This is a genomic window from Rhizobium cerradonense (assembly GCF_030182455.1).
Taxonomy (GTDB): domain Bacteria; phylum Pseudomonadota; class Alphaproteobacteria; order Rhizobiales; family Rhizobiaceae; genus Rhizobium.
Window position 1 is genome coordinate 1 of the sequence record NZ_JAQJCK010000011.1, and the last position, 190578, is coordinate 190578.

Below are 190578 nucleotides of genomic sequence, written 5' to 3' on the forward strand. Positions count from 1 at the left end.
GGACCCGCACCGCCCGCGAAACAGGCGCCGAATACCTCTCGCTCAAGCTCGACGATCCGTCCTTCACGGCCCCGGTCTACGCCTCCCTGGTCCAGGGCGACAAGGGCGAGCACAAGCTCATCTGGTCGCGCTGACCAGCACATCGGCGCTCCGCTTCACGGCGGGGCGCCTCTTCCACACCAGTGGAATTATGCGGAGCAGAAGCCGCCGCTATCGTCGAGAAATCCAGCCTTCAGCGATCAGCACTCCGCATAATCACACTCTCAGCATAATCGACATTGCCTGCGTAGATGCGGAAGTGCGGGCCCTTGTCGGAGGGGTTTTCGATGCGGGCGATGCGGGCCTTGACGTTGAGGGCGAGTGTGCGGATCGAGCCGTTGAAGCCGGTTTCGGAGGTGGTGAAGGTGCCGATGGTTGCCATTGTCGTATTCCTTTGCTGTTTCGGGCCGCGCCCATCGCGGCCTCGATGGCTGTCGCAACGATCGGGGACGATCGGTCCGCACCCGGAGGGCCGAAATGAAATGGAGGGCGGCCTGGAGAAGCTTTGTTGCTTCGCGAGGAATGAGCGCATCGCGCTCAGGGGAAGAAAGCTTCGCAAGGCCGTTGCGGGAAGACGATCGAGGCGAAGCCGGTCTTCGATCAGACATGCCTCATCGAGCCCGCGAAGGTCGTGGCCTGGTGCAGTGGTCGAAGGGATATGGCAATGGCAGCCGATCCACAACTGCCCGTCCGACCGCTACAACGATCGCTCCGCTTTTCCTGTCCACTTGCCAGACCCAAACCTCGCTCAACCACCAAGCGTAGGGCGTTGCATTGCCCATCCTCCGCGCTATCGTCGCGCCTTGCGATTCGTCGCCTGGAGGATTTATGCGTCAGCAGACAAAGCCGTTTATCGTCGAAATCAAGCCGTCCCGGAAGCTCAAGCCGACCGACCGGAAATCCTCGATCTGGGGCAAACTGGACCTCACAGCTGATCCCGACACGCTCCCCGCGACGAAGTCGGAAGATCTGTCGGCCATTGGCGAGGCCAACGACCGACCCTGAGAGCCTCACGCAGCGAGCGGCTCGTCGGCACGTTCGGCCTGCAGGCCATGCAGGAAACTCACGGCCCGCTGCGCATGTGCCGCCGCCTGAAAGATTGCCCGTCTGTCGTCGCGCAGGACGTTGAGCCAGGAGCCAAGGTAGGAGGCGTGATCTGGACGTGGTTCGAGCTCGGGAGCAATACCGAGATCGGCGCACAGGAAGCAGCTGCCGAGTTCCGCGATCAGTTCCTCACGCGCCCGCTCGGTCTTGTCCTTGGCATAGCGGCTGAGGTCGCGACCGAGGCGATGCGCCGGCGCCGTCCAATGCGTGACTTCATGGCTCAAGGTCGCATAGTAGCTTGCCGCGTCCTTGAAGCTCTCAAACGGCGGCATCTGGATGAGATCGGCGGCCGGCGCGAAGAAGGCCTGGTTGCCACCATGGCGGATCACGGCACCGGTGTTGCGAAAGAACCGGTCGGCATGCTCGATGCGCTCGACCGGATCGAGAACCGGAGCCGGCTTGTGACGATATTGGTCGGGAAGCCCGTCGATCTGCTCGACGTTGAAGACACTGTACGCCTTCAGGAAAGGGATTTCCCGCTCGACCTCGCCGCCATTTCCGTCGGTCTCCGACTTAGTGAAACGGCTGGCGAAAACGACCGTGGCACCCGTCTCGCCCTTGCGGACGGCGGCACCCAGTTCGAGGGCCTGCTTGAACGTCATCCACGTGGATGACGCATACCCCCGTGCGTTGCCCTCCGACCAGAGAAGCACCACGTTGACGCCCGAATAGGGCTGCCCGTTATGACGCAGCGGCCGAGTAATACGGCCAGTCGTATTCTCGCAGTTCCATGGCTTCATCCACGGCCGCACGCCCTTCGCCAGATCCTCTACGATTTTGTCCGTGATACGGGTATAAAGATCGACCCGCTGTTTCTCCCTATTGCTCATCTTCAGCCTCCGTTTTGAGGCCGCGCCCGTCGCGGCCCGTTGCGGAGGGCAGAATGCAGGAGCAGATCAGCCGGCCGATGCACCGGAACGGCCGGAACTTCAGTGGAGGACGGCGGAGCCGTTGCATCTGCCGGCGGCTCCTGCAGACCCGACAAGCTGAACGGGCCGCGACGGGCGTGCCACCTGCCTGATTTCCGTTCCCGATTGGCCCCGTCGGCGACACGAAAACAGCCGGCTCCGCCAGGGAACCGGCCGTTCTCGCGTTTATCGAAGGCGGTGCCGGAGCCCCGCCGGCATAGCCTAGTCGAAGGCCGAGATCTGCGCTTCGGCGGCCTTGCGGCCCAGCGAATGACCCGGCTGCTCGACCGGCCGGTCGAACGGCTTCCAGGTCTCGCCGATCACCTGGGCATAGGCCGCGACGGCGCCTTCGGCTGCCATTCTCAGCGAATGGGCCTGGATGCCCATGTCGGCGGCGAACTCGCGCTTGCGCTGGGCGGCGCTGTCATAGCCGACCGGACCGTCGAGGTCCTCGTCGCGGGCATCGTTGGCGGCCTTTGCCGTGGCATCGCGCGCCTCGGTGACAGCGCGGCTATAGAACTGCCCGGCGCCATGGGCCGAGCCGACGAAGGCGCCGACGATCCGCTGCAGATGAATCTGCATGGCCTTGTCGCCCAGGCCGTCTCCGAGCGCATCGGCGGTCTCGATGACGAGGCGTTCATGCAGGTCGCGGATGCCGTCGCTGTCGATGACCGCGGTGCCGAAACTCTCGGCGATCTTTAGGGCCTGGCTGGCGTCGGGGCATGTCAGCCGGACCATTTCGATGGTGGCGCCCTTGCGCAGTTGCACAACGCGGGCGGATTGGCGAGAGGAGGGTGCGGGCTTGGCCATGATCGTTCCTTTCGAGGTCGTCCGAACGGGCTCCGGCCCATGCCGGCTTGCCCTTCGGTGCGGTCATCCCGAACCGGCGGAAGGCGGGCGTTTCAGGGTCCGGTCCTGCGTGGACGAGCGGAGCCGGTTTGCGGGCGAAGAGGGCAAACTGCCCTCGATAGAGCACGCGAAGCCTGCTCCGTGAAGGACGGCGGGGTCCGGCCGCCCCGCGGCGCGACAGCGGCCTTGAAGCGCACGGCCGCCGGTTCAGACCGCAGCAAAACCGAAGGGCGATCCGGCAGTGGAGGGGCCATGACGTCCTCGAACGAAACGACAGGCGCTGCCGCTTCTCCGGCCCTTCCGGCTCGCTGACGTCGAACGCTGGGCCTATCGCTTGGCCGGCTTAGGCAACCGGTAGGATTGCAGCCAGGTCGGGCCGTGCGAGTTGCGAGGTCCGCGCAGCAGACCGCCGTCATCATGCGGCGGCCCGCCCATCCAGGCGTTGTTGAGGATCGATTTCCAGCGCCGTCCATGCTTGGCGGCATAGGCCTGAAGTGCTGCTTCCTGTTCCAGAGTCAAAGGCGGCAGGGTTTCGCGCGAGAGACGAACGGCGCGCACTTTCGGTCTGGGATCCGGCCTTGCTTCCCTCTGAGCGATCAGCCGCCTGAGTTCGGCGACACCGGCATTGAGGCAGGCTTCGCCTTCGAGGTGATGGAACTGCAGCCAGAAAGCGGTGCGCTCCGCCGGTGATGCGCCGATGCCTGCTCTTCGCTCCAGGTCTCCGATCGTGCTCATGGCGTCCTGCCTCCCGGACCGGTAGCGGCCACGACTGTGCCGTCGGACCCGGCTCTCGCCCGCAGCGCCGCGATTGCCGCATCCTGTCGGGCGAGTTTTCTCGAAAGCGCATCGATTTCCGGCTGACGCTCGGCGGTGATCGCTGCAAGATTGGACCGGTAGCGTTCGAGGAAGGCGCCTGGCTCCGGCGCCTTGCCGCGACGATATCCGCACTGACGGCGACCAAGCTGGGGAATGATTGTGGTCATGCGTCGCATGATCTGCCGGTCGATCAAATCGAGCTGGTGCTGGGTCTGCCGTCGCGCTGATTCCATTCTGGTAAACTGCGCGGCGCGTTGCTCGGGATTGGACATTACGACGCCCTCCCACGCCAAGCGACAAAGCTGGAGGGACCCTCATAGGCGGCATGCCGTGCCTCATCGATGACGAAGCCGAAACGGCCGGCCGCATACTCGTCGCTTGGCATCAGAAAGCGGCGCTCTTCCACTCGCTCGCCGCGCATGCCGCCGATGGTGGCGATCACCTCGGTCATACCAGTGTGATGGTCCGAACGAAGTGCCGCGGTGACGATCCAGTCACCGGCATGCTCCCGTGCGAATGCCTGGGCATCCCTCTCGTACGATTCACCCGGTGCGAGCGACCGATCGAAGATCGCTTCCCAGGCATCTGGCCAGCTGTCGCGGATCGTCTTGTCGGCGCAGTTGCGCTCATAGGTCGTGAACAGGTCCGGAAAGGTCAGCGCAACGATTGCCCAGGCGGCGTCCTCTTCATACCAGCCGCCATCTGTCCTGAGCATCGGGTGGACCTTGGCATTGCGGGCGTCGGAGAGCCTGAAGCCACCATGCCCTGCCGTCGTATGGCACACGATTCCGTCGGCGTAGACGGTGGCGCCCTGCGACGGCCCCCATGGGGTGCTGCAGGTCACCCGGACGGTCTGGCGGGATAGTAGCCGCAGTTCGCGGCTGTGCCCGGCCTGTTCTATCATGCGGTTACGGAACGCGGCTTCGCCCTCGACAGAGCCGTGGTGCGAATAGAAATCATCGCGCTTCAGTTCGGCAAGCGGCCGTGACGCGCGCCAAGCACTGGCAAGTAAATACTGGCCATCCCGGGCGGGAACCATGGCGAAGACGAGATCGCCGACACGCGCGACGGCCATGCCGTCGGCGCTTCTGCCGAACTCCGCCCCTGACGCGTCAGGGGCGGAGACTTCGAAGGATTGCGAAGGGAGCATAGTCATGCTGCGGTTCTCCCTTCGATGTGATCGGCAGCGACCTCGTCGGCCGTCACCTCCTCGAGAATCGCATGCGGATATCCATGCCGGCTGAGCCATTCCGCGGCCGCTTGCCGATTGTTCCCCAGGTGGACGAGTTCGGCATTGGCGCCGGGGCGATCGAAGATGCGAACAGATCCAAGGGCGGGACGCTCGACAACTTTGAATGTCAGGCCGCTATCGAGCGAGAAGGTCCGGTGGATACGGATGGTGATGATGCCATTTGCGCCGAGATCGCCTTCATGCAGCGTGAAACACGGTGTCAGACTGGTATTGCCGACGCCGCGCTTGCCTTCCTTGCGGATCAGCCGACCCTGGCTATTGCGCGTTCGCCAAGCCGACAGTTTCTTCTTGTGGCGCTCAGGCGGTCGTGGGCTACCATCGGACCAGCCGACGACGGAGCCGATCGGGGCGAGATCATAAATCAGAGACGCGGACACCGCATCCTCCTTCATGTTTTTTGCGGGTGATGGAAACGAAACCGCCGCCGGGACGACCGGCGGCGGAAGATCAATCGGCGAAGGATGGGGCGGCGGCTATTCCGCCGCGATCCCGTAGGCGGTTTCCTCCTCGTCGGAGGCGGCATCACCCACCGGGTCGGTGACGAGATCGTCATGTCCCGTCGCCGTTGGATCGAACCCGTCGGCGCCGATGCTCTCGCCCTGCGCACCGTCGCCGTCGTCGCCGACGAGATCATCGGCGTGCTTCATGAGATCTGCGATGTCCTTCGGGTCAGGCGCAAACAGCGCCGCCGGAAGGACGAAGGCAGCATCGGCCGCGAAGTGATCGACGAGTGCCGCGCGGGTTTCGCGGACCCGCGACCGCGGGACGAGATCGACCGACTTGGCAGCGGCTTCCAGCGCCTGACGCGACAGGCAAAGCAGGAAATCCTCGGTCCCCATGTTCGGAAGGAAACCGTCAGCGCCGATCGCGTCACCGGCAATGCGCGAGACGACACCACTGTTCGACATGCCGCGCCGGCATGAGAGTACGTCGATGAGAACGGAGCGGGCGGCGACACGCACGCTGTCCATATCGAACGACAAGCGTCCATCCGCGGAATAGAGGCGCGCGACATGACGCTGGAAACGCTTCGGCCCGAAGACGGTGTCGTTGGCGCCGGAATCGACCCGAACATTGGTGCCGGCGAAGGCCATGACCAGGAGCGCCATCAGCATGTCATCTTCTATCGGCGTCCGGGCGAGCGCCTCATGCAGCGCATCGGTACGGAAATCACCGATCATGTCCTGGCCCTTCTGCGTGACCTCGGGCCTGGTCTTCCCGACGACATCGGTGTCGTCGTCGGCCTCCGTCGAAGCGCCACCGGCTGGACCGGGTCGCCCATCGGTTTTCCTTGGCTCCGGCATCCGGTAGTGGACGCTCTGCACCTTGCCGTCGCGATCGAGATACATCGCGGTGCAATCGCCCTTGGCCGGCTTGCCGTAGACGCGTTCGGCCTTCTTGGGCAGTTCCGGCTGGCCCCAATTGTTGACCTCGACGATTGCGCCCTTCTTCGGAAGGTTGCTCGCCATCCACTCCTGCTGGGCGCCGAGAAAGGCTTCGACATTGGTGGTGTAGCGATTGTCCTGATCGGCCGGGCCGAACAGGTCCTCGGCCCACTCGATACCGTACGCGAGGCGAAGATCGTCGCCAAAACTTGCGTCGCGGGCATGCATGCGGGTTTTCGAGAGGCCGTTGGCGATCTGCCACCAGGCCGCCGTGTCGCCCTTTTTGGGCTTATGGGCTTTCCAGACCTCTTTCTGCTCTTCGGACGATGCGGCCGCGATCGTCCTTAGCTGCTGCTCGTTGGGCATGTCCCCCTTCGCCATCTGGTCGAGCATGGAAGGCAGCACGTTGGCGAGCAGACGAAGCTTGCGGATCTGGCGGACGGGAAGCGCGAGCGCCACCGCGATCGCCTCCTCGGTCCAGCCGAGCGCGACCAGCCGCTCGATGCCCCGCCATTGGTCGACCGGATTGAGCGGCTCGCGCGCAATGTTCTCGACCATCGAGCGCATGGCGCCGTTGTCATTGGCCGCCTCGACGACGATAACGTCGATTTCCTCGAGACCGGCGGCGATCGCCATGCGGGTGCGCCGGTGACCGGCTTCGATGACGTAACCGTTGCCGCCGCCTTCCGGGAAAATGACTGGCGGCTGGATCACGCCGACGGCCTTGATCGTCGCCAATAGCAGAGCGTCGGCCTGCGGCGTCGACTTCGACTGGCGCGTGTTGTCAGGGTTGTCCTTCAGCGCACGCGGATCGACCTTCATCAGTTGCATGGGATACTCCTTCTCGGGGATTGGACACGGCCCTTTGCCTGCCCTTCTCGCGTCTTCATTCTTTTCGAAGACACTTCCCGGACCGCGGAGCAGGCGGCCGGGTGCAACTGCGGCCGAGCATTGCTGCCGCGAAGGACGAGCGGGGCTGACAGCCCTGCGAAGGGCGAGTGGCCGGGATGCGGAGGCGGCGGTTGAGCGGAAGCGGCGACCAGCCGACTGCTCTGCGACCGGTTCATCTCCCTCTTCCTCCTTTTCTCCCTTGCCTGCTTCTCATTTCGGCGGCTGACGCCGCCGGCCTGCAAAAACGCATCGGCTTGCAAGCGACTGGATGTCGATCGGGATAGATGGGAGATAAAAAATGGGCCAGCGGAAACCGCGGCCCATGAAGTGTGAAGGTCAATAAACCTCCAGAGGGGAACAGCTGCTGCGGCGGAACTGGGAGGAAAGCCGCCATGTGCATCAGCTGTGTGCACTATGCTCGAATTTTGACCACTTGGAAAACACTTTTTGTGCACTGCAGCTATGTGAATGCTGCAGCGCTTCCAAAATCCGCGGATGGAGGTCAGGCAAATGGCGTCAGACCTCAGGCCGCTTCCGAGTGGGCCAAACCCTCCTCGCGTGCCACGGCTGCCAATGCCTGATCGACGTCTCGTAGTTGCCGGCGCTGCTCGGCGAGTTCTTCGGAAAATGCAAACAGGCCGCCCTCGCGCGAGCGGTAGGAGGCGAGACGCCGCTGGGCGTCATGAAGGCGATGGCGATAGCGTTCCTGCTCCTCGTCAAAACCGTCGAGCGCGTGCTCGAGGCGGGAGGTAGCGCCAAGCGGCGTCACGGTCACCGGCAGATCGATTTCGTAATCGGCTCCAGTGCGTTGGAGAAGGGTCGTGTAGCGATACCCATCGTCCCTGCCGAACCGCTCGCCGGAATAGACGAGGTCAAAGCCCCCGACCGAGGCGATGACGCTGTCGTCTTCCTGCTGGCGCTGAACGAGAGTGAGAATTTCCCTCATCAAGGCGCGACCGGCGGCTTTCCGTTCGTTGAAAGCCTCGCCGACGACAGTCATGGCAAAGGCTTCGGCCGCGGTCGGAATGAGGCGCCCGATGTCCTTGCCGATTTCCGCAATCCGCCGCTTCGAGATCTCGATATCGCGTTCGGCGTCACGAATCTGCCGGCGCACGGCATATTGGTCGTCGTCATGGGCGGCGCGCAGCCGTTCGAGGCGAGCGATATCGGCTTCCAGCCCTGCCTTCTGCATCAGGCGTTCGTCGCCACTCGCAATCGCCTTGGCCATGCCGAACTGATTGGCCGCCCCTTCACCGAGATCCTCCAGCCGGCGGATCGAGGTGTCGCCGGACAAAGCGGCCGCGATAAAGCGAGCCTTGCGTTCGTTGTTTTGCCACATCGAGGCATCTAGCGAACCTTGGGTGGCATAGGCGAAGATATCGACCTCGTCATGCTGATTGCCCTGACGCACGATCCGGCCCTCGCGCTGCTCGATCTGCGAAGGCAGCCAGGGGACGTCGAGATGATGCAGCGCCTTGAGACGGAGCTGCGCATTGACGCCGGTACCCATTGTGTCCGACGAGCCGATCAGGAAGCGGATCTTGCCGGCACGGACGTCGGCGAACAGGCGCTGCTTCGCCTCCGACTTCTTGTAGTCCTGCATGAAAGCGATCTCGGATGCCGGAACGCCCATGCGGACGAGCTCGTCCCTGATCCAGCGGTAGGCGGAAAAGCCCCTGCTTTTCTCGACATTGATGGTGCCGAGATCCGAAAAGATCATCTGCGCCGCACCCGGCAGATCGAAAGGCTTGCCGTCGGGGCGGAGATACGTGCTTTGCGCGGTCTCCTGCCAGATGCGGAAAGCGTTCTGGACCAGCATGTTGAGCTTGTTGTCCGGTTCGTTGTCATTGTCCGCGTCGACCAGGCGGAGATCTATGGCGGCATGGCGACCGTCGGTGATGACGGAGAGCAGGATGTCGTCGCCGGGCTGCGCCGGTCCCTCGCGCATCTCGATCGCCTTGATACGGGCATCGAGGATCGTCTGGTAATTCTTGAAGGCCTGTGTCGGCTTGGCCGTCAGGATCTGCCGGCGGCCGGTCGAGATATCAGGCACCTTGACGTAGTCGCGGAGATCCTCAGGCATCACCACGTCGGCGAAGCTGCGGAACATGGCGATCAGTTCCGGGACGTTGACGAAGGAAGCAAAACGGCTGACGGGCTTGTATTTGCCTGATGGCTGGATCTCCAGTTCCGCCGTCGTATCACCGAAGGTCGAGGCCCAGGCGTCGAATTCATGCAGCCCGCGTTCGGCGAGGGCCGCATGCCCGAGCAGGCGTTGGAGCGAGAACATCTCGCCAAGCGTATTGGTGATCGGCGTGCCGGACGCCAGAACCAAAGCCCGGCCAGGGTTCTTCGTCTCGATGAAGCGAGACTTGACGTAGAGGTCCCAGGCACGCTGCGATCCGTTCGGATCGATGCCTTTCAAGGTCGACATGTTGGTGGCGAAGGAAAGTTTTCTGAATTCCTGCGCCTCATCGACGATGATCTGGTCGACGCCGATCTCCGAGATGGTCAGCAGGTCGTCCTTGCGGGTGGACAACGCCTCCAGTCGTTCCTTCAAGCCTTCCTTGAGCCGCTCGAGCCTCTTGCGCGACACGCGATCCTCACTGTCGACCTTGGTCAGCAGATCCTCGTAGAGCTCGAGCTCATCCTGGATCATCTGTTGCTCGAAACTCGACGGCACGGCTATGAACCGGAATGCCGAATGCGTGATGATAATCGCGTCCCACGTGGCGGTCGCCGCGCGTGACAGGAACCGAGCGCGTTTGTCCTTCGAAAAATTCGTCTCGTCGGCAACGAGAATGCGGGCGTTTGGATAAAGCGCCAGGAACTCCCGCCCCGCCTGCGCCAGGCAATGGCCGGGTACGACCAGCATCGCCTTGGCAATAAGACCGAGCCGGCGCTGTTCCATGATGGCGGCTGCCATGGTCATCGTCTTGCCGGCGCCGACGGCGTGGGCGAGATATGTCGATCCCGACGAGATGATGCGCCAGATGCCGCGCTTCTGGTGCCCATAAAGAACAAGGGCGCCAGAGGCGCCGGGAAGTTTCAGGTGCGAGCCGTCGAATTTTCGTGGGGCGATGTTGTTGAAGCGATCGTTATAGACCCGCGCCAGCCGGTCGGTGCGATCGGGATCGGTCCAGACCCAGTTCTGGAACGCTTGCTTGATCTTCTGGAGCTTGTCGCGGGCGGCCTCGGTGTCGATGACGTTCAGAACGCGCCGCTCACCGTCGGCGTCCTTGAACACGTCGAAAATCTGCGGCACGCGGCTGTTTAGTGCATCGGCGAGTAACTCACCGGCATGCCGGCGGTCAGTGCCCCATTCGGATGTACCGGCTGCCGTCCAACCAAGTTGCCGCCCCTCGACTGTCCAAGAGCCGAGTTCCGGCATGTGATGGATCCTGATCTCGGCGCCCATCGTCTCGTGCACGAAGTCGACGATATCAGCGGCCGGAATCCAGGGTGCGCCCAGCCGGGCGGTGATATCAGACGGGCGGAGATCAGCCGGCTGCACCGCCTGAAGCGCACGGACATTGCGCTCATAAGCGGGATCGAGCTCGGCCGCAGCTGCCGCGGCAGCAAGTTTGGTGCGCACGGCCCCGGAGAGATAAGCATCGGAGGTTTGCCAGGAGCCGTCGGCGCGATCGCGGAAAATAGTATCGCCAAGCGCATTGAGAGCCGCATCCGTGTCGCAATGAAGAAGTTCGGCAATATGATCGAGGTCGATGCGTCCGCGGTCGTTGAGGACGACGGCCAAGGCATCGGCGGCGGAGGTGATGACGGGCGGGGAAGGGGGCGCGATGACGCGTTCTGAGAAAATCGGCCCGGGCCTGGCCGTGTCGGTTTCGAGGTCATAGTCCTCGATGGAGGCGACCAGCCAGCAGTCCGGATCGTCGCGAAATGGCAGAAGGTTCGGCTGGCGATGGTTCTCACGAACCTCGCCCGTCGTCTCATCCTCGATGATCGAGACAGTGGTGTGGTTGATCGGGCCGAAATCGCGCACGAAGTTCGACCAGGCGATGCGCAGCCGTACCTGCAGCTCGCGCCACGGCCGGTCCAGTTCCTGGGCTTTCAGGACGTCGCGCACGGCATCACGGATCGGGATCAGTTTGCGAATGATCCGGACATGCTTTTCCGAAATTCCCTCGCCGCTGCGGGCCTTGCGCACGTGAACCGGAACAGGCTCGCCGTCGACAACCTGCATGAGACCATGTCTGACGTCGACAAAATAGCTGCCTTCGCGCACCTTGGCATTGTCGGGACTGAGATCGACGATCTCGGCAAGCTCATCCTCCAGATCAATGTCAATGGCGGTCGGCTCGCCGTCATAAAGGCCTTCCGGAAGAAGCGCGATGGCTGCTGTCAGCGCCGCGTCGAGCCCCTCGCCAGCACGTGACCGGCACGTATAGGTCTCCCCGAAGGGGCCGGAGGTCAGGGCATGATCGCCGAGCACGAACTCCGGATGCTGCGCGAACCACCTGTTCACGCGGATCGCCCCCTCGTCCTCGGCAGCCGGCCGGACCCCTTCCAGGTCGAGCCACGAAAGGTCGCCTTCCGGTTCACCTGCGTTGCGCTTGCGGAAGAAGAGGATATCGACCACGACGTCGGTCCCTGCGTCACGCCGAAAACTGCCTTCGGGCAGTCGGATCGCGGCGATCAGGTCTGCGGACTTGGCAATGTGTTCGCGTGCGGTGCCCTCTGCCTTGTCCATTGTGCCGGCGCTGGTGACGAAGGCGGCCAGGGCACCGGGTTTCAGGAGATCGATCGATCGGGCGATGAAGTAATCGTGCAGCCGAAGACCGAGCGAACGATATTGCCGGTCGGAGCGAACCGTCCGATCGGAGAAGGGCGGGTTGCCGATGGCAAGATCGTAGATCGCATTGAGGTCGGTACGCGCGAAATCGCCGTTGATGATGCGCGCCTTCGGCTGCAGCAGGCGCGCGATGCGGGCCGTGACGGGATCGAGCTCGATACCGGTGACGTAGCTCAGTTCGCGATACTGTTTCGGCATCAGCGCCGGAAACAGGCCTGTTCCGATCCCCGGCTCCAGCACGCGACCGCCGCGCCAGCCAAGGCGCTGCAAGCCATTCCAGATTGCCCGGATAATGAATTCGGGGGTGAAGTGGGCATATTGGGTGCAACGGGCAAGGGACGCATATTCGCCCTCGCTGATCGCTGTTTCCAGTGAGCTACCGAGATCGTCCCAACCCGTTCGGAAATCGGTTTCCCCCGGCCGCCGGAACATGCCATTCGCAAGCTCGCCGGCGCCGAAACCAGTGAAGCGGATCAGCCTCGCCTGCGCGGCCGGGGTCGCCGGCAGGTTCATCTTCTCGATTTCGTTGGCGGTGAGGATGGCCGCGACATTGATGCGTGCCCGCTCCTTCCAGGTCGCGGCGAGATCGCGGTCGCCGTCGTCGAGATAGAAGTTGGCGCGCTGCCCCTGCTTTCGGGGGACCGGCCGGTTGGTCACCGGCAGAGCCCGCGCCGGCGCAGGAGACGGCGGGGTCGGGTCGGGCTCGTCGTCGTTGGCGGCAAAACCGCCGAACGCCGTGACGCCAAGACCAAGTCCTGATGACAAAGCGCTGCTGCCAAACATATTAAGGGAGAAGGGATCGGTGCTCATCGAAAGCTCCTTGTGAGCGAGCGTCATCGATCTGCCGCAAGCGACAGTCGAGGAACGCGAAGGGGTGGAGGGGCCGCCTACCTGGGCTGCGCGGCTATCGTGGGCCGAGCGCGATTGCTTCGCGCACGGATGCAATCGGAAACTCTCAAGCCGCGATCGGCGAGGGGAGGTGGCGCAGTTGTACTGGCAGCTTGGCGGCGATCTCGTCGTCGCTGAGGTCTTCCAGCAGCTTCAGAACAGTGCCGCCTTTACCGCCGTAGAGCATCACCGTGCGCTTGCCGCGTGAGGCCTCTGGCCAGCGCTCGCCCGCATAGCCGCGATAGTCGTCCGCCGTGCTGCTCCAGATATGCTCGAGGCGTTCCTCGTGCGTCATGGCCCGGACCGGGCGGCTCTCGTGCTCGATGATCGCACGGCGCATGGTCTCGACGGACGCTTTATCGGAAAGGTCGCAATAGCCGTGAAAATAGCGGATCGCCTCGTCGATCCGTAGTGCGAAGAACACTGACGTCACCGAGCCGGTCAGGAACTCGCGCATCGCAAACATCGAACCGCGGATCCAGAGCGGCGGCAGGATTTCGAACATATAGTCGTGCTCGGCCTCGTCGATCTCGAACCATTCGCCGGCATAGAGCGGCATTGCGTCGTCTTCCCAGCGGTTGGGCCCCTGGAGATGACGGTCGAACATGCGGAACATCTGCGGTCGGCTTGCGATACCCTGGAAGACTTTTCGGATTGCGGGAGAGGAATTCATCTGCGGCTCCTTCGGAGGTTTCGGGCCGAAGCGCGGCACTGTCCTCTCGACCTTGCCTTCCTCTTCAGTCCTTCATGACCCCCTGGCTGCCGCCGGCATCGTGACCGTCTGGGTCAAGGGCCGGCTCCGCCGGGCGAAGCCTCCCTTGACGCGGGCGGCGCGCATGCGGCACGCCTCCTCCTTCCATCCTTTCCGTCTTTTCCTTTTCCCTGATCTTCAGGGTTTCGTTCCAGTCCTCCACGGGCGGCCGAAGTCGCGTCCAGTCGCAGTCTGCATCGTCGGCAAGCGTCCGCAGCCGTTCGGCAAACATGTCGCCCTGCAGATTGGCGTCCGTGGCCGCAACCATCTGGACGCCAGGTTTCGCGGCCAACTCCCGCAACGCTGCCTCCGTGGTCGGCGACCATCCGCCGCCAGTGCTGAGATAAAGCGTGCCCTCCCGCAAACCCTCCATCGCCGCGAGGCTCATGGCATCGATCGCGGCTTCCGTGACAGCCAGACGCAGCGCGCTATCCGAACCGAAGCGGAAAAGAACCTTGGTTCCTCCGGACGCAAAACCCCGGTATTGCGGACCCCGCGCTTCCCAGCCGGTCAAGAGCTCGGCCTTGTCTCGGTGTGCCGCCCACATGCTGCCTTGCGGACCTTCGCGCAGAAGGTCGCCTTTGATCGCCGCTCGCAGCACGGTCGCTGGCAGGCGGCGCTCGCCATTAAGGTATCGCCACGACGCGGAACCGGGCCAGGGTCGCCTGCGGGACTGCCAACGATCGGCAAGAGAGAGGTCGCATCTCTCGCCATCTTTCGCCGACTGCCATTCCGGCTCCGTGATCTGAAAACCGACCAGAGCCGCGACCCGCTCGGCACCTTCGAGAAAGCCGACCCGATCGAGATGCTCGACAAGCCGGAACACATCGCCTTTCGCGTCGGACAAAGGATCGAACCATCCGCGCCCTTCATAGGTGACGATGATGATCTCGCCGCCGCGGCGGAATTTGACCGCCCGCCGTGTGCTTTCCTTCGCGTCTATTGCAAACCCCGCATACTCAAGCACCGCCGCACAACTGACCTGATCGCGCAGCGCTTCAATCTCTCTTCTCTTCATTTTTCATTCCGATCGCCCAGCGATCGGCCTCCATAATCCTTCCTTGCCCGTCGGTTCACCGACGCCTTTCGGCAGGCCCCGAAGAGCAAAGACCGCAAGGGCGCGGCTGGCAATTGTCGGATCATGCAAGCTGACGTCGGACACGGCGAGGCCCCCCTTGCGGCCTGCCGCTCGCAAGGGGCACCCACGCGGCGCCGGCTCAATGAGCCGGCCATGGCGTATACTCGTGCACGATCGCCAGATCGTCGTCGGCGTCGATCTCGTCAGAAGGAAGGACGCCGTATTCTCCGTCGACCTCGAAGAGGGTGACCGGGACCATCAGGTCACGGGAAAGCTGGAGGGCGTGGGACTGTGCGAGAGAGAGATCGTGCGACATTTGAGAGGCTCCTACGGGAGCGGGCCAATTCCCGCTCGATGGCTCCTCAAAAGGCACGGGGTCCGGGCGCGATCACCGCGAGGCGAAGCCGACGCGGCCGCAGCTTGCTAGCGGACCCTTTATGGGTTGATCGTGGAAGATCCGGAACCGGGCCAGGACGCCATCACAGACAAGCGGGATTGGCTTGCTTCCGTTTGGGCCACCGTTCGACGCACGATTTTCGAGCTTCGTGCCAGGTCGTCGCTGCCCGCAGGCCGATTACTCGTGTCTTCGATTTAGCGGGTCAGGTGTTGGCTGAGCGAAGGACTCTGCGTCGCCGCGTGACCGAATGTCGCGTCAGCTTCAGTCGTGGCACCGCCTAAGTTGCGATGAGTCGTGCCTTTCGCGGTTTGCGGAACCCGACCCTGCAAGCGAGAGCGATGGTGCCCGGAGACCTAATGCATAGTTCGCCGCCGACCCAATCTGTCCGCTAAATTTGATTCCCGGATGGCCGCGAAAACGGGTGTCCACCCTCGGGCGGTACACGGAGGACTGTTGCCGGATTTTTATCGCGGCGCGTTTCACATCAATAACCGAGCGGCACTCTGGATTGGCTTCCCCTTAAGCTCGGCATCACTTCGGTTCTCACTATGATCACGCTCAAGAAGCGATGACACTATTGAAGCCTATTACGGGTTCCCTCAGACAACACCTTGAGGATCAGCGCGCAAGACGTCGCACCAGCATCCAGCACGCCGAGCGATCGTTCGCCCAGCCTGCTGGCTCGGCCGATCCGCGCGATCAAGTTCACCGTCGAATCGCGGCCACTTTCGGCTGCCGCAACGAGGAGTTCCAATGCCTCGTCGAAGGATTTCCCTTCTGATGTCGCATTGTCAAAAGCTTCAACAGCAGGCACCAACGTGTCAAGCAATGTCTTGTCGCCGACTTTGGCCGAACCAATTTGTTGAATACCCGTCAAGCCAGCATGCAGCATTCGGCTGAACGTCTTGTTGTCGATCTGGTCGACCTGATCGATCTGCTGGGCAAACTCGGTGAACATCACACCGTAAAGCGGACCCATAGATCCGCCGATCTCGGTCATCAGGACTGTTCCGAGGGTCTCAAGCGCTTTTGCGAGCGATAGCTCCTTGCCGCGTATCCGGTCGGCCACTAAACCGAAACCTTTCGCCATATTTATTCCGTGATCGCCGTCGCCAATCTTGCCGTCGATCTCGCTGAGGTAGGCGCGGTTATCGATGATCGCTCTTGCCATGGAGACTACGATTTCTCCGGCTGCCGCGTTATTCATTTTTTGCATTGTTCCCTCCTTAAAGCGTCGCCGCGCAGCGAACCTCGACCTCCAGTAGCGACTTTAGCTCTTCATCGAGCGCCATGACCGTCAAAGTCGCTCCAACCATCTCAAGAGACGTGAAGTAGTTACCAACATACGCTTTGTGGATCCTGAGGCCGCGGCCGGAGATTTCCTCCTCGACTGTGTCGAAGAGAATGTAAAGTTCGTTCAGCGGTGTCGCGCCAAGGCCAGATACCAGTACGGCCACTTCTGTCCCCGAGCCGAGATCATGATCATCCAGCACGATCTGGCACATATCCTTGGCGACCTCTGATGCGCTCTTGAGCGCTTCTACTCGCACGCCCGGCTCGCCGTGATGGCCGATACCGACTTCAATGGTGCCAGGCTCGATCTGGAAGTTCGGATGTCCGACCGCTGGAAGAGTGCACGGCCCCAATCCGACACCGACCGAGCGGCAATTGTCGATGGCCTTCTGCGCTGCGTCACGAACCTCGGATAGGCTGGCGCCCATCGACGCTTTCGCTCCGCCGACCTTCCACATGAAGATCTCTCCGGCAACGCCTCGGCGCTTCTCCCGCTCCTCGGCGGAGGCGGAGCACACGTCATCGTTCGCAACCACCGTGGCAACCTCGATGCCGTCCTTCGCGGCGAGTTTCATCGCCATTTTCACGTTCATGTTGTCTCCGGCATAATTTCCGTAGAGGACAACGACGCCGTTTCCACCATTCGCTTCGCGTATGGCATCATGAAAGCTCTTTGCCGTTGGCGACGAAAACAGCTCGCCGACCGCGACCGCGTCGAGCATGTTGCGGCCTATATAGCCAATGAAGGCAGGCTCGTGTCCGGAGCCACCTCCAGTTACGACACCCACTTTTCCTTGCGCGGGCCGGTCAATCGCCGTCACCACGCGTTGGTTTTCGGCGAGGCGCACGATGTCTCGGTGTGCCTTCACAAAGCCCCTGATGGTATCTTCCACGACCTCATCGCGGTTGTTTACAAAACGTTGCACTGCGTCCTCCTCCAGACACGGTCATTGATTGTGGTTGAGCGCTCGCCGGACGACCTTGAGCGACCGACCCAGCGAGTCCTCGATCGTTGACAGCGGCACGGGATCTTGGCGGCGAACGGGCTGCGCCTGCCGATTGCGATGCAGTCTCAAGGGAAGTTCAATACTGACCGGGAGGCTGTCGAGCTTTGCGATTGCAGCCAGGAGGCGCTCGCACCCGACCTTGCCGTCGCCGATATCGCAGAAAAACCAACCTTCGTCGGTTTCACGGACATCCTTGATATGGGCGTGCGCCGATTCCGGCAGCGCCAGGATTCCATCACCTGCGAGATCGTCCATGTCCGGTCGATGTGACGCCGTGTTTGCAGCGTCGTAATTTAGCTTTAGAAAGGGCGATCCGAATTCCTCAACAAGAGAAATACCGTCCCGCGCGGTGTTGATCAGGCTATCGCTGCCGTCTCCTGGGTTTTCCAGGCCAACGATGATATCAAAGGCTTCCGCTCTTCTCAGTATGGTTTCGACGTTGCGACGGAATGTTGCCTCTCTTTGTCGGGCGGCCGCGTTGGTCGCAATAACTTTGGCTCCAATCGCCGCGGCGAATGCCATGCGGCCCGTGAACACTTCGACCGAATCTTCGAAACCGAGGTCGATGTGCGACGACATTGCATGACACAAGAGCCCCGAAGACCTAAGCGCGCTGCGCCAACTGTTCATCTCGGAAGGTGTGAAGGCGGTCTCATCGAAGGGTTCTGTATATCCAACGATAAAGGCCGGCTCGAAATGGGTGAACCCGAGGGTTGCCGCGCTCTCCAGTGCGGCCTCTCTGCTATGCCCGTCGTACGGCGCGCCGGACACGGAGATCACCCGTTCAGCCATGCATTCCTCCCTTAGCAAAGAACGGCGCAAAGGCCGTTCCGAAGGGCAAAGTGTTAAAAACGCTTCATCCGGACAAGCGAATTCCATCGGTCAATGCATGAATGCATCTCAACAAATGCATCATTTGCGTTAAATTTCCTCATGGAATATAGAGGAAGGGCGTCCTCCAGCGTACTGAATGTCTCAAGTAAGAAAGGTGGCGAGGCACGCATAAACGGGGAGGAGGGGTGATGAGCGCGTTGGAGTTTCCTTCGCTGCGATCGCTACAGGTGTTGGAAGCTGTCGCACGTCTTGGATCTTTTGGAAAAGCCGCCGAGGAACTGAGCATCAGCCCCTCGGCCGTGAGCCATCAAATGGCCGCGCTGGATTCGGAGCTCGGAATTGCTTTATTTCATCGCTCCGGGCGTTCAATCATGCTGACTGACGCGGGAAGGGCTTACGCTGAAGAGATCAGCGCCTCCTTTCGAAGGATCGAGAGCGCCACGCGCAATTTCACGAAGAAGGGCAAAAGTGACATTCTGAATATCCATTCGGTTGTCAGTCTCGCTTCGCAGTGGCTCATGCCTCGCCTCGCCCGGTTTAGCGCCCGCTATCCGGAGATCGATCTTCGACTGCACGCTTCTGGTGACCCGGCCGAGCTCAGGACCGGCAACGTCGATATAGACATCCGCTACGGAACGCAGCCCGTGGAGGTTGGCATCGCCGTCGAGCCCTTCCCGCCCGAGCCAATAGTGGTCCTGTGCGCCCCATCGTTGGTCGAGGGCGCAAACGGAATACGCTCACCGCAGGATCTCGCCAGATTTCCGCTCATCCACTCCGAAGTGAACCTCTATCGCTGGCAGGATTGGGCCGACGACCACGGTGTGAGGCTCAACATGGATCGGGGGCTGCGTTTCGATAGATCTTTCATGTCCATCAATGCGGCCGCGGATGGACTTGGCGTTTGCCTGGAAAGCCTCATACTCGTCCGGCAAGATCTGAAAAGCGGGAGGCTCGTTGCGCCGTTTGGCCTGGAAGGCCCCAGCATCAATTGCCATAGTCTCGTGTACTTACGGTCCAGGGCAAGAACGCCAAAGATCGCTCTGTTCAAACGTTGGATCGAAGAGACCCTGGCTGGCGACGCGGTTTCTGCGAGTGAGATCGACGTCGGCGGGAGGTGAGTTATGCGCAATCAGGGTCGGTGATGCGCGACTGGTGGATCAGACGCGCATCCCCGACGTCAGGCAGTGGTTTAGCCGAAGAATTTCCCGAGTTCGTTCGCTATGAATTCGGGAGCTTCTTCCGCAACCCAGTGACCCGAGCCCGGGATCAATCCGCCTCGAACGTCACTTGCCACCCGCTGCAGTGATTCCATCGTCTCCATGCCGCGGCCAAAACCACTGTCTCCGCCCAGGGCGAGGACCGGCATTTCGAGCTTGCCATCCCTCTCGAGGAATAACTCGTTGTCTTTGACGTCGGTTGGAAAGCCCCGATAATAGGCGAGAAGTGTGCGCAGGCCACCCGGTTTCAGGTAGGTACGGAAATACTCATTCTTGTCTTCCTGAGATAGCACGTTTGCCCGGCTGCCGTAATTGTCAAACAACCATTCCAGATAGATATGCTCGCGACCGCCGAACATCGCTTCCGGCAAATCCGGCGTCCTGAAGAAAGGGTGGTGCCAACGGCGGCCGCCTTGCGACATGTCCGCTCCATCGCCAGGAATGGTAACGTCCAGGATCGCGAGCTTGCTAACAGCCCCCCGGTGCTGCGCGGCCAGGGCAAACGCCACCGGGCCGCCCCAGTCGTGTCCCACAAGATTGAAGCGATCGATCTTCAGATGTTCAGAAAGAAGCTCCCACACGTCCTCGGCAATCGTTTTCTTGTCGTACCCATCGGCGGGCCGGGAAGTGTCGCCGAGGCCCCGCAGGTCCGGCGCGATGATCGCGTACTTGTCCGCGAGGAAGGGGATCACGTGCCGCCATTCGTGCGAACTCTGCGGCACCCCGTGAAGGAGAACCAGCGGCTCACCGGATCCTGCGGTCAGGTAGTGCATGGTGATACCGGACAGTCGCGCGTAATTGCTTTTGATCTCGGCACTCACTTTTTTGCCTCCTTCTGGCCCGCGGTCATTCCCCGATACGCACGAATGACCTGACTGTCATCTGCCGAGCCTGACCCCTGCCCAGACGCGGCAAGGAAGAACTGATGCGCAACGGAGGCGAGCGGCAGGGCGGCCCTGGCAGAGGAGCCGGCGGCAAGCACGATACCGAGATCTTTCACAAAAATGTCTACCGCGCTCGTTACCTCAGGGTCTTCCAGAAGCATCCGCTGGCCACGATCGTTGAGCATCCAGCTGGCGGCCGCCGAGCCGGACACGATCTCGAGTACCGTTGAGGTGTCGAGGCCAGCCCTTTCGGCGAGCGACAGCGCCTCAGCCGCTGCCGCCAAGTGTACGCCGCACAGCAACTGGTTGACTGCTTTGGCAACCGATGCCTGGCCAGGCCGCTCTCCGAGATAATAGATCTTGGAGCCGAGCACGTCGAAAAGATTGCGGCTCATCTCATAGGTTTGCCTGTCACCAGCCACCATGATGGAGAGCGACGCGTCGCGCGCTCCGGCGACGCCGCCGGAAACAGGCGCATCCAGAAACCGGTGACCGCGAGCAATAACGGCCTCGGCGAGCTGTTCAACCTCGCCGGGAGGGCATGTTGACATCAGGACGACGACGCTGGCCCTGGTTGAATTTGCCAGGGCGCCCCGTTCGAAGAGGGCTTGGTGCGCCTGGTCGATGTTGACTACCATCAACATCAAGACGTCGGTCTCGCTGGCCGCTTCTGTAGCGTCTGGATAGGCAGTCCCGCCACTGTCAGCGAAGCTTCTTAGAGCATTCTCCGAGATGTCAAACCCCTTGACCCTGAAGCCGCTTTTTAGGAGATGCGACGCCATCGGCAATCCCATCGAGCCGAGACCGATAAAACCGATTGTCGGTTTTCCCGGTCCTCGTGCCGGGCTCGGCTTTGTTTCTAAAGCTTGGTGCAATTCCGGTCTCCTCCGCGATACTGGCACGTCATAGGCCGGCACATCCCACCGGAGTGCCATGCTCGCATGCAAAGCGGTTAGCATGGCGGCTTCCTCCACATCAAAAGAGTTTGCGCAAAAAACATGTGACCTGGATTCATGTTGCCTGGCGCGTTCTCCCAGAAAAACTTTGCCTCCATCGCGGGTCACGCCGAACTCGCCTGAGTTCAACTCACCATTGGCCGGAGGCAATTCATTTGCGGACGTTTGGCGCAAGCGCCTAATTTACGTCCAGCCGCACAGTGGGAGGCTTCCGGCTTCAGCGACATCAGTCCAAGGTCTAAGCAACCTGCACGAAACTGAGGACGCTTACGAGGAGAGCGCCTGCGCTGGAGGCTCCTAAAAACATCGACATAGATCAACACGGTTAGAGGAGGAACCAATGATCAGAATGAATCGCCGTACCCTTATTATGAGTTCCGTGGCGATGACCGCCGCGCTTGCGGCACCGCGCATCATGCGTGCGAGTTCGCCTGAATTCTCGTTTAAATTCGCCAACATCATGCCGGTTGATCATCCGCTCAACACGCGGATGACCGAGGCTTCCGACAAGATCAGCCAGCAGACAGACGGCCGCGTGAGCATTCAAGTGTTCCCCGCGAGCCAGCTCGGCACCGATGCTGATATGCTCAGCCAGCTTCGATCAGGTGGCCTGGACCTTCTTGCGCAGACAGGCCTCATCGCAGCGACACTCGTCCCGCCGGCGGCCATCACCGGTGTAGGATTTGCCTACCCCGACTACGCGCAGGTGTGGAAGTCGGTGGATGGTGAGCTCGGCCGGAGCATCCGGACGGCTTTTGAGAAGGTCAACCTGATCGCCTTCGAGAAGATGTGGGACAACGGCTTTCGGCAGACGACCTCGATCGGGAAACCGATCAAGTCGCCCGAGGACCTCAAGGGCTTCAAGATCCGCGTCCCTCCTGCGCCGCTCTGGACATCGCTTTTCAAGTCTCTCGGCGCCGCGCCGACGTCGATTCCATGGGGCGAAACTTATTCCGCACTCCAGACCCACGTCGCCGACGGTCTCGAAAACCCGCTCGCTGGCATTTACTTTGCCAAGATGTACGAGGTTCAAAAGTATCTCTCCCGGACCAACCATATGTGGGACGGCTTCTGGATTCTCGCCAATCGGGACAACTTCGAGATGCTGCCTGAGGACTTGCGTGACATTGTCGTCACCGAGATCAATCGGTCGGCTATCGTGCAACGCGCTGATGTCGAAAAGCTGAATTCCGAACTCCAGGCAGAGCTGACGAGCAAGGGTCTTGAATTTATCGACGTCGATGTTTCCAAGTTCCGCGCGACGCTGCAAGCTTCGTCGTTCTATTCCGATTGGAAGGGGCGTTTTGGCGAGGAAGCATGGGCGTTGCTGGAGTCTACCTCGGGCAAATTGATCTGAGGCGTTGACATGGCTACTTCTGAAAATGTCAGCCCCCCGGTGATCGGCGCGTGGCCAGTCCTGGCCAAAGCTGAAGCGGGCGTGGTGCGCCTGATTGAATTGATCGCCGCAGCACTTGTTGTCGTCGAGGTACTCGTGCTGTCGGCGGGCGTCTTCGCCCGCTATGCATGGGGCGAGCCGCTCATCTGGTCGGACGAGCTCGCCTCCATGTTGTTCCTCTGGCTTTCGATCGTGGGCGCGGTCCTCGCTTTTCACCGCGGACAGCACATGAGGATGGGCGTTATCGCGGACGCGATGCCGCCCGTCGTAAGGGCAAGACTGGAGGTGGCTGCACTTGTCTTTTGCCTTTCGGTCTGCGTGCTTCTTCTGCCCAAGGCCACGGTCTACGCTCTTCATGAAGTTCCGGTCGTCACTCCCGCGATGGAAGTTTCGGTCGCATGGCGTTCGTTTGGTCTTCCGATCGGACTTGGCCTGATGCTTATCCTTGGCGTGACCAATGCCCTTCAGCGCATCAGGCTGAGCGATTTCCTGATCGGAGTCCTTGTAGCCGCATGCTTGATAGGGTTGGCGATTGCGGCGAAACCGTTGATCATGGCGATGGGCAACTGGAACCTCGTGCTTTTCTTCGTAGTCTTCATCGCACTAGGTGTGCTGAGCGGCGTACCAATCGCGTTCGTGTTCGCTCTCGCTGCCATCAGTTATGTGGCTCTGGGTACGAGCCGTCCGATAAGCGTGATCGCGGGTCGGCTTGATGAGGGAATGTCGCATCTTCTCCTCCTAGCGGTCCCGCTGTTCGTGCTGCTGGGTATGCTGATGGAGGTTACGGGCATGGCAAAAGCGATGCTGAACTTCCTGGCGTCCTTGCTCGGACATGTCAGAGGCGGCCTGTGTTACGTCCTCGTCGCGGCAATGTATCTGGTGTCTGGGATATCGGGTTCGAAGACCGCCGACATGGCTGCTGTCGCCCCGGCACTGTTCCCGGAGATGAAAGCGAGAGGATCAAAGCCCGGCGATCTCGTGGCCCTGCTTGCGGCTACGGGTGCGCAGACGGAGACGATCCCGCCGAGCCTCGTATTGATCACCATCGGATCGGTTACGAGCGTATCGATTTCGGCCCTGTTCATAGGCGGTCTTTTGCCGGCGTTCGTCTGCGGATTGATGCTTTGCGTTGTCGTCTGGTGGCGCTATCGCAACGAGGACATGTCGGGTTTTCGCAAGCCGCCAGCCAGGGAGATCTTTCGCACATTCCTGATTGCGCTTCCGGCTTTGGCCCTACCTTTTATCATCCGTACAGCGGTTGTCGAAGGCGTTGCTACCGCCACGGAAGTCTCGACAATCGGCATTGCCTACTCGCTGCTGGCAGGCCTCCTCATTTACCGCCGGTTCGACTGGAAGCGGGTGGGTCCGATGCTGGTGGAAACGGCGGTCTTGTCCGGAGCCATCCTTTTCATCATCGCGGCGGCAACGGCTGTGGCCTGGTGCCTGACTCAATCGGGTTTTTCGCGTGGGCTGGTTCAGACGATGGCGGGTCTACCCGGAGGAGCGCCGATCTTTATGATCGTGTCGATCGTCGCGTTCATTGTGCTCGGTAGCGTGCTGGAAGGCATTCCCGCGGTGGTTCTGTTCGCACCCCTGGTATTTCCGATCGCCAAGGGATTAGGGATCCACGACGTGCACTATTCGATCGTGGTCATTCTCGCCATGGGAGTGGGCTTGTTCCTCCCGCCGTTCGGCGTCGGTTATTATGCCGCCTGTGCAATCGGCCGTGTGAACCCGGTGGAAGGCATAAAGCCGCTGTGGGGGTACATGATCGCCCTGCTTCTCGGGCTTGCGATCGTCGCAGCGGTGCCCTGGATCTCGATCGGCTTCCTATGACGTGCGACCGTAGGCGGCCGGTAGAGAAGTCGGCCATTCTACGGTCGTAACCATGTCGGATAAGGCGGAATGCCGGGCTGGCAACGCGCTTCAGAAGCATGCTGCTGGCTCCGCAATATGCCCGGGAAGAAATGTAGCGCCCACCCGAAGATCGTTACGTCCTCGCGGTTTTCCGTGGCTTCTTCCTCAGGAGCGGTGCGCTCTTCGAGGGAAGAGGTAACATCTATCCTCCGAGCGCTTAATGAACACCGTTGGCGACCTGACGCAGAGCCACTCACATAACAATGAGGCAGCCAAGGCGATCCACGATAATCTTGCCGATATTCGGATGCGAGCCGCGTCCCGCAGTCAGGGAGCCAAGAGTTCTTTCGAACTCACCGAAAGCCAACGAGATCTGATGGCCGGACCAACGCGGTACCCCGAAACCGGTTGTTTCGATTGATGAATCGCAGGTCGGAGCGAGATCATTTGTTGAGCGATGCTCATTGAAATGGACTCGCAATTCAATTGTCCTAGACCTGCCACTTGATACCTTTCCGATGCAGACAAAGCCGAAATCCGTCGCAAGACAAGCGCGGTCTGCAGACGCATTTTTACAAATGGGGAGGAGTGAAATGGGAAATGAACGTTTCGAGATCGACCGCCGCAACTTACTATTGGCAGGGGGAGCTGCTTTGAGTGGAGCCGTTTTGGGTGCGAACAGTGTAGCGGCTCACGCTGGGGCGAGCCCCGTTTCCGGGGCACAAGCTCCGGACTTTTATCGATTTGCCATTGGGGACGCCCAGGTAACCATCGTATCAGACGGCCCACTTCCGCTCGGCGACCCGACACAAAGTTTTCTCGGCGTCCCGGCCGACGAGATAAGATCCATGCTAAACCACAGCTTCCTGCCCACGGATGAGGTCGTTCTCGCTCAGAACGCACCTGTCGTAAACATCGGTGGCAAGCTGATTTTGTTCGACACGGGGATGGGATCGCTTAAGCAATTTGGCCCGACGACTGGCCGTCTCAAGTCTTGCTTGGCCGCCGCGAATATTGCGCTGGAAGATATTGACGCTGTCGTCTGTTCGCATGCTCATTGGGACCACGTCGGCGGAATCTGGGGCGACGACGGGAAACCAACGTTTCCAAATGCCCAGGTGTACATCAGCCAAACCGACTACGATTTCTGGACCGACGAGAAAAAACTTGGAGGCGATCTCAACGGTCTAGTTAAAGCCGCGATCCACAACCTCAAACCCGTGCGGGACCGCATGGTTTTTTTCCAGGACGAACAAGAGTTTCTTCCTGGTATTCATGCCATTAGCGCTCCTGGACACACACTCGGCCATAGCTGCTTTATGATTGAGTCAGCAGGAAAGACAATGTGCTATGGCGGCGACCTCACTCATCATCCTGTGCTTCTGTTCGAAAAGCCTTTGATGGAATTTGCGTTCGATACCGATCCCAAACTGTCAGCTCAATCGCGTGTGCGCATTCTGAAAATGCTGGCCTCCAATAGAATACCCTTCATGTCCTACCACTTCCCATGGCCGGGCTACGGGCACGTTGGCATAGCGGGAGAGGGCTTCGCGTATTTTCCTGAGCCACTACATCTTAGCCTGTTGGACTGAGTGGTAGAGAAGGGCGCGAGGGCAATGCCTTCGCGTCAATCCTATCCGGAGGGCAGTCGAACGAAATCATCACATGGCGGAAGTTACGCAACAAGCAATGTGCGCCTTCATCGCGTTGCTAGACATCAAGTCACGCGGGAACGCCAACTGAAATCAAGAGCGATCGGCGGACCGCACCTAAAGGCAATTCCTGATCGGAAACATATCCTCGCCGTAGTGGTGAAGCCTTGTGTGATGCCGTCGGCATAACCAGCGCACCTTTAAAGGGTCGTCGTATTGATCATGATGGGCGTCGACCGTTTCAATCCCGCAGACCTCACATGTTTGCTTTTCCAGGTCGCCTGCCTTTACGGCTCGCTGTACAGCAAGATGAGCATCATATTTCGCTGGATTAGCACGGCGCCAATTTGCTTGGCGGGTGTCGGTTTTCAGCATCGCCGCATCCTGTGCCTGTAATTTTGCGCTCTCGACCGATAGATACCTGGAGAGGGCTGCAGGCTCAAGTTTCCGCACAGAGCGACGGCGTCTGTCCGTGGCTCCGCGTCCGAAAACAAGATTTCGCATTGCCAGGAATGATCAGGGTTGGGCCATCGAGATCCAAGTTTGCTGCCCGCAATCTTCGCACGGTGGATACGATATCGCTCGTGTCGATCGGTGCTCCCGATCGTAGCGCGCTGGATGACTAAGCTTGAAATTTCTGCTCGATACATATGTCCTGAAGGAGATCGGTCGAGCCGAATTGCACGAGAATGTGGCAGCCCTCGATACGATTGACGATTCCGATCTCGCGACAAGCGTGAGCTCAGTTCGAGAGACTGCGAAAGGCATCAAAAAAATTGTAGGACCGACGCTGTCGCGAACGTGTCCGCCAACGCTTCCGACGCCATCTTCGCCGCCTATGAAGGTCGGTATCCTTCCTGTCGATGACAATATCGCCCGTCTTGAGCCATTCTTTCACTCATTCACCGAGCTTCACCGCACTGCGCTCATTTTAGGACTCAACCACCACCAAACGTAGTCTTTGATTCTCTGCACGATTAGAGCGCTAAGACAGCGCCCTTTTGCGTGACAGTTCCACTCAAACGGATGTCGGTGGCCGAGAACCCAGCCATAACTGCAAATCCCCCCGTCTCTATCCGCCAGCACCGCTCGGTCGTGTCGAAGAAGGCAAATGTTCGGGCGTCAAGAATGAAACTGAGCCTTCGTTTCTCACCGGGTTCCAGGGCGATTTTCGAGAAGGCTTTCAGTTCTTTGACCGGTCTGGGTACAGATGCTTCAACATCGCCGACATAGATTTGCACCACTGCCGAACCTGGCCGCTCGCTGACGTTGGTCAATCCCAGTGTCACTGTCACCGCGCCGGCAGCATCCGGCAGCCCTACCGTCAGGTCTGACATCGCAAAGCTTGAATAACCAAGACCATGACCGAAGGGGAACAGTGGCTTAATGTCCTGGCGATCGTAGTGCCGATATCCAACGAACACACCTTCGTCATATCGCACATGGCCATTCTTGCCTGGATAGACCGCGTCATCCTCGGTATGTGTGGGATTGTCAGCCCAGCGCACCGGGAAGGTCTGTGCCAGTCGGCCCGAGGGCTCGGCCTTGCCGAGGAGGACATCGGCGATCGCGTTGCCAGCTTCCTGGCCGGGATACCAGCATTGCAGTACTGCACGAGCACTGGAAAGCCAGGGCATTTCCACCGGTCCACCAGTTTGCAGGACGACAATCGTGTTCGGATTGGCCGCAATTACCGCCTCAACAAGCTGGTCCTGCAGACCAGGAAGCGCAATGCCGCGGAGATCGGAGCCCTCGGTATCCCAGTCGCCCGTTCTGCCCACGAAGACTACCGCATGATCAGCCTTCGCGGCGACGGCTGCTGCCTCGGCAATCTCCGCTTCGGCCGAAAACCTGCCTATTCCTACCCGAATTGCGGCGATATAGAGGTTGACGTGATCGTGCCGGGCGTACTCGGCGACGACCTCGTATTTACGGCCGGCTTCGAGCGTGATTTCACCCACGACCTCCTCGCAGCCTTCTTCAAAGAATGTGGTACCACGTGTCCAGGAAGCCCAGGCGTCCACCACAAGCCTGCCGTCCACATAGACACGGCCAAGCCCCGCCGAGGTCAGGCCGACGCGATAGCCGCCGGCTTCTGAGGCTGTGAAGACGGTGCGCATTCGGGCGGAAAAGCGATGCGGATCGACGGTGCCCCCGGCCACGGGGGGCAACCATACACCGAGGCTCGACGGTTCCTCGATAACCTTCACGGGCTCGCCAGCAAGCTCCCTCCCTTGGAAAAATTCGAAGGTTGTCGGGTTTTCGATCAGCGGCTGAAACCGATAGTTGCTGCAACCTTGAGCGTAGAACACGTTCTCCTCACCCAGGGCGTCCGCCAGCCCCTGCCACGGACTGACGACATAGTGGGGGTTCAACTGCGCCGAGCCGCCTCCCATAATCTGCGCGATCTTGGCATTGGGTCCAATGATGGCGACCGTACCTTGCTGAGCCAATGGCAGGATGCCGTCATTCTGTAGCAGAACTGCGCTTTCCGCTCCCGCGCGCCTGATGAGTGCCCTATGTTCCGGCCGATTAATGGCGTACTCCTTAAACTCGCGATGATCGTTGATTGCGCCGGTGCGTTCCATCAGGGTCAGGATATTGTGCACACAGGCGCGGACGGTCTCGACACTTACCTCGCCCGCGTCGATCGCCGCCAGAAGCTTGGAGCCGCGGTCGCGGGTCGGGCCCGGCATCTCCAAATCCAGCCCAGCATTCACGGTGGGTGCGGTCGAACGCGAGCCGAACCAGTCCGACATCACCACGCCGTTAAAACCCCAGCCACCGCGCAGTACCTCGTTCAACAGCCAATGGCTTTCCGCCGTGTAAGTACCGTTTAGTTTGTTATATGAAGACATCACGGCCCAGACCTTTGCCCGCTTCACCGCCGCCTCAAAGGGTATTAGGTAGACTTCGCGCAGAGTGCGTTCATCGATATCTGAAGAGATGGTTGTACGTTCGATCTCGGACTCGTTGCCAGCGAAATGTTTTATCGTGGCACCCACTTTCTTGGACTGCAGACCTTCGATATAGCCGACGGCAAGTTCCGCCGTCAGTATCGGATCCTCAGAGAAACACTCAAAGTTTCGGCCGTTTGTGACGCTGCGCTGGATGTTAACGGTCGGCGCCAGCGAGACATGGGCCCCTTTGGAAAGAACCTCGTCACCTAGCGCACTGCCGATTTCCCTGGCTAGGTCCGGGTTCCAACTCGCTCCGATGGCAATGCCTACCGGGAAAGCCGCTGCAGTCACACCCCCGACAAAAGACCCCGCCCCGCGGGCGCCGTTGGGGCCGTCCGTCAAGCGCAATCTCCCTATCCCTAGGCGGTCGATGGGCGGTAAAGACCAGAACGTATCGCCGGAAAGTAGCGAGACCTGCTCGGCCAAGGTCATATTATCGAGCAATGCTCTCGTATCAGTCATCTTCTCTGCTTCCTCAATCTCAACACTTACCGTTCCCCAGATCGGGCATCTCGATATGCATATTGGGAAAGCTGGTGAGGTCGGCGTCATCCAAGGAGCCGTCCATCCATGAGAAGGACCCGTTTGTTCCCCAAGGCGCCGTCACCACGACGACGACATGTTCGCAGTCTTCACATGGCCGAGATGCCGTCACCGCTTTCCACTGAAAACAAGGACATCGCGGTTTGATCGATGTAAGCGGTGAAAGTTGTGCCGGCTGCGGCAGCGCCGGTTCTGGAGTTATTCCTGCGCAAGTTCGCGAGACAATTTGATAAACCTGAACATGCTTTATCAGACAATCTGTTGACAGACAATCCTCAGTCGCGCAGCCTCGTGTCGTCATTGATGATTCGATGCTTCCATCGGAGGCGGATCCCGATTGATGAAGCTTCTTCACCGCCTATGGACAAGGATGGACCACAATGGACAGGCTGTTGTCCCGTTTCCGGCTACAGACAAAAGTAATCATTTTCGTACTGCCTTTCATAATCAGTATTTGCGCGGTGGGGTTTTTGGGGCACTACGCCGCGGGTCTCCTACAAAGCCGCCTGGAAACCTCAAGCCAGGTGATGCAGGTGCTCTCGGGTTTCCGTGACGTCTCCGCCTCGATGAGAGAGTTTCTCGACGAGGCGTCGGAAGAAAGGCGCGATCGCGTGAAGGCTGACCTGCTCGCGCAGCAATCGCATCTGCAGGCTTTGGTGACGAATGCCGGAGCTACGGCGGAAAGCGAAGGCCTCCAGTCGGCAAACGCGATTATGCTGGACGTGGTGAACAATTTTGGTTCTCTCTGGAGCATCCATGAAAGCGAAGAGAAACTGATAAGCTCGATCGCCAATCATTCTGAATCGCTGGTTTGGTCGCAGAATGAAATGCTCAGGCTAGCAGACGAGTTAAGGAAGTCCGGCGAGCAGTCCGAGGGCGCCGCCAAATCGATGTTGCGCGATGCCGACAGGGTGACAGGCTATGCAACCTTCTTCCTTGATCTTGCCGCGGGCTACCAATTCGCCGGAACGACCGAGTTGAAACTCAAATATTTGGGCGGCAAAGTGGGCGAGTTGCGTCGGAGCGCCCGAAATCTGCGGGCTTCCTTGCCATCGGACGCCACAAAACTGTCGAGCTCGGTCGATGGCGCGGTGAAAAGCGTAACACAACTTCTGTCGCAGGGCGCTTCATCGGACAACACCGTAGGCCTCGACACCGCAATGTCCGCGTTCAAGGAAATCTCCGTCGCGATTAACGCGGTAGCGAACCAGCAAACAAAGAAAGCAATCGTCGAGTTCGCAGGTCTCGACCAACATTTGGCGAAGATCAGCAGCGCCTTGGACGGCAGCCGAAGACTTTCAGACTCCAGCTATCTCATCAGGATAAACCTTGCGCGCTTCATAGCCGACCCTACCGAACAAAACCGTGCGCAGCTCGTCCAGAACTTTGACAGAACGAAGAAGGAGATATTGGACATCTGGAGTGCCGCTTCCGACCTCGACCTTTTCAAGGCAGTCCAGAATACGGTGCCGCCGGCGGTAGAGGGTATGACGCAGGACAGTGCGAAGCTCGTCGAGATCTCGGAAGTGAGGCGTGCGCAATATAGGCAAACGACAGACCAGTTGAACACCATATGGGGCCACCTCACGACGTTTGCCGACGCCCAGCGCGCAAGAGCCATTGAAGAGACGGCTTACGCGAATGGCATTGGCCTCATCACGACATTTGCCGGCGTCCTCGTCGCACTTCTCGCTGGCTTCGGGATGATTGCGACTTTCAAAAAACCTGTTGTCCAGTTGACCGACGACATGCGGCGTTTGGCGGAAGGGGACCTTGACATTGAGATCGGCGGTTCTGAGCGCGCTGATGAGCTCGGAGAAATGGCCCGGGCGCTCTGTGTCTTCAGGGAGAATGCCGCGAGGAAGATCGAGATCGAGAACGACGCGGATCGTCAACGATCGGCTTCCGAAGCTGAACGTCGGCACAACGAGGCGGAGAAAGCCGAGATCGACAAACAGATCGGCGACGCCGTCGACAGTCTTGCCGCTGGGCTGGAGAGGTTATCCAACGGTGATGTTTCGAGCACGATCGATCAACCGTTCTCCGGGCGGCTGGAACAATTGCGACGGGACTTCAACAATTCGTTGCTGCGTTTGCAGGCGACGATGTCGGAACTTCGCGGCAACATCGTGCTCATTCGGCAAAATGCAGACAACCTCAGCAGTGGCGCCGATGATCTCTCCCGCCGCAGCGAGCGTCAAGCCGCGTCGTTGGAGGAGACCGCGGCCGCTGTTCATCAACTCACCGCGACGGTGCGTTCCTCGACAGAGCAGGCACAAGCCGCAGCCCAGCTGGTAAAAGAAACCAAGCAGGCCGCGGATGCGTCTGCTTCAGTGGTCACGAACGCGGTTGACGCTATGGGACGAATAGAAGCGGCTTCCGGGCGCATTTCGCAAATCATCGGCGTCATCGACGAGATTGCCTTCCAGACCAATCTCCTGGCACTCAATGCCGGTGTCGAGGCCGCGAGAGCTGGAGAAGCGGGGCAGGGCTTCGCTGTCGTGGCCCAGGAAGTCAGGGAACTTGCCCAGCGGTCGGCTCTAGCCGCCCAGGAAATCAAGGAACTCATAGCAAGATCAAGCGAGGAAGTCGCCTCGGGATCGCGATTGGTGAACGAGGCGGGCAAGGTGCTGATTGCGATATCGTCGAATGTTGCCGGAATTTCCGAAAGGGTTGAGCTTATCGCTGCGGCGAGCAGGGACCAGGCGGCTTCGCTTATCGAAGTGAACCAGGCCGTTGGCGAGATCGATGACAGCACCCAGCGAAACGCTGCCATCGCCGAGCAAGCCCACGCCGCCACCCAGGAACTCACAAAAGAGACCCAGCGGCTGATGCAGCAGATCGAACAGTTCAACATCGGCAGGCCAAGGGGTCACGTGCTTTCGATCGTTTCCTGACTTCGTAGACAATCACCACTATTGTGTTGACAGATTTTCATACAATCTGTCAAATGGTGCAGCCAATCTGGGAGGATAAGCGGCGTGCTCAATGACCAAGCGCATCAGACTAAGTTGCCCTATTTCTATCCGTTCAAGTTCGGAAGCGGCGAAATAACGGTACTTTCGGACGGACCGTTGGAATTGGGCGACCCACGGGAGAATTTCCTCGGGGTCGACGCAGCCACGGTGACGGAAATGCTCGACAGGAACTTCCTGTCCAGTTCGTCGGTGACCCTCGAGCAGAACATCCCGCTGGTCAAAATCAACGGAAAGACCATCCTGTTCGACACCGGGATGGGGACGTCGAAGATTTTCGGGCCGACGACCGGTCGCCTGCTGAAGAGCATGCAGGAGGCAGGGATCGACACTTTGGAAGTCGATGCCGTGGTGTTGTCCCACGCACACATCGACCACACCGGCGGACTTTGCGATCAGGACGGCAAGCTTAATTTTCCCAACGCGGAGATCTTCATAAGCGAAAGCGACTTCGATGACTGGACCGACGGAGGCAAGCTTGATGACGGTTTCAAGGCCCAGGTGGAAAATGCCCGGAGGAACCTTCTTCCACACCGTGATCGGATAACGCATTTCGTGGACGGTCAGGAGTTTCTGCCGGGCGTGCAGGCAGTGCACGCTCCAGGCCACACCTTGGGCCACTTCTGCTTCCTCATGCAGTCGGGCAACGATCGGCTCTGCTTCCTCGGCGATCTGACCCATCATCATATCCTGCTGATGGAACGCCCGTGGATGGAGTTCAAGTACGACACCGATCCCAAGCTCTCGGCGCGGTCGCGCACACGGGTGCTGGATATGCTCGCGACAGACCGCATACCAGTGATGTCCTATCACTTTGCGTGGCCCGGGCTCGGCAATGTCGCCCGGGAGGGGGAAGGCTTCCGCTACGTACCCGCCGCCATGCAGATGCTCTCGAGATAGGAATACGCGACAATGCAGATGAAATCAGTCATTCTCCGAGAGTCAGGGCTTCCCAAGCCGTATGCAAGTTCGCGGCCTCTCAGTGTCGAGACCGTCGACCTGGCGCCTCCGGGCAATCTTGAGGTCCTGGTCAAAATCAAGGCCGCTGGTGTGTGCCACTCCGACCTGTCGGCGATAAATGGCGACCGCCCCCGTCCATTGCCTGTCGCGTTGGGGCATGAAGCGTCCGGCATTGTCGAAGAAATCGGACCCGGTGTGGATACAGTGAAGGTTGGCGATCACGTCGTGATGTCGTTCCTGCCCATCTGCGGACACTGCGATTACTGCGCGGGAGGACGCGCAAGCCTCTGTGAGCCGGGCTATCGCGCAAACGCCGCCGGGACATTGTTGAACGGTAGCAAGCATATCCGTCTTCGGGGCTACGATATCAACCATCACAGCGGCGTATCGGCGTTTTCGGAATACGCGGTCGTGTCGGCGCACTCGGTCGTCAAGATCACCAAAGACGTGGACGTCACCATGGCGGCCTTGTTCGGATGCGCCGTGATGACAGGCGTCGGTGCCGTCGTAAATACATGTGGCGTGAAGCCGGGGCAGTCGGTCGCCGTCATCGGCCTGGGAGGCGTGGGGTTGTCGGCCGTCCTCGGAGCGGTGGCCAGCGGGGCAAGCGAGATCGTCGCCATCGATTTGATGCCGGAGAAGCTTGAGTTGGCTAAGGCGCTGGGCGCGACGCGTACCTTCCTGGCAACCACGCCGGATGTCATCGGCGAGGTCAAGGAAGCGACCCGCGGGGGAGTGGACTACGCCATCGAGATGGCAGGGTCGAGCAAAGCGTTCGAAACCGCGTATGGCATTACGCGGCGCGGCGGCACGACGGCCACAGCGGGTCTGGCGAACGTGAACACCAAATTCGAGATCTCGCCGCTTCCTCTTGTCGGGGAAGAACGCGTCATCAAAGGCAGCTACATGGGGTCCTGCGTACCTTCGCGCGATGTTCCCCGCTATATCGACCTGTTCCTCAAGGGTAGGTTGCCCGTGGAGAGACTGTTGTCCAGCACTGGCCCGCTTGAGGAAATCAACGAGGCCTTCGACCGGTTAGACCGTGGCGAGGTGATCCGGCATCTGCTGGTTCCTTGAGCCTGCGGAAGGAGCGAGAATTTGACCGACTGGAAAGTCCTGGCGATACATTACGGCACTGCGGTTCGGCCCGTTGGCGAACTCGGCCTGGAAGCAGGAGATCCCCACGACGCCCCGGGCAGGATCGAGTATTTCGTTTGGTTGATCCGCCATGGTGAACGTCTGATCCTGGTTGACACCGGGTTTAGCCCGCAGGAGGCTGAAAGGCGCGGGAGGACCATGTTGATCCATCCGGTCGAGGCGCTTCGCCAGCTCGGGATTTCCGCATCGTCCATTACCGACGTCGTCATCACGCATCTTCACTATGATCACGCAGGAAACCTTGCGGACTTCCCCGAAGCCCTGTTCCACTTGCAGGATCGGGAGATGGCCTACGGTACAGGACGATGCATGTGCCATGATCGTCTTCGGCGTCCCTTTGCGGTGGACGCCGTAGTCGATGCGGTCCGCCTGACGTTTTCCGGCAGGGTGTGCTTCCACGACGGGAACGGCGAGATTATGGAGGGGCTCACTATCCATCTCGTCGGCGGTCATTCTAGGGGCCTTCAGGTCGTGAGGCTGGACGATGGCAATGACGTCGTCGTTATCGCATCGGACGCACTCCATTTTCAACGCTTTCTAGAGCATGACGACGTCTTTCCGCTTTTCGCCGATTACGCCGACGTATTGGAGGGATACCGAACTCTCCGTGAGCTTTCAGGACCGTCCGGAGTACTCGTTCCAGGCCACGATCCCGCAGTCCTGACGAGTTTCCCATCGCTGTCACCGGATCTCGCATTTGCAAAGGTTCTACGGTAATGGGGACGCATGGAATGTCCGGTAAGAGGCCAGGCTTGGGTGTTCTTCGTTTTCGTCAGACAATCGGGTTGTCTCATCGGGATAACCCACCATATAGTACCATGACTTGCGCGGCCGGTTCCGGCCTTGGTAAAACGGACTTTTGGATCCTATGGGTGATATGGATTTACAGATTGCACGGCAGAGTGCCACTTTGCGCACTCAGGTAGAGGATAAACTGCGGCAGGCGATATCCAGCGGCCGTTTCAAGCCGGGTCAGCGCCTCGTTGAGCGAGAACTCTGCGAGTCGATCGGTGTCGGACGAACATCAATCCGCGAGGCGCTTCGACAACTCGAGGCCGAGGGCCTCATTACCAGCTATCCGCACCGCGGCCCCGTCGTCAGCACTATCACTTACGAAGAAGCCGCTCAGCTTTACAGCGTCAGGGCTTTGCTCGAGAGCTATGCTGGAAAGGAATTCGCTGAAAACGGAACCGCCCAGGATATTCACACACTCAATGAGGCGGTTGCTGAGTTTGCGGAAGCCGCGGCAAACGGCGCCGGTAGCAGGCTCATCAAGGCGAAAACCGCGTTTTACGACTGCCTGATGCAAGGGAGCGGAAACGTCTTCGTCAAGCAAATGCTGACATCGCTCCACAATCGGGTGACGCTCCTGCGCATGACGTCGATGACGCAGCCGGGGCGCTTGAACCACAGTGTGGAAGAGATAAAGGAGATCGCTGCGGCCATTACCGACCGAAACGGACCGAAAGCCGCCGCAGCCTGCAAGTACCACATCGATATGGCGGCTAAGGTCGCGTTGGACTACCTGCGTAAAACCTCTGAAAACCACGGCGATTGAAGAAGCGGCATTAGCCGGTATTGACAGATTGTCTGATAATCTGCTTATTCGAAGTCATGGCGCTGCCGACGCGTGCGGCCTGGCGCTCGCTCGAACAGGGAGGTTGCTTTGGCCATTTTTAATGAATTGCGGTCCCGCATGTCGGAGGCCCTTGGGGATCAGGAATTGCCCCGGCTCACTCCGGACCTGACGATAAAGATCGCCTTCTACGTCGGCGATCAGGTGATCGCCCTCGATTTCGCTGAAGGCGGCGCGGAGATCTCGGGGGAAAGCAGTGACCCCCAGGTGACAGTGAGGGCCACCACGGACGCCTGGGATCAGGTTCTGATGACGCCGCCGCCGGCGACCTTTCACTCCTTCACGGCGTTGCAGCTTGCAAACCCTCTCTTCGAGATCGCGGGCTCACCGCTCGACCTCGCGAAAGCACGCCCGGCTCTCGAACGGGTGTTCGAGCTCGTCGTCACGTCCCCCGAGATGACAGCGGAGCGTGCGCAACGCGACCTGCGTCAAATTCGGGGGCGGTATGCCGTCGTCAATATCGATGACGTCCCCCATGAAATATATTACGAAGAAGCAGGTGAGGGGGTGCCGGTCCTGTTTCTTCACACCGCCGGAGCAGATAGCCGCCAATTCATGCCTCAGCTCGCGGACACCGAGCTTGCGAAAAGCTACAGGCTGATCGCGGTTGACCTACCATTCCACGGTCGGTCCATGCCGCCGCTGACGTGGGACGGAGCACCCTACAAGCTCACGGCATCGATCTACCTGAAATGGTGCACGGCCATTCTCGAACAGGTGGTTCGCGAAAAGGCGATTGTCGCGGGTGGGTCCATGGGCGCGGCAATGTCGCTGGTTCTCGCGGCGGAACGGCCGGAGCATATCCTCGGGATCGTGGCGATCGAGCCACCTTTCCGCTCCAAGGGAAGGAGGAACCCATACCAGCACAACGTAAACGTACACGGCTCACTTCATAACTCGGCATATGTCAGAGGGATCATGAGCCCACTGAGCCCCGCAGGGGAGCGCAGGAGGTCAAGCTGGATCTATTCGCAGGGAGCGCCCGGAGTTTACCCAGGCGATCTTTCCTTCTACAGCGACGAGTTCGACGGAGCAGTGACAGCTCCCCGTATTGACCCATCACGCACCCCGGTGGCGCTGCTCTCGGGCGACTATGACTACTCAGCCACGCCGGCCGACGGTGCCAAGCTCGCCGAACTTATTCCGGGATGCCTCCACCTCGTTATGGGCGGACTAGGTCACTTTCCAATGTGCGAACACCCGAACTTCTTCCGGAGCTATCTTGTCAAAGGGCTCGATTTCGTACGGCACGCCGCTCGCTGAGCGGTTGGATTGACTCTCGTCGCCCGGTGCAGCCGCCGGGCGATCGCATGCGAAAGCGGGCGGGCGCATACCGAGGCTTTGCAATTGGCGTCCCGGCGATGACACGGCCGGCATCGCAGGCGGCATCCCTCACGCGCTCCCGAGAAGTTCCGGTGTGGATTGAGAAAATTCCCGCGATATCTGGGGGAAGGATCAGGCGCGGCGATGCGCCTATAAAGCGCCGTAGCGACGTCTCATCGCAGGGTCTTGATCACGCAGCTTTGCGCGTGATCTCTATCTTTTCCCACTGCGGGTCTCTGTGTTTCCGACACGTAGTACCACAGCAAAAATGCCTCCCGTGGTCAAGAAGGAGGCACCCGCCAGCACCTATGTGCTTCAGCGCACCAAGTGGTTACCGATCGACGATCCTCCGTCGACTGTGAGAATGCTTCCGGTCGCAAACCGCGAGCGGTCCGAAGCGAGAAAGAGCATCGCCTCGGCGATCTCTTCCGGGTTGCCCATCCGGTGCAAGGCTGCACGGGCGTTGAAGTCTTCCCGCAAGGCTTGTGGGTCCGCCGCTTCCGCAAAAATCTTGGTGAAATAGGGCGAGTCGATCGTCCCGGGGGCGACAGCGTTGACGCGGATCCCGTCTTTTGCGTGGTCCAGTGCCATGGCTCTCGTGAGTGCCGAGATCGCGCCTTTCGACGCCACGTAGGCCGTGCGGTTGGCGATGGCTGACACGGCGGTGTATGAGGTCGTGTTAATAATCGATCCGTTGCCCTGTTCCGCCATAATCGGAACCACGTATTTCGAGCAGAGGAAGATCCCCTTCACGTTCACCGCCATGATCCGGTCCCAGTCGGATTCGGCGATGGTGGTGACGTTTCCCGTCATTCCGAACCCCGCGTTGTTGACGAGAACGTCAATACGCCCCCATTTTTCCTTAACTGACCTGACCAACGCCTCGACTTCGGCGGAGGAAGACACATCGGCTTTTAATGCGATCGCATCCGTCCCAATTTCTCGGGCGACGTCTCGTGCTGCATCGATGTTGACGTCGACGACGCCAACCTTAGCGCCCTGGCGCGCAAACAGTTCAGCTGTTGCGCGCCCGATCCCGCTGCCAGCCCCGGTCACCACACAGACTTTCGATTCTAGATCCATAATCGTCTCCTCTTTCATTGCCCAAGAAAACATTTTCGCAGACAATCTGTCAATGACCAACAAAACGTGTTGACAGATTGTCTGCCAATCTGCTTATCTTAGGTCACGAATGACTTGGGGGAGGTAACGATGGCTGGTGCTGAAATAGCAGCGCAAGCGGCGTTCAAGACTGCTTTACGCCGGTTCACATCAACAATTTGCCTGATCACGACGGAATGGGAAGGTGCCCGTTACGGCATGGCTGCAACCGCCGTCCAGTCAGTGACGGCTGACCCTCCGACCCTCCTGGTTTGCATCAACCAATCGGCTTCGATCAGCGGCCCGCTCAAGCTGGCGGGGAAATTCGCAGTGAACATGCTGCATCTTAGTCATGCGCCTTTGGTTCCGCTGTTCAGTGGAAAACTGAAGGGAGAGGAGAGGTTCGCTCACGGTGAGTGGATCGGGGCTGGCGGAGTTCCCGTCCTCGGCGACGCCCAGGCCGCATTCGTTTGCAGCCTCAACTCCGCAGTCTCCGTTGGCACCCATGACGTCGTTCTCGGGGAAGTCATCGAGGCCCGGTTTATCGAGAGTATTGCCCCGCTCCTCTACGAGGACGGGAAATTGGTTAGATCGGCAGCGCTGATCGATGCTGCCGCCTGAAACGTTTGGCCGAGCATTCGGCCTATGACATCCACCAAATGCCTTTCGGCCGATAATGAGGAGTTTGATCCGTGACTATTGCCACCGATATGAAATCGCAAGTGAATGGGCGTCCCGTCAGTGAACGGTTCGAAAAGGGTCTGCAGACCCGTCGGGAGGTTCTCGGCGGTGCATATGTGGACGCTTCGGTAAACAAGGCGACCGAGTTCAACTGGCCGATGCAGGAGCTTGTCACCGAGTATTGCTGGAACGAGATCTGGAACAGGCCCGGCCTGGACCGCCGTTCGCGCAGCCTTCTCAATCTTGGCATGATTTCCGCCCTTAACCGCCCCCACGAGTTGAAGCTGCACGTTCGCGGCGCGATCAATAACGGCCTCAGCAAGGACGAGCTTCGCGAAGTTTTCCTTCAGGTCGCGATCTATTGCGGCGTGCCCGCGGCGATCGACAGCTTCCGCGTCGCGCAGGAAGTCTTCGAGGACATGGGTATCTAATCGGTGCCCGGCTTTCGGGCCGGGAACAGACTAACTCTGTGGAGGAGACTTCAATATGACGACCAGCGATGATTTCCGCGCCGCCGGAAACCCGATGTTTAACGGCAACAAGCTGAAGCTTGGCGTATTCGGAACGAATTGTTCCAGCGCTTGCGCCATCACCACCGCGGAATCAACGTTCGAACCGACCTTCGAACACAATGTCGAAATTGCCAAAAAGCTTGAAGCGGCCGGCTGGGAATGCATGGTGCCGATCGCCCGATGGCGCGGTTTCGGCGGGCCGACGAACTTCAACGGCGTGAACATGGACACGTTCACGTGGGCCGCGGCCCTGGCTGCCGTGACCACGAAGCTGCAGTTTTTTTCGACGACGCATATCCCCACCCTGAACCCGATCGTCGCGACGAAGATGGCGACGACGATCGACAATATTTCGAAGGGCCGATACGGCCTGAACCTGGTGACGGGTTGGTTTACCCCGGAAATGGAGATGTTCGGCGTTCCGATGATGGAACACGACACCCGCTACGAATATGCCACGGAATGGATGGAAATCGTCGAATCTCTGTGGACGAAGAACGGCGTCACCTTTGACGGCCAGTTCCTCAAGGTGAAAGACGCGTTCAGCGAGCCGAAGCCCTATAACAAAGAGACGGGTCGCCCGGTCCTCATCTGCGCCGGTTCGTCGGGCAAGGGCCTGCACTTCACAGCCAAGTTCTGCGACTTCAACTTCGGCTTCATGCAGGACATGGAATCGGGCGCAGCGTGGGTGAAGAAGGTGAAGGAGCTGGCTCGCGAGGAATACAAGCGCGAACTCGGAACCTTCACCGCGTGCCCGGTCGTCGTTCGCGAGACCGAAAAGGAAGCCCGGGATTACTACGACTACTACGTGAACCAGAAGGGCGATTGGGAAGCCTGCGAAAACATCTGCGAGGTTCTTCAGGTTCAGTCGCAGAACCACTCGGCAGAGATGTACCAGAAGTTCAAGGAGCGCTTTATCGCTGGCTGGGGCGGCTACCCGATCGTCGGAACGCCGGAACAGGTCGCCGACAAGCTCGTCGGATTGAGCAACACGGGCGTCGACGGCGCGCTTCTCACAATGGTCGACTACAACGAAGAGCTGCCGTTCTTCAACGACCGCGTCATGCCTCTGTTGAAACAGGCTGGCCTCAGGAACTGACCGTTCCGCGGGCGGCGCAAGCCGCCCGCCACCAATCCGAAATCGAAACACTTTTCACCAATTCCGTGGCTCGACGCCAACGGCGTCAACTGCTGTAGCGGATGCACAGAGGGGAGGAGACCCTACACATGCTAAAGAAGGTTTACACCGCATTGAGCGTGATCACCGGGCTAGGCCTGATGACCACCGCCGCATTCGCGGACGGCTTAGACTCGCTACCACCGGACCAGAAAAAGCTTTACGAGCTCGTGGACCCGGCAATTCCCCTCGGTGGTACGCCGCTCAAGGATTTTGTGGCGAAGCGGCCGCCGCCATGGAAAATCGGCTACGCATCCACTTATGCAGGCAACACGTGGCGTGCCCAGATCCTCACTGAATTGAACGAGGTTCTGCTTCCGAAATACAAGGAGGCTGGACTGGTATCTGAGCTTGTCGTCACGCAGTCCGACCTGAAGGACGCGACGCAAATCCAGCAGATGCGCCAGATGGTCGACGACGGCGTCGATGCTATCATCATCTGCTGCTCGAACGTAACGGCCATCAACCAGACCATCGAATACGCGCACTCCAAGGGCGTTCCGGTGTTCTCGTTCTCGGGTTACGTGACATCGCCCTACGCGATCAATGCGACCGAAAACAACACCCAGGGCGGTTATACGGCCGCAAAATGGCTGGCGGAGGAAATCGGCGGCAAGGGCAACGTGCTGACGGTTTCGGGCATCCCGGGCTTCGCATCATCCGACAGCTTCAATGTCGGTGCCAAGAAGGCGTTCGACGAGTACAAGGACATCACCGTCGTGGGCGATGTCGCCGGCAAGTGGACCGATCAGGTCGCCCAGGTCGAAGTCCAGAAATTCCTCGCGACCAACCCTACCGAAATCGCTGGTATCCTCGTCCAGTCGGCCTCGGAAAACGGTGTCGTCAACGCGGTCCAGCAGTCCGGGCGCGACATGATGCCAATCGTCCTCGGCGGCGAGGCGTCGGCGGCGTGCTACTGGCGCAACAATCCCGACTTCATCAGCCAGAGCTTCCATTTCTGGCCGCCGCGGGCTGACGCCCGCCTGGTGTGGGACGTGATGATGAGGACGCTCCAAGGCCAGGGGCCGAAGATCCAGTCGATCCTGCGACCGGCTCTTCCCTACACGATCGACGATGTGAAGGAAGCAATTCCGGAAGATTGCGATCCGAACTCCACGGCGTGGATCGAGCCCAAGGGCGATGCATGGTGGCCCGCGGACGTAGCAGCACAGTACTTCGAGCGCCCGGAAGATCCGCTGGCCTGGCGGCCGAAGAAGTAATCGACGACCTCCCAAGTTGTCCCGCGACCTCCGCGCCGGCTTCATCCGTCGGCGCGGAGGACCCACGATAAGGAACCAGAAGTTGGAATTCCACAAGATACAGCGTTTGCCCCCTTACGTCTTCGACCAGGTGAACCGTCTCAAGTCCAGCGCGCGCGCGGCCGGAGTCGACATCATCGATCTTGGAATGGGCAATCCCGATCTTCCCACGCCAAGCTGGGTTGTGGACAAGCTATGCGAAGCGGTGCAGCATCCGCGCACGCACCGCTATTCGGCTTCCAAGGGCATTATCGGGCTTCGCCGCGCCAAGGCTGCGTATTACGCCCGCCGGTTTAATGTGAAGCTTGATCCGGATACCCAGGTTGTTGCGACGCTCGGGTCCAAGGAGGGGTTTGCGAACATGGCACAGGCCATAACCGCCCCCGGGGATGTCATTCTCTGTCCGAACCCTTCCTATCCGATTCATACGTTCGGATTTCTCATGGCAGGGGGCGTGATAAGGTCGGTACCGGTCGAGCCGGATGAGACCTTCTTCCAAGCTCTCGAAATGGCGGTGCGGCATTCGGTACCGAAGCCTCTGGCGCTCATCATAAGCTACCCGTCAAACCCCACCGCTCGCGTCGCGACGCTCGATTTCTATAAGGACGTCATCGCCTTCGCGAAGAAGCACGATCTCATCGTTCTGTCGGATATCGCCTACGCTGAAATCTACTTCGACGGTCCCCCGCCGCCGTCTGTTCTCGAAGTCCCCGGCGCGATCGACGTGGCCGTCGAATTCTCCTCGATGTCGAAGACATTCTCGATGCCCGGTTGGCGCGTTGGGTTTGCGGTGGGTAACGAACGGCTCATCCGAGCGTTGACGCGCGTGAAATCGTACCTGGACTACGGAGCATTCACGCCGATACAGGTCGCCGCCGCTCATGCCCTAAACTCGGACGGGGAGGACGCCGCGCGGGCAAGAGACATCTACAGGACGCGCAGAGATACACTGGTGAAGACCTTTGCCGATGCCGGCTTCGACGTTCCAGTTCCTGCGGCCACGATGTTCGCATGGGCGAAGATACCCCCGCATTTCCGACACCTTGGCTCGCTGGAGTTTTCGAAACTCGTGCTCGAGAAGGCACAGGTCGCGATTTCGCCGGGTATCGGTTTCGGTGAGATGGGTGACGAATACGTACGGCTGGCTTTCGTGGAGAATGAAGACAGGATCCGGCAGGCCGCACGGAACTTGAAGCGGTGGCTTTCTGCAAGCGCGCGACAGCCACAACTGGATAAAGCGATGAAAGGATTTTGAAGATGCCGATCCTCGGATCTTGCCAATGTAAAGCGGTACAGTATGAAGTGTCGGAACTGGACGGCCCGATGTGGAACTGCTTCTGCCAGACGTGCAGAAAGTCCCATGCGGCCGATCATAACACTGCAGCCAAGGTGAAGAGTGATAACTTCAAGCTGATTTCCGGCGAGGACGTCCTTCACAGCTTTGAGTCGACCCCTGGAAAACTGAGGTGGTTCTGCTCACGGTGTGGTTCGCACGTTTATGCCGAACGGCCTGCCAACCCGGAGATGAAGGTGCTGCGGGCAGGCACTTTTGACACCGATCCTGGTTCGGTTCCTATGTCCAACGTCTGGCTGTCCCACGCCAGGCCGTGGCTTGCTCACGACCCCGCGAAGGAAAACTTCGAAGAGTTCCCGTGATCTCCACGGTTGCCCGCGCCAAGGGCCGATCGACCATGAGTTCGATCTGCCCGCTTCCCCAGCGGGGAAGGCTGGATGATCGAATGGCACTTGCCGCGTTCGACGCGCGGAGGTTGGGATGTTCCGTATGCCCCCAATCGAAACGGTTGCCTTCTTCGGATTACCGGACACCCTCAATAGTGCTTTGGTCCTGTCCTGATCGCGATGGCTGCCAGATCGCTTCAGATCGGGCGGAACTCCGCTTGAGAACCTCCGACCGACGTCAGGTGCGTGACAACATGCTTTTGGAACTTTGAGGGCGTCGAGCGACCAACCGGTTTCATCGAAGTCAACCCGACATCCCGATATGGGCATGGCGGCACTATTGACAGATTAGCAGACAATCTGTCATTCTATAGTTCACCGAGCGAGTTCTCGGAGCGTTCAAAGACGGCAGTCACAATTCGGCAAGAGGCCCGGGCATCGGATGTCCTGGCGCGATCTGCTGCTGCCTAAAGGGGAGGATGGGCATGACGAAAGACGTCGCCGTAAGCATGACGGCCGTTGCCAAATCGTTTGGCGAAACGAAGGCATTGAAGAAATGCGATTTTGCCGCCAAGGCAGGGGAGGTGCACGCGATCGTTGGCGAGAATGGCAGCGGCAAGAGCACCATGGCGAAGATCATGTCCGGCGTTATCGCTGCCGATGCAGGATCTGTCCTGATCCTTGGCAAGTCCATCACCTCGCCAGTCGATGCCAAAGGGGTTGGTCTCGCTACGATCTTCCAGGAAGTCCTTGTCGCCGATGAAGCGAGTGTCCTCGACAACCTTTTCGTAGGAAGCGAGGACCTGTTCTCGCTTCGGAAAGCCTCCAGGGAACGTGAAAGCGCTGCGCAAAGCCTCCTCGACCGCCTGGTGGGAAAGCCTGTCGATCTCCGGCAGAACGTCGGTGATCTTCCGCTCAGCATCAAGCAATGGATCGTTATCGCCCGGGCCGTTCTGAGGAAACCCAAGGTCTTGATCCTGGACGAGTCCTCGGCGGCACTCGATCTCGACGCGACCGTCCGCCTCCACGAAGAGATCGATCGACTCCGGTCCGAGGGGTGCGCGGTAATCATCGTTACGCACCGCATCGCCGAGCTCGTCCGGATCGCCGATCGGGCGACAATACTGAGAGACGGTTTCACTGTCGGTGTCCTTGAGAAATCCGAGATCACCGAGGCCAATCTCCTGCGCATGATGACCCCTCAAGACCGCCAGATTTCCGCCGCTGCTTCAACGTCTGCACCGGGCCTGCCGGGTGATCGCAAGGAAGCTCTTTCCGTCCATGGCGCGCGCCCCCAGGAGGCATCGCAACCGTTCGACTTCGTCCTTCCGCAGGGTTCTATCGTCGGCGTCGCGGGACTGGACGGCCAGGGCCAGGACGCCTTCGTGCGACTGGTCGCAAGGATCATCTCGCCCTTCGGAGGGGAGGTCCGGATCCTGAACAGGGAAAGCACCGGTCTCGTCAAAGTCAGCACGCTCGACGACGCCGCGAACAAGGGCATTGTGTACGTATCCGGAGACCGGAAGCGGGAAGGAATTTTCCCGCAGCAGAGCATTTTCGAGAACCTCGCCATCGGTATCTATCAGAAGAACCTGGGGCCGTTCGGTGTCATCAGGCGGAAAAAGCTGAAGCAGACGTTTGCCCGGGAGGTCGAGCGGCTCCGCGTCAAGATCGGCCACCCGGACAACCGGATTACGTCCCTTTCCGGTGGTAACCAGCAGAAGGTCCTGATCGGTCGCGCCTTCGCCAATGATCCCAGAGTGATCGTTCTTAACGACCCTGCTCGGGGCGTGGACCTCAACACCAAACGCGACCTGTATCGCGAGCTTCGGCTGTTTGCCGAAGGTGGCGGCTCGGTAATCTACCTTTCGAGCGAGATCGAGGAGTTTCTTGGTTTCGCCGATCGCGTCGATGTCTTTCACAAAGGGAGCATCCATCGCTCCCTCGACGGCCCCGACATCAACGAAGAAACCATTCTCGCTGCAATGTTCGGCCGCTCGGTTGCCGACACCATGGAATTCTCCAAAGAGAGAAAGGCACACTGATGTCGCAACGTTTTGGATTTCCTGCGCTCGACAGGTCGCTGACCGTACCGCTCGTTCTTTTCGGAGTGTTGCTCGTCGCTGCAGCCTTGCTGTCGCCGCGGCTGTTCACCGCAACCGGAATGGGCGGAGCAATCATCGTCGCAGCGCCTTTGATCCTCACAACGCTCGCCCTGACACCGATCGTGATGGCAGGACGCGGTTCGGTTGATCTTTCCGTTGGCCCATTGATGGGTTTCGTGAACGTCACCCTGATCGGCTGGCTCTCGGCAAGTGGTTACACGTCGCCACTCGCGGTGGTTTGCTGGGTGGTGGCAGTCGGCGCACTGTACCAGTTGCTGCAGGCGCTCATCATCATCTACGTCCGGGTCGCCCCCATCATCGTCACGCTTTCCAGCTTCCTCGTCCTTTCAGGCGTGAACCTCATGGTCATGTCAAGGCCCGGCGGCGTCGCGCCGGACTGGATGATGACGTGGGGAGCAGGAACCACGATCTTATCTCCGGTGCTGATTATCGTCCTGGCGGCGTTCGCTCTTTGGGCCGCTATGCGCCGGACCACCTTTTACTCCCACCTCCGCATGACAGGCGCCGACGAACGGATGGCCTACACGAGCGGAATGAAAGTCGACACCGTACGCATCTGCGCCCATCTCCTCGGCGGCGTCTTCGTTGGCCTTGCCGCGCTCAGCTATACGGCATTGATCTCTTCGGGCGATCCTACCCAGGGAAGCAGCTACACGCTCCAGGCAGTTACCGCCCTGGTGCTCGGTGGCGCAAACCTGGCTGGCGGGAGAGGGGGGGCTTTGGGGTCGACGCTTGGTGCGCTGAACATGTTCCTCATCTCGTACCTGCTTTCCGCCTTCAGCTTCGGAAGCGTGACAGGGTTCGTGACGCAAATGGCTTTCGGCCTGATCCTCGTGGCATCGCTCCTCGTCAACGTATTCATGACGGCCCGGCGCCCGGCTTTCTAGGGAGGACTTGTAATGACTTTACTCGCAACGGAACAGACGATGAGCCAAACAGGACGATCGGTAAAACTGCAGCGCAGCATCGTGATTGGCTTTGGTCTGCTTGCCGCACTTCTCGTGCTGGGTACGATCCTTGTTCCGGGGTTCATCTCGCCCCGTAACGCCCGTTCGATATTGCTGCTTGCCGCTTTCCTGGGGCTTGCATCGTTGGGACAGACGCTATGTGCCATGGTCGGCGCGCTTGATCTCTCCATTCCCTATGTCATCGGGGGAGCGAACATTCTCTTCCCAAGCCTGTTGGTCACCGGTATGCCTGCCTGGCTGGCCGTAATAGTGGTCGTTATCCTGGGAGCAGCAATCGGGGTCGCGAACGGCTTTTTGAGCTTCAGGCTGCAGGGCCAGGCTCTCATCATGTCCCTGGGGGTCGGCTTCGCATTTGTCGGTGCGGTACAGCTGTACACCTCCATCGGTTCCGACTACGGCGGCACGGTTTTCGCCCCCGTACCGAACTGGCTCCGGAATTTCGCCGCGTTCAACGGGAAGACCTTCGGGCTTTCCCTGCCGCCGGTGGTGCTGGTTTGGCTGCTCATAACGCTTGCGACCATCTGGGCTCTGTACAACACCTGGTTTGGCCGCTCCATCTACGCGGTGGGGGGCAGCAGGACTGCAGCGGCACGGCTTGGCATTTCCGAAACCAAGGTCTGGACCAGCATTCACGGTATCAGTGGAGCGATGTCGGCACTGACGGGCGTATTGCTGCTCGGGTTTTCCGGCGGCGGATTCGTTGGCGTCGGAGATCCATATCTCTTCACCACCGTTGCGGCCGTTGTGATCGGCGGCACCTCGTTGCTTGGAGGCGCAGGCGGATACGGGGCAACCGTTCTCGGCGTACTCGTATTGACGGTAATGACGTCCCTGCTGGTCGGGCTGGGCCTGAGTTTTGCCGCGCAACAGGCGATCGTGGGTCTGCTGATCGTGCCGATGGTGGCCGTCTACGCTCGTACCCCGCATATCCGCAACCAGATCTGATCGAAAGGCCGGCAAATTGAAGATTGTCGCGATAACTGGCAATGTCTCGCGCCCCTCGAAGACGCGGGCGCTCGGGGAATACGCACTCTCGAGCGTCTCGCCCGGTCACACACGGTATCTGTTTGACCTGGTCGATGTTCTCCCGGTGTTGGGAACCACCCTGTGGCGTTCGGAGGCTCCTGTTGGACTCGCGAACGTTCTTGACGCAATCCAGTCTTCAGATGTCCTCATCGTGGGCACGCCGGTCTTCAAGTCCTCGATGACCGGCCTTCTCAAGCATCTTTTCGACCTCTTCGAAATGACAGCCCTGCAGGGGAAACCCGTATTGATATTCGCAACGGGTAAAGCCGAAGCCCATGGTCAGCACGTCGAGGCTCACCTGCGCTCATTGATGGGCTTCTTCAAAGCCGAGGTTCGCGGTGACTTCATCTATGCGATGGACGGCGACTTTCCAGATTCGGCACCGACTGCGGAACTCCGGGAGCGGGTCGACCGCCAACTCGCTCGCACTCTGGGCCATGTCTAGTTCAAGGAGAAGACCATGAAATTTGCTCCCATCGAGAGCGCAGTTAAAGCAATCGCCGCCGGAGAGATGATCATCGTCGTGGACGACGAAGACCGGGAAAACGAAGGCGACATCCTGGTTGCCGCGGACAAGGTGACGAACGATCATGTTGCCTTCATGATGCGTTATGCGCGCGGCCTGATCTGCGTTCCGATGACCGGGGACCGGCTGGACGAACTGGATATCCCGCTCATGGTGGAGCGTAACTCGGATTCCATGCATACAGCGTTCACTGTCTCAGTGGACCTGATACAAGGCGTATCGACCGGCATTTCCGCAGAAGACCGCGCCAAGACCATCAGGGCGCTCGCTGACGCATCAACCGTGCCGGAGGACCTGTCCCGGCCGGGCCACATATTCCCCCTGCGGGCAAACCCGTCCGGTGTCCTCGGCCGCCCCGGCCATACGGAAGCCGCGGTGGATTTCGCGCGGCTGGCCGGGCTCGAGCCAGCGGGTGTCATCTGCGAAATCGCCAACGACGACGGCACTATGGCGCGTCTTCCCGAGCTCAGCGAATTCGCTGAGCGGCATGGCCTCCTCATGGTGACCATCGAAGCCCTGATCGAATATTGCCGCGAGATCGATAAAAGCGGCCTTTGTGCAGATCACGCAGCCAGGGAGGCGGCGATGGCCAATGTTTCGTATCTGACAAGCAGACTTTCCCCGTGCCCTCAGACGGAGAGCGAACTCCTGCGTTGGTGGCCTCCGATACACGCGAAGGAAAGCGCGTTTGAAGGTGCCCACGGGGAGCCTCGTGACGCTAACTGACCATGGTTAGCTGCGCGATGATCGGGCATAACAAACCGTGAGCCACTTTATCGTCGCCACTGCTTTCCTGCTGAATTATCGGCCCACGCGATGTCGCTTTAGTTCCGTTTCCCTTTTCAGTCTCCGGATGGTCGAGGATATGCTGGCCGCTCTTGGGATCATTGTCTCGCACCCTACGATCCGCCGGGCAGAGAAATTTGGTCGTTCGCCAACGACAAGCTTCAATCCTACAACACCGAACGAGACATCACGCCGGCTGTCGCGCATCGGCATCACAAGGGCTTGAACAATCGAGCGGAGAATTCGCACCAGCCAATCCGACGGCGACAGCGGATCAAGAAGCCTTGCAGGTCACAAGGACTCTTGCGGCGCTTCGTCTCCATCCATGACCCGATTGCTAGCATGTTCCACATCGCCCCAGCACCTCACCGCGAGCCATGTCGCGAACTGGGGGCAGCAGCGATGAACCTGTGGGCGCAAATCGCTTGCGCATGACTGACAAAATAGCCCCGCGTCATGGGCTCGACCCTTTGCCGTTGAGTTCACGATGCCCCGTCGAAACCACGGCGAGGGCTGGCCTCGCCAGTCAATTGCCCTGTCCATGCGTCACGGAATATGATGTTCCACCGAGAGGGACTCGCCAGGACGTTCAGTTCTCTATCAGGATTTATTCTTTTAAATCAATCTATTAACAAAAATCAGATAAGTTCTATTATGGAACAATCGCCCTCGGGCAATTCCAAATACCGTCAATGCGCTAAAATCGCTTTAAGTTCGGTCACAGCGAGCTATTTCGATCTTTCGAAAAGCGTCGTCAAGGGTCTCCACTCCGAGCAGCAACAAGGCATCGTTCAAGCAGCGCTCGATATCGTCTACTCTCCTGCCCTCTATTTGGGCAATCACAGCAATCGTCTTCCCTCGTGCCAGCCATCGCAAGGATGCCATCTGGAGAGGACAAAGGTTCCATGTTGTCATTGTCGAACTACCATCTCGTACTCGATCGAGGCGTTAGGAATTTAGTTGATACTCATAGACGGGAAGGCCAAAATTCGTTGCTTGAACTCAACTGACCACCGGCCAATCGGCTCTGGGTTGCGCTTCAGAGCGGTCATGATCGGCAGACGGGGCATTGACTTTGACCGCCGGCTGTACAAGCTGGGTTCTAAGCTGAAGAATATCGTTTGCAGCCCCTGCGGCTAGACCTCGTCCTTAAGCGTCTCCTTCTGGGTAATGAGGCGAGCAGAGTGGTGGCCGGAGGTAAATGCCCAAAGCCAGCTTAGCGCGACCGCCATACGGCTCCTTGTTCCGATCAAAAAGTAGATGTGGGCAAGGCCCCAGATCCACCAGGCGATGGTGCCCTTGAGCCTCAGCCTGCCGAAATCGATCACCGCGGAGCTTGGTCCTATGGTCGCAAGATTGCCAAGATGCCTGTACTTGAAGGCAGGCGGCGCTGAGCGCTGTTTGAGGCGGGCCTTGATCACTTGGGCGACGTATTTTCCCTGCTGCTTTGCGGCGGGCGCGATACCAGGAACCAGCATTCCCTCGCCGGTCTTAACGCTAGCGGTATCGCCGACAACGAAGATGTCCGGGTGTTCGAAGACCGTGAGGTCGGGCTGCACGATAGCACGCCCCGCTCGATCCGTCTCCGCCCCCACCCACACGGCGGCCTTGGATGCCTGCACGCCCGCCGCCCATATGACCGTGCGGCTCGGGACAAACTCGTCCCCAATCGATATGCCTTCCTCGGTGCAGTCGGTCACGGGCCTTCCCGTGCGAACCTCGACGCCCATCGACGCAAGGGATCGCTCGGCGTATTGCGATAACGCCAAATGAAAAACAGGCAGAATACGCGGCCCTGCCTCTACAAGAAGAATGCGCGCCGAAGTCGTATCGATGTTTCTGAATTCCTCGACAAGCGTCCTTCGAGCCAGTTCGGCGATGATCCCGGCCATTTCGACGCCTGTCGGCCCGGCGCCGATTATCGAGAAGGTCAGCAGCCCCGCCCGCGCTTGGGGATCGGTTTCCAGCTCCGCTTTTTCGAACGCCAGGAGAAGGCGACGGCGGATCGTGGTGGCGTCTTCCAACGCCTTCAGTCCGGGCGCGAAGGGCTCCCATTCATCCCGGCCGAAATACGCGTGACGGGCCCCCGTTGCGAGAACAAGGGTATCGTAGGGAATGGCATGGCCGCCCTTGAGCGAGACGAGCCGCTTCTCGACATCGACGCCCACGACCTCGCCAAGAAGCGTCGTGACATCTTTCCTTCCACGAAATACTGCGCGAATGGGCCAGGCAATCTCGGAGGTCGCCAGGACGGTCGTGGCGACCTGATAGAGCAGCGGCTGGAACAGGTGATGATTGCGTCTGTCGATGATCGTGATCGAGAGGTTTGGACATTTGAGATCCTTGGCCAATTGGAGGCCGGCGAAACCGCCTCCCACGATGACAACTCGATGCTCCATTTCGTCCTCCCGCGAGCCTTTGGAAAAAACCCGCCTCGGATCAAGCGCGTCTTTCGGTGTTGCACAATCGCAAGCTCAGTCGCTGATGCGACTGCTCACAATGATGGAAGGGGGGCTTTCCAGCAACGGAAGCAACGGTTCGAGAACACGCTTGACGTTCGGAGATTCTCCGTGACGCGCGGCTGCCTCCTCGTTTGCCCAACCATCGAGAATGAAGAACGTATTCGGCTCGTCGGAGCGCTGGTAGAGATTGTAGTAGAGGCAGCCCTCTTCCTCGCGGGCAGGGCCGACAAACTCCTGGAGCAGTGTGTTGACACGGTCCCGGTTACGCGTCGATGTTTTAAACTCAACAATGAGATGCTGTTCGTCGGACTTGCTCGATGGCATGTGGGAAGCTCCTAATTGAAGACGATGACGGGCTTGATCACGCGGCCAGCTTCGGCATCGGCGACGGCCTCGTTGATTTTCTCGAACGGATACTTTGTGATCAGCTTCTGGAACGGGAATAGGCCGGCCTGGTTCAGCTCGACCAGTTGGGGAATGAAGAGCTGGGGGATCTGGTCTCCGAGGATGGCACCCTGAATTTTCCGGTTGAAGACCATGAGGTCCAGCGGGATTGGAATATCCTTGCCGAGCGCGTCGAGCCCGAGGAGGACGACATGGCCCCCTGCCCGCGTGCATTTGATCGTATTCAGGATGACGGGAATGATACCCACGGCATCGATCGCAAAATCGGCACCGCCGCCCGTCAAGGCGTGGATCTGCTCCACGACGTCTGGGTCCCTGCCGTTGATAGCATGGGTCGCGCCCAACGTCTTGGCCATCGCCAAACGCTGCTCGTTCAGGTCGATGATGATGATCTTGCTGCACCGCCGGACCTTGGCGGCCATCACCGCAGCCATGCCCACTGCTCCGGCGCCGAACACGGCAATGGTTTGTCCGATCTCCGGCTTCATGGCGTTGATGACGGTACCTGCCCCCGTTGCCATGCCGCAACCGAGCGGGGCCGCATTCGTCAGGTCGAAATCCTTGGGAAGCTGCGCGGCGTTGTTCTCAGTCGCCAGGATGTGGGTCGCGAAGGATGACTGGCCGACAAAGTTGCTGCCGATGCCGACTTCATCACAAAGCAAGGCCTTTTTGCCGTTCGGACGAAGCCCCGTCAGATTGTACTGGGTGTAGTTCTGGCAGTTCATCGGGTGAGAGCGCCGGCAATCGCCGCAGAAGCCACATGAACTCTGGCTGAGCGCAACGTGGTCGCCCACTCTTAAACCCTGGACGTCCGCCCCGATGGCTTCGACGATGCCAACACCTTCATGTCCCGGTATGACCGGGGCGGGAGGCCCAAAAATCCCATCACGGAGCAACAGGTCCGTATGGCAGATGCCCGTCGCGACCGTTCGCACAAGAATTTCATTGCCTTCGGGATCCGCCAGCTCAAGTTCACGAAACTCCAGCGGAGCTTTCGGTTTTACGGCCACAGCCGCCGTTATCTTCACCATGCTTTTCTCCTGCATTCTCCCGCGTTGACACCGGGAATGACCTGTCTGGCATCCTGTGCGGGCTAGACGCGACCGACACGTGCGCCGTAAATGATCGCCGCAAGAGCGATGATCCCGCCCTGGACGATAAGCTTGCCGGGCTCCTGGATGCCGAACACGGTCAACATCGCAAATAGGAAACTGAAGGCGACGACCGCCACGAAAGGCCCCGCGACGCCGCCGCGGTCGACGCCGAACGTCACCCCACCGAGAATCGTCGCGGCGAGAGCGTTCATGAAGGTGTCGAAGCCGGGCTTGATCGTTCCAACGGCCAGCGCAGACACCTGAACCAGGGCGGCGATGCCCGTCAGCGTGCCCGCCAGCGTATGCGAGACAAAAATCGTTCGAGCCAGAGGTATGCCTGTTATCTCCGCCGCCCTCGGATTGTCGCCGACAGCGCGGAAGTAGCGCCCGAGGATCAGGAAGCGGAACGCTAGTGCGACGACCACGGAAATCCCGATCCAGACGATAACGGAGTAAGACAGGCCGTAGATGTTCCCGCTCGTCAGGACGCGAAGCCAGCTTGGTGTCGAACCCGGTGCACGGCCGGAACTCATGAACTGGACGATCCCGATGAGGATCGCCGATACGCTCAGCGTCGCGATGACCGCGGAGGCGCGGACATAGGCCACGAGGGCGCCGTTGATCAGACCGACGGCAAGGCCGATGACGATCGTCATCAGGACCGTGACGAAGGGCGGGTAACTGTTGAGGAGCCCGGAGCTGGCGAGATAGATCGAAAAAGCAAACACGCCACTGACCGAGAGATCAATAGAACGCACCCGCATGACAAGAGATTGCGCCAGCACCGCGATCCCGAGCGGCGCTGACTGTTTCAGGATCACGAACCAATAGTTCGGATTGATCAGCGTCGCACTTACCGCGGGGGCCAAAGCGATCAGGATTGCGAGCACGTAATATGCCGGGGGCAAGCCGAGCACCCAGGAAAGTGTGCGCTTGGCGGTGAGAGTGCGGGATGGCGTCTCAATTTTCGCATCTGCTGTGGTCATCGAGAGGTCCATCTCTTTCAAAGTCCGATCGTTTTGCGACGCTGCGAAACGACGAGTGCCAGCAGCAGAAGGCCCTTCACGACCGACTGGAGGAATGCCGAGACGTTGGCGAGGTTCATCACGTTGTTGACGATGCCGAGGATAGCCGCGCCGGCGACAGTGCCGAGGATGCTACCGATACCGCCAGCTAGGTGAACACCCCCGAGCGCTGCTGCGGTAACGGATTCAATTCCGAAGGTAGCACCCCCCTTGGGATCGCCCGAGGCAAGGCGGCCCGCGAGGAACATCCCGGCAGCACAAGCAAATAGCGCCGACAGGATGTAGGCTTTAATGACTGTGCGCTCGACCGGGACGCCATTCATGCGGGCATTGAAATCGTTACCCCCCGAAGCGAACAGGTAAAGGCCAAACGGCCTGCGATAAAGCATCCAGGCAGCAACGACGGTGGCGGCGATCAGCCAGAGCAGCGAGTTTGGCACGGGCCCGACCGAACCCGCGACTGACGCCGACAGCCAATCAGGCACCTTCCCGCCGGGGATCGGGAGAATGATAAGCGCCAGTCCCTGGCCGATCCCCATGGTTGCCAGGGTCATGATGATCGGGTGGACGTTAAGCCTGGCTACGCCGTATCCGTTGGCCAGTCCGAATGCGATCGCAACCGCAATGCAAAGCACGACACGGACAACCTCTGGCATGTCGAGTGTCATGATCGTGGTCGTCACGCTGATGATCGAACCAACGGAAACGTCCAGGCCGCCCGTCAGGATCACAAAGGTCTGGCCGAGCGCAGAAATGACAAGAACAGTAGATTGGGCCAGCAGGTTCGACAGATTCTCCGGCGCCAGAAATTCTGGAAGCAGGATGACCGAGGCGACCACCAGCACGAATAGCGTCCCGATCGACAGCCGGATCGCACCCGCCCGGTAAGGAGTCTTCAGGAAGTTTGCGATGGTATTCATGTATCCTCCTCAATGAACAGCGGCGCGCGGATCGTGCGCGAAGTTCGAACCTAGTGCGGTTCCCAGGATGGTTTCCTCTGTGGCATCGAGCGCGGGCATCTGCCCGACGATCTTTTTGTCGTGAACGACCAGGATGTTGTCACACAGCCCGATCAGTTCGGCGTGCTCGCGCGACGAGACGATCACTGCACCGCCACGATCGGCAAAATCGCGAAGCAGCTTGTAGATTTCCGCTTTCGCGCCGACATCGACGCCCCGTGTCGGCTCCTCGATGACAAGGATATCGACCCCCGAAAGCAGCCAGCGGCACAGAAGCACCTTTTGCTGGTTTCCACCCGAAAGTTTGCCGACGGGCGAGGCGGGGTCGGCAGCCGCAACACGGAGCGACTTTATGACATCGTGAACCCTGGAGATGGAACGCCATGCAACGCTCGCCATGTTCCGGTTCAACTGCTTGCCAAGTGCGATGTTGTCGTAGATCGGAAGCCGAAGAAACAGGCCTTCCTGCTTGCGGTCTTCAGGAATGAAACCAATGCCCGCTGAGATGGCACTCGAAAAGCCTGAGGATACGTTCACATCGATCATGCTGTCGTCGCGGCGACGCTGGACGCTCGCAGCTGCGGCGGGTTCGACCCCGACGACCGCACGCATGATTTCACGCTGCCCCTGGCCCTCCAGCCCGGCGAGCCCGATGATCTCGCCCGTGCGTACGGAAAAACCGACTGGCGGGCCATGGTCATTGAGACGAAGCCCTGCCACGACGAGCATCGGCGATCCAATGGCCTGTGCCCTCGGCGGAAAGAAACTCTGAAGTTCGCGTCCAACCATGGTTGCCACGAGCGTTTGGAGATTAAAGTCTTCTGCCCTGGCTGTCTTTACCCAAGCCCCGTCCTTCATGACGGTGATGGTGTCGCACAGTTCGAACACCTCGTTCATCCGATGCGAGATGTAGACGACAGCCTTGTTTTGCGCCTTCAGATCGCGGATGACCTTGAAGAGATGAGCGACGTCCGTTGAGTTTAGTGCCGCGGTCGGTTCATCGAAAATGAAGACATCGGCATTGGATGTCAGGCCTTTGGCGATTTCCACTGCCTGCTGCTGGGCAACCGTCAGCGTTTCCACAATCGCCGTCGCGTCCAGTTGAGGGAAAACGTCGGCAAGCAGCTTGCGGGATCGCTCGACGACCTCGGCGGTGTCTATCGACCCATCGGCACGCCGCGGTTCGTGTCCAAGAAACATGTTTTCGGCGACCGTGAGATTGGGGATCAGGGTGAACTCCTGAAACACTGTCGACACCCCGGCGAGACGCGCTTCCTTGGGGGACCGGAAGGTCACCTCTTCTCCTCGCAGACGGATGCGTCCAGCGGTCTGTTGATAGACGCCGGCCAGAATTCGCATCAGCGTGGATTTTCCCGCCCCGTTCTCGCCCATCAACGCGTGGACGGAGCCGCGTTCAAGCGAAAATTGAACATTCGACAGGACTTTGGTCGCACCAAAGGACTTGTTGATGCTGACCATCTCGACAAGCATACTCATGAACACTTCCATCTGCGAGGGTGAAGACGGCGCGCTTTGTCCGCGCCCTCCATGCGTCAGGCCTTGAAGTACTCGAGGAGCTTCTCATTCGGCATTTCTGTCGGGGCCCAGTAAGCGTCCGTGAGATCGGAGCGGTAAAACTGTGCAAGATTTTCGTCGACGATCGGCTTGGGCCGGTTGGTCCAGTTGCGCTGGATCGGCTTGCCTTCGAGAAGCGCGAAGGACGCCCGCAGGGCTGCCGTCGAAAGAGCCGGAGGGCAAATGGGCCCAATCGAAGAGAGCTTTTCATCATTCCAACGACGCATCCATCCGTTCAGGGCTTCTCCCGTGATCGGTGGAATGGTGGAAGCCCCGGCTTCCTGCAGCGCGTCCAGGACCCCGAGCGACATATTTGCGCCGTCAGTCCAGACCCCGGCGACATCGGGATCAGAGAGATAGAGGCTTTCGGCGATCTTCTTTGAGTCCTCGTAGGACCAGCTGCCGTGCTGGGTTGAGGTGATTTGGAGACCGGACTTGCTGAAGACTTCCATCGCCCCGGCGTAACGATCAGCATCGATCGGATGCCCGGCGACGCCGCGCAGCACCCACACTTTTCCCTTGTTGCCTAGTTTGTCGACCAGGAACTGAGCCATCACCCGACCGAAATAGAAGTCGTCGCCCTGGACCTGCACCGTGAAATCCTCGGTGTCGACGCGACCGAGATAGACGACCGTCGGAATGCCGGCGGCCTTTGCCTTCCTGATGCCTTCCACGGCCGAGCCTGTTGTAAGCGGCGCAATGATGATTGCATCGACTTTTTGTGCGATCAGATCTTCGATGTCGGCGACCTGTTTTGAGGCGTTGAGGTCGGCGCTTCGGAATTGATAGTCGGCGACACGGGCCTTGTTCCTGCTAATCTCGTATTCGGCTTCGAACGCGGTCTGATAGGTGTGCGTTGAACCGGCCAGGCCATAGTGGCTGTGACCGATCTTCCAGGGACCTGCCTTGGCGAACTTACCAGCTTCGACGACGGGGTTTTCCCCTTCGGACGGCCAAGTGTCGGGCAGCAGGGCGATCGTATCGTCTGCCCGCAGGATGCCCGGTATTCCGAACGCGCCCGCTGCAATCAAGGCACTGCCCGTCTGCAGGAATGTACGTCTTTTCATCAGAAGTCTCCTCCTCTTGCCACCCAACGCGGCCATTTTGTCTGCGACCTGGAGCGCCGTTATCTTCCAGCCATCGCCGAATTCTCCCCAAACGGCAGATCGCATCATTATGAATAAGCAGACAATCTGTCAATAAACTATCTTGAATTTCGGCTTTTCGACGTGTCGTCTGTGTTATCACGCTGATTTAGTTATTCTTTTATTGCGGCTCGGTTCGATATAGCAATAAGACAAAGCAACCGTCCGTCACCTCACCCCAAGAGCGCGCAAGAGGAAACAGAGGAGACCGCGCCTCGCCAGCGAGGTTCATGAAAAGGAAGTTTGGCGCCATGATCGCTACCATTGCCCGGAAAACGAGGCTGCGAGGCAGGAAATATGGGCACCACCGTCAGCCGGAGCGTTCGATGAACGTCACGTCAGACTCAGTCAATCTGTCAGGTGAATTCCAGTTTTCAGACAGCCCCCAATTCGGACCAAGATCTAGTCGGCCGCATTGCCCTGAGGAAGCAATTGATATTACATTGCTTTGTTTCTTTATGTGTCGTGTAGCGCGCTGGCATGGCCCCAGCGAGCATTTCGTTCACTAAAGATAATTGACTGATTGTCTGCTAACTCCTACAAGTGTCACCCACCGGCCGAGCGCGCACTGAAGGAGTCATTTTATGAAAGAAGCATACGCTGCAATTTCGCGCGAAAAGGCAAAGCCTCTTGTTCTGGAGTGCATCGGGATCGATCAACCTCGCCCCGACGAAATCCTCGTCCGGATCGTGGCGAGCGGTGTCTGCCACACCGACATGGTTGTTCGCGACCAAGGATATGACGTACCGCAGCCCGTGGTTCTCGGCCATGAAGGCTCCGGCGTCGTGGAAGTGGTCGGGGCCGATGTAAAAGGGCTTTCGCCCGGTGACCACGTGGCTCTAAGCTACGCATATTGCGGGAAATGCGAGAAGTGCCGGGGAGGCACGCCTTATTATTGTGAAGACTTTTTCGGCAGAAATTTCCGTGGCACCCGGCCGGATGGCAGTTGCCCGCTACATGATTCACACGGTACCCAGATCAGCGGGTGCTTCTTCGAGCAGTCTTCTTTCGCCACCTACGCCATCGCCAGCGAGCGCAATGCGGTCAAGGTTTCCAAAGATGTTCCGCTCGAACTCATGGGACCGCTGGGCTGCGGGCTGCAAACGGGCGCCGGAGCGGTTCTCAACTGCCTCAAGCCCCAACCGGGATCTTCCATTGCAGTGTTCGGCGCGGGTGCGGTCGGCATGGCAGCCGTAATGGCGGCGAAGATCGCCGGATGCTCGACCATCATCGTGATCGACCTTAACGATGAACGTCTCGAACTGGCGATTGAACTGGGTGCAACCCACATCATAAACGCCCGAAATGGGGATAGCGTCAAGGCAATCAGGGAAATCATTCCCGAAGGCGCAGACTTCAGTCTCGAATGCACGAGCTCGCCGAAGGTGTTTCGCCAAGCGGTCGATTGCCTCGGCACCCCAGGAACCTGTGGACTGGTCGGATCGTCCGCACTCGGAACGGAAGGGATCGTCGATATCGGCAACTTTCTGTTCGGCCGTACGCTCGTCGGTGTGGTCGAAGGCCAGAGCATTCCCTCCAAATTCATACCCGAGCTCATCGAATACTGGCAGCAGGGACGGTTCCCGTTCGACAAGCTCGTCCAGTTCTACGATCTCAACCAGATCAACGAGGCAATGGCCGATTCCGAGAGCGGCAAGGTCATCAAGCCGATCCTGCGCATGAAGCACTAAGCTCTCGTCACGAACATTGTCCAGAAGTCAGCCTCCCAAGGCAACGTCCGGCGGGGCCGTGGTCGTCACGGTCTCGCCCGGACACTCTGGAACGCAGGTGTGAGGCGCAACACCGTTTCATCATTGCAACGCGACCAAGTCGCGGTAACGAGAGTGAGCTCTTCCAGGTCAAAATATTAGTCTGCGACGGCGCAGTTTCTCGGCGATCTGTGACCGCCGCATCAGGGCCTTGCGGCAGTTGACGGCCGCAAGCCATTGCAGAATCTGCAAATGTGAAGTGAGGTTCAACTGATGCTGCCCTTTAGTCATAAGAGCACTGGGGCGGGCAGGCACGAGCGTCCCGACACGTGCGCCTTGCGTCAACGTGCCACCAGGAAAATGCCAGACAACCGGTGATGATCTTGCCAGCGAGCGGCCGGTGGCGCGCTGTCCTCGTCCCGTCGAAAAATACCTACGAAACTATCGAGATGGGTCATCAGACGTTGCGTCAACGCGAGCCTTAAGCAGACAGACCCAGCACAAAGGTGAGTCTAGCGCCTGCCTCTCTCCGCACGTTCCGACGTTCCATTGCCGTTCTGCCCTCGACGTTCGCCTGGGCAGCGTGATCGGCCGGGTCCTGCTCGCGGTCGACCGCCTCTTTTTGAAGGCTGTCGGCGCGGTCTTGACCAAGAGTTTCCCCGCCTACTGCAGAATGTGTCATCGGGCCTCCGTGACCAGCTAAAACATTGCGGGTGGCGAGCCTTAAGACGCGCCACCAACCGTTGGACTACGACTGTATGCCGCCCATGCAGACGTATTTCATCGAAAGGAAGTCATCCATGCCGTATTTTGAGCCCTCGCGGCCGAACCCCGACTGCTTGACGCCGCCGAACGGTGCCACCTCCGTCGAGATCAGGCCGGTGTTGACGCCGACCATCCCGTACTCCAGGGCCTCCGTAACCTTCCAGACATTTCGAAGGTCGTTGGCGTAGAAGTAGGCAGCGAGACCGAACTCGGTGTCGTTGGCCAGTTCAATGACCTCGTCTGTCGTTTCGAACCTGAAGACCGGGGCGAGCGGCGCAAAGGTCTCCTCTCGTGCGACCTTCATTTCCTTTGTGGCTTCCGAGAGAAGCGTCGGCTGGACGAAGGTGCCACCACGCTCGTCCCTTGCACCGCCGACAACGACCTTCGCACCCTTACCGACAGCGTCATCGATGTGGCTGTAGAGCTTCGCTACTGCATCCTCGTTGATCAGCGGACCGATGGTGGCTCCATCCTCGAACCCGTCAAGGACCTTGAGCGCAGAAACCCGCGCCGCCAGTTTTTCTATGAAGCGGTCGTAAACCCCGCTCTGGACGTAGAGACGGTTGGCGCAAACGCAGGTCTGGCCGGCATTGCGGAACTTGGACAGCATCGCTCCTTCCACGGCCTCGTCGAGGTCGGCATCGTCGAAGACGATGAAGGGAGCGTTGCCGCCGAGTTCGAGGCTGAGCTTCATGATCTTTTGTGCGCCCTGCGCCATCAGGATGCGCCCGACCTCGGTAGACCCTGTGAAGGTCAGCTTCTTGACGACGGGGTTCGAGCAGACTTCTTCACCGAACATCCGGGCGTTGTCTGTCGGCAGGACGCTGAACAGGCCGCCGGGTATTCCCGCACGCTCAGCGAGGATGGCAAGAGCAAGGGCCGACAATGGGGTTTCGGCGGCCGGCTTGAAGATGATGGCGCAGCCGGATGCCAGCGCCGGGGCGATCTTGCGGCAGACCATGGCGGAAGGAAAGTTCCAGGGCGCGATGGCCGCCACCACGCCGACGGGCTGTTTGATGACTACTAGGCGCTTGTCGGCCTGATGCCCCGGAATGGTGTCCCCGTAAACACGCTTGGCTTCTTCCCCGAACCATTCAATGTAGGAAGCGCCGTAGGCGATCTCGCCGCGTGCCTCGGCCAGAGGCTTGCCCATCTCGGACGTCAGGATGATCGCGAGGTCCTCGGTGTTGGCCGTGACGAGGTCGAAGAACTTCCGCATGACGCCGGCACGTTCCTTGCCCGATCGTGCGGCCCACTTTTTCTGGGCGAGTTTGGCGACGTCGATGGCTTCGCGGACGTCCTGGAGTCCTGCGCTCGGGAGGCTCGCAATCACGTCCCCAGTCGAGGGATTGTGGACCTGGATCGTCTTGCCGCTCGCGCCCTCTTTTCGCCAGTCGCCTCCTACCAGCATTTCCTCGCGTACCAGGGAGGGGTCTTTCAGGCGATCCAGTAGAGCGGTGGAGATAGCCATTGATATTCCTTTCGATGCAACGTTCAAATCTGATTACGGATGTGTGGTGAGCGGGCGTAGATCGCGACCATGGGGACGATCAGCAGCCCTACGACGGCCTGTTGTGCCGGGAAACTGAGCCCCAGGCCGACGAGAAGCGAGGTCAGGACAGTAAGCACGAGGACGCCGAGGACCGTCGCTCCATACCCGCCGGCACCACCTAGAAGAGATGTTCCGCCGATAACGACCGCCGCCACGGTGGTGAACAGATAGGGATCACCGACCCCGACGAAACCGCCGCCGGAGAAACCGAGGAGCAGCATTCCGGTGAGTGCCGACATCGCCCCGCTGACGCTGTGGATCACTGTCCAGATCTTGAATTCCGAGATTCCGAGGCGGGCGGCGGCCGTGCGGCTCCCGCCAACAGCATAGAGGCTCCGGCCAAACCAGGTGTTGTGCATTATCCAGCCCAGGGCGACGGCGATGAAAGCCCATATGACGATAACCGGTGGAAACGGCAGACCGAAGAACTTGCCGTTGAACGCCGAAAGGTTGCGAAGCCATCCGGGGACGGGCGCAAAGACGGTACCGCCGAACTGCGATCCGAGCGAGGTGTAGATCTGGACCGCCCCGACGGCCGCGAAACCCAGGCCGAGCGACATGATCAGCGCCTGACCCTGCAGCCGGAAGCTGAGGGCGCCGTTGCAAGCCCCGACCAAAGTGCCAAGGACGAGCACGACGATCATGGCGACGGGCGCCGGAAGACCCGCCACCATGAGGCTTGGAAGCAGGATATTGGCGCCACCGATGATGTATGGGATGGAAAGATCCAGCGCTCCAACGAGCGCGCAGAGCGTCTGCCCGACAGACGCCAGCCCCAGGAAGGCGGCGAGCAGGAGGATCGATCGCGCGTTCTGCGGCGACACGAAGCCCGGCACGAGCAGCGCTCCAAGAATGAGCAGACATGCAAGGAGACAAAAGCCGATCGAAATACTCTTGTGCTTGCGCAAAGGGCTGGCGCCACGGGCCGCGCCGATTTCTGTGTTCAAGACAGTGGAGATCATTTCCTTACTCCCTCACGCGACAGTGCGGCGGCTGATGACGAAGACGTTCACGAGAAGTGATCCAACGAGGATCAGGCCAAAGGCCATTTGCGTAACGAAGCCCGAAACCGTACCGAAGTTGAAAGTGGACAGAAGATACGAGATGAGGAACATGTTGATCGCGCCGAGCGTCGAGCCGAGCGCACCGCCGCGCCCCCCGGAGAGACTGGCGCCACCAAGGACCAGCGCCGTGACTGCTTGCAGCGTGTAGGTGCTGCCCTGGGTCGGGTCGCCGGATGAGATCAGCGCGGTGTAGCTCAATGCGGCGAGCCCGGCAAAAACGCCGCCGACCATATGGGCGATGATGCGCACGACGTCGACCTGCACACCGCTGGTATAGGCCATCCGCTCGTCAGCGCCTGTCATCCGCAGGTTGCGGTAAAACATCGTGCCCCTCAGGACGCCCCAGATTGCGAAAGCGCCGAGCAGAAGCAACAGGACAGGCGAAAATACGCTCGTTCCCGCGCCCCAGCTTAGCATCCAGTCTGGAGCGACACCGCCGGGACGCGACATGACCATCAGGTTGACGCCCGACAGAACGAGGAAACCGGAGAGCGTGACGATGATGGGCGCGACGCGCACGTAGATGATCACGAGCGCTTGCACCAACTGGAACGCCGCTCCCAATCCCACCGCCCAGGCAATGATGGCGACAGGGTGCGTGATGCCGTTGCCGACCAGCCACGTAATGAGCGTGACGTTGATGAAGCCCATCAGCGGTCCGACGGAAAGGTCCACGGCTCCGCGGCCCGCCATGACGATCGGTGTTATCGCGAGCGCGGTGAGGATCAGCGGCGTTGCAACCAGAATGGCTCCGGCCAGACCATTGTTCGTGAACAGACCTTGGCCACGGAAGGCGACGGCGCAAAGGAGGACAAGGAAAAGCCCGGCCGGAACGTACAGCGAGCGGTCCTGCGTGACTTGACGGAAAGCGGTTGCAGACATCATGCGGTCCTTTCCAGATCGAAATCAACGGAAGCGTCCCGGGCTTTCCCGAACATAGCGGCGAGGATTGGTGCCTCGGCGATTTCCTCGCCGGTCAGGGATCGAAACAACGTTCCCCCAAAGAACACGTCGACGCGATCGGCAAACCCGATGAACTCCTCGATCTCAGTCGACAGGTAGATGACACTGCCGCCTTTTTCAGCAAACAGGCGGAGTTCGCGGTAGAGGTCGCGCTTGGTGCCGAGATCGACGCCGCGGGCGGGGTCATTCAGGAGGATGACTTGGGGATCGTTTGCGAAGGCGCGCCCGATGAGCACCTTCTGTTGGTTGCCACCCGACAGTGAGGTGATCCTGTTCGACGGGCTGCCGATCTTGATGCGCAGACGATCCACCTCGCGCTTGAACATCGGTTTCAGCGTGGGCTTGCGGATTACACCCAGGGGGCCGAGCTTCTTCCTGTAGACACCGATGGCGAGGTTTTCGAAGATGCTTTGTTGCGGGAAAATACCCTCGCGCTTGCGGTCCCCGGAGACGTAGGAAACACCGAGGTTTGCAGCATCGTCGAGCGATCGCAGCGGGACCATCTTGTCCGTATCCACCGAGCGGACCTTCACCTCGCCACCGAACGGCTGGATGATGCCGGCCAAGGCGCGGATAAAAGCGTCCTGCCCCTGCCCATCAAGCCCGGCTACGCCGACGATGCTCCCCTTGGGAAGGTCGAAATCGAACAGGCGCGCCGACCGGTGCGCGGCGAGACCTGTCGCAGTTAGTATTAGAGGGGCCGAGAGCGCCTTCATTCGGGAGGCGTATTCTGTCGCATCGCTGGCGCGCCGATCTGCCGGCGTCATCATGGACAGCAGGTTTTCCTCGGTAATCTCGTCCTTTCCGAGCGTACCGACAGTTATCCCATCACGCAGGATCGTCGCACGGTCGGCGATACGCACGAGTTCGGCGATCCGGTGGGTGACGATGAGGATCGTCGCGCCCTCGGCACGAAGGCGGTCGATTTCCGCATGGAGCCGGAGGGTCGAGTCGAGGTCGAGCGCGGCCGAAGATTCGTCGAGAATCAGCACCTGCGGCTTGCGAAGGATAGCCCGGGCGATGACGATCCACTGTTTGATGCTGAGTGGGAGGCTGCCTGCCAGCTGATCGAGGTCTACGGGTTTTCCGACGAGCCGCGCCACGATTTCAGCCGCTTCTGTCCGCCGATCGCCGGTCGACTGCGAACGAAAGACACCGTCACGACCGACATAGAGGTTCTCGAACACGCTGGCCTCGTCGGCAACCAGGACTTCCTGGAAGATGGTGGTCAGGCCGACCCGCTTGGCGTCGACGGGCGAGGCAACCTTTTCACCCAGGATCGTGACTTTGCCTGCGTCCGGATGCAAAACGCCCGACATGATCTTGGTCATCGTGCTCTTGCCGCTGCCGTTCTCGCCGACGATGGCGTGCACCTCTCCGGCGCGGGCCTCGAAGTCGCACTTCTTGAGTGCCCTCGTCTCCCCGAACGCCTTGGCGACATCTATCATTCTGACTGTTATCTCGCTGCCCATCGCAGACCTCCCACCCGCAACGTCCGCCAAGGCGGCTTTTACGATCATCCAAGGTCCCGCCCGGCGGTTAAGCCACCGGGCGGATCCGGCTTACTGGGCTACCGGCTTCCAGGGATCGGCAGGACGCTCGAAGTACTGGTCGGCAATCGCACTTGGGAACCATCCGTCCGCCTTCGGTTCGACGAAATCAGTCGAGTTCAAATCGCAATCCTCGGGGATCGCAGCGCGAACGTCATCGATTGTGAACGGCAGGACTGGGCGCAGGAAGGACTGCACCTTTGGCCCCTGCCCTTCGAGCGTGCGGAGCATGATCTCCCACATCTGCTGCATCTCGCGGCGCGGCGGCCAGATATGGAAGCCGGCATCAATCCATTCCGGATTCTTGCGCCAGTAACATGCCGCCGAAGCCTCGCCGCCCAGCGTAATCGGCACCATGTCGCGGCCCGACTGGAGCATGGCGTTCAACACGCCGTTCTCCTGCGCGCCCTGTGTCAGAATACCGTCAATCTGGATGGGGTTCGTCGCCAGAAATTTCTGCACCTCGACCTGTGCTACCTGGTCGGTCCACTTGCCAGCCACTTCGCCGACAATCTTGATGTCGGGATACTTTGCCAGCGCGTCTTTGGCGGCCTTGTCGAAGCTGTCGGATGAGGCGAAGCCAGGGATGCCCGACACGAGAAGCACGTTGCCTTTCTTGCCGATCTTGTCTGCGAGCCAGGTGGCCATCTGGCCCCCGCCCTGCGCGTGATTGGCAGCGCCGTTGATCGCGTAAGGCGACGTCACGTATCCTGAAAACGAGAAGACAGGAACGCCTGCCTTATAGGCGTACTCAATCGTCTGGTTGAGAGCGGTGACGTTCGAGCAGCAGATGATGATGGCATCAACACCATCATCAACCATCTGGCGCATCTGCTGGATCTGGACGGCGTCCTTGAGGTCGGACTGGGTGACCACGACTTCAGATACGAGCCCCGCTTTTTTGGAGCGCGGCAAGAGGTCATTCATGACGGCATCGAGGGCCGCTGCGCGCCACGTATTGCCGGCATAGCTACTGGCGTAGCCGATCTTCCAGGGCGGTCCCTTCTTCGGTTTGAAGTCCTTGTAGGCACTCGCTCCGAGCGGAACCTGCGGGTCGACGACCTCGTAGATTTTCTTCTCGTTGGCGGGGAGCTGGTCGACGCCGTCAGCCCAGGCCGTGGTCGTCAGGGCGCTGACCGCGATCAGCGCCCCCATGGTTCCGGTTAAACTCCGTCTCATTGGATGCTCCTCCCAAGAGATTGTTTCAGGCGACTTTCGCCCTGGTTGCGGATGCCTGCCGGATTTCCTCGAGGATCGGCAGCAGGTATTTTCTGAACTCGGTGTAGTCTTCGGTGACCGGGAAATGACCGAGCTTCTCCATCGTCCAGAACTTGCTGCCCTTGACGAGATCGGCGGCGATCTTGGTGTCGGCCGGGGAGGTATTCGGATCGTATTCGCCCGTCAGGAAGTACAGCATGCACTTCGACGTATCGATCTTGCTCGCCTCTTCGGGTGAGACATTGTGGTCGTAGTAGTAGTAATAGAGGTCACCTGCGAAGACGCCCGGACCGCCGCAGCTATATTCCCACTGGATTTCGCGGACATTGGCTTCTGGTGAGTAGGGCGAGATATTGAGCATCATGGCCGCGCCGATGGAGGTGCGGTTCACGTTTGGGTTGTCGAATTCTTTCCGAATGCCTGCCATGCCGACATCGACATATTCGGCAGCCGAGCGCAGTGCCCCTTCGACGGAGATGGTAGCGCGGAAGTTGTCGGGGTAATTCGACGCCAGATCGATAGCAAGATGTCCGCCCATCGAGCTACCCATATAAACGGGGCGGTCCAGACCAAGGGCTTTAGAGAGTTCCAGTTGGAAATCCATCATGAACTTCTTGGTCATGTTGTACTCTTTCTCCCACCAGCGAACGCCGTGTGGAGGAAGAGACTTCCCGTGATAGGGCAAGTCGAACGCGATGACGCGGAAGTTCTTGGTCACGTCTTCGTCGCAGAGCGTGTGGCGGTACTGGCGGCCGTCGGAGCCCGCCGTATGACCGACAAGCAAGGGAATGCCCTCTCCGGCTTCCTCGTAATAGACGCGATATTCGATGCCTTCGATCGTCAGGTAGACGTAACGGCCCGTGATTGGATCATGCCTGGTCATGCTGCTACTCCTTCCGGGCGGGCTTCGCGCATCAGGTTCGTCATGCGATTGAGCGCAGGGAGATACGCGAAGGTTTCGTTATTGTTGCTAAGGAACAGACCGTGTTTGATGTTTGACGACTGCAGGCACTGATAAAACGGCCGCGGCTTCTTCTGGAGAAGCGCGTCCCACTGTTCACCCGTGCCCCGGATGACGATCTTGCACTTCTCGTCGTCGTAGGCGGCTTCTTCGACCTTCACCATCTTGCCGTCTTCGAAGTGGAGTGCGACGCTGCGGCTAGGAAAATCGCATTTGATAATGCCGTTGAGATAACGGGTTTCGCGCTTGAACTCGAAGTCCTCCAGCGCCAGTTTTTTGAACTTCTCGAGATCGATGGCCAAGTTCGGCTCCTCCCTGGTTAAAACGGCGCGGCCGATCCACGCCTTTCAAAATTTTCCGCCACGCCCAGCGGCGGCGGCTTCAGATGCCCATTTCGTTGAAGACCTCCTGGGCGTTTCGGAAGCTGTCGATGCCCGCCGGTACGCCGGCGTAGATCGCGACCTGCAGGAAAATCTCCTGGATTTCCTCCTTGGTGAGGCCGTTGTTGATCGCGCCGCGCACGTGCCCCTTGAGCTCATGCGGACGATTGAGAACGGAGATCATGCCAAGGTTCAGAATGGACCGCGCGCGCCTGTCGAGGCCTGGTCGATTCCAGATCTCGTTCCAGCAATACTCAGTGACGAGCTGCTGCATAGGCCAGGTGAAGTCGGTCGCCTTACCGAGTGCTGCGTCGACATAGGCATCGCCCATGACTTCACGACGCGTCGCCAGCCCTTGAGCGAACTGTTTCGAAGGGACAGGCCGCTCCTTGCCGTGTGTTTTCACTTTCGTTTCTTTCGTGGCGGTCATTCGACAACGCTCCTAGCTTTACTGTCTATGACAAGATCAACTGATTGTCCGACAATCTGTCTGTTTCGCCCGAATTCGCGAGTTTCCGGGGCTAATTGTGATCTTCGACGTATCGGATGATGCGGGTGTGGTCCTCGGATGGGCCTAGCGCCTTCTGTGCAGCATCCCAGGCGTCTGCCGTGCTGGCGAGAGCATCGAGGCGAAGACCAAGCGTCTTGGCGAGATCGGCGGCGATGCGGATATCCTTGGCCATCAGGCCAATGGCAAATCCCGACCCGAACGTCTCAGAGAGGATGAACTGCTTCATCTTCACTTCGGTGGCGTTGTTCTTTCCAGACGACGAGTTGAGAATATCGACGATCGTCGCCGGCTCCAGGCCGAAGGCACGTCCAAGAAGGACACCCTCGATCGCCGCCAGCACACCTGCACCGGATACGAAGTTGTTAATCGCTTTCATCGCGTGACCCGAGCCAACTGGCCCCGTCCGGAACACCTGTTGTCCCACTGCCTTCAGCAGCGGCTCGGCCTCCTCGATATCAGCATCCTCCCCACCGGCCATGATTGTCAAGGTGCCGGAAACGGCGCGCTTGACGCCTCCGGAGACCGGGGCGTCAACCAGCCGAAGGCCACGAGAAGCAAGTTCGAGACCGAGTTCCCTTGTGTCGTTTGGAGCAGACGAACTCATGTCTATGACGACGGCATTCTGCTTCAGGCCGCCACAGGCGTTTTCGGCCAGCAGCGCCTCGCGCACGATCTTGCCGTTCGGAAGCATGGTGATCACGAAACTGGCCCCGACCATGGCGTCAGAAATCGTTTCGGCGGCTCGCCCGCCCGCATCAGCGAGCTTTATCTTGGCGTCTTCCGAGAGGTCGAAACCGACGACATCGAAGCCCGCCGAAATGAGATGTTGAGCCATAGGTTGGCCCATCGCGCCCAGCCCTATAAAGGCCACGCGCGTTGCGTTGAGTGTCGATGGCATTTTTTCCTCCGGACGCGTGCGAGCAATGAAACCCGCCTTCCTTCAGAGAGGATTAAAAAGATTATCAGACAATCTGTCAATCGAAATTTTAAGTTTCTGGCGCTGCGTTCTTCCGGAGGTATTCAAGTGCGACCTTGGCAGCCTGGTCGATATGGAATTTGCAGGCCGCCGCCGCCAACGGCCCGTTGCGATTCTGGATTGCGTTCGCAATATCCCTAATTTCGGCAATGCTATGCGCAAGCCGTCCCGGTTGCGTCATGGTTGTCATTCGAAGGAGATTTATCCGATTATGCAGAGCTGTCAGCATTTGCCTTACGAACACGTTTTTGCTGCCGTCCATCAAACAGTTGTAAAACGCGTTTTTCGCATCTATGAGGCGCGCACCGACGCCACTTTCGGCAGCGGCTTCGAATTCGACCACTGCGGCTTGAAGTTTCGCTATGTCCGCGGCAGTGCCATGCTCAGCGAACTGCTGACCCGCGAATCCTTCAAGAAGAGCCCGAACAGTATAGAGTTGCTGCGCTTCCTCGTAAGTGATCGTACTGACGACCGGCCCCTTATGGGGATAGCTTGTGATGATGCCTTCAGCTTCGAGCTGTCGCATTGCCTCGCGAACCGAGGTCCTGCCGACGCCCAGCATTTCGCAAAGTTCTCGCTCTACCAGTCGCTGGCCGGGCTTAAATCGCCCACTGGCTATCGCCTGACGCAGAGTCTCCTCAACTTTTACGCGCAAAGTCGCACTTTGTCTGGATATCTGTAGGTCCGTCTGCATCGCCCGCCAACACCTGTAATCGGCTCACGCCGCGCTAAATCATTCTCTACATATGGAGGCATTCGCTCTTAATATCAATCCAGATTGTCTGAGAGCTGCCAGTCTCAGTTGATCTCTTCGCGACAGCTTTGCCTGCTCGTCGTGTCTGACAGCCATAGACTTGCGGGCTCTTAACTCGCGGATAGCGCCGCCGGGAGCGCGATCTGACACGGTCCTACAGCTATGGCCTTGAAGTCGTCAGCGCAGAGACTGGTGAGAAGGACAGTAGACGGCGCATATCGTGCTCGGTGGCCGCTCGCCTCGCAATCGCAAAAACTTCAAAAAATCTCGAGGCATGGCTAAGAGAAGGTTGGGCATCACGCATATTGCTGTCTCGGCGTTTCAAAGAACGCCGGACGATCTTGCTGCCCGTCAGAGGTTCGATCAGCCTCGCGCCCGCATTTCAGCCGAGGCAGTGTCTTCAAGCCATACGTTTTCGAGCCATTGCTTGAACGCGTTGACCTTTTCTGATCTGAGCCGCGAGCGGACATATGTGAGCGTGTGGCAACGAAGGTTGGGGCCTGTCATCCCGAACGGAAGGACGAGGTTACCTCTTTCCACATCCCGTTCAAGAAGCCGGTAGCTCTCCAGGCACACGCCGCGTCCTTCGACAGCGGTCGCAATCGCCATAAACGCATCGCGAAATCGAGCGCCGCGATTGACGTCAATCGCCAAGCCGTGGTCCTTCGCCCATTGTTGCCAGCTGTAAAGCGTCTGCTCCGACTTGATTAAGGTGTGGCCCACCAGATCCGATGGCTTGCGTATGGGCCGCTCGCCATTCGCCACCTCGGGAGAGCAGGCTACGACGATTGTCTCAAGGGGGAACTCCTCCGCCGCGATAGAGCCCAGTCGAGGAGCGCTGCCGTAGCAGATATCGACATCGACCGAGCCATCGGACAATTTTGCAGGATCCGATGTAGACAGAAGCCTGATTTCGATCGAGGGATACAATTCTTCGAACCGAGGCAATCTTGGCATAAGCCATAGCGAAGCCAGACTTGAAGCACAGCCGACGCTCAGGACGTCGACGCTGTTGCGCCGGCACACCTCATCGGTCGCCTGCTCAATCATCGAAAGCGCTTCTGAAAGATCACGGTGGTATCGCTCGCCAATCTCGGTGAGCGACACGTTCCTTCCAATGCGGTGAAAGAGTTTTTCCCCAAGGTCGTCTTCCATCAGCCTGATTTGGTGGCTGATCGCCGACGGAGTAAGCTGCAGCTGAGCAGCAGCCTCGAGAAATGAACCCTTTCTGCCGGCTGCGACGAACGACTGTATTGCACGAATGGATGGAAGTGACGTCATCACGTTCTCGATCCATAGACATCTGATCTAAGAGCACAGCGGGTCATAGCAATGCTACCTTGCGCGCGGCACGGTGGCCAAACTCGGACCGAATACTCTCACCTGCAGCAATCCGCTTGATGTCTCCGAGAACTTGCGAGAAGTTTGCGAGGCTCGAGGTGCCAAAGCCCATATAGACCTGCTTGAACAGCTGATAGAGGGTCTCATAACGTCCGCGCGTGCTCGGATCAGGCTCAAACTTTCTGTAGCCCACGCACATGGCTGCCTGAGCGCTCTCGATTGATCCATGATCTTTGGATGCAAGAGCGGCGAATATTCCCGAACCGAGACCGGTCGGAATACCGTCGGGGACCAATATGGGCTTGCCTATAACATTGGCGTAGATCTGGTTGAGGATGTCGTTCCTTTGCGGGATACCTCCCCCATTAATGACGCGGTTGACTGGAACGCCGTGCTGCTCCATCCGCTCCAGGACAACCCGTGTGTGGAAAGCCGTACCTTCAATCGCGGCATACAGTTCGTCCTGCGCTGTATGGCCGAGATGCCAGCCAAGCGTCATTCCACCAAGGTCGGAGCGGACGAGAACCGTCCGGTCCCCGTTGTCCCAGGGGAGACGCATCAGACCGGTCTTTCCGCCTTCGATGCTTTCCAGGCCTTCAGCGAGCCTGGACACCGTCGTGCCGGCACGTCGTGCTATTGCATCGAACAGGTCGCCTGTCGCAGACAGGCCTGCCTCAACTCCGACAAGGTCTGGATGTGCACTCCCTGGGACGACGCCGCAAACACCGGGGATTAGCTTCACACGTTCACTAACGGCAATGATACAGGTCGACGTACCGATCACATTGACGACGTCCCCCAGACGGCAGCCAGCGCCAATTGCATCCCAATGGGCATCAAACGCACCCGTGGGAACTGGTATCCCGGGGGTCAGGCCGAGTCGTTCGCCCCAGTATGTGCTGAGCCCACCTGCGATCGAAGCAGAGGTCTGATATGTTCCGCCAATCTTCTCGCGCACGCCGTCGAAAAGCGGATCGACGCGGGACAAGAAAGCCTGCGAGGGCAAGCCACCCCATTTCGGGTTCCACATCCACTTGTGTCCCATGGCGCAGACGCTGCGCACCATGCGAGCCGTGTCGGTCACTCCGGTGAGGACCGCGGCCGCCATGTCGCAATGTTCCACGGCGGTCCCAAAGCGCTCGCGCTGGTCGGGATTGTGGCGCATCCAGTGGAGAAGCTTGGCAAAGCCCCACTCGTGGGAATAGGTTCCGCCGCACCATTCAATTGCTTCAATGTGCATGTCGTGCGCCATCGCCGTTATCTCTTCGGCTTCCGCTTTGGCGCGGTGATCACACCAGAGGTAGTAGTCCCCCAAAGGCTGCATATTTTTGTCGACAGGCAACACCGAGGACCCCGTCGTGTCGACCGCAATCGCACGGATCTCCTTGGAATCTACGCCGCATTCGTCGATCACTCGATGCATCGCCAGCACAAGCGCTTCCATATGATCTACGTGGGACTGCGTTGCCAGGTCGGGATCGGAACGACGCCGCTCGAGAGGATATTCCGCGACGCAGGTTCCAAGGGAACCCTTCTCGGAATCAGCCAGCGTTACCCGCACGCTCAAAGTTCCGAAATCAACTCCTGCTACAATCGACATGATAATCCTACTTGGAACTGTCTGGCTGGCCGTAGGTCGCCGACTGGCCGTGCTTGCGTTGATAGTGGAGGTCCAGCAAAGCGTCGGAAATTTCTGGATCGTCCTGGTTCAGTTGCCGGGCGTGGAAGGCAATCTTGGCGACAGCCTCGAGCATCTCCGCGTTATGAACGGCGTCGGCTGCGTCCTTGCCCCAGCAGAAGGGACCGTGATCGTTAACCAGGGCTGCGGGGACGGAGAGCGGCGCATTGTTTCCGAGTGCCTCGACGATGACCTTGCCGGTGTTGCGGACGTAACCGTCTATGATTTCGTCGTCGCGCAGCTTGCGAGTAACGGGGATCGTTCCGTTGAAATAGTCGGCATGGGTCGTTCCCATGGCAGGGATACCCCGGCCGGATTGGGCCCACACCGTCGCGAAGAACGAGTGCGTGTGGACCACGGCACCGATAGACTTGAAGCTTTTGTAGAGTTCCAGGTGCGTATCGAGATCAGACGATGGTCGCAGCGTGCCCTCTAGGATATTGCCATCGAGGTCGGTTACAACGATATCTGCGACCTGCATTGCCGTATAGGAAACGCCACTCGGTTTGATGGCGACAACACGCTTCTCGCGGTCGATAGCGCTGACGTTACCGAACGTCGAGATGACAAGGCCGCTATCGTAGAGCGCGGCATTTGCATCAAGAACGGACTTGCGGAGCTCGGAATATTTCATCATCGTCTCCTCAGACCTTTTGGCGGCGACTGAAACGATCGGCTGCCACGGCGATCAGGATGATCGTGCCGATGACGACCTGGTGCCAGAAGGTGTTCACGTTGAGCAGGTTGAGCGCGTTGCGGACGACCGCCATCAAAACGGCACCTACGGCGGTTCCAAAAAGAGTGGCGCGCCCGCCGGACAAACCCGTTCCGCCGATAACCACGGCAGCTATGACATCCAGCTCGTACCCCTGGCCGGCTTCAGGCATGGCGGCTTCAAGGCGCGAGGTGAGCAGAACGCCCGCGAAGGCCGAGAGGACCCCGACCAGCACGTAAACGGCGATCTTGACCTTGTCCGTGGGGATGCCGACCAGCCGGGCAGCGTCCGGATTGCTGCCGATCGAGAGAACGAAACGGCCGAAACGCGTGTAATAGAGAAGGTAGAAGGCGATCGCGAAGACGATGGCGGTCAGAATGACCGGAACAGGAACACCGCCGGCATAGCTCTGGCCGATCATTCGGAAGGCGGGGTCGGAGGCTCCGACGATCGGAATACCCTGAGTGTAGACCATCACGATACCGCGGCTGATGACCATGATGGCCATTGTGGCGATAAAGTCCGTGATCCCGACCTTGGTGATCAGGATGCCGTTCACCAGTCCGATCACCGCACCGACCGCAATCCCGCCTGCGCATGCCAGAGGAACGGGATAGCCAAGCACAATCAGGTTTGCGGTCACAAGACCGCTCAGCGCGAGTGTCGAACCGACGGAGAGGTCGATGCCCCGCATCCCGATCACAAAGGTCGTTCCAAACGCGATTACGGCAATAGGGACCGCCTGACGAAGAACGTCAGTCAAGTTGCCGAAGGTGAAAAACCGCGGAGCGGCAAAGCCGAGCGCCACCAGAAGAACGACGAAGGCCAGATAAACGCCGGCATTGCCGCCGCTGCGTGCGAGCGTAAGGGGCGAGCGCGGGCGTGTAGCTGCAATATCAGCCATGGATACCTCCCTGAAGATGATGGCCTTGCGGCGGCCTCACCGAATGAAGAGCGAGTGTTTCTTCCTTGGAGGTCGCCGCATCGACGACCGCCGAGATCCGTCCTTCGAACATGACCGCGACCCGGTGACACAGTCCAAGAAGTTCCGCGTTGTCGGCGGACACCACGATGACAGCACAGCCGTCTTTCGCAGCAGCCTGGATGAGGGTGTAGACCTCGGCCTTGGCACGCACGTCGACGCCACGCGTTGGCTCCTCAAGCATGAGCACCTTTGGCCGGGTGAGCAGCCAGCGAGCAAGCATGACTTTTTGCTGGTTACCGCCGCTCAGCGATGTGATGTCGGCACCGGGGCCGTCGCATTTCACGCCGAGCTTGGCGATGTAGCCGGAGGCAATCTCGCGCTCCTTTTTCGGCATCAACGTGATTTTGCCGAGCGTTCGAAGGTTGGCGATAGAGAGGTTCCAGCCGACATTGTGTTGTGGAAAAATCCCCTCGGTTTTACGTTCGGCGGGCAAGAAGGCGACGTGTTGACGAATAGCGTCCGTCGGGTCCGAAATCGCCGCTTGCTTTCCGTCGATCAGAATCGAGCCGGTCTCATGCGGGATCTGCCCGAAGATCGCCCGCAGGAGCGCGCTCTTGCCTGATCCTTCGAGACCCGTGACGCCGAGGATTTCACCCTGGGCTACCGAGAAGGTGATGTCTTCGAAGACACCACTTTTCGTCAAACCGCGAACGTCCAACGAGGGTTCGGACCTTGCCGGGACGCGGGGAGGAAACTGTTTTGCGAGAGAGCCGCCGATCATCGCACTGACGACCTTGTCTACGTCGAGCTCCGATACGGGCAGGTCTGCGACCGCGCTGCCATCGCGCAAGACCATCACGCGGCTGACGATGCCGAGGAGTTCCTGGATCCGGTGAGACACATATATGAGAGCTTTACCGGCCTGCTGAAGCTTCTTAATGATGGCGAACAGCTGTTTGCGTTCGACCTCCTCGAGCGCTTCGGTCGGCTCGTCCATGATGATGATGTCGGCGTTGCTGCTAATGGCTTTGGCGATCTCGATCATCTGCCGATGCGAGAGGCTAAGCTCTCGAACTGGCCTGTCGAGAGGTACGTCGACGCCTAACTCGCCCTTCAGGATACGCGAGGCGGCTGCCCGCATGGCCGGATGGTCAAGCGGTGATGCACTTGCACGCCCGTGGCGCAGCTCCCTGCCCGCGAATATATTTTCGGCGGCGTCAAAGTCCGGAAACAGGCTCAGCTCCTGGTAGATGATCGCGATGCCGGCCCTGGACCCGTCTTTGGGATTGTTCAGATCGACCACCTTACCTCTGACAGCAATGGTGCCTTCGTCGCGTGCATATGCACCAGAGAGGATTTTCATGAGCGTCGACTTGCCTGCGCCGTTCTCACCGACCAGGCCGAGAACCTCGCCGGGATTGAGTACGAGCTCGATGCCATCAAGCGCCTTCGTGTTGCCGAAGCGTTTGGCAATGCCTTTCATCTCGAGCAGCGGAGCGTTTGTCATTCAGGTCGCCCTTTTTGAGTGGGCGGCCCCGCGCGAGGCGGGGCCGCGTACTGTCACATCTACTTCTGCTGGACGTAGACGTAGTCGTTCTGATCGAAGGTCTTGATGTTCTTCGCATCGTAGGTTTTGGGCGCCACGAAGATCTTCTTCGGCAGGGCGGTGCCCTTCATCACGAACTCATCCACCGCTCGAATGATGTTGCGACCTTCTTCCTTGGCCCCGGTGTCGACCGTTGCTGCAAAGTCGCCGGTGAGGATCGCGTCGTTGGCTTCCTTCATATTTTCGTAGCCGACGATTGCCACCTTGCCGTTCAGCCCCTTAGCCTTGAGAGCCTGCAGACCGCCAAGGGCCATCTCGTCGTAGAGCGCGACGAGGACTTCGATATCGGGGTTGGCGGTGAACATGTTTTCAGTCACCGACAGGCCTTGGGCACGCACCCAGCCAGCCGGCTGCTGAGCGACGATTTTGAAGTTGGGGTGCTTCGAGATGACCTCGTTGAAACCCTTCATGCGCTGGCTCGTATGCGGACCGGGCAGGCCCTCCAGGATCCCGAGCTTGACTTCCTTGTCGCCATAGGTGTCAACCAGCCATTGCGCCTGCGCACGACCACCGTCACTCTGGTCGTAGCCGATATCGCTGACATAATATGGGTTGTCGGCGACGGGTGAATTGAAGAGGAAGATCGGAATGCCCGCCTCGGTGGCGCGCCGGATGGAGGGCAGCAACGCGCCTTCGTTGTATAAGGCAACCGCGATCGCATCCACACCGTCGTTGATCCAGGCTTCCATGGTCCTGATCTGGTCGTCCGTGGCAGACTGGCTGCTCGGAGCTTGCACGAGAAGCTGGATAGTGCCGTCGCCACCGCGCTTATCGATTTCTTCTTTCACGCCAGCCAGAACACGCTGATAGTAGGTGTCCATCGCCGTCGGCAGGAAGCCGACCTTGAGCGGGCGGTTATCCTTCTTAGCGGGTTTGACTTCCTGGCCTGTGGGCTTGATGTCCTTGTCCATCAAGATGCCAGGAAACACCTTCGAATAATCCAACTGCTGTGCAAGCGCTGGGCTGAAGGAAAGCGAAGCGGTGAGCCCGAGAGCAGCACCGAAGATTAACGTCCGTCTGAAAATTGTCACATGATCCTCCCTGGTGGTGACAAGACAAAGTTTTCCCAACCGCGGAACGGGTCCGCGGCGAAGCTTGGCAATCTGAGATTCAAATCTTCGGCTTACAGTCCCGGTGCGATCGTGAAGACCATCCGGATCGGGTTGGAGCCGTAGTTTAGGCACTGGTAGCTGATGCCGCCGGGCAGGAAGAAAGACTCGCCGTCACGGATGTGAAAGGTTTCGTCGGTATCCGCCAAATAGAAGGTTGCGGGGCCTTGCAGAACGTAGAAGACTGCGTCCCCTCCATGGCTGTCGGGTTCGCTCGCGCGCGGTCCAACGCCACCCACAGGGATAGTCAGCTCTCCGACGTGCATGTAATCGTTGCTGACGCAGAACTGGATGAGAACGGGATGATCGCGGCCGGAGACGATGTTCAGACGATCGCTTTTTGCGACCTTCACCAGGTCGCCCCTCTTGCGCGCCTGAGCGCCGTCTACTGGATAGGCTCCGAGTTTCTCAAGGCTCATCACGCTCTCCCTTCGTGCTTATAGAGGCGCGTCGGCCCGTCATAGCCGGTCGGAGGGCCATTCTCGTCCCAGATACGCGGTGCGATGCAAAACAGGATAACTGCAGCCTTGTCGCTGAAGTTATAGCCGCGATGCGGAGCGCCCTTGGGGATAAGCACCGCGTCACCGGGTCCGAGTTCCTCTGTCTGCCCGGTTTCGGGGTTTAGGAGATGCACAACACCTTCGAGGACATAGTACACCTCGTCACCCGCGTGAATGTCGGCCGGGTCGAAGTTGCTTCCCGGCGCGAGCTGATAGATGCCAGTGGTCTGCTGGTCCGTGCTGGCGAGCAGGTAGTTGAGGTCGCTCGAGTACGGCTTCGTCCCCGTATAGATGAACATCTTGTAGCTATCGCGCGTCAGATGGACCGGCTTCTTTTCGCTGGGCGGATGTGGGAAATTGCCGAAGTAGCTTGGCAGTTTTGGCATTTTAGTACCTTAGGTCCGGAGTTCGCGGAGCAGCGACTTGAGAAGCCGCCAGGTCGGATCGACTGTCGTGTGGTTGAGGCGCTCGCGCGTGGTGTGGACGTCGAACGCTTCCGGTCCGATCGACAGCATGTCAATGTCAGGAACCTTCTTTCGAAAAAGGCCGAGCTCGAGACTGGAGTGAGAGACTTCCACATGTGGCTGCTCGCCGAACTCGCGCTCGTAAGCGGCTTTGGCGGCGTTGAGCATTCGCGAATGAGGATTGTATGGCCATTCCGGGCAATCCGCGAATGTCTCCACGCTCGCGCCGTTGCCGATGAGTTCTGACAGCTGCCGGATTTTGTCGACGATGTTGTAGCGACGGGAGCTGACGGCGCTTGGGACCGTATTGACGATTTCGATGGCCTCTTTATCGCTTGAAAGCAACGCCACGGTGTTGGAGCTCTCGACGAGGCCCTCGACTTGAAGGCTTTTGCTCTGGACGCCGTTGGGAAGCAGGTTCAGGGCATCGACCAGCGCCCGGGCGGACTGAGCCGAGAAGACTTCAGTAATCTGCCTCCCTGACTCGCTGACTGTGACCTTGAGGTTGGGATCGCTTGCTTTGTACTCAAGCGCAATCGAAGCCGCTTCCGCTTCAATTCTCTGTCTGAGATCGACAATCCGCGAGGCATCGATCGAAATGATCGCCTCCGCCTCACCCGGGATAACGTAACGGTTCACGCCACCCTTGACTTCGGCTACGCTGGCCCCAGCATCCCGGATGGCAATCCGGAGCAGCCGTCCGAGCTGGACGATGGCGTTAGCGCGTTCAAGATGGATGTCGAATTCGGAATGACCGCTGCTCAGGCCGGAGATCCGCAGCGAAAGGGCGGCCTGCCCCGAAACGCGCGGTTCGCACTGAACCGGAATCTTGAAGCGCACTGAAATATCGCCAGCGCAGCCTGCGAAAAGCGACTTGGGATCGTGCCAGTTCATGTCGAGAAGGCGCTTACCGCTAAGCTTTGTGCCGTCGAAGTGTTGTGCGCCGCCCTTGCCGACTTCTTCTTGAACCGTCAGGACGACTTCAAGCGGCGGATGCGGGATATCGTCGGATGCCAGCAACGACATTGCGAAAGCCACACCAACGGTGTTGTCCGCCCCAAGGGTTGTCCCCGTCCCATGGATGAAATCGCCGATAACCTGAAGTTTGATGCCTTCGTTCTCAAAGTCGTGGTCAACACCCTCGTCGCTCTCGCAGACGATGTCGGTATGCCCATGAAGAATGACGGTCGGCGAGTTTTCGTAGCCGGGTGTGCCCGGCTTCTTGATGAGGAGATTGTAGATCTCGTCCTGGTAAACCTCGAAGCCGCGTGCCCGGGCAAAATCGGCGATGTGATCGCTGACCTGCTTCTCGTTGTAAGAACCGCGCGGGATCGCACTCAGCTCTTCGAAAAAGCCAAAGAAGATCGCCGGTTCGAGACCAGCAAGAATAGAATTGTCGCGTTTATCTACAGTTTTTCCAGCGGGGAAACTCATTCGGCCCTCCTCCTAATACGGCATCTGCGCAATACTTCTTCCCTCGCCCTAGTCCGGCGACCTCGTAAACCGTATTGCATCTCATCTTACGCGCTAAGGCGATCCAGGTTCAGATGCCCTCCACGCATCGAACCATCTCTGCTTTCAGCTCCTATTTCAAACGCAATATTTCATAAAATAGATGAGCTTTTTTCATCTGAATTCGTTATAGTATAAGCTAACGCATCCATTGAAGCGCAGGCCGAGACCTCTACGAGTTTCGGATACCATGTAGGCATCTGCGTAATTTGGAGCTGGCTCGCGAGGTCCCTTCAATCGTCCGGAAGCGGCGCCTTAAGGTGGTCGAGAAACGTCCGGAGCGCGGACGGCACCTGTCGGTGCGAAACGTAGTATGCATGAAAACCCGGCCCAGTAGACGACCAGTCCGGCAGCACCACTTCGAGCAGACCAGCCGCCAGTTTGTCCTCGACGCGTGCGCGCAGGCAGTAAAAGAGACCGCCCCCCTCCTGCGCCATGCGGATGGACAGTTCTGAATCCCCGAGCGTGAGCAGTCCAGGGACGTCTAGGGTAACCATGCGGTCTCCGTCGCCAAGTTCCCATTTGCAGACGTGGTCTGTACCGGTTCGGATCCGGATGCACTCGTGCGTCAAGAGATCTTCCGGCCGCTCCGGCCGCCCTCGTTCGTTGAGATAGGTTGGAGAGCCGACGACGATCCATTCAAGTTCGGCAGTCAGACGCGACGCGATCATCCCCTCGGGAACTGTTCCTCCATAGCGGATGCCCGCGTCGAAACCCTCGGCGACCATATCGATAAAGCGATCCTCGACGCTGACTTCGATCTCGACATCGGGGTAGTTGCTGCGAAAACTGTGCAGTCGAGGAGCGATCAACAGCTCGGCGGCGTCACGCAGCGTGGTCACTCTCACCCTGCCCGTAGGACCGCTCCTGAAACTGTCCAGGAGATCCATCGCAGCCTGGATGCCGAGGAAACGGGGCTCTAGTTCGGCAAGCAGTACTTCGCCGGCGGCGGTGAGACTGATGCTCCTGCTTGTCCGATGAAACAGACGGACGCCGAGACGGGCCTCCAAACCCCTGATCGAGTGGCTGAGAGCGGAGCCGGAAACGCCGCGAAGCGCGGCCGCCTTTCGGAACCCCCCCGCCCTCGCGATCGCGACGAAAGTTTCAAGGTCGGCCAGATCGGCCCGCGTGGATACCATGAGTTATGGATACTCCCACTTCGACTGAATAAGATCGTCCTGGCCGACGCCGACCTTGCTTCAGACGGCTGGTATCTTCAATCCTTATTCAACTAACCTGGCTTTGGTATGTGATGACCACGGAAGCAGTCAAAAATTTGACATTAGTTGATCCATGTCGGATTCGGGGAGCTACGACGGGAGATGGGCCGGGTCGTTGAATAATAGCACCTCCGGGATTAATCGTCATGCAATGAAGATCATCTTGTCCACAGCCACGAGAGACGGCACCGGTTGGAACGGATACCACCTCCGCGCGGGCGGCCTGACGGTCCCGGAGGTTCAAGTTCTGAGCTTTCGAAAACGCCGGCTACCAGTCCTGCCGGGTTGGATGGACGACAATGTCGTTGATCGTGATCTCCGGGGGCTGATCTAGGGCATAGACCACGGCTTCAGCCACCGACGACGGCGGAATACCTTGCTTGTTGAGCTCTCCGGCGATCTTTCTGCCCGTCTCGTCATGAACCTTGTCGGCCCAGCCGGTATCGATCACGCCAGGGCTGATCATAGACACCTGGATCCCACTTCCCACGCCCACCTCCTTTCTGAGGCTTTCGGTGATACCGCGTATAAAGAACTTCGTGGCTCCATAAACGCCTGCCGCCTCGCCGACATGAACGCCGGCGATAGAGCTCATATTCAGGATGCGGCCGGACCGGCGCTCCAACATCGACGGCAGCACGGCGGCAATCGCATGTAGATAGCCACGCAGGTTGGTATCGATCATCTTGTTCCAATCGCCGACCGCGGCATCCTTCCAATAGGAAAAGAGCATGAGGCCCGCATTGTTGACCAATATATCGACCGGGCCGTACGTCGTCGTGGCGAACGGGACGAGGGCCTTGGTACTCTCAAAATCCGTGGCATCGGCAACCTTGTAGCTGGCAATACCTCCGGAACCGGCGATGTCTTCGACAATCTGACTGAGGCGTTCCTCATTGCGGCCGGCAAGGACGACGCGCGCACCTTTTTCCGCCAATCCTCTGGCGGTCGCTGCTCCAATGCCCGAGGAAGCTCCCGTGACGATTGCGACCTTGTCTTTCAGATGTGCCATGATGTGCTCCTTCACTGCGGTTGGGTCAGTTCGGCTTGCCGGGCGGCTTTAACAGGCTCTGGGGTTGTCCGGTTTTCCAACACCTGCCGCTTGGTTTTCTGGTCTCCGCCGACGACATGGTCGATGTCGTTCATGAGGGCCTCGAAGCCCTGCTTGGCGACGAGCGTCTTGTCGTTTTTCTGCTGGCCACCGAGCTTCGTATCGCCCATCCCAGCGTGCGCGTGGAAGTCGCTGTTGGTGGCGCCCGGAAGGAGTGCCGTCACCGTGACCCCGGTCGAGCGCAACTCCTCGCGCAGAGATTCCGCGAACATGTAACCGAATGCCTTCGACGGGCCGTAGACGGTTTCGTATGGCGTGGGCAGGGTCGCCGAAACCGAGGAGGTGATGAGGATCCTGCCGCGGCCGTTCTTGACCATATGTTGGACGACGCGTTTGGCCATATGGACGGTCCCAGTGACATTGATTGCAAGCAGGCGAAACTCATCCTCGAGATCGTTATCGACGAAGGCGCCGCCGATACCGATACCCACGTTCAGAGCCGCGGCTTCCAGTGGGCGCCCCAGCCCCTCCGTGAAGGTCCAGAACCCCTCAACGCCATCGTATGTCGAGGCATCCGCTTTGAACGGATACGCTTCGGCGTCAAGGCTTCGTAGCGCATCGGCGGCCTCGTTTACCTTGTCGCTTGAGCCTGAAATAGCAACGTCAAATCCATTCTTGGCGAATTGTTTGGCAAGCTCGAAGCCTATTCCAGATGAGCCGCCCGTGACCATTGCGAGTGGTTTATTACCAGTCATGATTTCACTCCTTTGGTTTTATCAGCACCACGATCGCCTCGAGGCGCCGGTGACCTAATGCCCGTGGAGCCGGTTGGTTACATGAGCAAAATCGATCGGGGCGGTGAGCAAAAATCAACCACCGATCTGGCAGATACCAGGAGTGAGGGACCTTTTGGTCGCGTCCGCAGCCAAATTGACGAGGCATTCCCGACGTCACGAAGGCACCCAAGAGTGAACACCCCTCATCGGTGCGTGCGATCCAGCTCACTTCAAGTGGTCGGCGGAGTGGCCTATGTTGTTAGGAGGATGAGCTGTCGTTCGCAGCCAGCAGATATGGTCCGACCACACAAGCGCCCGCGTAGCGCTGGTGCGCTTCTTGCGCTGGTGCCTTCGGCTGAGAAAATCCACCGCGACGGCGTGTCCGGCACACCTTCCAGCGGTGACGTCCAATGACGGGAAAGACAAAGATGAGCGAGAGAATGAACAGTATCGTTGCTCCTGGCCGCGTTGCGGTCATCACGGGAGCTGCGAAGGGCATCGGCTTGGCAATCGCGAGGGCTCTCGCGGCCCGCGGCATGAAGCTCGCATTGTTGGATCTCGACACCCACGCACTTGATGATGTTACCTCGACACTCGATACGGACACTCTGGTTGTGAGCGGCGACGTCTCGGATCTATCGACACTGACGAGGTTGCAGGACGAAACGCTCTCTCGGTTTGGCGACGTGGCCATCCTTGTAAACAACGCGGGCATTACGCAAGGAGCCGGCCCCTGGGATGATCCTGTAAAGTGGCGACGCCAGATCGATGTAAACTTCGGAGGTGTTCTAGCCGCACAACACGTCTTCGTGCCCTACCTGATCAAGGCAGCCCGACCATCGGCGGTCGTCAACCTCGGCTCCAAGGAAGGAATTACAACTCCTCCAGGCAATGCCGCCTATTCGGTGGCAAAGGCAGCTGTCAAGGTGCTGACCGAACAGCTGTCGCACGCGCTTTTGAAGGAGACGGGAGGTCGTGTATCGGCTCATCTCCTCGTCCCTGGCTACACGTGGACACCCATGAACATCGCACTCAAGCCGAAGGGCGCTGCCATGCCCGATGAGGCATGGACCGCAGAGCAGCTGGTGGAATACTTCCTGGCCCGTCTGCTCGACGAGGACTTTTACATCATTTGTCCTGATAACGCGGTCACGTCTGCGATCGATGCCAGACGGATCCGCTGGGCGGCCGACGACATGATCCTGAACCGGCCGGCGCTTTCACGCTGGCACCCCGACTGGATGGATAAATTCGCAGCCTGGTTGAAGGCAGACCACTGACGGTGGAATGTTTGTAGAGGAGTAATCCAATGCCCAGACCCCATGTAATCTGTCACATGATGTCGCCACTGGACGGTCGATTGATCGTCAATGATTGGGCCGAGGCGACCGGCCATTCGGTGGAGGAACTCGTGAAGGTCTATGACGACCTGCATGAGAAGATTGGTGCCGACGCCTGGCTTTCGGGAAGAGCGACAGGCGAGGAATTCGCAGACGCCGTCGACCGTCCCTATGAAACAACCGGCACAGCACCGCGGCCGATCCATAACGCCAACCCGGATGCCAACGAGTTCGCTGTTATCGTTGATAAGGACGGTCGGCTACGCTGGGACAAGAACGACATTGAGGGTGCTCAACTTATCGTCCTGACAGGATCTGACGTGGATGATGCTTACCTGGCGGGCCTCACCCAGGCTGGCGTTTCCTATATCGTATCGGAGAAAGATGGCGTCGATCTGAAAAACGCGCTCGATGTTCTCGGCACCGAATTCGGTGTGAAGCGCTTGATGCTGGAAGGCGGGGCGCAAACCAATGGCCATTTCTTGAATGAGGGTCTTGTTGACGAGGTCAGCCTAGTCATCTTCCCTGCGATCGGAGGCAAGTCGAATACACCGGCCATATTCGAGGGCGGTGAGGATGGGCTTGCCGGCGGGGCGAGGCTCACGTTTATCAGCGCCGAAGCCGCTGGCCTCGGCTCCGTCCATCTGAGATATCGCGTTGGACGTCCGTAGGAGACGTCCATAGGAGAAGACTGTAGAAGGGATCCCCCCAATCGGAGGGCCCAGCTTGAGATGGACAGGTGCCGCCTTGCGCGGCATCTATCCGAAGGATGGCGATATTCACTTGCTCTCCTGCGATGCCACTCGAAGTGGCACATTGGCTCCTTCCAAAGCCGCGCGGACGTCGACTGACGGTTCCTGGTCGGTGATGATAACTTCGAACTCGTCAATGGTGGCCAGGACATGAAGAGCGGTATGATTGAAGCGCTTATGGTTTAAGAGCAGGCAGCGACGCGCGGCGCTTGCAATCATCGCTCGCTTCGAGCGGACAACGTCATCATCCATATGGTAGACGCGCAATCCAGAAACTGCCGGCGTTGAGATAAAGGCGATGTCGGCGCTGAGACGCGACAGTGCCTGTTCGGCGACGACGCCGAAAAAACCATTGAACTTCATCGAATAGCGTCCACCGACCGCAATCAGGTTGATCCCTGATTCCGTCTTGAGCCGATCGATGACCGCCGCATTGTTGGTGATCACCGTCAGCGGCCTCCTCTGTGGCAGCAATTCCCCGAGCACCGACGCCATAGATCCGTCGTTGACCATCACCGTCATGCCGGGCTCGACGAGTTCAAGGGCGGCCTCGGCCATCCGGCGCTTGGCCTCGCCCTCCTGCTGCTGGCGAAACCGGAAATCGCTTTCGAAATGGCCTCCTGCCTCGATCGTTGCCCCGCCACGGACCTTGCGAAGCATCCCTGCCTGCTCAAGATCATCCAGATCCCGGTGGATGGTCATCTTGGATACAGCGAACCGATCGGATAGGTCGTCGAGATCCACCACCCTCTGCGCGACCAACAGGTCCATAATGGCCTGCCTCCGATCATCTCTCTTCATATTTTAGTCCTCCGGCGCACTAATCCGATCCTTTAACATCAAGATCCGCCGCTACAAATCACATGCAAACATCATTTTTCGTTAGTTTGTCTTGCTCTATTCGACAACGCCACTGACGCTGCTGGCATACTGGGACACGTGAAGACGCATGATGGCGCGATTGCACCGCTCCATGCATGGCCGAAGGCGCTCATTTTGTAACGAAACAGGATGGTTTGGGGGTTCAAGCGCAAATGTCATCGCCATGGAGATGGTCCCGCGCGTCAGCCGCGCACGGAAGATGGAGGCCTTGTCCTCCATGGTCAACATCGTGGGCTACCGGGCCGTCATCAAAGCGGGCGCGAATATAGGGCTTCTTCACCGGGCAGATCACCGCAGCGGGCAAGGTGTTTGGAAAAGGCCTGTGTCACTGACACCCGGCCTTTTCTCTGCTTATCGCCTTGGAAGGACGATTGTGAACGATGCAGCTTGGTGTTCGCGCTGCTTCAAATCGATCAAACTCTTGATACGTCTCCGTCGGCCACACAAATCTCGACGAGCATGAGCTGGCGATCCGTCAGGCGCGACGGATAGATTTTTGACAGCTGCTCCTCGTGCATGGGAACGATTCGTCGTTCGTCCATACCAACGATTTTGAGCATCTCCTCGGCGGACTCGATCAGACGTGTCTGGCTGCCATTGGCAAGGCCCGGCGGCACAAAGCAGGGATCGGTGGCGTCCTCACCCGTGAGGTTGCTGTAGGTGTAGATGACGTCGCCGGACAGGACAAACTTGCCGTCTCCACCGCCCGTCTCCACCACCACATATTGCGATCCTGCGGTATGGGTGTCGAATGCCGGATAGACATGAACGCCTGGCACTAGGTTTTCCCGCTCTCCCTCCACCAGTTCCAGGCGGCCTTCGATATTTGCCTGGGTCAGATAGAGGATATCCGCCGGATTCAGTCCGGCCTGCAATGAACGGAAGCGCCGACCCTTTGCCAGAATCCACATCCAGGATTCCAATTCTTTCTTCTGAATGAAAATCTTAGCATTTGGGAAGAACTTTAGGCCGCCAATGTGATCGAAGTGCGCGTGCGTGAGGATGACATGCGTGACGTCTTGGGGCCTGATCCCGCATTCCCCGAGAACGATTTCCGGAGGCGTCCAACCGGTAACGCCGATTGAGTTGGCGATCTGGCCTCCGAAATCGGCGACGTCGTGACCGGCATCGACCAGAACGACTGCATCTCCTGACTTGATGAGTATGTATGCGAACGGCAGGTTCATCGTGCCCTGATTATGGGCGCCGTAAAAAACCCCGCTGACCGGGTGCACCGGGCTTCGAGAGTATTCAAGCACCCAGATCGAATGCGTTCCCATGGTCTTCCTCCCCATGTCCAAGTAGGGACCCTCCACAGCATGCTGTCGTGTCGAAGGTCGACGTGCCTAAGATGGCGGCCGATCGTTTCAGCTCGATCGCCGCATTTGAAAGCAGCCCCAGCAGGGGTGCATCTGAAACCAGGACACCGCGCTGCAGGTGCTCCTCCGCCTCGACAAGCAGGCCATCTGCCCGTCCAAGATGGGAGAGTGCGTGGCCCTGCCCCGCGAGACCGCGCAAGCCCGCAAGCGAGGAACGGACGGATCGCTTTATCTCTGTGGCGCGATTGGCGAGTTCTCCAATCAAGAGGCGCATGCTCTTCTCCCTCAATGCCATATGCATGAAGGAGTAGATCGCGAGGAGCTCGCCATATGTCCTGACGAGCGCCTCGAGGCATGCGCGCGCCTCCGGCGATGGAACCGAACCCACGAGCGCTTCACAGCGGAAGCCGCCGAAAACGGTGCCTCCGCTGGCCATCATCGTACAGCCGTCGGCAGCGGAGCGTTTGACGGAAGAAGGCTCGCCTCAGTCAAAGCGTCCCAAAATGCACCGGGTATTGTCTCGTTGATCGCCTTGACGTTCTGCTCGACTTCCAATGCGCTCTTTGCACCCATGACCAGCGTGGCCACTGCCGGATGCGCATAGACGAATTGCATCGCCGCTGCAGGCAAGCTCACCGCATATCTTAAGCAAATGCTCTCGATGGCCTTGACCTTTTCGACGACGGCCGCCGGAACCTTGCCGTAATCGTAAGTGGCCGCGGGACCGCTTACGCCGGTCGCGAGGATCCCGGAATTGAAGATCCCGCCGGCGATCACGGAGACGTTCCGCTGGAGCAACTCGTCGAACGCGGCCTCAAGCGGGGCATGATTCAAAAGGGTGTAGCGGCCGGCGATCAACGAGCAGTCGATCGGAAATTCACGGGCGACACCCACGACAGACTCGGCCTCGTTGACACCCAGACCAATGGCCGATACGGCTCCGCTGGAGCGAAGTTCGTCCAGTGCCTTGTAACCGGAGGCCCGCAACTGGTTCCAATAGAATTCGCTCTGGTCGCCGTGCCATGCCCGACCAACGTCATGCACGAGAAGAACGTCAATATAGTCTAGGCCGAGGCGCTGTTGGCTGTCTTCGAATGCGCGCATCACGCCGTCATAGGTGTAATCGTAGGTATCGAGAAACGGAAGCGGGTCGATCCACTCGATGCCGTAGACGGTCTCTAACTTCTTCGTCCTGCTTGCGGGCTTCAATACGCGTCCGACTTTGGTGCTTACCACCACGTTTTCGCGCAGCTTGTTCGCCCTGAGGGCATGGCCAAGATAATGCTCCGACTTGCCGAATCCATACATCGGCGCGCAATCGAAATAGCGGATGCCGGCCGCATACCCGGCGAGGATGGTCGCTTCGAATTCGTCGTAGGAGACATCGGCGTTGAAGCCAGAGAGCGGCACTGTGCCTAGCCCAAGCGAAGTTACCTGCACTTTGCTTTTTCCGAGCGGCCTAGTTTCAAGTTCGGTCATGTGATCATCCCTAGATGTCGATAGGAGGCGTCGAAGCGATGTAGCTTCCGCCATGCCGTCATTGTTCGGGTAAAGCCCGTGTCCCAAATGCGTGTCATGTCGCCGGCGTCTGCCGCCAACCACACCAGAAATGCTTGATGGACCTCCGTGGCCTGACTCCTCAATCGGCAAGGTGTAAGGTATAAGGTCATACCTATAGAGGCAAGCGTTTTTTGCATGCCGCCATCCGCATTTTGCGAATTGCTTAAAAATGCCGCCTACGCGCAACGGGGCGCGGCAGCTCGTCTCAGCCGATCGTTGATTGCCCTGCCAAGGCCAATCAGAGGCACAGGGGCGAATGCAATCATGTCACTCGCGCCGGCCAAGGCGTCGGCTTCACTCATGGCGGTGTAGAGGTTGCGGGCAGCTTCCTGAAGGTCACCGGAAGAAGACAGCGTCAATTGACAGCCCTCGCACTCCGGTCCGAAACCGACCCAGACCATATTGGCGGCAGGACGGTCGACATTCATCTGAACGGCGGCTTCCGGAGCATAATGGCTCTTTAGCTGGCCTGGTGCCGAGACTTTTTGGGGCCCAGTGTCCTCGTCAATCGGGCCGAGTAAAGCTTCCAGTGCCTCCCGCGGAACTGACCCGTGGCGTAGAATGATCGGAGATCCGACCAAAGACAGAATAGTCGATTCCAGGCCGTGATCGCATATGTCTTCTTCCACGATTCCCGAAATCCGTCCGTCCAACTGGCGGACAACTTCCACGAAGCGGGTCGAGGTGACCTTCCCGGAACGATTGGCTGAAGGCGCTGCCACCGGAAATCCGACGGCCCGGATCAGCCGTTGGGCGACACTCGACGAGGGAAATCGGATTGCGACATTTTTCATGCCCGCGGTAACTGCGGTTGCGAGCCCCGCGTCTTCCCGCTTTGGCAGGAGCAATGTCAGAGGTCCCGGCCAAAAGCTGGCAGCAGCCAACTCTGCCTCCGGATTGAAATGTGCCATCCTGCGCGCCATTTCCACGTCCGAAACGTGGATAATCAGGGGATTATGCCGCGGGCGTCCTTTGGCTTCATAGATGCGCTCGATCCCGGCGGGGCTGCTGGCGTCCGCGCCGAGCCCGTAAACCGTCTCCGTCGGAAACGCGACAACTTCGCCATTTCGCATGAGCCGGGCGGCAGCTTCAATCGCGCTGTCGCTGACGTCAAAATGACGGGTGGTGGTCATCTTTTTTCCTCGCGCTGGTTCTGGAAGGGAGCAGAGATCGATACGACCAAAGCCATTGGCTCAGGAGGCCCGGTTCGGCGTGCCTCCTGACAGCCTCAACGTCGTCCCCGCTGAGCCAAACTCAGTTCAAGCCGACTACGCTATGCGGCACGTATGGCTCCTCGAGTTCGCGGACCTCGTCGTCGCTTAGCTTGACGGCCAAGGAAGCGACGGCATCCTTCAGATGCTGTAGCTTCGTTGCGCCGATTATAGGAGCCGTCACGCCCGCCTTTGTGTTAAGCCACGCCATCGCAACGAGGGATCGTGGGACGTTCTTGTCGTCTGCAATCTTTGCGACGACGTCTACGACGCGGCGATCCGCCTCGTCCGCGTGACCGTAGAACCGAGCGGTGACATTGTCGGTCTCGGACCTCAAACTGCTTTCCTCCCAAGGCCGGCTGAGGCGCCCGCGAGCCAGCGGACTGAACGCGATGATCCCCACCCCTTCAGCTTTACAGAGCGGCAACATCTCCCGCTCTTCCTCGCGATAAAGGAGGTTCATCTGAGCTTGCATCGAAACGAAACGCGACCATCCGGCAGCGTCCGACTTGTAGAGCGCGCGCGCAAATTGCCATGCGTAACAATTGCTGGCTCCGATGTAGCGAACCTTGCCGCTTCGAACGAGATCGGTCAGCGCTTCCAGCGTCTCTTCGATCGGGGTCGAATTGTCCCAGAAATGAATTTGGTAGAGGTCGATGTAGTCGGTCGCCAGCCGCTTGAGGCTGGCCTCAGCCTCCGCGATGATTGCCTTGCGGGAAAGTCCGACCGCATTCGCTCCGTTGCGCATCTTGCCGTAGACCTTGGTGGCAATGACAACCTCATCACGCTGCACCATCTCCCTGAGCAGCTTGCCGATGATCTCCTCGCTGGTGCCGTCCGAGTAGGCATTGGCCGTGTCGAAGCAGTTTATGCCCTGTTCGAGTGCCTCTTTGATAAATGGCCTACTGTCGTCTTCGGACAAGGTCCAAGCATGGTTGCCGCGATCGGCGACGCCGAAACTCATGCAACCAAGAACCAGTTGCGAAATTTTGAGACCTGACCGGCCAAGCCGACGATATTCCATCTGTCATCTTCCTTCTGATACGGTTTTAGAGCCGAACTTGGCGAGCGACTGCGCCAGCTCTGGATGAGATTTGGCATATTCATGGAGATCGATTCCGGCGACCGCGGCATCCCAGGCCGCACGAACCGCTCTGACACCCGCCGACGGCCCGCCGGGATGGCTGACGACGCCACCACCACAAAGGTAAAGGTGGTCAAGCGTCTGCTCCGTCCTTCGATAGGTCTCAGGCGCCTGTCCACCCCATTGACCCGAACAAACGACCGGTAACGGGCGGTCGGCATCACTGAAGATCGGTTTCTGGAGATCATGGAACGACTGAACGAAAGACGCGTCCGGCTCCCAGTATTTGGCGGCAATGCCGTTGATCTGGAATTGGTCGACGCCGAGAAGTCGCCAAAGCTGTTGGTAGACCGAGAAATCGAACCCAAGACCAGGATGTCGGGTGAGAAGATCCCAGCCGTTGCGATGGGCGTGCAAGACAAGGGACGACCGCCGACGCAGGAACAGAAAAGCGCCCATGCCGATCGAATTGATGTTGATGACAGCGGCGTTTCCACCCTCGCGCACGACCAGGTCGTGCTTGCGAACCATCTCGTCGGGATCGACGTCGGAAATGCCGAAGGCATACATCACCTTCTTGCCGGTGCGCTGCTCCTGATCCCGGATGATCGGCATGATCGCTTTCACCCGCGCCTCCAACGAGGAGTACGGTGGCGACATCAGTTTCTCGTCGTCCTTGATGAAGTCGACACCGGACGCGACGAGTTCAGCAACCACCTGCGCCGTTTCGTCCGGGGTGAGGCCGAGCGCGGGCTTGATGATCGTGCCGATGATTGGCCTATTGTAGACGCCTGTCAGACGCCGGGAGCCTTCGATCCCAAATTGAGGCCCCGGGTAGACGCCTTCAAACTCTGGAGGCAGCTGCAGGCCGATGACCCTCAGCCCGGTGAATTCCTTGATCGACCAGACCCCGCCCAATGCAACCGTGGTGACTGCCGCGAGGTCAGTTCCGACAGCCTCCAGGGGATAGGCGATTGTTGTCTCCGCTCGGTTGAAGACTTCGCCCGCTGCAGGGAGCGAGGGAACCTCAACAGAGTCCAGTTTCTCGAAAGCGACCACGCGCGCGGCCGCGCGCGCCTTCAGTTGCGGCGTCTCTCCGGGCAGGTCAACAAATGTACCCGTCGACTGGTCGCTTCCGATCTTGACCGCCAAGGCCTCAGCGCTCCCGGCGGTCTCAATCCGATAGGTGACCAGAATGTCCGAGGGCCTGCGCTGAGCCAGATCCATCGCTATCATGCCTCCGGAACTGGCGCGGCTTCAGGGATGAGGCCGGACGACTTCAGGTCGGCCCAGAACGCAGCCGGAACCGGCGTCGAGATCGCGGCGACGTTTGCGGCGACGTGTTCGGGCGCCAGCGCTCCCTGAACCACCGCGGTCACTGCAGGATGTGCGTAGACAAATTGTGTCGCTGCAGTCGCAAGCGAGACGCCATGGCGCTCGCAGACGGCTTCGAGCGCCTCGACCTTGCGGACGATCGCTTCAGGCGCGGGCTGGCAATCGTAGGTGCGGGTGGTTGTCATCGACTTGCTACCCTCGGCGAGGATGCCGGAGTTGTAGATGCCAGCCGCAATGATACCGATGCCGCGACGCTGCATTTCTGGATAGAAATGATCGAGAGCGCCGTGGTTGAGCAGGGTGTAGCGCCCGGCGACCATGGAGCAGTCGAGATCAAATTCCTCTGCCACCTGCAGGACCGACGCGGTTTCATTGACGCCGAGGCCGATGGCCTTCACGGAGCCTGTGCTGCGCAGCTCGTCACACGCCTTGTAACCGCTCGATCTCAGCGCCGAAAGGTGGGTGCTATACGCCTCGCGGTGCCATTCGCCGCTCACGTCGTGGAGATAGAGGATGTCAATGTGGTCCATACCCAGGCGCTGCTGGCTATCTTCGAAAGCGCGCATGATGCCGTCATAGGAATAGTCGTAGTCATCGACGAATGGCAGCGCCTTCACCCAGTCGATGCCGTAAAGGCTCTCGGCGCGCTTTGCGCGGCTTTCCGGCTTGAGTATCCGCCCCGCCTTGGTGCTGACCACGACCTTGCCGATGAGATCGTTGTTGCGAAGGACATGGCCGAGGGAATGCTCGGACTTTCCAAGGCCGTAAAGGGGCGCGGTGTCGAAATAGCGGACACCCAAGTCGTATGCCTTGAGGACGACCGCCTCGAAAGTCTGGAAGCTCACATCGACATTGCACCCGCCGAGCGGCGAGGTACCCAGCCCTAGCGAGGTCAGCGTCACATCGGTCTTTCCAACTTTTCTCTTCAACATGATGGTCGATCCTATTTCCCTGGTGTAAGGCGGACGGCCGTATGGGCCGTCCGCCGTTGTCCGATTACATGTACTTCTCGACATTGGTGGAATCGAGCACGAGCCACGGCACGACGTAGTCCTTCTCGGTGCCGCCCTTCCATTCCATCAGCGAGCCCCAGATTTCGGACTGTGGCTTGTAGCTCTCGCCCTTGATCGCCCGCAGTGCGAGGTCGACCGCGCCCTGGCCTTCGGCGCGGGCGTACTTGTAGAGACTGACCGCCATCTCGCCCTTCTTCACGGCGCGCTTTGCGTCCGGGATGCCGTCGATCGCAAGAACGGGAACGGTCTTGAGATCGATGCCGGCGCTCTTCATGGCTTCGATCGCGCCAAGCGCCATCTCGTCGTTTTCCGCAAGGACGCCGTTGATCTCACCCGGGTGCGCGAGCAACCAGTTCTCCATGAGCGCCTGACCCTCGGCGCGGCTCCAGTTGCCTGTCTTGTCTTCGATGAGCTTGAGGTTCGGGAACTTGGCGAGACCAGCGTCGATGCCTGCGCGGCGCTCGATCTGGGCCGACTGGCCGATCGGACCCTCCATGAGGACGACGTTGCCGCCGTTCGGAAGGCGCTTGGCGAGTTCCTCAGCGATGATCCGGCCGCCTTCGGTATCGTTAACGATGATGGACGCGGTGTATTTCGTCGACTTGGTCTTGAGCGCCGACACGATAAGCGGGATTTTCGCTTCGGCGGCCTTTTCGATCGGCGGTGCCGAGGCCTCGAGGTCGAACGGTGACATGATGATCGCGTTGAATTGTTGGGTGATCGCTGTGTCGATCTGGTTCGCCTGTGTCAGTGGATCATACTTGCCGTCGAAAACGGTGATCTCGACCTCGCCCGATTTGACGGCGGGATGGTTCTGGATTTCCGTCGACCAAGCCTTCATGTACTCGCCGGACTCACCGAACGAGAGAGCCGCGATCCGAATTTTGTCCTGCGCGAAGGCGAAGTTCCCGCCAGCCAACGTCGCTACGGCGATTGCCATACCCACACCCGCATTGAGCAGGTTCCTCCTAGACATCTGCATTTCATATTCTCCTCTGGTTTAAGATACGTCCGGACGCGACACGCTGGGCCGGACATTGTCGCCGGCCTTCCCCGGCGGCAATTTCGGGATTGGTCTTATTTGCGGATTTGGTCGGCGATGACCGCGACCACGATGATCGTGCCCTTGAGGACCTGCTGGTAGTATGAAGACACGCCCATGAGGTCCATGCCGTTGTTGATCGTGCCGATGATGAGCGCGCCGATCAGTGTGCCGAGCAGCGATCCGCGGCCGCCCGCAAGGCTCGTCCCGCCGATCACGACGGCGGCGATCGCATCGAGTTCATAACCGATGCCCGCTTGCGGCAGCGCAGCGGTAGTGCGAGCCGTCAGGACAAGCCCCGCAAGACCAGCCAGGAGGCCCGAGATCACATAGGTCGCACCGACGATCACCTTGGTGGAAATGCCGCTCGTGCGAGCCGCCTTCTCGTTGCCGCCAACTGCGTACACATAACGGCCGAAAGTCGTATAGTTTAGAACGGTCCATCCAATCAGGAAGACGACGAACAGGATGACGATCGGTACCGGGATATACATGATCTGCCCGGAGCCAATCCACTTGAAGGGATCCGACAGATTCGGGATGGGGCGTCCTTCCGAAAAGATCAAGGTGAGCCCGCGGGCCACGCTCAACATGCCAAGCGTCACTACGAACGGCGGGACCTTGACCGCGGCAACAAGCACTCCGTTCACCAAGCCGAGGCCGGCTCCCGCCGCGAGGCCCGCAAAGATACCGAAAAGCACGAACTGCTCGTTGGTCTCCGTTACGAGGCTGGCGGCGATCATGCCCGCGAGCGCCATTACGGAGCCGACCGATAGGTCGATGCCTTTAGTAAGGATGACGAAGGTCACTCCGATCGCCAGAATGCCGTTGATCGACGACTGGCGAACGAGATTCAGCCAATTCAACCATGTCATGAAGTACTGGTTCGCGAACGCGAAGAACGCGACGATCAGGAAAAACACGAGAACGATGCTGAACTGCCTGATCATTTCCCCGGCGCGGAAGTTTCCGGGCTTCGCCGCAGCGATGGTATTCATTACTCAAGTCCTCCCGTGAATGGGGCTATGACCGCTCATCAGCTCGCCATGTCCATAAGCGTCTGTTGCGTTGCTTCGGCACCGGCGATGATGTTGAGGAGCTGCCCCTGTTTGAAAATCGCGATCCTGTCGCTGAGCTGCATGATCTCCGGTGCCTCCGAGGAGACCACGAGGACGCCGTTGCCCTTCGCCGCGAAGTCTCGCAGGAACGCGTAGATCTCCTGCTTGGAACCTTCGTCGATGCCACGCGTCGGTTCGTCGCAAATGAGAAGCTTTGGATTTGTCAGAAGGCACCGGGCCAGCACGACTTTTTGTTGGTTGCCCCCTGACAGAGTTTCGACGGCAACATCTGGCGACGCCGACTTGATCCTCTGCGAGACGATCATGTCTTGAACCGCGCTGCGCTCTTTGTCCCCGCGGATGAAACCGCTGATGGCCATCAAGGCCAGCGATGAAAGCGTGATGTTGTGGGCGATCGATGCCGAGAGCACGAGACCACTGTCCTTGCGATCCTCGGTCACCATCGCCATTCCACGTTGAATTGCGTCCTTAGGACTGCCTGGCTTGACCTTACCGCCGTTGAAGACAACTTCGCCTCCCGTTGGTGAGTGCAGCCCGAATATTGTCTCGAGGAACTCGGTCCGCCCGGACCCAAGCAGCCCGTAGATCCCGACCACTTCGCCGGACGCCACGTCTAGCGAGATGTCTCGGAAATGAGGCCCGCGCGCCAAGTTCGAGACCGAAAGCAGGATTGGCGCGTCTTCGAGAGGCTTGCCCTTCTCGACCAGCTTGACTTCACGGCCGACGATCTGTGTCACAAGATGGCGGCGGTCGATGTCTTTGATGTTTCCAGTCTCGATGAAACGGCCGTCGCGGAAGACTGTGTACTCATCCGCGATCTCGAAGATTTCGGTGAGTTTGTGAGACACGTAGATAATTGCGGAACCGCGCGCGGTGATCTTGCGGAGCGCGTTGAACAAGACATGGACTTCGTGTTCGCCGATAGCAGATGTCGGCTCGTCCATGATGACGATATGTGCCCGATAGCTGAGAGCCTTCGCAATTTCGACGAGCTGAATCTGGGCGAGGCTCAGCTCCCCCATCTTCTTGGCAGCGTCGACTTCAAAGCCGAGTTCATCGAGGAATGCCTGGGCGTCCCTGCGCATCTGGCTAAAATCGACGAGCACGCCAAGTCGCTTCGGCTCGCGGCCAAGGTAAAGGTTCTCGGCGACGGTCATCTCGGGGACGGGGGAAAGCTCCTGCGTGATGATCGCGATGCCGTGACGCAAGGCGTCAGCGGCGCTTTTGAAGTCGACCTGCTCGCCATCGATCTCCACTATCCCTCCATCGCGGCGGAGCAGTCCCATCGTGATGTTGAGGAATGTCGACTTGCCGGCGCCATTACCGCCGCACAAGGCATGGACGGTCCCGGCCTTTAGAGTTAGTCGGCCATCAACGAGCGCTGGGACGCCGTTGAACGACTTTTCCACGCCCTCGGCCCGCAGAAGCACGCGTGCCGAAAACGACTGCGCGGTTCCCTGAACTGTTATCTTCTCAGTTGCGTTGACCATGATATGACGTCATACCTCGTAAAATCGAAATCTATGCCGCGTGTGTGCGGATCGCATGCCGTATTGGTTCTACGCGCCGTCCAGTTCGAGGATCGCGCGTGCCTCCTGGGGTGTAGCCGGCTCACGTCCGACCTTTTGGGCAATCTCAACAGCGCGCGATATGACTTCCGCGTTCGTGGGTGTGCCGAACTCGCGATAGGGATAGTCGCCTATTCCAATAGCCATGTGGCCGCCCAGACGGCAGATCGCAGGAGCAATGTTCAACAGATTGCCCCCAAGGCAATTGACCGTCCATTCGATCGGCCGGTCGTCGGGCAGAAATGCAAGATGCGCCATGAGACCCGCCTCGGTCGGCGGATGCCCGGTAATGTATCGCCCTCCCGTTAGGTGCAGGAGAAAGTAGGCGGGCCCCCTCACAAGGCCCGCGTCCATCAGGGCGATCGCGCGGCGCGTGAACCCAACAGACCAGGAAACTAGCTTCGGCTTTACGCCCTTTTCGGCCAAGGTACGCGCGTAGTGCGCGAGACTTTCGGTCGTGTTGAGATACAAACGTTCTGGATTTTCGAACCTGCGCGTCTCGGCATCCCAAAGCTCGAGATTGGCCGAACCGGTATCGATGGGCGCAATATCGGGCTTCGTAGCAGGGTCCAATGCCAGGGTTGCGACCGTGTCGATGCGCTTCATGGCGTCGGCATCATTCGAGATAAAGCCGAGCGTGGGAAGGATGAGTAGATCGGTCGCCTGCCTGACTTCGCGGATGATTTCGGCGTTTGCCTCAACGGTGTTTGTCGCACCGCCGTCGGCTGTCCTGGCATGATAGTGCAGAATCGCCGCTCCCGCCTTGCGGGCTGCAACGGCGGCCTCAACGATCTCGTCGGCGGTGTATGGGATATTAGGGTTGGATGTGCGCGGCGCGTACTCGTTGACCCTGGCTTCGAGGATGATTTTCTTTTGCATCTTTCGCTCCTTACGCCGCCAGATAACCAGAGGTGCCCGCCTTTGCCCGCAGGAAGAAGTCATCGGCACCAATCTGCCCGCCCTTCAGCATGACTTCGAGGCCATCGACTTCGGCGTCGCCCGGCGCATCCAGGCGGCAGACATGGCAATTTTGAACTTCGTCAAAAACGGCGATCTCGAGCGCTTCGGCGCCGATTGTCCGCACCGCATAGCTCGAACTGTCACCGCCCGAAAACACGATCCGCGGCAAGGAAACCGCGCGGCGCACGGCACGCGCAACGTCACAGTAGATGGCGCCCAAGCGTTCCGCGGGAACATCGCCGCCGGGCAGACGGCCGGTTTCCCCGCGAGCCGTGTAGATGATTGTAGGTCGACCGCGCACAAGGCTCTCGATCGCCTTCAAAGCAGCCTCCCGCGCAACTGCCTCAGCATCATCATCGGACCGGATTGTCGAGACATCCAAGTGGACAAGGTTCCACCCGGAAGCTTCGGCCACCGCGATCTGGCGCCCGGTTTGCAGGGCGCAACTGCCTGATAAGACGAGTAGATTTTCGACGCCGGCAATCTCCGTCTTGACGGGCTCCGCCGACGATAGCAGGCCCAAGCGGGCCCAAAGAGCGCCGAGGTGTTGCGCCAAGCCTTGAGCTGCTAGCGCGAACATCGGACGTGTCGGATACCGCGCCCAGAGCAGATCGGCGACAGCCGCAAGATCCGCATTTTCGAGCCCATCGAAAATGACCCCTGCCCCCTCTTGGAAGGCCTTGAAGACACGCTCCTCCATTGCCGAGCGGCTCCGGATTGCGGGAAGCGTGACGTTGACGAATTCCTTATCTGTCTGCCCAGCCAGATGCATGCGCAGATCCGCCTCGTGCATCGGCGTCCTGGGGTGGCGCGACATGCTCGGGTGCCGGTCGAGCCGCTCAATCCTGTCGGCAAAGCGCGCGAAATGATTTCCGAAACAGGTGTAGCGCCCGAAGTCCGGGGTCGCGGCGAGGACTGGAACATCCCTCTTGCCGAAGTGAGCCGCAGCGCGCGCCAGAACAGCACCATAGCTTCCAACGGTGGGCGATGAGTCGAACGTAGAGCAGATCTTGTATTGGATAAGCGGACTGTTGAGGGTGCGCATGATCGAAAACGCACTGTCAAGCTCCTCGTCGAGCTCGACGCCGGACAACGCCCTTGCGGTACCGGCGAAGCCAAGCACATCATAAGACAGAGAATCTGTTGACGCCGTCCGTGCTGAAGGGCGTGCGAGATAGAGTTTTCCCTTCACACCACTGCGATGGAACTGCGCCAGGTTTTCGGAAGAACCCGTGAAGTCGTCGCCGTAAAACACGGCCTTGAGCTTGCCAGCTGATGTCATCGGATCCTCCCAATATCCCGGCCGAGGATATCTTCCTCCATACATCAGCCGGGCTTCACTCTTGACAATACTCATAGAAGCAGCTCATAACTCTGTCAAGGTCATACCTTATACCTTATACCTCATATCGAGAAAATTGGAGGACGACGAGATGAGACTTTCTGGACGCACTGCCGTGGTGACGGGCGCTGGCCGGGGCATCGGACTGGCAATCGCTGAAGCCTATGTTCGCGAAGGCGCGAATGTCGTTATCGTCGACCGCGATCTGGAAGTGGCGAACGAAGCCGCCGAGCGGCTTGGGGAGCGGGCTTTGGCCGTCCGCGCCGATATTTCGGTCAACGAAGACGTTGAGACGATCGTTAAGGAAACGATTGGCCGGTTCGGCACGGTCGACATACTCGTGAACAACGCGGGCGTGGGCGCAACCACTCTGTTTCTCGAAAGCTCAAGGGAGGAATTCGAACGCGTCGTCCGGATCAATCTGACCGGAACATTCCTCGTGGCGCAAGCCTTTGCTCGGATCATGGCCGCCAAAGGCTATGGGCGGATCATCAATATCGCTTCGCTGTCCGGTCAGAAGGGCGGTGTCGGACGTTCGGCCTATGGAGCCTCAAAGGCCGGCGTCGAACTCCTCACGAAGGTTATGGCGGTCGAACTCGCGGAATCGGGAATCAACGTGAATAACATCGCACCGGGCCCGATATTGACCGAGGTCTCGAAAGTCATGCACACGGTCGAAACGCGTGACGCCTATCATCGGCTAGTTCCGCAACGCCGTTATGGCGAACCATCGGAAATCGCTGATGCCGCGGTGTTCCTGGCGAGCGACGATGCTGCCTATATTACGGGGCACACCCTGAACGTCGACGGCGGCTTCCTGGCCGCTGGCCTCATGTTCCCATTCGATCCAAAAGCCTCGAAGCGGCTGGGACAAATCAGCGAATAACCTGGAGAAGTGGCCAGTTCGACGTTCGGCATTTGTCGCAAGCGGTAAAACGCGGTATGACCTCGTACCTTTTCGATTTCTGATTGGAGCGTGACCAGGAATGCTGTCTGTTGACCCAAAGAAAATCCCAAGCCGGCTGGACATAGCGCTCGACTACATTACGGGCGAAATTGCCAAAGGCAACCTCGGGCCTGGTGACAAACTTCCCAATGAAAAAGAGCTGGCCCAGCTTCTCGGGATCAGTCGCACTCCAATCAGAGAGGCGATCAAAACGCTCGCGGTCTCGGGTCTTGTCGAGACGCGTCATGGCTTTGGAAATTACATCCGTAAGGACGAAGGCCTTCCGGCGATGCCGCTCGCGATGTTTCAGCTCTATCTTCAGAGCTCGACGCCTGAGATGCTGATGGAACTGCGATACATTTTCGACCGCAACTGTTCAGAACTCGCGTCGCTGCGGCGTACGGACGAAGACCTCGCCACGATGAGAGAGTGCATCGACCGACTAAAAAGGCTGTCGGAGGATGCGAACTCCGCGATCGAAGATCTCCTCAAGGCCGATCTCGATTTCCACCGAGCAATATACAAAGCTGCCGGAAACCCGTTGATCGTCGTGATCGCCGACTTCGTGCTGACGATGGTCGCGCCTTGGGTGCAAAAATCGCTAGAGGTCAGTGGCAAATGGCGCGCAGTCGATCTCCACGAACACATGTTTCAGATGATCCGGGACAGAAAGACCGGTGACCTCAGCCGCGAAAGCGTCGAGGAAAACATGGAACACTTCCGCACATCCCTGCTGAAATGACAGCCAGGGCATCACGTCAAGGCGTGGCGCATCTTGCATTTCCCGCAGGTCGCACTGCGATCATCACCGGCGGCATCTGAAGGCGGACGCGAAGCCCGGATACCGTATGCCGCCCGGCCTATTCGCCGGGTTCTGAAAATTGCCAGAAAACGATAATGCGCCAGGCTGATTGCGCCTGGCGCGTCGACCGCGAGCAATGCTTGCCCAGCCTTCCAACTAGCGGGTGTGGTATTTCGTATCGACCTCGTCGATGGCGGCAACATTGCTGGCCGAGCGACCGTTCTCGTCGAACCTCTGGGCGAGGAAGGAGTCGACGATCGTCTTCGCAAGTTCCGATCCAATGACGCGGGCGCCCATGGTAATGATCTGGGCGTTGTTCGACAACGCCGCCCGCTCGGCGGAATAAGTATCGTGTGTGAGGGCTGCCCTAATACCCGGCACCTTGTTTGCCGAAATGCAGACGCCGATCCCGGTGCCGCACACCAGGATGGCCTTGTCATAGGTGCCGTCGAGCACGCCGTTGGCGACCCTGTCGGAGAGGTTCGCATAGAAATCGTCGAGACCGGCGTCCGTCCGGGAGACCTCGAACACCTCGAAACGGTCCTTGAGATAATCGGCGAGGACCTTGGCGAGGCCTTCGCCCGCGCTGTCGCCTGCTACTGCAATTTTCATCTTCATCACTCCTCAGATTTTGGCCGCGCACTTTTCGAGGATGTCGAGGTAGCCCTCGATCTTCCAGGCCGAGCGGCCGATGAACAGCCCATCGACATGGGGGCAGGATATGAGCTCTTCGCAGTTGTCCGCGTTGACCGAACCGCCGTAAAGGCAGGGAATGCGCCGGCCGAGCACGGCTTCCGCGAACGCGATGATCTCGGCCTGGCGGGCGTCGGCGTAGTCCGCTGTCGCGGGGATCCCATCGACGCCAATGGCCCAAACAGGCTCGTAGGCAAGCAGTATCGGTTTGTGCTTCTGGTCGGTAGAAAGGCTTCCCAACGCGCCGCGAACCTGGCGCTCGAGGACGTCGCGGGCTCGCCCGGCCTCGCGTTCGGAAAGTGTCTCCCCTATGCAGATGAGCGGGATCAAGCCGTGGCGAACCGCCGCCCCGACTTTCAGTCCTACCGTCACGTCCGTCTCACCGAAATGTTCACGCCTCTCGGAGTGACCAAGCTCGACGATGTCGAGGTTGCAGTCCTTGAGCATCAAGGGTGAAATCTCGCCCGTCCAGGCGCCCTCCTCGTCCCAATGCATGTTCTGCGCGCCGACCTTCACCGACGTGCCCGCCAACGTGGTCTTCACTTCCCGGACAACAGTGAAAGGAGGGATGACAAAGCGCTGGATGCGCGGATGGGACGTGATGTCTGCGGCCCTGAGACCGTGCGCAAACTGCGCGGCATCGGCAAGCGTCTTGTTCATCTTCCAGCTGGTGCCAATCCAGAGGGTTTTCTTCTCGGTCATCGCCGCTTCACCACGTTTGCGTTCAAATGGATGTTGGCCGACCTAGAGCGAGCCGGCTCGATACCGCTTCGCCATTTCCGCGAGCGGCACAACATGAATGGAGCTTGCGCGTCCTGCCGTTCCGAAAGCTTCGAATCTCTCGCGGCACAGCTTTGAAAGCGCCGTCATTGCAGGCTTCAAATATTTGCGAGGGTCGAATTCTGTCGGATCTTCGGACAGCACTCGGCGCACCTGCCCGGTCATTGCCATGCGGCAATCAGTGTCGATGTTGACCTTTCGCACACCATGCCGAATGCCGCGCAGGATTTCCTCGAGCGGCACGCCCCAGGTGGGCTTCATCCGCCCGCCGAAGCGATTGAAAATTTCTTGCAACTCCTCCGGCACGCTTGACGAACCGTGCATGACGAGATGGGTATTCGGAAGTTTCCGGTGAATCGCCTCGATAACATCCATTGCCAGCACGTCACCGTCCGGCCGGCGTGAGAACTTGTAGGCGCCATGGCTGGTGCCCATTGCGACGGCAAGCGCATCCACCTTGGTCTCCGCGACAAATTTCGCCGCCTCCTCCGGATCGGTCAAAAGCTGATGCGGATCGAGCTTGCCTTCGACGCCGTGACCGTCTTCCGCCTCGCCCGTACCGGTCTCAAGCGAGCCCAGAACGCCAAGCTCCCCTTCCACCGAAACCCCTGCCCAATGGGCCGTGTCGCTGACGCTTCTCGTGACCTTGACGTTGTAGTCCCAATCCGCCGCGGTTTTCCCGTCAGCAAGGATCGATCCGTCCATCATGACGGACGTAAAACCATGCTGGATCGCGGTGACGCAGGTGCTCGGTTCGTTTCCGTGGTCAAGATGGACGCAAACGGGGATATGCGGATAGATTTCCGTCACAGCCTCCATCATGTGCTTGAGCATGATGTCGTTGACATAGGCTCGGGCCCCACGGCTCGCCTGGAGAATCACAGGCGAATCCGTTCCGTCGGCCGCTTCCATGATGGCAAGCGCCTGTTCCATGTTGTTAATGTTGAACGCCGGGACGCCGTAGCCGTGTTCGGCGGCATCATCCAGCAGCTGGCGGAGAGTAATCCTGGCCATGACGTGTTACTCGCTGGTTGGATTGGAATTGAGATAGCTTGCGATCACGTCGACCTCCGTCGCCGAACCGAAAACCAGCGGCGTGCGGCAATGGTGAGAGGTCGGGATCTTGTCCAGGATGGCGGTCGTGCCGTCGGTGGCCCGCCCCCCGGCCTGCTCCATCAGGAACGCGATCGGATTCGCTTCATACACCAGGCGAAGGCGCCCATTTTCAAAGCCGGGTCGCTTGTCGCCGGCGTAGAAGAACACACCGCCCCTGATCAGGATCCGGTGGAGCTCTCCGACTGCCGATCCGAGCCAACGCATGTTGAAATCGCGGCCGCGCGTTCCCTCCTTGCCGGTCAGACAATCCTGAAGATACAGGCTCATGGCAGGGTGAAGGTGACGGTGGTTGGAAGCGTTATATGCAAGCTCGGACGTGTCGCGAGGTATCTGAACCTGCCTTTTGACGATCAGGAACTCGCCGGTTTGGGGATGCATCGTCGCCAGCAGCACACCCTCACCGACCGAAAAGCCCAAATCGACCGTGTTGCCGAATGAGACATAACCGGCCGCGGCCTGGCGCTTTCCAGGGGTTAAAAAGGGATCTTCAGCTTCGCAGAAAGGCATGATCGAGAAGATCGTGCCGACGGGCGTGCCCAGCCCGACATTGCCTGAACCGTCGATCGGATCGATTGCGACCGCAAAATGCTGGCCATTGAGCATAACTGGCGCGTCGGCCTCCTCGGACAGGACCCTGGCAGCGCCTGCGCGTGCGAGTATTTCGACGAACAACTCGTGCGACGCGATGTCGATTGCCTTTTGCGCATCACCGTCGGTATTTGATCCGACAAGGTGGGCCAGATCGCCCTCCAGGGAACCGGCTGCGATGCGTGCGGATAAAAGACAGGCGCCATCCAACACACCGTGGATTAGAGCCGCCACCCCCTGACGGGACAAATCCTCAGCAGCCCAGGTCGAGAGGTACTCATCGACAGAACCATACTGGACGCCCGCTTCGTCATTTCCGGGTGTCGCCGGCGCGCTCATTGCTTGCCCCTTATCCTTGCTAGGGCGCGCGTGACGATTGCGTCACCCGTGATCCCAAATTGCTCGTACAGCGTCTCGGCCGGCGCAGACGCTCCGAAGCCGGACATCCCAATCACGTCGTCTTCGCTGTCGACATACCTAGTCCAGCCGAACTTCGAGAGCGCTTCCACGGCAATGCGCGGCGCGTTGCCGAGGACCGAGCTGCGGTAATCCTTGGGCTGCTGTTCGAAGAGATCCCAGCTCGGCATCGAGACGACAGCGGCGGGAACGTTTCTCGCCTCAAGCTCGTCGGCAGCCTGGATCGCAAGCGCGACTTCCGTTCCAGTGGCGATGATTGTGACGGCACGTTCGCTGCTCGCTTCCCGCAGCACATAGGCTCCCCGTGCGCAGCGATTGATGCCGTCACGCTGGGCGCGCAGTTGCGGGACATTCTGCCGCGAGAGCGCCAAAACCGACGGCGTGTTCTTGCTGGTTATTGCAAGATCCCAGCATTCCAGCGTCTCGATGGTGTCGGCCGGCCGGAATACATGCAAGTTCGGCATTGCCCTGAGGCTGGCAAGATGCTCGACCGGCTGGTGCGTCGGACCGTCTTCGCCAAGACCGATCGAGTCATGCGTCATCACGAAGATAGAGCGGACGCCCATCAGAGCCGCCACACGAATGGCATTGCGGCAATAATCCGAGAAGACGAGGAACGTGCCACCATAGGGTATGACGCCGCCGTGAGCCGCCATACCGTTCATCGCGGCGGCCATGGCAAACTCTCTAACGCCATAGCTGACATACCGCCCGCTTGCAGCGGCGGTGAAATCGCTGTCGACGGCCGGAACCCGGGTCAAGTTTGAGTGGGTGAGGTCAGCGGACCCGCCGATCATTTCCGGAAGCAGCTCCGTCAGCGCTTCCAGTGCGATCTGGCTTGCCTTACGCGTTGCCACTGATTGCGGCTTGTCGAGCAGCTTTGCCTTGGCGGCGTTGACCGCTTCCTCATATCGCGCTGGCAATGAGCCGGCGGTGCGGCGTTCAAACTCACTTCTGACATCTGCGCCCGCTGCTTCGAGCCGCGCTTGCCAGTCCTTGCGCGCCTTGGCGCCCTTCGCGCCGACTTCGCGCCAAGTTTTGAGGATTGGAGCAGGAATCTCGAAAGTGTCCGCCGTCCAGCCATAGACTGCCTTCGTCGCGGCGGCTTCGCTGGCGCCGAGCGGTGCACCATGTACGGAGCTTGTTCCTGCCCTTGACGGAGAGCCGTATCCGATGATGGTTTTCAGGGCTATGAGGGATGGTCTGGATCCTTCCGTCTTCGCCTGCGAGATCGCCGCGTCGATCGCATCCGGATCATGACCGTCAACGCGCTGCGTGTGCCATCCGTAGGCGTCGAACCTCGCGAGCACATCTTCCGAAAACGCGATTGCGGTCGAGCCGTCGATGGTGATGGAGTTGTCGTCGTAAAGGACGATCAACTTGCCGAGCTGCAGGTGGCCGGCCAGCGAAGCAGCTTCCTGACCAACACCTTCCATGAGACACCCATCTCCACAGAAAACGTAGGTCCGGTGATCGACAAGCGCTGCGCCAAATTCGGTTGATAGGCGCCGCTCCGCGATAGCCATTCCGACAGCCGACGCGATCCCCTGTCCGAGCGGCCCGGTGGTCGTCTCGACGCCAGCGGTGTGCCCGTATTCGGGATGACCTGGCGTTTTGGAGCCCCATTGGCGGAAGTTGCGAACCTGCTCAATCGTCATGTCTTCGTACCCGGTGAGGTGCAGAAGGCTGTAGAGCAGCATCGAGCCATGGCCGTTCGACAGGACGAAACGATCGCGGTCCGGCCAGCCAGGTTCGCTTGAATCGAACTTGAGGTGCCGGCCGAACAGCACCGCCGCCGCATCAGCCATGCCCATGGGCATTCCGGGGTGCCCGGACTTTGCGGCCTCAACCGCGTCGATCGACAGGACACGGATAGCGTTCGCGAGATCGCGGATCGAAACTGCTGCTGTCAATTCTTCCTCCCTCATAAACCGCGACTAATGTGGCGCACTTTTCTGGATATCACAATATCGAAACACAAAATAACGTATCCTATACGACAAACATAACAATATCACATTCAGCTGCAAAAAGTCTGCCCATCGACATCATACCTCATACCTTATACCTCTCCATTTGCGCAATAGCTTTTATTTGACTACCGCGTCGATCGGGAGCCGTAAGGATCGTTCCGGGTCGATTTCATGGGGGCGGTCTGCCTCGATCCGTTTGGTGGCAAACGGACAAGGCGACCACCGTGATGACTACCGCGTTGGGCACTCACGGTGGTTGAAACCATCCCAAATGCGGGATGCTCAATTCGGCTCGCCGATGTTTCCGACATTTCTTCAGTTGACAGCTTTTACAAATGCATTAACGTATACGTTATTGAATTCGAGGAACTCAATAGGCCTTAAAGGGAGGAACCGAAATGCCTATGACGATGCGCAAGTCCCTACAGATGATCGCCCTTGCCACTGCCCTCGGCGGCAGCGCTGCCTATGCGCCGAGCGCCTTCGCGATCGATGTCGATAAACAGATCAAGGATATTGAAAGTCACCCGGCAAGCGGGCCCAACGGCGAAAAAGCGACCCTCGCGAGCGACCTGAAGCTATCCGCCGAGGAGATCGAAAAGATCAAGGCGAAGCATGCCAAAGCGGCCATTGTGATGCACTACACGGCGTCTGACTGGGCCAAGGCCCAGATGGCCGGGCAAAAGAAGGCCCTGGAAGAGCTCGGCGTCGAAATCGTTGCGACGACTGATGCTGGATATCGCGCGGAGCAGCAAGTTTCAGACATCGAAAGCGTCATGGCGCTCAAACCTGACGTCATGATCACCGTTCCCGCCGAGCAGTCAGCCACGGCCGCAGCATACAAGAAAGCTGCTGCCGCTGGCATTAAGATCATCTTCCTTGACCAGACCGGCGCCGGGATGAAGGCTGGCAAAGACTATGTGAGCCTCGTCTCTTCCGACAACCGCGGGATGGGAAAGGTCGCCGCACTGCTCATGGCCAAGGCGCTCGACGGCAAGGGCGAAATCGGTCTCATCCCGCATGCGTCCGACCTTTTTGCCACCAAAGAACGCGTGGTCGGCTTCAAGGAAGCGATCAAGGATTATCCGGATATCAAGATCGTCCAGGAGACCGGTGTCGGAGGCCCTGATTTCTCAAGCGAATCCGAGCGCGTCGCCTCCGCAATGCTGACGGCCCACCCCAACCTCAATGGCATCTGGGCCGTGTGGGACGTTCCAACAGAAGGCGTCCTGTCAGCGGCGCGCGCAGCGGGCGCGTCCAAGAGCCTCGTCATCACCACTTGCGACCTTGGCGTCAACATCTCGATCGACATGGCTAAGAAGGGTTACGTCAAGGGAACCGGATCCCAGCGTCCGTACGGCGCCGGTTATGCCGAGGGCATCCTTGCCGGATACGCCCTACTCGGAAAGGACGCACCTCCCTACGTCGTGCTCCCGGCCCTTGCGGTGACCCGCGATAACCTGATCGAGGCGTGGCCGCAGTCGAACGGCGACCAGGCACCGAAGATTCTCACCGACGCAATGAACTAACGGTGCGCGGGAGCGGCTCCGGCCGCTCCCCGTCCCCAGCGGCGGACAACGACCATGAACACTCAAGCAGTCACCGAAACCCTCGCCGCCGTCAGGATGCGCGACGTGAGGAAATCGTTTGGCGGCGTGCACGCATTGCGCGGTGTCAGCCTGACGATCCAACCCGGGACAATCCATGCGCTGGTCGGCGAAAATGGCGCCGGCAAGTCTACGCTGTTGAAGATCCTGCAGGGCGTGGTCACACCCACGGAGGGATCCATCGAGGTTTTTGGCGAACACATGTCGTCAAGCTCTCCGGAGAATTCCCGCAGGCTCGGCATTGAGATGATCTTCCAGGACCTCAGCCTGATCCCCACCCTCACGGTCGCCCAGAACATTTTCCTCAACCGGGAGCCCCGCCGCCTGTCGATCTTGGTCGACGAGCGCAGGGAAATCGCACAGGCAGCCGAGATCATCGGCCAACTCAACCTCAGGGTTGATCCGAGGACGCCTGTTTTTGAACTCAGCCCCGGCCAGGCCCAGCTGACCGAGATCGCCAAGGCCATCCACCAGGACGCCAGGATCCTTATCCTTGACGAACCAACCTCGTCGCTGAGCGCACAGGAAGCCGACACTCTGTTCGGCATGTTGAAGAAGCTCACTGCGGCGGGAACAGCCGTGATCTACGTTTCCCATCGCATGAGCGAGATCATGACGATCGCCGACGAGATTACAATTCTGCGTGACGGTCAGAACGTGACCTCCGGGAAGACATCCGAATTCACGCTCGACTCGATCGTGCAGCACATGGTCGGCAAGCGTGTCACCGGTTTCCAATACCAGGCGCGCGCCATTGATCGCAGCGGCAAACCCGCGCTGAGCGTACGTGGCCTTTCGGGCCCTTCGGGAAAACCCAGCGATGTCAGCTTCGACGTTCACAGGGGCGAGATTGTGGGAATAGCAGGCCTCATGGGCGCTGGCCGGAGCGAGCTTGCCCGCCTTCTTTTCGGCGTCGATAAGAAAACTGCGGGAACCGTAGAACTCGGCGACACTGCCGTTGAGTTCAAGTCACCTTCGGATGCGATCAAGGCTGGCATTGTGCTTGTTCCGGAGAGCCGCCACGAGGAAGGTCTGGTTGTCGAGCACAGCGTGGGCGACAATCTTGGACTGCCGCAGATCGGTCAGCTCGTCCGCGGTCCCTTCATCGACCGTCGACGCGAGGGAACACTGACCTCCGATCTCATCAAGCAACTGAGGATCAAGACGCCGTCCGCTGACAATAAGGTCAGGAACCTTTCCGGCGGCAACCAGCAGAAGATCGTTATTGCCAAATGGCTAGCGATTGATCCTTCGGTTGTCATTCTCGACGAACCAACAGCAGGCGTAGACATCGGTTCAAAGGCCGAGATCGTTGAACTCATTCGGAGCGTCGCCTCCTCCGGAAAGTCCGTCATCGTCATCTCGTCGGAACCAGCCGAGCTTCTGGCAACAAGTGACCGCATCCTGGTCATGAACAACGGACGTCTCGCGCGCGAAATCGAGCGCGACGAAATCGAAAGCTGGGCCACGATTGCCGGCGACGAAACTCAATCTCCGCTGATCCGCACCGAACTCGGTCTGCAGGTCGCGATTCAGAAGGCAACCCAAAATGTCCACTGAAGCCAAGACATTGAACACAGAGACGGATGCAACCCACATGCGGCCGTGGCACAGCAACTGGCGCGACTACGTCGTCTACATCGGCTTCGTCGTCATCTTCATCGTCTTCGCGATCCTGCTGCAGGATCGCGGATTCCTATCTTCAAACAACCTGCTCAACATCCTGCGGCAGACTGCGATCGTCGCCATCGTTTCCATGGCAATGTCGTTCGTACTCTCGGCGGGCGAGATCGACCTCTCGGTCGGAGCCATAGCCGGACTGTCGTCGGTGGTCGCTGGCCTGGTGCTGAGCAAGTACGGTCTATTCCCCGGCATTCTCGCGGGCTTGACCCTCGGGCTGCTGGTAGGCGCCGTAAACGGCGGCCTGACTGCCTATCTCAACATCCCGTCGTTCTTGGTGACACTCGGCATGATGGGGATCGCGCGAGGGGTCGGAATGTGGGTAAGCGGCACTTCGCCTGTTCCAATTATCAACGATACGTTCATTTTCGTCTTTGGTTCCGGTAACATCGGCCCTGTTCCTGTCCTCGTTGTCTGGGTCGCCGTTCTGGGCACGATCGCCCATATCGCGCTCCGAAAGACACCGTTCGGCCGCAAGGTCATGTCGGCAGGCGGAAACTCGGTCGCAGCTCGCTACAGCGGCGTCGATGTCCGGAAAATCAAGTTCCAGGTGCTGCTACTGACGGGGATGGCCGCTGCGATCGCTGGCATGCTCTATGCTGGACGCCTGCAGTCTGGACGCTTCCAGCTTGGCGAAGGCGATGAGCTGTCTGTCATTGCAGCCGTGGTTCTCGGCGGTACCAGCCTATTCGGCGGACGCGGCACCGTGATCGGTTCCATCGTCGGTGCCCTGCTCATCGGTGTCATCAACAACGGTCTTATTCTTGGCGGCCTCGACTACAGCCAGCAGCTCATCGCGCGCGGAATGCTCATCATCCTGGCTGTGGCGGTCGGCCGAAGCCGCTAACCTGGAAGGTTCTACGGAGGTATTACGATATGAGAGTTTTAGTCACAGGCGGCAGCGGCAAACTGGGTAGAGCCACGATCAAGCATCTGGTTGAGAGCGGCCACGACGTCATCAACGCGGATACGATCGCTCCGCCAGAAAACCTCTGCCCCTTCGTCAGGGTCGATTTCGAGGATATGCGCGCCACGATCGAGGCGATCAGTGGCTTTGATTGGGACCACAATCGCAACACTGAAGCCGTCGTCCATCTGGCCGCTGTGCCGATGCCGGGGCGCGTTGCTCCTGCGGATGTTTTCCGGGTCAACACCATTTCGACGTTCAATGTTTTCGAGTCATGCCGCTTGCTCGGCATCAAGAACATCGTGTGGGCGTCGAGCGAGACCCTGCTCGGCATTCCTTACGAGATCAAGCCTGACTATCTGCCGGCGGACGAGAATTATCAGTCGCGCCCGGAAACCTCCTATTCCCTCTCGAAGCATCTCGGCGAGGAGATGGCAAAGCAGTATTGCCGCTGGGACAGCGAGCTCAAGATCGTTTGCCTACGCTTCTCCAACGTTATGGACGAGAGCGAGTATGCGGACTTCCCGGCCTTCGAGCAGAACCCGGGCAGCAGACGCTTCAACCTTTGGACCTATATCGACGCCCGCGACGGGGCACAGGCGATCCGTCGCTCGCTCGAGTGGAGCGGCAAAGGTGCCGAGGTGTTCATCATCGCAAACGACGATGGGGTCATGACCACCTCCAACGAGGAACTCGTCAGGAGGTGGTATCCGGGGGTCCCGTTCAAGAAGCAGATCGGGAACAACGAAACCTTGCTGTCGATCGACAAAGCAAAGAGCGTTCTCGGATACCAGCCTGAACATAGCTGGCGAAAATATGTAGGCTCCTGAGAAATCAGCCAGCTTGAAGGGAAAGAAAATGCCGACCAGGAAACAGACAGCACCGGTCTCAGAGATCAAAGAGGACGCCTTCGCGAAAACAATGACCGCGACAGCCCACCTTCGGTTGCGCCAGCTCATCCTGGATAACAAGTGGGCGCCCGGTTACCAGGCGACCGAACAGGAAGTCGCGTCCCAGTTGGGGATGAGCCGGACGCCCGTAAGGGAGGCGCTCATGCGCCTCCAGCAGGACGGACTTGTCTCGGTGATCCCGAGGCACGGAATGCGGGTTCTGCCGATTTCTATTTCTGACATGAAGGAAATTTACGAAATCCTGACGTCGCTCGAGAGTACGGCTGCAGAGCTTGCCGCCAGCCGCCAGCTTTCCGAGGATCAACTCCGGGGTCTCGAAAAGGCGACGGCCGACATGGACCATGCGCTTTCACAAGATAATTTGGAGCGCTGGGCGCAGGCGGACGCAAGATTTCATGAGCAACTGCTCGACCTTGGCGGCAACCAGATGCTCAAGTCGGTCGTCCTCAATTTCATCGACCGCGCACATCGCGTCAGGATGGTGACGCTGAAGATGCGTCCCAAGCCGGTTAACTCAACCCGCGAACATGCAGAACTCGTGCAAGCAATCCGCGAAGGCGACCGCGAAAAAGCAAGAAACATTCACAAGGCGCACCGCGAGCGGGCAGGCAAGGAACTGCTCGACCTTCTCGAGCGCCTCGGCCTCAACCACCTCTAGGACAGGTTTCAAATGTCATCGTTGTACAACACTCTCAAGATCGCAGTCCTTCCCGGCGACGGGATCGGCAGGGAAGTCATGCCTGCCTGCCTGGAATTGATCGACGCCGCCGTCAGCCAGGCGGGCGCGCCACCGCTCGTGTTCGAGACGCATCAGGCCGGTGCCCAGCACTACGCGGAGACCGGCGAGGCCCTGCCCGCCGCCGCGCTCGAGGGCTGCCGGACATCCGACGCAATCCTCTTCGGCGCGATGGGCTGGCCCGACATCCGCTTCCCGGACGGGACGGAAATCATTCCGCAGCTCGACCTGCGCATGGAGTTCGGCCTGTTTGCAGGTGTCCGTCCGATCCGGTGGTTTCCCGGCCTTCCGAAAGTGCTGTCCGATCCTCGCGCCGAAGGAATCGACTTCGTGTTGGTCCGCGAGCAGACAGAAGGACTGTTTTATGCGCGTGGCCGTGGCGAAGTGCTAAACGACCAAGAGGCCTACGACACGATGCAGATCACGCGGGCCGGCACCGAGCGCGTTACCGAATTCGCTTTCCAGCTGGCCGCCCAGCGCAAACGTCGCGGCAAGGCCGGCACGGTGACCTGCGTCGACAAGGCGAATGTCTTCAGTTCGATGGCTTTCTTCCGGAAGGTTTTCGATGAGATCGCCGCCAAGCACCCCGAGTTGCAGAAGGACTATGCCTATGTCGACGCGCTGGCGCTCAACATGGTGAAGAAGCCTTGGACGCTTGACGTGCTGGTGACCGAGAACATGTTTGGCGACATCCTTTCCGACCTTGCGGCCGGTCTGATCGGCGGCATGGGTATGGCCCCTTCGGCGGACATCGGCGATACGCACGGCCTCTTCCAGCCGGCACACGGGACCGCTCCCGATATCGCGGGCAAGGGCGTCGCCAATCCGGGCGCAATGTTCCTGTCGGGAGCGATGATGCTCGACTGGCTGGCGGTGAAGCACGGGGATCAGCGGCTTGCTGACGCCGCCGGGCTGATCGAGGCCGCGGTCGAGCACACCTTGTCGACCAAGATCGCGGTTCCAATGGAGTATGGCGGAAGCGCCAATTGCGCGGAGATGACGCGCAGCGTGATCGGCGCTCTGGGTGCCGTCCGCAAGGAGGTCGCATGAGTTCGGCATCCACAGGCTTTGTCGTGGTCGTAGAGTTCGTCGTTCGAAACCAGTTCGCCGATAATTTCGATGCGGCGATAATCGAGAATGCGGCGACGTCGCTGCGCGACGAACCGAACTGCGAAGTGTTCGATGTCTGCCGCGATCCTGAGCGGCCCGAGCGAATCTACATCTATGAAGTCTATGGCTCAAGAGCCGATTTCGACTTCCACCTGAAGACGCCGCACTTCACGAGCTTTGATGCGATGGTTCGAGATTGGGTGGCCGAAAAGCGAGTGGAAACGTTCGAGCGCATTTCGTCCCACAAGAAGGAGGGCGCGAGATGACCAGCAGCGTCAAGGCGATTGTCTTCGACACGTTCGGCACTGTCGTCGACTGGCGGGGTTCGATCATCCGCGATCTCACCGCCTGGGGCGCGGCGGAGGGCCTGCAGATCGACTGGACCGGTCTCGTCGACCGCTGGCGAGACCATTACAATCCCCAGAAAGCGCGGGTGCGCAGCGGCGAGTTGCCGTGGACGAACCTGGACGAACTTCACTTCGATGCCTTGAAGGCAGTGTTCGCAGAGATGGGGCTGGCCGAACTAGACCACGACCGGATGATGCACGTCAACAAGGTCTGGCATCGCCTGGACGGCTGGCCCGACACATCGCGCGGGCTACACCGGCTGAAGTCGAAGTTTATCATCGGCCCTCTGTCCAACGCCAATGTCGCGATTCTCGTCAATATGGCAAAGCATGCCGACTTGCCGTGGGACAACGTGTTCTCCTGCGAGCTTTTCCAGCACTACAAGCCCGATCCTGAGACCTACCTCGGGGTCTGCAAACTCCTTTATCTGGAGCCCGGGGCCGTCATGATGTGCGCTGCCCACAACTACGATCTTGCCGCCGCGCGCAGCCTTGGCCTTAAAACCGCATTCATCGCACGACCCACCGAATACGGCGAGGGCCAGACGACCGACCTCACAGCCGAGCAGCGCTGGGATTACGTCGCCGACGATCTCGAAGACCTCGCCCGACAACTCGGATGCTAGAAGAGAGAAAGACAATGCAGACATACAAGATGTTCATCGACGGCAAGTGGGAAGACGCTGCCAACGGAGATACGTTCGAGACGAAGAACCCTTTCAACGGGCAGACCTGGGCCGCTATTCCGAAGGGCGGCAGGGAAGATGCGGAACGAGCAGTCGAGGCTGCGCACCGCGCCTTCACGAGTGGTCCGTGGCCGAAGCTCACCGCGAGCGCCCGCGGACACCTTCTTCGGCGTCTTGGCGATCTGATCGCCGAGAATGCGGAGCATCTCGCGACGATCGAGGTTACGGACAACGGCAAGCTCATCAACGAGATGCTGTTTCAGCTCAAATACATCCCGCAGTGGTACTACTACTTCGGCGGGCTGGCGGACAAGATCGAAGGAGCGGTCATCCCGATCGATAAGGCGGACACCTTCAACTTCACTCGTAATGAGCCGCTCGGCGTCTGCGTCGGGATTACGCCGTGGAACTCCCCTCTCCTGCTGCTCGCCTACAAGCTGGCACCGGCACTCGCCGCAGGGAACACATTCGTGGCAAAGCCCTCGGAGTTCACGTCTGCTTCGACCCTTGAGTTCGCAAAGCTCGTCGAGCAGGCTGGCTTTCCCGCGGGCGTCTTCAACGTCGTTACAGGGTTCGGCGCAGATGTCGGCGAGACGCTGACGACCCACAAGTACGTCGCCAAGATCGCTTTCACGGGAAGTGAAGGCACCGGGCGCAAGATCGGCGAGCTTGCAGCGCGCAACTTCAAGAAGGTTACGCTTGAACTCGGCGGCAAGAGCCCGCACATCGTCTTCGACGATGCGGAGATCGACAATGCCGTCAACGGGGTGATCTCCGGCATCTTCGCTGCCACCGGACAGACATGTATTGCGGGCTCACGATTGCTCGTGCAGCGAAAGATCCACGACCAGTTTCTCGAGAAGATCGTCAACCTCGCAAAAACGGCGAGAATGGGCGATCCGCTCTTGACGTCGACGCAGGTTGGCCCCGTGACGACGCCGCCGCAACTCGAGAAGATCCTCGGCTATATCAACATCGCAAAAGGCGAAGGCGCCGAATGCGTTCTCGGTGGGGGGCGGCCGGACAATGCCGAGCTCTCCAGGGGCTGGTTCGTCGAACCTACGATTTTCTCCGGGGTCCGAAACGACATGCGCATCGCGCAGGAGGAGGTCTTCGGCCCGGTTCTGGCGGTCATCCCCTTCGACAGCGATGAGGAAGCCGTGCATATTGCCAATGACACCAATTACGGGCTGGCCGCGGGCTTCTGGACCCAGGACATGCGTCGTATCCTGAAGGTTTCGGCCGCTATCCAGGCTGGCACCATCTGGGTCAACACTTACCGCGTCATCAGCTATATGTCGCCGCTGGGAGGCTACAAGCACTCCGGCATCGGTCGCGAGAATGGCATCGCCTCGATCCAGAACTACATGCAGACGAAGAGCGTGATGATCTCCACCGCTGAAGACGTCGCCAACCCCTTCATCATGAGGTGATTCATGGTGGCCGCCGGAAAGTTGCTGGTCGGCTGCGTCGCCGACGATTTCACGGGAGCGACCGACGTCGCGAACATCTTCGCGCGCGCCGGCCTCAAAACGACGGTGCTGATCGGCGTTCCTGAAGACGACAGGGACATTGACGCCGACGTAATCGTTGTCGCCCTCAAGACTCGAACGACACCTCCGCAAATGGCGGTCGAGGAGTCCTTGGCCGCGCTGCGATGGCTGCGTGGCTGTGGCGCGCAGAAGTACTACTTCAAGTACTGCTCGACGTTCGATTCCACGGCGAAGGGCAACATCGGCCCGGTCGCCGACGCGATGCTTGCGGAGCTTGGCCAATCCATAACGATCGCCTGCCCCGCCTTCCCTGCCAACGGCCGGACGGTTTACAAGGGCAACCTGTTCGTCGGCGACGTGCCGCTGGACGAGTCCGGCATGCGCAATCATCCGTTGACGCCGATGACAGACGCGAACCTGCTGCGGGTGCTCGGGCCGCAGTCGCGGGCCGAAATCACCGGATGCTATTACGAGACGGTGAAGCAAGGGGCGTCCGCCATCGCCGAATGGGCCGCCCCCATTCACGGCGACGGCACGCGTATTGTCGTCATCGACGCCCTGGCTGACGAGGACCTTGTCGAGATTGCCCAGGCATTCAAGGATCTCGTGCTGTTCACCGGTGCGTCGGGCCTGGCATATGGGCTGGCTCGTGTTCTTCTTGCCGGCGGGAACAGCCGCGACGCTGCCGTTACGACTGACTTGGAAGAAGGCTACAGAGCCGTCGTCTCCGGTAGCTGCTCGGTCGCAACCAACGGACAGGTAGAGGCGATGCTCGCAGACCACGAGGGTTTCCGCGTCGACCTCTCAAAGCTGGCGGACGGCGGCGATGTCGTCGGCGAGGCCGTCGAGTGGGCCTCGTCCCGTCTGGGCCGCAAGCCTGTTCTCATCTATGCGACGGCTCTGCCCGACGAGGTGAAGGAAAACCAACGCAAGTTGGGCGCCGCGCAGTCCGGCGAGATGGTCGAGGCCGCCCTCTCCTCAATCGCGCGAAGGCTCGTCGAGAAGGGTGTGAGCGATCTCATCGTCGCCGGCGGCGAGACGTCGGGAGCGGTGGTGAAGTCGCTCGGCGTCGACCAGCTCTCGATTGGCAACGAAATCGCCCCCGGAGTGCCGTGGGTACACGCAAAGAGCCAGGGGCGATCTCTGTCGCTCGCGTTGAAGTCCGGCAACTTCGGCGAACGGGACTTCTTCATGAACGCTTGGGACCGGCTACGATGATAGGCTCCATATCTGAAGAGACGAAGGTCCGCGACGAGATAGTCGAGGTCGGTCGCTCGCTCTTCGACCGCGGGCTGACCGCAGGATCGACCGGCAACATCAGCGTCCGTCTGTCGGACGGTCGAATTTTGATGACGCCCACCAACGCTTCGTTGGGCGTGCTCGATCCAGCACGGCTGTCCTGCTTTTCGGCGGAAGGCGTGCATGTCGGAGGTGACAAGCCCACCAAGGAGGCGTTCCTCCACAAGTGCATGTATTGCGGTAAGGACAATCGCCGAGCCGTCGTCCACCTGCATTCAACCTATTCGGTTGCCGTCAGCTTGTTGAAGCAGGTCAACGAGCGCGACGTTCTGCCGCCCCTGACCGCCTACTATGTCATGCGTATCGGTTTCCTGCCGCTCGTGCCGTATTTTCCTCCCGGAGACGAAGCGCTGGCGGCGGCGGTGGGAGCCGCCGCCGCGAACCATCATGCGGTGTTGATGGCAAACCATGGACCTGTCGTCGCGGGCAAGTCCCTAAAGGACGCCCAGTACGCGACTGAGGAGTTGGAGGAAACGGCGAAGCTCTTCTTGCTCTTGCAGAACCACGAGGTCCGGCCGCTCACCGCCGAGGAAAGGGCCACCTTGATCAATCTCTCGAGGTGACAGGAGCGCGTTACGAACCAGGAGGAACCCAGCGGGTCTGGGTGCCGTAACCTGCACTCTCGTTCGTGCCATTGTGCGGCCCGTAAAGGGGAAATGCCATGAAACTTCTGGTCACTGGAAGCAGCGGACGAATCGGGCGCGCGGCGATTGAACGCCTTCTCGAAGAGGGGCACGAGGTCATCGGAATCGACGAGGTGCCGTCATCCGACATGAGGTGCCCGTTCGCCCGCGTCGATATGCGGGACTATAGCCAGGTCCTTGATGCGGTCGCCGATATCGAATCCGGGATTTAGGGCATCGTCCATCTTGCTGCGATAGTAGGCGCGAAAGTCGCTGCGAGCACGCACATATTTCACACCAATACCGCCATCAGCTACAATGTTTTCCAATCTGCAAGGATCGCGGGCATAAAGAACATTGTTTCTGCGAGCAGTGAGACCTTGCTGGGCGTCCCGTTTGACGATCCACCTGCCTATTTTCCGGTCGATGACAAGCTGACCTCGAAGCCTGAGAGTAGCTACGCGCTTTCCAAACTTGTAGACGAATCCGTCGCAGCCGAATTCTGCCGCTGGGATCCCGCGCTCAAAATGATCGGCCCGCGGTTTTCTTGGGTAAAAGAGCCCCACCAATATGATGCAATGAAAGCTTGCGAAGATAATCCCGGCGTTCAGAAATGGAACCTGTGGTCCTATGTTGACAGACGGGACTGTGCCCAGGCCATTTCGCTTGCGCTCAACGCAAGCCTCAATGGTTTCCATCACTTCGTGATAGCAGCAGATGATACCGTGTTGGCGCGGCCCACACGTGCCCTTAGGGCTGCTTATTATCCCAATGTACCGCTACAAGGACAACGTGCTGAACATGGCAGTCTTGTCTCAAGCCTAGTGGCCCCGAGACGTTCTATGATATCGCCCGAAGTACAGCTGGCGTGACATACCAGCGGGGGTCTCCTAGCTTCTTAGGCTGCTGTGACCTTTCAAAAGAAGGTCGAACGCGGATCAGCAGATTTATCATATCCGGGCGGGCTTCCAAGTTGCTTGCATTCGCTTCATAAGGTTCGCCGGTGTTTGCACTTCTGAAAATGGGGAACACAGACGTGATTTCGAAGGGTGCGGAAGAAGCAGCGTCGGCAACGACGTCTCCTTGTGTACAGATCTCTCGTCCAACTGCTTTCAAACAGCAGACGGCAGACTTCAACTCCGAGCTTCACGCTCGACCGTCGATCTATTTCACCGGTCCGGCAATTGTTGAGCACGTTGCTTTCATGCCCATAGACGGTGTGATCAAGGAGTTCCACGACAGTCTCGAAGCTGATGGCACGATTTCGGTTAGAGTCGAAAGGCACACTGAATTCGTGACGGTTACGCGCGTCCGGAAACTTGACAGCGAGCCAGGGGGCTGGCCGGAATCTGACCTCCTTGAAAGTGATTTTGCCGAGCTCGCAGGATTGAACTCACCGCTGCTCGTTTGTCACGTCAGCATCCTTGTCCTCGGGAACCCTCCTGACAAGCTGGGACCGGTGCTGGAAACCTTCGGCTTCGGTGATACCGCCGCCTCATTGATCGGTGGGGGCGCGGCGCAGGTTTGCTCCGATTTTCGTGTTCGAGGGGACAATTCAAGTAGAATTATCCTGTTCAACAAGGACCTGAACGCACACCGCCTGGGGCGCATGGTACGCCGGATCTTCGAGATCGAAACCTACAGATCCATGGCGCTTCTCGGATTGCCGGAAGCGCGTCGTCTCGCCCCGCTTCTCGGCGGATATGACACGGAGTTGGTTCAACTGACCAATCGCAATCTTCGTACGCCCGCACATCAGCACAAGCAATTGCTCGAGGAGATTACCGCTCTCTCATCCCATGTCATTTCGGCCACCGCCGAGACCAGAAACAGGTTCGGCGCAACCGCAGCCTACGCCAAGATCGTTGAGGAGAGGATCGCGCTTTTACGGGAAACGCACGTCGTCGGCTTTCAACGCTTCGGTACCTTCGTGGAGCGGCGGTTCAAGCCAGCGGTGCGTACCTGTGAAGCGACCGCCTTGAGGCTTGAGCAACTATCGAGGGCCGCGATGCACTTGCTCGACTTGTTGCAAACCCGAATTCAGGTCGAGATCGAATTCCAGAACGCGACACAGATCCAGGCCATGGCTGATCGCGCCGCGACGCAGGTCAAGATCCAGCGCGCGGTCGAAGGCTTTTCGATCATTGCAATAAGCTACTATTTGTTGAGCTTGCTGAAGTTCGTGTATGAAACGGCAGACCACGCTGGGTTCCATTTCGATCCAATGATCATGCTCGTCGCTGTTCCGGTCGTTGTGGGATCTGTTGTGATCACTATTCTGCGCGTCAAGCATGCGCTGAAAGCAGAGAGCTAGCGGCGCGCAACCTCGCCTCAACAAACTCGATCAATCAAGCAGCTCTTGAGTATCTCCACGAGGCGGTTCAGCGGAGGCGGTCATCTCTTCTTCAGGTAATGGCTCGCTCGGGGACTGCGTTTTGAATCTAAGATTTGGCAGGCATTCTCGCCACCACGACGTCGGCGACAATCAATAATGCCAGAGACGACGCACTTTTAGCTTTGCCGAAAATTCCGATGGGAGCTTTGATCCGGTTGATCGGCCTACGCAATAGCCGTAGTCGGCCAGAGCCTTGATCCGCTCGCCAGCCGGCTGAGGGTTCTTTCGATCGTATCCTCCATTGGCCTTTGCGCCCTTCAATTTCGGTTAAGGTATTACGTATAAGGTTATACCTCATACGGAGTTCAAAAGGTTTGCTCGGGCGGAGGGGAAATAATGTGGAGGATTCGGAAATTTGGCGTGGCGATACGTTTGTCTATCGCATTCGGGTTGCTGTTGTGCGCAATGGGAGTTCTGTCTCTTTCGTCAATCAGCCAGGTCGACGAGATCAACGGGAAGCTCAGCCTCATAAATGGCAGTAATAGCCAAAAATTTCGGAATGGCATCGATATGCTGGGCTCGGTCCGCGATCGAGCGGTAGCATTGCGCGACATCGTTTTGACTGACTCGAATACGGATCAAGCCACGACAATCGTGATGATGAGAAAGCTACAGGCATCCTACGCTTCCAACTTCGCGGAGTTGCAAAAGGCCGTTAATTCCGACGTCGCCAGCACCCCCGCAGAGCGTCGCCTCGCTGAGGGTCTGACGGCTTTTCAGAATGACGCCGAGCCTTTGATTGCCGACGTCACCAAGTTGACGCTCGACGGAAAAAGAGACGAGGCAAAGCCGCTGCTCTTAAATGAACTGAGACCCAAGTTGACGGCATGGATTGGTGCTCTGAACAAGTTGATCGATTACGAGCAAGCTCTAAACCAAGGCGTTGGTGGCAAAGTTAAAGCAGCTTCTGATGAATTTAAATTTCTGACGCTAGCTGCGCTCGGCATAGCTGCCTTGTTCGGAGTAACCGCGGCATCGCTCACTATCCGCTCCATCATCGTGCCTCTGGCGAAACTACAGCAGTCAGTCCTGCAAATGATCGCCGGCGACATGGAAATTGACCAAATACTCGAGCGACGGAAGGATGAAATCGGTCAGCTCGCGCGGCAGATATCCGGCCTTAAGAATCATCTTTCAGAAAAAGCGGAGCGCGATGCGGTCGCCGAGCATCATCGACAGGATGCCGAGCGGCGGCGTTTGGAGAACGAAGGAGAGGAGCGCCAGCGGGCTGCCGAACAGACCAGTTCCGCCGTCGAACAAGTTGCCGATGCACTGAGGCAGTTATCGAAAGGCAACCTTCACATTCAGCTTGATCGGCCTTTCACGGGAGCTCTTGAGCCGCTCAGATTGGACTTCAATTCAGCGATTAGCCAGCTTCGCGATGCAATGTCCGAAGTAAACGACAATGCGCAGGCGATTGCTGCGGGGGCTGAAGAAATCCGTGCTTCCTCGAACGAACTCGCGGTGAGAACGGAGCAGCAAGCTATAGTCGTCGAGCAAACGGCTTCTGTCCTCGCAGACATGACAAGGCAGGTGGTGGACGCAAGCCATAAAGCTCACGCAGCAGGGATCCTCGTCGGCGAGACCAAGGAACATGCCGAGAGGTCAGGCACCATAATGCGCGAGACTATTGAGGCCATGACAAACATTCGGTCTTCTTCGGTCGAAATAGGCAATATTATCGGTGTCATCGATGAAATCGCATCTCAGACAAACCTTTTGGCTTTGAACGCAGGCATTGAGGCGGCTCGGGCCGGGGAGACTGGCCGAGGGTTCGCGGTAGTAGCGCAGGAGGTCAGAGACCTGGCGCAAAGGTCTGCGGCGGCGGCGAAAGAAATCAAGTCTCTGATCAAAATATCCAACCTGCATATCAATGATGGGGTCCAGCGTGTGCAACAGGCCGGCAACGCTTTGGGCCAAATCGTTGTTCAGGTGCAGAGCGTCAATCAGAACGTCGACGCCATTGCTCAGGTTTCTCGCGTTCAAGCCGACGGGCTCAAGGAAATCAATTTCTCAGTCGGTAAGATCGAATCAGCGACACAGCAGAACACAGCTATGGTGGAAGAGTCGACTGCTGCCGTGAACAATCTCGCGAAGGAGACCGCATCGCTTTTCGAGATGCTATCCAGGTTCCAAATTGCCGATGGGCCGGCAAAGACGAACCGCGCAGAGGAGCCAACGCTTTATCTAGTCGTGGCATAGCAAGCCGATGCAAAGCAGGACTTTCATTTTATGCCCGGTGTGATCTCCCTCCCCCAGAGGGACTAGCATCTGCCGAGGACCGGAACCCGACGACGCAGCAATCTACGGAGGGGAGATTGGCGGCGCTGGAAACTCAGAGGGCCGCTGACCTGCGGTAAGCGGCCGGAATTTTTGAGGCGCCTTTTTATTAACCGGAAGGTCAATAAGGCGGCCCGGCGTTTTAAGCCGGCAAGGCACGTTCTCCACTTAAGACGCGCCAGGTTCGCCGCTCTCGAACGACTAGGGACGGAATAGGGACATCGAGCCGGCACAAGCGTTCGGTTGCCGTTTTCGGGAGTCGAGTTGCGACGGCGCGATGATAGGATGCGGCTTGCCCTGGTCGCCAAACAGGACTCGTCGGCTCCAAGATCTCCTAACATTTGTGCACACAAGGCAGTGGAACCTCGATGTGGTCGAGGGCAATTCTCTGCGATCAATCCAGTGACCGATCGATGCCTCGACGGAGGCCGTACTCGTTGCCCTTCAAGACTCCACCAAACGGCAGAAAAAGTGCTTGCCATATTGGGTATGACATCATACCTTATACCTACGCGCAGAGGAGCACAGTGCGCGGAATTCGTGGGAACGCACTTTAGAGAACACTCCGGAACCTTGACCGGCTTTTCCGGCAGGAGCAGTGCGCCCGCGCGAGCGTGGGAGGACAGGTTTTGAGAAATACCCGACTGCGTTGCACCCGCACGCAAACGATCAGGCCTTACCGAATGGGGAGGCCACTATGACTGTTCACGGAGTCATCGAAGATGTTGCAAGGACGTCGAGCTTGGCAGCAATGGCACGCAAGATTGAACATGCCTTGGTAAAATGCCTGGAGATACCGGTAGCACTTCTGGTGCTTTGCGAAATTCTTCTGCTGTTTTCGGCCGTCGTCGCTCGTTACGTATTCCACGTCCCGCTGGTTTGGTCGGACGAACTGGCGTCAATCTTGTTTCTCTGGCTTGCCATGCTTGGTTCGGCCGTCGCTTTTCAGCGGCAGGAACACATGCGCATGACGGCGGTGGTCACCGCATTGAAGGGCGATACACGCCGCTTCGTTGAACTGGTTTCGGTCGCGGCGGCACTTGCCTTCCTCGTGCTGATCCTGCCCGCATCTCTGGAATATGCCACCGAAGAGTCCTACGTCTGGACGCCCGCGATGGATATTCAGAACTCATGGCGCGCCTCGGCGTTGCCGACGAGCTTCGCTTTGATGCTTGTTTTCGCGGTGTTGCGGCTTCTGCAGAGCTCGAATCTCCGTCTAGCGCTCGGTGCGATTGCTGCCGTTGCAGCGGTCTTCTGCCTGTTTTGGGCGCTGAAGCCGGTCTTCGTCGGTCTTGGAAACCTCAATCTTCTCATCTTCTTCGTCGGCGGCGTTGCGGCGTGTGTTTTCGGCGGCGTGCCGATCGCCTTTTCATTCGCGATCGCTACATTCGGCTACCTTATATTGACCACCAGAACGCCGCCTCTAATAATTGTCGGCAGGATCGACGAAGGTGTCAGCCATCTGATCCTTCTTGCGATCCCTCTGTTTGTGTTTCTCGGCCAACTTATCCAGATGACGGGTATGGCGCGGGCTATGGTTGCGTTCCTCGCCAGCCTACTTGGCCATGTGCGCGGCGGGCTTCACTACGTGCTGGTGGCTGCGATGTATCTTGTATCTGGGATATCCGGATCGAAGGCCGCCGACATGGCCGCCGTCGCGCCCGTGTTGTTTCCGGAGATGAAGGAGCGCGGCGCAGACGAAGGCGATCTTGTCGCACTTCTCTCGGCGACGGGCGCCCAGACTGAGACAATCCCGCCTAGCATCGTCTTGATTACAGTGGGATCCGCAACCGGGGTATCGATCGCCGCGCTGTTCACCGGCGGTCTTCTCCCCGGCCTTATTCTGGCGGTAACCCTTTGCTTCTTGGTGCGCTGGCGCTGCCGCAACGATGACCCGAGTCACGTCAAGAGGGCAAGTCGACGGCAGATCGGCAAGCTGCTCCTCGCTGCACTGCCTGCCCTTGCGCTTCCGTTCGTTATCCGTTCAGCCGTCATCGAAGGTGTCGCCACGGCGACAGAAGTTTCGACGATCGGCATTGCATACTCGGTTGTCGCGGGTCTGGTGTTCTATCGTCAGTTCGACTGGCGCCGGCTCAAGCCAATGCTTGTCGAGACGGCGAGCCTGTCCGGGTCTATCCTTCTGATTATCGGCGCGGCCACGGCGATGGCTTGGGGCCTGACGCAATCAGGCTTCTCGACAGCGCTGGCTCAAAACCTTTCAACGCTCCCGGGCGGTGCGGTAACGTTCATGATCGTCTCGATCGTCATATTCATCATCCTCGGCAGTGTGCTCGAGGGGATACCCGCAATCGTACTGTTCGCACCGTTGCTGTTCCCGGTTGCTCAGCAGTTGGGCATCCATCAGGTGCATTACGCCATGGTTGTCGTGTTGGCGATGGGTATCGGCCTCTTCGCTCCACCCTTCGGTGTTGGCTACTACGCTGCCTGTGCAATCAGCCGAGTCAGCCCCGACGCCGGCATGAAACCGATCGTCGGCTACATCGTCGCCATGGCCATTGGTCTTGCTGTGGTTGCTGCGGTTCCGTGGCTCTCGATCGGCTTCCTGTAGCCCGACCTCGACCAACCAAAATTACAGAGCTTATTTGGAGGAGAACGAAATGGTAAATCTGACAAGACGCGCATTCACAGTGACGACGACGCTTGGTCTCAGCGCCACGGCGCTCGGGTTTTCGATGAAGCGAGCGGCCGCAGCCGAGTATTCCCTGAAGTTCGCGTTCAATCTGGCCGAGACCCATCCGATCACCACGCGCGCAAGGGAGGCGGCAGCACGCATCCAACACGAGACAAACGGGCGGGTGGAACTGCAGGTCTACCCGAACAACCAGCTTGGTAGCGACACTGATATGCTGTCGCAGGTGAGAGCAGGCGGCATCGATCTGTTCCTGAACTCTGGTATCAATGTACTGTCCACGATGGTCCCGGCGGCCTCGATCTACGGTCTCGGCTTCATTTTCCCGGACTATGATACGGTTTGGAAGACGATGGATGGTGAACTCGGTGCCGCTCTGCAAAAGCTCATCGAAAAGGTGAATCTCCTCCCGATGGAAAAGATGTGGGACAACGGGTTCCGGCACATCACCACCAGCACGCACCCAGTCAACTCGCCCGCAGATCTCGCCGGTATGAAAATCCGCGTTCCAGTCGGAGCGCTGTGGACCTCCATGTTCCAGACGTTTGGGGCAGCTCCGGCGTCCATTAATTTCAACGAACTCTATTCTGCACTTCAGACGAAGGTCGTCGATGGACAGGAAAATTCGCTGGCGAACATCAAGACCGCAAATATTGTCGAGGTCCAAAAATACTGCGCATTAACCCGGCACATGTGGGACGCGTTTTTCTGCGTTGCCAACAAGCGCAACTGGGCAAGCCTGCCGGCGGATGTGCAGGAGGTCGTGAGCCGCAACATCAACCTAGCCGCGCTTGATGAGCGCCAAGATATGGCCAAGTTGTCGGAGTCCCTCAAAGACGTCCTGGCCAAACAGGGCCTTGTATTCAATCAGCCCGACACTGAGGCGTTCAGGCAGAAACTTCGCGACGGCGGCTTCTACACCGGCTGGCGCGAAAAATATGGCGAGGAATTGTGGGCAATTCTCGAGAAGACGGTAGGGAAACTCACGTAGGCCCCTAGAAGGTATATGTTCTCCCAGAGGCCGGCTGTCCGGCCGACTTCCGGGTCTCGTGAGAACATCACGAGACCCGGCTTTTTTCGTGACTTTGTGGCAATCGCGTGCAGCGGGTGGCGCCGGCGGATCATACTCGGGCGCCTTGAAAGGGTGTGAACCAGCGACTCGCTTTCCAAACTGAATATCAATGAAAATTCCTGCTCTTCACCTTCAGCGTATCGATATGAAGGTCAGGCACGAACATGTCGCGCGGGGTTACCACCGGCTTCGGCTTATCCCGTGGATCTGGACCACCACCATGGGCAAACTCATCACCCCGCCCCGTCGGCAGTTTGAACTCTTGATCACGATCTGCAAGGCCCACCAGGTCGCCAGACAGGTCGAACAGCTGCTGGGCAACAAGATGGACGACCTCCCCTTCCCTCTGAATCCGACCATTGATCGCCATCATCGAAGATCCGAGAACGATCCGCCGGCGTTTTTCAAAGAGTGTCGGCCAGACAACGAGGTTCGCGGGCCCAGTCTCGTCCTCGATGGTGATGAACATGACACCCTTGGCCGATCCCGGCTTCTGCCGCACCAGGACGAGGCCAGCGGTATAGACCCATCGCCCGTCCCTCGAATTCATGGCCTCGGCACATGTGATGATGTTGCGCGCCGCGAGATCCTTGCGCAGGAAGGCGATCGGATGCTGCCGTAGTGTCAGGCCGGTATGGCTATAGTCCTCAATGACGTTATGGCCGTCCGTCATCTGTCGAAGCGCGACCTCCGGCTCCTGCTGCTCTGCGATCGCAGCCATTTCCCGTTCGGCCGCGGCCGCAAACAAGGGCAGCGGTTCGTCGCGCAGCGCCTTGATCGCCCAGAGCGCATCGCGGCGCTCAAGTTTCAGCGTTGGCAAGAAGGCATCGGCCTTTGCAAGCTGGACAAGCGCCTCCGACGGAACGCCAGATCGGCGCCACATATCGTCAACGGAGGCAAAGGCGCTGTTCATGCGCGCCGCGACGATCCGCGCGGCATCAGCGACAGCCAATCCCTTCACCTGCCGGAATCCAAGACGGACGGCGTGCCGGCCCGAACTGCCGATACGCTCCAGCGTGCAATCCCACCGGGAACGGTTGATGCAGACCGGCCGCACCTCGACGCCGTGCGCCCTTGCGTCGCCGACGATCTGCGCCGGCGCATAAAAACCCATCGGCTGCGAGTTCAGCAACGCCGCACAGAAGACGTCCGGGTAGTGGCATTTCACGTAGTTGGAGGCATAGGCGATGAGCGCGAACGACGCCGCATGGGATTCCGGGAATCCATAGCTGCCGAATCCTTCGAGCTGGGAGAATGTTTTTTCGGCAAATTCCGGCGTGTAGCCATTCCTCACCATTCCCGACACCAGCTTGTCCTTGAACCGCGAAACGCCACCGGTGAACTTGAAGGTCGCCATCGATTTGCGGAGCTGGTCGGCCTCGCCGCCGGTAAAACCGGCGCAGACCATCGCCACCCGCATAGCGCTCTCCTGGAACAATGGCACGCCAAGCGTCTTGCCAAGCACCGCCTCAAGTTCCGGCGTCGGATATTCGACAGGTTCCTTCCCCTCACGCCTCCGCAGATAGGGATGCACCATGTCGCCTTGGATCGGTCCGGGCCGGACGATCGCGACCTGCACGACGAGATCGTAAAAGGTACGGGGTTTTAGACGCGGGAGCATTGCCATCTGCGCGCGGCTTTCGATCTGAAAGGTGCCGAGCGTGTCTGCTCTGCGTATCATCGCATAAGTGGCTGGATCCTCCTGCGGGATTTTCGCCAGATCGAGATCATCCTCCTTATGCTCGCGGATCAGATCGAACGCTTTCGCCATACACGTCAGCATGCCGAGCGCCAGCACATCGACCTTCATGAACTTCAGCGCTTCAACATCGTCCTTGTCCCATTCGATGATCTGCCGGTCCTTCATCGTCGCCGGCTCGATCGGCACCAGATCATCGAGCCGATCATGAGTGAGCACGAAACCACCGGGATGCTGACCGAGGTGACGCGGCGCGCCCATCAACTGCTGCGCCAGTTTCAGGGTCAGCACCAGACGGCGATCATCCGGATTGAGATTGAGCTCCCGGACATTGCGGTCGCAGATCTCTTCCGACCAGGACCACATGCCCGACGACAGCGCCTTTATCACGTCCTCTGACAAGCCGAGCGCCTTGCCGACATCGCGGATCGCGCCGCGGGCGCGGTAGCGGGTGACGGTCGCACAGAGTGCTGCTTTTTCTCGGCTGTAGGTCTGGTAGATCCATTGAATGACCTCCTCGCGCCGCTCGTGTTCGAAATCGACATCGATATCCGGGCTCGTCGCGCTCCTGGCTGACAAAGCGCTCGAACAGAAGATCGTTGGTTGAGGGATCGATACTGGTGATGCCGAGAATGTAGCAGACGGCACTATTGGCCGCAGAACCCCTGCCCTGGCAGATTATGCCTTGGGAGCGCGCATAGCGCACGATCGAGAAGACGGTGAGAAAATACGGGGCGTATTTCATGGTGCGGATCAGATCGAGCTCGTGCCGCACTGTTTTCAGAACGTCAGGTGGCAGACCTTCGGGATAGCGGTTTGGCACGCATTCCCAGACATAGTGCTCGAGCGAGGCCTGGGCGTCCTTGCCTGGCACGATCGCCTCCTCCGGATATTGATAGGTGAGCTCCTCAAGCGAGAACTTGCACCGACGGACAATCTCCATTGTCCGCGCGAGCGCCTCGCTGTAGCGGGGAAATAGGCGCTCCATTTCTTCCGGTGGCTTCAGGTATCGATCGGCATGGCGCTCGCGCTCGAAGCCTACATCGTCGATCGTCGTGCGGGTGCGAATGCAGGTGACGATGTCCTGCAACTGCCGGCGGCCTGGTTCATGGAAGAGAACGTCGTTTGTGACCACAGTCTTCACCTTGAACCGTGCCGCAAGATTGGAAATTTCATGCAGCCGCATCTGGTCGTTCTGCCGACGCCGCAGACAAAGCGACACATAGGCGCGATCGCCGAAAACCTCGGCCATCTTGCGCAGCTGGAGCGCACAGGTGTCATCCGGCAGATCCGGCATCAGGATGCCGATCATGCCTTCGGAATATGCGATGACGTCGTCCCAGTGCAGGATGCAGTTGTTTTTGCCGCCGCGCGACTTGCCGAGCGTAATCAACCGTGTGAGCCTGGAGTAGGCAGGGCGATCCGTCGGGTAGACCAGCACGGACATGCCATCAGTGAGATCGAGCCGGCAACCCACGACGAGGCGCAAACCGGTGGCGCGCGACGCCTCGAGCGCCCGCACAATCCCGGCCAGCGAATTGCGATCGACGACGCCGAGGGCCTCGATACCGAGGGCCTTGGCGGTCTCGAACAGTTCCTGCGCGGAGCTTGCACCGCGCAGGAAGGAAAAATGGGTGGTGACCTGCAGCTCGGCGTAGCTCATGCGAAGATCCCGTGCATGAACCAGCGGTGGCTACCGGTTTCAGGATCGATGCCATCACCGGAGCGAAAAACCCAAAGACGCTCGCCAGCTTCGTCCTCGATGACGAAATAGTCGCGCACCGCTTCCATCTCCGCGTCGCGCTGCCACCACTCGCCAAAAATCCGCTCGGGCCCATCGGCCCGCTTGACCTTCCGGCGCTTGCCACGCCAAGTGATGGAGACCGGCGGACGGTCCGGCAGCAACGCGATGGCCTCGATCAGCTCCGGGCGCGCCAGCAGGCGGACCGGCCGGCGCCAATGGCTGACCCAGGTGACTTCGATCGGACCAGCCGCGGCACTGATCCGCTGGACGGAGCGCTCGGGCACGTCGGAGGCAACCGGCGCCACCCGATAAACACGCTGGCCACGGTTGCCGTAGATATCGATCAGCGGCGTCACGTCCATGACCTCGTCCTCGACCAGCGATGAGGATTTCTGGCGCTCCTCCAGCGGCTCCGCCATGACGGCGACCAAGGTCAGTTTTTCGATCCCAAAGCCGGGCTCGATCTTTTCCGTCCGGTCACGAAACAGCTTCGTCAGCCAGGCGACATCGCGCACCGGCTTCACCGTGCCGGCGCGGATCGCCTGCCGCGTTCCGTCGACCTTCTCGACGATCAGATCCGCTCGGCGAACGCCAAGGCCGCGCTTTTGCAGTTCCTCGATCAGTTGCACGACCAGCCGGCCGACATATTTGTCGATCGTCTCGGCAGCACCGATCGGTTCGGCAAAAGCACGGCTGACCTCGATCAGTTCGGCGGTGCGGATCGGATCGATCGGTTCCGGGATACGGCCGAATATCTGGTCGAGCCGCCGGCCGATCTCCGGGCCGAAACGAAGCGTCAGCGGCGCGCGCGGCGTGTGGGCCAATTCGCCGATCGTCTGGAAGCCGAGCGTACGAAGGTCGCTGACGACCTTCCCGGGAAGGCGCAACAGCGATATCGGCAGTTTCTCGACGGCGCGCACGGTCTCACCGAGGGGCACGATAACCGTATCCCGACTGATGGCGCGCGCGCAGGCATGAGCTGCTCCCCAGGTGTCGGCGACAGCGACACGGGGCGTGAGCTTTCTGGCCAGAAACTGATTGGCGATCTTCGTCACCATCGGCAGTTCGCCACCCTGCAGGTGATCGGCACCCTCGGTATCCATGACAATGCCATCGATCCCATCGACCGCGACGATCGGGGAATAGAGCGTCAGAGCCCAGAGCGTGATCCGCTCGAGTGCTGCGGCATCCGTTTCAGGATCCGCATCGACCAGCATCAGGCCGCGGAACAACGCCTGCGCTTTCGCCGCCGGCATGCCGACATGAACGCCGGCTAGTCTGGCGGCCGCGTCGGCGGCCGACACCCAGCGCTTCGAGCCGCTCCTGGCAATCACGGCGATTGGCTGTTCAGGCGGAATGGACGGATCGGCGCGACGAATGCGATCCGTCGGCAGATCCGGGAGATAGATCGAGACAACCCTTGTCATCGCACGCCCTTACGAGAAATTCAGCACATTCACCCGCTTTTACGCGCATCAGTTCCAGCAACCATTGGGGCCTTCCGACACCCGGCACTGGCAGCTCCTCCGACGGCATGACGCTGACCCGCCACCGCGTGGTCGACGCCGTCGGTTGGCCAAAATCATTCGCCTCCGTCTGCCTGCGCCAGCGTCGGACGGCGAGCGCCATCGTCCCTGTTTTCTCGGCCGCCAGCTGCAGCCGGCGCGAGCCGACCATCGGCAGGCGGACGAGTTCACCGACCACGGCGCCGAGGCCGCCGAAGGACAGCCCCTCCTCCATATTGGCGAGCACATCCTCTTCCTTGTCGGACTCCACGAAGATCACCCGGTCCGCATGCAGCCCGACCTCAGCGAGTGCGGGAAAAAACAGGTCCGGCCGCGTCAGGCACCAGACCACAGGACCTTTGGTGCGCGCCGCGATGCCAGCTGCGCAAAGCGCTGCCGCGGCACCATCCACCGTGCCTTGCCCGCCGCCGGCAAACTCATGCAGGGCGCCATAGGCAAGGCCACCGCCTGGCAGGACCGCATCGATTTCCGGCACGCCGAAGGAAAGACAGCCAGCCTTTCTGGCTGACACGCCCTCCAGCGAGGCGATGCGCTCGCGCAAATCGGAAATCACCCTTTCGCGGGCAGCAGTCATCGTTCACGGCTCCCTTCAAGGTCGTGTTGGCGGCCGACATCATGTCGAGCAAAATGCTGATGTTCTGTTTCTGTTCCCACCGAACTGAAGAGTCAAGCAACCGGAAGGATGGGAATATTATCCTGAACATGAGGAATTAGAAGAATATCCATGAGAATCAGGCCGGTAGCGCCGGCTGAGTTTTTTTCGGAGCGCCCGCGCCTCTTCGGTGTGGATTGCGGGGACAAATGGCGTATCGTCACAGTGTCTTTAAGGTTCTTCTGCTGAACTGCCGCCATGACGAAGCCTCCGAGATCAAAACCGCTCGTTCGTGACACCGAGGCTCCGATCCGCTCAAAGCCGCGCGTGAAGCGAAATCCGGCCCAGCCGCAGCTGCTTTTCGATCCGATGCCCGACCGCGTCGAGCCCGCGCTGGCGCAATTGAAGAGCCATCCTCCAAAGGGAGACAAGTGGAGCTGGGAGGTGAAATGGGATGGCTATCGCCTCGCCGTTCATATCGAGCCGCAGGGTATCCGGATCCTCACCCGCGGCGGCCATGACTGGACGCACCGGTTTCCGGCGATCCTAGAAGCGGCCCGCGCGCTCGGGCCGGCGACGATGATCATCGATGGCGAGGCCGTTGTGCTCGACGCAGAGGGGCGGCCGGATTTTGGGCTGCTGCAGCAATCGCTCGGCGCGTCTGGCAAACAAGCGGGTAACCGAGCTTCTGATGCGATCTTCTACGCTTTCGATCTCATCTATTTCGATGGACACGATCTGCGGGGTGTTGAATACCGGTCGCGCCGACATCTCCTTGATGACCTGTTGACCGGCAAAGACGGTGGCATTCGGCTATCGGAAACACTCGACGCCGAACCAGCCGTCCTCCTTGAGCATGTCTGCCGCCTCGGCCTGGAAGGCATCGTCGGCAAGCACCTCGACCGGCCCTATCGCTCCGGCCGGACCGGGGATTGGGTGAAGATCAAGTGCGTCCAGAGCGAGGCTCTCTTCATCGTCGGCTATGAGATGTCTTCGGCGTCCCCTGCCGGCTTTGGCTCGTTGGTGCTTGCTGCCTATCGCGGAGCCGATCTCGTCCACGTTGGAAGTGTCGGCACAGGCTTCAAGGAAACGGAAACCATCCGGTTGCGAAAGATGCTGGACAAGCTACGCTGGAAGCGAAAGCAGCCGCCCCTGCCCTATTCCGGAAGTTCCGATATTGTCTGGGTCGAACCGACCCTGATCGCCGAGATCGAGTTCCGCGCCTGGACGTGGGATGGGAAACTTCGCCATCCGTCTTACAAGGGTTTGCGAGAACGGCAGGACAATGCCGACGTCTTCCGGCTCGACTAGCGAAATCAGCCTTATACGCTAGATTGTCGCCCATTCGTGCTCGGTGGAGTAGATATCTAGCATGTGCAACCTTTATCGCATGGAAGACAGGGACTGGGTCGCGAAGTGGGCCCAGGATGCCGAAAGCCTGATCAACCTGATGCCGGCATACCAGATGAACCCCGATCAGATGGGGCCGATCGTCCGCAATACCGCGGACGGGAAGAAACAACTGGTCCATGCGCGCTGGGGACTGCCCTCCCCGCGCTTCGCGCTCGAGAAGACGGCCAAAGCCAAGGCCGAGAAACTTGCGGCCAAGGGTAAGCCATTCGATCTCGAAGCGCTGATCCGCATGGAGCCCGACCGCGGTACGACCAACGTGCGCAAGCTCAGTTTTCCGCATTGGAAGCGATGGTTCGGCGTCGAAAACAGATGTCTCGTCCCGGTCACCAGCTTCGCGGAACCGGATCCAGCCAGCCAGGAAGAAGGTGGCAAGGTGCCAAATGCCTGGTTCGCCCGCGACGAGCAAAAGTCGCTGATGTTTTTCGCTGGCATCCATGTGCCGCAGTGGCAGAGTGTCCGAAAAGTCAGGGACGGCCTGACAACCGACGACCTCTATGGGTTTTTGACCACGGATCCCAACAGCCTGGTGAAGCCGATCCATGAGAAGGCCATGCCGGTCCTGCTACTGACGAAGGAAGAGACCGACACCTGGATGCGGGCGCCTTGGGATGAGGCCAAGGATCTCGCCCGCCCGTTACCGGATGACGCGCTGATCATTTCGTCGCGCGAAGTCTATGGCTCCACGATCGTCTCGACATCCGGAGAGCCGGTGGAACAGGGCAGTCTGCTTTGACGTCTGAACTCAGAGCTTGATTGTATCGGAAAACGAAAAAGCCTGCCGCGGGAGGAGGTGCGGCAGGCTTTTCGAAAGAATTGAACAACGGCTGGGAGGAGGAGTGCCGCTGTTCCGTCAGGCGCCCTTTGGGAGGAGGAATGGGTCACCTGAAACACGAAGCTCTGCGGGAGGAGGTGCATCGCTTCGATGATCTGAGAATACCAGAGGCTGCTCCGACCGCCAGCGCTCAGATTGCAGTACAGCCATGCGCCTGTTGCAACGCAACATAGATCCTCTGCTTATTTTTCGGCCATTATTTTCGAGACGCAGCTTTCCCGTGCTGGGCTCGAAACCGAGAACGAATTCGATTACCTTGTCGGAGGACATTTCGCACGGTTTCAGTATCGAACCCGGTTCAGCCAATCGATAGAGGTTGAAGCTGACGATATCTGTTCCGCTAAGCTCCTCGCCATAGAGCCAGATCCGTTTGCCATCCTCCGACCGCTTGACGGTCACGCCCCATGGCCGGCCACCAAAATATCCGCCGACACAGCCGTCCGGAAATTTCGCAAGCGCGTCTTCAAACGTCGCCAGAACAGGTGGAGGTGTTTTGCCGCCAGCGGTCATGGTGCCAGGCATTCGTCGCAGATCCCGCAACCATCGTCATCCATGCTCGACGCCGGACGTAACCATCGACAACACGGACAGGTCGTTGCATCCGCCGCGCACTTCTCTTCGCGGTCCGGCGGAAGAATCTCAATGTGGAATTCCGACAGGGTATCGGCCGCGCTTCGATCCATGACGACGCTCCAGTTCGGGGTTACACCAGAGATAGTACGCCTCGAAGGCTGCGCAAGCCGGCAGAGATCGCCATCAAGGGACGATCCAATTCAAATACAGTGCCACAATCGGGCAGCCTTCTTGACGATATTCCGCCAACCTTATTCATTCGGGCAATGTTCAAAGCCGCAAACGCCGTGCAGATCAGAGTTTCCATCGACGAGATCGAGCCGGACCGCTGTCTGGTTCTGCCGGTCCATTGGAACCTGCAGCATCTGCTGTGAAGGCGCGCCGAACCTCGAAGCGCGCGAGGACATCAAGATTACCGATATCGGCCCGATCGTCAGGACGATCGACGGAGCCCGCGATGAGGCCGAGCTCATGCAGCGGCGCTGGAGCTGGCCCGGACCGAACAAGCGGCCGGTGTATAATTTCCCGTCGGAAGGTCGGGAGTTCGCTTCCAATCGCTGCCTAATCGTTGCCGATGGCTTTTACGAGTTCACGGGTCCGGAGGATCCGAAAAAGAAGCGCAAGGACAAGTGGCTGTTCACGAAGAAGGACGAGCTGATCTTCTGCATTGCCGGCATCTGGCGCGACACGCCGGAGGTCGGAAAGGCTTTCACCATGCTGACGATGGCGCCGGGGCCGGACTCGCCCCTTACCACGATCGGCAGATCGTCATCCTGGAACGCGGCTCCCGGGCAGATTGGCTTGACCCCGCTGTTTCCGGAAAGTCGTTGATCAAGCCGCTCCCGGTGGGCACCCTTTTTGTGCAGCGGGTCGGCTGAACCGGAATAACTCCAGCGCCACCCTAATCGGCTGCCGATCGTGAGAATGTTTAAAAATAGCTGCCGGCGCGGTACCAGAACTCTTGCGCAGATTAGCAAATTGTAATTCACTCCTCTCGATCAACTTTGAGGCGAAGGGGGCGTCGATGATCCGGTATCTGGCAGCATGCCTAATAGTTTTGTTCGGATCGGTCGACGCCCTGGCAAGCCAGGTGACGATCGCCACCTGGAACCTCGGCTGGCACATGGACATGGAAACAGTGCGGCAGTGGATCGGCGAATGTTCGAAGAACTATGTCGAAGATCCCGCCACCGGCAAGTTCAAAGCATCGCAAGAGGCGGGGTTCAAACCGGGATGGGACGTCGACGCGTTCAAGATTGAGGGATGGGACGTCAGCCGCCTGCCCGTCTGCAATGTTTACTCCGCTGGCGGAACCGTTCGCGTCAATCTCGAGGCCTACCGCAAGCGGCAGGAGCAAATCGCCAACTTCATCGCTCGTTCCATACCAGCCGACATTATCGCCTTTCAGGAAGTCAGTGGCGAGCAGTCAGTCCGGGAAGTGCTTCCGAACGGTGGTAGCGATTACGATTTCTGTCCGGTGACCGGCTACAAGGTGCAGCGCCTGGTCATCGCATGGAAGAAAGCGCTGGGCGAAAAGGTGTCCTGTACCATTGAGGACGCGCTTAGCCTTCCCACCAATCCCGACGACAAGCGGCCACGCCCAGGCCTTGCGCTCACCCTCAGGATCGATGGGAAACTGTTTCGGATCATGGATGTCCACCTCAAGTCGAGCTGCGTGTCGCCATTCGACGGCGGAAACCTGGAGGGATCGGACAAGGATTGCACGATCCTGCAGCAACAGATTGATCCGCTCGAACGTTGGGTCGAGAACGCGGCAGCCGACGGCGCCAGGATGGTCCTCCTCGGCGATTTCAACCGCAACTTCTGGCATGAACTGCGCGACCAGCGGCCGGCCAGGACCGACGCCAGCGGGACCTCGTCGCCGCGGTCGGCGGGGGTGTTGTCCCGGTCTCTCATAGAAGAAGTGGCCGATGGGCAGCCAGCGGCCGCCGATCTCAAGATTCTCGACGAGCACTGCCAGATCAGCGATGCTGGGCAGGCACTTTGCACCCAGGCCGAAATCCGCGACCTGACCCCGCCGGAAACACAGCTTCTCGCCTCGGACAATTATCTCGGGTGCCGCAATCCGGTAGGCCTTGATCACATCCTCGTCGGGCCCGGAATCAAAAGCGACGGCCCGGCCGAACATTTGAGCATCGGAAACCTTGGTGGCAACAAAGCAGGCACCCCGAACGGGAAAGACCAGGTATTGGCGATTTCGGATCACTGCCCGATGATCGCCCGGCTGAATTTTTGAACCCTCGTCTGTGACGATCAGAACGCTTGGCGGGATTTCATGTCTGCATTGCATCGGGGCCGAGTTGGGGGATGATTATGCTACGTCGAGCTTTTCTAACGCAGGCATCTTTGTCTGCTGTCGCATTGACTACGGGTTGCGGACGACCGAGCCCGTCGGTACCGGGCGAAGGCGTCCCGTTGGTCGACGCTCATTGCCACGTTTTCAATGCGTCGGATCTCCCGACCACCCGCTTCCTGCGACAAGTCGTCTTCGAAGATTTTCCCAAGCAGTCGGTCGCCCGCATTCTCGCAGTGCGTGATCCTGACGTGACCGACGAATTCATCGCACTTCTTCTGAAGCTGCTCGGCACGGGAAGCGCACCGACGGCGGATGAGGAAATCGCGTTCCTCGACACCGGACGGAACGGAAAAGCCGCTTCTCTGACGGTCGACAAAGCGCGCGCGGCGGCGGTCGAAGACACAAGCCAGCATCTCCTGGAACTCGATCGGAAGAGGCGGCGGATCGTTACGATGACAGCCCCGGGCGATCTGGCGACACGATCATCTATCTCCGAGGAAAAGTTCCTCAATTATATGCTCGGTGACCCGATCAAGACTCTGCGCGCCAACGAACCGCTCACGATCGGAGAAGCCCGCGGAGCCAGCCAGCGCGCTTTCCTGAGGCAAGATCCTGTGGGGCGCTATCTCAATTGGTTCAGTCTGTTTCGCCTTTACCGGTACGTCCTTGTTGATCGCCTGGTTGCCGACAGCAAGGCACAGGACTTCAATCCGGTGCTGTTGACGCCGGCGCTCGTCGATTATGATGAGTGGCTCTATGAAGATGTAGACTTTTCGCCCTTACCCCGGCAGATGGTGGTGATGGATCGGATTTCGCAGCGCATGGCGAAAGCGAAATCCGGTCCCGTCGTCCACGGCTACATGGGGTTTGATCCGCTCCGGGAAGTGGCATTCCGGAAAGGGAAAAGCAGTATAAGCTCGCTTGCGACTGCCTATTCGGCTCTGATGAAACATGGCTTCGTCGGCATCAAGCTCTACCCGCCGATGGGCTTTCGTCCCACGGGCAACCAGCCGCCATATCCGGAGCGAACAGTGAAGAGCCTGGGATTTGACCCCAGCGAGGAACTCGATGCTGCGCTTCGAGACCTCTACAAGCTCTGTGTCGATGTCGATGCCCCAATATTGGCTCATGGCTATTCGTCGAACGGTTCCGGTCCAGATTATGCAAAGCGGGGCGATCCCGCCTACTGGATCCCCGTGTTCAAGGAGTTCCCCAAGCTACGGGTTTGTATCGCGCATTTCGGTCGTTTCAGCGCACGGTCGGCTGGACGGGAAGGAATGCTTTTGCCGGATGGCAGTTGGGAATGGCGGCTCGGTGAATTCATCAAGGAAAACCCGGGCCGGAACGTGGTCGCCGACATCAGCTATTTTTCCGAGGTGCTTTCGGCCGGCTCGAAAGAACGAGACTTCCTTGCGAAGTCCTTCAACAAATGGCTGGAAAAATTCGATAGTGGTTGCGATCACATCGTTTACGGAAGCGACTGGATCATGCTCGGGAAGGAGGCAGGCTATAGTCACTATATCGAAAGCGTGAACGCCTTTCTGCGCACCGACTGCGGTCTTTCGGACGATACTTGCGACAAGATTTTCCGTCGCAACGCGCTTCGTTTCCTTCCCTTGGAACGGGGAAGCCTGGGGCGCGAGCGGCTTCTCGCCTACTATCGAACAAATGGACTGGATGAGGGTCGCCTTCCCTTTGCAAGCTCGCGCCTGGTCGCCCGTCTCTTTGGTCGGTGAATAAGCAGCGACCGGCTCGGTCGTGAGCGCCGTGAAAGGACTCGAACCGTCAGTCCCATTGCACAAGGTCAGTTAACAAGTTGATTGAATTGGAGATTGCAGGGCTTCAACAGCAGTTATGCAAGCTATTCCTATCTCACATAATTCCGAGTTGTGTGAATTCAGCTCTCGCCATGGTTAGATTGCCGGCGGCATTATGCAACGGCTCCTCGAGCAGTTTTGACGAAGACCCTCCTGTCCGAATCGAAACTCATGCGCGCGTTTCTCGTGATATGATTGCAATCTGCTATGACTGTCCACGAAATACCGGAAAGATTCGAGAGTGCGAGGCGTATACGAGGGAAAATGGCCAAGTTTTTAGAAGAAGAGTTCAACGTCATTAGAAGCGTCATCGATAACGGCGGTGTCTACACGATCACCATCGACGCGTCTGATATCCCCGTGGACGCAAGGACCGAAACATTCCCCGGAGTTGCCCCGAACCTTGAGACCGGCTTCGAGCTGCCGCCATCGAGCATCATTCATGATCCGGTTGTGGCAAACGAAATCCTGACGAAGATCGATACGTGGGGGCAGATCCAAGTGCTGGTCTACAAGCGCGGCGGCAAGATTTTTTACAAAAAGCTACCAGATGGGCGGTACGAAGCCACGATCGAGCGCGCCAAGGATACCGCATGACATTCAGTACGCTGACGCCGCTTGAGCGGGCGATCCTTGATCACATCGGTCCAATGCTGTCGTCGGAAGAGCATATTTATCTGGATGAAGCCGGGGAAAAGGTGCTTCATCATGCGAGCCACCTGAAAGAAGGCGGAGACTTGGCCGACGAGATCAAGGCGCGGCTACTGAATGGCGAGAAGTTAAAGCTTCTGCATAATCACCCTAACGGTGGTTCTTTGAGCAGCTTCGATTGGAAGGTGATGACCGAGCACTTCGGTCAGCTCGAGATGATCGTTGTCACGCCGTGGGATTCCGTACACCGCGGTCGTGTCGATTACGATTTTCAAGCAGATGAGATGAAGCTAGTGCTCCCCCGGCTGAATACCGTTTTCAACGAGATGAGCCACCTAATCCGGGTGCCGTACATTTCCAGTCTGAACCCATCACTGCCAGTCGATGCGGAGCGTGTGACGTCTATTTACATGAACCAGCGGCTATTTGGGCTGGGGATCGTCGACTACGGCGCGGAGCTAAGCCTCGCGGATCACTCCGTCATCATCGACCTGCTGAGGGAGCCGCTCCGAAACGTGTGGGACAAACTCCTCATTAAGCGGCTTCCCTAGGCGGGCGGGCGGGCGGCGTGAACGGATTGTTGGTGGCCAATACACATCCGCTGGCATCTGTCCGACAGGTCCCTGAATGATGGGCGCACCCTGCCTCGCCATCGGGACCACTATGTCGAAAACCCTTTCTCGCTCTACGACGGCGATTTGATGATAGGTCTATTCGGGGATCTGTCCAACGAATGAACGGACTTCTACGGGCTCGGCGCCAAGCGCAATCTCTCGATGTTCGTACCCGCAAAAACGGACTTCCGCCGATACGGAAAACCTGAAAATCGCACATAAGGAAAGCAGCGCATGACCGCATGGACGTTAGACGAGCTTCGCCGGCTGGATCTGAAATACGCTGAAGAAGGCGTCCACGTCCATCAGCGGCCCTTTCGTGCCGCAATGGAACTGCTCGGCTCCAATTTTGTCATGGGTGTTGGCGAAAACCCTGACGTCAAACGGATCATGGACGCTTACACCGCCATGATGCCCGAAGTCACCACGAGTTGGCCGGGCGCTGGCATCGGGTTCGCTGCATCCGTCGACCAGGTTCGAAAGCTCACTTTCCCAGTTGTGTTCGGCGAACGATTGCTTCAGCCTTGGGAATTGTCCGGTTTCAGCAGCGCGGAGGAATGGCGGAATTGGTGCCGGCAGGACCGGACAATCGCCGGTGAGATGGCTCTCGCGGTCGCTGACCTCCATGATCTCACCATGGGCTTGAATGAAGTTGAGCACGGCGCTCCGGCGGCGATCACGCTCTGGCGCATGGCGCGATCGAACATCGAAGACGTGGCGAACACGATGCCGACGACGTTCAGCCATGACTCTGTCATTCAGCCGATTTGCATGGTCGCGGAACTCTCGATGAAAGCGGCTCTCGTCTGGGACGGTGTTGACCCTCAGTCCTTCAGGAGAGGAAAGGACGGGCACAATCTGTCGCTGCTTGCCCTCCGCATGGCGGGCACGCGGCCACATCGCGACGACGCGCGTGTCCAAGCCGTTGTTGCCGCGCTGCCGCCCTATGTCGAAAGCCGATACAAGCCTGCAGGCTTGAAGCGGCTGCAGGTCGTCAAGCTCGCTTTGGGTGTACAGTTCATCGCGGCATCGAGCTTGCGGCGCATCGCCAGCGCGGATCTCGCCCTTCAAATGGAGAACGACGATTGGCCTGGGCCGCGGCAGACTTTCGTACTCTAGGGTTAGATCGTGACTTTCTCCGTCTAGCAAAACCTTTCGCCGTGATCAAAATTACACTCTCATAGAGTGCAAATGCCGCATTGATTACTTAGTCACGTCGGACAAGCTCGGTGCGGAATGCTATTGATAGAATCACAACTAGGCGGGGCTTTCGGGGGGTATTGTGCGCATCGCTCGGGTTCAAATCGAGAATTTTCGGGGAATTAAGCAGGCCGAGGTCCATTTTTCTGGAACATCCGTCCTGCTCGGCGACAACAATACCGGGAAATCAACAGTATTCGAGGCGATAGAACTCGCCATCGGCGCAGACCGATTGGCCCGGACGCAAGCCATCGACGAGCACGACTTTTACGGCGGCGATTATTTGCCCGTGGAGGGCGCTCTACAAAAACACATCAAGGTTGAAGTTGTCATTGCAGCCTTGGATGAGCAGCACTGCACGAAGTTCCGCAACAATCTCGAATTCTGGCGGCAGGCCGACCGCTCGCTCCTCGGGGCCGGTCAGGGAGTAAATCTTGGCCAGCCCGGCATCGAGCCCGCGGTCCGCATCCGCTTCGAAGGGGCCTACGACCCGGAGAACGATGACTTCACCGCCAAGACATGGTTCGCCGTGCCACGGCATGAGGACGGCACATCCATCAATGAGTGCCGTTCCAGCGACAAACGCGAATTCGGCTTTCTTCACCTTCGCGCACTGCGAACCGGGAACCGAGCGCTCTCGATGGAACGTGGCTCGCTCCTGGACATCATTCTCAAGACCTACGAAGTGCGTACCCGCATGTGGGAAGGGCTGCTGCGGCAGCTCCGCGACCTCGATGTCGTCGGCGCCAACGACCCTGAGTTCGGCCGCATTCTGACCGCCATTCGCGACGCTATGCGCGACATCGTCCCGGGCGAATGGGCCGATGCGCCTCATCTTCGCGTCTCGGAATTGACGCGCGAGGATCTGCGGCGCGTCCTGAAATCCTTCCTCGCGACCGGTGTTCCCGGTTATGCCGCTCCCTTCCAGCATCAAGGCTCAGGGACGATCAACGCGCTGGTGCTCGCCATGCTGGGGCTGATCGCCGAGCGTCGCAACGGTCGCGTCATCTTTGCGATGGAGGAGCCCGAACTCTCACTTCCACCCCACGTGCAGAAGCGCGTCGTCGACAAGGTCAGAGGCATCGCAGCCCAAGCCCTCTTCACCTCACACTCCCCCTATGTGATCGAGCAGTTCCAGCCGGAACAGATGATGGTGATGACCCGCAGCGCAGCGGGTGTCCTCACCGGATCGAATATCGAGCTTCCCCAAAACCTGAAGCTGAAGACATTCCGCGATGGTTTTCGTACACGCTTTTGCGAGGCTCTTCTTGCCCGTCGCGTCATCGTCGTCGAAGGCAAGACCGAACTCGTTGCCTACAGCGCGGTCGCCCGTCGAGCCGCAGAACTTGCGCCAGCACACTACCAGCGGCTCGATTCACTCGGATGGGTTCCATTCGACGCCGGCGGACAGACAGCGGTCGCTTCGTTCGCCACGTTCTTTCGCAGCCTCGGAAAAACCGTCGCCACGATTTTCGATCAACAGGCCGACGCCGAGCGACAGGCGATCGTCGCCTCCTGTGACTCTACTTTCGAACAGCCCTATGCCGGCTTCGAACACCTGCTTGCCGCCGAGGTGTCGGTTGCGATGCAAGCCTGGTTCGTGCGCTTCTTCGTCGACGTAGGAGAATGGCCGCAGGCTCTGAATAATCTCGTGCCGCCGCAAGGCTCGCCAGACGAGACTTACCGCCCTGCCTTTGTGGCTTTGTTCAAGCATAAGAAGGGCGACGATTATCTCACCGTTTTCCTGGAACAATGCCAAGTTGGGCATTTTCCGCAGACCATGTTGGGCATCATCAGCGCCCTCAAGAACTTGGCCGCGCCACCACCACCGCCGCCAGCACAACCCAATATCTTCGAGTGATCGCAATGGCGTTGGTCCTATGCGAACACAGACAACGTCTGCTCCGCACAGACGGCAATATCCTTGTTCGGGGCGGCGCCGGGTCAGGCAAGACCACCATCGCGCTTGCAAAGGCGTGTGCCGATCTCGATGCAGCGCGGCTGGGCCCGCTGGGTAAGGCGCTGTTCCTCAGTTTCGCACGGGCGACTGTGGCGCGCGTCGCTGAACAGGCGACCGCCACGCTGCCTCGTGCACTGATGTCTCGCATCGAGATCAACACCTATCACGGCTTCGCCTGGACGATATTGAAGAGCCACGGCTACCTCATCTGCGCCAAACAAGGGGTGACTCTGCTTTTGCCCGCGCAGGCCCGGGCGCATCTTGCAGGTCTCGATGGGGACGCTCGATCGGCCCGGCAACGAGAGCTGTTCGACACGGAAGGCTTGATCGCCTTCGATCTTTTTCCGACCTTATTGACCGAGCTCTTCCGAGCAGCCCCGATGCTCGCGAGGGCCTATGCCAGGGCCTATCCGCTGATCATCGTCGACGAGTTTCAGGACACGAATACCGAAGAATGGCAGATGATCAGCCAGCTCGGGCAGCATAGTCGCCTTATCGCGCTGGGCGATCCAAAGCAGAGGATATATGACTTCAAGGGCGCGCACCCGCGCCGGTTCGATGAATTCATCGCCGCGTTTAACCCAACGCCCTTTGATTTTGCCAGCGAAAACAATCGCAGTCCCGGCACGGCGATCGCACAATTTGCCAATGACATTATTGCCGGTGAATATACGGCTGCAGCCTATGCAGGCGTTTCCGTCTCGCGATATCGCGGCCGAAGCCTCCGCCCGCTCAAACAGGAAATCCTCAGAACCGTCGCGCGGCTGCGCCGGAATCCCGATTGGTCCCTCGCAGTCCTCGTGCCAGCGAACGCCCTGGCGGCAAGCGTCTTCCATTACATGGCCGAGGCAGCCCACGGCCTTCCTGCCTATCCGGTCGACATTCTGGTCGCGGCCGAAGGCCCCATGCTTGCTGCAGACCTGATTGCTCTCCTAATGGAGCCGCGTCCAAGCGATCAAGACCATGCCGCCGCCATACTGGAGGGCTTGGCTGCATTCGAACTAGGCCGCTCAGAAGAGGCTTCCGCGACGGCAATCCGAAAGGCAGGCCGGTACAAAGACATTGCCCGGGCCGTCCGTGCTCGGGGTTTCAACGGGCTCGGCGCGCGCGGTATCGGTCCGGGCGTTCGAAGCCTCCTGGCGAACATTGAAGCGATCCAACTGACGGGGGATCCTTGGTCAGATTGGCGCGCGGTGCGCGCGCAGCTCGACGCGAACGACCGGGATGAATTCAAGGCGCTCGCGAAGGAAGCCCGCCATTTGCGGCTTCTAACACGCGGCGCGCGGATTGAATCGAAGCTCGCGGAGGCATGGCGCACTCATGGCAGCTACAACAACGCTCGCGCCTTGCTGGCGGCCGCCGTCGTTGAGGACCAATTCGCGGCGACCACCCGTCCCGAGCAGGGTGTCACTGTGATGACCATTCACAAGGCAAAAGGAAAGGAATTCGACGAGGTCATCGTCTTCGAAGGCCTGTTCTCACGCTACGTTCAGAGACCCGGCGCCGATGGCGAACGGTCTGCCCGCTTCAACCTCCATGTCGCCGCCACCCGGGCTCGGCGCGCGCTGACGATCATGACGCCCGAAATCCAGCCATGCCAGCTCCTTCCTTAAAAAAACCGTGACCAACACGACGCCGCAAGCATCACTTCGGTCCGCAATTCTGGTAACGCCGCTTCACCGGCTCTGATAAAAAATGTGGAGCTATTTGACGGCCATTATCTTGTTCATGACGTGACCTGCGACCGCGTAGCAGCCATAGCCTCCTTCGAGGCGCTCGGCCTTACAATGCCCGAGCCCGGGAAAATCATCGAATAAACGTTGCCCGCCACCTTGCTGTCATCAGCTGCCTTGACCACCGCGGGCAAACTTTTCATCCGGTCGTCCGTGCAAGATCTGATGAATACGGACGCTGCCAACGGGACATCGATGATGAGCTGGTGTAGGAGCAGATTTGTCGGCTAGCACTGTAGCTGCCGACGCTGATGGCCTCGTCGTGTTGGGTGGGATTTTCGGTTGGAAAAGCAGCGGGTATATTGCGTTTTTGAAGGTGCAGGCGCGCGAGGCCTTGGCCATGTCGGCGCCTATCGTTCATTGTCTAAGCACAGTATCGAGATTTCGGGACTAGCGGGCACGTCTGCCGGCGCGATTCTTGCGGCGCTCGCCTGCGCCGGCTACGACGCCGAGGAGATTTTTTCCGATAAGACGGGTGCGAATATTCTCGATCGACTTGACCTGGATCCTGACAATCTTGATGCAGGTCAGATTAAGCAGCCCGCGAAAACGCCTGCCAAGCTTTTTGGCGATGATGCGTGGTTCAGGCTGAGATTAATCCGGTTTCTGCTCGCTCGAATTTGGATGCTGAAGGTGGTTGGCTTCACCGTCCTCGCGATCGCCGTCATCGGTCTCTGGCTGTTTCCGCAACCGGCACTGGCTCTTCTCCTCGCAACACTGTTAATAGCGACGGGAGCAGCAATCTTTTTTATGAGAGGCGTCGTATCTCTCGATAACGTCAAGACCGGCCTCGACCAGTTGCTGTCGGTCAAACATCATGGCTCGCGCCGCGGCAGACCTGTGACGTTCAAGGACCTCGCGGAGGCGGGCCGTCTACCCTTGAAGATCGTGGCCGCAAACATCACTAGGCAAGAGCTGACGGTATTCTCCGCCGAAACTAGCCCAGACGTGGCCGTCTCGGATGCGGTCTGTGCATCAATCGCCATCCCAGGAGTCTTCAAGCCACGACGGATCGACGGAAACTGGTTTATGGACGGAGGGCTCGTTTCCAATCTCCCGGCCTGGACATTCGACGACGAGCGTTCTACCGATCGCGATGCCCTAACGGCGGCCATCGAGATCAGTGTCGGCGGCGTGAAAAGGCCGCCCCAATTAGCATGGACGATCGGATCCGCCATCAGAACAATGATCTTCGGGTCGGGAATTCTCAACAAACGCGGTGTCGATCGCCTAACTTCGGAGCGTCTGGTCGTCGATCTCGGCCTTCTCGACTTCGACATCGGTCGAACGCGCGCCGTGGAGATTGTTCAGAAGACTGAGACCTTCTGCGATGGAAGTCTCATTGCCCGCATGATCGAATTGCCGCGAAGCATCAACGATACGTGCGACGCGGTCTCATTGAAGTGCCACGAATTTATCGAAGCCGCATTTGCCGCAGCCGCGTCCCCCGATCGGCAATTTACAACGCGCATCGCCATCGCAATCCCGATCGGGCCACGGAATCGCACCGTCCGGCTTGAATTCAGTTCCGGATATGCCGACCTGTCCGACGAGAGGATTTGTCTACCTCTCGAACGCTCATTGATCGGAGACGCTTGGAGGCAGAATGAGACACTTTACGTATCGAAGAGTGATGAAGAGGTCTGGAACCGAAGTCTTTCGGCTCCGCAGGATCGTTGGTTGCGAAAACTGATATGGCGGGATCTTAGCTGGGTCCTCTGCGTTCCTCTGGAGATCGATGCCCGGACGAAAGTCGTTGTGACGCTCGACAGCGACGTCGAGCTCGACTTCGACCAGGATGTCCAGCAGGAGTTGCTGGATACGCTGGAAGCTCTTATATTGAAGGAGTTCCAGTTTCTGAGAACAGTGGAAAGGGAATTGCTCAATGGCCGTTAAAATGCTTTCGCGAACAGCCAAAACCGGTTCCAGAAGCGGCTCCAGTGCTGCCGTCCGCACGGCCGTCAAAACCAAGTATTCGGAATATCTGGCGTCAGAGCCGACAGATCATGCACGCAAAGCATCGGAACTTGCCAAAAAGATTCGCGAATTCGAAGCGAGCGTCGAATCTGACCCGCGGCCTGTCGTGCGTAGCCGCAATGCCAAAACAGGCTTATTCCTGAAATAACGAAAGGGTCTTAGGCCGCGGACCGGGCAGCAGGAGGCAGCTTATCCGGTTGGTCCGGGCATGCTGGACAAGCAACCGACGCACCAACCTTGATTGTCCGGTCGATCGCCGCCAGCGTTGGACGTCCCTCGCGAATGGAGCGTATCTGCCGATCAAAATCCGGTCGCGAAACGAGATACATGCCTCCCCTCGCGCCCTCGAAACCGCAATTCCAGGCGGCAAGGGCTTGGCCAAATCGCAGCGCCTCGTTTAGCCCGGCTTCGCCAATGCTCATCAAACCGCTCAGCCCGCTACCAGCGGCTTTCATCAGGAAGCCACCGGTGCACCAGTCCCCTGATCCGCAACTATCGACGAGGTTTGCAACTGGAAAGGCGGGCACAACTATCCATGGCGACACCTTGTCGTCGAGCCGGTGGCGATATCGAAGGCCGTCGGCTCCTACCGTCTGAATTTCGACACGCGTCGCTGTCCCCTCAGACATGGCCTGTCCCGCGTCGGCGAGGCGCTGATCCGAGTATTTGACCACATGCGCCAAACCCAGCGCTTCCGCGAAAAGCTTGTCGTCCGTTTTTCCGGATGGCTCGAAGACGACGACTGCGCCCGCCGAGACTGCGCTCTCGGCAAGTGTCAGGGCGGCGCGCGATAAACGGTCGAGGAAAAAAACGGACGAATTTTGAAGGTGTGGAACGATGGCTTCGACCGAAGCCTGGGTGACCGGCCTGTAGCTGGGCAGCCGCTGGCCACAATGCGGGCAGCTCCAGAGAAAGCGATGCGTCGGGGTCCCATCACGTCCGCGCCGGATCTGCTGGATGATAATCGGCGTGTGGCCGGTCGGCGCGCAGTTGACAAAATCGAGATGCACGCCCCACGATGAAAGGTCAGTACGCACGCGTTCGGACGCAGGATCACCGTTCATCCTGGCAATCGGGTAGGCGTCCCAGCCCAGATAAGACATGATGGCCATGACGTTGCCGCAGGTGCCGCCCGCCCAGGATTGTACCGGCGTGTTCGGATCGAGGCCGATGACAAGATCAAGGGCCACTAGCCCGGTGCCGAAAATTTTGGGTCTGTCGACGACGATCGGCATAACACCTTCGTCCTTTCATCATGTATGTAACTGCGGCCTTGGCTGAGGATAGACCTCTCCCTCCAGCCAAATATGAACCAGATGCGGTGAATCTGGGGCGTCCGAGACTGATGCCTCTAAATCATATCCTAGAGCCTCAAGGTAAGCGACTGGTAAATTCCGCTCGAGTGCAGCCATCAGCGCCCCAAGTGCCATCACCTTGCTGCCGAGCGGCGAGAGCACCAAACGAGAGCCGCCGACCTCAGAAAAGACTGGTTTTCTGAGGTCGTCGAGGCGCAAGATCGTCCGGTAGAGATCGAGAGGGTCTCGCTCATCGGCGTAGACGATGTCACGAGTATCGACCGACCAGGCGCTGTCGAGTTCGACCATGAATTCTTCCGCCAAGCGGTCCCCGATCCGCGGGTCCATGGATGGGAATGGCAGAATCGGGCAGGTGTCGTGCGGCGAGACGAAATCATAGAGGCGGTCCAGAGCGGCGCGCTTCCCCGTCGCCAGCTGCGGCAGCCAAAGCTTGGCCGCCCCGGCGAACTTGTTGAGCGTAAGGCCGCCGACAAAGCCATGAACATAGCCGGGGGAATCGCTGGCGATCGTCTTGATCGCGCCGTCGAGAGCGGGATTGTGCGCGACGAGCAAATGGAGGTTCTGTGGCCCCTTGCCCCGCTCGCTATACTCGACGAGGAGCCGGATGATCGGAAAACTGGTTCCGACCGATAGGGCGCTCACATCGACGACGACATCCGTGATGCCGTCAAAATTTTGGCCAGCAAGAGCTCGCGCCACGTTTCGACCGCCAATCACGGCGAGGTCGCTGCCGAAGATATCGACAGGAACAAGCGCGTGATTTGGCACGATCGTCTGCAAGTCGGCAATATTCTTCGCAGCCCGCGATACGAGTTCGGGCGAGGGATCCGGACGGTTTTCCTGGAGGAACAGACCGCGTAGCGGCGCCCCGCCGGCGGCCAGCTTTCGCGATATCACGCAGGCGCGGGGATCGAAGCCTGCCCCGGCGATCACGATGACCTTGCGCTTCGTATCAGCAAAATAATCGTCAATGAATCCGGAAACAGCGTCGCCGCTATGAGAAATACAGGGGTCCCACCGCCAGTCGCGCGCCATTTAAGCCTCGTTTAGGATGCGCACCAGGTCGTTGGTCCGCTTTTCAAGGAAACCACCGCGCTTGAGCGTCAGTCTGTTGTGAAGCAAAAGCACACCGCCCAGCTCAACGAGAACCCAGAGACGCTTCTTGGTGCCGTGGTTGGGAACGAGGACGAAGGCGTTATATGCCACGCCGAATTGCAGGATGCGCGCCAGCTCCGGCTGGTTGCGAGGAATTTCGTAGAACTCTTCCTGCGGTATGCCGAAGGCGTTGGCGCCGCCTCCAAGCGACGCGTTACCCTCAAGGCTCTTCTTGACGCAAGCCGCCGCAATCCCATCCGCTAGCTTCTTGACCTGCTGATGGTGCGGAAAATCCCACTCCCGGATCATTTCGGCAGCCCGATTTCGCAAGAGCGAATGCTGCGAGCTCGCGCTTAAGGTTGGCGACTTCGAACGGATCAGCTGCGTCTCGGATTGCGCAACCAACCGAGAGGCGAGCTGAAGGAATTGTTCGGCGTTTTCGGAGCCCGCGTCACATAACGGATCGATACCATAGAAATAGGGCCGATCTTGCTTGTGAAGTAGATGGATTTTCGCGCCTTCGAAGACCTTGTCGTCCGCGATGAGCGGGCGTGACGGTTCGACGTCCTGCCCGGCATCGTCGAAAAGTCCCTGCTGCGGCACGCGTTTGGCGTAACGCTGGAAAAGGACGCCGAGCATGGAAAGTCGGATCTCTTCGCAGTCTTCGGCTGTGTCCTTCAGATAGTTGGCGATGTCCTGTTCAAGACCGGTCCTTCGCTCCGCGGTGATCTTGAAGCGCCATTGCAGACTATCGACGTGGCTTGCAAGCCTTTCCCGCTTCGATTGCGAAATCGGCTCGATATAGGTCGCAAGCAGATTTCCAAGATCGTTGAGCCGGCGACGGTGGAAAATTTCCATCTGCGCGAGGTACCGATTGGCCATCCCTTTGGCCATCTTGCGAAAGGCTCGGCGCTGATTGAGTCGATCTCCTCCGCTTTGCATCCATATCGTGGTTGTCTCGCGAGACTTTTTAAGGCCTGGCTCATCAGCGTGCGCGATCTCGTTTTCTTCAACCAGCACGTCTGCCGGCGTCAGGGCATCAAGGCGCGTCAGCACCCAGCGCGAGACTCGCAACTCGCGCCGGCTGAGCCAACGTTGAAGGGATTGGAACTGCGCCGGATGCAGGCTGTGGGCGTCGTCGAAGATCACCAGCGGCTTCAGGACCGATGACTGGTTGTGCTCCTTGAGGAGGAACGTCTCGATGACATCGAACGGGCGGTAGGCCGCCGCGGCAACTTCCCTGTCGATCTCGTCAATCTCAGGTGGAACCAGCGCGGCCGAGATATTGTAGATCGCAAGCTCGATTTCCCGCGCCCGCTCCAGCACCCCCCGCGCACCTGTCCCGCCAATGGCGGTGAGCGCCGCATCGGCGTCGGGTCTCGGCACGATTTCGAGGTCGTCGATCGATGCCCCCGCCAACTGCACGTCCCTGATCCAGGCCAACACCGTCCGGGCCTGGAGGAGAGCCGTCATCAGTCCGCTCTTGAGCTCATCGGGATATGGAAACTCCCAGAATTCGCGGTACTCACCCTCAAGCGGCAGGCGGGCACCGATGACCGACGGCATCCCGGTCGTGATCGCCCGACAGGCCGTCAACGTGTCGATGAGATCGTCATAGATATCCTGGCCGCGATTTCGCAAAAGCGTGCGCAATGTCGAATATTGAAAGAGCCGCGCAAGGGTCGTCTTTCCGCTCCCGGGCGTCCCAATAATCGTTGTCAGTCGATCATAGAGCTTTCCCTCCTCAGCGTGTTTCTGGAAGAAGGTCGCCAAGGGCTCAGGGGTAACGACAGCGAGGAAGGCCTCATCGTCGCGTAGATATTCGGTTGCGCGTTTCTCGAAGGGATTGACCATGATGATCCTATGAATGCCTCTGCCTTCGTCTGAAGAGCGGACGCATTGCCGGCGTTGCTTCGCCACCCTCGGTCTCTGCCCAGAGTATGGCGACGGAATTGTTGGGCGTATTGTGTTCGAGAACCAGTGGCAAGGCACATCCGCCATAGCCGAGTCCCAGGTGCTCGACCCCTCCGACATCCGTATGCTCGGTCTGGATCTTCGGGTCGTAATATTTCTGGGTGAGCGCGATGAAGCCCTCGAATGGCGCGGGGCTTTTGTCTACTGGAAGATCCTGCGGCAGAACCGCCCCAAACGAGAAATTGATCGTCTCCGTCCATCCCTCCGTTTTCAAAGCGTCCTTAGCGTCGCCAACCCGCCTGACCATCTCGCCAGCGCCCGCATGCGTCGCGATATAGTGGTGCACGCAGAGTTCCCAATCGGGGGACAACACCTTGGCCGAAAGCGCACCGACGACATTCTCAAGCGATTCCTTGAAGCGCGAAAGCTTTCCGGACCACTTCTGCTTCTTCTCGTTCCAACGATGGAACGACGTCCCGGTCCCGACGAAATCGTCGATCAAGTAAACCAGCCTGAACTGTGCGTCCGGATCCTTGAGGTCCTTGCGAAGATCGTCGATCAGATCTTGCCATTTGTCTTCGTCGAGCTGGGTCGCCAGTACAAACTGCTCGTTGGTGAGGATGCCGACATTACTATGCCTGATGCCATCAATCCTGGCGCCGTCACTCAATCCCATGAAGAGCGTCTGCCGCCGCAAGCGATCGGCTGCATCTCTCGCATCGCTGTCGGCCCAGACCCGGTAGCGCGGAATTCCCTTTTCCGCCGCGACCATGCTGATGATGCGCTCACGCACGACGGACGGATAGAACTGCTCCACGAGGCGGTTCATCTCTGCCTGACCCACATAGATCAGGGATTGACGCACGAACGCGTAGGCCGTGGGGCGCTCGCTGGGATCAAACTGCTGCAGCCAAGTACCAAGGCTTTCAATAAACCGCATACCCGCTTGAAAATCGCGATAGCCGTCGTATTTCAGCTTCGACATCAGACGCAACCAGCTGAACTCGCGCCTGGCCTGGTCGTCGTCCCAGGCCATGATCTCGCTCAATATCCGCAGCCCAAGTCCTTCGTTCACGTCAGCGCATCCTTCACAAAGCCGAGATGCCCGTCCACGACCTCGAGATGCCTGATATAATCCAGTGTCGCCTCCACGCCGCGTTGCCCAGCTTCGGCGAGGTTCCAGCAGCTTGCAGCATCAACACTCGTTTCGTCGACGCTGAGCGAATCTTCGCCACGCAGAAGCTCGAAGTCATTGCCCGGCCACCGGCCGCGATCCCCGATCGCAAGGATCGGAGTCGGCCCCAATTGCCCCCTCAGTCTCTCGACGACATTGAGTTTCGAAACCGAGGCCGCAACGATGTCCACGGAATGACTTGAGCGCGTCACCTTCACGCCCTCGCTTTCGGTCGCCAGGATGACCTGATGGGCAATGTCCCATAGCCTCCCCTCGCCCACGTCAGTCTTCGCCTGAAGCGTGATCTGAAACTGCCGGTCGGTCTGTTCGGCGAATTTGGCGAGCTCTGGATGGCGCTGTAGCGCAATCGCCAGAGACGCGAGTTCGAGGCAGCACGCCGCCATTCCATCAGGGACGGCCGCGTCGCTCAATGGCGCAATTTCTGCTCCATTGTAATAACCGACGAGGATGTCGTCCCAGTATCGTTCCGGCAACACCTTTTGCAGATCTTTCCTAACGGACGAACCGCGCCCGGTGGCAATCGCGACGCGACCACCGGCTCTCAGGATCCGGATCAGCTCAGCGACGATGTCCTGACGTGGCAGCTGAAAACGATGCCGCGTATCAACAAGCGTGCCATCATAGTCGAATACGACGGCGGAAAATCGCTTGTTCACAAGCTGCTTACGATAAGCCGTCAGAGCGCCCTTCCAGCCAGCAAGTTCTTCTCCGTCCATACTGGCGGCAGTCTTGCCTGCCTTTCGGGATATCGCGGCCTCGTCGCGAGAGCCAATCGAAAGGGCAAGCTTGGTCTTCCCGGACCGCGGCAGGGGCAGATTGTAGAGCTTGCGCCCGAAATCCGGCACGCCTGGCCGTCCTGGATCGATTCCCACCGCCAGGCCTGCCCACTCGGTGATCCTCAGGGCTGCGATGAGTGAAGAGATCATGGTAGCGACAGGCGTACCGGGAAGGTCGACAACGGCTTTCGGTATGTCCCCAGGGATCAGGTCCAGCGTTTTTTCCGCCAGTGCACGGTCATGATCTGAAACCAGGGCCAGCACTCCGCTGATGTCTCCTCGCTTGGCGAGCCAATGATGGCGGCCATGCGCGAAGTTTCGATAATCTGCGAGTTGAAGATTCCCAAGAGCCGCTTCGGTGAATTTCGATTCTAGGTCGATCGCGCCAACCTTCGTCATCGGGCCATGAACTACCAGCGTCGTGCCGCGCGACCAAAGGCTGCCGGTTTTTGCTCGCCAGGACGCGACCGCATCACTTTGCGCAGAAAGCAGCTGATCGACGATCGCGACCGCTGCATGCCACTCTCGATCGCCATCGTGCTCGAAGGCGTAGGCCCGAGCGAGAAGCGAGATGAAGCCTAGCAACGAATTGGTCGCCAAAAATCCGTCTTTGCCGGCCGGCGGCGGTGCGATCAAAAGGTCCACATAGGGATGGCGGCGGCACAGATCGGCAAGCGGACTGTCTTCTCTCCCGCACATTATCGCGAGCTGGCGCGGCTCGCGTGTCACGAGTGTTTTTGCGGCTGCGATGATGTCCACGTTTCCGCCACCCGCACTCAATAGCCAATGGGACACGCCGACGAGTGGGTCTGCGGAAACTTCAAGCGGTGTCGACACCGAGGCAAGACGACCGGTAAATGTCTGATGGAGGGTAACAAGCGCATGCGCGGCGGTGAGTGAACCACCGGAACCGATCGCCTGGAGGGGGAAAAGGCCTGCAGTGCGGATCGCCGCCCGCAGATCGTCAATATCCTTGCTTTTCGCCCAAGCAAATGTTGCTTCTAGGCTGTCGATTTCCTTCGCGTACGGTTTTGCCATGATCTCCTCGTACAGGCTGATCGCCTCGCTCCTGTCGATTCGACCGCTCTTGGCTCCGACAGCAGATTGTGATGTCGAGTCTTTCCCTGTGGCTTGAATCTCTTCGAAAACAGCGGGAGATTCAACGGGCCCAAGTCGTTACCGCGACGTCATCAACAACTATAAGAAGCGCCCTCACTAAGAGGTCCCGATTTTTGTTCGCTCGCTTATGTGTATGTATTTTCGTATGGTTTTGTGATCTCCTGTAAAGCATGAGTTGTATTGACGTTTGATGCGACTTGATTGTGATGATCTCCGATCCGCGGCTGCGGCGCACAAAGAAAAGACCCTTACATTATCCCCCACGCCCGAAACCTCCCCCTCCCCGTCATCTCCCTGAGCCCAAGCTCCTCGACGATCCTGAGCGCCGCTCGCGGCGTCACCTTCAGCGTCTCGGCGACCATGCCGGCCGAGACCAGCGGCCGCGCCATGACGAGCTCGATCAGACCCGGCAGATTGGAGGAAGAGCGCCGGCCGACCAGGCGCCGCTCCATCATATGTTTTGCGAGCGCCAGCCGGTCATGCTCCTTGAGACCGAGCTCCGCGGCCGTAATGATGCCGTTAACGACCGCCAGCAGGCGGGTGTCGCGCGCGCGATGCCGACGCCGTTCGACGGGAATGGATTTGAGGCCGAGATTGATCGCGGCGAGGTGGGCGCCGGTCGTGAGGCCGGCATGGCGCAGCGTTTCGGCAGCCAGCAGCCGGCCGAGCCAGGGCGCGTGTTGCAGGACCTGCAGGTCGTTCCAGGCGTCGAGCAACAGCGCGGCGCGCAACACCGGCGGCAGGCCTTCGGTTTCGCCCAGGACGACGCGCCATTCGTCGAGCCGTGCGTCCTCGTCCCAATCGAGATCGTAGACCAGCGGATCTTTGTCCCGCGTAGTGCGCGGCCCGGGCAATTTGGCTTCGGTTAGCGCTGCTTCCGAGCGGGCGATCACGGCGTCGATTTCGGCCAGGTGTTCCGCCAGGGGATCGTTGGGATCCTTATCCGGATCGTCCCCCTCCCCTCCGCCGATCGCGTCTGCAGCGGGTGCGGCCAACGGCACGGTGTTTTGGGCGATCCCATCAACTGCTCCGTCGTCGTCGTGTGATGGTGCAAGCCACCCCTGCCCGCGCAAGGCGCGCAGACCATCCGGGCGCAGCGCCCAGCCGGGTGGCTGCGCCGCGAGTCGCCGGCGGCTGCGAAGCACGTCGCGGGCGATTGTCAGCTCGTGGGTCGGCGTGCGGATGTCGTGGCCGGCGTCGTGCAGCACCAGGTCCTCGAGATGGACGAGCTCGCCGTCGAGCCACAGCGAGGCGCAGGCATCGGAAAAGTGGGCGCGATCGAGGAAGCCGGAGCCGACCGTCGATCGGGCGATGCGCTCGTCGAGACGTGACAGTGACGATGCGGCGTCCGAAACCGGCCGCGATAGGGTCTGGAGGGGCAATTTGGCGAAATCGTAACGCATTGAAAATATGGTAAATGATTTACTAAACCGTCGCTATCTTAGATTTAGTGTCCGTCACTGGATGTTGTTGCCGAGGCAACTTGTCACTTCCGATAAGTAATGCTTATCGGAAGTGATTGATTTCTTCCCCCAAATCAGCGAAAACCGTTGCAAAGCACAGTCTCAGTGCCGTCAAAACCATTGAACCGGAGCGATTTTCGTGGCCAAGTCTTCCCATTCCAAGACCGCCGTCGAACGCCGCGCCCACGAACTCGACACCATCGCCAGCGTGCTGCCGATCGACCGGCGCGACGAACTGGCCGAACTGTTGACCGACCAGGACATCGAAACGCTCCGCCACCTGGTCAACGAGGGCATGGGCGAAAACACCCTGCGCGCCCTCACCTCCGACCTTGCCTATCTGCAGGCCTGGTCGCTGGCCGCGACTGGAGCCTCCCTCCCCTGGCCGGCGCCAGAAGCGCTACTGCTGAAATTCGTCGCCCACCATCTCTGGCAGCCTGACCAGCGCGACATCGATCCTCACCACGGCATGCCAGCTGATGTCGAGCAGAGCCTGCGCGAGCAACGCTTCCTTAGATCTCCCGGGCCGCACGCGCCCGATACGGTGCGCCGGCGGCTTGCCAGTTGGTCGACGCTGACAAAATGGCGCGGGCTGACGGGTGTCTTCTCCTCCCCTTCGCTGAAATCCGCAATACGCCTCGCTGTCCGCGCGACGCCACGACCAAGAAAAAGAAAGAGCGCCAAGGCAGTCACCGGTGACGTCCTGGCAAAGCTGCTCGCTACCTGTGGCACCGACAGCCTGCGCGATGTCCGCGACCGGGCAATATTGATGGTGGGTTTTGCCTCGGGCGGTCGCCGCCGCAGTGAGATTGCCGGTTTGCGAAGGGAGCAGCTCTCGGTCGAACCGCCAATCGCCGTCGAGGGTGGTCCTCCCCTCCCCTCTCTCGCCATCCATCTGGGTCGCACCAAAACGTCAGGGATCGAGCACGATGAGGTCGTTTATCTGAGCGGCCGGCCGGTGGATGCGCTGAATACCTGGCTGGTGGCCGCCAAGATCGACAGCGGCAGCATATTCCGGGCGGTCGATCGCTGGGGCAATGTCAGCCGCCGTGCCCTCGATCCGAAGGCGGTCAACGATATCGTCAAGCAGCGGGCGGTCATGGCTGGACTGGAGCCTGGGGAGTTTTCGGCACATGGCCTGCGGTCAGGATACCTGACGGAAGCCGCCAACCGGGGTATCCCTCTTCCTGAGGCGATGGAGCAGTCGCGGCATCGTTCGGTTCAACAGGCGTCGAGTTACTATAACAACGCCTCAAGACGAACCGGGCGAGCGACAAGATTGCTGTGAAGTCCGAGCTCGTGGTGTTCACGAGCATGCTTATCAATTCGACAAACGGCCGGAGCGCTCCTGAATTACTCGGAAGATGGCGACTGAGAAACGCAATCTTAGATGTTTTGCCGCCACTTTGCGCAGATCTTCAACGGTTGACGGGTTTCATGCTGCCAAGGGTCTTACTCAACCCGGTCTACCGGTTCTTATTGTCGGTTGATCGATGCATTTCATATGAAGTCAGTGCGCTTAAACGCGCCGACGAAAATGGTGTTACAGATCGCCTGCTTTGGTGTCTGAACGCGAACGGCGAGCCGGTACCAAATATCGAATTTTCCATCGACGACCTGAAGCGCGATGTCCGACAGCTCGTTGGAGAAGGATTTCCGATAGGTGTTGAGTTCAAGACAGAACGCTACACGCAAAACTACGAAGGAGATGTTACGCAGGCGGACTATGGTCTAAACATCAATTTCACCGATCCTAGCCAAATCAACCCCGCAATGAAAAAGTGGACCGCAACCTATTTCATGCAATCGAAGGTCGCCAAAGTTCCACCTGACAGTGACCAATGGGATCTACGCGCTTCTTTCAGTCGAACTAGCGGACAGCCAAACGCAATTGATCGACTTCGCTCTCTGGTAGGCAATCGCGGCCTTCTATACCACCTGTATTGTCCTTCCGGCGCTCTTAGATACGCAAGCAGCTCAAAGCTCTTCAAGACTATTGAAGCAACTGGGGTCAACAAAGGGGCGCCTTCGGTGTACTGGCGTTCTGGGTTCTGGCTCACTCACACATTACCTACGAACATGAAAACGCTATTTGCCAATCGGGTGCATCCGACCCCTTGGACGTTGCTCATTCTCTCTCATTTTTTCAACCTTCGCGGACTGGACGGCCTAATTATTGAACCAGAGCGGCTTTACGAGGGACAGAAAAACGAGGAAGCCCAGTTCCGAGAGGACCTCTTCAAGCGGGACCCAAAGGCCGTTGAGAGCGCATACCTCTTGAAAATCGCGGATGGCCAGCCAAAGAGAGAAATAGTCGAAAGCTATTTGAAGGCTCAGCCGCACCGTACTGTCACGATGGATATCACCTTCCCCACCTACGAGTATGAAAAATCGATGCAGCCGGATATCGCTCCAGACGATGGGGATATTCCCGACTTCGAACGCGAGGCCGAGGATGAACACGACAATAATGATGGGTTGTCGAACGGAATAAAGCTAGGCGGCACGGGATGCCTTTAGGCACCATCGCTAGTCGGTAGTGAGGTAGAGCAGGGCCTGGTTCTCCTTAACAACTTTAGCGTCGGGGCTTGTATACGAGCGAGCCTCGATCAATGGAATTCCCTCAGCGAACAGGGCATCGGTCGGGCGCTCGGTCTTAACCAGGGCAGTCGCGGCCTGCGACGGTGGCTTCACCGATATCCGCGAATAGTGGCTCAACTCTCCCTCCCGACCAAGAACGGCAAACCCGTCCGGAAAGACTGCGCCTCCGGAACGCTTAGCTGCCTCGATGATATCGGCAGGGAATTCCGGAAGCTCTCCCATGAGATCCAGGTCCCCTTCGCTCGACTCGATCAAAGCAAAGACACGCCCAGCAACTTCCAAATCCAGCGCCATACCATTCACAAATCGAACCGGTCCCGATTTGAAAATCAGATGATCTTCGGCAGTGACGACCAAGGGCTCCCACTCGGCGTCTTCCCCGACCATCCACGTCCGGCCAAGCCAGTCAACGGTGGTGAAGTTCTGCTCCGAGGGTCTCCAGCGGCGATCGCGTGCCGCCTCTCCGATGTCAGGTCCGAACAGGAGGGTCAGGACACCGCAATAGCTGCCGAACCGAACTCCGCGGGGATCAGACTGGTCGGAAGGGTCCTTGTCGTTACCGGATGGCGGATCCGAACTCACCGTGTGGTCGATGAATATCTCTGCCTTCTTCACTGACTTCATCCAGCTGCCGACGGCATAACCATGCGACGCGATCCAGGTGCCTATCTTGCGGCCCAGATAGGGTTCGACTTGTTCGCAATAGCCGTCCCTGACAGTCTTTGTAAAAGCAGCCCTGGAAGCTCCCTTTGTTGCCTTGGACTCTGCAAGGGCGACGAACAGATCCCCTGTGCGACTAAAGACATAGTCGGGTGACCGGGTGGTCGGCGGCTTGCCATGAACGGCGTGGTTTTCGAAATGATCTACCCATCGATAGCCATCTCGAACCATCTGCAGATAGGCAATACCGTCGCCAACCAAGCCGGTCATTACCTTCCCGACATAGTCCTTGAGGGTGCGGGCAGTGTCCAACAATGCGAAACGATCATTTTTGTCATCTACGTGTCTGGCGATAAGGTGGCGGCACATCTGAACCTGAGCCCTAGCCGCACGCTGGTCCATCTTCGCTCTGCTGGAGCACTGCGCCATAGCACCGAAGAGTTCGGCCGGCGTGAACAGCATTTCGGTGTTCTCAGGCGCACGACCGACGACCAAGGGATGGGGTTTCGCGATATGACCATTGATCTGCTCGACCGCTAGCTGTTTCTGCTTTGCCTTCCACATTGTTGCAGGTCCTCGCAGGAATTCGATAGTCAACGCTGATAACTACCTGTATTGCCATAGGAAATCACTAAAAAAAACGGCTGACAAGTTTTGATGCTCCAGCGCCACAAGCCGATCGCGTTTTGCCCGTCGTCAATGGCGCAGTCCCGTGTCAGGCGGACCTTCGATGTCCGCCGTCATTTGCCTTTATGAGAGCCATCAGCATCGGCCCGAGCGAAAACTCCCCGCGCTCCGAGCGCCTGGTCAGATCCCGCAGATATCCGCCGGCAGATGTTATGAAATTCGACCGCTCCAGAATGCAGGCCACCGCAACTGCCGCATTCTCCGGCCCCATGGCATTGCAGGCCTCCTCGTAGGCTGAGGGGCTGACGCCGAGCATTGATCGCACGACGACGGCCGCTTTCATCAGCTCGCGCCAGTGCTCAATGCGCCCGGCGGGTCCGTAATCAGCGATCTGCGGGCAGGCACGAAGGACCATTCCGAGCGGGAATGCCTTGATCGGCTCAGGTTTCGTCTTCGGTCCTCCGTTCGGCTCATTCTTCGTCAGAGGTTCATCCGCCAAGCTTTCGCCCTGCTCTTTTCGAGAGCTAGGTTCAATTTCATTTATGGATTCGGTATTTGAATTCTGTATGTGGCAGGCATTGTGAATGGCATTGCCATACATATCTTCAGTTTTTAGCTGTGTTTCCAGGATGTTGAGAACCTCGTCCCGCAAGAGCTCCATCTCGTCGAGCGTAATCTCGACCTGCGCACGGTTCGGATAGCGTGGGAGGCGGGCGAGAATACTGACATACTCAGATTCCACCCGTTCCCAGTTCCCTGTAGCGCCCTCTTCCACGGCAGCCGAGATCAGCTTGCGCACATCGCGACGGCAGATCGTGAGGGCTTCCTTTGCGCGGCGGAAACGAGCGCGTTCGGCGGCGACGTCCTGCGCCATCAGGGCGAGCTCCATGGCACGAGCCAGCAGCGGTCTCAGGTCAAACCCGTAAGCCTGCTCGATCTCGCCATCGCGGTTGCGGTGCGCATAACGTTTACCGTTCGGGCTATCGCGCCGCAGAATAAGGCCGGCATTGACAAGTGCCGCGAGTTGTCGGCGGAGTGTCGTCTCGGTGATTCCGTGGGCACGCACGGACAGCTGGGCGTTGGATGGGAAAACGACCAACCCCTGGCTCGGATCGAGCTCCGCGTGAGGGTGAAAGGTCAGGAGGGCATCAAGGACGGCAAGTGCCCGGTCCTGGATTCCCAGGCGTTCCCGTGCCTCGCACACGTCACGAAACACTTTCCACTTTTCGATACGCGTGCCTGGCTGCGGATTGTCGATCGCCATCTGGCCTCTGACCAGGGCAAGCGACATCGGCCGCCGCCCAAAGGGCGTCGTCACATGTCCCGTCTGCATTTTTCACTCACCTTGCTTCAGGCAAAGGAAATCCGCTCACCAAATCGGCGCCAAGACTCTTGACTGTGATTCCGGGAAATGCGATTCTCGATCCTGCTAGAGATGACGAGAGAGGCTTCCACGGTTCGCCGTTTGGGGGCCTTTTTCTTTTGCGGTTCAGTCTCCGTTTGTTTCAGTTTTCGATCCTTTGTACTCCTCGTACAAACGACCCATGTGGGAAGACAGCCATTCGCTGAAAGGCCTGGCTTCAACATTCGTAAGCTCGATGGCAACTTTCTTTGCCTTCGAATTCATCACCACGTTTAGTGCGCGATCGGTAGAGGTCCATTCCCGGACGGGGACGTTTGCCTTCGGCTTCTTTGCAGCTGACTTGGCCTTGTATCGCTTCAGGTAGTCATGGAGTTCATCGAACCGCTCACCTTCAGGAAGCTCTTGAAAGTTAGCAGACCCCGTATGCTCTACTGCAACCTTGGACAGGGCAGGGGCAAGAACCAGTTGCCGAAGGCTGAGCCATTTGTCGCGCCCGATCTTCTTAGATGCACCCAGAGCCTGGATCACTGACGCGGGCACCGCCTCGACAACTGCAAGCATCTTGGAGAGCATTGCCTCATCGACGGCGAGTGACGAACGAACCGTTTCCTTTGTCATTCCTGACGCAATCAGGTTCTGAGCGAAGAACGCGCGCTCTATAAAAGACAGGTTTGAACGGGCCGCGTTCTCCTGTCCTTGCACAATGGCGGAGGTAATATCGTCGAGCTTCTTAACGATTGCCTTGACCGGCACTCCAAGCTCGCGAGCGACTTTCAGGCGACGATGGCCGAACACGACCATATATCGTTTGGCATCTGTCGAGCTCGGGCGAACAAGAATAGGCGTTATCTGACCCGACTCCTTGATAGCCTGGAGCAGTTCCTGAAACTCCTCGCCGTCATCTGACAGTCGGTCGGCGACGAAGGACACGTCGATCAATCGCGGATCCAGGTCCACGATTACCTCACCCTCCATAAGCTTTTTGGTACTCTCCGCCATATCCTCGATGGAGCGAACAACTGTCTTCGCAGCTCCGGTCATTCCGTAGCCTGGCTTTGTCGGCGTTTGATTTGCCGAGATCGAAGCCATATCTAGTTTGGCGAACGGATTTTCACGGGACATGAGTTCCCTCCCAACCTGCGGTCAACACCGACAAGCCACTGACGACGTTGAACAAAACGTTAAAAAAAACGGCTGACAATCCTCTCATTTTCGCCCCCAGACGCCGTGGATGAGCTCGACGATCTCCGCGTTGGCTGCGTTCAGGCTCTCCATTGCCCGGTCGTATGTCGCCCGGACGAATTCACCCCGCTCGACCTCGTACAAAGTCTGCTTCTTGATCGACGCATCGGAAATCGCGGTTGACTTCAATACGTGGTTTCTCAGCATCTGCTGTGCAAACATCGACTGCATGAACCCGACCATCTGAGCCTGCGGGATATCCGTGGGTTCAAATCGCGTGATGAGGTACCGGAACCACTGAACACGCATTTCGGCGCCGGCCTCGGCGACGGGCCCCATGATCCCGCCGAGCATCATCAGAAACTGGCTCATCGACATGATGTCCAGCATCTGAGGATGAATGGTGATGAGGATCCCGGTCGACGCCATGAGCGCGGTAATGGTCAGATAACCGAGCTGAGGAGGGCAATCGATGACGACCACATCGTATTTGTCATCGACCTGCTTCAGAGCGCTGGCGATCCGCATGTAGAACAGTCGGCCGTCCTCACCTTTCTTGGAAGAGATCGCCAGCGGCACGTCATACTCGTATTCCTGAAGAACCAGGTTTGCTGGCACGACATCCAGTCCGGGAATATTGGTCGGCTGGATGACATCGGCGATCGACTTGCGCTCGTCGTCAAAGCGAAGAGCCTCATATAGAGACGCCGTATCATCAAGCTCCGGCTGGATCCCGAAGAGGGAGGTCAGGGATGCCTGGGGATCGAGGTCGACCGCGAGCACCCGATGCCCGGTGAGGGCGAGATATTGTGCAAGATGTGCGGCCGTTGTGGTCTTGCCGCTTCCGCCCTTGAAGTTGACCACCGACACAATCTGCATCGGCTCGCCCTCTCTGCGCTTAGGAACATAGTATCTCTTGTCGGATTTCTTGTTGGCCTCAAGATAATCACGGAGCTCAAGCATCTGATCGGCGGTATAATAGCGGCGTCCGCCAACCGATTCTATTTCAGGCCCCTTGCCATCGGCATGGATCTGCCTGAGATGAGTCTGGGTTACTCCCATGAAGTCGGCAACCTCCGCAAGCTGAAACTTGCGCAGTCCCTTGCGGGCGTCCGGCGGATACTGCTGGCTGCGCAACATGTGCAACGCACCTGAGATCTTCGCCCCTTGCTGGGCGATCTCGATATCAAATCTGTTGGGCAACATGTTGGTCATTTCGCGAACTAATTCCCCGGAGGACTACACTTTCGAAAAAATGGCTAGAACGCCATCATTTGCGAAACTATCTCCCGATTCCCACCTAGCCGCAAGACATTTAAGGTTAACAAGAGGTTAACGCCATCGCGCAGGTAAATTCGATCCCGCCCGATTTTCCTTTAATAATCGTGAGTTAACAAGCCAGAGGTTCTGCGGCGTTCTCTATCTGTTTATCTGTGAATCCTGCAAAACTTGCCGACCGCGTTAAGGGCGACGAGGCATGATTTCCGCAAACAAGGCGCTCATCATGGAGCGACTCACTCGCCAGTCATTGCATGATCCTCCAACTACCGCGCAGTACCGTTCCATGCTGACTTCTCAGCCGATCAACGACGACGGAGAAATTCATGCAGGTTTTCGCGCTCAACAAACCGCGGAATGTTCACGAAGCTCGGCTCATCCAGCAACATCACCAGCTACGCGCTCGCGTCTTCGCGGAGCGGTTGGGCTGGGAGGTCAACGTCGTATATGGCGAGGAATCGGACGGCTTCGATACTCTTGACCCCACTTACATCCTGGCCGTCTCCGACCTCGGCAACGTGAGCGGCTGCGCGCGGCTTCTGCCGGCCGTTGGCCCGACGATGGTGACGAACATCTTTCCGTCGCTGCTACCGAGCGACGGACTGAACGCACACCCTGCAATGATCGAGAGCTCCCGCTTCTGCGTGGATACGACCCTTGAAGAGGGCAGGGGGGCAGGCTCAGTGCATGAGGCAACGCTGACGATGTTTGCCGGCATCACCGAGTGGTGCCTCGCAAACGGCATCACCGAGATCGTGACGGTGACCGACCTGCGGTTCGAACGCATTCTCGGTCGTGTCGGCTGGCCGCTTCAGCGCATCGGCGATCCGAGCCGTATCGGCGTGACTACAGCCATCGCCGGGATCCTTCCGGTGAACGTAGAAACATTTCTGAGGCTCCGCCCGTCCAGCTATCGCTCGCAATTCAATGGTCCGCTGGGTCAGGCAGCATAAGGAGAAAACCGTGAACCAGCTTCGTTCTCATCCTCGACTCGTCCGCAAGCTTCAGGAGGCGCTCGGCGATCAGCTCTGCGTCGCGCTCGATGATTCGACTGTTGTCGAAATCATGCTCAATCCGGACGGCAAACTGTTCATCGAACGACTCGGCCATGGCGTTGTACCCGCCGGAGAAATGTCGTCCGCAAGTGCTGAAATGATTATCGGAACCGTGGCGCATTCGCTCCAGTCCGAGGTCGATAACGAGCAGCCGATCGTCTCCGGCGAACTGCCGATCGGCGGCCATCGCTTCGAAGGACTGTTGCCTCCTGTGGTCTCCAAGCCGGCCTTCACCATCCGTCGTCGCGCCTCTCGCTTGATCCCACTTGAGGATTACGTGCGCTCGGGCGTGATGAGCGAGCAGCAAGCGTTGACAATCCGCAGCGCGATTTCGTCTCGGCTCAACATCATCATCTCCGGCGGCACCGGCTCGGGCAAGACGACACTTGCGAACGCCGTCATCAACGAAATCGTCAAGTCGGCGCCAGACGACCGCCTCGTTATCCTCGAGGATACCGCAGAGATCCAATGCACAGCCGACAACGCCGTCCTTCTCCACACAAGCGATACTGTCGATATGGCGCGGCTCTTAAAGAGCACGATGCGGCTGCGTCCCGACCGGATTGTCGTCGGCGAAGTCCGTGACGGCGCTGCGCTCACTTTGCTTAAAGCGTGGAATACCGGCCACCCTGGTGGCGTCGCGACCATCCATTCCAACACTGCAATGTCGGCGCTCCGCCGCCTTGAGCAACTGACCGCCGAAGCCAGCCAACAGCCGATGCAGGAGGTGATCGGCGAGGCGGTCGATCTCATCATCTCGATCGAACGGACGGCTAGGGGTCGGCGCGTTCGCGATGTCATTCAGGTCGAGCGCTACGCACACGGCCAATACGAAATCGAGTCCGATGAGCTCACGGAAGAACAGGAGGCGCGCCATGTCGCCTAAGAATGCTACTATCGCCGCTGCGCTCCTTGCAGTGCCCATCGTCCTGGCGTCGGTTGCCCCCGCACTCGCGAGTTCCGGCGGCAGCCTCCCATGGGAAGGGCCGCTGCAACAAATCCAGGAATCGATCACCGGCCCGGTTGCCGGTGCCATCGCGCTTGCAGCAGTGGCGATTGCCGGCGGCATGCTGATCTTCGGCGGCGAACTCAACGATTTCGCGCGGCGGCTCGTCTATGTGGTGCTTGTCGCCGGTATCCTGCTCGGCGCGACCAACATCGTTGGCCTTTTCGGCGCCACCGGCGCGTCGATCGGACTGCCGGACGAGCGAGCCAGGTCCATCGATCCGAGCGGAGAAGGGGAGAGGGCACATGGCTGAGGCCTTGTCCGGACTGCAACGCAACCGCATTCACCGTGCCCTATCGCGCCCGAACCTGTTGATGGGCGCGGACCGGGAGCTGGTGCTGCTCACCGGGCTTGCTGCCGTCATCCTTATTTTCGTGGTGCTGACGGCATACTCCGCCCTGTTCGGCGTTGCCATCTGGATCGTCATCGTTGGTTTCTTGAGAATGATGGCAAAGGCAGACCCGCTGATGCGGGAGGTCTATGTCCGCCACATATCATACCGCCATTACTACAAGGCGACCTCCTCGCCGTGGCGTCGGTATTGAGGAGGAGACATGGTCGCTCTTAGACGCTTCCGGGCCACTGGCCCATCCTTCGCGGATCTCGTTCCCTATGCCGGTCTGGTCGACAATGGTGTGCTCCTGTTGAAAGACGGGAGCCTGATGGCCGGCTGGTACTTTGCCGGCCCGGATTCCGAAAGCGCGACCGACCTGGAGCGCAACGAACTCTCGCGCCAGATCAATACGATCCTGTCGCGGCTCGGAAGCGGCTGGATGATCCAGGTTGAAGCGGTCCGCATTCCGACCTTCGATTATCCGACGGATGATCGTGGCCACTTCCCCGATGTCGTGACACGCGCGATCGACGCCGAGCGGCGGGCGCATTTCGCGCGCGAGCAGGGGCATTTCGAAAGCAAGCACGCGCTCGTCCTCACGTATCGCCCGCTCGAGTCCAAGAAGACGGCCCTCAGCAAATACATCTACTCGGACGAGGAGAGCCGCAAGAAGAGCTATGCGGACACGGTGCTGTTCGTCTTCAAGAACGCTGTCCGCGAGATCGAGCAGTATTTTGCCAATACCCTGTCTATACGCCGGATGGAAACGCTCGAGGTTGTCGAGCGGGGAGGGGAGCGGGTCGCCCGTTACGACGAGCTGCTGCAATTCGTTCGCTTCTGCATCACCGGCGAGAACCATCCGATCCGGCTTCCGGATGCACCGATGTATCTCGACTGGATCGCCACCGCCGAGCTTGAGCATGGGTTGACCCCAAAGGTCGAAAGCCGCTTTCTCGGCGTCGTGGCGATCGACGGTCTCCCGGCGGAGAGCTGGCCGGGGATTCTCAATAGCCTTGACCTGATGCCCCTCACATATCGCTGGTCGTCGCGCTTCATCTTTCTGGACGCGCAAGAGGCGCGGCAAAAACTCGAACGCACCCGCAAGAAATGGCAGCAGAAGGTGCGGCCGTTCTTCGATCAGCTCTTCCAGACGCAAAGCCGCTCCGTAGACCAGGATGCCATGACGATGGTAGCCGAGACCGAGGATGCCATCGCGCAAGCCTCCTCGCAGCTGGTTGCCTACGGCTACTATACGCCGGTCATCGTTCTCTTCGATCACGATCGCGAAGCCTTGCGGGAGAAAGCCGAAGCAATCCGCCGGCTGATCCAGGCCGAAGGCTTCGGCGCAAGGATTGAGACCCTCAACGCCACTGACGCCTTTCTCGGCAGTCTGCCGGGCAACTGGTATTGCAATATCCGCGAACCGCTGATCAACACCAGCAATCTTGCCGATCTCATTCCACTCAACTCTGTCTGGTCGGGAAGCCCTGTCGCACCGTGCCCATTCTACCCGCCGAACTCTCCTCCGCTGATGCAGGTGGCCAGCGGCTCGACGCCGTTCCGCCTGAACCTGCATGTCGACGACGTCGGTCACACCCTTATTTTTGGGCCGACCGGTTCGGGCAAGTCGACGCTGCTGGCATTGATCGCAGCGCAGTTCCGGCGCTACGAACGCGCCCAGATCTTCGCCTTCGATAAGGGGAACTCGCTCCTGCCGCTGACGCTCGCCGCCGGCGGCGATCACTACGAGATCGGGGGCGATGCGCATGAGGAGGGGAGGGCGCTGGCCTTCTGCCCACTGTCGGATCTCTCCAGCGATACAGACCGGGCATGGGCCACGGAATGGATCGAAATGTTGATCGCCCTGCAGGGCGTTACCATCACGCCGGATCATCGCAACGCTATCTCGCGTCAGATCGGATTGATGGCCAGCGCAGCCGGCCGGTCGCTTTCGGATTTTGTGAGCGGCGTTCAGATGCGCGAGATCAAGGACGCGCTCTATCATTACACTGTCGATGGACCGATGGGTCAGTTGCTCGACGCCGAACAGGACGGTTTGACCCTCGGTGCCTTCCAGACCTTCGAGATCGAGCAGCTGATGAATATGGGCGAGCGAAATCTCGTGCCCGTTCTCACCTATCTGTTCCGTCGGATCGAAAAGCGTCTCGATGGCCCACCGAGCCTGATCGTCCTCGACGAGGCCTGGTTGATGCTCGGTCATCCAGTGTTTCGCGACAAAATCCGCGAATGGCTGAAAGTGCTGCGCAAGGCCAACTGCGCCGTCGTGCTTGCCACGCAGTCCATCTCGGACGCTGAGCGCTCTGGCATAATCGATGTCCTGAAGGAATCCTGCCCGACGAAGATCTGCCTGCCGAATGGTGCCGCTCGTGAGCCTGGGACGCGCGAATTCTACGAGCGGATCGGCTTCAACGAGCGGCAGATCGAGATTGTCTCAAACGCCACCCCCAAGCGTGAATATTACGTCGTCACGCCGGAAGGCCGGCGCTTGTTCGATATGGCGCTCGGCCCTGTGGCGCTCAGTTTTGTCGGAGCCTCCGGCAAGGAAGACCTGAAGCGCATCCGCGCGCTGACGGTCGAACACGGCCGCGATTGGCCGATCCACTGGCTTCAAACGAGAGGAGTTCACGATGCCGCATCGCTGCTCAATTTCGAATAGATTGCTTACAGGTCTGGTGGCTGTCGCATTGGCGGCTGGCGCTGTTGTGCCCGCAAATGCCGGAACTGCCACGGGGGCCGCAACCGAATGGACGCAGGTTCTCAACAATGGCGAGCTCGTATCCCTTGTTGGCCAATCTGGCGAGCAAATCCAGAACCAGCTCACCCAGATCAGTCAGCTGGCGCAACAGATCGAAACCCAGCTCAATATCTACCAGAACCTGCTGCAGAACACCGCGACGCTTCCATCGCATATGTGGGGGCAGGTCGAAAGCGATCTCAACCAGCTTCGCAGCATCGTCGACCAGGGCCAGAGCATTTCCTTTTCCATGGGCAATGCCGACGATGTGCTGCAGCAGCGCTTCCAGAGCTATTCCAGTCTCAAGACCAACCTGCCGAACTCCGAGAGCTTTTCGTCAAGCTATCAGACCTGGTCCGACACCAACCGGGACACGATCGCCAGCACGCTGAAGGCCGCGAGCCTGACAGCCGATCAGTTCGACACCGAAGAAGGCACGATGTCTTCGCTTCGGTCCATGTCCGAGACCGCCGACGGGCAGATGAAGGCTCTGCAGGTCGGACACGAGATCGCCGCGCAGCAGGTCGCACAGATGCAGAAGCTTCGCGGCCTGGTGTCCCAGCAGATGACCATGATGGGCACCTGGCTTCAGACTGAGCAGACCGACAAGGACTTGGCACAGGCCCGCCGAGAGAAGTTCTTCAATGCTGAGGTGAAGAGCATCCCCGAAGGTCAAAAGATGGAGCCCCGCTGGTGAGCCGAGCTGTTGTTATTGCCGTCCTTGTGCTTGTTGCAGCTGTTTCGTCTGCGGCGACGGTACTGATCGTTAATTCCAGGGAATCCAGTAAACCTGCGCTCGCTGAAGAACAACGCGCCGTCAGGGAGAGGTTCTTTGGCTCGAGCAAGGAGCTGCCGCCGATAACGGACGGCCAGGAGATACGCCCGAGATGGTGAAGCGTACCCTTGAACAATCGTTCCTGATCGCAGGCCTCCTTTGCCTCGTCTTTGCAGCTCCCGCCTTCGCGCAACAGGGACAAGTCCTGACCGAACTAGAAAATCAGGTTTCGACCGCCGCGAAAGGATGGGAAACCACCATCATGGACGCGGCAAAATCCCTCTTTTGGATTCTCGCCACCATCGAGATTGGCATTGCTGCTGTCTGGCTAGCAATCCAAGCAGCATCGCTTGAAAGCTGGTTTGCCGAGCTTGTCCGGCGCATCATGTTCATCGGCTTTTTTGCGTTCGTCCTGACCCAAGGGCCTTCTTTTGCCCGAGCCGTTGTCGACAGCCTTTTCCAGATCGGCGCCGGTGGCGGATCGGCGTCGCCGGCCGAGGTCTTCGACGCCGGCATTCGGGTCGCTTCGCAGATGTCACAACAAGCACAGTTCGGCGTGTTTGAGGACAATGCGCTGGCTGTCGCAGCTGTGCTGGCGATGGCGATTGTCGTCATCTCTTTCTCACTTGTGGCAGCGATTTTTGTATCGGTCATGGTCGAGATGTATGTCGGGCTGCTCGCCGGCATGATCATGCTCGGGCTGGGAGGCTCATCCTATACCAAGGATTTCGCGATCCGATACCTAGTCTATGCATTTGGAGTCGGGATGAAATTGATGGCGCTCGTGATGATCGCCAAGATCGGATCCCAAGTCCTCCAAGGCCTGGCGACTGCTCCGACTGCGTCCTCCGATCAATTCGTCACGACCTTGGCCATTGCCGGCATTTCAGTCGTGGTCTTTATCATCGCCATGTATGTGCCAAGCATCATTCAAGGTGTTGTTCAAGGAGCGTCCGTTTCGGGCGGAATGGAGGCGATCAGGCACGGCGGCCAGGCGGCATCGTTCGCCACGGGCGCAGGATTCCTCGCGACCGGCGCGGCCGGTGCAGGCTTTGCGGCTGCCCAGGCCGCTCGCGCTGCTGGGTCATCCGTTGCGGGTGCGGCTCTTCGTGGTTTCGGTGCAGGAATCGGGTCCGCGGGAAAAGCGACCGGCTCGGCTGCAAAGGAAAAGGCCATCGGTTCTCCCGGCGCCTATGCCGGGTCGATCCTCGGTCTCGCTAACGCCAAGCTCGACCAGGCGCGCAGCGGGCATAGCGGGCTAAAACCGCCTCCCGAACGCAAAGACTAACCGCAATCAGAAAGTGATCGATCGATGGCAGCGAACCGCGCCCCCGAAAACCCCTATCTTGCCGCGCGCCAGGAATGGAACGAGCGATACGGTTCCTACGTTCGGTCCGCCGCCGCATGGCGCATCGTCGGCATTCTCGGTTTGACCATGGCCGTGATCGGCTTTGGATATGCGATGTATCTGAGCACCCAGGTCAAGCTGGTTCCCTATATCGTCGAGGTCGACAAACTCGGGACCGCGGTGACATCAGGCTATCCTCAACAGATCGAATATGCCGACGTTCGGGTGGTGCGCGCGACGCTCGGGAATTTTGTCACCAGCTTCCGTTCGATCACGCCGGATGCAGTGGTGCAGAAGCAGTATATCGATCGAACCTACGCTCTCCTTCGAACATCGGATCCCTCGACCGAGAAGATCAACGCCTGGTTCCGCGGTAACTCGCCGTTCGAACAGGCGAAATCGTCGACCGTCGCCATCGAGGTGAACAACATCGTGGCGCTGTCGAACCAGACCTATCAGATCGACTGGACCGAATACGAACGCGACCGCAAGGGCAAGGAAATCGGCACGCGCCGGTTTCGCGGAATCGCAACGGTGACACTCACCGCGCCGCAGGACGAGGCGACCATCCGCCTCAATCCGATCGGCCTCTATGTCCGGGATTTCGACTGGACAGCACAGCTTTAAGGGCAGGGGATTTCTCAATGCACATTACAAAAATATTCGCAGCCGCCGGCTGCCTGGCCGGACTCGTCTTCGTGAGCGGTGCGCAAGCACAGAGCATGTCGAACAACGAGGTGAAGGGTACGAACATTTCCAGGAAATGGCGTGGCACATCGGGACTGGTGACGACTGGCCTCGATGGCAAAGTCATCTTCCTTTTTGGCGAGACGCAGCCGTCGGTCGTCTGCTCGCCGCTGCAGGTCTGCGATATCGAATTGCAAGGTGGCGAGATCGTTCGCGATGTTCTGGTTGGCGATACTGTTCGTTGGAAGGTGGAGCCCGCGACCTCCGGCACCACCGGCGGTCAGGCGATCCACCTGATCGTCAAGCCCTCGGAGGCCGGTCTCGTCACTTCCATGGTCGTCACGACGTCGCGGCGCACCTATCACGTCCAGCTGAAATCGCATCCGAGCCAGTACATGGCCCGCGTCGGCTTCGATTATCCGGAGGATGTCTCGACCAAGCTTGCCGATATCAACTCCCGGCTGGAGACCGGCGGCATTCCTGGAACCGCGCCCGACAAGCTGAACTTTTCTTACTCCATCAGTGGCAGCGCGCCCTGGAAGCCGAAGCGGGTCTATTCGGACGGCGCCAAGACCTACATCCAATTCTCGAAAACGGTCTCGAGCCAGGATGCGCCGGTTCTTTTCGTCGTCAGTGGTGGGCAGAACCGCATCGTCAACTACCGGATGAAGAACGACATGATGATCGTCGACTATGCGGTCGACAAAGCAATCCTCGTCTCCGGCGTCGGATGGCGGCAGCAGAAGATTACCATCCGGCGGGGAGGCTGAACCATGCGCAAGCACCTCGCCATCATCATCACCGCCGCCGCCATGCTTTCCAGCTGCCAGACGGCCGAGGACGGTCTCACGACCAATTCGGCACCCACCACTGTCACAGGTCCCGCCGCAAGTGCGATTGCCGGCGACATGGCAAGCCGGCTTGCCGAGCAGATCGGTCCCGCGGGCACGACGACCATCAAGATGGAGAAGGACGCTTCGGACTTCGCTACGGCGCTCGAGGCGGCGCTGAAAGGGTGGGGCTATACGGTCATCACCGACGGCAAGGCCGAGAAAGACGTCAAACCTGTCGAGCTTGCCTATTCGATCGACGGCGTGGATGGCCAGGTGCTTGCAAGGCTGTCGACGCCGTCCATCGCGCTGGGCAGGGCGTATACGGCAACGGCCGCAGGTGCTGTGCCGGCAAGCCCGCTCTCGATCATGCAGCGCAATTGAGGGGAGGCGAGCATGGTGCAATCTCTGCAGCTGGGCAGCTCGGGCCAGGCCGACGATCAGAAGGGTATGCGCCGTCTGAACCGTCTGCCAATCATCGTCGCCATCATCATCGTTGCGCTATTTGTCGGCGTCGTCGTCATCGGGCTTTCATGGCGCGGTCTCCCTTTCAATCGGAACAACGATCTGGACAGCGCCTCGAATGCTCCCGCAACCAACTTCGGCGACCAGCTCAAGCGTGGTGTCACCGACGGCATCATCGGCGATCCGGAACAACGCGAAGTGTTCCAGCCGACGCCCGCCGTCGAACAGAAAGTCGCGAAGGAAACCGCCGTTGTTGATCGCACACCCACCCAGCGAGAGGAGCGGCGCCCGAGACTTGAATCGGAGGCGGAATGGAAGGCACGCCTGAAACGGGAGCAGGACGAACAGTATATCCGTGAAGCGCAACGGCAGCGCATGGCCCGGCTCCAGGCGCGGGCGACAGCTTTGGACTCGCCGTTGAAGGTGGATATTTCCGACATCGACAAGGCAGCCAACACCTCCAGAGAGTCCGACCGGCAGGCGACGACTGCCAATAGCGCCTCGGACCTTTACGCCGCTGCCGTGAAGTCCGGTCTGATCGGGCAGAATGTCGATCCAAACGCTCAGACATCAAAGGAAGATTTCTTCAACCAGGACATCAAGGACCTCGGCTATTTGCCGAACCGGGTCGTGCCGCAGATGTCAGCCTATGAGCTCAAGCGCGGCTCGGTCATTCCCGCCACCTTGGTCACGGGTCTCAACTCCGACCTTCCCGGCCGGATCACCGCGCAGGTCAGTCAGAACGTCTATGACAGCGCCACCGGTTACCGGCTTCTGATCCCGCAGGGGGCAAAACTGTTCGGCCGCTATGATTCCAAGGTCTCTTTCGGCCAGGAACGTGTCCTCGTCGTCTGGACCGATCTCATCTTCCCGAATGGGGCAACGCTGCAAATCGGCGGCATGGCCGGTACGGAAGCCGAAGGATATGGCGGCTTCAAGGACAAGGTCGATCGGCATCTCTGGCGCACGTGGAGTTCTGCGGCGCTCATCGCGCTGATCGGAACCGGGATCGACATGTCGATGCCGCAAAGCTCGACGCTCGCGACGCAGGAGACCGCATCGGATGCGGCCCGCCGCAACTTCGCGGAGTCTTTTGGCAGGGTCGCAGAGCAGACCATCTCGAAGAACCTGAATGTGCAGCCGACCATCCAGATCCGCCCCGGCTACAAGTTCAACGTGCTCGTCGACCAGGATATTATATTTCCGTCGACCTACAGCAGAAACTGACGAACATCGTCCGACAGCTTCGCCGCCATTTCAGCCACCGACATGCCGCGCATGCCGGTGCAACATTGCAATCCCCGCAATAACTTTCCTGACTTAGTCATCTTTTTAGTTCAAGGGGACTTGAAACTTGTCTTTTCGCAGGTAGTGCTAGGCGTACACGGCTAGAGGGACTGCTCCGCGCTACTCTGGCACCGTGGGTTGTGTCGAGATGCCTGTGGCTGATTGTGGCTATGGCTTGGCCGCCGGGCGGCGAGGCCTGTTCGAGTGTCTCGATGTGCCAGATCATGACCGACCTACAGGTCGATAAGACAGGAGAAACGCTGGTGGATGGAGAATTTCGCTCGCTCGTCGACATGTTGGAAGCTGCGCAGGACGAGCTTACGATCAAAGGTGCCATGAAGCGCTTCGCAGAGGCCTGCGGCTACGAGCGGTTTGCCTATCTTCAAAAGGAAGGCGCCCAGATCAAGACCTTCAACACCTATCCAAAGCCATGGGAACGCACCTATCTCTCGGCCGATTACTCCAATATCGATCCCGTGGTGACGCAGGCAAAACGAAAAGGCGATATCTTCTTCTGGACGGCGGACGATTGGAGACCGCGCGGCTCATCTGAGCTCAGAAAGTTTCGCAATGAATCGATCGAGCACGGAATCCGTTGCGGCATGACCATTCCCGTGGAAGGCAGCTACGGAACATCGATGATGCTGACCTTCGCATCCTCCGAAAGGAATGTGGAAGTGCCGGTCGCTTTCGACCCGAAAAAGGCGGTGCAATTGGTGATGATGATCCACTATCGCTTGAAGATGATCGGCGGCAAGACCACGCTCAATCCAAAGCAGGCGCTGTCGCCGCGTGAAATGGACTGCTTGATCTGGGCGGCAAAAGGAAAGAGTACGCTTACAACCGCCAATTTGGTCGGCATCGCTTTCCGGACTGTGCAGCACCATCTCGATAAGGCGCGTGGCAAGCTCGGCGCCGAGTCGGTGCCGCATCTTGTGGCGATCGCCAAGGATCGGGGTTTGCTGCCTCCCAGCTAGCTGACATCGTCATCGACCGGTACTTCCGGCACGAAGCCGAGTGCGTCGAGCATATCCGAAAGCGCGTCCTGCTGAGCTGCGGCCCTTGTTTGGCGCGCAAAATGCTCTTCCTGGAGCGTCTCCAGAACCGAACTGGCGATCGTAGGATCCTCGCTCGCGCGTATCCACTCCTCGTAGACGGCCTGATCGGCGGCAAGCAGACGGCGATGTTGGCGAATGGCGGCCACTGTCAGCGTCTCCAATTCCGCCTTGTCCATCAAATCGTATCGAGGTTTCCTCTGGTCTCCTCCGGCTTGCGAGGAACCCGCATCTTGCATTTCTTTTCCTTCCCAGATCGATGGATTGGCACGACTGCGCCGTATTCGCGCGCGCCTCTTGGCTCCTATGTCAGACGATCCTCTTGGAAGAGTAAACATCCGACGACCGGCAATATCATAAGCTTTGTCGAATCGGAACTATAGTTCCTAGAACAATAATTCCGATTCTGTTTCCGCTGACGTCATGGATCTCAACGAGGTCATGGCGAGGAATTTGCGTCGCATACGCCATGGCAAGAAACTGACGCAGGAAGAATTGGCGCATCTCACGGGCCTAAGCGCGCGCCATATCGGTGCCATTGAGCGCGCCGAGATGTCTGCAACGATCACCGTTCTGGGCCAGATCTCCCAAGCGCTGGCTGTCGATCCAAGAGAATTCCTGACGGAGACAAATCCGGGCTGACATTACCCACACGAACGTCAGACTCGGGATCGCCAAGCCGTCGTGAAGTTCAGCGCCGTCATCATTTCGAAGCTGTTGCACCACCGGACACCGAGATCCTTGCAGACGTCGGGGATGCGGCGATTTGCGCGCTTTGCGCTTGGCTTCGAAGCCTCGACCGTCACAACGATTCGATCGGCGGGCAGCGCCATCGCATAGGCGATCAGAAACGGATCCCGCCCGATCTCGATGACCTCAGCGTCGTTCAGGTCGGGAGCGTATTTCTCGATAACAGCTTGCACCAAGGCCGGGTCGACATCTTCGTCCAGCCGCAGAACACTGTAGTTCTCAGCTTCGCTCAGCCAGCGACCGATTTCCGAGCCCTCGGTGATTTCTTCGAGAATCTCCACAGGAACTTTGATCTCGCCGGCCTCGCCCATATGGACCAACCAATCCCAGAATTCCGGAAACCGGCCGATCGGGTAGTACAGATTATGGGCGGTGATCAGAACGTTTGCGTCGAGGAGATGCACGGCTTCTCCTTACGCCGCGCTATCGGTAAGGGAGTAGACGTTGCTGGCTTTGACACCGAGGATCGCGGCGGCCTTCGAAGGCGACAAGGCGCCCTCCGCCAGCATTCGCCGGGAGAGTTCGACGAGCCGATTGCCGAGCTTATGGCGTTTGACCGTATAGTAACTTGGCCCGCCCTCGTTTTCCCTGGCGCGATCTCGTTGCGCGGCTCGGTTCCTCAGCCATTGCTGGCGGAACAGCGTGGTGACCGCGGACCATGTTTCCTGGTCGATGATGCCTTCGCGATAGAGCTTGTAGGCCACCATGGAGTGGCTGACCTGCCGAGCATCCGCGATTGCGGAAATCCGCGCCATCACCTGTTCCTGCGACGCCCCAACGAGCGAAGGCTCCTGCACGATTTCCGCCGTGGGCATCAGGATGCGCCCGGCAACATCATTGCAGAACGTCTCGATCGCGCTTGCCGGCCGTCCCCCGCTGACACCGGTCCGACCGAGCCAGATATGCGCAAGCTCGTGCAGAAGCGTGAATGACCACGCCTGCTCGCTGTCCTGATCGTTGATCACGACGAAAGGCGCGACGGAATCGGCGAAGGCAAAGCCCCTGAAGAGTTCGACATTCAGGGTGCTGTGATGACTGCCAAGGTTGCCGATAAGCAGCACGAAAATGCCGGCCGCCTCGGCCCGCTCGCGAAGATAGGCAAAACCCTTGGGCGTTCCGCGGCCGCTTCCATGCCGGTACGTCTTCAATTCGAACACAAGGCGCGTCCGAATGGCGCTCGCCAATGCCTCGGCGCCCTGGCTTTGATCAAACGACGCGACGAAATCGAGCGGGGTGGCCTCGTCCTCGGTTTCGAGCACGGCTCGAACCATTTCCTGCCGCGCGCGCACTTCACGCAGCAGCGTGTCGACCAAGGCCGCATCGCGCTTTGCGAACTCAGCCGGCAGGGTTCGAAAATCTTCGCCGCGCGCGGCCACCGCCGGTGGCTCTGCCAAATAAAACGTCAATAGGGGTCGGCGATATTGCGCCGCCATTTTCAAAAGCATCGGCCGTGTCGGCTCGCTATCGCCAGCCTCGAGCATGGCCAGGCGATCGCTGCCCGCAACGCCGCGAGCCTCGCCGAGACCGACTTTTTCAGCGGCATCCTCGAGAGTGAGCCCCGCGGTTTCGCGAGCCCAACGCAGGATCGATGGATTGACCTTGGGCACCGTTTTCCTCTGTTCGAAGCAGGCGATACGCCCTTTGATATGATCATGCAATCGTTAGGAAAGATATAGGAAGGCCAGAGCCGGTGGGCGAGCATGAAGCATTTTTCACGGTCGCCGGCTCGCCTTCGATAGATCCGCAACGCCAGGCTCCGATCGCGCCCGATCATCCTGGACGAAGTTGGGCAGCTACTTTTGCCCACCGATACGCGAAAGATCGATCCGCATTCCCGCTGCGCCAACTTCCCTCTCATCTTGAGGTTCGTGGTCGGTGGGCAGGGAAGCGTCGTCTGGTGCGTCATCAGTTCCCCCGCTGTCGATCGGCTCACGCTGATTGACGACTGAGCCCCCTGGATCGGGCGCCTGGAAAACGCTCACGCCCTCGAATTCCCCGGTCTTCCAGGCATAGACAGCGTCCTCGAAGATCTGCGGGAAAACCTCATCGCTTTTCGGATTGCCATACCATTTGGCGACGATGCGCAAGACTTTCGCGAACATCGCCGTCCCCTTGCGAAGGTTTTCGCAAGGATCGACGAGATCGGGCTTCAGATCGGCGACATCCTTGATCCCGATGCCGGCGGGAAACTGCGTCAGACCGACGCGAACCACCGCCTGGCCGACGTACTGCCGGATGATCGCCATCGCCTCGTCCGATGTTGTCGCCTTCGGAACGAGGATCAAGCGGCCACCGGATTTGACGGTGACGGACAATGGGTCGTTCGAGCCCGCAGCGGTCACGAACTGTTCGACGATCGCAGGTTTCAAAGAAGGGTCGGCGCATTTCTGAATGAGGGCCGCGTCGAGCATGACGTCTCCTTGGGCAATCAGGTGTTGAAGGAAAAGACAATTGGCTTGGCAAAGAGCCGCGCCCAGGCTTGGGCGCTCGCGCGCTGAATGGCGACGATGGATGTCCCTTTCGTCCACCAGCCGTTGCCGACTGCGACGATGAGATCAGGATCCTCAAGCATGGCGTGCAGGACCGGCCAGACGATCAGTTGCTCGTAGCAGATCAGCGGCGCTATCCGACGGCCGGCGGCCGTCACGACCGGATTTTCGAAGAAATGTGCCCGCGCACCGCCGCTCTGAGAGAGCAACGCCCGCCACGGCTGCCACATCGAACCTGGCACCGGCATGCGTTCGCGATAGAGGGTCCTCCCGCCATCGCCGGAGATCGCGACCAGAACATTATCGTATCCGCCCGCATCGATGACGGCTGCGCCGGCGATGACGGTGACGTCAGTTCCTCTCAAAGCTTGCACCCAGAACCGTTCGACGGTGAGCGTCCAGAAGCCCAGGGAGCTTTCAGGAAGAACAATGGTGCGTGCGCCGCCCACCACCCGATCCTTCACCGTGACAATCAAATCACGGTGACGCTCAAAGCTGACGTCGCGACCGAGCGACGCGCCCAGTTCGAGATCGCCCCCCTGCCAGCTTTCCGGTAGCCTCGGCTCCTCCCAGGTTGCGGCGGACCAGATCCAAAAGCCTGCCAGGACAAGCGCGACAGCTGGCCACATGCGGGTTACGAGGCCCATGAGGCCGGCTGTCGCAGCAGCCAGTCCCCACCATTCCCATCCCGGAAATAGTACGCCCGCTGCGGTAATCGGATGAGCCCAGCCGGTGATGCCGAATGGCGGCATGGCCATCAGAACCGCTGCCAGGAGGTAGCGACACGGTCGAGCACCCGTCTTCCTTGTCCAGAGGACGGCATGCACGATGACGAAGCCAACGGACGCACAGAGCCAAAGAAATAATCCCGGCCAAAGATCCGACGAATAGAAGGTCGCTACGCCCTGTGGCAATGCACGGGATGCAGCGAGGAAGTAACCAGCCGAGATGATCGCTGCCGTCCGCCTCGTTCGCGCCAGCGCCCAGAGAACCGGAAATGCAAACGCGACTGGAAGAAGTAGGACGTAGCCATTCCATCCCACCGTACCGGCGACGATTGAGACGGCGATCAATGCGCCTGGCTGAAGGTGCTCATGGCGCATAGGTGAGCACCGGTTGCGCCAGGCCGAGGATCCCTGAGGCGGGCAGGGGGCCGAAATAGCGGGAGTCATACGAGCCCCTGAACGGTGAGTGGAGAAAGACGTTTTCGTCAGGCACGACCCCGCCGGGATAGGACGTCATTGGCCGGCCGTTGCCGTCCCGTTCAGCCAATTCGGAAAACGCGATCCGGCGTCCATCGATCGTCACGTCGGCGTCGATTTCGACATGCTGCCCGGCAACGGCGACGACGGTCTTGATGAGCGGCGCAACGCCGCCTGGGCAGGTTCCGGACCGGAGATAACCACGCTCTCTCGCCTGCACCATCGCCACCGTTTGCGGAGGGCAAATGAAAACGAGATCCCCGCGAGCTGCCGGGCGATCGAGCGCCACGATACGCCAGAGGCCGAGGGGTTCGCTCGGTGTCAAATTGATGCGAAAACCGCCGACGATTGCGGCAGCAATACCGCCGCCAACGACGGATGCCGCCAAGGCCAAGAGCACGACTGCATGGGTCCTTTGAGCGCTTCGCGTACCGAACGCAAACACGGGTGCTTTCATTTGAGCGAGAGCCCCTGGCTCTTCGTCTGACGCATTGTCTCCGCGTGTTTCAGCGCCTCGGTCGTGCGCTCATGCGCGGCGAGTTGCTGCACCGTCCGCATCCAATTCCAAGCCGATTGCACCTCGGCCTTCTGTCCGGGCGTCATTCCCGACGTGACGGCATTGAAGGTCTGTCCATTGGAGTCCTTCGCGGCGAGAGACAGGAAGGTCCGCTCGTCGAAACGTTCCGCTACCGCCTTGGCGAAACCCTCCAGTTCCGCCTTCACCATTTTGTCGGCAAGCGCATATTCGAGGCCGGCGGGGAGGTCATTGCGGTCGATCGCATCGCGAACGCGCTCGAGGGTCTGCTTGGCACTTTGCGACAGCGCGGGAATATCGATCGAGACCTTCAGACGTACAGCGCGTTCTTCGACCTCGAACTTCCGTTCCGCCTCCGCCCGCTGGCGCAGATAGCGCTCAAGGTTGCGGGCCAGCGCCGGCGCATTCGTTTGCGCCTTTTCTCGCTCCTGTCTGCCGGCTTGGCTGGCGAGAATCCCGGTCTTGCCCTTCAGCGCGCCGAAGCGTTCAGGCTCCGATCCGATCTTGGCTAGAGTGGATTTCGCAACGGCCTCGTCCTTCAGCATCGCGTCGACGTTGACGGCCTTGAACGCGCTTTCCGGCTGGGCGTAGACGAGGTGGAAGCGGGTCGAGACCTCCTCCCATTGCTTCTTCAATCCTGGATCGGCGGCGACCTTGTCCTCGATCGCCTGCTCGACCGATTTGGCGAAGGTTGTGATGCCCGAGACCATCGGCTTTGCCTCCTTGGTGTTGTTTTGGATTGGGGACTGCGAGGCGCCGCGGACAAGCCCGAGCTTGCCGGCGATGACCGCAAGGCGGACACCGAGTTTGGCAAGTTTTTGCTTCTGACTGACGAGCCATTCCAGCCGGTCGCGAACCAGGGTGCGGGCGACATTGACGAGATTGAGACCGCGGGCTTCGGCAAAGCGAAGCGCGTCGCGGTAGAAGGCACTTTTCTCGTAATCGAGCGTCGTTTCCTTCGCATTCCTTCGCGACAGGATCGGGATCAGTCCGCCGTTCCTCGCGAATGATCTGCGACCGTAGTAGACGGCCAGATCCTCGCGATGACGGGTCATTGCGACATAGGTTAGATGGCGGTCGAGCGAAAGGGAAGCGAGCACCTTGACCTGGTCGACTGTGGCACCCTGGCTCTTGTGGATCGTCGTGGCATAGCCGTGGTCGAGGTTATTGTAGAAGCGCTGTTCGACCAGCACCTGGCGGGCATTCTCCCCATCGCCTATCCGCGCTGTGATGCGTCCCGCTCCAACCTCTAGGACCTTGGCCAGCATGCCGTTCTTGACGCCGAGCGATCCCTCGTTCTTCAGGAACACGATCTGGTCGCCGACGGCGAAGTTGCGTTCACCATCGGCGGTCTTGAACATGGTTCCCTGATCGAGAACCCCGCGTTCGATGAGTTTGATGCGCGCCATCTGGTTGAGCATGCGCACGTCGCGGCGCAGATGAGCGAGGATCAGAGACGTCTTTGCCGGATCGTAATCACGGTCCCAGGCGGCGATCAGGTTGTCGACCGCGTCGGCTTTGATATCCGACCCGATGACGCTGCCATTGGCGCGATAGGCGTCGACCGCCTTGCCGACCTTGCCGCGTGCAAGATCAAGCGAGGCGTCACGCATCCATTGCTGGCGCTGGCGATAGATGGTTTCGAGTTCGGCATAGCCGACCCGATCGGCAATGGCGCGGAAGGCGGCACCGGCTTCGATCGGTTGAAGCTGTTCGGGATCGCCGACGAGAACGAGCTTGGCGCCGGCCGTCGTCACTGCTTCGACGAACAGCGCCATCTGCCGCGACGATACCATGCCGGCCTCGTCGAGAACGAAAACCGTCTTGCTATCGAGCCGATCGCGGCCTTGGTTCCAGCGGAGCTCCCATGACGCAAGCGTGCGCGAGATGATGCCCGCTTCCTTTTCCAGGCCCTCGGCCGCCTTGCCGGCAAGTGCGCCGCCGACGACGTAATAGCCTGCCGCTTCCCAGGCCTCACGCGCCGCCCTCATCATCGTCGTCTTGCCGGCGCCGGCACGACCGATCACGGCCGCGATCCGCTCAGGTCCCGCCACATGTTCGATCGCCGTTTTCTGCTCATCCGAAAGACGCTCATGGCGCTCGAACGTCGCCGCCAGCACGACGTCGCGAACACCATGCGACGACCTCTGGGACAGCCAGACTGCGCGATGGGCCATCTCGGCTTCGAGCCGGATCATGTCGCGGGTCGTGTACTTCGCCGGCACTCGGATACCGCTGGCAAGGTCGATCCGCTCGCGCTCGATGCGGAAGGTTTCGGGGCACAGCAAGATCCGCACCATCAGGCTTTGAAACAGCGCCGCGTCATCGACGTAGCGGTGCAGGATCTTCGCCACGTCGCGTTCGTCGAAGACGCTCTTCTCGCGCATGATCAGGGCAAGGACGAGCTCAGGATTCCTGTCGATCCGCCTGACGTTTTCGCTCCGCCTCGCCTCCTGCAGTTCGAGCCGTTCGAGCTCGACCGGCTCGGACGCGCCTTCTGATTTCCGCTCGATCGCCTTCGTGCCGACGCCGAGATGGATGGTCGGTTCCAGGTCAATTCCCTGCTTCTCGAAGGAGCGGCCATCGACGCGGATGTCGAGACCGGCAAGCGCCAGGTGCCGGTTCTGGCAGGCAAACCAGCCGTCGCGAAACGCATTGAAATCGTCGATGCTGCCGGCCCAGAGTTCATAAACGATCTTGCCGGCATCGTTGCGGATCGGATTGCCGTCAGGTCCTGTTACCGCGATCTTCTTGGCGCCGAAACCGTCGGCAGTCAGCGGACGCAAGGTGGTCATCAGATGGATATGCGGATTGCCGGGTGCGTCGTGATAGACCCAGTCCGCCACCATGCCCTTCGCCGTGATGTGCTGCTCAACGAAATCCCGCACCAGCGCGATATTCTGCTCGGCGGTCAGCTCGAGCGGCAAGGCGATTGTCACATCCTTGGCGAGCTGCGCATCGGAGCGTTTCTCGAAGTCTTCGACCTTGTTCCAGAAGGCTTCGGAGGCGCCGGCCACTGATCGGTCCGCAATCATCGAGCGCAGCCATTCCGGGGCACCGGCGGGGATGACGAACTCCTCGTGGAGCAGGCCCTGTTTGCGCGTGTAGTCGATGGTGCGCGCCTCCCGCTCATACTCCATCTTGGCGCAATGACGGTAGGCCGCCGACAGGACGGCGCTGCGGCCGGAGCCACGAGCGACGACGCTGACGGAGAAATGAGGGACGGCCACGACGGAATTCTTTCCCGGTTGCGAACGAAATCAACGAGTTCATCGGAAGCGGCAGGCCCCGCCAGGGGTCTCAAGCAAGGGCGTCGCGACAGCGACGTATAATTGCGCCCTTCGGAACCGCTCCTTCGGAACGGCCGGGATCATTCACCAAAGCATCGCCTCTGGCGATTGCATGATCCGCCTAGTGCGTTCCGCACGTCGATCGGGAAGACTGGCCTCGCAAGACCAAGCTTTCTCACCCAGGAGACATCGGCCAAATGAAGAAACCATCCTCGAAAATCCGCGACGAAATCGCGAAGCTGCAAGAGCAACTCAAGGCGGCCGAGACCCGGGAGGCCGAGCGCATCGGCAGGATCGCGCTCAAGGCAGGTCTCGGCGAGATCGAAGTCGATGAGCCAGAGCTGCAGGCAGCATTCGAGGACCTGGCGAAGCGGTTTCGCGGAGGAAAGGTCGCTGCGACCGGAGAGAAGAAGGGGAGTAGCGCCGGCGAAAGCAGCGCATCGTCCACGCGGGACGCGGCTGGCGCGACTGCGGGCGGGACTGCTGAGGCTTGAGCGGATGGCGCGCACGGCGACTTCCGACGCCCGCAGACAAGACACGCGGGAAAAGATCGAGCTTGGCGGTCTCATCGTCAAGGCCGGGCTTCGCTACGAGAAGCGTGCGCTGCTGCTCGGGCTTCTCATCGATGCCGCCGGCCGCCTGAAGCAAGACCGGCAGGAGCGCGTTCGCCTCACTGCAATTGGTGCTGCGGCGTTCGGAGAGAGCCATGAATAGGATCCTTCTATACGTTGCACCCTGCGCATTGATGATGCTGACGGCGATCGGCATGGCGGGGGTCGAACACTGGCTGGCCACCTTCGGCAAGAGTGATGCCGCAAAACAGATGCTCGGCCGGACGGGCATCGCTCTGCCCTATGTCGTCGCCTCCCTCGTCGGCATCGTCTTCCTGTTTGCGAGCGCCGGCTCAGCCAGAATCAGATCTGCCGGTTGGGGTGTTTTCACGGGCGCGATCGCCACGCTCGTCGTTGCGATCCTGCGTGAGGCGATACGGCTCTCCGCGTTCTGGGGCGAGGTGCCGGCCGGCAAGTCGATCCTGAACTATCTCGATCCTGCAACGACGATCGGCGCGGCCGCCGTGCTGATGTCCGCGTTGTTCGGCATGCGGGTGGCGATCGCCGGCAACGCCGCCTTTGCCAGGTCCGAGCCGAAACGCATTTACGGCAAGCGCGCTCTGCACGGCGAGGCCGACTGGATGAAACTGTCGGCAGCCGAAAGGCTGTTTCCCGAATGCGGCGGCATCGTCATCGGCGAGCGCTACCGGGTCGATAGGGACAGCGTCGCGGCATACGCGTTTCGCGCCGACAGCGCCGAGACGTGGGGAGCAGGCGGGACGTCGCCGCTGCTTTGCTTCGACGGCTCCTTTGGATCTTCGCACGGCATTGTCTTCGCCGGCTCCGGCGGCTTCAAGACGACATCGGTGACGATCCCGACGGCGTTGAAATGGGGCGGGGCGCTCGTCGTCCTCGACCCCTCGAACGAGGTCGCTCCGATGGTGTCGAAGCATCGTGGCGACGCCGACCGAGATGTCTTTGTCCTCGATCCGAAGCGCTCGGAGATCGGCTTCAACGCGCTCGACTGGATCGGCCGGTTCGGCGGGACGAAGGAGGAGGATATCGCCTCGGTCGCGTCGTGGATCATGAGCGACAGCGGCGGCGCGCGCGGCGTTCGTGACGATTTCTTCCGCGCCTCGGCCTTGCAGCTGCTGACAGCGCTGATTGCTGATGTTTGCCTCTCCGGCCACACGCCGGAGAACGACCAGACGCTTCGGCAGGTGCGCAAGAACCTCTCCGAGCCGGAGCCGAAACTGCGGGAGCGGCTGCAGTCGATCTACGACAATTCAGACTCGGATTTCGTGAAGGAAAATGTCGCGGCCTTCGTCAACATGACGCCCGAGACCTTCTCCGGCGTCTACGCCAATGCGGTCAAGGAAACACATTGGCTGTCCTATCCGACCTACGCCGCCCTGGTCTCGGGATCGAGCTTTACGACGCAGGATCTCGGAGAGGGAAAGACCGACATCTTCATCAACGTCGATCTCAAGACGCTGGAGACGCATTCGGGCCTGGCGCGCGTCATCATCGGCTCGTTCCTCAACGCGATTTATAACCGCAATGGGCAGATGGAGGGCAGGGCGCTCTTTCTCCTCGATGAGGTCGCACGCCTCGGCTACATGCGCATCCTGGAGACAGCCCGCGACGCCGGTCGAAAGTATGGGATCACGCTCCTCATGATCTACCAATCGATCGGCCAGATGCGCGAGACCTATGGCGGCCGCGACGCCGCAAGCAAATGGTTCGAAAGCGCCAGCTGGATCAGTTTCGCGGCGATCAACGATCCCGAAACCGCCGATTACATCTCGCGCCGTTGCGGCATGACGACGGTCGAGATCGACCAGGTCAGCCGCAGTTCTCAGGCGAGGGGATCGTCTCGCACACGATCGAAGCAACTGGCCGCCAGACCTCTGATCCAGCCGCATGAGGTCCTGCGCATGCGTGCCGACGAGCAGATTGTCTTCACGGCCGGGAACGCACCGCTGAAATGCGGCCGTGCCATCTGGTTCCGGCGTGAGGATATGAAGAGGTGCGTCGGGACGAACAAGTTTCACCAGCTCGAAGACAGGCCCGACGCGCATCCGATCGAGCCGGCGCGCAGTGCAACGAGCAAGGCCGATCGAGCATAATGAAGAGTATCGGAGAAAACAGCATAGCGGCCGCACGAAAGGGCGGGATTTCGGGAATTCTCGTCGTGCGTGAGCGGGAAACAGCGCAGCCGCAGGAGCCTCAACATAGTGGCCCGCAGGGGAGGCGGGACGGACTGCGCCCCGCTTGCACACACCATCCTGCCGGCCGAGCGAAGGTCGAGCCATAAACGCAGATGTAACCGGGACCGGGATAGGCTGAGCCAAACAGAAAGGACGGGAAAGTGGCAAAATCGAACGTGGTTCCGTTCAGAAAACCGCGGAAGACTGGTGGCCGGGATGATCGACATCGCCTGCAGGGAAAATCGCCGCGGTCTCGGCGGGGCATCTCTCGCGGATCGATAATGGCGCTCCTTGCTGCCACGATCATTGCAGCGGGAAGCTGGCTTCTCTTCGGCGCCGCCGGCAACCTCCCCGGATTGTCAGTCCTGGCAAAGACACCTACATCAGACTCCCTATCGGCCTCGTTTTCATTCTGCGGCGAGAGCACGCGGATGAACTGCGTCGTCGATGGGGACACGTTCTGGTTCGAGGGCGAGAAAATCCGCATCGCGGATATCGACACACCGGAACTCAGTCCGCCGCGCTGCGAAGCAGAACGCATCAAGGGCGAGGCCGCGAAAGCACGTCTGCTGGCGCTTTTGAACGCCGGCAACTTCGCGCTGGTGGCTGGCTGGCGCGACGAAGACAAGTATGGCCGCAAGCTCCGGACCGTATTGCGATCGGGACACTCGCTCGGAGACATTCTCGTCAACGAGGGCCTTGCCCGGCGCTGGGACGGTGCCAGACACGGGTGGTGCGGCTGAGGAGACCGCGAGAGGATCGTTGCCGGATGGCCGAAACCGCCCGGCGGGTTCGGGGAGCTTCAGCGAGTAGAGCCGTGCGCCGAAGGCGTCTCGCCCAAGCCCACCAGTCGCGTTTCATCACAGATCTGAATCAATCCATGCCGACCGATTCATAAGTGTCGTTGGACGGGATTCCCGCGATCAGAGATTCTGACCTCATGATCGCGCAACCCTATCATCTCTATGTCGAGCGCTCGGACGCCTCGAAGAACATGGCGCGCTATTATGCCATGTCAATCGAGCCGAACCTGTTCGGCGATGTCTGCCTGCTGAGGAAGTGGGGTCGAATTGGCGCCAAAGGCCAGATGATGGTCCATCATTTCGGTCGGGAAGAGGAAGCCGTAGACCTGTTCCTCGATCTGCTCCGACGAAAGCGCAAGCGCGGCTATCGTCCGCGCGCCTCAGTGGGGAGATGAGAACGGCCCGCCGAAGCGGGCCGTGAGGGCGCCTCATCGGCGCCGGTTCCAGTCAGTCTCGAAGGACACCTCGATCTCGACGAAGAACGGGATCTTGATCGCAAGCTTCAGTGCGAGCTTGCCCTTGCGGAAGAAGTGGCTGATCACCTTGCCGAGGGCGCGGAGCTGGCGGCCGGTGGCGGCGAGGAATTGAGCGAGCTGTTGCATGATGGATCTCCTTGTCGATTGCGTCATTGCGGGGATCGACAGCAGACCGGGAAGGAGGGTTGCACCTGGCAAGGCCGAAACGGATGTGGAGGACCTGGCGGCGACTGAATTTTGATCTCGCGAGGAGCCGCAGAATGCGGCGGGGAAAATTCCGGCGGCGCCAGGTTGCGGCCGGAAGGACGGGCTGCAATATCCCCGATGAGAGATGACAGCTTGTCGACAAGGAGACGGTGAACTGGTCACGCTCGCTGCGATCGAAAGCTCGCCAATGCCCTCATACAGCCGCTCTCGCCGTCCTCGGAAATCGCAAAAGCCCCTCAGGAGCTTTCGCACCTCGCATAGGCGACACGGGCCGCATGAATGACGATGCCTGTTTCCCTGCGGATATCCCTGACGATCGCTGCCAAGGAACCCATTTCGGTCTCGCTCAGCGCCACCAGCCTTGGATAGTCGATTTCGACGCCGTCGCAATCCGCCGACAAAGCATTGGCCCAATCGCCACCGTTGATGCGGTATTCGTGGGTGTCGAAATCAATCTCGAGCTCATCCAGCAAGTTGATGGTGAAACGCTCGAATATCTCGTTCTCGCCTGCGAGGCGATAGGCGGCATAGTCGTCGTCGCCGGCAAGAACGCTGCGCTCCAATGCCATGATGGTTCGGACGCGAGCGTGAGCCGCATCGAGCCCTTCCATCAGGCGGTCATGAAGCGCTCGTGAAAACTCGGTATCGCAGCCGAAGCGGTTTGCAAGCACGACGAGCCGGAAACCGGAAAGCTTTGTGTGGAGCATAAGGTTCTGATCCGTGGTCATGATGTGATCTCCTTCATCTTGATGACGGAGATCGGCCACTCCGTGGCAAAGAGGGGTCAAGGAGCGCGGAACGCGACTTGCAAGCGGGGGAGCCGATTTTTCGGGAAGCGCAGCGACGGAAAAATTGGGGGAGACCGCGCCGTTCTTGACGCCGGATTTGCTGGAGTAAAATGGGACGTCAGAGAGAGAAGAGACCCGCGGACCCGGAGGGGCCGCGACCGTATCCGGCGTGAGCCGGCGGGAGTGTCGAGGGGTGAAGCCCCTGACAGCCGGGAAGCCGGTCAATCCGGCGCACCGGCTCCACGTGCGGCAGAAAGAGCCGCCTCAAAAAGGCGGCTCGGCCCCAATCGCACCATCCTGTTCGGCAAGCGTCACGGCCAGATCAGCCTGGGCGAGTTCAAGCTCGGCCTCGATCTGGCGGCGCTCGGCGGCATCGCAGACGTTCTTCAGTTCGGCCCGCAGTTCTTCGATGTGCTGTTCGATTGTCATCGTCTCATCTCCTTGAGTTCGTGAAAGACGAGACCGCGCGGCGGGAGGAGATGACGGGGTCAAGGAGCGCGGCAGCGACCGGCGGGGCCGGCGCGTGGGGGAGCCGATTTTGTTAGAGCGGAGGGAACCGGAGCGGGGCAAAATTGGGGGAACCGCGTGTCCTTTGACGCCGGCATTTTCTCCCGCCACGATAGCCCGATCTGAGCAGACAATAGTCCCTCTCCGTATCGCACCAAAAAAGCCTGCGGCAGGCTCCATGCCTGCCGCAGGCTTGTCTCTGTCGCGGGGTTCGGCCCCGCCTTCCGGCGGGGCCTGTCCGGGCCTCAGTCCCGGTTGGGGCGGGACCAGATCAGCTGGTAGCCGTCCTCGCCTTCGACTTCGGTGAGCGTTGCGTAGATCGGGGCGGGGAAGCTCGGATCGTCGAGCTTGACCGAGAGGTAGTCGCGGTCCTGCTCGGAGCGCTTCTGCCAGGCCGCACCCAGCTCGACGTTTTGCGGTGCACCGCAAAACGTCGATTATGCTGAGAGTGTGATTATGCGGAGTGCTGATCGCTGAAGGCTGGATTTCTCGACGATAGCGGCGGCTTCTGCTCCGCATAATTCCACTGGTGTGGAAGAGGCGCCCCGCCGTGAAGCGGAGCGCCGATGTGCTGGTCAGCGCGACCAGATGAGCTTGTGCTCGCCCTTGTCGCCCTGGACCAGGGAGGCGTAGACCGGGGCCGTGAAGGACGGATCGTCGAGCTTGAGCGAGAGGTATTCGGCGCCTGTTTCGCGGGCGGTGCGGGTCC

General features: G+C 59.4%; 166 protein-coding genes and 9 pseudogenes. 81 read left to right on the forward strand and 94 right to left on the reverse strand.

Annotated features, from left to right (window positions below):
• Positions 1–134: DUF736 family protein (locus PH547_RS22305; protein ID WP_285169557.1), on the forward strand; the 134-nt coding region annotated here is incomplete at its 5' end.
• 110 nt (positions 135–244) lie between these two features.
• Here the strand turns inward: PH547_RS22305 and PH547_RS22310 are convergent.
• Positions 245–421: pseudogene (locus PH547_RS22310) on the reverse strand (DUF736 family protein); the annotation flags it as partial.
• Between the two features lie 446 nt (positions 422–867).
• On the opposite strand from PH547_RS22310, the gene PH547_RS22315 reads away from it, so the two are divergent.
• On the forward strand, positions 868–1044 hold the full coding sequence (locus tag PH547_RS22315) for a hypothetical protein (protein ID WP_285169537.1): 177 nt from the start codon (positions 868–870) through the stop codon (positions 1042–1044).
• A 5-nt stretch (positions 1045–1049) separates the two neighbouring features.
• On the opposite strand, the gene PH547_RS22320 is transcribed toward PH547_RS22315, so the two are convergent.
• The 14 genes from PH547_RS22320 to PH547_RS22385 form a co-directional block, all read right to left on the reverse strand.
• Positions 1050–1973: an ArdC family protein gene (locus tag PH547_RS22320; protein WP_285169538.1), complete on the reverse strand. Its 924-nt coding sequence runs from the start codon at positions 1971–1973 to the stop codon at positions 1050–1052.
• A 300-nt stretch (positions 1974–2273) separates the two neighbouring features.
• The gene (locus PH547_RS22325; protein WP_285169539.1) at positions 2274–2861 is read right to left on the reverse strand and encodes a hypothetical protein; all 588 of its coding nucleotides are present in this window, start codon (positions 2859–2861) and stop codon (positions 2274–2276) included.
• Between the two features lie 366 nt (positions 2862–3227).
• A complete protein-coding gene (locus tag PH547_RS22330) occupies positions 3228–3635 on the reverse strand; it encodes a hypothetical protein (protein ID WP_285169540.1) in 408 nt (135 codons plus the stop codon).
• Positions 3632–3988 (reverse strand): hypothetical protein, encoded by a 357-nt coding sequence (locus tag PH547_RS22335; protein WP_037156020.1) that lies wholly within the window; start codon positions 3986–3988, stop codon positions 3632–3634. Before PH547_RS22335 ends, PH547_RS22330 begins: the two co-directional genes overlap by 4 nt.
• A complete protein-coding gene (locus PH547_RS22340) occupies positions 3988–4872 on the reverse strand; it encodes a DUF7007 domain-containing protein (RefSeq protein ID WP_004130010.1) in 885 nt (294 codons plus the stop codon). Before PH547_RS22340 ends, PH547_RS22335 begins: the two co-directional genes overlap by 1 nt.
• Entirely contained in the window at positions 4869–5345 is a 477-nt protein-coding gene (locus PH547_RS22345; protein ID WP_004130013.1) for a hypothetical protein, read from the reverse strand. The genes PH547_RS22340 and PH547_RS22345 overlap by 4 nt, the downstream gene beginning before the upstream one ends.
• A gap of 96 nt (positions 5346–5441) precedes the next feature.
• The gene (locus PH547_RS22350; RefSeq protein ID WP_004130017.1) at positions 5442–7184 is read right to left on the reverse strand and encodes a ParB/RepB/Spo0J family partition protein; all 1743 of its coding nucleotides are present in this window, start codon (positions 7182–7184) and stop codon (positions 5442–5444) included.
• Positions 7185–7767: 583 nt separating this feature from the next.
• Positions 7768–12867 carry a helicase-related protein gene (locus PH547_RS22355; protein ID WP_285169541.1) on the reverse strand — a complete coding sequence of 1700 codons (5100 nt, stop codon included), beginning with the start codon at positions 12865–12867 and terminating at the stop codon, positions 7768–7770.
• A 145-nt stretch (positions 12868–13012) separates the two neighbouring features.
• Positions 13013–13618: a DUF1419 domain-containing protein gene (locus PH547_RS22360; RefSeq protein WP_285169542.1), complete on the reverse strand. Its 606-nt coding sequence runs from the start codon at positions 13616–13618 to the stop codon at positions 13013–13015.
• 64 nt (positions 13619–13682) lie between these two features.
• On the reverse strand, positions 13683–14714 hold the full coding sequence (locus PH547_RS22365; protein WP_285169543.1) for a DUF3991 and toprim domain-containing protein: 1032 nt from the start codon (positions 14712–14714) through the stop codon (positions 13683–13685).
• Positions 14715–14913: 199 nt separating this feature from the next.
• Positions 14914–15090, reverse strand: a complete 177-nt coding sequence (locus tag PH547_RS22370; protein ID WP_015341926.1) for a hypothetical protein — start codon at positions 15088–15090, stop codon at positions 14914–14916.
• A gap of 655 nt (positions 15091–15745) precedes the next feature.
• The gene (gene dhaL, locus PH547_RS22375) at positions 15746–16387 is read right to left on the reverse strand and encodes a dihydroxyacetone kinase subunit DhaL (protein WP_285169544.1); all 642 of its coding nucleotides are present in this window, start codon (positions 16385–16387) and stop codon (positions 15746–15748) included.
• A gap of 10 nt (positions 16388–16397) precedes the next feature.
• Positions 16398–17390, reverse strand: a complete 993-nt coding sequence (locus tag PH547_RS22380) for a dihydroxyacetone kinase subunit DhaK (RefSeq protein WP_004130028.1) — start codon at positions 17388–17390, stop codon at positions 16398–16400.
• Between the two features lie 21 nt (positions 17391–17411).
• Positions 17412–18263 carry a sugar phosphate isomerase/epimerase family protein gene (locus tag PH547_RS22385; RefSeq protein ID WP_004130031.1) on the reverse strand — a complete coding sequence of 284 codons (852 nt, stop codon included), beginning with the start codon at positions 18261–18263 and terminating at the stop codon, positions 17412–17414.
• Between the two features lie 230 nt (positions 18264–18493).
• On the opposite strand from PH547_RS22385, the gene PH547_RS22390 reads away from it, so the two are divergent.
• Positions 18494–19423 (forward strand): LysR substrate-binding domain-containing protein, encoded by a 930-nt coding sequence (locus PH547_RS22390; RefSeq protein ID WP_004130046.1) that lies wholly within the window; start codon positions 18494–18496, stop codon positions 19421–19423.
• A gap of 71 nt (positions 19424–19494) precedes the next feature.
• Here the strand turns inward: PH547_RS22390 and PH547_RS22395 are convergent, their stop codons facing one another.
• Together PH547_RS22395 and PH547_RS22400 are read right to left on the reverse strand one after the other, a co-directional pair.
• Positions 19495–20343 carry an alpha/beta fold hydrolase gene (locus PH547_RS22395; RefSeq protein ID WP_004130049.1) on the reverse strand — a complete coding sequence of 283 codons (849 nt, stop codon included), beginning with the start codon at positions 20341–20343 and terminating at the stop codon, positions 19495–19497.
• The gene (locus PH547_RS22400; RefSeq protein WP_015341921.1) at positions 20340–21308 is read right to left on the reverse strand and encodes an NAD(P)-dependent oxidoreductase; all 969 of its coding nucleotides are present in this window, start codon (positions 21306–21308) and stop codon (positions 20340–20342) included. The genes PH547_RS22395 and PH547_RS22400 overlap by 4 nt, the downstream gene beginning before the upstream one ends.
• 394 nt (positions 21309–21702) lie before the next feature.
• Here PH547_RS22400 and PH547_RS22405 point away from each other — a divergent pair, with 394 nt between their 5' ends.
• The 3 genes from PH547_RS22405 (at position 21703) to PH547_RS22415 (ending at position 26207) form a co-directional block, all read left to right on the forward strand.
• A complete protein-coding gene (locus PH547_RS22405; RefSeq protein WP_004130054.1) occupies positions 21703–22719 on the forward strand; it encodes a TRAP transporter substrate-binding protein in 1017 nt (338 codons plus the stop codon).
• 9 nt (positions 22720–22728) lie between these two features.
• Complete coding sequence (locus tag PH547_RS22410; protein WP_004130056.1) at positions 22729–24594, forward strand: TRAP transporter large permease; 1866 nt, start codon at positions 22729–22731, stop codon at positions 24592–24594.
• Between the two features lie 614 nt (positions 24595–25208).
• Positions 25209–26207: an MBL fold metallo-hydrolase gene (locus PH547_RS22415; protein WP_004130059.1), complete on the forward strand. Its 999-nt coding sequence runs from the start codon at positions 25209–25211 to the stop codon at positions 26205–26207.
• Between the two features lie 177 nt (positions 26208–26384).
• On the opposite strand, the gene PH547_RS22420 is transcribed toward PH547_RS22415, so the two are convergent.
• Complete coding sequence (locus PH547_RS22420) at positions 26385–26642, reverse strand: hypothetical protein (RefSeq protein ID WP_037156026.1); 258 nt, start codon at positions 26640–26642, stop codon at positions 26385–26387.
• 253 nt (positions 26643–26895) lie between these two features.
• On the opposite strand from PH547_RS22420, the gene PH547_RS22425 reads away from it, so the two are divergent.
• Complete coding sequence (locus PH547_RS22425) at positions 26896–27225, forward strand: hypothetical protein (RefSeq protein ID WP_004130061.1); 330 nt, start codon at positions 26896–26898, stop codon at positions 27223–27225.
• 19 nt (positions 27226–27244) lie between these two features.
• On the opposite strand, the gene PH547_RS22430 is transcribed toward PH547_RS22425, so the two are convergent.
• Positions 27245–29689: a beta-glucosidase gene (locus PH547_RS22430; RefSeq protein WP_004130063.1), complete on the reverse strand. Its 2445-nt coding sequence runs from the start codon at positions 29687–29689 to the stop codon at positions 27245–27247.
• A 461-nt stretch (positions 29690–30150) separates the two neighbouring features.
• Here PH547_RS22430 and PH547_RS22435 point away from each other — a divergent pair, with 461 nt between their 5' ends.
• The 6 genes from PH547_RS22435 (at position 30151) to PH547_RS22460 (ending at position 37762) form a co-directional block, all read left to right on the forward strand.
• Positions 30151–32667 carry a methyl-accepting chemotaxis protein gene (locus PH547_RS22435; RefSeq protein ID WP_285169545.1) on the forward strand — a complete coding sequence of 839 codons (2517 nt, stop codon included), beginning with the start codon at positions 30151–30153 and terminating at the stop codon, positions 32665–32667.
• Positions 32668–32751: 84 nt separating this feature from the next.
• On the forward strand, positions 32752–33645 hold the full coding sequence (locus PH547_RS22440; protein ID WP_015341914.1) for an MBL fold metallo-hydrolase: 894 nt from the start codon (positions 32752–32754) through the stop codon (positions 33643–33645).
• A gap of 12 nt (positions 33646–33657) precedes the next feature.
• Positions 33658–34782 carry a zinc-dependent alcohol dehydrogenase family protein gene (locus tag PH547_RS22445; protein WP_013984731.1) on the forward strand — a complete coding sequence of 375 codons (1125 nt, stop codon included), beginning with the start codon at positions 33658–33660 and terminating at the stop codon, positions 34780–34782.
• Between the two features lie 141 nt (positions 34783–34923).
• Positions 34924–35580 (forward strand): N-acyl homoserine lactonase family protein, encoded by a 657-nt coding sequence (locus PH547_RS22450; RefSeq protein ID WP_240535563.1) that lies wholly within the window; start codon positions 34924–34926, stop codon positions 35578–35580.
• 151 nt (positions 35581–35731) lie between these two features.
• Positions 35732–36421 carry a GntR family transcriptional regulator gene (locus PH547_RS22455; RefSeq protein ID WP_004130085.1) on the forward strand — a complete coding sequence of 230 codons (690 nt, stop codon included), beginning with the start codon at positions 35732–35734 and terminating at the stop codon, positions 36419–36421.
• 108 nt (positions 36422–36529) lie between these two features.
• Entirely contained in the window at positions 36530–37762 is a 1233-nt protein-coding gene (locus tag PH547_RS22460) for an alpha/beta fold hydrolase (RefSeq protein WP_200863316.1), read from the forward strand.
• A gap of 375 nt (positions 37763–38137) precedes the next feature.
• On the opposite strand, the gene PH547_RS22465 is transcribed toward PH547_RS22460, so the two are convergent.
• Positions 38138–38905 carry an SDR family oxidoreductase gene (locus tag PH547_RS22465; protein WP_004130089.1) on the reverse strand — a complete coding sequence of 256 codons (768 nt, stop codon included), beginning with the start codon at positions 38903–38905 and terminating at the stop codon, positions 38138–38140.
• Positions 38906–39034: 129 nt separating this feature from the next.
• Here PH547_RS22465 and PH547_RS22470 point away from each other — a divergent pair, with 129 nt between their 5' ends.
• The 12 genes and pseudogenes from PH547_RS22470 to PH547_RS22525 all read left to right on the forward strand — a co-directional run bounded on the left by PH547_RS22470 (position 39035) and on the right by PH547_RS22525 (position 50099).
• A complete protein-coding gene (locus PH547_RS22470) occupies positions 39035–39544 on the forward strand; it encodes a flavin reductase family protein (protein WP_004130091.1) in 510 nt (169 codons plus the stop codon).
• Between the two features lie 89 nt (positions 39545–39633).
• Positions 39634–40035, forward strand: coding sequence for a carboxymuconolactone decarboxylase family protein (locus PH547_RS22475; RefSeq protein WP_018328914.1), 402 nt, complete (start codon positions 39634–39636; stop codon positions 40033–40035).
• A 55-nt stretch (positions 40036–40090) separates the two neighbouring features.
• Complete coding sequence (locus PH547_RS22480; protein ID WP_004130096.1) at positions 40091–41215, forward strand: LLM class flavin-dependent oxidoreductase; 1125 nt, start codon at positions 40091–40093, stop codon at positions 41213–41215.
• A 128-nt stretch (positions 41216–41343) separates the two neighbouring features.
• Complete coding sequence (locus PH547_RS22485) at positions 41344–42513, forward strand: ABC transporter substrate-binding protein (RefSeq protein ID WP_004130098.1); 1170 nt, start codon at positions 41344–41346, stop codon at positions 42511–42513.
• A gap of 43 nt (positions 42514–42556) precedes the next feature.
• The gene (locus tag PH547_RS22490; RefSeq protein ID WP_240535564.1) at positions 42557–43807 is read left to right on the forward strand and encodes an LL-diaminopimelate aminotransferase; all 1251 of its coding nucleotides are present in this window, start codon (positions 42557–42559) and stop codon (positions 43805–43807) included.
• Positions 43808–43809: 2 nt separating this feature from the next.
• Complete coding sequence (locus tag PH547_RS22495) at positions 43810–44208, forward strand: GFA family protein (RefSeq protein WP_037156033.1); 399 nt, start codon at positions 43810–43812, stop codon at positions 44206–44208.
• A gap of 509 nt (positions 44209–44717) precedes the next feature.
• Complete coding sequence (locus tag PH547_RS22500) at positions 44718–46277, forward strand: sugar ABC transporter ATP-binding protein (protein ID WP_004130104.1); 1560 nt, start codon at positions 44718–44720, stop codon at positions 46275–46277.
• Positions 46277–47245: an ABC transporter permease gene (locus PH547_RS22505; protein WP_004130106.1), complete on the forward strand. Its 969-nt coding sequence runs from the start codon at positions 46277–46279 to the stop codon at positions 47243–47245. The genes PH547_RS22500 and PH547_RS22505 overlap by 1 nt, the downstream gene beginning before the upstream one ends.
• 12 nt (positions 47246–47257) lie before the next feature.
• Positions 47258–48271 (forward strand): ABC transporter permease, encoded by a 1014-nt coding sequence (locus tag PH547_RS22510; protein WP_004130109.1) that lies wholly within the window; start codon positions 47258–47260, stop codon positions 48269–48271.
• A 16-nt stretch (positions 48272–48287) separates the two neighbouring features.
• Entirely contained in the window at positions 48288–48797 is a 510-nt protein-coding gene (locus tag PH547_RS22515; protein WP_004130112.1) for an NADPH-dependent FMN reductase, read from the forward strand.
• 15 nt (positions 48798–48812) lie between these two features.
• Positions 48813–49412, forward strand: a pseudogene (gene ribB, locus PH547_RS22520) (3,4-dihydroxy-2-butanone-4-phosphate synthase); the annotation flags it as partial.
• Between the two features lie 219 nt (positions 49413–49631).
• Positions 49632–50099, forward strand: a pseudogene (locus tag PH547_RS22525) (hypothetical protein).
• Between the two features lie 701 nt (positions 50100–50800).
• Here PH547_RS22525 and PH547_RS22530 read toward each other — a convergent pair.
• From PH547_RS22530 to PH547_RS22560, 7 genes are all read right to left on the reverse strand, one after another.
• On the reverse strand, positions 50801–52063 hold the full coding sequence (locus tag PH547_RS22530; RefSeq protein ID WP_004129653.1) for an NAD(P)/FAD-dependent oxidoreductase: 1263 nt from the start codon (positions 52061–52063) through the stop codon (positions 50801–50803).
• Between the two features lie 75 nt (positions 52064–52138).
• Positions 52139–52450 carry a putative quinol monooxygenase gene (locus PH547_RS22535; protein ID WP_037155958.1) on the reverse strand — a complete coding sequence of 104 codons (312 nt, stop codon included), beginning with the start codon at positions 52448–52450 and terminating at the stop codon, positions 52139–52141.
• Positions 52451–52461: 11 nt separating this feature from the next.
• Positions 52462–53562 carry an NAD(P)-dependent alcohol dehydrogenase gene (locus PH547_RS22540; protein ID WP_004129660.1) on the reverse strand — a complete coding sequence of 367 codons (1101 nt, stop codon included), beginning with the start codon at positions 53560–53562 and terminating at the stop codon, positions 52462–52464.
• Positions 53563–53624: 62 nt separating this feature from the next.
• Positions 53625–54623: an ABC transporter permease gene (locus tag PH547_RS22545; RefSeq protein ID WP_004129662.1), complete on the reverse strand. Its 999-nt coding sequence runs from the start codon at positions 54621–54623 to the stop codon at positions 53625–53627.
• Positions 54624–54628: 5 nt separating this feature from the next.
• Positions 54629–55570, reverse strand: coding sequence for an ABC transporter permease (locus PH547_RS22550; RefSeq protein WP_004129665.1), 942 nt, complete (start codon positions 55568–55570; stop codon positions 54629–54631).
• 9 nt (positions 55571–55579) lie between these two features.
• Positions 55580–57106 (reverse strand): sugar ABC transporter ATP-binding protein, encoded by a 1527-nt coding sequence (locus tag PH547_RS22555; protein WP_028753489.1) that lies wholly within the window; start codon positions 57104–57106, stop codon positions 55580–55582.
• A gap of 56 nt (positions 57107–57162) precedes the next feature.
• Complete coding sequence (locus PH547_RS22560; protein WP_004129668.1) at positions 57163–58251, reverse strand: ABC transporter substrate-binding protein; 1089 nt, start codon at positions 58249–58251, stop codon at positions 57163–57165.
• A 662-nt stretch (positions 58252–58913) separates the two neighbouring features.
• On the opposite strand from PH547_RS22560, the gene PH547_RS22565 reads away from it, so the two are divergent.
• Positions 58914–60020, forward strand: a complete 1107-nt coding sequence (locus PH547_RS22565) for an NAD(P)-dependent alcohol dehydrogenase (RefSeq protein WP_004129670.1) — start codon at positions 58914–58916, stop codon at positions 60018–60020.
• A gap of 766 nt (positions 60021–60786) precedes the next feature.
• Here PH547_RS22565 and PH547_RS22570 read toward each other — a convergent pair.
• The 22 genes from PH547_RS22570 to PH547_RS22675 form a co-directional block, all read right to left on the reverse strand.
• Complete coding sequence (locus PH547_RS22570) at positions 60787–62274, reverse strand: NAD-dependent succinate-semialdehyde dehydrogenase (protein ID WP_004129672.1); 1488 nt, start codon at positions 62272–62274, stop codon at positions 60787–60789.
• A gap of 23 nt (positions 62275–62297) precedes the next feature.
• Positions 62298–63317, reverse strand: a complete 1020-nt coding sequence (locus PH547_RS22575) for an ABC transporter permease (RefSeq protein WP_004129685.1) — start codon at positions 63315–63317, stop codon at positions 62298–62300.
• 12 nt (positions 63318–63329) lie between these two features.
• A complete protein-coding gene (locus PH547_RS22580) occupies positions 63330–64304 on the reverse strand; it encodes an ABC transporter permease (RefSeq protein ID WP_004129689.1) in 975 nt (324 codons plus the stop codon).
• Positions 64301–65854 (reverse strand): sugar ABC transporter ATP-binding protein, encoded by a 1554-nt coding sequence (locus PH547_RS22585; protein WP_037155962.1) that lies wholly within the window; start codon positions 65852–65854, stop codon positions 64301–64303. Before PH547_RS22585 ends, PH547_RS22580 begins: the two co-directional genes overlap by 4 nt.
• A gap of 90 nt (positions 65855–65944) precedes the next feature.
• Entirely contained in the window at positions 65945–67111 is a 1167-nt protein-coding gene (locus PH547_RS22590; RefSeq protein ID WP_004129694.1) for an ABC transporter substrate-binding protein, read from the reverse strand.
• A 25-nt stretch (positions 67112–67136) separates the two neighbouring features.
• Positions 67137–68033: an alpha/beta fold hydrolase gene (locus PH547_RS22595; protein ID WP_004129697.1), complete on the reverse strand. Its 897-nt coding sequence runs from the start codon at positions 68031–68033 to the stop codon at positions 67137–67139.
• On the reverse strand, positions 68030–68413 hold the full coding sequence (locus PH547_RS22600) for a hypothetical protein (RefSeq protein WP_004129699.1): 384 nt from the start codon (positions 68411–68413) through the stop codon (positions 68030–68032). Before PH547_RS22600 ends, PH547_RS22595 begins: the two co-directional genes overlap by 4 nt.
• Positions 68414–68492: 79 nt before the next feature.
• Positions 68493–68921 (reverse strand): carboxymuconolactone decarboxylase family protein, encoded by a 429-nt coding sequence (locus tag PH547_RS22605; RefSeq protein ID WP_004129705.1) that lies wholly within the window; start codon positions 68919–68921, stop codon positions 68493–68495.
• 91 nt (positions 68922–69012) lie between these two features.
• Positions 69013–69900 carry an NAD(P)-dependent oxidoreductase gene (locus PH547_RS22610; RefSeq protein ID WP_037155965.1) on the reverse strand — a complete coding sequence of 296 codons (888 nt, stop codon included), beginning with the start codon at positions 69898–69900 and terminating at the stop codon, positions 69013–69015.
• 88 nt (positions 69901–69988) lie between these two features.
• The gene (locus PH547_RS22615) at positions 69989–70672 is read right to left on the reverse strand and encodes a GntR family transcriptional regulator (RefSeq protein WP_013984692.1); all 684 of its coding nucleotides are present in this window, start codon (positions 70670–70672) and stop codon (positions 69989–69991) included.
• 423 nt (positions 70673–71095) lie between these two features.
• Positions 71096–72013 carry a LysR substrate-binding domain-containing protein gene (locus PH547_RS22620; RefSeq protein ID WP_013984691.1) on the reverse strand — a complete coding sequence of 306 codons (918 nt, stop codon included), beginning with the start codon at positions 72011–72013 and terminating at the stop codon, positions 71096–71098.
• 43 nt (positions 72014–72056) lie between these two features.
• Positions 72057–73673: a ribulokinase gene (locus PH547_RS22625; RefSeq protein ID WP_004129717.1), complete on the reverse strand. Its 1617-nt coding sequence runs from the start codon at positions 73671–73673 to the stop codon at positions 72057–72059.
• Positions 73674–73680: 7 nt separating this feature from the next.
• A complete protein-coding gene (gene araD, locus PH547_RS22630; RefSeq protein WP_004129720.1) occupies positions 73681–74385 on the reverse strand; it encodes an L-ribulose-5-phosphate 4-epimerase AraD in 705 nt (234 codons plus the stop codon).
• Positions 74386–74395: 10 nt separating this feature from the next.
• On the reverse strand, positions 74396–75370 hold the full coding sequence (locus PH547_RS22635) for an ABC transporter permease (RefSeq protein WP_004129723.1): 975 nt from the start codon (positions 75368–75370) through the stop codon (positions 74396–74398).
• Positions 75363–76898, reverse strand: coding sequence for a sugar ABC transporter ATP-binding protein (locus tag PH547_RS22640; protein WP_004129726.1), 1536 nt, complete (start codon positions 76896–76898; stop codon positions 75363–75365). Before PH547_RS22640 ends, PH547_RS22635 begins: the two co-directional genes overlap by 8 nt.
• Positions 76899–76957: 59 nt before the next feature.
• Positions 76958–78028: a sugar ABC transporter substrate-binding protein gene (locus PH547_RS22645; RefSeq protein WP_004129729.1), complete on the reverse strand. Its 1071-nt coding sequence runs from the start codon at positions 78026–78028 to the stop codon at positions 76958–76960.
• Positions 78029–78120: 92 nt separating this feature from the next.
• The gene (locus PH547_RS22650) at positions 78121–78525 is read right to left on the reverse strand and encodes a cupin domain-containing protein (protein WP_004129732.1); all 405 of its coding nucleotides are present in this window, start codon (positions 78523–78525) and stop codon (positions 78121–78123) included.
• Complete coding sequence (locus PH547_RS22655; protein ID WP_004129736.1) at positions 78525–78992, reverse strand: cupin domain-containing protein; 468 nt, start codon at positions 78990–78992, stop codon at positions 78525–78527. The genes PH547_RS22650 and PH547_RS22655 overlap by 1 nt, the downstream gene beginning before the upstream one ends.
• A gap of 9 nt (positions 78993–79001) precedes the next feature.
• Positions 79002–80504: an aminoacyl-histidine dipeptidase gene (locus PH547_RS22660; RefSeq protein WP_004129739.1), complete on the reverse strand. Its 1503-nt coding sequence runs from the start codon at positions 80502–80504 to the stop codon at positions 79002–79004.
• A gap of 311 nt (positions 80505–80815) precedes the next feature.
• A complete protein-coding gene (locus PH547_RS22665; RefSeq protein WP_004129742.1) occupies positions 80816–81721 on the reverse strand; it encodes a LysR family transcriptional regulator in 906 nt (301 codons plus the stop codon).
• Positions 81722–82070: 349 nt separating this feature from the next.
• Positions 82071–82814 (reverse strand): SDR family oxidoreductase, encoded by a 744-nt coding sequence (locus PH547_RS22670; RefSeq protein ID WP_004129750.1) that lies wholly within the window; start codon positions 82812–82814, stop codon positions 82071–82073.
• Between the two features lie 11 nt (positions 82815–82825).
• On the reverse strand, positions 82826–83608 hold the full coding sequence (locus PH547_RS22675; protein WP_004129752.1) for an SDR family NAD(P)-dependent oxidoreductase: 783 nt from the start codon (positions 83606–83608) through the stop codon (positions 82826–82828).
• Between the two features lie 449 nt (positions 83609–84057).
• Between PH547_RS22675 and PH547_RS22680 the strand changes: the two genes are divergently transcribed.
• Positions 84058–84909: an SDR family NAD(P)-dependent oxidoreductase gene (locus PH547_RS22680; protein ID WP_004129754.1), complete on the forward strand. Its 852-nt coding sequence runs from the start codon at positions 84058–84060 to the stop codon at positions 84907–84909.
• 29 nt (positions 84910–84938) lie between these two features.
• Positions 84939–85640: a RibD family protein gene (locus PH547_RS22685; RefSeq protein WP_004129756.1), complete on the forward strand. Its 702-nt coding sequence runs from the start codon at positions 84939–84941 to the stop codon at positions 85638–85640.
• Between the two features lie 108 nt (positions 85641–85748).
• Here the strand turns inward: PH547_RS22685 and PH547_RS22690 are convergent, their stop codons facing one another.
• Positions 85749–86522 carry a DeoR/GlpR family DNA-binding transcription regulator gene (locus PH547_RS22690; protein WP_037155973.1) on the reverse strand — a complete coding sequence of 258 codons (774 nt, stop codon included), beginning with the start codon at positions 86520–86522 and terminating at the stop codon, positions 85749–85751.
• Positions 86523–86745: 223 nt separating this feature from the next.
• On the opposite strand from PH547_RS22690, the pseudogene PH547_RS22695 reads away from it, so the two are divergent.
• Positions 86746–86911, forward strand: a pseudogene (locus tag PH547_RS22695) (Re/Si-specific NAD(P)(+) transhydrogenase subunit alpha); the annotation flags it as partial.
• Between the two features lie 105 nt (positions 86912–87016).
• On the opposite strand, the gene PH547_RS22700 reads toward PH547_RS22695, so the two are convergent.
• The 12 genes from PH547_RS22700 to PH547_RS22755 form a co-directional block, all read right to left on the reverse strand.
• Positions 87017–87883: an N-acyl homoserine lactonase family protein gene (locus PH547_RS22700; RefSeq protein ID WP_004129760.1), complete on the reverse strand. Its 867-nt coding sequence runs from the start codon at positions 87881–87883 to the stop codon at positions 87017–87019.
• The gene (locus PH547_RS22705; protein ID WP_245314367.1) at positions 87855–88196 is read right to left on the reverse strand and encodes a hypothetical protein; all 342 of its coding nucleotides are present in this window, start codon (positions 88194–88196) and stop codon (positions 87855–87857) included. Before PH547_RS22705 ends, PH547_RS22700 begins: the two co-directional genes overlap by 29 nt.
• Positions 88197–88357: 161 nt before the next feature.
• Complete coding sequence (locus tag PH547_RS22710; protein WP_037155979.1) at positions 88358–89401, reverse strand: aldo/keto reductase; 1044 nt, start codon at positions 89399–89401, stop codon at positions 88358–88360.
• A 257-nt stretch (positions 89402–89658) separates the two neighbouring features.
• Positions 89659–90615 carry an L-threonylcarbamoyladenylate synthase gene (locus PH547_RS22715; protein ID WP_004129766.1) on the reverse strand — a complete coding sequence of 319 codons (957 nt, stop codon included), beginning with the start codon at positions 90613–90615 and terminating at the stop codon, positions 89659–89661.
• A gap of 121 nt (positions 90616–90736) precedes the next feature.
• Positions 90737–91717: an aldo/keto reductase gene (locus PH547_RS22720; RefSeq protein WP_004129768.1), complete on the reverse strand. Its 981-nt coding sequence runs from the start codon at positions 91715–91717 to the stop codon at positions 90737–90739.
• Positions 91718–91720: 3 nt separating this feature from the next.
• The gene (gene oiaX / locus PH547_RS22725) at positions 91721–93004 is read right to left on the reverse strand and encodes a 3-oxo-isoapionate-4-phosphate decarboxylase OiaX (protein WP_013984675.1); all 1284 of its coding nucleotides are present in this window, start codon (positions 93002–93004) and stop codon (positions 91721–91723) included.
• Between the two features lie 5 nt (positions 93005–93009).
• Positions 93010–94044, reverse strand: coding sequence for an aldo/keto reductase (locus PH547_RS22730; protein WP_013984674.1), 1035 nt, complete (start codon positions 94042–94044; stop codon positions 93010–93012).
• A 64-nt stretch (positions 94045–94108) separates the two neighbouring features.
• On the reverse strand, positions 94109–95107 hold the full coding sequence (locus tag PH547_RS22735) for a substrate-binding domain-containing protein (protein ID WP_004129775.1): 999 nt from the start codon (positions 95105–95107) through the stop codon (positions 94109–94111).
• A gap of 95 nt (positions 95108–95202) precedes the next feature.
• Entirely contained in the window at positions 95203–96165 is a 963-nt protein-coding gene (locus tag PH547_RS22740) for an ABC transporter permease (RefSeq protein ID WP_004129777.1), read from the reverse strand.
• 38 nt (positions 96166–96203) lie between these two features.
• Positions 96204–97736 (reverse strand): sugar ABC transporter ATP-binding protein, encoded by a 1533-nt coding sequence (locus PH547_RS22745; RefSeq protein ID WP_004129779.1) that lies wholly within the window; start codon positions 97734–97736, stop codon positions 96204–96206.
• 69 nt (positions 97737–97805) lie between these two features.
• Positions 97806–98693 carry a beta-keto acid cleavage family enzyme gene (locus tag PH547_RS22750; RefSeq protein ID WP_004129780.1) on the reverse strand — a complete coding sequence of 296 codons (888 nt, stop codon included), beginning with the start codon at positions 98691–98693 and terminating at the stop codon, positions 97806–97808.
• A 10-nt stretch (positions 98694–98703) separates the two neighbouring features.
• A complete protein-coding gene (locus PH547_RS22755) occupies positions 98704–100056 on the reverse strand; it encodes a four-carbon acid sugar kinase family protein (protein WP_004129781.1) in 1353 nt (450 codons plus the stop codon).
• Positions 100057–100207: 151 nt separating this feature from the next.
• Between PH547_RS22755 and PH547_RS22760 the strand changes: the two genes are divergently transcribed.
• Together PH547_RS22760 and PH547_RS22765 are read left to right on the forward strand one after the other, a co-directional pair.
• The gene (locus tag PH547_RS22760; RefSeq protein ID WP_004129782.1) at positions 100208–101002 is read left to right on the forward strand and encodes an SDR family NAD(P)-dependent oxidoreductase; all 795 of its coding nucleotides are present in this window, start codon (positions 100208–100210) and stop codon (positions 101000–101002) included.
• A 100-nt stretch (positions 101003–101102) separates the two neighbouring features.
• The gene (locus tag PH547_RS22765) at positions 101103–101804 is read left to right on the forward strand and encodes a FadR/GntR family transcriptional regulator (RefSeq protein ID WP_004129783.1); all 702 of its coding nucleotides are present in this window, start codon (positions 101103–101105) and stop codon (positions 101802–101804) included.
• A 216-nt stretch (positions 101805–102020) separates the two neighbouring features.
• Here PH547_RS22765 and derI read toward each other — a convergent pair whose 3' ends face one another.
• The 5 genes from derI to tkt are packed head-to-tail and all read right to left on the reverse strand — an operon-like array spanning position 102021 to position 107386.
• Positions 102021–102476, reverse strand: a complete 456-nt coding sequence (gene derI / locus PH547_RS22770; RefSeq protein WP_013984669.1) for a D-erythrulose-4-phosphate isomerase — start codon at positions 102474–102476, stop codon at positions 102021–102023.
• A gap of 12 nt (positions 102477–102488) precedes the next feature.
• Positions 102489–103259 carry a triose-phosphate isomerase gene (locus PH547_RS22775; protein ID WP_037155982.1) on the reverse strand — a complete coding sequence of 257 codons (771 nt, stop codon included), beginning with the start codon at positions 103257–103259 and terminating at the stop codon, positions 102489–102491.
• Positions 103260–103301: 42 nt separating this feature from the next.
• Positions 103302–104351 carry a class II fructose-bisphosphate aldolase gene (fba, locus tag PH547_RS22780; protein ID WP_004129785.1) on the reverse strand — a complete coding sequence of 350 codons (1050 nt, stop codon included), beginning with the start codon at positions 104349–104351 and terminating at the stop codon, positions 103302–103304.
• 6 nt (positions 104352–104357) lie between these two features.
• Positions 104358–105380, reverse strand: coding sequence for a class 1 fructose-bisphosphatase (locus PH547_RS22785; protein ID WP_004129787.1), 1023 nt, complete (start codon positions 105378–105380; stop codon positions 104358–104360).
• On the reverse strand, positions 105377–107386 hold the full coding sequence (gene tkt / locus PH547_RS22790; protein ID WP_004129789.1) for a transketolase: 2010 nt from the start codon (positions 107384–107386) through the stop codon (positions 105377–105379). The genes PH547_RS22785 and tkt overlap by 4 nt, the downstream gene beginning before the upstream one ends.
• Before the next feature lie 443 nt (positions 107387–107829).
• Here tkt and PH547_RS22795 point away from each other — a divergent pair, with 443 nt between their 5' ends.
• The 16 genes and pseudogenes from PH547_RS22795 (at position 107830) to PH547_RS22870 (ending at position 127146) form a co-directional block, all read left to right on the forward strand.
• Positions 107830–108960 carry a substrate-binding domain-containing protein gene (locus PH547_RS22795; protein ID WP_004129791.1) on the forward strand — a complete coding sequence of 377 codons (1131 nt, stop codon included), beginning with the start codon at positions 107830–107832 and terminating at the stop codon, positions 108958–108960.
• Between the two features lie 54 nt (positions 108961–109014).
• On the forward strand, positions 109015–110598 hold the full coding sequence (locus PH547_RS22800) for a sugar ABC transporter ATP-binding protein (protein ID WP_004129793.1): 1584 nt from the start codon (positions 109015–109017) through the stop codon (positions 110596–110598).
• Entirely contained in the window at positions 110588–111565 is a 978-nt protein-coding gene (locus PH547_RS22805) for an ABC transporter permease (protein WP_004129795.1), read from the forward strand. Before PH547_RS22800 ends, PH547_RS22805 begins: the two co-directional genes overlap by 11 nt.
• Positions 111566–111594: 29 nt before the next feature.
• Positions 111595–112455 (forward strand): NAD-dependent epimerase/dehydratase family protein, encoded by an 861-nt coding sequence (locus tag PH547_RS22810; protein WP_004129798.1) that lies wholly within the window; start codon positions 111595–111597, stop codon positions 112453–112455.
• Positions 112456–112546: 91 nt separating this feature from the next.
• The gene (locus tag PH547_RS22815) at positions 112547–113194 is read left to right on the forward strand and encodes a GntR family transcriptional regulator (RefSeq protein WP_281414474.1); all 648 of its coding nucleotides are present in this window, start codon (positions 112547–112549) and stop codon (positions 113192–113194) included.
• A gap of 12 nt (positions 113195–113206) precedes the next feature.
• A complete protein-coding gene (locus PH547_RS22820; protein WP_004129804.1) occupies positions 113207–114322 on the forward strand; it encodes an isocitrate/isopropylmalate dehydrogenase family protein in 1116 nt (371 codons plus the stop codon).
• On the forward strand, positions 114319–114648 hold the full coding sequence (locus PH547_RS22825; protein WP_004129808.1) for a putative quinol monooxygenase: 330 nt from the start codon (positions 114319–114321) through the stop codon (positions 114646–114648). The genes PH547_RS22820 and PH547_RS22825 overlap by 4 nt, the downstream gene beginning before the upstream one ends.
• Positions 114645–115355: a haloacid dehalogenase type II gene (locus PH547_RS22830; protein ID WP_004129810.1), complete on the forward strand. Its 711-nt coding sequence runs from the start codon at positions 114645–114647 to the stop codon at positions 115353–115355. The genes PH547_RS22825 and PH547_RS22830 overlap by 4 nt, the downstream gene beginning before the upstream one ends.
• A 14-nt stretch (positions 115356–115369) precedes the next feature.
• Positions 115370–116848 carry an aldehyde dehydrogenase gene (locus tag PH547_RS22835; protein ID WP_028753517.1) on the forward strand — a complete coding sequence of 493 codons (1479 nt, stop codon included), beginning with the start codon at positions 115370–115372 and terminating at the stop codon, positions 116846–116848.
• A gap of 3 nt (positions 116849–116851) precedes the next feature.
• Positions 116852–118126 (forward strand): 3-oxo-tetronate kinase, encoded by a 1275-nt coding sequence (gene otnK, locus PH547_RS22840; protein ID WP_004129826.1) that lies wholly within the window; start codon positions 116852–116854, stop codon positions 118124–118126.
• The gene (gene otnC, locus PH547_RS22845; protein WP_004129830.1) at positions 118123–118770 is read left to right on the forward strand and encodes a 3-oxo-tetronate 4-phosphate decarboxylase; all 648 of its coding nucleotides are present in this window, start codon (positions 118123–118125) and stop codon (positions 118768–118770) included. The genes otnK and otnC overlap by 4 nt, the downstream gene beginning before the upstream one ends.
• Before the next feature lie 98 nt (positions 118771–118868).
• Positions 118869–119702: pseudogene (locus PH547_RS22850) on the forward strand (NAD-dependent epimerase/dehydratase family protein).
• Between the two features lie 164 nt (positions 119703–119866).
• Positions 119867–121144, forward strand: coding sequence for a DUF3422 domain-containing protein (locus PH547_RS22855; RefSeq protein ID WP_004129836.1), 1278 nt, complete (start codon positions 119867–119869; stop codon positions 121142–121144).
• A gap of 441 nt (positions 121145–121585) precedes the next feature.
• The gene (locus tag PH547_RS22860) at positions 121586–123427 is read left to right on the forward strand and encodes a methyl-accepting chemotaxis protein (RefSeq protein WP_240535560.1); all 1842 of its coding nucleotides are present in this window, start codon (positions 121586–121588) and stop codon (positions 123425–123427) included.
• Positions 123428–124202: 775 nt separating this feature from the next.
• Positions 124203–126074, forward strand: a complete 1872-nt coding sequence (locus PH547_RS22865; protein ID WP_004129840.1) for a TRAP transporter large permease — start codon at positions 124203–124205, stop codon at positions 126072–126074.
• Positions 126075–126123: 49 nt separating this feature from the next.
• Positions 126124–127146 carry a TRAP transporter substrate-binding protein gene (locus tag PH547_RS22870; protein ID WP_004129841.1) on the forward strand — a complete coding sequence of 341 codons (1023 nt, stop codon included), beginning with the start codon at positions 126124–126126 and terminating at the stop codon, positions 127144–127146.
• Between the two features lie 187 nt (positions 127147–127333).
• Here the strand turns inward: PH547_RS22870 and PH547_RS22875 are convergent.
• The 4 genes and pseudogenes from PH547_RS22875 to PH547_RS22890 all read right to left on the reverse strand — a co-directional run bounded on the left by PH547_RS22875 (position 127334) and on the right by PH547_RS22890 (position 133048).
• A pseudogene (locus PH547_RS22875) lies at positions 127334–130589 on the reverse strand (error-prone DNA polymerase).
• Complete coding sequence (locus PH547_RS22880) at positions 130586–132097, reverse strand: Y-family DNA polymerase (RefSeq protein ID WP_037155994.1); 1512 nt, start codon at positions 132095–132097, stop codon at positions 130586–130588. Before PH547_RS22880 ends, PH547_RS22875 begins: the two are co-directional and overlap by 4 nt.
• Entirely contained in the window at positions 132018–132770 is a 753-nt protein-coding gene (locus PH547_RS22885) for an ImuA family protein (RefSeq protein WP_004129847.1), read from the reverse strand. The genes PH547_RS22880 and PH547_RS22885 overlap by 80 nt, the downstream gene beginning before the upstream one ends.
• Positions 132771–132862: 92 nt before the next feature.
• A complete protein-coding gene (locus PH547_RS22890; RefSeq protein WP_037155997.1) occupies positions 132863–133048 on the reverse strand; it encodes a hypothetical protein in 186 nt (61 codons plus the stop codon).
• Here PH547_RS22890 and ligD point away from each other — a divergent pair.
• Positions 133047–134099, forward strand: coding sequence for a non-homologous end-joining DNA ligase (gene ligD / locus PH547_RS22895; RefSeq protein ID WP_004129850.1), 1053 nt, complete (start codon positions 133047–133049; stop codon positions 134097–134099). The genes PH547_RS22890 and ligD overlap by 2 nt on opposite strands.
• Positions 134100–134160: 61 nt before the next feature.
• Positions 134161–134934, forward strand: coding sequence for an SOS response-associated peptidase (locus PH547_RS22900; RefSeq protein WP_004129855.1), 774 nt, complete (start codon positions 134161–134163; stop codon positions 134932–134934).
• Between the two features lie 312 nt (positions 134935–135246).
• Here the strand turns inward: PH547_RS22900 and PH547_RS22905 are convergent.
• Positions 135247–135555: pseudogene (locus PH547_RS22905) on the reverse strand (hypothetical protein); the annotation flags it as partial.
• A gap of 122 nt (positions 135556–135677) precedes the next feature.
• On the opposite strand from PH547_RS22905, the gene PH547_RS22910 reads away from it, so the two are divergent.
• From PH547_RS22910 to PH547_RS22960, 11 genes and pseudogenes are all read left to right on the forward strand, one after another.
• Positions 135678–135980, forward strand: coding sequence for a hypothetical protein (locus PH547_RS22910; protein ID WP_246451478.1), 303 nt, complete (start codon positions 135678–135680; stop codon positions 135978–135980).
• A pseudogene (locus PH547_RS22915) lies at positions 135979–136484 on the forward strand (SOS response-associated peptidase family protein); the annotation flags it as partial. The gene PH547_RS22910 and the pseudogene PH547_RS22915, both read left to right, overlap by 2 nt.
• Positions 136485–136696: 212 nt before the next feature.
• On the forward strand, positions 136697–137863 hold the full coding sequence (locus tag PH547_RS22920) for an endonuclease/exonuclease/phosphatase family protein (protein ID WP_240535561.1): 1167 nt from the start codon (positions 136697–136699) through the stop codon (positions 137861–137863).
• Between the two features lie 179 nt (positions 137864–138042).
• Positions 138043–139659 (forward strand): amidohydrolase family protein, encoded by a 1617-nt coding sequence (locus PH547_RS22925; RefSeq protein ID WP_240535562.1) that lies wholly within the window; start codon positions 138043–138045, stop codon positions 139657–139659.
• A gap of 345 nt (positions 139660–140004) precedes the next feature.
• Entirely contained in the window at positions 140005–140337 is a 333-nt protein-coding gene (locus PH547_RS22930; protein WP_004129867.1) for a hypothetical protein, read from the forward strand.
• A complete protein-coding gene (locus PH547_RS22935) occupies positions 140334–140942 on the forward strand; it encodes a hypothetical protein (RefSeq protein WP_004129870.1) in 609 nt (202 codons plus the stop codon). The genes PH547_RS22930 and PH547_RS22935 overlap by 4 nt, the downstream gene beginning before the upstream one ends.
• A 297-nt stretch (positions 140943–141239) precedes the next feature.
• Positions 141240–142124 (forward strand): hypothetical protein, encoded by an 885-nt coding sequence (locus tag PH547_RS22940; RefSeq protein WP_004129878.1) that lies wholly within the window; start codon positions 141240–141242, stop codon positions 142122–142124.
• Between the two features lie 163 nt (positions 142125–142287).
• On the forward strand, positions 142288–144066 hold the full coding sequence (locus tag PH547_RS22945; protein ID WP_004129881.1) for an ATP-dependent nuclease: 1779 nt from the start codon (positions 142288–142290) through the stop codon (positions 144064–144066).
• A gap of 5 nt (positions 144067–144071) precedes the next feature.
• Positions 144072–145778: a UvrD-helicase domain-containing protein gene (locus PH547_RS22950; protein WP_004129884.1), complete on the forward strand. Its 1707-nt coding sequence runs from the start codon at positions 144072–144074 to the stop codon at positions 145776–145778.
• 402 nt (positions 145779–146180) lie between these two features.
• The gene (locus PH547_RS22955; protein ID WP_004129886.1) at positions 146181–147794 is read left to right on the forward strand and encodes a patatin-like phospholipase family protein; all 1614 of its coding nucleotides are present in this window, start codon (positions 146181–146183) and stop codon (positions 147792–147794) included.
• Positions 147784–148023: a hypothetical protein gene (locus tag PH547_RS22960; protein WP_004129887.1), complete on the forward strand. Its 240-nt coding sequence runs from the start codon at positions 147784–147786 to the stop codon at positions 148021–148023. The genes PH547_RS22955 and PH547_RS22960 overlap by 11 nt, the downstream gene beginning before the upstream one ends.
• Positions 148024–148033: 10 nt before the next feature.
• Here PH547_RS22960 and PH547_RS22965 read toward each other — a convergent pair whose 3' ends face one another.
• The 6 genes from PH547_RS22965 to PH547_RS22990 all read right to left on the reverse strand — a co-directional run bounded on the left by PH547_RS22965 (position 148034) and on the right by PH547_RS22990 (position 156693).
• Positions 148034–149110, reverse strand: coding sequence for a carbohydrate kinase family protein (locus PH547_RS22965; RefSeq protein WP_004129889.1), 1077 nt, complete (start codon positions 149108–149110; stop codon positions 148034–148036).
• A gap of 18 nt (positions 149111–149128) precedes the next feature.
• Positions 149129–150226, reverse strand: coding sequence for a hypothetical protein (locus PH547_RS22970; RefSeq protein ID WP_004129891.1), 1098 nt, complete (start codon positions 150224–150226; stop codon positions 149129–149131).
• Positions 150227–152140 carry an ORC-CDC6 family AAA ATPase gene (locus PH547_RS22975; protein WP_004129894.1) on the reverse strand — a complete coding sequence of 638 codons (1914 nt, stop codon included), beginning with the start codon at positions 152138–152140 and terminating at the stop codon, positions 150227–150229.
• A gap of 7 nt (positions 152141–152147) precedes the next feature.
• Entirely contained in the window at positions 152148–153275 is a 1128-nt protein-coding gene (locus PH547_RS22980) for a phosphoribosyltransferase-like protein (RefSeq protein WP_004129896.1), read from the reverse strand.
• On the reverse strand, positions 153272–155209 hold the full coding sequence (locus PH547_RS22985) for an HAD hydrolase family protein (RefSeq protein ID WP_004129899.1): 1938 nt from the start codon (positions 155207–155209) through the stop codon (positions 153272–153274). The genes PH547_RS22980 and PH547_RS22985 overlap by 4 nt, the downstream gene beginning before the upstream one ends.
• Positions 155210–155538: 329 nt before the next feature.
• A complete protein-coding gene (locus PH547_RS22990; RefSeq protein ID WP_004129902.1) occupies positions 155539–156693 on the reverse strand; it encodes an RHE_PE00001 family protein in 1155 nt (384 codons plus the stop codon).
• Between the two features lie 199 nt (positions 156694–156892).
• Here PH547_RS22990 and PH547_RS22995 point away from each other — a divergent pair, with 199 nt between their 5' ends.
• Together PH547_RS22995 and PH547_RS23000 are read left to right on the forward strand one after the other, a co-directional pair.
• Positions 156893–158041, forward strand: coding sequence for a site-specific integrase (locus tag PH547_RS22995; protein ID WP_004129904.1), 1149 nt, complete (start codon positions 156893–156895; stop codon positions 158039–158041).
• Positions 158038–159273: a hypothetical protein gene (locus PH547_RS23000; RefSeq protein WP_037156003.1), complete on the forward strand. Its 1236-nt coding sequence runs from the start codon at positions 158038–158040 to the stop codon at positions 159271–159273. The genes PH547_RS22995 and PH547_RS23000 overlap by 4 nt, the downstream gene beginning before the upstream one ends.
• 9 nt (positions 159274–159282) lie before the next feature.
• Here PH547_RS23000 and PH547_RS23005 read toward each other — a convergent pair whose 3' ends face one another.
• The 4 genes from PH547_RS23005 to repA all read right to left on the reverse strand — a co-directional run bounded on the left by PH547_RS23005 (position 159283) and on the right by repA (position 164401).
• Entirely contained in the window at positions 159283–160578 is a 1296-nt protein-coding gene (locus tag PH547_RS23005) for a hypothetical protein (protein ID WP_004129910.1), read from the reverse strand.
• A gap of 151 nt (positions 160579–160729) precedes the next feature.
• On the reverse strand, positions 160730–161974 hold the full coding sequence (gene repC / locus PH547_RS23010; RefSeq protein WP_004129924.1) for a plasmid replication protein RepC: 1245 nt from the start codon (positions 161972–161974) through the stop codon (positions 160730–160732).
• 156 nt (positions 161975–162130) lie between these two features.
• Entirely contained in the window at positions 162131–163126 is a 996-nt protein-coding gene (gene repB / locus PH547_RS23015; RefSeq protein WP_004129927.1) for a plasmid partitioning protein RepB, read from the reverse strand.
• 84 nt (positions 163127–163210) lie between these two features.
• Positions 163211–164401: a plasmid partitioning protein RepA gene (repA, locus tag PH547_RS23020; RefSeq protein ID WP_004129930.1), complete on the reverse strand. Its 1191-nt coding sequence runs from the start codon at positions 164399–164401 to the stop codon at positions 163211–163213.
• 389 nt (positions 164402–164790) lie between these two features.
• On the opposite strand from repA, the gene traI reads away from it, so the two are divergent.
• The 13 genes from traI (at position 164791) to PH547_RS23085 (ending at position 175983) form a co-directional block, all read left to right on the forward strand.
• A complete protein-coding gene (gene traI, locus PH547_RS23025; RefSeq protein WP_004129933.1) occupies positions 164791–165417 on the forward strand; it encodes an acyl-homoserine-lactone synthase in 627 nt (208 codons plus the stop codon).
• A gap of 10 nt (positions 165418–165427) precedes the next feature.
• Positions 165428–166405, forward strand: coding sequence for a P-type conjugative transfer ATPase TrbB (gene trbB, locus PH547_RS23030; protein ID WP_004129936.1), 978 nt, complete (start codon positions 165428–165430; stop codon positions 166403–166405).
• The gene (locus PH547_RS23035; RefSeq protein ID WP_004129938.1) at positions 166395–166778 is read left to right on the forward strand and encodes a TrbC/VirB2 family protein; all 384 of its coding nucleotides are present in this window, start codon (positions 166395–166397) and stop codon (positions 166776–166778) included. The genes trbB and PH547_RS23035 overlap by 11 nt, the downstream gene beginning before the upstream one ends.
• The gene (locus tag PH547_RS23040) at positions 166771–167070 is read left to right on the forward strand and encodes a conjugal transfer protein TrbD (RefSeq protein WP_004129942.1); all 300 of its coding nucleotides are present in this window, start codon (positions 166771–166773) and stop codon (positions 167068–167070) included. The genes PH547_RS23035 and PH547_RS23040 overlap by 8 nt, the downstream gene beginning before the upstream one ends.
• 9 nt (positions 167071–167079) lie before the next feature.
• Positions 167080–169536: a conjugal transfer protein TrbE gene (locus PH547_RS23045; RefSeq protein WP_004129944.1), complete on the forward strand. Its 2457-nt coding sequence runs from the start codon at positions 167080–167082 to the stop codon at positions 169534–169536.
• A complete protein-coding gene (gene trbJ, locus PH547_RS23050) occupies positions 169508–170311 on the forward strand; it encodes a P-type conjugative transfer protein TrbJ (RefSeq protein WP_004129947.1) in 804 nt (267 codons plus the stop codon). The genes PH547_RS23045 and trbJ overlap by 29 nt, the downstream gene beginning before the upstream one ends.
• Positions 170312–170337: 26 nt before the next feature.
• Positions 170338–170508 (forward strand): entry exclusion protein TrbK, encoded by a 171-nt coding sequence (trbK, locus tag PH547_RS23055; RefSeq protein ID WP_338059961.1) that lies wholly within the window; start codon positions 170338–170340, stop codon positions 170506–170508.
• The gene (trbL, locus tag PH547_RS23060) at positions 170502–171677 is read left to right on the forward strand and encodes a P-type conjugative transfer protein TrbL (protein WP_004129963.1); all 1176 of its coding nucleotides are present in this window, start codon (positions 170502–170504) and stop codon (positions 171675–171677) included. The genes trbK and trbL overlap by 7 nt, the downstream gene beginning before the upstream one ends.
• Positions 171678–171701: 24 nt before the next feature.
• The gene (locus PH547_RS23065) at positions 171702–172364 is read left to right on the forward strand and encodes a conjugal transfer protein TrbF (RefSeq protein WP_004129966.1); all 663 of its coding nucleotides are present in this window, start codon (positions 171702–171704) and stop codon (positions 172362–172364) included.
• 17 nt (positions 172365–172381) lie between these two features.
• Entirely contained in the window at positions 172382–173194 is an 813-nt protein-coding gene (gene trbG, locus PH547_RS23070) for a P-type conjugative transfer protein TrbG (protein WP_037156008.1), read from the forward strand.
• Positions 173195–173197: 3 nt separating this feature from the next.
• Positions 173198–173638, forward strand: coding sequence for a conjugal transfer protein TrbH (gene trbH, locus PH547_RS23075; protein WP_037156011.1), 441 nt, complete (start codon positions 173198–173200; stop codon positions 173636–173638).
• Positions 173639–173650: 12 nt separating this feature from the next.
• Positions 173651–174946, forward strand: coding sequence for an IncP-type conjugal transfer protein TrbI (trbI, locus tag PH547_RS23080; RefSeq protein ID WP_004129973.1), 1296 nt, complete (start codon positions 173651–173653; stop codon positions 174944–174946).
• Between the two features lie 323 nt (positions 174947–175269).
• Positions 175270–175983, forward strand: coding sequence for an autoinducer binding domain-containing protein (locus PH547_RS23085; RefSeq protein WP_037156048.1), 714 nt, complete (start codon positions 175270–175272; stop codon positions 175981–175983).
• On the opposite strand, the gene PH547_RS23090 is transcribed toward PH547_RS23085, so the two are convergent.
• Positions 175980–176300: a transcriptional repressor TraM gene (locus tag PH547_RS23090; protein WP_004129979.1), complete on the reverse strand. Its 321-nt coding sequence runs from the start codon at positions 176298–176300 to the stop codon at positions 175980–175982. The two genes, PH547_RS23085 and PH547_RS23090, sit on opposite strands and share 4 nt — an antisense overlap.
• Positions 176301–176484: 184 nt before the next feature.
• Here PH547_RS23090 and PH547_RS23095 point away from each other — a divergent pair, with 184 nt between their 5' ends.
• Positions 176485–176703 carry a helix-turn-helix domain-containing protein gene (locus PH547_RS23095; protein WP_004129982.1) on the forward strand — a complete coding sequence of 73 codons (219 nt, stop codon included), beginning with the start codon at positions 176485–176487 and terminating at the stop codon, positions 176701–176703.
• A 17-nt stretch (positions 176704–176720) separates the two neighbouring features.
• Here PH547_RS23095 and PH547_RS23100 read toward each other — a convergent pair whose 3' ends face one another.
• From PH547_RS23100 to traA, 6 genes are all read right to left on the reverse strand, one after another.
• A complete protein-coding gene (locus PH547_RS23100) occupies positions 176721–177215 on the reverse strand; it encodes a DUF4411 family protein (protein WP_004129985.1) in 495 nt (164 codons plus the stop codon).
• 9 nt (positions 177216–177224) lie between these two features.
• Positions 177225–178418 carry an ImmA/IrrE family metallo-endopeptidase gene (locus PH547_RS23105; RefSeq protein WP_037156014.1) on the reverse strand — a complete coding sequence of 398 codons (1194 nt, stop codon included), beginning with the start codon at positions 178416–178418 and terminating at the stop codon, positions 177225–177227.
• 186 nt (positions 178419–178604) lie between these two features.
• Complete coding sequence (locus tag PH547_RS23110; protein WP_004129991.1) at positions 178605–179222, reverse strand: TraH family protein; 618 nt, start codon at positions 179220–179222, stop codon at positions 178605–178607.
• Between the two features lie 17 nt (positions 179223–179239).
• Positions 179240–180403 carry a conjugal transfer protein TraB gene (locus PH547_RS23115; protein WP_004129993.1) on the reverse strand — a complete coding sequence of 388 codons (1164 nt, stop codon included), beginning with the start codon at positions 180401–180403 and terminating at the stop codon, positions 179240–179242.
• Positions 180393–180959, reverse strand: a complete 567-nt coding sequence (traF, locus tag PH547_RS23120) for a conjugative transfer signal peptidase TraF (protein ID WP_004129996.1) — start codon at positions 180957–180959, stop codon at positions 180393–180395. The genes PH547_RS23115 and traF overlap by 11 nt, the downstream gene beginning before the upstream one ends.
• A complete protein-coding gene (gene traA, locus PH547_RS23125; RefSeq protein WP_285169550.1) occupies positions 180956–184267 on the reverse strand; it encodes a Ti-type conjugative transfer relaxase TraA in 3312 nt (1103 codons plus the stop codon). The genes traF and traA overlap by 4 nt, the downstream gene beginning before the upstream one ends.
• A gap of 257 nt (positions 184268–184524) precedes the next feature.
• Between traA and traC the strand changes: the two genes are divergently transcribed.
• From traC to PH547_RS23150, 5 genes are all read left to right on the forward strand, one after another.
• Positions 184525–184821, forward strand: coding sequence for a conjugal transfer protein TraC (gene traC, locus PH547_RS23130; RefSeq protein WP_285169551.1), 297 nt, complete (start codon positions 184525–184527; stop codon positions 184819–184821).
• Positions 184822–184825: 4 nt separating this feature from the next.
• Complete coding sequence (traD, locus tag PH547_RS23135) at positions 184826–185041, forward strand: type IV conjugative transfer system coupling protein TraD (RefSeq protein ID WP_285169552.1); 216 nt, start codon at positions 184826–184828, stop codon at positions 185039–185041.
• The gene (traG, locus tag PH547_RS23140) at positions 185034–187007 is read left to right on the forward strand and encodes a Ti-type conjugative transfer system protein TraG (RefSeq protein ID WP_285169553.1); all 1974 of its coding nucleotides are present in this window, start codon (positions 185034–185036) and stop codon (positions 187005–187007) included. The genes traD and traG overlap by 8 nt, the downstream gene beginning before the upstream one ends.
• A 362-nt stretch (positions 187008–187369) precedes the next feature.
• A complete protein-coding gene (locus PH547_RS23145; protein WP_285169554.1) occupies positions 187370–187831 on the forward strand; it encodes a thermonuclease family protein in 462 nt (153 codons plus the stop codon).
• Between the two features lie 197 nt (positions 187832–188028).
• Positions 188029–188286: a WGR domain-containing protein gene (locus PH547_RS23150; RefSeq protein WP_285169555.1), complete on the forward strand. Its 258-nt coding sequence runs from the start codon at positions 188029–188031 to the stop codon at positions 188284–188286.
• Between the two features lie 33 nt (positions 188287–188319).
• Here PH547_RS23150 and PH547_RS23155 read toward each other — a convergent pair whose 3' ends face one another.
• The 5 genes and pseudogenes from PH547_RS23155 to PH547_RS23175 all read right to left on the reverse strand — a co-directional run.
• Complete coding sequence (locus PH547_RS23155; RefSeq protein WP_168318625.1) at positions 188320–188493, reverse strand: hypothetical protein; 174 nt, start codon at positions 188491–188493, stop codon at positions 188320–188322.
• 317 nt (positions 188494–188810) lie between these two features.
• The gene (locus PH547_RS23160) at positions 188811–189302 is read right to left on the reverse strand and encodes a hypothetical protein (protein ID WP_285169556.1); all 492 of its coding nucleotides are present in this window, start codon (positions 189300–189302) and stop codon (positions 188811–188813) included.
• Positions 189303–189626: 324 nt separating this feature from the next.
• Positions 189627–189791, reverse strand: a complete 165-nt coding sequence (locus PH547_RS23165; protein ID WP_170965036.1) for a hypothetical protein — start codon at positions 189789–189791, stop codon at positions 189627–189629.
• A 323-nt stretch (positions 189792–190114) separates the two neighbouring features.
• Positions 190115–190282 (reverse strand): annotated as a pseudogene (locus PH547_RS23170) (DUF736 domain-containing protein); the annotation flags it as partial.
• Between the two features lie 162 nt (positions 190283–190444).
• Positions 190445–190578 (reverse strand): DUF736 family protein (locus PH547_RS23175; RefSeq protein ID WP_285169557.1); only part of this gene is annotated, 134 nt, incomplete at its 5' end.

Bases quoted from the DNA above. Each gene is read 5' to 3' on its own strand.
- PH547_RS22690 (WP_037155973.1), bottom strand. From the start codon at position 86,522: ATGAAGAGAGATGATCGGAGGCAGGCCATTATGGACCTGTTGGTCGCG.
- PH547_RS22820 (WP_004129804.1), top strand. From the start codon at position 113,207: ATGTCATCGTTGTACAACACTCTCAAGATCGCAGTCCTTCCCGGCGAC.
- PH547_RS22730 (WP_013984674.1), bottom strand. From the start codon at position 94,044: ATGTTGAAGAGAAAAGTTGGAAAGACCGATGTGACGCTGACCTCGCTA.
- PH547_RS22435 (WP_285169545.1), top strand. From the start codon at position 30,151: ATGGACAGGCTGTTGTCCCGTTTCCGGCTACAGACAAAAGTAATCATT.
- PH547_RS22950 (WP_004129884.1), top strand. From the start codon at position 144,072: ATGGCGTTGGTCCTATGCGAACACAGACAACGTCTGCTCCGCACAGAC.
- repB (WP_004129927.1), bottom strand. From the start codon at position 163,126: ATGTCCCGTGAAAATCCGTTCGCCAAACTAGATATGGCTTCGATCTCG.
- traD (WP_285169552.1), top strand. From the start codon at position 184,826: ATGGCGCGCACGGCGACTTCCGACGCCCGCAGACAAGACACGCGGGAA.
- PH547_RS22480 (WP_004130096.1), top strand. From the start codon at position 40,091: ATGACGACCAGCGATGATTTCCGCGCCGCCGGAAACCCGATGTTTAAC.
- PH547_RS22990 (WP_004129902.1), bottom strand. From the start codon at position 156,693: ATGCGTTACGATTTCGCCAAATTGCCCCTCCAGACCCTATCGCGGCCG.
- PH547_RS22455 (WP_004130085.1), top strand. From the start codon at position 35,732: ATGGGTGATATGGATTTACAGATTGCACGGCAGAGTGCCACTTTGCGC.
- PH547_RS22830 (WP_004129810.1), top strand. From the start codon at position 114,645: ATGACCAGCAGCGTCAAGGCGATTGTCTTCGACACGTTCGGCACTGTC.
- oiaX (WP_013984675.1), bottom strand. From the start codon at position 93,004: ATGGATCTGGCTCAGCGCAGGCCCTCGGACATTCTGGTCACCTATCGG.
- PH547_RS22825 (WP_004129808.1), top strand. From the start codon at position 114,319: ATGAGTTCGGCATCCACAGGCTTTGTCGTGGTCGTAGAGTTCGTCGTT.
- PH547_RS22710 (WP_037155979.1), bottom strand. From the start codon at position 89,401: ATGACCGAACTTGAAACTAGGCCGCTCGGAAAAAGCAAAGTGCAGGTA.
- PH547_RS22485 (WP_004130098.1), top strand. From the start codon at position 41,344: ATGCTAAAGAAGGTTTACACCGCATTGAGCGTGATCACCGGGCTAGGC.
- PH547_RS22810 (WP_004129798.1), top strand. From the start codon at position 111,595: ATGAGAGTTTTAGTCACAGGCGGCAGCGGCAAACTGGGTAGAGCCACG.
- PH547_RS22370 (WP_015341926.1), bottom strand. From the start codon at position 15,090: ATGTCGCACGATCTCTCTCTCGCACAGTCCCACGCCCTCCAGCTTTCC.
- PH547_RS22500 (WP_004130104.1), top strand. From the start codon at position 44,718: ATGACGAAAGACGTCGCCGTAAGCATGACGGCCGTTGCCAAATCGTTT.
- otnK (WP_004129826.1), top strand. From the start codon at position 116,852: ATGGTGGCCGCCGGAAAGTTGCTGGTCGGCTGCGTCGCCGACGATTTC.
- PH547_RS22410 (WP_004130056.1), top strand. From the start codon at position 22,729: ATGGCTACTTCTGAAAATGTCAGCCCCCCGGTGATCGGCGCGTGGCCA.
- PH547_RS22775 (WP_037155982.1), bottom strand. From the start codon at position 103,259: ATGACCGAGAAGAAAACCCTCTGGATTGGCACCAGCTGGAAGATGAAC.
- PH547_RS23115 (WP_004129993.1), bottom strand. From the start codon at position 180,403: ATGCGCCATGAGCACCTTCAGCCAGGCGCATTGATCGCCGTCTCAATC.
- PH547_RS23045 (WP_004129944.1), top strand. From the start codon at position 167,080: ATGGTCGCTCTTAGACGCTTCCGGGCCACTGGCCCATCCTTCGCGGAT.
- araD (WP_004129720.1), bottom strand. From the start codon at position 74,385: ATGAAATATTCCGAGCTCCGCAAGTCCGTTCTTGATGCAAATGCCGCG.
- PH547_RS22865 (WP_004129840.1), top strand. From the start codon at position 124,203: ATGACTGTTCACGGAGTCATCGAAGATGTTGCAAGGACGTCGAGCTTG.
- PH547_RS22640 (WP_004129726.1), bottom strand. From the start codon at position 76,898: ATGACAAACGCTCCGCTGCTCGAGATGAAAGGCATTGCCAAACGCTTC.
- PH547_RS22805 (WP_004129795.1), top strand. From the start codon at position 110,588: ATGTCCACTGAAGCCAAGACATTGAACACAGAGACGGATGCAACCCAC.
- PH547_RS22325 (WP_285169539.1), bottom strand. From the start codon at position 2,861: ATGGCCAAGCCCGCACCCTCCTCTCGCCAATCCGCCCGCGTTGTGCAA.
- PH547_RS22560 (WP_004129668.1), bottom strand. From the start codon at position 58,251: ATGAAAAGACGTACATTCCTGCAGACGGGCAGTGCCTTGATTGCAGCG.
- trbJ (WP_004129947.1), top strand. From the start codon at position 169,508: ATGCCGCATCGCTGCTCAATTTCGAATAGATTGCTTACAGGTCTGGTG.
- PH547_RS22800 (WP_004129793.1), top strand. From the start codon at position 109,015: ATGAACACTCAAGCAGTCACCGAAACCCTCGCCGCCGTCAGGATGCGC.
- PH547_RS22975 (WP_004129894.1), bottom strand. From the start codon at position 152,140: ATGGTCAATCCCTTCGAGAAACGCGCAACCGAATATCTACGCGACGAT.
- PH547_RS22555 (WP_028753489.1), bottom strand. From the start codon at position 57,106: ATGAGTATGCTTGTCGAGATGGTCAGCATCAACAAGTCCTTTGGTGCG.
- PH547_RS22625 (WP_004129717.1), bottom strand. From the start codon at position 73,673: ATGTCGATTGTAGCAGGAGTTGATTTCGGAACTTTGAGCGTGCGGGTA.
- PH547_RS22885 (WP_004129847.1), bottom strand. From the start codon at position 132,770: ATGACTGCTGCCCGCGAAAGGGTGATTTCCGATTTGCGCGAGCGCATC.
- PH547_RS23095 (WP_004129982.1), top strand. From the start codon at position 176,485: ATGGATCTCAACGAGGTCATGGCGAGGAATTTGCGTCGCATACGCCAT.
- PH547_RS22545 (WP_004129662.1), bottom strand. From the start codon at position 54,623: ATGGACCTCTCGATGACCACAGCAGATGCGAAAATTGAGACGCCATCC.
- PH547_RS22870 (WP_004129841.1), top strand. From the start codon at position 126,124: ATGGTAAATCTGACAAGACGCGCATTCACAGTGACGACGACGCTTGGT.
- traF (WP_004129996.1), bottom strand. From the start codon at position 180,959: ATGAAAGCACCCGTGTTTGCGTTCGGTACGCGAAGCGCTCAAAGGACC.
- PH547_RS22815 (WP_281414474.1), top strand. From the start codon at position 112,547: ATGACCGCGACAGCCCACCTTCGGTTGCGCCAGCTCATCCTGGATAAC.
- PH547_RS22465 (WP_004130089.1), bottom strand. From the start codon at position 38,905: ATGGATCTAGAATCGAAAGTCTGTGTGGTGACCGGGGCTGGCAGCGGG.
- PH547_RS22470 (WP_004130091.1), top strand. From the start codon at position 39,035: ATGGCTGGTGCTGAAATAGCAGCGCAAGCGGCGTTCAAGACTGCTTTA.
- PH547_RS22735 (WP_004129775.1), bottom strand. From the start codon at position 95,107: ATGCAGATGTCTAGGAGGAACCTGCTCAATGCGGGTGTGGGTATGGCA.
- trbH (WP_037156011.1), top strand. From the start codon at position 173,198: ATGCGCAAGCACCTCGCCATCATCATCACCGCCGCCGCCATGCTTTCC.
- PH547_RS22530 (WP_004129653.1), bottom strand. From the start codon at position 52,063: ATGGAGCATCGAGTTGTCATCGTGGGAGGCGGTTTCGCCGGCCTCCAA.
- PH547_RS22660 (WP_004129739.1), bottom strand. From the start codon at position 80,504: ATGAGTTTCCCCGCTGGAAAAACTGTAGATAAACGCGACAATTCTATT.
- trbI (WP_004129973.1), top strand. From the start codon at position 173,651: ATGGTGCAATCTCTGCAGCTGGGCAGCTCGGGCCAGGCCGACGATCAG.
- PH547_RS22350 (WP_004130017.1), bottom strand. From the start codon at position 7,184: ATGCAACTGATGAAGGTCGATCCGCGTGCGCTGAAGGACAACCCTGAC.
- PH547_RS22590 (WP_004129694.1), bottom strand. From the start codon at position 67,111: ATGAGACGGAGTTTAACCGGAACCATGGGGGCGCTGATCGCGGTCAGC.
- PH547_RS22740 (WP_004129777.1), bottom strand. From the start codon at position 96,165: ATGAATACCATCGCTGCGGCGAAGCCCGGAAACTTCCGCGCCGGGGAA.
- PH547_RS22540 (WP_004129660.1), bottom strand. From the start codon at position 53,562: ATGGTGAAGATAACGGCGGCTGTGGCCGTAAAACCGAAAGCTCCGCTG.
- PH547_RS23035 (WP_004129938.1), top strand. From the start codon at position 166,395: ATGTCGCCTAAGAATGCTACTATCGCCGCTGCGCTCCTTGCAGTGCCC.
- PH547_RS23145 (WP_285169554.1), top strand. From the start codon at position 187,370: ATGGCGCTCCTTGCTGCCACGATCATTGCAGCGGGAAGCTGGCTTCTC.
- PH547_RS22335 (WP_037156020.1), bottom strand. From the start codon at position 3,988: ATGTCCAATCCCGAGCAACGCGCCGCGCAGTTTACCAGAATGGAATCA.
- PH547_RS23110 (WP_004129991.1), bottom strand. From the start codon at position 179,222: ATGCTCGACGCGGCCCTCATTCAGAAATGCGCCGACCCTTCTTTGAAA.
- PH547_RS22745 (WP_004129779.1), bottom strand. From the start codon at position 97,736: ATGGTCAACGCAACTGAGAAGATAACAGTTCAGGGAACCGCGCAGTCG.
- PH547_RS22765 (WP_004129783.1), top strand. From the start codon at position 101,103: ATGCTGTCTGTTGACCCAAAGAAAATCCCAAGCCGGCTGGACATAGCG.
- PH547_RS22505 (WP_004130106.1), top strand. From the start codon at position 46,277: ATGTCGCAACGTTTTGGATTTCCTGCGCTCGACAGGTCGCTGACCGTA.
- PH547_RS23040 (WP_004129942.1), top strand. From the start codon at position 166,771: ATGGCTGAGGCCTTGTCCGGACTGCAACGCAACCGCATTCACCGTGCC.
- PH547_RS23155 (WP_168318625.1), bottom strand. From the start codon at position 188,493: ATGCAACAGCTCGCTCAATTCCTCGCCGCCACCGGCCGCCAGCTCCGC.
- PH547_RS22575 (WP_004129685.1), bottom strand. From the start codon at position 63,317: ATGATCTCCACTGTCTTGAACACAGAAATCGGCGCGGCCCGTGGCGCC.
- PH547_RS22565 (WP_004129670.1), top strand. From the start codon at position 58,914: ATGAAAGAAGCATACGCTGCAATTTCGCGCGAAAAGGCAAAGCCTCTT.
- PH547_RS22605 (WP_004129705.1), bottom strand. From the start codon at position 68,921: ATGACCGCCACGAAAGAAACGAAAGTGAAAACACACGGCAAGGAGCGG.
- PH547_RS22650 (WP_004129732.1), bottom strand. From the start codon at position 78,525: ATGAGCCTTGAGAAACTCGGAGCCTATCCAGTAGACGGCGCTCAGGCG.
- traI (WP_004129933.1), top strand. From the start codon at position 164,791: ATGCAGGTTTTCGCGCTCAACAAACCGCGGAATGTTCACGAAGCTCGG.
- PH547_RS22785 (WP_004129787.1), bottom strand. From the start codon at position 105,380: ATGAGCGCGCCGGCGACACCCGGAAATGACGAAGCGGGCGTCCAGTAT.
- PH547_RS22685 (WP_004129756.1), top strand. From the start codon at position 84,939: ATGCCCAGACCCCATGTAATCTGTCACATGATGTCGCCACTGGACGGT.
- PH547_RS22430 (WP_004130063.1), bottom strand. From the start codon at position 29,689: ATGACTGATACGAGAGCATTGCTCGATAATATGACCTTGGCCGAGCAG.
- PH547_RS22655 (WP_004129736.1), bottom strand. From the start codon at position 78,992: ATGCCAAAACTGCCAAGCTACTTCGGCAATTTCCCACATCCGCCCAGC.
- PH547_RS22315 (WP_285169537.1), top strand. From the start codon at position 868: ATGCGTCAGCAGACAAAGCCGTTTATCGTCGAAATCAAGCCGTCCCGG.
- otnC (WP_004129830.1), top strand. From the start codon at position 118,123: ATGATAGGCTCCATATCTGAAGAGACGAAGGTCCGCGACGAGATAGTC.
- PH547_RS23150 (WP_285169555.1), top strand. From the start codon at position 188,029: ATGATCGCGCAACCCTATCATCTCTATGTCGAGCGCTCGGACGCCTCG.
- PH547_RS22715 (WP_004129766.1), bottom strand. From the start codon at position 90,615: ATGACCACCACCCGTCATTTTGACGTCAGCGACAGCGCGATTGAAGCT.
- PH547_RS22670 (WP_004129750.1), bottom strand. From the start codon at position 82,814: ATGGCACATCTGAAAGACAAGGTCGCAATCGTCACGGGAGCTTCCTCG.
- PH547_RS22355 (WP_285169541.1), bottom strand. From the start codon at position 12,867: ATGAGCACCGATCCCTTCTCCCTTAATATGTTTGGCAGCAGCGCTTTG.
- derI (WP_013984669.1), bottom strand. From the start codon at position 102,476: ATGAAAATTGCAGTAGCAGGCGACAGCGCGGGCGAAGGCCTCGCCAAG.
- PH547_RS23065 (WP_004129966.1), top strand. From the start codon at position 171,702: ATGGCAGCGAACCGCGCCCCCGAAAACCCCTATCTTGCCGCGCGCCAG.
- PH547_RS22935 (WP_004129870.1), top strand. From the start codon at position 140,334: ATGACATTCAGTACGCTGACGCCGCTTGAGCGGGCGATCCTTGATCAC.
- PH547_RS22985 (WP_004129899.1), bottom strand. From the start codon at position 155,209: ATGGCAAAACCGTACGCGAAGGAAATCGACAGCCTAGAAGCAACATTT.
- PH547_RS22900 (WP_004129855.1), top strand. From the start codon at position 134,161: ATGTGCAACCTTTATCGCATGGAAGACAGGGACTGGGTCGCGAAGTGG.
- PH547_RS22550 (WP_004129665.1), bottom strand. From the start codon at position 55,570: ATGAATACCATCGCAAACTTCCTGAAGACTCCTTACCGGGCGGGTGCG.
- fba (WP_004129785.1), bottom strand. From the start codon at position 104,351: ATGGCCAGGATTACTCTCCGCCAGCTGCTGGATGATGCCGCCGAACAC.
- PH547_RS22405 (WP_004130054.1), top strand. From the start codon at position 21,703: ATGATCAGAATGAATCGCCGTACCCTTATTATGAGTTCCGTGGCGATG.
- PH547_RS22965 (WP_004129889.1), bottom strand. From the start codon at position 149,110: ATGCCGATCGTCGTCGACAGACCCAAAATTTTCGGCACCGGGCTAGTG.
- repA (WP_004129930.1), bottom strand. From the start codon at position 164,401: ATGACCAACATGTTGCCCAACAGATTTGATATCGAGATCGCCCAGCAA.
- tkt (WP_004129789.1), bottom strand. From the start codon at position 107,386: ATGAGGGAGGAAGAATTGACAGCAGCAGTTTCGATCCGCGATCTCGCG.
- PH547_RS22495 (WP_037156033.1), top strand. From the start codon at position 43,810: ATGCCGATCCTCGGATCTTGCCAATGTAAAGCGGTACAGTATGAAGTG.
- PH547_RS22940 (WP_004129878.1), top strand. From the start codon at position 141,240: ATGACCGCATGGACGTTAGACGAGCTTCGCCGGCTGGATCTGAAATAC.
- PH547_RS22680 (WP_004129754.1), top strand. From the start codon at position 84,058: ATGAGCGAGAGAATGAACAGTATCGTTGCTCCTGGCCGCGTTGCGGTC.
- PH547_RS22620 (WP_013984691.1), bottom strand. From the start codon at position 72,013: ATGACGTCACTTCCATCCATTCGTGCAATACAGTCGTTCGTCGCAGCC.
- traC (WP_285169551.1), top strand. From the start codon at position 184,525: ATGAAGAAACCATCCTCGAAAATCCGCGACGAAATCGCGAAGCTGCAA.
- PH547_RS22475 (WP_018328914.1), top strand. From the start codon at position 39,634: ATGAAATCGCAAGTGAATGGGCGTCCCGTCAGTGAACGGTTCGAAAAG.
- PH547_RS22705 (WP_245314367.1), bottom strand. From the start codon at position 88,196: ATGCGCCTCTTGATTGGAGAACTCGCCAATCGCGCCACAGAGATAAAG.
- PH547_RS22635 (WP_004129723.1), bottom strand. From the start codon at position 75,370: ATGGCTGATATTGCAGCTACACGCCCGCGCTCGCCCCTTACGCTCGCA.
- PH547_RS22795 (WP_004129791.1), top strand. From the start codon at position 107,830: ATGCCTATGACGATGCGCAAGTCCCTACAGATGATCGCCCTTGCCACT.
- dhaL (WP_285169544.1), bottom strand. From the start codon at position 16,387: ATGCAAAAAATGAATAACGCGGCAGCCGGAGAAATCGTAGTCTCCATG.
- PH547_RS22585 (WP_037155962.1), bottom strand. From the start codon at position 65,854: ATGGGCAGCGAGATAACAGTCAGAATGATAGATGTCGCCAAGGCGTTC.
- PH547_RS22360 (WP_285169542.1), bottom strand. From the start codon at position 13,618: ATGAATTCCTCTCCCGCAATCCGAAAAGTCTTCCAGGGTATCGCAAGC.
- PH547_RS22330 (WP_285169540.1), bottom strand. From the start codon at position 3,635: ATGAGCACGATCGGAGACCTGGAGCGAAGAGCAGGCATCGGCGCATCA.
- PH547_RS22420 (WP_037156026.1), bottom strand. From the start codon at position 26,642: ATGCTGAAAACCGACACCCGCCAAGCAAATTGGCGCCGTGCTAATCCA.
- PH547_RS22385 (WP_004130031.1), bottom strand. From the start codon at position 18,263: ATGGCTGAACGGGTGATCTCCGTGTCCGGCGCGCCGTACGACGGGCAT.
- PH547_RS22890 (WP_037155997.1), bottom strand. From the start codon at position 133,048: ATGGCGGCAGTTCAGCAGAAGAACCTTAAAGACACTGTGACGATACGC.
- PH547_RS23005 (WP_004129910.1), bottom strand. From the start codon at position 160,578: ATGTGGAAGGCAAAGCAGAAACAGCTAGCGGTCGAGCAGATCAATGGT.
- PH547_RS22320 (WP_285169538.1), bottom strand. From the start codon at position 1,973: ATGAGCAATAGGGAGAAACAGCGGGTCGATCTTTATACCCGTATCACG.
- PH547_RS22675 (WP_004129752.1), bottom strand. From the start codon at position 83,608: ATGACTGGTAATAAACCACTCGCAATGGTCACGGGCGGCTCATCTGGA.
- PH547_RS23160 (WP_285169556.1), bottom strand. From the start codon at position 189,302: ATGACCACGGATCAGAACCTTATGCTCCACACAAAGCTTTCCGGTTTC.
- PH547_RS22700 (WP_004129760.1), bottom strand. From the start codon at position 87,883: ATGGGAACGCATTCGATCTGGGTGCTTGAATACTCTCGAAGCCCGGTG.
- trbG (WP_037156008.1), top strand. From the start codon at position 172,382: ATGCACATTACAAAAATATTCGCAGCCGCCGGCTGCCTGGCCGGACTC.
- trbL (WP_004129963.1), top strand. From the start codon at position 170,502: ATGGTGAAGCGTACCCTTGAACAATCGTTCCTGATCGCAGGCCTCCTT.
- PH547_RS22880 (WP_037155994.1), bottom strand. From the start codon at position 132,097: ATGACAAGGGTTGTCTCGATCTATCTCCCGGATCTGCCGACGGATCGC.
- repC (WP_004129924.1), bottom strand. From the start codon at position 161,974: ATGCAGACGGGACATGTGACGACGCCCTTTGGGCGGCGGCCGATGTCG.
- traG (WP_285169553.1), top strand. From the start codon at position 185,034: ATGAATAGGATCCTTCTATACGTTGCACCCTGCGCATTGATGATGCTG.
- PH547_RS22365 (WP_285169543.1), bottom strand. From the start codon at position 14,714: ATGAAGAGAAGAGAGATTGAAGCGCTGCGCGATCAGGTCAGTTGTGCG.
- PH547_RS22750 (WP_004129780.1), bottom strand. From the start codon at position 98,693: ATGCAAAAGAAAATCATCCTCGAAGCCAGGGTCAACGAGTACGCGCCG.
- PH547_RS23090 (WP_004129979.1), bottom strand. From the start codon at position 176,300: ATGCAAGATGCGGGTTCCTCGCAAGCCGGAGGAGACCAGAGGAAACCT.
- PH547_RS22570 (WP_004129672.1), bottom strand. From the start codon at position 62,274: ATGGCTATCTCCACCGCTCTACTGGATCGCCTGAAAGACCCCTCCCTG.
- PH547_RS22720 (WP_004129768.1), bottom strand. From the start codon at position 91,717: ATGGAATATCGTCGGCTTGGCCGGTCAGGTCTCAAAATTTCGCAACTG.
- PH547_RS22755 (WP_004129781.1), bottom strand. From the start codon at position 100,056: ATGACATCAGCTGGCAAGCTCAAGGCCGTGTTTTACGGCGACGACTTC.
- PH547_RS22960 (WP_004129887.1), top strand. From the start codon at position 147,784: ATGGCCGTTAAAATGCTTTCGCGAACAGCCAAAACCGGTTCCAGAAGC.
- PH547_RS22535 (WP_037155958.1), bottom strand. From the start codon at position 52,450: ATGCCATCGAGCAAGTCCGACGAACAGCATCTCATTGTTGAGTTTAAA.
- PH547_RS22615 (WP_013984692.1), bottom strand. From the start codon at position 70,672: ATGCAGACGGACCTACAGATATCCAGACAAAGTGCGACTTTGCGCGTA.
- PH547_RS23165 (WP_170965036.1), bottom strand. From the start codon at position 189,791: ATGACAATCGAACAGCACATCGAAGAACTGCGGGCCGAACTGAAGAAC.
- PH547_RS22970 (WP_004129891.1), bottom strand. From the start codon at position 150,226: ATGGCGCGCGACTGGCGGTGGGACCCCTGTATTTCTCATAGCGGCGAC.
- PH547_RS22580 (WP_004129689.1), bottom strand. From the start codon at position 64,304: ATGATGTCTGCAACCGCTTTCCGTCAAGTCACGCAGGACCGCTCGCTG.
- PH547_RS22760 (WP_004129782.1), top strand. From the start codon at position 100,208: ATGAGACTTTCTGGACGCACTGCCGTGGTGACGGGCGCTGGCCGGGGC.
- PH547_RS22340 (WP_004130010.1), bottom strand. From the start codon at position 4,872: ATGACTATGCTCCCTTCGCAATCCTTCGAAGTCTCCGCCCCTGACGCG.
- PH547_RS22610 (WP_037155965.1), bottom strand. From the start codon at position 69,900: ATGCCATCGACACTCAACGCAACGCGCGTGGCCTTTATAGGGCTGGGC.
- PH547_RS22390 (WP_004130046.1), top strand. From the start codon at position 18,494: ATGAGCGCGTTGGAGTTTCCTTCGCTGCGATCGCTACAGGTGTTGGAA.
- PH547_RS22835 (WP_028753517.1), top strand. From the start codon at position 115,370: ATGCAGACATACAAGATGTTCATCGACGGCAAGTGGGAAGACGCTGCC.
- PH547_RS22595 (WP_004129697.1), bottom strand. From the start codon at position 68,033: ATGACCAGGCATGATCCAATCACGGGCCGTTACGTCTACCTGACGATC.
- PH547_RS22510 (WP_004130109.1), top strand. From the start codon at position 47,258: ATGACTTTACTCGCAACGGAACAGACGATGAGCCAAACAGGACGATCG.
- PH547_RS22415 (WP_004130059.1), top strand. From the start codon at position 25,209: ATGGGAAATGAACGTTTCGAGATCGACCGCCGCAACTTACTATTGGCA.
- PH547_RS22665 (WP_004129742.1), bottom strand. From the start codon at position 81,721: ATGGTATCCACGCGGGCCGATCTGGCCGACCTTGAAACTTTCGTCGCG.
- PH547_RS22930 (WP_004129867.1), top strand. From the start codon at position 140,005: ATGGCCAAGTTTTTAGAAGAAGAGTTCAACGTCATTAGAAGCGTCATC.
- PH547_RS22445 (WP_013984731.1), top strand. From the start codon at position 33,658: ATGCAGATGAAATCAGTCATTCTCCGAGAGTCAGGGCTTCCCAAGCCG.
- ligD (WP_004129850.1), top strand. From the start codon at position 133,047: ATGACGAAGCCTCCGAGATCAAAACCGCTCGTTCGTGACACCGAGGCT.